This window comes from Streptomyces spiramyceticus, from assembly GCF_028807635.1.
Classification (GTDB): domain Bacteria; phylum Actinomycetota; class Actinomycetes; order Streptomycetales; family Streptomycetaceae; genus Streptomyces; species Streptomyces spiramyceticus.
In genome coordinates, this window is record NZ_JARBAX010000001.1 from 499,628 (window position 1) to 726,314 (window position 226,687).

General features: G+C 70.1%; 208 protein-coding genes, 7 tRNA genes and 4 pseudogenes (1 of these 219 only partly in view). 70 read left to right on the plus strand and 149 right to left on the minus strand.

The genetic code is table 11. The features are described 5' to 3' along the window. The 12 genes from coaBC to pyrR form a co-directional block, all read right to left on the minus strand. Positions 1 to 156 carry the start of a bifunctional phosphopantothenoylcysteine decarboxylase/phosphopantothenate--cysteine ligase CoaBC gene (coaBC, locus tag PXH83_RS02120; RefSeq protein WP_274556017.1) on the minus strand. It extends 1,065 nt beyond the left edge of the window, so 156 of the gene's 1,221 nt are visible here — the first part of the coding sequence; the start codon lies at positions 154 to 156; the stop codon falls past the left edge of the window. A 103-nt stretch (positions 157 to 259) separates the two neighbouring features. After that, entirely contained in the window at positions 260 to 532 is a 273-nt protein-coding gene (rpoZ, locus tag PXH83_RS02125) for a DNA-directed RNA polymerase subunit omega (protein WP_028814064.1), read from the minus strand. Positions 533 to 582: 50 nt separating this feature from the next. After that, positions 583 to 1,176, minus strand: coding sequence for a guanylate kinase (gene gmk, locus PXH83_RS02130; protein ID WP_214925828.1), 594 nt, complete (start codon positions 1,174 to 1,176; stop codon positions 583 to 585). A 39-nt stretch (positions 1,177 to 1,215) separates the two neighbouring features. Then, positions 1,216 to 1,539: an integration host factor gene (locus PXH83_RS02135; RefSeq protein WP_108147606.1), complete on the minus strand. Its 324-nt coding sequence runs from the start codon at positions 1,537 to 1,539 to the stop codon at positions 1,216 to 1,218. A gap of 268 nt (positions 1,540 to 1,807) precedes the next feature. Further along, positions 1,808 to 2,650, minus strand: a complete 843-nt coding sequence (pyrF, locus tag PXH83_RS02140) for an orotidine-5'-phosphate decarboxylase (protein WP_274556027.1) — start codon at positions 2,648 to 2,650, stop codon at positions 1,808 to 1,810. Continuing rightward, positions 2,647 to 3,756, minus strand: coding sequence for a quinone-dependent dihydroorotate dehydrogenase (locus PXH83_RS02145; protein ID WP_274556029.1), 1,110 nt, complete (start codon positions 3,754 to 3,756; stop codon positions 2,647 to 2,649). Before PXH83_RS02145 ends, pyrF begins: the two co-directional genes overlap by 4 nt. A 79-nt stretch (positions 3,757 to 3,835) precedes the next feature. Beyond that, positions 3,836 to 7,147: a carbamoyl-phosphate synthase large subunit gene (carB, locus tag PXH83_RS02150; RefSeq protein WP_274556032.1), complete on the minus strand. Its 3,312-nt coding sequence runs from the start codon at positions 7,145 to 7,147 to the stop codon at positions 3,836 to 3,838. Continuing rightward, positions 7,140 to 8,291: a glutamine-hydrolyzing carbamoyl-phosphate synthase small subunit gene (gene carA, locus PXH83_RS02155; RefSeq protein WP_274556034.1), complete on the minus strand. Its 1,152-nt coding sequence runs from the start codon at positions 8,289 to 8,291 to the stop codon at positions 7,140 to 7,142. Before carA ends, carB begins: the two co-directional genes overlap by 8 nt. Then, complete coding sequence (locus PXH83_RS02160) at positions 8,288 to 8,872, minus strand: PH-like domain-containing protein (protein ID WP_274556037.1); 585 nt, start codon at positions 8,870 to 8,872, stop codon at positions 8,288 to 8,290. The genes carA and PXH83_RS02160 overlap by 4 nt, the downstream gene beginning before the upstream one ends. Next, positions 8,869 to 10,155, minus strand: coding sequence for a dihydroorotase (locus tag PXH83_RS02165; protein WP_274556039.1), 1,287 nt, complete (start codon positions 10,153 to 10,155; stop codon positions 8,869 to 8,871). The genes PXH83_RS02160 and PXH83_RS02165 overlap by 4 nt, the downstream gene beginning before the upstream one ends. Before the next feature lie 2 nt (positions 10,156 to 10,157). After that, the gene (locus PXH83_RS02170; protein WP_274556041.1) at positions 10,158 to 11,162 is read right to left on the minus strand and encodes an aspartate carbamoyltransferase catalytic subunit; all 1,005 of its coding nucleotides are present in this window, start codon (positions 11,160 to 11,162) and stop codon (positions 10,158 to 10,160) included. 100 nt (positions 11,163 to 11,262) lie between these two features. Next, the gene (pyrR, locus tag PXH83_RS02175; RefSeq protein ID WP_274556043.1) at positions 11,263 to 11,838 is read right to left on the minus strand and encodes a bifunctional pyr operon transcriptional regulator/uracil phosphoribosyltransferase PyrR; all 576 of its coding nucleotides are present in this window, start codon (positions 11,836 to 11,838) and stop codon (positions 11,263 to 11,265) included. Between the two features lie 222 nt (positions 11,839 to 12,060). Here pyrR and bldD point away from each other — a divergent pair, with 222 nt between their 5' ends. Continuing rightward, positions 12,061 to 12,561, plus strand: a complete 501-nt coding sequence (bldD, locus tag PXH83_RS02180; RefSeq protein ID WP_069929708.1) for a transcriptional regulator BldD — start codon at positions 12,061 to 12,063, stop codon at positions 12,559 to 12,561. 196 nt (positions 12,562 to 12,757) lie between these two features. Here the strand turns inward: bldD and nusB are convergent, their stop codons facing one another. The 15 genes from nusB to PXH83_RS02255 all read right to left on the minus strand — a co-directional run bounded on the left by nusB (position 12,758) and on the right by PXH83_RS02255 (position 26,482). Further along, positions 12,758 to 13,186, minus strand: a complete 429-nt coding sequence (gene nusB / locus PXH83_RS02185; protein ID WP_274556045.1) for a transcription antitermination factor NusB — start codon at positions 13,184 to 13,186, stop codon at positions 12,758 to 12,760. A 2-nt stretch (positions 13,187 to 13,188) separates the two neighbouring features. Further along, positions 13,189 to 13,755, minus strand: coding sequence for an elongation factor P (efp, locus tag PXH83_RS02190; protein ID WP_214925877.1), 567 nt, complete (start codon positions 13,753 to 13,755; stop codon positions 13,189 to 13,191). Between the two features lie 70 nt (positions 13,756 to 13,825). After that, on the minus strand, positions 13,826 to 14,932 hold the full coding sequence (locus tag PXH83_RS02195; RefSeq protein WP_274556051.1) for an aminopeptidase P family protein: 1,107 nt from the start codon (positions 14,930 to 14,932) through the stop codon (positions 13,826 to 13,828). Positions 14,933 to 15,017: 85 nt separating this feature from the next. Next, positions 15,018 to 15,956, minus strand: coding sequence for an AAA family ATPase (locus tag PXH83_RS02200; RefSeq protein ID WP_274562632.1), 939 nt, complete (start codon positions 15,954 to 15,956; stop codon positions 15,018 to 15,020). A gap of 369 nt (positions 15,957 to 16,325) precedes the next feature. After that, positions 16,326 to 16,766: a type II 3-dehydroquinate dehydratase gene (locus PXH83_RS02205; protein WP_274556053.1), complete on the minus strand. Its 441-nt coding sequence runs from the start codon at positions 16,764 to 16,766 to the stop codon at positions 16,326 to 16,328. Beyond that, positions 16,763 to 17,857, minus strand: a complete 1,095-nt coding sequence (gene aroB, locus PXH83_RS02210) for a 3-dehydroquinate synthase (protein ID WP_274556057.1) — start codon at positions 17,855 to 17,857, stop codon at positions 16,763 to 16,765. The genes PXH83_RS02205 and aroB overlap by 4 nt, the downstream gene beginning before the upstream one ends. Next, entirely contained in the window at positions 17,854 to 18,336 is a 483-nt protein-coding gene (locus PXH83_RS02215; protein WP_274562634.1) for a shikimate kinase, read from the minus strand. Before PXH83_RS02215 ends, aroB begins: the two co-directional genes overlap by 4 nt. Positions 18,337 to 18,365: 29 nt before the next feature. Beyond that, positions 18,366 to 19,550: a chorismate synthase gene (gene aroC, locus PXH83_RS02220; RefSeq protein WP_214925926.1), complete on the minus strand. Its 1,185-nt coding sequence runs from the start codon at positions 19,548 to 19,550 to the stop codon at positions 18,366 to 18,368. Between the two features lie 148 nt (positions 19,551 to 19,698). Next, positions 19,699 to 19,965 (minus strand): hypothetical protein, encoded by a 267-nt coding sequence (locus PXH83_RS02225; protein ID WP_274556062.1) that lies wholly within the window; start codon positions 19,963 to 19,965, stop codon positions 19,699 to 19,701. 37 nt (positions 19,966 to 20,002) lie between these two features. Further along, entirely contained in the window at positions 20,003 to 20,845 is an 843-nt protein-coding gene (locus PXH83_RS02230; RefSeq protein ID WP_274556065.1) for a shikimate dehydrogenase, read from the minus strand. Beyond that, positions 20,823 to 22,460: an endolytic transglycosylase MltG gene (mltG, locus tag PXH83_RS02235; protein ID WP_274556067.1), complete on the minus strand. Its 1,638-nt coding sequence runs from the start codon at positions 22,458 to 22,460 to the stop codon at positions 20,823 to 20,825. The genes PXH83_RS02230 and mltG overlap by 23 nt, the downstream gene beginning before the upstream one ends. 126 nt (positions 22,461 to 22,586) lie before the next feature. Further along, positions 22,587 to 23,051, minus strand: coding sequence for a Holliday junction resolvase RuvX (gene ruvX, locus PXH83_RS02240; protein ID WP_214925952.1), 465 nt, complete (start codon positions 23,049 to 23,051; stop codon positions 22,587 to 22,589). After that, the gene (gene alaS, locus PXH83_RS02245) at positions 23,051 to 25,735 is read right to left on the minus strand and encodes an alanine--tRNA ligase (RefSeq protein ID WP_274556072.1); all 2,685 of its coding nucleotides are present in this window, start codon (positions 25,733 to 25,735) and stop codon (positions 23,051 to 23,053) included. The genes ruvX and alaS overlap by 1 nt, the downstream gene beginning before the upstream one ends. Next, on the minus strand, positions 25,735 to 26,046 hold the full coding sequence (locus PXH83_RS02250) for a DUF6167 family protein (protein ID WP_274556074.1): 312 nt from the start codon (positions 26,044 to 26,046) through the stop codon (positions 25,735 to 25,737). The genes alaS and PXH83_RS02250 overlap by 1 nt, the downstream gene beginning before the upstream one ends. A gap of 7 nt (positions 26,047 to 26,053) precedes the next feature. Continuing rightward, a complete protein-coding gene (locus PXH83_RS02255) occupies positions 26,054 to 26,482 on the minus strand; it encodes a DUF948 domain-containing protein (RefSeq protein ID WP_214925961.1) in 429 nt (142 codons plus the stop codon). 148 nt (positions 26,483 to 26,630) lie between these two features. On the opposite strand from PXH83_RS02255, the pseudogene PXH83_RS02260 reads away from it, so the two are divergent. Beyond that, positions 26,631 to 28,441 (plus strand): annotated as a pseudogene (locus PXH83_RS02260) (ATP-binding protein). Between the two features lie 223 nt (positions 28,442 to 28,664). Continuing rightward, on the plus strand, positions 28,665 to 29,867 hold the full coding sequence (locus tag PXH83_RS02265; RefSeq protein ID WP_274556079.1) for an IS110 family RNA-guided transposase: 1,203 nt from the start codon (positions 28,665 to 28,667) through the stop codon (positions 29,865 to 29,867). 462 nt (positions 29,868 to 30,329) lie between these two features. On the opposite strand, the gene rpsD is transcribed toward PXH83_RS02265, so the two are convergent. Next, on the minus strand, positions 30,330 to 30,944 hold the full coding sequence (rpsD, locus tag PXH83_RS02270; protein ID WP_138894445.1) for a 30S ribosomal protein S4: 615 nt from the start codon (positions 30,942 to 30,944) through the stop codon (positions 30,330 to 30,332). Between the two features lie 185 nt (positions 30,945 to 31,129). Here rpsD and PXH83_RS02275 point away from each other — a divergent pair, with 185 nt between their 5' ends. Continuing rightward, positions 31,130 to 31,852: a DUF2470 domain-containing protein gene (locus PXH83_RS02275; protein ID WP_274562635.1), complete on the plus strand. Its 723-nt coding sequence runs from the start codon at positions 31,130 to 31,132 to the stop codon at positions 31,850 to 31,852. A 22-nt stretch (positions 31,853 to 31,874) separates the two neighbouring features. Here the strand turns inward: PXH83_RS02275 and PXH83_RS02280 are convergent, their stop codons facing one another. The 4 genes from PXH83_RS02280 to PXH83_RS02295 all read right to left on the minus strand — a co-directional run bounded on the left by PXH83_RS02280 (position 31,875) and on the right by PXH83_RS02295 (position 36,067). Further along, positions 31,875 to 33,245, minus strand: a complete 1,371-nt coding sequence (locus PXH83_RS02280) for a replication-associated recombination protein A (protein WP_274556088.1) — start codon at positions 33,243 to 33,245, stop codon at positions 31,875 to 31,877. Positions 33,246 to 33,284: 39 nt separating this feature from the next. After that, entirely contained in the window at positions 33,285 to 33,926 is a 642-nt protein-coding gene (locus tag PXH83_RS02285) for a vitamin K epoxide reductase family protein (protein WP_274556090.1), read from the minus strand. Between the two features lie 176 nt (positions 33,927 to 34,102). Further along, positions 34,103 to 35,365 carry a histidine--tRNA ligase gene (gene hisS / locus PXH83_RS02290; protein WP_274556092.1) on the minus strand — a complete coding sequence of 421 codons (1,263 nt, stop codon included), beginning with the start codon at positions 35,363 to 35,365 and terminating at the stop codon, positions 34,103 to 34,105. Between the two features lie 12 nt (positions 35,366 to 35,377). Then, positions 35,378 to 36,067 carry an MBL fold metallo-hydrolase gene (locus PXH83_RS02295; protein WP_274556094.1) on the minus strand — a complete coding sequence of 230 codons (690 nt, stop codon included), beginning with the start codon at positions 36,065 to 36,067 and terminating at the stop codon, positions 35,378 to 35,380. Positions 36,068 to 36,226: 159 nt separating this feature from the next. On the opposite strand from PXH83_RS02295, the gene PXH83_RS02300 reads away from it, so the two are divergent. Then, positions 36,227 to 37,036 carry a peptidylprolyl isomerase gene (locus tag PXH83_RS02300; protein ID WP_274556097.1) on the plus strand — a complete coding sequence of 270 codons (810 nt, stop codon included), beginning with the start codon at positions 36,227 to 36,229 and terminating at the stop codon, positions 37,034 to 37,036. 142 nt (positions 37,037 to 37,178) lie between these two features. After that, positions 37,179 to 38,408, plus strand: a complete 1,230-nt coding sequence (locus PXH83_RS02305; protein WP_274556098.1) for a DUF349 domain-containing protein — start codon at positions 37,179 to 37,181, stop codon at positions 38,406 to 38,408. Positions 38,409 to 38,483: 75 nt separating this feature from the next. Here PXH83_RS02305 and PXH83_RS02310 read toward each other — a convergent pair whose 3' ends face one another. The 15 genes from PXH83_RS02310 to pgsA form a co-directional block, all read right to left on the minus strand. After that, positions 38,484 to 41,162, minus strand: a complete 2,679-nt coding sequence (locus PXH83_RS02310; protein ID WP_274556100.1) for a RelA/SpoT family protein — start codon at positions 41,160 to 41,162, stop codon at positions 38,484 to 38,486. Between the two features lie 160 nt (positions 41,163 to 41,322). Further along, positions 41,323 to 41,868, minus strand: coding sequence for an adenine phosphoribosyltransferase (locus PXH83_RS02315; protein ID WP_274556102.1), 546 nt, complete (start codon positions 41,866 to 41,868; stop codon positions 41,323 to 41,325). Further along, entirely contained in the window at positions 41,865 to 42,980 is a 1,116-nt protein-coding gene (gene secF / locus PXH83_RS02320; RefSeq protein WP_274556104.1) for a protein translocase subunit SecF, read from the minus strand. The genes PXH83_RS02315 and secF overlap by 4 nt, the downstream gene beginning before the upstream one ends. 1 nt (position 42,981) lies before the next feature. Beyond that, positions 42,982 to 44,727: a protein translocase subunit SecD gene (gene secD, locus PXH83_RS02325; protein WP_274556106.1), complete on the minus strand. Its 1,746-nt coding sequence runs from the start codon at positions 44,725 to 44,727 to the stop codon at positions 42,982 to 42,984. Between the two features lie 152 nt (positions 44,728 to 44,879). After that, positions 44,880 to 45,368: a preprotein translocase subunit YajC gene (yajC, locus tag PXH83_RS02330; protein WP_274556109.1), complete on the minus strand. Its 489-nt coding sequence runs from the start codon at positions 45,366 to 45,368 to the stop codon at positions 44,880 to 44,882. Between the two features lie 165 nt (positions 45,369 to 45,533). Beyond that, a complete protein-coding gene (ruvB, locus tag PXH83_RS02335; protein WP_274556112.1) occupies positions 45,534 to 46,601 on the minus strand; it encodes a Holliday junction branch migration DNA helicase RuvB in 1,068 nt (355 codons plus the stop codon). A gap of 52 nt (positions 46,602 to 46,653) precedes the next feature. Beyond that, positions 46,654 to 47,283: a Holliday junction branch migration protein RuvA gene (gene ruvA / locus PXH83_RS02340; RefSeq protein WP_274556115.1), complete on the minus strand. Its 630-nt coding sequence runs from the start codon at positions 47,281 to 47,283 to the stop codon at positions 46,654 to 46,656. Beyond that, positions 47,280 to 47,825: a crossover junction endodeoxyribonuclease RuvC gene (gene ruvC / locus PXH83_RS02345; RefSeq protein WP_274556116.1), complete on the minus strand. Its 546-nt coding sequence runs from the start codon at positions 47,823 to 47,825 to the stop codon at positions 47,280 to 47,282. The genes ruvA and ruvC overlap by 4 nt, the downstream gene beginning before the upstream one ends. A 154-nt stretch (positions 47,826 to 47,979) precedes the next feature. Next, the gene (locus PXH83_RS02350) at positions 47,980 to 48,735 is read right to left on the minus strand and encodes a YebC/PmpR family DNA-binding transcriptional regulator (protein WP_214976646.1); all 756 of its coding nucleotides are present in this window, start codon (positions 48,733 to 48,735) and stop codon (positions 47,980 to 47,982) included. A 63-nt stretch (positions 48,736 to 48,798) separates the two neighbouring features. Then, entirely contained in the window at positions 48,799 to 49,389 is a 591-nt protein-coding gene (gene pdxT / locus PXH83_RS02355) for a pyridoxal 5'-phosphate synthase glutaminase subunit PdxT (protein WP_214926020.1), read from the minus strand. Between the two features lie 8 nt (positions 49,390 to 49,397). Next, positions 49,398 to 50,306, minus strand: coding sequence for a pyridoxal 5'-phosphate synthase lyase subunit PdxS (pdxS, locus tag PXH83_RS02360; RefSeq protein WP_214926027.1), 909 nt, complete (start codon positions 50,304 to 50,306; stop codon positions 49,398 to 49,400). 102 nt (positions 50,307 to 50,408) lie between these two features. Continuing rightward, the gene (locus tag PXH83_RS02365) at positions 50,409 to 50,957 is read right to left on the minus strand and encodes a hypothetical protein (RefSeq protein ID WP_274556125.1); all 549 of its coding nucleotides are present in this window, start codon (positions 50,955 to 50,957) and stop codon (positions 50,409 to 50,411) included. Positions 50,958 to 51,489: 532 nt separating this feature from the next. Then, positions 51,490 to 52,653 (minus strand): glycosyltransferase family 4 protein, encoded by a 1,164-nt coding sequence (locus PXH83_RS02370; protein ID WP_274556127.1) that lies wholly within the window; start codon positions 52,651 to 52,653, stop codon positions 51,490 to 51,492. Further along, entirely contained in the window at positions 52,650 to 53,558 is a 909-nt protein-coding gene (locus tag PXH83_RS02375; protein ID WP_274556129.1) for a phosphatidylinositol mannoside acyltransferase, read from the minus strand. Before PXH83_RS02375 ends, PXH83_RS02370 begins: the two co-directional genes overlap by 4 nt. Continuing rightward, the gene (gene pgsA, locus PXH83_RS02380; protein ID WP_274556131.1) at positions 53,555 to 54,211 is read right to left on the minus strand and encodes a phosphatidylinositol phosphate synthase; all 657 of its coding nucleotides are present in this window, start codon (positions 54,209 to 54,211) and stop codon (positions 53,555 to 53,557) included. Before pgsA ends, PXH83_RS02375 begins: the two co-directional genes overlap by 4 nt. Before the next feature lie 247 nt (positions 54,212 to 54,458). On the opposite strand from pgsA, the gene PXH83_RS02385 reads away from it, so the two are divergent. Together PXH83_RS02385 and PXH83_RS02390 are read left to right on the plus strand one after the other, a co-directional pair. Further along, positions 54,459 to 56,657 (plus strand): elongation factor G-like protein EF-G2, encoded by a 2,199-nt coding sequence (locus tag PXH83_RS02385; protein ID WP_274562636.1) that lies wholly within the window; start codon positions 54,459 to 54,461, stop codon positions 56,655 to 56,657. Between the two features lie 152 nt (positions 56,658 to 56,809). After that, entirely contained in the window at positions 56,810 to 58,477 is a 1,668-nt protein-coding gene (locus tag PXH83_RS02390; protein ID WP_274556134.1) for a hypothetical protein, read from the plus strand. 24 nt (positions 58,478 to 58,501) lie between these two features. Here the strand turns inward: PXH83_RS02390 and PXH83_RS02395 are convergent, their stop codons facing one another. The 4 genes from PXH83_RS02395 to PXH83_RS02410 form a co-directional block, all read right to left on the minus strand. Further along, a complete protein-coding gene (locus PXH83_RS02395) occupies positions 58,502 to 59,071 on the minus strand; it encodes an HIT family protein (protein WP_274556136.1) in 570 nt (189 codons plus the stop codon). 84 nt (positions 59,072 to 59,155) lie between these two features. Next, positions 59,156 to 61,132 (minus strand): threonine--tRNA ligase, encoded by a 1,977-nt coding sequence (gene thrS, locus PXH83_RS02400; RefSeq protein WP_274556138.1) that lies wholly within the window; start codon positions 61,130 to 61,132, stop codon positions 59,156 to 59,158. 89 nt (positions 61,133 to 61,221) lie between these two features. Then, positions 61,222 to 62,439: a hypothetical protein gene (locus tag PXH83_RS02405; RefSeq protein WP_420803106.1), complete on the minus strand. Its 1,218-nt coding sequence runs from the start codon at positions 62,437 to 62,439 to the stop codon at positions 61,222 to 61,224. Next, positions 62,439 to 63,035, minus strand: coding sequence for a DUF4365 domain-containing protein (locus PXH83_RS02410; protein WP_274556140.1), 597 nt, complete (start codon positions 63,033 to 63,035; stop codon positions 62,439 to 62,441). The genes PXH83_RS02405 and PXH83_RS02410 overlap by 1 nt, the downstream gene beginning before the upstream one ends. Positions 63,036 to 63,222: 187 nt before the next feature. Between PXH83_RS02410 and PXH83_RS02415 the strand changes: the two genes are divergently transcribed. Then, positions 63,223 to 63,948 (plus strand): 3'-5' exonuclease, encoded by a 726-nt coding sequence (locus PXH83_RS02415; protein WP_274556141.1) that lies wholly within the window; start codon positions 63,223 to 63,225, stop codon positions 63,946 to 63,948. A gap of 12 nt (positions 63,949 to 63,960) precedes the next feature. On the opposite strand, the gene PXH83_RS02420 is transcribed toward PXH83_RS02415, so the two are convergent. The 3 genes from PXH83_RS02420 to PXH83_RS02430 all read right to left on the minus strand — a co-directional run bounded on the left by PXH83_RS02420 (position 63,961) and on the right by PXH83_RS02430 (position 64,952). After that, positions 63,961 to 64,140, minus strand: coding sequence for a hypothetical protein (locus PXH83_RS02420; protein WP_274556142.1), 180 nt, complete (start codon positions 64,138 to 64,140; stop codon positions 63,961 to 63,963). Positions 64,141 to 64,397: 257 nt separating this feature from the next. Then, positions 64,398 to 64,469, minus strand: a tRNA-Val gene (locus PXH83_RS02425). Between the two features lie 39 nt (positions 64,470 to 64,508). Further along, positions 64,509 to 64,952 (minus strand): SRPBCC family protein, encoded by a 444-nt coding sequence (locus PXH83_RS02430; RefSeq protein WP_274556143.1) that lies wholly within the window; start codon positions 64,950 to 64,952, stop codon positions 64,509 to 64,511. A gap of 90 nt (positions 64,953 to 65,042) precedes the next feature. Between PXH83_RS02430 and PXH83_RS02435 the strand changes: the two genes are divergently transcribed. Continuing rightward, positions 65,043 to 67,529 carry an SCO7613 C-terminal domain-containing membrane protein gene (locus PXH83_RS02435; protein ID WP_274556144.1) on the plus strand — a complete coding sequence of 829 codons (2,487 nt, stop codon included), beginning with the start codon at positions 65,043 to 65,045 and terminating at the stop codon, positions 67,527 to 67,529. Between the two features lie 61 nt (positions 67,530 to 67,590). On the opposite strand, the gene PXH83_RS02440 is transcribed toward PXH83_RS02435, so the two are convergent. Together PXH83_RS02440 and PXH83_RS02445 are read right to left on the minus strand one after the other, a co-directional pair. After that, positions 67,591 to 67,662, minus strand: a tRNA-Val gene (locus tag PXH83_RS02440). 81 nt (positions 67,663 to 67,743) lie between these two features. Next, positions 67,744 to 68,199: a TIGR02611 family protein gene (locus PXH83_RS02445; protein ID WP_274556145.1), complete on the minus strand. Its 456-nt coding sequence runs from the start codon at positions 68,197 to 68,199 to the stop codon at positions 67,744 to 67,746. A 190-nt stretch (positions 68,200 to 68,389) separates the two neighbouring features. Between PXH83_RS02445 and PXH83_RS02450 the strand changes: the two genes are divergently transcribed. Together PXH83_RS02450 and PXH83_RS02455 are read left to right on the plus strand one after the other, a co-directional pair. Next, positions 68,390 to 68,803, plus strand: coding sequence for an SsgA family sporulation/cell division regulator (locus PXH83_RS02450; protein ID WP_003987206.1), 414 nt, complete (start codon positions 68,390 to 68,392; stop codon positions 68,801 to 68,803). Between the two features lie 191 nt (positions 68,804 to 68,994). Next, positions 68,995 to 69,564: a CGNR zinc finger domain-containing protein gene (locus PXH83_RS02455; RefSeq protein ID WP_274556146.1), complete on the plus strand. Its 570-nt coding sequence runs from the start codon at positions 68,995 to 68,997 to the stop codon at positions 69,562 to 69,564. A 28-nt stretch (positions 69,565 to 69,592) separates the two neighbouring features. On the opposite strand, the gene PXH83_RS02460 is transcribed toward PXH83_RS02455, so the two are convergent. Then, a complete protein-coding gene (locus PXH83_RS02460; protein WP_274556147.1) occupies positions 69,593 to 69,763 on the minus strand; it encodes a hypothetical protein in 171 nt (56 codons plus the stop codon). A 154-nt stretch (positions 69,764 to 69,917) separates the two neighbouring features. Then, positions 69,918 to 70,376 carry a hypothetical protein gene (locus PXH83_RS02465; RefSeq protein ID WP_274556148.1) on the minus strand — a complete coding sequence of 153 codons (459 nt, stop codon included), beginning with the start codon at positions 70,374 to 70,376 and terminating at the stop codon, positions 69,918 to 69,920. Between the two features lie 167 nt (positions 70,377 to 70,543). Between PXH83_RS02465 and PXH83_RS02470 the strand changes: the two genes are divergently transcribed. Beyond that, entirely contained in the window at positions 70,544 to 71,056 is a 513-nt protein-coding gene (locus PXH83_RS02470; protein ID WP_214926072.1) for a DsbA family protein, read from the plus strand. 4 nt (positions 71,057 to 71,060) lie between these two features. Here PXH83_RS02470 and PXH83_RS02475 read toward each other — a convergent pair whose 3' ends face one another. From PXH83_RS02475 to PXH83_RS02485, 3 genes are all read right to left on the minus strand, one after another. Continuing rightward, entirely contained in the window at positions 71,061 to 71,894 is an 834-nt protein-coding gene (locus PXH83_RS02475; protein WP_274556149.1) for a GNAT family N-acetyltransferase, read from the minus strand. A gap of 71 nt (positions 71,895 to 71,965) precedes the next feature. Continuing rightward, positions 71,966 to 72,787 carry an aminotransferase class IV gene (locus PXH83_RS02480; protein ID WP_274556150.1) on the minus strand — a complete coding sequence of 274 codons (822 nt, stop codon included), beginning with the start codon at positions 72,785 to 72,787 and terminating at the stop codon, positions 71,966 to 71,968. Then, positions 72,784 to 73,842 carry a chorismate-binding protein gene (locus tag PXH83_RS02485; protein WP_274556151.1) on the minus strand — a complete coding sequence of 353 codons (1,059 nt, stop codon included), beginning with the start codon at positions 73,840 to 73,842 and terminating at the stop codon, positions 72,784 to 72,786. Before PXH83_RS02485 ends, PXH83_RS02480 begins: the two co-directional genes overlap by 4 nt. A gap of 143 nt (positions 73,843 to 73,985) precedes the next feature. On the opposite strand from PXH83_RS02485, the gene PXH83_RS02490 reads away from it, so the two are divergent. The 5 genes from PXH83_RS02490 (at position 73,986) to PXH83_RS02510 (ending at position 74,476) form a co-directional block, all read left to right on the plus strand. Then, positions 73,986 to 74,058: transfer RNA gene (locus tag PXH83_RS02490), tRNA-Gly, on the plus strand. A 39-nt stretch (positions 74,059 to 74,097) separates the two neighbouring features. Continuing rightward, a tRNA-Cys gene (locus PXH83_RS02495) sits at positions 74,098 to 74,171 on the plus strand. Between the two features lies 1 nt (position 74,172). Next, positions 74,173 to 74,244: transfer RNA gene (locus PXH83_RS02500), tRNA-Val, on the plus strand. A 31-nt stretch (positions 74,245 to 74,275) separates the two neighbouring features. Next, positions 74,276 to 74,347 (plus strand) — tRNA-Val (locus tag PXH83_RS02505). A gap of 54 nt (positions 74,348 to 74,401) precedes the next feature. Beyond that, positions 74,402 to 74,476, plus strand: a tRNA-Val gene (locus PXH83_RS02510). Between the two features lie 69 nt (positions 74,477 to 74,545). On the opposite strand, the gene PXH83_RS02515 is transcribed toward PXH83_RS02510, so the two are convergent. From PXH83_RS02515 to PXH83_RS02530, 4 genes are all read right to left on the minus strand, one after another. Continuing rightward, positions 74,546 to 74,833, minus strand: a complete 288-nt coding sequence (locus tag PXH83_RS02515; protein WP_274556152.1) for a TFIIB-type zinc ribbon-containing protein — start codon at positions 74,831 to 74,833, stop codon at positions 74,546 to 74,548. Between the two features lie 68 nt (positions 74,834 to 74,901). Beyond that, positions 74,902 to 75,909: an aminoglycoside phosphotransferase family protein gene (locus tag PXH83_RS02520; RefSeq protein WP_274556153.1), complete on the minus strand. Its 1,008-nt coding sequence runs from the start codon at positions 75,907 to 75,909 to the stop codon at positions 74,902 to 74,904. A 242-nt stretch (positions 75,910 to 76,151) separates the two neighbouring features. Beyond that, positions 76,152 to 76,358: a hypothetical protein gene (locus tag PXH83_RS02525; RefSeq protein ID WP_274556154.1), complete on the minus strand. Its 207-nt coding sequence runs from the start codon at positions 76,356 to 76,358 to the stop codon at positions 76,152 to 76,154. 188 nt (positions 76,359 to 76,546) lie between these two features. Continuing rightward, positions 76,547 to 76,855 (minus strand): hypothetical protein, encoded by a 309-nt coding sequence (locus PXH83_RS02530; protein WP_274556155.1) that lies wholly within the window; start codon positions 76,853 to 76,855, stop codon positions 76,547 to 76,549. Between the two features lie 233 nt (positions 76,856 to 77,088). Between PXH83_RS02530 and PXH83_RS02535 the strand changes: the two genes are divergently transcribed. Then, positions 77,089 to 78,378, plus strand: coding sequence for a serine/threonine-protein kinase (locus PXH83_RS02535; protein ID WP_274556156.1), 1,290 nt, complete (start codon positions 77,089 to 77,091; stop codon positions 78,376 to 78,378). 13 nt (positions 78,379 to 78,391) lie between these two features. On the opposite strand, the gene PXH83_RS02540 is transcribed toward PXH83_RS02535, so the two are convergent. The 9 genes and pseudogenes from PXH83_RS02540 to PXH83_RS02580 form a co-directional block, all read right to left on the minus strand. Beyond that, a complete protein-coding gene (locus tag PXH83_RS02540; RefSeq protein ID WP_274556157.1) occupies positions 78,392 to 79,210 on the minus strand; it encodes a TrmH family RNA methyltransferase in 819 nt (272 codons plus the stop codon). Positions 79,211 to 79,324: 114 nt separating this feature from the next. Continuing rightward, a complete protein-coding gene (cobA, locus tag PXH83_RS02545) occupies positions 79,325 to 80,563 on the minus strand; it encodes a uroporphyrinogen-III C-methyltransferase (RefSeq protein ID WP_274556158.1) in 1,239 nt (412 codons plus the stop codon). A gap of 867 nt (positions 80,564 to 81,430) precedes the next feature. After that, entirely contained in the window at positions 81,431 to 85,063 is a 3,633-nt protein-coding gene (cobT, locus tag PXH83_RS02550) for a nicotinate-nucleotide--dimethylbenzimidazole phosphoribosyltransferase (RefSeq protein ID WP_274556159.1), read from the minus strand. A gap of 335 nt (positions 85,064 to 85,398) precedes the next feature. Next, positions 85,399 to 86,658 (minus strand): precorrin-6y C5,15-methyltransferase (decarboxylating) subunit CbiE, encoded by a 1,260-nt coding sequence (cbiE, locus tag PXH83_RS02555; protein ID WP_274556160.1) that lies wholly within the window; start codon positions 86,656 to 86,658, stop codon positions 85,399 to 85,401. Between the two features lie 150 nt (positions 86,659 to 86,808). After that, positions 86,809 to 87,456 carry a GNAT family N-acetyltransferase gene (locus tag PXH83_RS02560; RefSeq protein WP_274556161.1) on the minus strand — a complete coding sequence of 216 codons (648 nt, stop codon included), beginning with the start codon at positions 87,454 to 87,456 and terminating at the stop codon, positions 86,809 to 86,811. Between the two features lie 169 nt (positions 87,457 to 87,625). Then, positions 87,626 to 88,486: a MetQ/NlpA family ABC transporter substrate-binding protein gene (locus PXH83_RS02565; protein ID WP_274556162.1), complete on the minus strand. Its 861-nt coding sequence runs from the start codon at positions 88,484 to 88,486 to the stop codon at positions 87,626 to 87,628. A gap of 73 nt (positions 88,487 to 88,559) precedes the next feature. Further along, positions 88,560 to 89,231 (minus strand): methionine ABC transporter permease, encoded by a 672-nt coding sequence (locus PXH83_RS02570; protein WP_274556163.1) that lies wholly within the window; start codon positions 89,229 to 89,231, stop codon positions 88,560 to 88,562. After that, the gene (locus PXH83_RS02575; RefSeq protein WP_274556164.1) at positions 89,228 to 90,313 is read right to left on the minus strand and encodes a methionine ABC transporter ATP-binding protein; all 1,086 of its coding nucleotides are present in this window, start codon (positions 90,311 to 90,313) and stop codon (positions 89,228 to 89,230) included. Before PXH83_RS02575 ends, PXH83_RS02570 begins: the two co-directional genes overlap by 4 nt. Positions 90,314 to 90,687: 374 nt before the next feature. Then, positions 90,688 to 90,991 (minus strand): annotated as a pseudogene (locus tag PXH83_RS02580) (HAD-IA family hydrolase); the annotation flags it as partial. A 58-nt stretch (positions 90,992 to 91,049) separates the two neighbouring features. Here PXH83_RS02580 and PXH83_RS02585 point away from each other — a divergent pair. Together PXH83_RS02585 and PXH83_RS02590 are read left to right on the plus strand one after the other, a co-directional pair. Beyond that, complete coding sequence (locus PXH83_RS02585) at positions 91,050 to 91,409, plus strand: hypothetical protein (RefSeq protein ID WP_274556165.1); 360 nt, start codon at positions 91,050 to 91,052, stop codon at positions 91,407 to 91,409. A 2-nt stretch (positions 91,410 to 91,411) separates the two neighbouring features. After that, positions 91,412 to 91,831: a hypothetical protein gene (locus PXH83_RS02590; protein WP_214920124.1), complete on the plus strand. Its 420-nt coding sequence runs from the start codon at positions 91,412 to 91,414 to the stop codon at positions 91,829 to 91,831. Between the two features lie 30 nt (positions 91,832 to 91,861). On the opposite strand, the gene PXH83_RS02595 is transcribed toward PXH83_RS02590, so the two are convergent. The 3 genes from PXH83_RS02595 to PXH83_RS02605 form a co-directional block, all read right to left on the minus strand. Beyond that, positions 91,862 to 92,365, minus strand: coding sequence for a GNAT family N-acetyltransferase (locus tag PXH83_RS02595; RefSeq protein ID WP_274556169.1), 504 nt, complete (start codon positions 92,363 to 92,365; stop codon positions 91,862 to 91,864). A gap of 37 nt (positions 92,366 to 92,402) precedes the next feature. Beyond that, positions 92,403 to 92,954 carry a sigma-70 family RNA polymerase sigma factor gene (locus tag PXH83_RS02600; protein WP_274556172.1) on the minus strand — a complete coding sequence of 184 codons (552 nt, stop codon included), beginning with the start codon at positions 92,952 to 92,954 and terminating at the stop codon, positions 92,403 to 92,405. Between the two features lie 133 nt (positions 92,955 to 93,087). Then, the gene (locus PXH83_RS02605) at positions 93,088 to 94,242 is read right to left on the minus strand and encodes a glycerophosphodiester phosphodiesterase (protein ID WP_274556174.1); all 1,155 of its coding nucleotides are present in this window, start codon (positions 94,240 to 94,242) and stop codon (positions 93,088 to 93,090) included. Between the two features lie 228 nt (positions 94,243 to 94,470). Here PXH83_RS02605 and PXH83_RS02610 point away from each other — a divergent pair, with 228 nt between their 5' ends. Beyond that, positions 94,471 to 95,142, plus strand: a complete 672-nt coding sequence (locus PXH83_RS02610; protein ID WP_214920120.1) for a lysophospholipid acyltransferase family protein — start codon at positions 94,471 to 94,473, stop codon at positions 95,140 to 95,142. Between the two features lie 213 nt (positions 95,143 to 95,355). Here the strand turns inward: PXH83_RS02610 and PXH83_RS02615 are convergent, their stop codons facing one another. The 6 genes from PXH83_RS02615 to PXH83_RS02640 form a co-directional block, all read right to left on the minus strand. Beyond that, positions 95,356 to 96,897 carry an MFS transporter gene (locus tag PXH83_RS02615; RefSeq protein ID WP_274556180.1) on the minus strand — a complete coding sequence of 514 codons (1,542 nt, stop codon included), beginning with the start codon at positions 96,895 to 96,897 and terminating at the stop codon, positions 95,356 to 95,358. After that, on the minus strand, positions 96,894 to 97,445 hold the full coding sequence (locus PXH83_RS02620; protein ID WP_214920118.1) for a TetR/AcrR family transcriptional regulator: 552 nt from the start codon (positions 97,443 to 97,445) through the stop codon (positions 96,894 to 96,896). The genes PXH83_RS02615 and PXH83_RS02620 overlap by 4 nt, the downstream gene beginning before the upstream one ends. A 142-nt stretch (positions 97,446 to 97,587) precedes the next feature. Then, entirely contained in the window at positions 97,588 to 98,136 is a 549-nt protein-coding gene (locus PXH83_RS02625) for a hypothetical protein (RefSeq protein WP_274556183.1), read from the minus strand. 112 nt (positions 98,137 to 98,248) lie between these two features. Beyond that, positions 98,249 to 99,220: an aldo/keto reductase gene (locus tag PXH83_RS02630; RefSeq protein ID WP_274556185.1), complete on the minus strand. Its 972-nt coding sequence runs from the start codon at positions 99,218 to 99,220 to the stop codon at positions 98,249 to 98,251. 74 nt (positions 99,221 to 99,294) lie between these two features. Then, a complete protein-coding gene (argH, locus tag PXH83_RS02635) occupies positions 99,295 to 100,722 on the minus strand; it encodes an argininosuccinate lyase (protein WP_274556188.1) in 1,428 nt (475 codons plus the stop codon). A 103-nt stretch (positions 100,723 to 100,825) separates the two neighbouring features. Next, positions 100,826 to 102,022, minus strand: coding sequence for an argininosuccinate synthase (locus PXH83_RS02640; RefSeq protein ID WP_274556190.1), 1,197 nt, complete (start codon positions 102,020 to 102,022; stop codon positions 100,826 to 100,828). 354 nt (positions 102,023 to 102,376) lie between these two features. Here PXH83_RS02640 and PXH83_RS02645 point away from each other — a divergent pair, with 354 nt between their 5' ends. The 7 genes from PXH83_RS02645 to PXH83_RS02675 all read left to right on the plus strand — a co-directional run bounded on the left by PXH83_RS02645 (position 102,377) and on the right by PXH83_RS02675 (position 108,342). Then, positions 102,377 to 102,493: a keywimysin-related RiPP gene (locus PXH83_RS02645; RefSeq protein ID WP_274556193.1), complete on the plus strand. Its 117-nt coding sequence runs from the start codon at positions 102,377 to 102,379 to the stop codon at positions 102,491 to 102,493. Between the two features lie 264 nt (positions 102,494 to 102,757). Continuing rightward, positions 102,758 to 104,470, plus strand: coding sequence for an asparagine synthase-related protein (locus PXH83_RS02650; protein ID WP_274556194.1), 1,713 nt, complete (start codon positions 102,758 to 102,760; stop codon positions 104,468 to 104,470). Beyond that, entirely contained in the window at positions 104,467 to 104,724 is a 258-nt protein-coding gene (locus PXH83_RS02655) for a lasso peptide biosynthesis PqqD family chaperone (RefSeq protein ID WP_274556195.1), read from the plus strand. Before PXH83_RS02650 ends, PXH83_RS02655 begins: the two co-directional genes overlap by 4 nt. 32 nt (positions 104,725 to 104,756) lie before the next feature. Further along, entirely contained in the window at positions 104,757 to 105,173 is a 417-nt protein-coding gene (locus PXH83_RS02660) for a lasso peptide biosynthesis B2 protein (protein ID WP_274556198.1), read from the plus strand. Further along, the gene (locus PXH83_RS02665) at positions 105,170 to 106,966 is read left to right on the plus strand and encodes an ABC transporter ATP-binding protein (RefSeq protein WP_274556200.1); all 1,797 of its coding nucleotides are present in this window, start codon (positions 105,170 to 105,172) and stop codon (positions 106,964 to 106,966) included. Before PXH83_RS02660 ends, PXH83_RS02665 begins: the two co-directional genes overlap by 4 nt. Before the next feature lie 17 nt (positions 106,967 to 106,983). Beyond that, complete coding sequence (locus PXH83_RS02670; protein ID WP_274556202.1) at positions 106,984 to 107,571, plus strand: pyridoxamine 5'-phosphate oxidase family protein; 588 nt, start codon at positions 106,984 to 106,986, stop codon at positions 107,569 to 107,571. Between the two features lie 48 nt (positions 107,572 to 107,619). Beyond that, positions 107,620 to 108,342, plus strand: a complete 723-nt coding sequence (locus PXH83_RS02675; RefSeq protein WP_274556205.1) for a L,D-transpeptidase family protein — start codon at positions 107,620 to 107,622, stop codon at positions 108,340 to 108,342. 53 nt (positions 108,343 to 108,395) lie between these two features. On the opposite strand, the gene PXH83_RS02680 is transcribed toward PXH83_RS02675, so the two are convergent. The 5 genes from PXH83_RS02680 to argC all read right to left on the minus strand — a co-directional run bounded on the left by PXH83_RS02680 (position 108,396) and on the right by argC (position 113,370). Further along, entirely contained in the window at positions 108,396 to 108,938 is a 543-nt protein-coding gene (locus PXH83_RS02680) for an arginine repressor (protein ID WP_214920143.1), read from the minus strand. A gap of 5 nt (positions 108,939 to 108,943) precedes the next feature. Beyond that, positions 108,944 to 110,155, minus strand: a complete 1,212-nt coding sequence (locus tag PXH83_RS02685) for an acetylornithine transaminase (protein ID WP_274556208.1) — start codon at positions 110,153 to 110,155, stop codon at positions 108,944 to 108,946. Then, the gene (argB, locus tag PXH83_RS02690; RefSeq protein ID WP_274556210.1) at positions 110,152 to 111,057 is read right to left on the minus strand and encodes an acetylglutamate kinase; all 906 of its coding nucleotides are present in this window, start codon (positions 111,055 to 111,057) and stop codon (positions 110,152 to 110,154) included. The genes PXH83_RS02685 and argB overlap by 4 nt, the downstream gene beginning before the upstream one ends. Beyond that, on the minus strand, positions 111,054 to 112,253 hold the full coding sequence (argJ, locus tag PXH83_RS02695; protein WP_274556212.1) for a bifunctional glutamate N-acetyltransferase/amino-acid acetyltransferase ArgJ: 1,200 nt from the start codon (positions 112,251 to 112,253) through the stop codon (positions 111,054 to 111,056). Before argJ ends, argB begins: the two co-directional genes overlap by 4 nt. An 88-nt stretch (positions 112,254 to 112,341) precedes the next feature. Next, on the minus strand, positions 112,342 to 113,370 hold the full coding sequence (gene argC, locus PXH83_RS02700; RefSeq protein ID WP_274556214.1) for an N-acetyl-gamma-glutamyl-phosphate reductase: 1,029 nt from the start codon (positions 113,368 to 113,370) through the stop codon (positions 112,342 to 112,344). A 151-nt stretch (positions 113,371 to 113,521) separates the two neighbouring features. Between argC and PXH83_RS02705 the strand changes: the two genes are divergently transcribed. Both PXH83_RS02705 and PXH83_RS02710 read left to right on the plus strand, forming a co-directional pair. Then, a complete protein-coding gene (locus tag PXH83_RS02705) occupies positions 113,522 to 114,976 on the plus strand; it encodes a glyceraldehyde-3-phosphate dehydrogenase (RefSeq protein ID WP_274556216.1) in 1,455 nt (484 codons plus the stop codon). A 136-nt stretch (positions 114,977 to 115,112) separates the two neighbouring features. Continuing rightward, positions 115,113 to 115,628, plus strand: a complete 516-nt coding sequence (locus PXH83_RS02710) for a GNAT family N-acetyltransferase (RefSeq protein ID WP_274556218.1) — start codon at positions 115,113 to 115,115, stop codon at positions 115,626 to 115,628. Positions 115,629 to 115,671: 43 nt separating this feature from the next. On the opposite strand, the gene PXH83_RS02715 is transcribed toward PXH83_RS02710, so the two are convergent. Both PXH83_RS02715 and PXH83_RS02720 read right to left on the minus strand, forming a co-directional pair. Then, positions 115,672 to 116,499, minus strand: a complete 828-nt coding sequence (locus tag PXH83_RS02715; RefSeq protein WP_274556221.1) for an ABC transporter permease subunit — start codon at positions 116,497 to 116,499, stop codon at positions 115,672 to 115,674. Then, complete coding sequence (locus tag PXH83_RS02720; protein WP_274556223.1) at positions 116,496 to 117,419, minus strand: ABC transporter ATP-binding protein; 924 nt, start codon at positions 117,417 to 117,419, stop codon at positions 116,496 to 116,498. The genes PXH83_RS02715 and PXH83_RS02720 overlap by 4 nt, the downstream gene beginning before the upstream one ends. 133 nt (positions 117,420 to 117,552) lie before the next feature. On the opposite strand from PXH83_RS02720, the gene PXH83_RS02725 reads away from it, so the two are divergent. Beyond that, entirely contained in the window at positions 117,553 to 118,782 is a 1,230-nt protein-coding gene (locus tag PXH83_RS02725) for a sensor histidine kinase (protein WP_274556225.1), read from the plus strand. Further along, positions 118,779 to 119,435: a response regulator gene (locus PXH83_RS02730; protein WP_274556228.1), complete on the plus strand. Its 657-nt coding sequence runs from the start codon at positions 118,779 to 118,781 to the stop codon at positions 119,433 to 119,435. Before PXH83_RS02725 ends, PXH83_RS02730 begins: the two co-directional genes overlap by 4 nt. Before the next feature lie 103 nt (positions 119,436 to 119,538). Here PXH83_RS02730 and PXH83_RS02735 read toward each other — a convergent pair whose 3' ends face one another. After that, positions 119,539 to 120,384: a M55 family metallopeptidase gene (locus PXH83_RS02735; RefSeq protein WP_274556230.1), complete on the minus strand. Its 846-nt coding sequence runs from the start codon at positions 120,382 to 120,384 to the stop codon at positions 119,539 to 119,541. A 159-nt stretch (positions 120,385 to 120,543) separates the two neighbouring features. Here PXH83_RS02735 and PXH83_RS02740 point away from each other — a divergent pair, with 159 nt between their 5' ends. From PXH83_RS02740 to PXH83_RS02795, 12 genes are all read left to right on the plus strand, one after another. Continuing rightward, positions 120,544 to 121,908, plus strand: coding sequence for a serine hydrolase domain-containing protein (locus PXH83_RS02740; RefSeq protein ID WP_274556232.1), 1,365 nt, complete (start codon positions 120,544 to 120,546; stop codon positions 121,906 to 121,908). 109 nt (positions 121,909 to 122,017) lie between these two features. Next, positions 122,018 to 123,586, plus strand: a complete 1,569-nt coding sequence (locus tag PXH83_RS02745) for an ABC transporter substrate-binding protein (RefSeq protein ID WP_274556234.1) — start codon at positions 122,018 to 122,020, stop codon at positions 123,584 to 123,586. Then, entirely contained in the window at positions 123,586 to 124,569 is a 984-nt protein-coding gene (locus PXH83_RS02750; protein WP_274556236.1) for an ABC transporter permease, read from the plus strand. The genes PXH83_RS02745 and PXH83_RS02750 overlap by 1 nt, the downstream gene beginning before the upstream one ends. Position 124,570: 1 nt before the next feature. Beyond that, entirely contained in the window at positions 124,571 to 126,415 is a 1,845-nt protein-coding gene (locus PXH83_RS02755) for a dipeptide/oligopeptide/nickel ABC transporter permease/ATP-binding protein (protein WP_274556238.1), read from the plus strand. Then, on the plus strand, positions 126,412 to 127,146 hold the full coding sequence (locus PXH83_RS02760; protein ID WP_274556239.1) for an ABC transporter ATP-binding protein: 735 nt from the start codon (positions 126,412 to 126,414) through the stop codon (positions 127,144 to 127,146). Before PXH83_RS02755 ends, PXH83_RS02760 begins: the two co-directional genes overlap by 4 nt. Beyond that, positions 127,143 to 129,068, plus strand: coding sequence for a S9 family peptidase (locus PXH83_RS02765; RefSeq protein WP_274556240.1), 1,926 nt, complete (start codon positions 127,143 to 127,145; stop codon positions 129,066 to 129,068). Before PXH83_RS02760 ends, PXH83_RS02765 begins: the two co-directional genes overlap by 4 nt. Then, on the plus strand, positions 129,061 to 130,428 hold the full coding sequence (locus PXH83_RS02770) for a serine hydrolase domain-containing protein (RefSeq protein ID WP_274556242.1): 1,368 nt from the start codon (positions 129,061 to 129,063) through the stop codon (positions 130,426 to 130,428). Before PXH83_RS02765 ends, PXH83_RS02770 begins: the two co-directional genes overlap by 8 nt. A gap of 1 nt (position 130,429) precedes the next feature. Next, complete coding sequence (locus PXH83_RS02775) at positions 130,430 to 131,551, plus strand: M20/M25/M40 family metallo-hydrolase (protein ID WP_274556244.1); 1,122 nt, start codon at positions 130,430 to 130,432, stop codon at positions 131,549 to 131,551. Further along, entirely contained in the window at positions 131,548 to 132,417 is an 870-nt protein-coding gene (locus PXH83_RS02780) for a GNAT family N-acetyltransferase (protein ID WP_274556247.1), read from the plus strand. Before PXH83_RS02775 ends, PXH83_RS02780 begins: the two co-directional genes overlap by 4 nt. Beyond that, on the plus strand, positions 132,414 to 133,520 hold the full coding sequence (menC, locus tag PXH83_RS02785) for an o-succinylbenzoate synthase (protein ID WP_274556248.1): 1,107 nt from the start codon (positions 132,414 to 132,416) through the stop codon (positions 133,518 to 133,520). The genes PXH83_RS02780 and menC overlap by 4 nt, the downstream gene beginning before the upstream one ends. Before the next feature lie 94 nt (positions 133,521 to 133,614). After that, positions 133,615 to 135,198, plus strand: a complete 1,584-nt coding sequence (locus PXH83_RS02790) for a PucR family transcriptional regulator (protein ID WP_274556250.1) — start codon at positions 133,615 to 133,617, stop codon at positions 135,196 to 135,198. A 164-nt stretch (positions 135,199 to 135,362) separates the two neighbouring features. Then, positions 135,363 to 136,520, plus strand: coding sequence for a methyltransferase (locus PXH83_RS02795; RefSeq protein ID WP_274556253.1), 1,158 nt, complete (start codon positions 135,363 to 135,365; stop codon positions 136,518 to 136,520). Positions 136,521 to 136,536: 16 nt separating this feature from the next. Here PXH83_RS02795 and PXH83_RS02800 read toward each other — a convergent pair whose 3' ends face one another. Both PXH83_RS02800 and PXH83_RS02805 read right to left on the minus strand, forming a co-directional pair. Next, a complete protein-coding gene (locus tag PXH83_RS02800; protein WP_214920087.1) occupies positions 136,537 to 137,112 on the minus strand; it encodes a histidine phosphatase family protein in 576 nt (191 codons plus the stop codon). A 322-nt stretch (positions 137,113 to 137,434) separates the two neighbouring features. Continuing rightward, complete coding sequence (locus PXH83_RS02805) at positions 137,435 to 138,880, minus strand: aminotransferase-like domain-containing protein (protein ID WP_274556257.1); 1,446 nt, start codon at positions 138,878 to 138,880, stop codon at positions 137,435 to 137,437. Between PXH83_RS02805 and PXH83_RS02810 the strand changes: the two genes are divergently transcribed. After that, on the plus strand, positions 138,879 to 139,838 hold the full coding sequence (locus PXH83_RS02810; RefSeq protein WP_274556259.1) for a DMT family transporter: 960 nt from the start codon (positions 138,879 to 138,881) through the stop codon (positions 139,836 to 139,838). The two genes, PXH83_RS02805 and PXH83_RS02810, sit on opposite strands and share 2 nt — an antisense overlap. Positions 139,839 to 139,937: 99 nt before the next feature. Further along, positions 139,938 to 140,132, plus strand: a complete 195-nt coding sequence (locus PXH83_RS02815) for a DUF1918 domain-containing protein (RefSeq protein WP_274556260.1) — start codon at positions 139,938 to 139,940, stop codon at positions 140,130 to 140,132. A gap of 39 nt (positions 140,133 to 140,171) precedes the next feature. Here PXH83_RS02815 and PXH83_RS02820 read toward each other — a convergent pair whose 3' ends face one another. Next, positions 140,172 to 141,407, minus strand: a complete 1,236-nt coding sequence (locus PXH83_RS02820) for a glycoside hydrolase family 10-like protein (protein ID WP_420803107.1) — start codon at positions 141,405 to 141,407, stop codon at positions 140,172 to 140,174. 172 nt (positions 141,408 to 141,579) lie between these two features. Here PXH83_RS02820 and PXH83_RS02825 point away from each other — a divergent pair, with 172 nt between their 5' ends. Both PXH83_RS02825 and PXH83_RS02830 read left to right on the plus strand, forming a co-directional pair. Next, entirely contained in the window at positions 141,580 to 142,440 is an 861-nt protein-coding gene (locus tag PXH83_RS02825; protein ID WP_274562638.1) for a 3-hydroxybutyryl-CoA dehydrogenase, read from the plus strand. Positions 142,441 to 142,569: 129 nt separating this feature from the next. Further along, on the plus strand, positions 142,570 to 142,827 hold the full coding sequence (locus tag PXH83_RS02830) for a hypothetical protein (protein ID WP_274556262.1): 258 nt from the start codon (positions 142,570 to 142,572) through the stop codon (positions 142,825 to 142,827). Positions 142,828 to 142,852: 25 nt separating this feature from the next. On the opposite strand, the gene PXH83_RS02835 is transcribed toward PXH83_RS02830, so the two are convergent. The 10 genes from PXH83_RS02835 to infC form a co-directional block, all read right to left on the minus strand. Next, positions 142,853 to 143,383 (minus strand): NUDIX hydrolase, encoded by a 531-nt coding sequence (locus PXH83_RS02835; RefSeq protein WP_274556263.1) that lies wholly within the window; start codon positions 143,381 to 143,383, stop codon positions 142,853 to 142,855. A gap of 65 nt (positions 143,384 to 143,448) precedes the next feature. Next, positions 143,449 to 144,789 carry a tetratricopeptide repeat protein gene (locus PXH83_RS02840; protein WP_274556265.1) on the minus strand — a complete coding sequence of 447 codons (1,341 nt, stop codon included), beginning with the start codon at positions 144,787 to 144,789 and terminating at the stop codon, positions 143,449 to 143,451. A 272-nt stretch (positions 144,790 to 145,061) separates the two neighbouring features. Then, positions 145,062 to 146,150 (minus strand): PP2C family protein-serine/threonine phosphatase, encoded by a 1,089-nt coding sequence (locus PXH83_RS02845; protein ID WP_274556267.1) that lies wholly within the window; start codon positions 146,148 to 146,150, stop codon positions 145,062 to 145,064. Positions 146,151 to 146,318: 168 nt separating this feature from the next. Further along, positions 146,319 to 148,886, minus strand: a complete 2,568-nt coding sequence (gene pheT, locus PXH83_RS02850) for a phenylalanine--tRNA ligase subunit beta (RefSeq protein WP_274556268.1) — start codon at positions 148,884 to 148,886, stop codon at positions 146,319 to 146,321. Continuing rightward, complete coding sequence (gene pheS, locus PXH83_RS02855) at positions 148,886 to 150,025, minus strand: phenylalanine--tRNA ligase subunit alpha (protein ID WP_274556269.1); 1,140 nt, start codon at positions 150,023 to 150,025, stop codon at positions 148,886 to 148,888. The genes pheT and pheS overlap by 1 nt, the downstream gene beginning before the upstream one ends. A gap of 114 nt (positions 150,026 to 150,139) precedes the next feature. Next, the gene (locus PXH83_RS02860) at positions 150,140 to 151,270 is read right to left on the minus strand and encodes a sensor histidine kinase (protein ID WP_274556270.1); all 1,131 of its coding nucleotides are present in this window, start codon (positions 151,268 to 151,270) and stop codon (positions 150,140 to 150,142) included. Positions 151,271 to 151,410: 140 nt separating this feature from the next. Further along, complete coding sequence (locus tag PXH83_RS02865) at positions 151,411 to 152,265, minus strand: TrmH family RNA methyltransferase (RefSeq protein ID WP_274556272.1); 855 nt, start codon at positions 152,263 to 152,265, stop codon at positions 151,411 to 151,413. A gap of 151 nt (positions 152,266 to 152,416) precedes the next feature. Further along, positions 152,417 to 152,803, minus strand: coding sequence for a 50S ribosomal protein L20 (gene rplT, locus PXH83_RS02870; protein WP_214920074.1), 387 nt, complete (start codon positions 152,801 to 152,803; stop codon positions 152,417 to 152,419). A gap of 102 nt (positions 152,804 to 152,905) precedes the next feature. Then, positions 152,906 to 153,100, minus strand: coding sequence for a 50S ribosomal protein L35 (rpmI, locus tag PXH83_RS02875; RefSeq protein WP_214920073.1), 195 nt, complete (start codon positions 153,098 to 153,100; stop codon positions 152,906 to 152,908). Between the two features lie 122 nt (positions 153,101 to 153,222). After that, positions 153,223 to 153,888: a translation initiation factor IF-3 gene (infC, locus tag PXH83_RS02880; RefSeq protein WP_214920139.1), complete on the minus strand. Its 666-nt coding sequence runs from the start codon at positions 153,886 to 153,888 to the stop codon at positions 153,223 to 153,225. Positions 153,889 to 154,290: 402 nt separating this feature from the next. Between infC and PXH83_RS02885 the strand changes: the two genes are divergently transcribed. Next, entirely contained in the window at positions 154,291 to 154,653 is a 363-nt protein-coding gene (locus PXH83_RS02885) for a DUF1844 domain-containing protein (protein WP_214920072.1), read from the plus strand. Between the two features lie 9 nt (positions 154,654 to 154,662). Here the strand turns inward: PXH83_RS02885 and PXH83_RS02890 are convergent, their stop codons facing one another. Beyond that, positions 154,663 to 155,412 carry an SseB family protein gene (locus tag PXH83_RS02890; RefSeq protein ID WP_274556277.1) on the minus strand — a complete coding sequence of 250 codons (750 nt, stop codon included), beginning with the start codon at positions 155,410 to 155,412 and terminating at the stop codon, positions 154,663 to 154,665. A 95-nt stretch (positions 155,413 to 155,507) separates the two neighbouring features. Here PXH83_RS02890 and PXH83_RS02895 point away from each other — a divergent pair, with 95 nt between their 5' ends. Then, positions 155,508 to 156,479 (plus strand): serine hydrolase, encoded by a 972-nt coding sequence (locus PXH83_RS02895; protein WP_274556279.1) that lies wholly within the window; start codon positions 155,508 to 155,510, stop codon positions 156,477 to 156,479. On the opposite strand, the gene mycP is transcribed toward PXH83_RS02895, so the two are convergent. Both mycP and PXH83_RS02905 read right to left on the minus strand, forming a co-directional pair. Beyond that, positions 156,454 to 157,659: a type VII secretion-associated serine protease mycosin gene (gene mycP, locus PXH83_RS02900; RefSeq protein WP_274556281.1), complete on the minus strand. Its 1,206-nt coding sequence runs from the start codon at positions 157,657 to 157,659 to the stop codon at positions 156,454 to 156,456. The genes PXH83_RS02895 and mycP overlap by 26 nt on opposite strands. Further along, a complete protein-coding gene (locus PXH83_RS02905; RefSeq protein WP_274562639.1) occupies positions 157,656 to 158,537 on the minus strand; it encodes a hypothetical protein in 882 nt (293 codons plus the stop codon). The genes mycP and PXH83_RS02905 overlap by 4 nt, the downstream gene beginning before the upstream one ends. A gap of 991 nt (positions 158,538 to 159,528) precedes the next feature. Between PXH83_RS02905 and PXH83_RS02910 the strand changes: the two genes are divergently transcribed. After that, a complete protein-coding gene (locus PXH83_RS02910; RefSeq protein ID WP_274556282.1) occupies positions 159,529 to 160,731 on the plus strand; it encodes an amino acid deaminase/aldolase in 1,203 nt (400 codons plus the stop codon). Positions 160,732 to 160,815: 84 nt separating this feature from the next. Here the strand turns inward: PXH83_RS02910 and PXH83_RS02915 are convergent, their stop codons facing one another. From PXH83_RS02915 to PXH83_RS02925, 3 genes are read right to left on the minus strand one after another with little or no spacing between them, the layout of a single operon-like run. After that, positions 160,816 to 161,628 (minus strand): 3-oxoacyl-ACP reductase, encoded by an 813-nt coding sequence (locus PXH83_RS02915; protein ID WP_274556283.1) that lies wholly within the window; start codon positions 161,626 to 161,628, stop codon positions 160,816 to 160,818. A 4-nt stretch (positions 161,629 to 161,632) separates the two neighbouring features. Next, positions 161,633 to 163,009, minus strand: coding sequence for an aldehyde dehydrogenase family protein (locus tag PXH83_RS02920; RefSeq protein ID WP_274556284.1), 1,377 nt, complete (start codon positions 163,007 to 163,009; stop codon positions 161,633 to 161,635). Positions 163,010 to 163,017: 8 nt separating this feature from the next. Next, positions 163,018 to 164,382 carry a glutamine synthetase family protein gene (locus tag PXH83_RS02925; RefSeq protein WP_274556286.1) on the minus strand — a complete coding sequence of 455 codons (1,365 nt, stop codon included), beginning with the start codon at positions 164,380 to 164,382 and terminating at the stop codon, positions 163,018 to 163,020. Positions 164,383 to 164,524: 142 nt separating this feature from the next. On the opposite strand from PXH83_RS02925, the gene PXH83_RS02930 reads away from it, so the two are divergent. From PXH83_RS02930 to PXH83_RS02940, 3 genes are all read left to right on the plus strand, one after another. Further along, on the plus strand, positions 164,525 to 165,250 hold the full coding sequence (locus PXH83_RS02930) for a FadR/GntR family transcriptional regulator (protein ID WP_274562640.1): 726 nt from the start codon (positions 164,525 to 164,527) through the stop codon (positions 165,248 to 165,250). A gap of 125 nt (positions 165,251 to 165,375) precedes the next feature. Continuing rightward, a complete protein-coding gene (eat, locus tag PXH83_RS02935; protein ID WP_214920065.1) occupies positions 165,376 to 166,857 on the plus strand; it encodes an ethanolamine permease in 1,482 nt (493 codons plus the stop codon). A gap of 53 nt (positions 166,858 to 166,910) precedes the next feature. Beyond that, entirely contained in the window at positions 166,911 to 167,627 is a 717-nt protein-coding gene (locus tag PXH83_RS02940) for a gamma-glutamyl-gamma-aminobutyrate hydrolase family protein (RefSeq protein WP_274556291.1), read from the plus strand. 14 nt (positions 167,628 to 167,641) lie between these two features. On the opposite strand, the gene PXH83_RS02945 is transcribed toward PXH83_RS02940, so the two are convergent. Further along, positions 167,642 to 167,980: a hypothetical protein gene (locus PXH83_RS02945; RefSeq protein WP_274556293.1), complete on the minus strand. Its 339-nt coding sequence runs from the start codon at positions 167,978 to 167,980 to the stop codon at positions 167,642 to 167,644. Positions 167,981 to 168,120: 140 nt separating this feature from the next. Next, positions 168,121 to 169,089 (minus strand): LysR family transcriptional regulator, encoded by a 969-nt coding sequence (locus PXH83_RS02950; RefSeq protein WP_274556295.1) that lies wholly within the window; start codon positions 169,087 to 169,089, stop codon positions 168,121 to 168,123. 70 nt (positions 169,090 to 169,159) lie between these two features. On the opposite strand from PXH83_RS02950, the gene PXH83_RS02955 reads away from it, so the two are divergent. Continuing rightward, the gene (locus PXH83_RS02955) at positions 169,160 to 170,299 is read left to right on the plus strand and encodes a TDT family transporter (protein ID WP_274556297.1); all 1,140 of its coding nucleotides are present in this window, start codon (positions 169,160 to 169,162) and stop codon (positions 170,297 to 170,299) included. Here PXH83_RS02955 and PXH83_RS02960 read toward each other — a convergent pair. Both PXH83_RS02960 and PXH83_RS02965 read right to left on the minus strand, forming a co-directional pair. Further along, positions 170,238 to 170,945: a helical backbone metal receptor gene (locus PXH83_RS02960; protein ID WP_274556299.1), complete on the minus strand. Its 708-nt coding sequence runs from the start codon at positions 170,943 to 170,945 to the stop codon at positions 170,238 to 170,240. The genes PXH83_RS02955 and PXH83_RS02960 overlap by 62 nt on opposite strands. Before the next feature lie 13 nt (positions 170,946 to 170,958). Next, on the minus strand, positions 170,959 to 171,540 hold the full coding sequence (locus PXH83_RS02965) for a helix-turn-helix domain-containing protein (protein WP_274556300.1): 582 nt from the start codon (positions 171,538 to 171,540) through the stop codon (positions 170,959 to 170,961). Between the two features lie 378 nt (positions 171,541 to 171,918). Between PXH83_RS02965 and PXH83_RS02970 the strand changes: the two genes are divergently transcribed. The 3 genes and pseudogenes from PXH83_RS02970 to PXH83_RS32415 all read left to right on the plus strand — a co-directional run. Further along, positions 171,919 to 172,824 carry a 5'-3' exonuclease gene (locus tag PXH83_RS02970; protein ID WP_274562641.1) on the plus strand — a complete coding sequence of 302 codons (906 nt, stop codon included), beginning with the start codon at positions 171,919 to 171,921 and terminating at the stop codon, positions 172,822 to 172,824. A 65-nt stretch (positions 172,825 to 172,889) separates the two neighbouring features. Next, positions 172,890 to 173,732, plus strand: coding sequence for a siderophore-interacting protein (locus PXH83_RS02975; RefSeq protein ID WP_274556301.1), 843 nt, complete (start codon positions 172,890 to 172,892; stop codon positions 173,730 to 173,732). Continuing rightward, a pseudogene (locus PXH83_RS32415) lies at positions 173,690 to 173,923 on the plus strand (ADP-ribosylglycohydrolase family protein); the annotation flags it as partial. The gene PXH83_RS02975 and the pseudogene PXH83_RS32415, both read left to right, overlap by 43 nt. Before the next feature lie 173 nt (positions 173,924 to 174,096). Here the strand turns inward: PXH83_RS32415 and PXH83_RS02985 are convergent. The 17 genes from PXH83_RS02985 to PXH83_RS03065 all read right to left on the minus strand — a co-directional run bounded on the left by PXH83_RS02985 (position 174,097) and on the right by PXH83_RS03065 (position 189,986). Beyond that, the gene (locus PXH83_RS02985; RefSeq protein WP_274556302.1) at positions 174,097 to 174,747 is read right to left on the minus strand and encodes a TetR/AcrR family transcriptional regulator; all 651 of its coding nucleotides are present in this window, start codon (positions 174,745 to 174,747) and stop codon (positions 174,097 to 174,099) included. Positions 174,748 to 174,779: 32 nt separating this feature from the next. After that, positions 174,780 to 176,150, minus strand: a complete 1,371-nt coding sequence (locus PXH83_RS02990) for a cytochrome P450 (protein WP_274556303.1) — start codon at positions 176,148 to 176,150, stop codon at positions 174,780 to 174,782. 225 nt (positions 176,151 to 176,375) lie between these two features. After that, complete coding sequence (locus PXH83_RS02995; protein ID WP_274556305.1) at positions 176,376 to 179,201, minus strand: DEAD/DEAH box helicase; 2,826 nt, start codon at positions 179,199 to 179,201, stop codon at positions 176,376 to 176,378. 85 nt (positions 179,202 to 179,286) lie between these two features. Continuing rightward, the gene (tatC, locus tag PXH83_RS03000; RefSeq protein ID WP_274562643.1) at positions 179,287 to 180,198 is read right to left on the minus strand and encodes a twin-arginine translocase subunit TatC; all 912 of its coding nucleotides are present in this window, start codon (positions 180,196 to 180,198) and stop codon (positions 179,287 to 179,289) included. A 110-nt stretch (positions 180,199 to 180,308) separates the two neighbouring features. Beyond that, on the minus strand, positions 180,309 to 180,608 hold the full coding sequence (gene tatA / locus PXH83_RS03005) for a Sec-independent protein translocase subunit TatA (RefSeq protein ID WP_274556308.1): 300 nt from the start codon (positions 180,606 to 180,608) through the stop codon (positions 180,309 to 180,311). Positions 180,609 to 180,819: 211 nt separating this feature from the next. After that, on the minus strand, positions 180,820 to 181,017 hold the full coding sequence (locus PXH83_RS03010; RefSeq protein ID WP_274556310.1) for a hypothetical protein: 198 nt from the start codon (positions 181,015 to 181,017) through the stop codon (positions 180,820 to 180,822). Between the two features lie 17 nt (positions 181,018 to 181,034). Then, positions 181,035 to 181,289 (minus strand): hypothetical protein, encoded by a 255-nt coding sequence (locus PXH83_RS03015; RefSeq protein ID WP_274556311.1) that lies wholly within the window; start codon positions 181,287 to 181,289, stop codon positions 181,035 to 181,037. A 14-nt stretch (positions 181,290 to 181,303) separates the two neighbouring features. Continuing rightward, positions 181,304 to 182,272, minus strand: coding sequence for a helix-turn-helix transcriptional regulator (locus PXH83_RS03020; RefSeq protein WP_274556313.1), 969 nt, complete (start codon positions 182,270 to 182,272; stop codon positions 181,304 to 181,306). Positions 182,273 to 182,296: 24 nt separating this feature from the next. Next, positions 182,297 to 183,253, minus strand: coding sequence for a helix-turn-helix transcriptional regulator (locus PXH83_RS03025; RefSeq protein WP_274556315.1), 957 nt, complete (start codon positions 183,251 to 183,253; stop codon positions 182,297 to 182,299). A gap of 116 nt (positions 183,254 to 183,369) precedes the next feature. Further along, positions 183,370 to 183,744 (minus strand): FKBP-type peptidyl-prolyl cis-trans isomerase, encoded by a 375-nt coding sequence (locus PXH83_RS03030; protein WP_274556317.1) that lies wholly within the window; start codon positions 183,742 to 183,744, stop codon positions 183,370 to 183,372. 51 nt (positions 183,745 to 183,795) lie between these two features. Further along, the gene (locus tag PXH83_RS03035) at positions 183,796 to 184,740 is read right to left on the minus strand and encodes an FKBP-type peptidyl-prolyl cis-trans isomerase (protein WP_274556319.1); all 945 of its coding nucleotides are present in this window, start codon (positions 184,738 to 184,740) and stop codon (positions 183,796 to 183,798) included. Positions 184,741 to 184,881: 141 nt separating this feature from the next. Further along, positions 184,882 to 185,175, minus strand: coding sequence for a proteasome accessory factor PafA2 family protein (locus tag PXH83_RS03040; RefSeq protein ID WP_476691300.1), 294 nt, complete (start codon positions 185,173 to 185,175; stop codon positions 184,882 to 184,884). Next, positions 185,162 to 185,425: a hypothetical protein gene (locus tag PXH83_RS03045; protein WP_274556321.1), complete on the minus strand. Its 264-nt coding sequence runs from the start codon at positions 185,423 to 185,425 to the stop codon at positions 185,162 to 185,164. The genes PXH83_RS03040 and PXH83_RS03045 overlap by 14 nt, the downstream gene beginning before the upstream one ends. A gap of 192 nt (positions 185,426 to 185,617) precedes the next feature. Further along, on the minus strand, positions 185,618 to 186,106 hold the full coding sequence (locus tag PXH83_RS03050; RefSeq protein ID WP_274556323.1) for a hypothetical protein: 489 nt from the start codon (positions 186,104 to 186,106) through the stop codon (positions 185,618 to 185,620). A gap of 189 nt (positions 186,107 to 186,295) precedes the next feature. Beyond that, the gene (locus tag PXH83_RS03055) at positions 186,296 to 186,805 is read right to left on the minus strand and encodes a matrixin family metalloprotease (RefSeq protein WP_274556325.1); all 510 of its coding nucleotides are present in this window, start codon (positions 186,803 to 186,805) and stop codon (positions 186,296 to 186,298) included. A gap of 538 nt (positions 186,806 to 187,343) precedes the next feature. Beyond that, positions 187,344 to 188,705, minus strand: coding sequence for a Pup--protein ligase (pafA, locus tag PXH83_RS03060; protein WP_274556327.1), 1,362 nt, complete (start codon positions 188,703 to 188,705; stop codon positions 187,344 to 187,346). A 9-nt stretch (positions 188,706 to 188,714) separates the two neighbouring features. Continuing rightward, on the minus strand, positions 188,715 to 189,986 hold the full coding sequence (locus tag PXH83_RS03065; RefSeq protein ID WP_274556329.1) for an MFS transporter: 1,272 nt from the start codon (positions 189,984 to 189,986) through the stop codon (positions 188,715 to 188,717). A gap of 64 nt (positions 189,987 to 190,050) precedes the next feature. Here PXH83_RS03065 and PXH83_RS03070 point away from each other — a divergent pair, with 64 nt between their 5' ends. Next, a complete protein-coding gene (locus PXH83_RS03070) occupies positions 190,051 to 191,151 on the plus strand; it encodes a LacI family DNA-binding transcriptional regulator (protein ID WP_420803108.1) in 1,101 nt (366 codons plus the stop codon). A gap of 56 nt (positions 191,152 to 191,207) precedes the next feature. Here PXH83_RS03070 and prcA read toward each other — a convergent pair whose 3' ends face one another. From prcA to arc, 5 genes are all read right to left on the minus strand, one after another. Further along, positions 191,208 to 191,954 (minus strand): proteasome subunit alpha, encoded by a 747-nt coding sequence (gene prcA, locus PXH83_RS03075; protein WP_214920043.1) that lies wholly within the window; start codon positions 191,952 to 191,954, stop codon positions 191,208 to 191,210. A 35-nt stretch (positions 191,955 to 191,989) separates the two neighbouring features. Then, entirely contained in the window at positions 191,990 to 192,835 is an 846-nt protein-coding gene (gene prcB, locus PXH83_RS03080; RefSeq protein WP_274556335.1) for a proteasome subunit beta, read from the minus strand. A gap of 168 nt (positions 192,836 to 193,003) precedes the next feature. Then, positions 193,004 to 193,222, minus strand: a complete 219-nt coding sequence (locus PXH83_RS03085) for a ubiquitin-like protein Pup (protein ID WP_214920041.1) — start codon at positions 193,220 to 193,222, stop codon at positions 193,004 to 193,006. Positions 193,223 to 193,342: 120 nt separating this feature from the next. Next, positions 193,343 to 194,854 carry a depupylase/deamidase Dop gene (gene dop, locus PXH83_RS03090; protein ID WP_338054697.1) on the minus strand — a complete coding sequence of 504 codons (1,512 nt, stop codon included), beginning with the start codon at positions 194,852 to 194,854 and terminating at the stop codon, positions 193,343 to 193,345. A 247-nt stretch (positions 194,855 to 195,101) separates the two neighbouring features. Then, positions 195,102 to 196,868 (minus strand): proteasome ATPase, encoded by a 1,767-nt coding sequence (gene arc / locus PXH83_RS03095; RefSeq protein ID WP_274556338.1) that lies wholly within the window; start codon positions 196,866 to 196,868, stop codon positions 195,102 to 195,104. Between the two features lie 242 nt (positions 196,869 to 197,110). Between arc and PXH83_RS03100 the strand changes: the two genes are divergently transcribed. Then, the gene (locus PXH83_RS03100; protein WP_274556340.1) at positions 197,111 to 197,431 is read left to right on the plus strand and encodes a ferredoxin; all 321 of its coding nucleotides are present in this window, start codon (positions 197,111 to 197,113) and stop codon (positions 197,429 to 197,431) included. Positions 197,432 to 197,435: 4 nt separating this feature from the next. On the opposite strand, the gene PXH83_RS03105 is transcribed toward PXH83_RS03100, so the two are convergent. The 3 genes from PXH83_RS03105 to PXH83_RS03115 form a co-directional block, all read right to left on the minus strand. Then, complete coding sequence (locus PXH83_RS03105) at positions 197,436 to 197,999, minus strand: hypothetical protein (RefSeq protein ID WP_274556342.1); 564 nt, start codon at positions 197,997 to 197,999, stop codon at positions 197,436 to 197,438. A gap of 161 nt (positions 198,000 to 198,160) precedes the next feature. After that, positions 198,161 to 199,069: a tRNA (adenine-N1)-methyltransferase gene (locus PXH83_RS03110; protein WP_214920037.1), complete on the minus strand. Its 909-nt coding sequence runs from the start codon at positions 199,067 to 199,069 to the stop codon at positions 198,161 to 198,163. Positions 199,070 to 199,140: 71 nt separating this feature from the next. Beyond that, positions 199,141 to 200,388, minus strand: a complete 1,248-nt coding sequence (locus PXH83_RS03115; protein WP_274556344.1) for a site-2 protease family protein — start codon at positions 200,386 to 200,388, stop codon at positions 199,141 to 199,143. Positions 200,389 to 200,517: 129 nt separating this feature from the next. Between PXH83_RS03115 and PXH83_RS03120 the strand changes: the two genes are divergently transcribed. Then, entirely contained in the window at positions 200,518 to 201,438 is a 921-nt protein-coding gene (locus PXH83_RS03120) for a RecB family exonuclease (protein ID WP_274556346.1), read from the plus strand. A 13-nt stretch (positions 201,439 to 201,451) separates the two neighbouring features. Beyond that, positions 201,452 to 202,123, plus strand: coding sequence for a response regulator (locus PXH83_RS03125; protein WP_214920034.1), 672 nt, complete (start codon positions 201,452 to 201,454; stop codon positions 202,121 to 202,123). 38 nt (positions 202,124 to 202,161) lie between these two features. On the opposite strand, the gene PXH83_RS03130 is transcribed toward PXH83_RS03125, so the two are convergent. The 4 genes from PXH83_RS03130 to metH form a co-directional block, all read right to left on the minus strand. Beyond that, a complete protein-coding gene (locus tag PXH83_RS03130; protein ID WP_274556349.1) occupies positions 202,162 to 203,751 on the minus strand; it encodes an ABC transporter substrate-binding protein in 1,590 nt (529 codons plus the stop codon). 81 nt (positions 203,752 to 203,832) lie between these two features. Continuing rightward, complete coding sequence (locus PXH83_RS03135; RefSeq protein WP_274556351.1) at positions 203,833 to 205,434, minus strand: ABC transporter substrate-binding protein; 1,602 nt, start codon at positions 205,432 to 205,434, stop codon at positions 203,833 to 203,835. A 497-nt stretch (positions 205,435 to 205,931) separates the two neighbouring features. Further along, a complete protein-coding gene (locus PXH83_RS03140) occupies positions 205,932 to 206,633 on the minus strand; it encodes an HAD family hydrolase (protein WP_274556353.1) in 702 nt (233 codons plus the stop codon). A gap of 173 nt (positions 206,634 to 206,806) precedes the next feature. Further along, entirely contained in the window at positions 206,807 to 210,328 is a 3,522-nt protein-coding gene (gene metH / locus PXH83_RS03145) for a methionine synthase (protein ID WP_274556355.1), read from the minus strand. Between the two features lie 204 nt (positions 210,329 to 210,532). Here metH and PXH83_RS03150 point away from each other — a divergent pair, with 204 nt between their 5' ends. From PXH83_RS03150 to PXH83_RS03175, 6 genes are all read left to right on the plus strand, one after another. Further along, positions 210,533 to 211,297 (plus strand): IclR family transcriptional regulator, encoded by a 765-nt coding sequence (locus PXH83_RS03150; protein ID WP_274556357.1) that lies wholly within the window; start codon positions 210,533 to 210,535, stop codon positions 211,295 to 211,297. A 246-nt stretch (positions 211,298 to 211,543) separates the two neighbouring features. Continuing rightward, positions 211,544 to 212,335 (plus strand): MIP/aquaporin family protein, encoded by a 792-nt coding sequence (locus tag PXH83_RS03155; RefSeq protein WP_274556359.1) that lies wholly within the window; start codon positions 211,544 to 211,546, stop codon positions 212,333 to 212,335. A gap of 39 nt (positions 212,336 to 212,374) precedes the next feature. Continuing rightward, positions 212,375 to 213,910, plus strand: coding sequence for a glycerol kinase GlpK (gene glpK, locus PXH83_RS03160; RefSeq protein ID WP_274556361.1), 1,536 nt, complete (start codon positions 212,375 to 212,377; stop codon positions 213,908 to 213,910). Between the two features lie 6 nt (positions 213,911 to 213,916). Continuing rightward, entirely contained in the window at positions 213,917 to 215,527 is a 1,611-nt protein-coding gene (locus PXH83_RS03165) for a glycerol-3-phosphate dehydrogenase/oxidase (protein WP_274556364.1), read from the plus strand. Between the two features lie 140 nt (positions 215,528 to 215,667). After that, entirely contained in the window at positions 215,668 to 216,339 is a 672-nt protein-coding gene (locus PXH83_RS03170) for a FadR/GntR family transcriptional regulator (RefSeq protein ID WP_274556366.1), read from the plus strand. Positions 216,340 to 216,520: 181 nt separating this feature from the next. Next, a complete protein-coding gene (locus PXH83_RS03175) occupies positions 216,521 to 217,534 on the plus strand; it encodes a PAC2 family protein (protein WP_274556369.1) in 1,014 nt (337 codons plus the stop codon). 380 nt (positions 217,535 to 217,914) lie between these two features. On the opposite strand, the gene PXH83_RS03180 is transcribed toward PXH83_RS03175, so the two are convergent. From PXH83_RS03180 to PXH83_RS03200, 5 genes are all read right to left on the minus strand, one after another. Continuing rightward, a complete protein-coding gene (locus PXH83_RS03180) occupies positions 217,915 to 220,956 on the minus strand; it encodes an NPCBM/NEW2 domain-containing protein (RefSeq protein ID WP_274556371.1) in 3,042 nt (1,013 codons plus the stop codon). A 102-nt stretch (positions 220,957 to 221,058) separates the two neighbouring features. Continuing rightward, positions 221,059 to 222,288: a cysteine--1-D-myo-inosityl 2-amino-2-deoxy-alpha-D-glucopyranoside ligase gene (mshC, locus tag PXH83_RS03185; RefSeq protein ID WP_274556374.1), complete on the minus strand. Its 1,230-nt coding sequence runs from the start codon at positions 222,286 to 222,288 to the stop codon at positions 221,059 to 221,061. An 83-nt stretch (positions 222,289 to 222,371) separates the two neighbouring features. Further along, positions 222,372 to 223,214 (minus strand): SCO1664 family protein, encoded by an 843-nt coding sequence (locus PXH83_RS03190; protein WP_274556376.1) that lies wholly within the window; start codon positions 223,212 to 223,214, stop codon positions 222,372 to 222,374. Next, a complete protein-coding gene (locus PXH83_RS03195) occupies positions 223,178 to 223,768 on the minus strand; it encodes a DUF3090 domain-containing protein (RefSeq protein WP_214928585.1) in 591 nt (196 codons plus the stop codon). The genes PXH83_RS03190 and PXH83_RS03195 overlap by 37 nt, the downstream gene beginning before the upstream one ends. A 68-nt stretch (positions 223,769 to 223,836) precedes the next feature. Continuing rightward, positions 223,837 to 224,523, minus strand: coding sequence for a histidine phosphatase family protein (locus PXH83_RS03200; protein ID WP_274556383.1), 687 nt, complete (start codon positions 224,521 to 224,523; stop codon positions 223,837 to 223,839). 59 nt (positions 224,524 to 224,582) lie between these two features. Here PXH83_RS03200 and PXH83_RS03205 point away from each other — a divergent pair. Beyond that, a pseudogene (locus PXH83_RS03205) lies at positions 224,583 to 225,609 on the plus strand (magnesium and cobalt transport protein CorA). Positions 225,610 to 225,664: 55 nt separating this feature from the next. Here PXH83_RS03205 and PXH83_RS03210 read toward each other — a convergent pair. Next, on the minus strand, positions 225,665 to 226,456 hold the full coding sequence (locus tag PXH83_RS03210) for a ferritin-like domain-containing protein (protein ID WP_274556385.1): 792 nt from the start codon (positions 226,454 to 226,456) through the stop codon (positions 225,665 to 225,667). Between the last annotated feature and the right edge of the window lie 231 nt (positions 226,457 to 226,687).

The window sequence follows — 226,687 nt, forward strand, 5'->3', positions numbered from 1 at the left end:
GGTGGCCTCGCCCACGAAGTGCAGCGCCGAGTCGGTCGGCACGACCCGTACGTCGTGACCGGACTCGGTCAGCCGCCGCAGCAGCTCGCACGCCTTGTATGCGGCGATGCCCCCGCTGACCCCCAGCACGACCTTCGGCTTGCGTGCCTTGTCCACTGCGTCTCCCCGCTAGCTCTCCGGTTTACGTCCCTATGACACACCACAGGCCCGGCAGTCGTACTGCCGGGCCTGGGATGAAAAAGATTCCTGCGCCTGCTGACTACTGCGCCGGACCCTCAATGGCCTCGGAGGTCAGCAGGCCCGCATTGATCTCGCGCAGGGCGATCGAGAGCGGCTTCTCGTGGACGTGGGTGTCCACCAGAGGGCCGACGTACTCGAGCAGACCCTCACCGAGCTGCGAGTAGTACGCGTTGATCTGACGAGCGCGCTTGGCCGCGTAGATCACGAGGCTGTACTTCGAGTCAGTAGCCTCGAGCAGCTCGTCGATCGGCGGGTTGATGATGCCCTCGGGCGTGGAAATGGAAGAGGACACGCTCTACCTTCCGAAAACTTCTGGGAAAACCCAGAAAAAGGGAACAAAGATCAAACAACTTCCATCAAGGCTAGCAGCTCACGCGCCACGTCCTCGACGGAGGTGTTGACCAGGGTGACGTCGAACTCCGCCTCCGCGGCGAGTTCGACCTTTGCGGCCTTGAGACGGCGCTCGATGACATCGGGCGCCTCAGTACCGCGACCGGTCAGCCTGCGGACCAGCTCGTCCCAGCTGGGCGGGGCCAGGAATACCAGCAGAGCCTCCGGCATCGACTCACGGACCAGCCGTGCGCCCTGGAGATCGATCTCCAGGAGCACGGGCACGCCCGCTTCGAGGTGCTCGTTCACGGCATGCCGGGGCGTGCCGTAACGATTGCCGGCGAACTCGGCCCACTCCAGCAGCTCACCATTGGCGACCAGCTTGTCGAACTCCTCGTCACTGACGAAGAAGTACTGGACGCCGTGGCGCTCGCCGGGGCGTGGTTTGCGCGTGGTGGCCGACACCGAGAGCCAGACCTCGGGGTGGACCTTGCGCATATGGGCGACGACCGTGCTCTTGCCGACCCCGGAGGGGCCGGAGAGCACGGTCAGCCGCGGACGTACGTCCGGGGGCACGGGGGTCGTCCCCCGGGATGTTGCAGCCATGGATGCGATTATCCAGGTTCTCGGGAGTGCCCGAGAACGTCAGGCGGGGCCGCCGCCGAACTCGCGCTCCAAAGAGGCGATCTGGTTGGAGCCCAGACCGCGCACACGGCGGCTCTCGGAGATCCCGAGTCGCTCCATGAGCTGCTTGGCGCGGACCTTGCCCACGCCGGGCAGAGACTCAAGAAGGGCGGAGACCTTCATCTTGCCGATGACGTCGTTCTCCTGTCCCTGCTTGATGACCTCGTGGAGAGAGGCGCCGGAGTGCTTGAGTCGATTCTTGACCTCGGCCCGCTCCCGGCGAGCCGCGGCGGCCTTTTCGAGCGCGGCTGCGCGCTGTTCAGGGGTAAGGGGCGGAAGAGCCACGCCTACGTCACCTCGGATGTCGAACTGTCGGATACGGACCGGTGAGGAAGCTAGTCGCCCCACACCAGGGCGAGCAACGAACAGCGAGCTGCACGTTTGCTCTCGACGGAGACTAGCGGCCATGACCGCTCCAGTCAGCGAGAACAGACGAAAAGTCCTGGTCAGCCTCTGTCGAGCTGGACATTTAAGACATAACACCCTGGTTTTGGGTAAGGATTCCGTCAACATGACTCGCGGAGCCGTCGGCGGGTGCCGGATCGGCCCCCTCTCACGCTCCTGAGACCGCCGTACGGACCTCGTCCGCGAAGCGAGAAGCGGAATCTCGCAGTCCGGCGACATCGGGGCCGTGCCTGAGCACGCCGCGGCTCACGCTGGGCACGACATTGCGGACCGCCGAGCCGAAGACGCCCGGCAGATCGGCCGGAGTCGCACCCTGCGCGCCGATGCCGGGAGCCAGCAGCGGGCCGTTGATGGCGAGGTCGACACCCGCGTCGCCGAGGGTCGCGCCGACCACCGCGCCGACCGACCCGAGCGGCTCGGCGCCCTCGTTCTCGGCCGCCATGTGGTCGAGCATCAGCTGGGCGAGGGAACGGCCGTCGGCGGCGGTCGCGCGCTGCACCTCGGCGCCCTCCGGGTTCGAGGTCAGCGCGAGGACGAAGACGCCGCAGCCGTTGATCACAGCAGCGTCCAGGGCCGGGCGCAGCGAGCCGAAGCCGAGGTACGGCGAGACCGTGACCGCGTCCGAGAACAGCGGCGAGTCCTTCTCCAGGTACGTAGCGGCGTACGCGCCCATGGTCGAGCCGATGTCGCCGCGCTTGGCGTCCATCAGGACCAGCGCACCGGCAGCCCGGGACTCCTCGACCGCCTTCTCCAGCACGGCGATGCCGCGCGAGCCGAAGCGCTCGAAGAACGCCGACTGCGGCTTGAGTACGGCGACCCGGTCGGCCAGGGCCTCCACGACGGTGCGGGTGAAGGTCTCCAGGCCCTTGATGTCGTCGTTCAGGCCCCAGGCGCCGAGCAGCGAGGCGTGCGGGTCGATGCCGACGCAGAGCGGTCCGCGGGTGTCCATGGCGCGGCGCAGGCGGGCGCCGAAGGGCTCGGGAGTCTTCACTTGGCGGCCTTCCGGGTCTCGGCGCCGACGGCGTCGGCGAGGGTGGCGTACGGGCTGTTGGCGAGGCGTGCGGCCAGGCCCTTGTGGATGGCGCGGCCCCAGAACGGGCCCTCGTAGATGAAGGCGCTGTAGCCCTGGACGAGCGTGGCGCCCGCGAGGATGCGCTGCCAGGCGTCCTCGGCGTTCTCGATGCCCCCGACGCCGACCAGGGTGATCCGGTCGCCCACGCGGGCGTACAGGCGGCGCAGGACCTCCAGGGAGCGCGCCTTGACGGGCGCCCCGGACAGTCCGCCGGTCTCCTTGACGAGGGCCGGGTCCGACTTCAGGCCGAGGCCCTCGCGGGCGATGGTGGTGTTGGTGGCGATGATGCCGTCGAGGCCGAGCTCAAGCGCCAGGTCGGCGACGGCGTCGACGTCCTCGTCGGCCAGGTCGGGCGCGATCTTGACGAGGAGCGGGACGCGGCGGTCGGTGACCGTACGGTCGGCCGCCTCGCGCACGGCGGTCAGCAGCGGGCGCAGCGACTCGGTGGCCTGGAGGTTGCGCAGTCCGGGAGTGTTCGGGGACGAGACGTTGACGACCAGGTAGTCGGCGTGGGCGGCGAGGCGCTCGGTGGAGGTGACGTAGTCGGCGACGGCCTCCTCCTCCGGGACGACCTTGGTCTTGCCGATGTTGACGCCGACGACGGTCCGGAAGACGGGGTTACGGGCCGCCAGGCGGGCCGCCACGGCTTCGGAGCCCTCGTTGTTGAACCCCATGCGGTTGATCAGCGCGCGGTCCTTCACGAGGCGGAAGAGTCGCTTCTTGGGGTTGCCGGGCTGCGGCTGGGCGGTGACCGTACCGATCTCGATGTGGTCGAAGCCGAGCATCGACATCCCGTCGATCGCGACGGCGTTCTTGTCGAAGCCGGCTGCGAGGCCGAACGGGCCGTGCATGCGCAGGCCGAATGCCTCCGTGCGGAGCGAGGAGTAACGCGGGGCGAGGACTGCGGCGACGAAGGTGCGGAGCACAGGGACGCGGGCGGCGAGGCGGATCCAGCGGAAGGCCAGGTAGTGGGCCTGCTCGGGGTCCATGCGCTTGAAGACGAGGTTGAAGAAGAGTCTGTACATGGTGTGCCTTCTGGGCGAGGTGCGAGGGGTGCCGGGCTCATGAAGAGGGGGACACCGGTCGGTGTCCCCCTCGTTCGCCCTACTCTGCGCGGGCCGCGGTCAGCTGTTCCGCGTGTTCCTGGAGTGAACGGACGCCGACGTCGCCGCGGTTGAGCGCGTCGATGCCCTGGACGGCGGCGGCGAGCGCCTGGACCGTCGTGAGGCACGGGACGCTGCGCGCCACGGCGGCCGTACGGATGTCGTAGCCGTCGAGGCGGCCGCCGGTGCCGTACGGGGTGTTGACGATGAGGTCGACCTGGCCGTCGTGGATGAGCTGGACGATGGTCTTCTCACCTGCCGGGCCTTCGCCCTCGCTCTGCTTGCGCACGACGGTGGCGTTGATGCCGTTGCGCTTCAGCACCTCGGCCGTGCCGGAGGTGGCGAGCAACTCGAATCCGTGGGCGACCAGTTCGCGCGCCGGGAAGATCATCGAGCGCTTGTCGCGGTTGGCGACCGAGATGAACGCGCGGCCCTTCGTCGGCAGCGGACCGTACGCCCCGGCCTGCGACTTGGCGTACGCCGTGCCGAAGACGGAGTCGATGCCCATGACTTCGCCGGTGGAGCGCATCTCCGGGCCGAGGACCGTGTCCACGCCGCGCCCGTGCATGTCGCGGAAGCGGCTCCACGGCATGACGGCCTCCTTGACGGAGATCGGCGCGTCAGGCGGCAGCGTGCCGCCGTCGCCGGTCCTCGGCAGCAGGCCCTCGGCGCGCAGCTCGGCGATGGTGGCGCCCAGCGAGATGCGGGCGGCGGCCTTCGCGAGCGGCACCGCGGTCGCCTTCGAGGTGAAGGGGACGGTGCGCGAGGCGCGCGGGTTGGCTTCCAGGACGTACAGGATGTCGCCGGCCATGGCGAACTGGATGTTGATCAGTCCGCGTACGCCGACGCCCTTGGCGATGGCCTCGGTCGAGATGCGCAGCCGCTTGATGTCGAAGCCGCCGAGGGTGATCGGGGGCAGCGCGCAGGCGGAGTCGCCGGAGTGGATGCCGGCTTCCTCGATGTGCTCCATGACGCCGCCGAGGTAGAGCTCGGTGCCGTCGTAGAGCGCGTCGACGTCGATCTCGATCGCGTCGTCGAGGAAGCGGTCGACCAGCACCGGGCGGGTGGGGCTGATCTCGGTGGATTCGGCGATGTACGAGGAGAGGCGCGTCTCGTCGTACACGATCTCCATGCCGCGGCCGCCGAGCACGTACGACGGGCGCACCAGGACCGGGTAGCCGATCTCGTCGGCGATGGCCTTGGCCTCGTCGAAGGTCGTCGCCGTGCCGTGCTTGGGGGCCGGCAGGCCGGCCTCGGCGAGGACGCGGCCGAAGGCGCCGCGGTCCTCCGCCGCGTGGATGGCCTCCGGCGGGGTGCCGACGACGGGTACGCCGTTGTCCTTGAGCGCCTGGGCGAGGCCCAGCGGGGTCTGGCCGCCGAGCTGGACGATGACGCCCGCGATCGGGCCCGCGAGGGACTCGGCGTGGACGATCTCCAGCACGTCTTCGAGCGTCAGAGGCTCGAAGTACAGGCGGTCGGAGGTGTCGTAGTCGGTGGAGACGGTCTCCGGGTTGCAGTTGACCATCACGGTCTCGTAGCCCGCGTCGCTGAGTGCGAAGGAGGCGTGGACGCAGGAGTAGTCGAACTCGATGCCCTGGCCGATGCGGTTCGGACCCGAGCCGAGGATGATCACGGCGGCCTTCTCGCGCGGCGCGACCTCGCTCTCCTCGTCGTACGAGGAGTAGAAGTACGGCGTCCTGGCGGCGAACTCGGCGGCGCAGGTGTCGACCGTCTTGTAGACCGGGCGGACGCCGAGTGCGTGCCTGACCTCACGTACGACGTCCTCGCGCAGGCCCCGGATCTCGGCGATCTGAACGTCGGAGAAGCCGTGCCGCTTTGCGTCCGCAAGCAAGTCGGGGTCGAGCTTCGGGGCGGCGGCCAGGCCGTCCGCGTGCTCCTTGATCAGGTACATCTGGTCGACGAACCACGGATCGATCTTCGTGGCGTCGAAGATCTCCTCGGGCGTCGCACCGGCGCGGATGGCCTGCATGACGGTGTTGATGCGGCCGTCCGTGGGGACCTTGGCGGTCTCCAGGAGCGCGGCCTTGTCACCGGGCTCACCGACGAAGGTGAACTGGCTGCCCTTCTTCTCCAGCGAGCGCAGGGCCTTCTGCAGCGCCTCGGTGAAGTTGCGGCCGATGGCCATGGCCTCGCCGACCGACTTCATGGTGGTGGTGAGGGTGGCGTCGGCGGCCGGGAACTTCTCGAAGGCGAAGCGCGGCACCTTGACGACGACGTAGTCGAGCGTGGGCTCGAAGGACGCCGGCGTCTTCTCGGTGATGTCGTTGGGGATCTCGTCCAGCGTGTAGCCGACGGCGAGACGGGCGGCGATCTTCGCGATCGGGAAGCCGGTCGCCTTCGACGCGAGCGCGGAGGAGCGGGAGACGCGCGGGTTCATCTCGATGACGATGATGCGGCCGTCGTCGGGGTTGATCGCGAACTGGATGTTGCAGCCGCCGGTGTCCACGCCGACCTCGCGGATGATCGCGATGCCGACGTCGCGCAGCCGCTGGTACTCGCGGTCGGTCAGCGTCATCGCCGGGGCGACGGTGATCGAGTCACCGGTGTGCACGCCCATCGGGTCGAAGTTCTCGATGGAGCAGACGACCACGACGTTGTCGTTCTTGTCGCGCATCAGCTCCAGCTCGTACTCCTTCCAGCCGAGGATGGACTCCTCCAGGAGCACCTCGGTGGTCGGCGAGAGCGTGAGGCCCTGTCCGGCGATGCGGCGCAGCTCCTCCTCGTCGTGCGCGAAGCCGGAGCCGGCGCCGCCCATGGTGAAGGAGGGGCGTACGACGACGGGGTAGCCGCCGAGCGTGTCGACGCCCGCGATGACGTCGTCCATGGAGTGGCAGATGACCGAGCGGGCGGACTCGCCGTAACCGATCTTGGCCTTGACGGCCTCGACGACGCCCTTGAAGAGGTCGCGGTCCTCGCCCTTGTTGATCGCCTCGACGTTGGCGCCGATGAGCTCTACGCCGTACTTCTCCAGCACACCCTGCTCGTGCATGGAGATCGCGGTGTTGAGCGCGGTCTGGCCGCCGAGGGTCGGCAGCAGCGCGTCGGGGCGCTCCTTGGCGATGATCTTCTCGACGAACTCCGGGGTGATCGGCTCGACGTACGTGGCGTCGGCGATCTCCGGGTCGGTCATGATCGTGGCCGGGTTGGAGTTGACCAGGATGACGCGCAGGCCCTCGGACTTGAGGACGCGGCAGGCCTGGGTGCCGGAGTAGTCGAACTCGGCGGCCTGGCCGATGACGATCGGACCTGAGCCGATGACCAGGACGGACTGGATATCGGTGCGCTTAGGCACGCTGGCCCTCCATGAGCTGTACGAAGCGGTCGAACAGGTACGCGGCGTCGTGCGGGCCTGCGGCTGCCTCGGGGTGGTACTGGACGCTGAATGCGGGCTGGTCGAGCAGCTGGAGGCCTTCGACCACATCGTCGTTCAGGCAGATATGTGAAACCTCTACTCGCCCGAACGGGGTCTCGGAAACCCTGTCGAGCGGGGCGTCGACGGCGAACCCGTGGTTGTGCGCGGTGACCTCGACCTTGCCGGTCGTACGGTCCTGCACGGGCTGGTTGATGCCGCGGTGGCCGTACTTGAGCTTGTACGTGCCGAAGCCGAGCGCCCGGCCCAGGATCTGGTTGCCGAAGCAGATGCCGAAGAGCGGAGTCTTGCGCTCCAGGACAGCCTTGATGACGGTGAGGTCGACGGTCGACGGGTCGCCCGGGCCATTGGAAAGGAACACGCCGTCCGGATTGAGGGCGTACACATCCTCAACACTGGCGGTGGCCGGCAAGACGTGCACCTCGATGCCGCGCTCGGCCATGAGGCGCGGGGTCATGCCCTTGATGCCCAGGTCGATGGCGGCGACGGTGAACTTCTTTGCACCGACCGCGGGGACGACGTACGGCTCCTCGGTGGCGACCTCGGCGGCGAGCGAGGCGCCCACCATCTGGGGCGCTTCCTTCACACGGGCGAGCAGCGCTTCCTCGTCGCCCAGTGCCTGGCCGGAGAAGATGCCGACGCGCATCGCGCCGCGCTCGCGCAGGTGGCGGGTGAGGGCGCGGGTGTCGATGCCGCTGATGCCGACGACGCCCTGCTGGACGAGCTCGTCGTCGAGGGAGCGCCGGGAGCGCCAGTTGGAGGGGACGCGTGCGGGGTCGCGTACGACGTAGCCGGCGACCCAGATCTTCCTGGACTCGTCGTCCTCGTCGTTGACGCCGGTGTTGCCGACGTGCGGGGCGGTCATCACGACGACCTGGCGGTGGTACGACGGGTCGGTGAGGGTCTCCTGGTAACCGGTCATGCCGGTGTTGAACACCGCCTCGCCGAAGGTCTCCCCCACGGCCCCGTAGGCGCGGCCGCGGAAGATGCGGCCGTCCTCCAGGACGAGTACGGCGGGAGACGCCCCCTTCCTCTGCGAGGCGTTCCCCGGCTTGGAGATCGTCATCGTGCGGTGCCTTCCGTCGAAATGCTGTGGTTCATGGAGTTGATGGCTTCGACCCATGCGGCGTGCTCCGCCGCGCGGTCGGAGCGGAAGCCGGAGTCGATCAGCTTGTCGCCGTGCTGCCAGGTGACGACCAGCAGGCCGCCCTCGGCGAGGACCTTGCCCGCGATGCCCTTGTCGAGGCGGGCCTCGCGCAGCGCCGCCGCTGGGACGAAGAAGTCGGCCGCCCCGGGTCGTACGACATCGAGACCCGCGTCGGTGAGCGTCAGCTCGGCCCGGCTGCGCGTGCCGAGACCGTGGGCAACGATCCGGTCGAGCCACTGCCCGGCGGTCGTCGAACCGTGGTAGCGCCCGCTCATGCTCAGCTTCGCCTCACCGGGCGCCTCGGGCGCGGTGGGGAGCTCCGGGAGGTCCGACTGGAGCGTGCCGCGCCACTTCCAGCCCTGGCGCATCAGCCAGTAGAGGAGCGCGACGAAGAGCAGCAGGCCGACGACCCAGCCGATCCGGGCGGCAACGTCGGTGACTTCCGCCGACTTCTGCTCCGCGGCGACGGCCTCGGCCGCCAGATGGATGAAAGGTGTCACGCCAGATTCCCGTCGACGACCGTTGCGCGGCCCCGGAGCCAGGTGTGGGTGACGCGTCCCGGCAGCTCGCGGCCCTCGTAGGGGGTGTTGCGGCTGCGGGAGGCGAAGCCCGAGGGGTCCACAGGTCCACGGTAAGCCGGATCGACCAGCGTGAGGTTTGCGGGCTCGCCTGCCGAGACGGGGCGGCCGTGGCCCTCCAGGCGGCCGATGGCGGCCGGACGGAACGACATGCGGTCGGCGACGCCGGCCCAGTCGATCAGGCCACTGTCGACCATCGTCTGCTGGACGACGGACAGGGCGGTCTCCAGGCCGACCATGCCCATGGCCGCGGCCGCCCACTCGCAGTCCTTGTCCTCGTGCGGGTGCGGGGCGTGGTCGGTGGCGACGCAGTCGATGGTGCCGTCGGCGAGCGCCTCGCGCAGGGCCATGACGTCGGCCTCGGTGCGCAGCGGCGGGTTCACCTTGTAGACCGGGTTGTACGTACGGACCAGCTCGTCCGTCAGCAGAAGGTGGTGCGGGGTGACCTCGGCGGTGACGTTCCAGCCCTTGGACTTGGCCCAGCGGACGATCTCGACCGAGCCTGCGGTCGACAGGTGGCAGATGTGCACGCGCGAGCCGACGTGGGCGGCGAGGAGGACATCGCGGGCGATGATCGACTCCTCGGCGACGGCCGGCCAGCCGCCCAGACCCAGCTCCGAGGAGACGATGCCCTCGTTCATCTGGGCGCCCTCGGTCAGGCGGGGCTCCTGGGCGTGCTGCGCGACGACGCCGTCGAAGGCCTTCACGTACTCCAGGGCGCGGCGCATGATCACGGCGTCGTCGACGCACTTGCCGTCGTCGGAGAAGACCTTCACACCGGCGGCGGAGTCGTGCATGGCGCCGAGCTCGGCGAGCTTCTTGCCCTCCAGGCCGACGGTGACGGCGCCGACGGGCTGGACGTCGCAGTAGCCGGACTGCTTGCCGAGGCGCCAGACCTGCTCGACGACGCCGGCGGTGTCGGCGACGGGGAAGGTGTTGGCCATGGCGTGTACGGCGGTGAAGCCCCCGACGGCCGCCGCCTTGGTGCCGGTCAGGACGGTCTCGGAATCCTCGCGGCCGGGCTCGCGCAGGTGGGTGTGCAGGTCGACGAGGCCGGGCAGCAGGACCTTGCCCTCGCCCTCGACGACGGTCGCGCCTTCGGCGCTCAGACCGGCTCCGACCGTGGCGATCGTCTCGCCGTCGATCAGTACGTCCTGGGGCTCGCCGCCCAGCACCTTCGCGCCGCGAATAAGGATCTTGCTCATGGTTACTTGGTCTCCTCGGTGCGGGCGTGGTTGGAGCCGGGGGTGGCGCTGGGGCTGATGGCGGGCTCGTTGCCGCCCAGAAGCAGATACAGGACGGCCATCCGGGTCGAGACACCGTTGGCGACCTGCTCGACGGCCGTGCAGCGGTCGGAGTCCGCGACCTGCGCGGTGATCTCCATGCCTCGGTTCATCGGGCCGGGGTGCATGACGATGGCGTGCCCGGGCATCCGGGCCATGCGGTCGCCGTCCAGGCCGTAGCGGCGCGAGTACTCGCGCTCGGTCGGGAAGAAGGCGGCGTTCATTCGCTCGCGCTGCACACGCAGCATCATCACCGCGTCTGACTTCGGCAGCACCTCGTCGAGGTCGTACGAGACCTCGCAGGGCCAGTGCTCGACGCCGATCGGGACCAGGGTGGGCGGCGCGACGAGCGTCACCTCGGCGCCGAGGGTGTGCAGCAGGTGGACGTTGGAGCGGGCGACGCGGCTGTGCAGTACGTCGCCGACGATCGTGATGCGGCGCCCGTCGAGGTCGCGCCCTATGCCGGCGTCCGCGCCGACCAGACGGCGGCGCATCGTGAAGGCATCGAGCAGCGCCTGGGTGGGGTGCTCGTGCGTGCCGTCGCCCGCGTTGACGACCGCGCCGTCGATCCAGCCGGACGTGGCGAGGCGGTACGGGGCGCCGGAGGCGTGGTGACGGATGACGACGGCGTCGGCGCCCATCGCCTCCAGGGTCAGCGCGGTGTCCTTGAGCGACTCGCCCTTGGAGACGGACGAGCCCTTGGCGGAGAAGTTGATGACGTCGGCGGAGAGGCGCTTGGCGGCGGCCTCGAAAGAGATGCGGGTCCGGGTCGAGTCCTCGAAGAAGAGGTTGACGACGGTTCGTCCGCGCAGGGTCGGCAGCTTCTTGATCGGCCGGTCGGCCACGCGGGCCATCTCCTCGGCGGTGTCGAGGATCAGCACGGCATCGTCGCGGGTGAGGTCGGCGGCCGAGATGAGGTGGCGCTTCATCTGGTGCTCCGTGGTTCGTGAAGGGGCGCTGGTGTGAAGGCGGGCAGGGCAGGCTCGGGTACGGGCCCGGTCTCGCTCTTCGGGTCCGTACGGGAAAGCGCTACTGCTCGCCGGCCGGAGCGGTCTGCTGGAGGCCGAGCAGTACGGCGTCACGGCCGTCCTCCTCGGACAGCTGGACCTTGACCGTCTCCCGCAACGAGGTGGGGAGGTTCTTGCCGACGTAATCGGCGCGGATCGGCAGTTCGCGGTGGCCCCGGTCGACCAGGACCGCGAGCTGTACGGCGCGGGGGCGGCCGATGTCGCCCAGTGCGTCGAGCGCGGCCCGGATCGTGCGCCCGGAGAAGAGCACGTCGTCGACGAGGACGACGAGCCGGTCCTCGATGCCGTCACCGGGGATTTCCGTACGCGCGAGGGTACGCGCGGGGCGCATGCGCAGGTCGTCGCGGTACATGGTGATGTCGAGGGAGCCCACCGGCATTTTGCGGCTGGTGATCTCTTCGAGCTTGGCGGCCAGCCGGCGGGCCAGGAAGACACCGCGGGTGGGAATGCCGAGGAGCACCACGTCGTCGGCACCCTTGGCGCGCTCGACGATCTCGTGGGCGATGCGGGTCAGTACCCGCTCGATGTCCGGACCCTCGAGGACGGGGCGCGGCGCATCGGAATTCATTGCGTCCATTGGAAACGGACCTCCTTCTCCGCCTCACGGGACGGACCTTAAAGGACGTCGGAATTGCGTCGTCAACGGTACCAGTACGTTTCCCGGGTCTTGCAGCCACCCCTCGGAAGGGGTGGCCCGGACTCATTCGGCTTGACGCACCCAAGTAACGCTGCGTAACCTCACAGTGAGTTACCAGCCGCGCGGCGGAGCCGCACGTATTCACAGCGTCCGGGGAGCCATATGTCCAGCGAATACGCAAAACAGCTCGGGGCCAAGCTCCGCGCCATCCGCACCCAGCAGGGCCTTTCCCTTCACGGTGTCGAGGAGAAGTCCCAGGGCCGCTGGAAAGCCGTCGTGGTCGGCTCCTACGAGCGCGGCGACCGCGCTGTGACCGTACAGCGCCTCGCCGAGCTGGCGGACTTCTACGGTGTCCCCGTGCAGGAGCTCCTGCCCGGTACGACGCCCGGTGGCGCCGCCGAGCCGCCGCCGAAGCTCCGTCTGGACCTGGAGCGCCTCGCCCATGTCCCGGCCGAGAAGGCGGGCCCGCTCCAGCGCTACGCCGCGACGATCCAGTCGCAGCGCGGCGACTACAACGGCAAGGTGCTGTCGATCCGCCAGGACGACCTGCGCACTCTGGCCGTCATTTACGACCAGTCGCCCTCGGTCCTGACCGAGCAGCTCATCAGCTGGGGCGTGCTGGACGCGGACGCGCGCCGCGCAGTTGCCCACGAGGACATCTGAGCAACGCAGCAGAAACGTAACGCCGGGGTCGGCGGAAGCTTTCGGGCTTCCGTCGGCCCCGGCGTTTTTCTGTCCTGAGGCTTTCCGCGGCGGCTCCGCATGCGGCGGGCACGGCAAAGGGCCCGGGGCACGCTCTGAAGCATGCCCCGGGCCCTTGAGCCGTAAGCCCTTGAGCTGTGATACGCAGAGCCGGTGGCTAGTCGCGACGCAGACTCGGCTTGAGGTCCTTGAAGCGGCCCAGCAGGCCGTTCACGAAGGACGGGGAGTCGTCGGTGGAGAACTCCTTGGCGAGTTGCACCGCCTCGTCGATCACCACCGCGTCGGGAGTCTCGTCCACCCACACCAGCTCGTACGCGCCGAGCCGCAGGATGTTGCGGTCGACGACCGGCATCCGGTCGATGGTCCAGTCGACCGCGTAGGTCGCGATGAGGTCCTCGATGCGGTCCGCGTGGTCCGCGTACCCCTCGACGAGCTGCATCGTGTACTCGCTCACCGGCGGCTGCCGGGTGTCGGTCCGGGAATGCCGCATCCAGTCCGCGAGGACCGTCTGCACGGACTCACCGCGCTGGTCGGCCTCGAAGAGGATCTGGAAGGCGCGCTTACGCGCCGTGTTCCGGGCAGCCACGGTTAGCTGTTCACCCGGCCGAGGTACTCGCCGGAGCGGGTGTCGACCTTGATCTTCTCACCGGTGGTGATGAAGAGCGGGACGCCGATCTCGTAGCCCGTTTCGAGCTTGGCGGGCTTGGAGCCACCGGTGGAGCGGTCGCCCTGGACGCCGGGCTCGGTGTACTCGATGACCAGCTCGACGGCAGCGGGGAGCTCGATGTAGAGGGGGCTGCCCTCGTACATCGCGACGCTGGCCTCGAAGCCCTCGAGCAGGAAGCGGGCGGCGTCGCCGACGACCTCGGGGGTGACGTAGATCTGGTCGTACGTGTCCATGTCCATGAACACGAAGCTGTCGCCGTCCTTGAACGAGAACTGCATGTCGCGCTTGTCGATGTTCGCCGTCTCGACCTTCACGCCGGCGTTGAAGGTCTTGTCGACGACCTTGCCGGAGAGAACGTTCTTGAGCTTGGTGCGCACAAAGGCAGGGCCCTTGCCGGGCTTGACGTGCTGGAACTCGACGACGGACCAGAGCTGGCCCCCGTCGAGCTTGAGCACCAGGCCGTTCTTGAGGTCGTTCGTGGAAGCCACGGTTGCGGAATCTCCTGGACTGAAGGCTGGTGGGGCTGGTGGAACCTCGGGGTCGCGATGCGGCACTTGGCTACAACGCGAGCAGCTCCTTGGTCGTAATGGTGAGTAGCTCGGGTCCGCCGTCCGCCTCGGGGCGCACGACGAGCGTGTCATCGATCCTGACACCGCCCCGGCCCGGGAGGTGGACCCCCGGTTCGACGGTGACCGGCACGCAGGCGTCCAGTTTACCCATGGCCGCAGGTGCCAGCTGCGGGTCCTCCTCCATTTCGAGTCCGACACCGTGTCCGGTCCGGGGTGCGAGGCCCTCGCCGTGGCCCGCGGCGTCCAGTACGTGGCGTGCGGCGCGGTCGACTTCGCGGTACTCGACGCCGGGGGCGAGAGCCTCCCTGCCCGCCCTCTGAGCGGCGAAAACGAGGTCGTACAGCTCGATCTGCCAGTCTGCGGGCGTAGTGCCGATCACGAACGTACGGCCGATCTCGCACCGGTAGCCGCGGTAATTGGCGCCGAGGCAGACCGAGAGAAAGTCACCCTCCTCGACTCGTCGGTCGGAGGGCCTGTGCCGGCTCAGACCCGAGTTCGGCCCCGTGGCCACCGAGGTGGGGAATGCGGTGCCGTCGGCGCCGTGGTCGACCAGGCGGCGTTCCAGCTCCAGCGCGAGGTGCCGTTCGGTCCTTCCGACCAGGATCGATTCGAGCAGCTCACCCAGCGCCTGGTCGGTGATCTCGGCGGAGATCCGCAAGCACGCGATCTCGTCCTCGTCCTTGACGATCCGCAGCTGTTCGACGGCGCCCGCGAGGTCGTTCAGGCGCAGTCCCGGTGCGACCGAGCTCAGCGCGCGGTGTCTGGCGACGGTCAGGTGGTGTTCCTCGACGGCGAGCGATGCGGCGCCGGACGCCGCGACGAGATCGGCCGCGGCGACGACGGTGTCGCCGCCGGGAACCGGCAGGACCTTGACCCGCAGCTGTTCGTCCGGGCGGCCGTCCAGGGGGTCGGTGGCTGCCGTACGCGGGCAGAGCAGTGCGTCCTCGCCGGGGCCGACCAGCAGCACCGAGCCGGGCGGCGCCCCGCCCGCGAGATAGCGGACGTTGGCCGGACGGGAAACCAGTGCGGCGGCGCTGCCGGAAGCGGCGCACCGGTCGCGCAGCCGTCCGCGGCGGACCGCATACAGCTCTGACATGTTTCGAGCGTACGAGCGGCGCCGCGGCCCGGCAGTACGAGCGCGTCCGACCGAGCCGCAGCATGGAGGGGCCGGGGCGGGGGGCCTACCAGGCCGGCGGGCTCGCGATGGAGCGTGCCAGCACCTCGTCCAGGACGCGGGCCGTGGTCGGCACGTCGTACTGCGAGTTGTCGATGATCGGCAGCCCCGAGCCGTACCAGCCGGCCATCCGGCCGTGGATACGGGCGACCTCCTCGTCCGACAGGCGGCGGTTCCCGCTGCGCTGGGCATTGCGCTCCAGCACGATCTCCAGGCCGGGGAGGATGACGACGGGCAGCAGCCCGGGACCGACGTGACGCTTCCAGCCGCCGAGCCCGACGACGGGACGGTCCGGGAAGACGGCGTCGTCGACGATGCACGATATGCCGTTGGCGAGGAAGTTACGGGCGGAGAAGCCGCAGGTGCGGCGGGCGAGCCGGTACTGGGCCTCGGACTGGTCGTTCCAGCCGGACTGGGGGTCGGCGAACCCGGAGCAGATCCATTCGCGTACGTCGTCGAGGCTGATGTGCGCGGTCGGCACCCGGCGGTGCTGTGCCCAGTACTTGGCGACGGTCGTTTTGCCCGCGCCCGCCGGCCCGATGAGCAGCACGGCCAGCGTCGTACTGCCGGTGTCGGTCGGCGCGGCGGCCGGCGGTGGCGCCGGAAGCGCAACGGGCCCGCCGGGAGGCAGCTGGATGTGCCCGGTGGTGTCCCGGGGCGGCGCCCCCTGAACATGCTGCGAAGCGGCCCCGCCCCAGCCGGAACCTTGGGCATGCCCTTGCGCGCCGCCACCAAGGCCCGTCCCAGAGCCGTGGGTGGCCTGTGGGGCGTGCGGTACGTGGGGTGCCTGGGGTGCTTGTGGTGCCTGCGGAGGCGCGGGGTGGCCACCGGGGTGCGGGGCGCCGTGGGCGGCTCCTGGGGCCTGCGGGGGGCCCTGGGGCGCAGGTGGCCCGTCAGAGTGTGGGGCACCGTAAGCGGGATGCGAGGCGGCGCCGGAGGCCTGCAGAGGCCTGTGGGGAGCCGGTGGTCCGGCGGGCTGCGGGGCTGCTCCGTGCTGGGCGTCGGGAGCGGTGCCCTCGACCTGCGAGTGCCTTTGAGGCGCCGGCGCCGTTGACCCTGTGCCGTACTGGCCGCCGGAAGTGGCTCCTGGGGCCTGCGGGGCCGGTGGCCCAGCGGGGTTCTGGGTGGGCTGCGCCCAAGCGGTGCCGGGCTGGTGGGGTGGTGGCAGCGGAGCCCCCACTGCGTGCTGCATCCGGTGCCACTCCGTCTCGTACAGGCGACTCGTGCTGGGCGGCCAGGGCGGACCGGGCCTACCGAACGGTACCTTCCCCGCCCGCCCTACTGTGAACGGCCGGGGACGGTCCAGAGTGCCCCGTCAGCCGTCGAGTTCGTCGGCGAGGGCGCGCAGAGCGAGCCGGTACGAGCCGATGCCGAAGCCCGCGATCGTCCCGCTGGCGACGGCAGCGACCACCGAGGTGTGCCGGAATTCCTCGCGTGTGTACGGGTTCGAGATGTGCACCTCGATCAGCGGAGCGGTGCGCTGGGCCGCCGCGTCCCTCATCCCGTACGAATAGTGCGTGAACGCACCGGGGTTGAGAACGACCGGAATTGACCCGTCCGCGGCCTCGTGGAGCCACCGGATCATCTCGCCCTCGTCGTTCGTCTCGCGTACGTCGACGTCGAAGCCGAGCCCTTTGCCGAGCCGCCCGCACTCCTCGACGAGCCCGGCGTACGAAGTCGCCCCGTACACATCGGGTTCGCGCGAGCCGAGCCTGCCGAGGTTGGGCCCGTTGAGGACCAGGACCCGTCGCGTCACTTGGACACCTCGCCGTACGCGGCCAACAGCACCGCCGGGTCGGGTCCTTCCAGCACGGTCGGCTTGGCGAGGCCGTCGAGGACGATGAAGCGCAGCAGGTTGCCGCGGGACTTCTTGTCGACCTTCATGGTCTCCAGCAGCTTGGGCCACTGGTCGCCGCGGTAGGTGAGCGGCAGCCCGACGGACTCAAGCACGGCTCGGTGCCGGTCGGCTGTCGCGTCGTCAAGCCGGCCCGCCAGACGGCCGAGCTCGGCGGCGAACACCATGCCGATGGAAACGGCCGCGCCGTGGCGCCAGTTGTAGCGCTCGTTCTTCTCGATGGCGTGCGCGAGCGTATGACCGTAATTGAGGATCTCGCGCAGACCCGATTCCTTCAGGTCGCTCGACACGACGTCGGCCTTGACCCGGATGGCGCGCTCGATCAGCTCGGCGGTGCGCGGCCCCTCGGGCGTACGGGCCGCCACCGGGTCCTCCTCGATCAGGTCGAGGATCACCGGGTCGGCGATGAAGCCCGCCTTGATGATCTCGGCGAGGCCGCTGATGTAGTCGTTGACCGGCAGCGAGTCCAGCGCCGCCAGGTCGCAGAGGACACCGGCGGGCGGGTGGAAGGCGCCGACGAGGTTCTTGCCCTCGGCGGTGTTGATGCCGGTCTTGCCGCCGACCGCCGCGTCGACCATGCCGAGCACGGTCGTGGGTACGGCGATCCAGCGCACCCCGCGCAGCCAGGTGGCCGCGACGAACCCGGCCACATCGGTGGTGGCTCCGCCGCCGACGCCCACGATCACGTCGGTGCGCGTGAAGTTGGTCTGGCCGAGCGCCTTCCAGCAGTACGCCGCGACCTCGACGGTCTTGGACTCCTCGGCGTTGGGCAGCTGGATGGCGATGGCTTCGTAACCCTGGCTCGCGAGGTCCTCGCGGATCGCCTCACCCGTGCCGGCGAGTGCCTCGGGGTGCAGGACGGCCACGCGCTGGGCCCGCTCGCCGATCAGCCCGGGGAGCTCGCCGAGGAGCTGCCGGCCGACCAGCACCTCGTACGGCTCAGCGCCCTCGCTGCCGCCGACCTGGATACGGGTGGGTGCCTGCTCGGTCATACGTCCTTCAGCTCCAGTGCGTCGAGGACCGCCTCTGCGACCTCTTCGGGGGTGCGGTCGTCGGTGTCGACGACCGCGGTGGCCACCTCGGTGTAGAGGTGACGGCGTGCTTCCATCAGCTGCTTCCACTGCTGGCGCGGGTTGACGGCCAGCAGGGGGCGTGCGGTGTTCAGCCCGACGCGCTTGATCGCTTCGCCCACGCTGATGGAGAGGTAGACGACGCGCACCCCGGCCAGCGCAGCACGCGTGCCCTCGTCCAGGACCGCGCCGCCGCCGAGCGCGAGCACGCCCGTGTGCTCGGCGAGCGCCGCCTTCACGGCCTCCCGCTCCAGCTCACGGAAGCGCGCCTCGCCCTCCTCGACGAAGATGTCGGAGATCTCCCGGCCCTCGGCCGCGACGATGTCCGCGTCGGTGTCGCGGTACGCCGTACCGAGCCGCTCGGCGAGCAGCTCGCCCACAGTGGACTTGCCGACCCCCATGGGCCCAACGAGGACGACCAGCGGGCCGGTCACCGTACGACCAGGTTGTCGAGGTAGGACTGCACGTTGCGCCGGGTCTCACCCACGCTGTCGCCGCCGAACTTCTCTGCGACCGCGTCCGCGAGGACCAGCGCGACCATCGCCTCGGCCACGATCCCGGCGGCGGGCACGGCGCACACGTCGGAGCGCTGGTGGTGCGCGGCGGCGACCTCGCCGGTGACGACGTCGATGGTGGCGAGCGCTCGCGGCACGGTCGCGATGGGCTTCATCGCCGCCCGTACGCGCAGCAGTTCACCGGTGGACATGCCGCCCTCGGTGCCGCCGGCCCGCCCAGTGGTGCGGCGTACGCCGTCCTCGGTCGGGACGATCTCGTCGTGCGCCTTGGAACCCGGCACCCTGGCCAGGTCGAAGCCGTCGCCGACCTCGACGCCCTTGATGGCCTGGATGCCCATGAGGGCGGCGGCCAGCCGGGCATCGAGCCTGCGGTCCCAGTGCACGAACGACCCCAGCCCGACGGGCACGTTGTACGCCAGCACCTCGACGACGCCACCGAGAGTGTCGCCGTCCTTGTGGGCCTGGTCGATCTCCGCGACCATCGCCTTCGACGCGTCCGCGTCCAGGCAGCGCACCGGGTCCTCGTCCAGCCGCGCCTCGTCGGCGGGCACGGGCAGCACGCCGTACGGCGCCTTGGCGGCGGCCAGCTCCACGACGTGCGACACGATCTCGACACCGGTGGTCTGCTTCAGGTACGAACGGGCCACCGTGCCCAGCGCGACCCTCGCTGCGGTCTCCCGCGCGCTCGCCCGCTCCAACACCGGCCGCGCCTCGTCCAGCGCGTACTTCTGCATGCCCGCGAGGTCGGCGTGGCCGGGGCGCGGACGGGTCAGCGGGGCGTTACGGGCCAGCTTGGCGAGCTCGTCGGGGTCGACCGGGTCGGCCGACATGACCTGCTCCCACTTGGGCCACTCCGTGTTGCCCACCATGATCGCGACGGGGCCGCCCATGGTCAGACCGTGGCGTACGCCGCCGAGGAAGGTGACCTCGTCCTTCTCGAACTTCATGCGCGCACCGCGCCCGTAGCCGAGCCGCCGCCGGGCGAGCGCGTCCGCCACCATCTCCGTGGTGATGGGGACGCCGGAGGGAAGACCCTCCAGCGTCGCGACGAGTGCGGGTCCGTGGGACTCCCCCGCCGTCAGCCAACGCAACCTGCTCAACGGTGCTCCTCGATGCTCGCGCCTGGGTCTGGATCGGCGCGGCCGGGTGCGCGGCCCTGGCCCGCCACCACTGATCCTCCCACGACCGGGCACCGATCCGGCCGCCGGTCCAGCAATCGGACGACGTCAGCCCCGACGTCTGTCGACGTCAGCGCCGGTCGCCGTCGCCGGGCGCGTACGAGCCGAGGTAGTCGGCGCCGCGTCCCTGGCCATACTGCGCGGCGGCGTGGACGGGCCGCCCGGAGCGCACCGCACGCCGGTACTCGATCTTCCGCTTGATCTTCACGGCCCAGCTCGCCAGGACCACGACCACGACCAGCACGATGAACGTGACCTGGACCCAGTCGGGCATGAAGGTCAGCAGACCGTCCAGAATCTTGCCGGCGCCGGCGGCTTGTGGCAGGCCGGATTCCATGGATGTTCTCCCCCCTCAGGTGTTCGACCGGCAGACCCTATCGGGCGGCCAGCGCCTGCTCCCCGGCCCCCCTCATAACGGCGAGCGGCGCGGCGGCGCAGCCCGTCATCTGCTCCACCTGGAGCACCGCCTGGTGCACGAGCAGGTCGAGCCCGCCGACGACCGAGCCGCCGTGCGCCGACCAGGCGGCGGCGAGTGCGGTGGGCCACGGCTCGTACAGCACGTCGAAGAGCGTGCCGGGCCGCTCGGGCACCGCCTCGGCGAGGGAATCGGTGGTGCCGGCGGGGGTGGTGGCGATGACGAGCGGTGCGTCGAACGCCCGCTCCGCCTCCGCCCAGTCGGCGATGCGCACGTCGACCCCGAGCCGCTCGCCCCACTGCCGCATCTCGTTGCCGCGGGCCGCAGTGCGTACGTACGCGGTGACCGGGCCCGTACAGAGGCGGGAGAGCGCGGCGAGCGCCGACGAGGCGGTGGCACCGGCGCCGAGGACGGCGGCGGAGGCGACCTTCTCGACGCCGCGCTCGCGCAGGGCGGCGATCATGCCGGGGATGTCGGTGTTGTCGCCGATGCGCCGGCCGTCCTCGGTGAAGACGACCGTGTTCACCGCCTCGACGGAAGCCGCCGTATCGCTGATCTCGTCGAGCAGCGGGATGACGGCGCGCTTGAGCGGCATGGTCAGCGAGAGGCCGGCCCAGGACGCGTCGATCTTCTCGAAGAAGCGGGGCAGGGCGGCCTCGTCCACCTCGAAGCGGTCGTACGACCAGTTGGTCAGGCCCAGTTCCTCGTACGCGGCGCGGTGCAGGACAGGTGAGAGCGAGTGGGCGATGGGCGACCCGAGTACGGCTGCCCGGCGTGCCTCAGTCACTTCCCTGGCTTTCATTGAACTTGTTCTTCAGCTCCTGGAACTCGGAGTAGGTCTTGGCGAACTCCGTCTTGTGCTGACCGTCGGTCGCCACGAAGTACAGCCAGCCGTCCGCGGTCGGCTTCAAGGCCGCGGCCAGCGCCTCGTTGCCGGGGTTGCCGATGGGCCCAGGGGTCAGGCCCTTCCGCGTGTAGGTGTTGTACGGGTCCTTGTTGCTGTTGATCTCGGACTCGCTGATCTCGATTTCACTCTGACCCATGAGGTAATTGAAGGCAGAGTCGAACTGGAGCAGCTGATTCGTTTGAGTATTGGTGGGCTTCAGGCGGTTGTAAACGACCTCGGCCATTCTACGGAAGTCCTTGTCCGTCTTACCCTCGGCCTGCACCAGACTGGCGACCGTGACCAATTCCCAGGGCCCGTCGAGCCCCAGCTTCTTGGCCTCCGCCTCCATGTCCTGCTTGCCGTATTCCTGGTTTGCGCGAGCGACCATCCTCTTGAGGACGTCCTCGGGCTTCGCGTTCTTCGCGACCGGATAGCTCGCGGGGAAGAGGAAACCTTCCAGCGGGTCCTTGACATTCGGGTGCCCAGCCGCCCACTCGGGCAGCCCGAGGTCCTTGGACTTCGCCTTGGCGACGTCCTCGGTGGTACCGGCCTTGAGGTCCAGGCGTTTGTCGATCATGGCGTAGACGCGCACATTCCGCCAGCCCTCGGGAATGATCAGAGCATTTCGGCTGCTGGGCTTGAGCATTTCCGTGACCGCATTGTCTGCGGACATCTTCTTATTGAGGGTGTACACCCCTGCCTGAATGTTCTTACCCTTGGGATTCTTGTTCTGGGCGGCGACGAAGGCACCCTGGCTCTTTACGACGCCCGCCTTCTCAAGAAGGCTGCCGATTTCGTAGCCGCCGGCGCCCTGCGGGATCTCCACCTGCGTGGAACCGGATCCAGCGCCCGTATAGTCCGGCGCCGCACCGAACTGCTCCTGCCAGAACTGATAACCGAAGTAGGCGACGCCGCCGCCTCCGCCCACCAGGACCAGCGCGACGAACAGGCACGCCGTGCCGTTGCGGCTCTTCTTCTTTTTGGTCTTTCCGCGGCGGTCACCGCCCCGGCCCCGACGCGGCTCTCGCGAGTCGTCGTACCCGTCGTCATCGTCGTCGTCGTTGCCGCCCGCGAAGAAAGGGTGCTCCTCCGGACCTTCGAGGTCGGCGTCCCACTCCGGCTCCGGCGCCTGCTCCGGCACCGTGCGGCGCTGGTTCGGGGGCTGCGGCGGGGGGTACGCGTCCGGGGCGGCGTAGTAGTCGGGGTGCTCCGCGCCGCCGTAGGCGGGCTGCTGGCCGCTGTAGGGGTCGGCGGGGTTCATGCCGTACGGCACGGCTCCCTGCTGCTGGCCCGTGTCCCAGCCGCCGTTGGCGTACTGCTGCTGGTCGTTGTACTGGGGCTGCTGGCCGCCGTAGTACGGCTGCTGCGGATGCTGCGGCTGTTGTTGCGGTTCCTGCTGGTAGTGCTGCGGCTGGCCGCCGTACGGACCCTGGCCCTGTACGGCCTGCTGTCCTGCCCATCCCTGGTCCCCGTACAACGGGTCCTCGGGATGCCACGGTTCGTGGCCTGCGCCCCGGCCGTACTCAGTCATGAAACCCCATAGTGTGCCGCGAGGCGGCGGCTACGCGCGCGTGGGGCACGGCATCCGGTCCGCCTCTTCTTTGTGCGGCAGTTGTTCGAACACCGCCGCATCGCGCGGAACGTTACCGTATCGCGATCAGACAACCACTTCGACGCCCTCGCCCGGGGGAATGCCTGAGACCCGTTCGGCCTCCAAAGCGTTCTGAAGAATGACAATTGCGGCCGCTTGGTCGATCACAGACCGGCCCTTCTTGGACTTCACGCCCGAAGCGCGCAGCCCCTGACTGGCCGTCACTGTGGTCATCCTCTCGTCGACAAGTCGCACCGGAGTGGGTGCGATGCCGCGAGCGAGCTCCTGGGCGAAGACCCGGACCTTGGCCGCCGCCGGCCCCTCGCCCCCACTGAGGGAGCGAGGGAGGCCGACCACGACCTCGATCGGTTCGTACTCCTCGACGAGCTGCTTCAGCCGCCGGTGGGCGGCCGGGACGTCACGTCCCGGCACGGTCTCCACCGGCGTGGCGAGGACCCCGTCGGGGTCGCACGAGGCGACCCCTATCCGGGCGTCCCCGACGTCGATCGCGAGGCGACGGCCGCGTCGCATCAGGCGATCTCGCCGACTGCGCGTTCGACGGCGGCCACGGCGTCGCCGATGGCGTCAGGGTTCTGGCCGCCGCCCTGGGCGACGTCCGGCTTGCCGCCACCGCCGCCGCCGAGGGTCTTGGCGGCCGTACGGACCAGCTCGCCGGCCTTGAGGCCGCGCTCGCGGGCGGCTTCGTTGGTGGCGATGACCGTCAGCGGGCGTCCGTTGGCGGTGGTGAACAGGGCCACGACGGCCGGGCGGTCGCCCGCCCCCGCCAATTGATTCAGTCGGCCGCGGACGTCCAGGACCAGCCTGCGCAGATCGTCGGCCGACGTGCCGTCCGGCACCTGGCCGGTGACGAGAGCGACACCGCGTACGTCCTGGGCACCGGAGGCGAGTCCGGCGGCGGCCTGGAGGACCTTCTCCGCGCGGAACTTCTCGATCTCCTTCTCGGCGTCCTTGAGCTTGGCGAGCATCCCGGAGATCTTCTCCGGCAGCTCCTCCGAGCGGCCCTTGACCAGCTCCTGGAGCTGCGCGACGACCGTGTGCTCCCTGGCGAGGAAGTTGTACGCGTCCACGCCGACCAGGGCCTCGATACGCCGTACGCCCGAGCCGATCGACGACTCGCCGAGCAGCTTCACCAGACCCAGCTGGGCGGTGTTGTGGACGTGCGTACCGCCGCACAGCTCCTTGGAGAAGTCACCGATGGTCACGACACGGACCCGCTCGCCGTACTTCTCGCCGAACTCGGCGATGGCGCCCTGCTTCTTGGCCTCGTCGATGCTCATGACCTCGGCCTGGACGTCGAGTTCCCGGGCGAGCACATCGTTGATCTTGTGCTCGACGTCGGTGAGGACCGTGCCGGGTACGGCGTTCGGCGAGCCGAAGTCGAAGCGGAAGCGGCCGGGCGAGTTCTCCGAACCCGCCTGGGCGGCCGTCGGGCCCAGCGCGTCGCGCAGCGCCTGGTGCGTGAGGTGCGTGGCGCTGTGGGCGCGGGCGATGGCGCGGCGGCGCTTCTGGTCGATGACGGCGTAGGCGGAGGCGCCGAGCGTCACCTCGCCGACCTGGACCGTTCCCTTGTGGACGGAGACGCCGGGGACCGGCTGCTGGACGTCGCGGACCTCGACGACGGCGCCCGAGTGCAGCTTGATGCGGCCGGTGTCGGCGAGCTGGCCGCCGCCCTCGGCGTAGAACGGGGTGCGGTCGAGGACGATCTCGACGTCGTCGCCCTCGGTGGCGGCCGGGGAGGGCACACCGTCGACGAGCAGGCCGACGACGGTCGACTCGCCCTCGGTGGAGGTGTAGCCGGTGAACTCCGTGGTGCCGGACTGGTCGGCGACCAGGCGGTAGGCGGAGACGTCGGCGTGCCCGGTCTTCTTGGCCTTGGCGTCGGCCTTGGCCCGGTCCCGCTGCTCCTTCATGAGGCGGCGGAAGCCGTCCTCGTCCACGGACAGGCCCTGCTCGGCGGCCATCTCCAGGGTGAGGTCGATCGGGAAGCCCCAGGTGTCGTGGAGCAGGAACGCCTTGTCACCGGCGAGGACCTTGCCGCCGGCGGCCTTGGTCTCCGTAACGGCGGTGTCGAGGATGTTCGTGCCGCCCTTGAGGGCCTTGAGGAAGGCGGCTTCCTCGGAGACGGCGACGGTCTCGATGCGCTTGCGGTCGGTCAGCAGTTCCGGGTACTGCTCGCCCATGGTCGTGATGACCACATCGGCCAGCTCGGCGACGACGGGCTGGGTGGCGCCCATCAGCCGCATGTTGCGGATGGCGCGGCGCATGATGCGGCGCAGGACGTAGCCGCGGCCCTCGTTGCCGGGGGTGACACCGTCGCCGATGAGCATCACGGACGTACGGATGTGGTCGGCGACGACGCGCAGGGAGACGTCGGAGGCGTGGTCGGCGCCGTAGCGGACGCCGGTGAGCTCGGTGGCCTTGTCCATGACGACGCGCAGGGTGTCGGTCTCGTACATGTTCTGTACGCCCTGCAGGATCATGGCGAGACGTTCGAGGCCCAGACCCGTGTCGATGTTCTTCGACGGGAGGTCGCCGAGGATCGGGAAGTCTTCCTTGCCCTCGCCGGCGCCGCGCTCGTACTGCATGAAGACCAGGTTCCAGATCTCCACGTAACGCTCGTCGTTGACGGCCGGGCCGCCCTCTTCGCCGAACTCGGGGCCACGGTCGTAGTTGATCTCCGAGCAGGGGCCGCAGGGTCCGGGGACACCCATCGACCAGAAGTTCGGTCCCATGCCCAGCCGCTGGATGCGCTCGGCGGGCACACCGATGACGTCGCGCCAGATCTGCTCGGCCTCGTCGTCCTCCTTGTAGACCGTGATCCACAGGCGCTCGGGGTCGAGGCCGAAGCCACCGTCCGCGACGGAGCTGGTCAGCAGCTCCCACGCGTACTTGATGGCGCCTTCCTTGAAGTAGTCGCCGAACGAGAAGTTGCCGCACATCTGGAAGAAGGTGCCGTGGCGCGTGGTCTTGCCGACCTCTTCGATGTCCGGCGTACGCACGCACTTCTGCACGCTGGTGACGCGCGGGGCGGGCGGCTTGACCTCGCCGAGGAAGTACGGCTTGAAGGGCACCATGCCCGCGGGGACCAGCAGCAGGGTCGGGTCGTCCGCGATGAGCGACGCCGAAGGCACGACGTTGTGTCCGCGCTCCTCGAAGAAGCGCAGCCAGCGGCGGCGGATTTCAGCCGACTCCATCAGTGGTCCTCATTCCGGTTGTACGAATGCTGTGTGTAATCGAGTGCGGCGATGCGTCGCTGCACGGGAAGCTCGGGGTCGTTGTGCGCTTCGAGGCCGAGGGCCTCGCTGAGTTCGGCCTCGCGCTGCACCATCCCCGCCCTGACGTCGAGCGCGAAGTCCTTGAGCCGGTGGCCTGCTTCGACCGCCTTGTCGGCAGCCTGCGCGGCGAGGCTCTCGGGCGTCAGCTGCTTGAGCTTGCGGTTGACCTTGGTGGTGGCCCACACACCGGCTGCGGCGCCTGCGGTGAACCAGAACGTACGGCGGAACATTGCGGCTTCAGCCCTTCCGCTTCCTGCGCCGGGGGGACGGTACGGTCCGGCCGACGATCACAGTGCGACGGGACGGTTCCGCCGGGGTGTCCTTGCTGCGGCCGATCGCCCGGCGGACGCCGTATCCGAAGGCCGCGACCTTGACGAGCGGGCCGCCGAAGGTCGACGCGACGGTCGTGGAGAGCGCGGACGCGTTGGAGGTGACTTCCTGGACGTCGGAAGCGATGGCGTCGACCCGGTCGAGCTGGGTCTGCGCGGAGCGCACGGTCGCGGAGGCGTCGGCCAGCAGCGGGACGGCCTGTTCGGTCACGTCCGCCACGAGCTTGGTCGTTGCCTTGAGCGTCTGAGCCAGCCTCACCAGCACCACGGCGAGAAAGGAGACCAGGATCGCCCAGAAGACGGCCACCAGGATGCCGGCCACCTCTCCACCGGACACTTTGCACCGCTCCCTGTACGTGAGAAAAGTCGTCCTGCGAGCCTATCGCGCCGGGGCTCGGGGTCCGTACCGCATTACGTGTGCGTGGAGCGGGAGTTGCGCAGCGTGATTGTACGGAGTGCTTACGGATGGGTACGCTCCGTGTCCCATGCGACGCACTCTTCATTCTGTGTCCCCCTCGTCCCCCTCTCCCGATCACGGCAATCTGCCCGCTGAGCTGAATCCGTTCGTGGGGCGGCGCGAGGAACTGGCGGAGCTCGGCCGCCTGCTGGAGGAAACCCGGCTGGTCACCGTGACCGGGGTCGGTGGGGTCGGAAAAACGCGATTTGCCCTGCGGGCAGGTGCAGGGCTGCAGGAACGGTACTGCGACGGAGTGTGGCTGGTGGAGCTGTCCGCCCTCGACGACGCCGACCTGCTGGAACAGGCGGTCGCTGAGGCGCTGGGGCTGACCGATCACACCAGCAAGCCGCCGCGCGATGCGCTGGTCGGGCATCTCGCCGAGCGTCAACTCCTGCTCGTACTGGACGGATTCGAGCATCTCGTCGATGCCGTCGCCGGTCTGGTGCGGGAACTGCTCCGGCGCGCGCCGGACCTGTGTGTGCTGGCCACGGGGCGGCTGCCGCTGTGCGTCGACGGCGAACAGACCTTCCCGCTTCCGCCTATGCCGGACTCCGACGCGGTCCAGCTCTTCGCCGACCGGGCCGCCGCGGGGCAGCCCGGTTTCCGGCTCACGGAGACCAACAACTCCGCCGTCCGGGAGCTGTGCCGTCGCCTGGACGGGATTCCGCTCGCCCTGGAGCTGGCCGCCGGGCGGCTGCGCGCCCTGTCCGTGGAGCAGGTGCTCGACCGGCTCGACGACCGGTTCCGGCTGCTGACCGGCTCCACCCGGGGTGCACTCCCCCGGCACCAGACGCTTCGTACCGCGATCGGCTGGAGCCATGAGCTGTGCACGCCGGCGCAGCGTGCGAACTGCCCAATCTGCGCAGGGCGATGGAGTACTCGCTGGAGAATCCGGAGGACGTGCATCTGGGCCAGTACCTGGCCGGCACGCTCTGGTTCTACTGGGTCGGCTGCGGACGCCTGTCGGAGGGGCGCCACTGGCTGGACCACGCGCTGGAGGCGGAGAGCGCGCACGAGGCGCACCGGCTGAAGGCGCTGTGGGTGCTCGGTTATGTGGCCGTGCTGCAGGGCGACGCGATCGGGGCGCTCGCCGCGCTCCAGGAGTGCCGCGAGGGCGCCGACCTCGCCGGTAACGCCGTGGCGGCGGCGTACGCCGTACACAGGTCGGGCTGTCTGGCGCTGGTGTCCGACGACATGCCGCGCGCGGAGGAGCTACTGCGTGAGGCGCTCGCGCGGTACGAGGAGATCGGCGAGCTCAACAGCAATGTGCTGATGGGGCAGGTCGAGCTGGCGATGGCGATGGCGTTCAGCGGCGACCTGGAGCAGGCCGTCGCGATCTGCGAGGAGGTCAAAGAGGTCTGCGAGGACCACGGTGAGCGCTGGGCACTCGCGTACGCGCTGTACGTCCTGGCCTATGCGGCATGGACGCACGAGCGGACCGACCGGGCCCGGGAGCTGCTCGAAGAGTGCCTCGCCATCGACCACGCCTTCCACGATCTGCTGGGCGCGGTGCTCGCACTGGAGCTGCTGGCTCTGGTCACGCTGGACCAGGGCGATCCGGCGGAGGCGGCCGTGCTGCAGGGGGCGGCCGAGCGGATTTGGCCGTCGGTGGGGCTGCCGCTGCTCGGTTCGGCGTACTACAACGCTCCGCACGCGCTGTGCGAGAAGCGGGCGCGCGAGCGCCTCGGCGACGGCCCGTACGAAAAGCTCCGGCGCGAGGGGGCTCGGCTGGGCCTGGACGCGGCGGTGCGGAGGGCCCTCGAAGGGCCGCCGACTCCGGCGGATCCTGCCCCGCCCCGGTCGCACACCGTGCGTTCCCCCCCCCCATTACCTTCTTGATCAGCCCCGCAATGGGGTTCCCGGCCTCCGGGACGGCATGACTGCTCCCCCCTGTAGTTCGCATGATCTGGGGGGTGGTGTCACCGCTCCCGGAGGCACTGGTAGACCGCTGATGAGGGGCATGACCACCGACTCCTCCGGGAGGTAGGGAGGTTCTTCGTAATGTGGATGCCGGCAGCTGGTGCCGCAGGTGAGGCCGGGACCGTACGACCGGAGAGAGCCTGTGATCGACACCAGTGACATCGGCGCCTTCCTCGGCTTGGACGTCGGCAAAGGCGAACACCACGCCACCGCCCTGACTCCGGCCGGGAAGAAAGCCTTCGACAAGCGGCTGCCCAACAGCGAGCCCAAGCTCCGCGAGGTCTTCGCCAAACTGATCGCGAAGCACGGCACCGTGCTCGTGGTCGTCGACCAGCCCGCCTCTATCGGCGCCCTGCCACTGGCAGTCGCCCGGGACGCGGGCTGCCAGGTCGCCTATCTTCCCGGGCTCACGATGCGGCGGATCGCCGACCTCTACCCGGGCGAGGCCAAAACCGACGCCCGCGACGCGTTCATCATCGCGGATGCGGCCCGGGCGATGCCCCACACGCTGCGGTCCATCGAGCTCGCAGACGAGACGGTCGCCGAGCTGGAGATGATCGTGGGATTCGACGACGACCTCGCAGGTGAGGTCACCCGGGTCGCGAACCGGCTCCGCGGGCTGCTGACTCAGATCCACCCGCACCTGGAGCGAGTTGTCGGCCCGCGGATCCAGCACCCGGCCGTCCTGATGCTGCTGGAACGCTTCGGGTCCCCGGCCCAGATCCGCAAGGCCGGACGCCGACGGCTCGTGAACCTGATACGTCCCAAGGCCCCACGGATGGCCGAACGCCTGGTCGAGGACGTCTTCACCGCCCTGGACGAGCAGACCGTGGTCGTCCCCGGCACCGACGCCGCCGCACTGATCGTCCCGAGCCTGGCCGGCTCGCTCACCGCCGTGCTCGACCAGCGCAAACTCCTCGCCACCAGGATCGAGGAACTGCTGGCCAACCACCCTCTTTCAAAGGTCCTGACGTCCATGCCGGGGATCGGCGTCAGGACCGGAGCAAGGATCCTCATCGACGTCGGTGACGGCAGCAGCTTCCCGTCCGCCGCCCACCTCGCCTCCTACGCCGGCCTCGCCCCGGCCACCCGCAGCTCCGGCTCCTCCATCCGCGGCGAACAACCCTCCCGGCGAGGCAACAAACAGCTCAAGAGAGCTTTCTTCCTCTCCGCGTTCGCCGCCCTGGCCGATCCGGCCTCCCGCACCTACTACGACAAGAAGATCAAGCAAGGCAAGCACCACACCCAGGCCATCCTCTGCCTCGCCCGCCGCCGAGCCGACGTCCTCTTCGCCATGCTCCGAGACGGCACCTTCTATGAAACACGATCAGCCAAGGCGACTTGAGCCAACAGCCATTGCTCGTCAGCCGCTCAGGACTGGGCCAGACCAACCGCGAAGCTCACTATCGAAACAGCGGCGAGAACACCACAGGTGACCCTGACGGTCGCAGGCGTCAGGAGCCGACTGCCCCCCACCGTGTTCGCCGCGAAGCCGTGAATCCGCCACGCAACATCGCGGTAGTTAAACGCCACCATCAAAGTGGCGGCCCCAAAGACCAGATCCCGCCCAAGCTCAGCCCACGCACTCATCAGTTCTCCCCCAGAGACAGCCGATGCCCAGTATGCAGAGCCCGGGCTCCCACCAGACCGCGATCACCAGCCTGAGGCTGCCCGGGCCGCTTGACGAAACCCATAGGGGCACCCCCCCCGCAACGGGGACACGCAAACGCGCGAGCCCGCCGCCTCCCGTTCCGTACGGAACGCGGAGACGACGGGCTGAGGCACTTGCCCGACTACGGCCGCTGGATCAGCGGGCGTAGTACTCGACGACGAGCTGCTCGTCGCAGATGACCGGGATTTCCTTGCGGTTCGGGTCGCGGTCCAGGCGGAAGGCCAGGGCCTTCAGGTTCACCTGGAGGTAGCGCGGCGTCTCACCCTCGGTGTCGTAGCCACCCTCGCGAGCGACCTGGAAGGGGTGCTTCTCGCGGCTGCGCTCGCGGACCATCACGACGTCGTCGGGACGGACACGGAACGACGGCTTGTCGACCTTGCCACCGTTGACCTCGATGTGGCCGTGAACGACCATCTGACGGGCCTGGTAGATCGTGCGGGCGATGCCCGAACGCAGGATGAGCGCGTCGAGGCGGCGCTCAAGCTCGATGACCAGGGCCTCGCCGGTCTTGCCTTCGGCCTTCTTGGCGCGGTCGTAGGCGCGGGCCATCTGCTTCTCGCTGATGTCGTACTGCGCGCGCAGACGCTGCTTCTCGAGCAGACGGACCTTGTAGTCCGAGTTCTGCTTGCGCCCACGGCCGTGCTCGCCCGGCGGGTACGGACGGGCCTCGAAGTACTTGACAGCCTTCGGCGTCAGCGCAATACCGAGCGCACGGGACTTCTTGACCTTGGGACGCGACTGGTTAGGCACGTTCTCCAGACCTCCGTTGTAGGTTAGGTTAGGCTCACCTTACTCAAGGAGATCGCATGTCTCGCCCGGGGAACACCACGCACCTCACGGACAACACGAAGAAGGCCGACAGCGAAAGTGTCGACGCGACGGAGGTCCGATCAGATCGTGGTCAGCCGCGTCCCAGCGGACTTGAAATCGCGCGGATGCCGTCAGCAGCCGAGCGCACACGAACTCTCGTACAGAGTACCTGCTCCGCGGTGGTGCTTCTGCCGGGTCCTGCCGTGGCCCGTCCCGAGCAGCTGGTTCCCGAGGAGCGGAGCGTCGGCCCCGACGGCGAAGTGTTCCTGCTCTTCCCCGCGGATTCACCGGTCGTACGCGCCGCCACGCACGCCCAGGACGACGAGCTGGCCGTGACGCTGGAGATCACGGATGTCGCGCCGGTCTCGGTCCCCAACCGTATCCGGGGCCGCGCCTGGGTCTCCGGCTGGCTCACCTGCGTACGCGGGGTGGCCGAGCCCGGGCGCATGCTGGTGCGGCTGGAGGTCGGCGAGGCCAGTGTGGACGATCTGTGGGGCACCGGATCGGTCGAGCCGGAGGAATTCGCGACGGCGGCCGCGGACCCGATCGCGGAGCACGAGGCCGAGCTGCTCCAGCATCTGCACTCGGCGCACGGCGACCAGGTGCGGCAGTTGTGCGGGCTTGTGGGAGAACGGGCCGAGTCCGGCAACGGCGATGGGGCCACCGAGTACAGCACGGTGCCCGTGGCGCTGGACCGGTTCGGGCTTCGGGTGCGCTTCAGCAGCTCCGACAGGCACGGTTTCGACGGGCACAGTTTCGACGCACGGTTCGACTTCCGCGAACCGGTGCGCGACATCATCGGGCTGCGCCGTGCCATGCACCAGCTCTTCGAGGCCGCCGCCCACTGACGCCGGCGGCTGACACGGTGGGTCAGGGGCGTGCGTCCGACGGGCCGTCTCCGCGCAGCCTGCCGCGCACCTTGTCCACGACGTCGGCGTAGCGGGCTTCCGCTCCGTAGCGCGTGGGCTCGTAGTAGGTCTTGCCGTGCACGGCGTCCGGGGCGTACTGCTGCGCGGCGATCGCGCCCGGCACGTCGTGCGGATACACATAGCCCTGCGCATGGCCGAGCTTGGCCGCGCCCTTGTAGTGCCCGTCGCGAAGATGCGGCGGGACGGGGCCCGCCAGTCCCTTCCTTACGTCCTCCTGGGCGGCGAAGATCGCATTCGTCGCGGCGTTGGACTTGGGCGCGAGGGCCAGCGCGATGGTGGCGTGGCTGAGGGTGAGCGCGGCCTCCGGGAAGCCGATCATGGCCACGGCCTGGGCCGCCGCCACAGCCGTCGGCAGCACGGTCGGGTCGGCCAGGCCGATGTCCTCGCTGGCCGAGATCATCAGCCGCCGGGCGATGAACCGGGGGTCCTCGCCCGCTTCGATCATTCGGGCCAGGTAGTGCAGTGCGGCGTCCACGTCGGAGCCGCGGATGGACTTGATGAGGGCGCTCGCCACGTCGTAGTGCTGGTCGCCGTCGCGGTCGTACTTCACCGCCGCGCGGTCGACGGTCTCCTCGACCGTTTCGAGCGTGACTTCCTTGTCGCCCTTGGCCATGGCCGCCCCCGCGGCCGCCTCCAGAGCGGTGAGCGCGCGCCGGGCGTCGCCGCCCGAGATCCGCAGCAGATGCGCCTCGGCGTCGTCGGCCAGCGTGACCGCGCCGCCGAGACCGCGCTCTTCGGTGAGCGCCCGGTGCACCAGGGAGCGCAGATCGTCGTCGGTCAGCGATTCCAGCGTGAGCAGCAGGGAGCGGGAGAGCAGTGGGGAGATGATCGAGAAGTACGGATTCTCGGTCGTCGCGGCGATGAGAGTGACCCAGCGGTTCTCGACAGCGGGCAACAGGGAGTCCTGCTGGGCCTTGCTGAAGCGGTGGATCTCGTCGAGGAAGAGGACGGTCTCCTTGCCGAAGCCGCCCGATGCGCGGCGGGCGCCGTCGATGACGGCCCGCACTTCCTTGACGCCGGCGGTGATCGCGGAAAGCTCCACGAAGCGCTTCTGCGTGGCCTGGCTGACGACATACGCCAGAGTCGTCTTGCCGATCCCGGGCGGGCCCCAGAGCAGCACCGACGACGGGCCCGCGGGACCGCCGCTGCCCTCACCGACCAGTCGGCGCAGCGGCGCTCCCGGCTTCAGCAGGTGCTGCTGGCCGACGACTTCGTCGAGGGTGCGCGGACGCATCCGGACGGCCAGGGGGCTGCTGGACGGATCCTTCAGCTGGCGGTCTTCTGCGGCTGCGGTGAACAGGTCTGGCTCCACGCATGAAGCCTATGTCAGCCCACTGACAACGCCGACGGCTCAGCTCTGGCCGGTCCAGAAGTCCCACCAGCGGGTCAGGATCAGCATGCCGATGATCCCGATCCACAGCACCGGCGGCACCCAGTGGAATTCCACCAGTGCGCTGCGCAGGCCCTCGGGGGCCCGGATGATGCGGTGCTTGATGTTGTGCGTGGTGACGTAGCAGAACATCACGATGGTGGCGACCCAGGCCAGGCAGCACCACAGGCACAGCGAGCCGATGTTGTACAGCGACTGGTACTGGAGCCAGGTGCAGAAGCCGACGCCGAAGAGCGTGCCCGCGTTCAGGCCGAGCCAGAACCAGCGGCGGAAGCCTGCCCCGGCCAGCAGGGCCACGCCGATGCAGACGACCATCGCGTACGTGACAAGGCCGAGCATCGGGTTGGGGAACCCGAAGGCCTCGGCCTGCTCGCTCTTCATGATGTTTCCGCAGGCGACAATGGGGTTGAGGCTGCAGCCCGGTTCGAAGTTCGGATCTTCGAGCAGTTTGATCTTGTCGATCGTGATGATCCACGAGGCCAGCAGTCCGGCCAGACCGCTGATCACCAGCAGCAGGGCGAACCCACGGCCGCTGCCTGTCGTGCCCTTCGGATCCTCTCCCGCACGGTCGGAGGAGACGTCGTCTACCGCTGCAGTCGTCATATCGCCGTTCCATCGCTCAGTGGCCTGCCGGGCAGGGCCATTCTGCCGCACTACCACCCGTGTCCACCGTTCGATGGACATAAGGAAGTACGTATGTCCGCGCAGGTTGACGGCCGGCCGGCAAGGGCCCGGTAGTCCAGTGGACGGCCGGGCCCTTGCACGCAGGTCGGGCCGGGTCAGCCGAGGCGGCGCCGGATCTCGTCCGTCACCTTGTCCAGGGCGACGGCCTCCTGCTCGCCGGACTCCATGTCCTTGAGCTGGACCACGCCCTCCGCCAGGTCCCGTTCACCCGCGACGATCGTGAACCGGGCGCCGCTGCGGTTGGCCGCCTTCATGGCCGCCTTGACGCCCTTCCCGCCGTACGCGAAGTCGGCGGCGACACCGGACTTGCGCAGCTCGGTGACCGTACCGAACAGCAGCCGGCGGGCCTCCTCGCCGAGCGGCACCGCGAAGACACTGGTCGTCGCGGGCAGTTCGAGCTCGATGCCCTCCGCCTCCAGCGCCAGGACCGTGCGGTCCACGCCGAGCGCCCAGCCGACCGACGGCAGCGAGGGGCCGCCGATCATCTCGGACAGGCCGTCGTAGCGGCCGCCGCCGCCCACCGCGGACTGCGAGCCGAGACCGTCGTGGACGAACTCGAAGGTGGTCCGCGTGTAGTAGTCGAGGCCGCGCACGAGCTTCTCGTCGTCCTCGTAGGAGACGCCCGCCGCGTTCAGAAGCTCGCGTACCTGCTCGTGGTACGTCTTGCACGCGTCGCACAGGTAGTCGCGCAGCATCGGAGCGCCCACGAGCTGCTTCTGGACCTCGGGACGCTTGTCGTCGAGTACGCGCAGCGGGTTGATCTCGCTCCGGCGGCGGGTGTCCTCGTCGAGGTCGAGCCCGCCGAGGAAGTCCTGCAGCGCGGCCCGGTAGACGGGACGGCACTCCTTGTCGCCGAGCGAGTTCAGCAGGATGCGGAACTGGGACAGGCCGAGCGAGCGGTACGCCTGGTCGGCGAGGATGATCAGCTCGGCGTCGAGCGCCGGGTCCTCGGTGCCGATCGCTTCGGCACCGACCTGCGAGAAGTGCCTGTAGCGGCCCTTCTGCGGGCGCTCGTAGCGGTAGTACGAGCCGGAGTACCAGAGCTTGACGGGCAGGTTGCCGGCCTTGTGCAGGTTGGCTTCCAGGGCCGCGCGGAGCACGGACGCGGTGCCCTCGGGGCGCAGGGCGAGCTGGTCGCCGCCCTTGGTGGTGAGGGTGTACATCTCCTTGGTCACGATGTCGGTGGACTCACCGACTCCGCGCGCGAAGAGCTCGACGTTCTCGAAACCCGGCGTCTCGATGTAGCCGTAGCCGGAGTTCTTCAGCGGTGCGGCGATGGCCTCGCGTACCGCCAGGAACGTCGCGGACACCGGCGGGATCAGGTCGTACGTGCCCTTGGGGGCCTTGAAGGTACTCACAGGAAAGTCTCGTCACATTCCTCGTCGGGGAGCGGCGGCCAGACCGTTCAGATACGGGTTGGTGGCGCGCTCGCGGCCGATGGTCGTCTGGGAGCCGTGGCCGGACAGCACCACGGTCGAGTCGTCGAGCGGCAGGCACACGCGGGCCAGCGACTCGAGCAGCTCGGCGTGGTCGCCGCCGGGCAGGTCGGTGCGTCCGACGGAGCCGGCGAACAGCAGGTCGCCCGAGAAGAAGACCGACGGGATGTCGGTCTGCTCGGGCAGCCTGAAGGTCACCGACCCCTTTGTATGGCCGGGCGCGTGCGAGACGGTGAAGTCGAGACCGGCCAGCTTCAGCTCCGCGCCGTCGGTCAGCTCCAGGACGTCGTCGGGCTCGCCCACGGTCAGCTCGCCCATCAGGGGCATGCCTATCGAACGGCCCAGGGCCTTTTCCGGGTCGCTCATCATGTACCGGTCGGCGGGGTGGATCCACGCCGGTACGTCGTGTGCTCCGCACACCGGGACGACCGAGGCGACGTGGTCGATGTGGCCGTGTGTGAGCACGACGGCGACGGGCTTGAGCCGATGCTTGGCGAGCGTTTCCTCGACTCCCGCGGCGGCCTGGTGGCCCGGGTCGATGATCACGCACTCCTCGCCTGCGGCGGGGGCGACCAGGTAACAGTTGGTCCCCCAGGCCCCGGCGGGGAACCCGGCAATAAGCACGATCGTCCTCAATATGTCGTCCGGCGGGAGGCTGCTGTGGTGATTTGCAACAGGTCAGAGCCTACCGGCGCCGCTCAGCCCACAGCGAACCCATATACGGTACGGGCAAGCTCGGCTCGGCCGGACCAGTGACAGACGAGACGTACGAGGAGAACACCGGTGGTCAGCAACGATCAGCGGCGGCGCCAGCTCGCCCGGGAAAAGTTCGAACGGCAGCAGCAGCGCCGCGCCGCGGCCCGGCGCAAGTCGCGCCGCCGCAACGCCGTGATCGCCTCGGCGCTCGCCGTTGTGCTCGCGGCGGGAGCGGCGGCGTTCGCCACCGGCGCTCTGAGCGGCAGCGACGACGGCAAGCAGAGCGTCGCCGACTCGACGCCCAGCAGCTCGCCGTCGAAGGCGCCCGACCCGTGCGAGAAGCCCGGCGCCGGTTCGGTCAAGAAGATGTCGTTCAAGAAGGAGCCGGCGCTCACCGTCGACAAGTCGGCGTCGTACGCAATGAAGTTGCAGACGACCTGTGGCGACATCACGCTCGCCCTGGATGCGGCGAAGGCTCCGCGCACGGTGAACTCCTTCAACTTCCTCGCCGGGAAGGGGTACTTCGACCACACCAAGTGCCACCGCCTGACGACGGCCGGCATCTACGTCCTGCAGTGCGGCGACCCGACCGCCCAGGGTTCCGGCACCCCCGGCTACAAGCTGCCGGACGAGAACCTGAAGGACCCGAAGCTCAAGGGCGCCGTCTACCCGGCGGGCACGGTCGCGATGGCGAACGCGGGCCCGGGCACCGGCGGCAGCCAGTTCTTCCTCGTCTATCAGGACAGCAAGTTGCCTCCCAACTACACACCGTTCGGAACCGTCAAGAGCGGTCAGGACGTGCTGAAGAAGATCGCTGACGCCGGTGAGGCGACCGGGCAGGGCGACGGGACGCCGAATGCCACGGTCGTCATCGACAAGGCGACGGTCACCAAGTAAATCCGGCAGGGCGGGATGCGGACAGCCGCCCTGCCGTTCGCCTATGTTGGCGGTGTGCGGGGCGCCTGTGGCTCCGCGAAGAAACTGTGGACGATGCCCGGGGGTCTCAGGCCCTTCGCAGGCATCATGTGGAGGAGGCGCTGTGAGCAGCGACCCGTGGGGCCGTGTCGACGAGACCGGCACCGTGTACGTGCGTACGGCCGATGGCGAGAAGGTCGTCGGATCCTGGCAGGCAGGCTCTCCCGAGGAGGCTCTGGCCTACTTCGAGCGCAAGTACGAGGGCCTGGTTGTCGAGATCGGCCTCCTCGAGCGGCGGGTGAAGACCACCGACCTGTCGGCCAAGGACGCCCAGACCGCGATCGACCACCTGCGCAAGCAGGTCGACGAGCACCATGCTGTCGGTGACCTCGACGCGCTGAGCAAGCGCCTCGACGCGCTGGTCGCGACGGTCGAGTCGCGCCGCGAGGAGCGCAAGGCCGAGAAGGCGAAGCAGACCGACGAGGCGAAGCACGCCAAGGAGAAGCTGGTCGCCGAGGCGGAGGAGCTGGCGCAGAGCGAGCAGTGGCGGGCCGCCGGTGAGCGGCTGCGGGCGCTCGTGGACATCTGGAAGGGCCTGCCGAGGCTCGACCGGAAGTCCGACGACGAGCTGTGGCACCGCTTCTCGCACGCCCGCTCGGCGTTCTCCAAGCGGCGCAAGGCGCACTTCGCGTCGCTGGACGCCCAGCGCGAGGAGGCCCGTAAGGCCAAGGAAAAGCTGGTGGCGGAGGCCGAAAGCCTTTCGGGCTCCACCGACTGGGCTACGACGGCCGCGCGCTACCGCGACCTGATGACCGAGTGGAAGGCCGCCGGCCGCGCCCAGCGCGACGCCGAGGACGACCTGTGGAACCGCTTCCGCGGCGCCCAGGACGTCTTCTTCGCCGCCCGCAGCGAGGTCTTCGCCGAGCGGGACGCGGAGCAGTCCGAGAACCTCAAGCTCAAGGAGGAGCTCGCCACCGAGGCCGAGAAGCTGGTGCCGGTGAAGGACCTGAAGGCGGCCAGGGCCGCGTTCCGTTCCCTCAACGAGCGCTGGGAAGCCATCGGCCACGTGCCGCGCGACGCCCGCCCGAAGGTCGAGGGCCGGATGCACGCGGTGGAGCGGGCGCTCCAGGAGACCGAGGAGAACGAGTGGCGCCGTACGAACCCTGAGGCGCGTGCCCGCGCCGCGGGTCTGACGGGCCAGCTCCAGGACGCCGTCGACAAGCTGCGTACGCAGATCGACGCGGCGCGCGCCGCGGGCAACAACGCCAAGGCCGACAAGCTCGCCCGCGAGCTCGAAGGCCGGCAGGCGCTGCTCGACCAGGCGCTGAAGGGCCTGGAGGAGTTCGGCGGCTGATGAGCCGACGCGAAGGCCCCGGTACGGATCTCCGTACCGGGGCCTTCGTTCGTACCGCTCGTACCGCTCGTACGGCTACGGCCTGCGGGCCGAGGTCACCCGGTAGACGTCGTACACGCCCTCCACGCCCCGTACGGCCTTCAGGACGTGTCCGAGGTGCTTGGGGTCGCCCATCTCGAAGGTGAAGCGCGAGGTGGCCACCCGGTCACGGGACGTCTGGACGGCCGCGGACAGGATGTTGACGTGCTGGTCGGACAGCACGCGGGTGACGTCCGAGAGCAGCCGTGACCGGTCGAGCGCCTCGACCTGGATGGCGACCAGGAAGACCGAGGACTGGGTCGGTGCCCACTCGACGTCGAGGATGCGCTCGGGCTCCTTCGACAGCGACTCGACGTTCACACAGTCCGCGCGGTGAACCGAGACGCCGCTGCCCCGGGTGACAAACCCGATGATGGGGTCGCCGGGTACGGGCGTACAGCAGCGGGCCAGCTTGACCCACACGTCGTCGACGCCCTTGACGACGACGCCCGGGTCGGCGTTGGCGCGGCGCTTGCCGCGGCCGTGCGTGGGCGGTGTGCTCTCGGCGATGTCCTCGCTGGCGGCCTCCTCGCCGCCGACGGCCTGCACCAGCTTCTGTACGACGCCCTGCGCGGCCACATGGCCTTCGCCGATCGCCGCGTACAGGGACGAGATGTCGGGGTAGCGCATCTCGTGCGCGAGGGTGACGAGCGAGTCGCCGGTGAGGATGCGCTGGATCGGCAGGTTCTGCTTGCGCATGGCGCGCGCGATGGAGTCCTTGCCCTGCTCGATCGCCTCGTCGCGGCGCTCCTTGGAGAACCAGGCGCGGATCTTGTTGCGGGCGCGGGGCGACTTGACGAAGCCGAGCCAGTCGCGGGAGGGTCCGGCGCCGGCCGCCTTGGAGGTGAAGACCTCCACCAAGTCGCCGTTGTCGAGGGTCGATTCGAGGGGTACGAGCCGCCCGTTGACCCGCGCCCCTATGGTCCGGTGGCCGACCTCCGTGTGGACGGCGTACGCGAAGTCGACGGGTGTGGCACCGGCCGGGAGCGCTATGACGTCGCCCTTGGGCGTGAAGACGAAGACCTCGTTGCGGGACAGGTCGAAGCGCAGGGACTCCAGGAACTCGCTGGGGTCCTCGGTCTCTTTCTGCCAGTCGAGGAGCTGGCGCAGCCACGCCATGTCGTTGACGGTGTCCTGGCCGCGCCCGGTGTTCTTCGGTACGTCGGTACGCACCTTGGAGGCGCCTGCTACGGCCTCCTGCTTGTACTTCCAGTGGGCGGCGATGCCGTACTCGGCGCGGCGGTGCATGTCGAACGTACGGATCTGGAGCTCGACGGGCTTGCCGCTGGGGCCGATGACCGTCGTGTGCAGCGACTGGTACATGTTGAACTTGGGCATCGCGATGTAGTCCTTGAACCGGCCGGGGACCGGGTTCCATCGCGCGTGGACGGTGCCGAGGGCCGCGTAGCAGTCGCGGACGGTGTCGACAAGTACACGAATGCCCACCAGGTCGTAGATCTCGGCGAAGTCGCGGCCTCGCACGATCATCTTCTGGTAGACGCTGTAGTAGTGCTTCGGTCGGCCGGTGACGGTGGCCTTGATGCGGGCGGCGCGCAGGTCGGACTGGACCTCGTCGGTCACTATGGCGAGGTATTCGTCGCGCTTGGGGGCGCGCTCGGCGACGAGGCGCACGATCTCGTCGTACATCTTGGGGTAGAGGATCGCGAAGGCGAGGTCCTCCAGTTCCCACTTGATGGTGTTCATGCCCAGGCGGTGGGCCAGGGGCGCGTAGATCTCAAGCGTCTCGCGGGCCTTCTTCTCCTGCTTCTCCCGCTTGAGGTAGCGCATGGTGCGCATGTTGTGCAGGCGGTCGGCGAGCTTGATGACCAGGACGCGCGGGTCCTTGGCCATGGCGACGACCATCTTGCGTACGGTCTCCGCCTGTGCGGCCTCGCCGAACTTGACCTTGTCGAGCTTGGTGACGCCGTCGACGAGGAGCGCGACCTGGTCGCCGAAGTCACGGCGCAGGGTGTCCAGGCCGTACTCGGTGTCCTCGACGGTGTCGTGCAGCAGACCGGCCATCAGCGTCGCCGGGTCCATGCCGAGCTCGGCGAGGATCGTCGTCACGGCGAGCGGGTGCGTGATGTACGGGTCGCCGCTCTTGCGCTTCTGACCGCGGTGCCAGCGCTCGGCGACCTGGTAGGCGCGCTCGATCTGGCGCAGTGTCGCGGTCTCGATCTTGGGGTCGTTGCCGCGCACGGCCCGCAGGAGCGGTTCGAGGACCGGGTTGTACGGGCTGGAGCGCTGCACTCCGAGACGGGCGAGCCTGGCCCGTACACGGTTGGAGGAGCCGCCGCCGGTGCGCGGGGTGGAGCCCTGGACGGGCTTGGGCGCGGAGACGGGCGTGATGCCGTTGGCCCTCCCCCAGCCTTCGGCCGGGGGGACCCCCATCTCGCTCCGCTCGGGGGCGGCCTTGGGCTTGCCGGCCGGTTCGTCGTTCTTCGCGGGAGCCTTCGCGGGAGCGGCGCTCTTCGCGGGCCCGGCTGACGCGGCGGGAGGGGCGCTCTTCGCGGGCGGGTTGCTCTTCGCGGGAGCGGGGCCCTTCCCCGGAGCGGGGCTCTTCGCGGGCGCAGCCGAGCCTGCCGCGGCCTTGTCGGCCTGCTTCGGGTCGGGCTGCGCGGCTGCGGGTCCCCCCGGACGGGCGCTGGGGGAGAGTGGCTGGGCCTCGTCTGGCAAGAGCGCTCCTCGTGCGGGTCCGGGTCCCCCGGTCAGGCCCGGAAAGTCCATGGTATCGATCCCCGGGCTCCGGTTCGCCCCGGGCCTGTTACTTGGGGGAACGCGAGAGGCGGGCCCGGGAATTCCTCCCGGACCCGCCTTTCCCGTATGTCGATCCTGGTCAGACCGTGATCAGGGCCTCCAGCGGAGCGCCCTTGAGGGCCGGTTCCAGACGGGCACGCCCGTCGAGGAAACCGAGCTCCATGAGCACCGCGACCCCTGCGACCTGCGCACCTGCCCGCCGGATGAGCTCCAGCGAGGCTTCGGCGGTGCCGCCGGTGGCGAGGACGTCGTCGATGACCATGACGCGGTCGTCCGCGTTCAGGTCCTCGGCGTGGATCTCGATCTCGGCGGTGCCGTACTCCAGCTCGTACGCCTGCTTCAGCGTCGCACCCGGCAGCTTCCCCGCCTTGCGTACGGGGATGAAGCCGAGGCCGGCGCGGATCGCGACCGGCGCGGCCAGGATGAAGCCGCGCGCTTCCAGGCCGACGACCCGCGTGGCGCCGTACCGTACGCACAGCTCGGCGAGGGCGTCGGTCAGTGCGGTGAACGCCACGGGGTCCGCGAGCAGGGGGGTGATGTCCTTGAACATCACGCCCGGCTTCGGATAGTCCGGGACGTCCCGGATGCGGCTGAGCAGGAGCTCCTGCGTGCTCGTGCCCGTCATCGCCGCTTCCCCGAAGGCTTGCCGCGGCCACCACTGCGCCCACGGGGCCGGCCGACGACCGCACCGGCGGTCTCGGCGTCGTCCTCGAACCGGTCCTGCGGCCCGTCCGGGCCGTCGGAGTCCTCCGCCGACTCGCCCTTGGCGGCAGCGGCCGCCCGCTTGGCGAGCACCCGCTTCTTCAGGGCCTTCATCTGCGGCTCGCGCTCCTTCAGGTCGGCGACCAGCGGAGTGGCGATGAAGATCGAGGAGTACGCACCGGCGGCGAGGCCGACGAACAGCGACAGCGAGATGTCGTTGAGCATGCCCGCGCCCAGCACACCGCCACCGATGAACAGCAGGCCCGCCACCGGGAGCAGCGCGACGACGGTGGTGTTGATGGAACGCACCAGGGTGCCATTGAGGCTGCGGTTGGCGATCTCGCTGTACGTCCAGCGGGTCTGCTTGGTGATGTCCTTCGCGCCCTCCTTGAGACCGTCGAAGACGACGACGGTGTCGTAGAGGGAGTAACCAAGGATGGTGAGCAGACCGATCACGGTGCCTGGGGTGACCTCGAAGCCGACCAGTGCGTACACACCGACGGTGATGGTGAGGTCGTGGATCAGGGCGATGAGGGCGGCCACGGCCATGCGCCACTCGAAGGCGATGGCCAGGTAGATCACCACCAGGATCATGAAGATCGCGAGACCGGTCCAGGCCTTGTTGGCGATCTGCTCACCCCAGCTGGGGCCGACCAGTTCGGCGTTGATGGACTCTGCCGTGACGCCCAGTTCCTCGGCGAGCTTGTCCTCGACCGGACTGGAGCTCTTGGTGTCCAGACCACTGATCTGGATGCGCATGCCGCCGTTGCCGAGCTCCTGGACGATCGCGTCGTGCCCGGAGGCCTTTTCGGCCTCCTCCTGGACCTGCGCGACCGACACATCGGTCTTGGGCGTGGTGAAGACGGCACCGCCCTCGAACTCGATGCCCATGACCAGACCCCGTACCGCCAGGCCGACGATGGCCGTGATGGTGATCAGGATCGAGATGCCGTACCAGATCATCCGCTTGCCGACGAAGTCGTAACCGACCTCACCGCGGTACAGGCGGGCGCCGATGCTGCCGAGTCGAGACATCTCAGGCCTCCTTCGTGTCGATGGGGGCGGAGACGCGACGCGTGCGGCGCAGCGGGGGCTGGACGCCGAGTCGCTTCGGGTCCAGGCCGGACCACGGGTGGCCACGGCCGAAGAACTCCGTACGGGCCAGCAGGGTCATCAGCGGCTTCGTGAAGAGGAACACCACGACCACGTCGAGCAGGGTGGTCAGGCCGAGCGTGAACGCGAAGCCCTGGACCTTGCCGACGGTCACGAGGAACAGCACTGCGGCGGCGAGGAACGACACGAAGTCGGAGACCATGATGGTGCGCCGGGCACGCGGCCAGGCACGCTCGACGGCCGGCCGGAGCGTACGGCCCTCGCGGATCTCGTCACGGATGCGTTCGAAGTACACGATGAACGAGTCCGCGGTGATACCGATCGCGACGATGGCACCGCACACCGCGGGCAGGTTCAGCGCGAAGCCGATGCCCGGGCCGAGCAGCGTCATGATCGTGTACGTGAGGACCGCCGAGACCAGGAGGCTGACGATCGCAACGAACGCCAGGCCGCGGTAGTAGGCGACCAGGTAGATGACGACCAGGGCGAGACCGATCGCACCGGCGATCAGACCGGCCTTGAGCTGCTCGCTGCCGAGCGCCGGGCTGACGGTGGTGACGCTGTCCTCGTCGAAGGAGAGCGGGAGCGCACCATAGGAAAGGATGTTGGCCAGTTCCTGGGCGGATTCCTGGGTGAAGCTGCCGGTGATCTCGGCGTTGGCGCTCAGGGTCTGGTTGACCGTGGGGGCCGAGACGACCTCGCCGTCGAGGACGATGGCGAACTGGTTCTGCGGCTGCTGCTGCTGAGACAGCTTGCTGGTGATCTTCTGGAACTTCTTGGAGCCACCGTCGGTGAACTCCATGTTGACCTTCCAGAGGCCTCGCTGGGTGTCCAGCTGGGCACTGGCGTCGTCGACGTCCTTGCCGTTGACCTCGGCCGGGCCCAGGATGTACTTCTCCCATTGGCCTGCGGTGTCCTTGCCACAGGCGACCGCCGGGTCCTCGGGCCTGACGCCCTCACCGGCCTTGACGCGCTGGGCCTCCTTGGTGCAGTCGAGGGCCAGGAACTTCTCCTGAAGCTTGGTGACCTCGGGGTCCGCCGAAGGTGTGGGCGAAGGCTTGGTGCTCGCGTCCGGGCTCTTGGACGGGCTGCCCGTCGGAGTCGGCGTCGGGGCCTTGAGCGCGTCCGTGACGGCGCGGCCCTGAGTGGTGGGGCTGGTCGACGGGGTGGCGGTCGGCGTGGACTTGTCCTTGTCGCCGTCCTTGCCGCTCGTCGAGGCACTCGGGGAGGGAGTGGCCTTGGGGTCCGGCGTCGGGGTGCCGGCGGCGAGCGTCAGCACCGGCCGGAAGTAGAGCTGAGCGGTGGTACCGACCTGCTCCCGGGCCTGCTTCTCGTTCGTCCCCTTGGGGATGTTGACGATGATGTGCTCTTCGCCCTGGGTCTGAACCTCGGCTTCGGAGACACCCAGACCGTTGACGCGGCGGTCGATGATCCCGACCGCGGTGTCCATGTTGGTCTTGTTGACCGCGTTGGGCCTGCCGGGCTCGCTCTTCGCCTTGAGCGTGATGCTCGTACCGCCGGCGAGGTCGATGCCGAGGCGCGGTGTGAGCTCACCGGCCGCGAACATCCCGCCGGTGAGGGCGACCATGGCGATCAGGATCAGAGCCAGGGCACGCCCTGGCCTCCCCGGAGCGCCCGCGGGCCTGCGGCCCTTCTTCGGTGCTGCCACCTTCTCGTTTCTCCCTGTCCAACCGCCCCCGCGCCGGGTGAGCGCCGGGGGCGGCCACGAAGTATGTGGGGCCCAGCCCCGCAGAAGCAGAAGTCGGCACGGTCCGGGGACCGCGGTACGCCGGTGGGCGTCGCCGCGGTCCCCGTGCGTGACTACTTGGCGTCGCCCTCGCCGTCGGCCTTCTTGTCCTTCGGCTCGTCGCCGGCCGCGGCGACAACGTCGTCCGCCTCGTCGGCCTTGTCCGCCTCGGGCTTCTTGCCGAGGTCGATGCGCGCGTCGCCGTCCGCGTCCGCATCTGCGGCTTCGGTCAGCGAGGAGGCGTCGTCCGGGACGAGGGGAGCGTCGGTCTTGAGGTCGTCCGCGCCGTGGACGATGCGGTTGTACTCCTCGTCGCCGAGGACGGCGCCGACGGAGTTCTTCGCGTAGACGGCGTGCACGCCGGGCGCGACCTCGAGCAGGATCGTGTCGTCGTGGACTTCCTTGACGGTCGCGTACATGCCCCCGATCGTCCGGATGCCGGTGCCGGGCTGCATCTCGTTGCGCATCTGCGCAGCCGCCTGCTGCTTCTTCTTGGCGGACCGGGTCATCAGGAACATGGCCCCGATGAGCACGATGAAGGGGAGGAGGGTCACGATATCCACGGGACGAAATTCCTTCGCACGACCGCGCTGGGAGGCGGCCTGATCTACGGGGGTGGGCACGCCGACCTGGAAGGGCGGCATCGGCGGAGTCTAAGCGAGTCCGCATCAATGGAACAACGCCCAGCATCGCATCGTGGTTCCTTGCCGGGCGAGCCTCCCGCGCCGTCAGGCCCCGAAGAGGCCCTGTTGTCCGCTTCCGCCGGGTCCGTGCTGGGGCGGCACCAGCCCCAGATGCGCCCATGCTGCGGGCGTGGCCACCCGCCCGCGCGGGGTACGGGCCAGCAAGCCCTCCCGTACGAGAAAGGGCTCGGCCACCTCTTCGACGGTTTCCCGCTCCTCCCCCACGGCCACCGCGAGCGTCGACAGCCCCACCGGTCCGCCGCTGAACAGCTTCAGCAGGGCACCGAGGACGGCGCGGTCGAGGCGGTCCAGGCCCCGGGCGTCGACCTCGTACACCTTGAGGGCGGCGGCGGCGATGTCGCGGTTTATGACGCCGTCGGCCTTGACCTGGGCATAGTCCCGGACGCGGCGCAGCAGGCGGTTCGCGATGCGGGGCGTGCCCCGGGAGCGTCCGGCGATCTCGGCGGCGCCCTCCACGTCGATCTCGACGTCGAGGAGACGGGCGGAGCGGTGGATGACCCGCTCCAGCTCGGCCGGTTCGTAGAACTCCATGTGCCCGGTGAAGCCGAAACGGTCGCGCAGCGGGGGCGGCAGCAGGCCGGCCCTGGTGGTGGCGCCGACGAGGGTGAACGGCGGCAGTTCGAGCGGGATGGCGGTGGCGCCGGGGCCCTTGCCGACGATGACGTCGACACGGAAGTCCTCCATGGCCATGTAGAGCATCTCTTCCGCCGGGCGGGACATCCGGTGGATCTCGTCGAGGAAGAGGACCTCGCCCTCCTGGAGGGAGGAGAGGATCGCGGCGAGGTCGCCGGCGTGCTGGATGGCGGGGCCCGAGGTGATGCGGATCGGGGCGTTCATCTCGGCCGCGATGATCATGGAGAGGGTGGTCTTGCCGAGTCCGGGGGCGCCGGAGAGCAGCACGTGATCGGCGGTGGCGCCGCGTGCGCGGGCCGCGCGCAGGACCAGGTCGAGCTGCTCGCGGACCTTCTCCTGGCCGACGAACTCGTCGAGGTCCTTCGGGCGCAGCGCGGCCTCGACGGCCTGGTCCTCGCCGTCGGCGCCGGAGTCGACCAGGCGCTGGTCGATGTCGGGTCCGGTCTCGTCCCAGTTCATGTACGGATCTCAGTTCTCGCGGTCAGCATTCGTGCGGGCGGCGTTCATGCGGTCAGCGGGCGCGGTTGAGGGTCTGGAGCGCGGCACGCAGCAGTTGCGGTACGGGCGGCTGGTTGCCCCCGGCGAGGGCGGCCTCGGCCTGCGGTGTGACAGCGGCGACCGCTTCCTCCGCCTCGCGGGACGCGTACCCGAGGCCGATGAGCGCGGCCTGCAGCTGCTCCCCCCACGGCGCGGGCCCCGATGCGACACGCTGGGCGCCCAGGTGTGCGCCGGTGCCGAGCGGTGCGCCGAGGCGGTCCTTGAGTTCGAGGAGAAGCTTCTGGGCGCCCTTCTTGCCGATGCCGGGCACCGCGGTGAGCGCCTTCTCGTCGCCGGTGGACACGGCGACGCGCAGCGCGTCCGGGGAGTGCACGGCGAGCATGGCCTGGGCGAGCCGGGGGCCGACGCCGCTGGCGGTCTGCAGGAGCTCGAAGACCTGCCGCTCGTCGTCGTCCGCGAAGCCGTACAGGGTGAGCGAGTCTTCCCGTACGACCAGGGAGGTCGCGAGCTTCGCGTCCTGGCCGATGCGCAGCGTGGACAGCGTGTTCGGCGTGCACTGCACGGACATGCCGATGCCGCCGACCTCGATGACGGCCGTGGTCGGGGCGAGTGCGGCGACCGGGCCGCTGACGAACGCGATCATCGCGTGACCTTCCGTACGGGGATGCGGGGGGCGCGGGCCGCGGCGTGCGCCTGCTGGAGGCGGTTGAGCGCGGGAGCGCGCCAGATGTGGCAGATGGCGAGCGCGAGCGCGTCGGCGGCGTCGGCGGGTTTGGGCGGGGCGTCGAGTCGTAGCAGCCGGGTCACCATGGCGCCGACCTGGTCCTTGTCGGCCCGGCCGCTGCCGGTGACCGCCGCCTTCACCTCGCTCGGTGTGTGCAGGGCGACGGGCAGTCCGCGGCGGGCCGCGCAGAGCATCGCGACGGCGCTGGCCTGTGCGGTGCCCATGACCGTACGGACGTTGTGCTGGCTGAACACCCGCTCCACGGCGACGAATTCGGGCTCGTACTCGTCGAGCCACTGCTCGATGCCCCGCTCGATGGCGACCAGCCGCTCGCCGAGCTCGGCGTCCGCCGCCGTACGGACGACTCCGACGCCGGCCATCTTCAGGGGGCGGCCGGCGACGCCTTCCACCACACCGACACCGCACCGGGTCAGCCCCGGGTCCACGCCGAGTACACGCATCGCGCCCCTCCCCCCACTCGACCAACTGTTCCTGCGTCCATGCCTGATCAGCACAGTAGCGGCTGGCTCTGACAACGCACGGACGGGCCGCCGGGAGCGTGTCCCGTCGGCCCGTCCATGCTTCTTAAGGCACTGTCGACGTGCTGATCAACCCTCAGGCCGCGTCGACCTTCTCCATGACCTCGTCCGAGACGTCGAAGTTGGCGAAGACGTTCTGCACGTCGTCACTGTCCTCCAGCGCGTCGATGAGCTTGAAGATCTTCCGCGCGCCTTCCTCGTCGAGCTCGACCTGCATGGTCGGGACGAAGTTGGCGTCGGCCGAGTCGTAGTCGATGCCGGCGTCCTGGAGCGCGGTGCGGACCGCGACCAGGTCGGTGGCCTCGCTCAGGACCTCGAAGGACTCACCGAGGTCGTTGACCTCCTCGGCGCCCGCCTCCAGGACGGCGTCCAGGACCTCGTCCTCGGACAGCTCGCCCTTGGGGACGATGACAACGCCCTTGCGGTTGAAGAGGTACGAGACGGAACCCGGGTCGGCCATCGAACCGCCGTTGCGGGTCATGGCGACACGTACGTCGGAGGCGGCACGGTTGCGGTTGTCGGTGAGGCACTCGATGAGCACCGCGACACCGTTCGGGCCGTAGCCTTCGTACATGATCGTCTGGTAGTCGACGCCGCCCGCCTCAAGACCGCCACCGCGCTTGACCGCGGAGTCGATGTTCTTGTTGGGGACGGAGCTCTTCTTCGCCTTCTGGATGGCGTCGACGAGCGTCGGGTTGCCCTCGGGGTCGATGCCGCCGGTACGCGCGGCGACCTCGATGTTCTTGATCAGCTTCGCGAAGAGCTTGCCGCGCTTGGCATCGATCACGGCCTTCTTGTGCTTCGTCGTAGCCCATTTAGAGTGGCCGGACATCCGCCTGTCTCCTTCGCGTAACCAACTTCTGCTGCGTTCGCCAGAGATCCTACCGGGATACGGTCAGCGCCCGGCGCGCACCATGTCCGTAAAGAGCTGATGCACCCGGTGGTCACCCGTCAGTTCCGGGTGAAAGGACGTGGCAAGGGCGTTTCCCTGCCGTACGGCGACAATGTGGCCCTCGTGCTCGGCGAGCACCTCGACCTGGGCGCCGACCGACTCCACCCACGGGGCGCGGATGAAGACGCCCTCGACGGGGTCGCCCTCGATGCCGGCGACGTCGACGGTTGCCTCGAACGACTCGTTCTGACGGCCGAAGGCGTTGCGGCGCACGATCATGTCGATGCCGCCGAGCGTCTCCTGGCCCGAGCGCGGGTCGAGGATCTTGTCGGCGAGCATGATCAGGCCGGCGCAGGTGCCGTAGACGGGCATGCCGTCCTTGATGCGCTCGCGCAGCGGCTCCAGCATGCCGAACAGCACGGCCAGCTTGGACATCGTGGTGGACTCGCCGCCGGGGATGACCAGGCCGTCGATCTCCGCGAGCTCCTCGGGGCGCCGGACCGGCCTGGCCGTGGCGTCGGCCACGGCCAGGGCGATCAGGTGCTCCCGTACGTCGCCCTGGAGAGCCAGGACTCCGATCACAGGGTTGCTCATCACAGGTACTACCAGCCGCGGTTGGCGTAGCGCTCGGACTCGGGGAGGGTGTCGCAGTTGATGCCGACCATGGCCTCACCCAGGTTGCGCGAAGCGTCCGCGATGATCTTCGGGTCGTCGTAGAAGGTGGTGGCCTTCACGATGGCGGCGGCGCGAGCGGCCGGGTCGCCGGACTTGAAGATGCCGGAGCCGACGAAGACGCCCTCGGCACCGAGCTGACGCATCAGCGCGGCGTCGGCGGGGGTGGCGACGCCGCCTGCGGAGAAGAGGACCACGGGCAGCTTGCCCAGCTCGGAGACCTCCTTGACCAGCTCGTACGGGGCGCGGAGCTCCTTGGCGGCGGCGTACAGCTCGTTGTTGTCGTAGCCGCGCAGGCGGGCGATCTCGTTCTTGATCTGGCGCAGGTGACGGACGGCCTCGACGACGTTGCCGGTGCCGGCCTCGCCCTTGGAGCGGATCATGGCCGCGCCCTCCGCAATACGGCGAAGGGCCTCACCCAGGTTGGTGGCGCCACAGACGAAGGGGGTGGTGAACGCCCACTTGTCGGAGTGGTTGACCTCGTCGGCCGGGGTCAGGACCTCGGACTCGTCGATGTAGTCGACGCCGAGGGACTGGAGGACCTGGGCCTCGACGAAGTGGCCGATCCGGGACTTCGCCATCACCGGGATCGACACGGCCTCGATGATCTCTTCGATCATGTTCGGGTCGGACATCCGGGCCACGCCGCCGTCCTTGCGGATGTCGGCCGGCACGCGCTCCAGCGCCATCACGGCCACGGCGCCGGCGTCTTCGGCGATCTTCGCCTGCTCGGCGTTGACGACATCCATGATGACGCCGCCCTTGAGCTGCTCAGCCATGCCGCGCTTGACGCGTGCGGTGCCGGTCTCGGGGGCCTGGGTGGTGCTGGTGCTGGACACGGGTGGACCTCGCTGGGGAAGGGGAAGGCTCTTGCCTCCCCGAGGAAACAGTTGCCGACCAGTCCACTGCAAGGGCCAATGGATAGGCGGTGGCTCGTTTTGCTAGCTTCCGGGGCGGTCGGCCAGTGCCACAGGAGGCTCGTCGTCCATCTCGAACGCCAGGGGGAACGGGGCGTGGCCTGCCAGCCGGAACCAGCGGACCTTGCGGTGGCGGCGCAGTGCGCGGGCCGCGCGCACGGAATCGTTGTGGAAACGCCGTGCCATCGGGACGCGCCGTACGGCCGCTGCGAGCTCCCCTGCGGCCTCCTCGCCGCCGGGCGCCTCCTTTACCGCTTCGACCTGCGCGGTCTCCCCGAAGACCGCCCGTAGCGCCTGGCTGAGCTCGCTCTCCGCGACCTCGCGGTGGTCCTCTTCGGCCTGACGCGCGGCGTGCGCGGCCTCGTACAGGACGATCGAAGCGGCGGGGTCGAGCACGCCGGACGTTGCCAGCTCCTGGGTGACCGAGGCGCGGCGCAGCAACTGGGCGTCCAGGGCGGCGCGGGAGGCGTCGATACGAGCGTGCAGACGGTCGAGGCGGCCTGCGGTCCAGCTGAGGTACAGCCCGATCGCGACGAGGGCTACGACGATCCAGATGATCAGGGTTACGGTCACGGGCGGCAAGGTTACCGGGGTGCGGTGCCGGCTCTTGGCTTACGCAGCTTTGCCCGTGCGGGGTTTGGCTTGCGCCGGGTGGGCCCGTGCGGGGTCGGGCCGCTCCGGGGGCGCCATTCGGGACTGCATGATTTAGCTGCGGTGCGGGGGCTGCGTTCGCGAGACCAGTAATTCGCGCACAAATCACGCTTTACGTCCCGAACAGCGCCCCCTGCACGTCCCGCCCCCTCGCCGCCGTCCTAACCCCGTTCACCCGGTCCGCTACCGGCGCCGGTCGATGATTTGCGACGTACGGAGGGGGACGGGGCCGTAGGGAGTGGTGTTCGGGACGTAAAACGTGATTTGTGCGCGGGACGCCGGGAGGCTTTCGGTGACCCGGGATCGCAGCTAAATCATGCAGTCCCGAATGCCGCTCCCGTAGGCCCCGGCCCCCGGCACCACCACAGGCCCCGCACCCCGTAGGCCCCCCGCCCCCGGCACCACCACCGGCCCCGCAGCGCCCCCGGCCCCGTACCAAGGCCCCCCGCCCGCGTCAGCCGCGTGCCGCCAGGCCGAAGCGGGCGCGGAGGCCCGACCGGTCGTCCGCGGCCACCGAAGCCGCGCCGTCGGTCACCGTCTCGTACACCGCCAGGATGTCCGCAGCGACCGTCGACCAGTCGAACCGGCGTACGTGCGCACTCCCCCGCTCCCGCAGCTCCGCCAGCCGCTCCGGATCCGCCAGCAGCCGTACCGCCGCCGAGGCCAGCGCGTCGGCGTCCTCGTTGGCGAAGAGCTCGCCCGCCGCACCCTGGTCCAGGACCTGGGCGAAGGCGTCGAGGTCGCTGGCCAGCACCGCCGCGCCCGCCGACATCGCCTCGACCAGGATGATGCCGAAGCTCTCGCCGCCGGTGTTGGGCGCGACGTACAGGTCGACGCTGCGAAGCAGCCGCGCCTTGTCCTCGTCGCTGACCATGCCGAGGAATTCGACCCGGCGGCGCATCTCCTTGGGCAGCGAGGCGACGGCCTCCTGCTCGTCGCCGCGCCCCGCGACCAGGAGCCGCGTGTCCGGGCGCTCGGCCAGGATCTTAGGGAGGGCCCGCATGAGGACGGGCAGGCCCTTGCGGGGCTCGTCGATGCGCCCGACGAAGCCGATGGTCTGCCCCTGCCACTCGGGCTTGGCCTCGGCCTTCGCGAAGAAGTCGACGTCGACCCCGTTGGGGATGACGACGGCGTCGCCGCCCAGATGTTCCACCAGGGTCCGGCGCGCGTACTCGCTCACCGCGATGCGGGCGCTTATTTTCTCCAGCGCCGGCTGCAGGATCGGGTACGCAGCGATCATCGCCCGGGACTTCGGGTTCGAGGTGTGGAACGTCGCGACGATCGGCCCCTGCGCGGCCCAGCAGGTCAGCAGGCCCAGCGAGGGCGCGGTCGGCTCGTGGATGTGGATCACGTCGAAGGTGCCGTCGTGCAGCCAGCGCCGGACGCGGGCGGCCGAGAGGAAGCCGAAGTTGAGGCGCGCGACCGAGCCGTTGTACGGGACGGGAACGGCCCGCCCGGCGGAGACGACGTACGGCGGCAGCGGGGTCTCGTCGTCGGAGGGGGCCAGGACGGAGACCTTGTGGCCGAGCCCGATCAGATGCTCGGCCAGGTCGCGGATGTGGAACTGGACGCCGCCGGGCACGTCCCACGAGTAGGGGCAGACAATGCCGATCTTCACGAGGACTCCTGACGCGGCTCGAGGTCGGCGAGCCACAGCCGTTGCAGCATGTGCCAGTCCTCCGGGTGCTCGGCGATGCCGGTGGCGAAGGCGTCGGCCAGCGCTTGCGTCATGACGGACGTCTTCTCGTTGCGGGTACCCGTCTCGGGTACTTCGACGGGCGGATGGATCCGGCCCCGCAGCAAGGATCCGTCGTACGACAGGGTCGCAGGCAGCAGCAGCGCCCCTGTCTGCTGCGCCAGCAGCGCAGGCCCGGCGGGCATCCGCGCCGTCTCGTGGAAGAACTCGACCTCGACGCCCGAAGCCGACAGGTCGCGGTCGGCGACCAGGCAGACGAGACCGCCGTCGCGCAGCCGCCGCGCCAGCGTCCCGAAGGCGCTGCCGCCGTTGTGCGGCAGGACCTCCATACCGAGGCTCTCGCGGTACGCGACGAACCGGTCGTACAGCGTCTCGGGCTTGAGCCGCTCGGCGACGGTCGTGAAGGGGACGCCGAGCTTGGTGGTGACCCACGCGCCGGCGAGGTCCCAGTTGGCCAGGTGCGGCAGCGCGAGCACGACGCCCCGTCCCTCGGCGAGGCCCTCCGTCAGCCGGTCTATGTCTTTGACCTCGACGCCGCTCTTCACCCGCTCAGCGCTCCAGGCGGGAAGCCGGAAGGATTCCATCCAGTAGCGCATGTACGAGCGCATACCGGCCTTGGAGAGCTCTGAGAGGCGCTCGGGGCCCGCGTCCGGCACCACCCGGGCGAGGTTTGACTCCAGCCGCAGCACGCTCTTGCCGCGCCGCTTCCACACCGCGTCGGCGATGGTGCGCCCGAGGGCGACGGACACCGGCTCGGGCAGCTTCTTGACCGTGCCCCAGCCGAGGCCGTACAGGGCGTCGGTCAGCCGTTCCCTGCCACCGCTCACGACGTCGCCCCGCTTCCCGCCTCGGTGTCGGCCTCGGCCGACTCGCGGCGTACGGTCACGACCCGCTGCCCCAGCGTCACCAGGCTGCCCACGGCGACGACCCAAAGCGCGATCGGCAGCAGCACGTCGACCCCGGGAACGCCGAAGTTGTGCAGCCCGGCCAGCCCCGCGGCGACGAGCGTGATGACGAGCCGCTCGGCCCGCTCCACCAGACCGTTGACGGCCACCGGCAGGCCGATCGATTCGCCGCGCGCCTTCGTGTACGAGACGACCTGGCCGCTGGCCAGGCAGAAGATGGCGACGGCGCACAGGATGTTGTCGTTGCCCGTGCCCGCGTACCAGAGTGCGATCCCGCCGAAAATCGCGGAGTCGGCGACCCGGTCGAGCGTCGAGTCCAGGAAGGCGCCCCAGCGGCTCGAAACCCCTGCCTGCCGCGCCATATTGCCGTCGACGAGGTCGGAGAAGACGAACAGCGTGATGACGATCGTGCCCCAGAAGAACTCTCCCCGGGGGAAGAAGACCAGCGCGCCCGCCATCACTCCGGCCGTGCCGATGAGAGTGACCGCATCCGGGCTCACCCCGCGTCGGAGGAGAAATGCGGCGAGCGGTGTGAGGACACGCGTAAAGAATGCACGCGCGTACTTGTTCAGCATGGCCTTCCCGAGGGTCGGTGGCCGTGCGACCCCTTGCGGCCACCGGCTGGCCCATCGTAGCCACGACGGTGTACGTCCAGTGCCGGGGCCCGGCCACCCGTCGATCGGGTACGACGTATGGACGCAATGTGAGCCGAGTGCAAAGCTCGAATGACCGCGGGCGTCATCGGCGTCGCCTCGCTACTGCGGCTCCCAGATGTCCGCGCCCCCTCTCCTCAGCGTGCTCTCAGACTGGGAGGCACAGATCATGGGCGACAAGGCGAACGCACACCCCGGGGCCGCCGGCAGGGCAACAGCGGCCGACCGGCCCTCGTCCGTACGGAACGTAGTGCTGGTCGGCCCCAGCGGATCGGGAAAGACGACCCTGGCCGAGGCTCTCGCACTGGCGGCGGGAGCGGTCAACAGGGCGGGCCGGGTCGAGGACGGCGCGACCGTATCCGACTACGACGAGATCGAGCACCGGCAAGGACGGTCGGTCCAGCTCTCGCTGGTCCCCGTCGAATGGGGCGGCATCAAGATCAATCTCCTGGACACACCCGGATACGCCGATTTCGTCGGCGAGCTGCGGGCCGGTCTGCGTGCTGCGGACGCGGCCCTCTTCGTCGTCTCGGCGTCGGACGGTGTGGACGGCGCGACCAGGGCGGTGTGGGAGGAGTGTGCAGCGGTCGGTATGCCGCGGGCCATCGTCTTCACCCACCTCGAAGCGGCCAGGTCCGACTTCGACGAGATGACCCGGCTCTGCGCGGAGACGTTCGGGGGCGACGACCCCGACGCCGTACTGCCGCTCTATCTGCCGCTGTACGGGCCCCAGGGACCCGACGGGCACGCCCCCGTCAAGGGCCTCGTCGGCCTGCTCTCGCAGCGCATCTTCGACTACTCCTCCGGCGAGCGGAAGGAGGTGCCGGCCGAGCAGGACCAGCTGCCGCGCATCGAGACCGCCCGTAGCCGGCTCATCGAGGGGATCATCGCCGAGAGCGAGGACGAGACCCTCATGGACCGCTATCTCGACGGCGAGGAGATCGACTACAAGACCCTCGTCGAAGATCTGGAGAGGGCCGTCGCGCGCGGCACTTTCCACCCGGTCCTGGCGGCCGCCCCGGCGGCCGAGGGCTCCCGCGAGGGCATCGGCACGATCGAGCTCCTGGAGCTCGTCACGGGCGGCTTCCCGACCCCGTCCGAGCACGAGGCACCCGCGGTCACCACGCCGGAGGGCAGTCCGCGCCCGCAGATCACCTGCGATCCGGACGGGCCGCTGGTCGCCGAGGTCGTCAAGACCGCGTCCGACCCCTACGTCGGCCGGGTCAGCCTGGTGCGGGTGTTCTCCGGCACCCTCCGGCCGGACGAGACCGTACATGTGTCGGGGCACGGACTCACCGACCGCGGCCACGAGGACCACGACGTGGACGAGCGCATCGGCGCGCTCTCCTCGCCCTTCGGCAAACAGCAGCGCACCCTCAGCCAGGCAATCGCGGGCGACATCGCGTCCGTCGCGAAACTGATGCGCGCCGAGACCGGGGACACTCTGTCCGCCAAGGACGATCCGCTCCTGATGGAGCCCTGGGCCATGCCCGACCCGCTCCTGCCGCTCGCCATCCAGGCGCACAGCAAGGCGGACGAGGACAAGCTCTCCCAGGGCCTGTCGCGGCTGGTCGCGGAGGACCCGACGATGCGCCTGGAACAGAACCAGGACACCCGTCAGCTGGTCCTCTGGTGCCTGGGCGAGGCCCACCGGGACGTGGCGCTGGAGCGCCTGCGCAGCCGTTACGGGGTCCAGGTGGACGTCGTGCCGTACAAGGTGTCGCTGCGCGAGACCTTCGGCGAGAGGGCGGGCGGGCGCGGCCGCCATGTGAAGCAGTCCGGCGGCCACGGCCAGTACGCGATCTGCGAGATCGAGGTCGAACCACTGCCTCCGGGCTCCGGAATCGAGTTCGTCGACAAGGTCGTCGGCGGCGCGGTACCGCGCCAGTTCATCCCCTCCGTGGAGAAGGGCGTACGCGCCCAGGCGGCACGCGGCGTCGCGGCGGGCTACCCGCTCGTGGACGTACGCGTCACCCTCCTCGACGGAAAGGCGCATTCGGTCGACTCTTCCGACGCCGCGTTCCAGACGGCGGGCGCGCTGGCGATGCGGGAGGCTGCGGCCGAGGCGAAGATCCATCTGCTGGAGCCGGTCACGGAGATCGTGGTGATGGTGCCCGATCACTACGTCGGCCCGGTGATGAGCGATCTGTCGGGGCGGCGCGGCCGGGTGGTCGGCACGGAGCAGGCAGGACCGGGTCGTACGCTCGTACGGGCCGAGGTCCCCGAGATCGAAATCGGACGGTACGCCGTCGACCTCCGGTCGATCTCGCACGGCACCGGGCAATTCAACCGCTCGTACGCCCGCCACGAACCCATGCCGCCGCAGCTTGCGGGCAAGATCCGTGAACAGGCCGAAAAGGGGTCTTAGTTGACTGTGCCGTCCGCCCAATTGCCTTGCGGCGGGCGGCATTCCACTGTCCCATTACGGGCAGGGAACACCCGGATACGCTGTGTCCCAGCTCAGAAGGTGTGCCGGGAGCAGTAGTTGGGAACAGGCCGCAGGAGCGGTTGCGTGCGGCGATGGGGGCAGCAGTGGCGGACGACGGATACGACTTCTCACCCGGGGCGCAGATCCCGCTCCAGGGCTCGGCGGGGCAGACCGCGGCGACGCACGCGCTCGCATCGGCGGCGTACCGCGACAGCCCGGTCGACGAGATCCTCGGCGCCAACAGCGACTGGCACAAGTCCGAGGTCAAGAAGGGCAAGCTCTCCCTCTTCGAACCGAACCTGGGCGAGGCGTTCTCGCGGGCCGTCCAGGTACGCATGCTGGGCGGCGCCCGCAAGCCCCTCATCCAGTCCTTCGGCACTGAACCCCAGACGGTCGTCGAGCACTGCCTCGCGGCGACCCGCATCCGTAAGGAGCGCGACGCCAAACTCACCGGCGTCATGGTGGTCTTCGGCCTGGCCTTCCTGCCGGGAATGCTGATCTGGCTGGCCATGTTCCAGCTCCGACGTACGATCGCGGGCTCCAAGGACAAGCGCGCCGGGGCCCTCGCGACCGCCGCCCTGGTCGCCGCCGGCGGCCTCGCCGTGATCTTCCTGATCAGGCTGCCCTTCGGCGGCTTCTGGGCCATCTACCTGCGGGCGATGGTCGTCACCCCCGTCATCGGCTGGCTCTGGGCCAAGCAGATCAGCGAGACCACGGCCAAGGACATGCGGGCCCGCTGGGAGAGCCTGCTGGCCGGCGGCGGCGTCGGCGCCAAGATCCCCGAGGCCGTACCCCGCGACCCCAACGAGTCCGCCGCCGAGCAGCTGCGCCAGTCGCTCGCCAGGCTCACCGCCGAGCAGCACAGCAACGCGGTCTTCTACGCCGGCCCCAAGGGAATACTGGGCATGGGCACCCGCTGGGGCAGCTGGCAGCTCGCCGAAGAGCTCGTTCCGCGCGACTCCGGCAAGGAGATCCACGGCTTCCGCAGCTGGGACGTCGTACGCGCCATCCACGACCAGCTCCGCATGCTGGAGCGCGGACCGCTGCACACGGGCGGCTTCCCTACCCCCTCCGTGCGGCACTGGGTCGTCGCACCGGTCGGCGAGAACGCGGCCGAGGTGGCCAGGCCCGGCGGGCAGAACGTCGACGCGTTCCAGATCAAGGGCCACGAAATCCAGCGGATCTGCAACGAGCAGCAGTTCGGCGCCGGCAACCGCCACTATCTGGGCGTTCAGTTCACACTCTGGGACGGCCAGCTGGTCATCACCATGCTGATCACCGTCACCGTGCTGCACGAGACCCTGCGCATCGAGGTCACCGGCCACGCCCTGGGCCCGGTCCACTCGCTCTTCACCACCAAGCCCGCGCCCAAGACCGTCACGGTCAGCAAGACGGTCAAGTTCTGGGAAACCGTCGACAAGAATCAGCCACTCGTCGACGCCGACGAGGTGGTACGCCTCGCCGTCCGCGCCCCGCTCACCTGGTTCCCGCCGATCCTGGACTTCTTCGGCGGCAAGCTCGTTCTTCCCGAGCCGTTCGGTCTGCGGCACGCCTGGGCCGACAAGCCCTGGCGCCACCGCTTCATGGCCGACGACGCGCTGCGCGCGGCCACCCCCGTACTGCGCGTGGTCCACGCGGCGGCCATCCGCGTCCTCGACGACCACGGCGTGGACACGGACCGCTTCAGTAACCGCTCGCTCATCCTCAGCGGCCTGGTCCAGGACCCGGCGCCGAGGAACGCGGACCTCTACGACGCGTAGAGCGTCACGTAAGGCTTCAGGAGGTCAGACCGAGGCGGTGGGCGGCCAGGCGTCCGCCAGCATCTTGCGGGTGTCCCCCAGCAACTGCGGCAGCACCTTGGTGTGCCCCACGACCGGCATGAAGTTCGTGTCCCCGCCCCAGCGCGGCACGAGATGCTGGTGCAGATGCGCCGCGATACCGGCCCCCGCCACCGCGCCCTGATTCATCCCGATGTTGAAGCCCTGCGCCCCGGAGGCCGTACGCAGCGCGATCATCGCGCGCTTGGTGAACTCGGCGAGCTCGGCGGTCTCCGCCGCGTCCAGGTCCGTGTAGTCGGCGACATGGCGGTACGGGACGACCATCAGATGCCCGCCGTTGTACGGGTACAGGTTCAGCACCGCGTACACCTGCTCACCACGCGCGACGACGAGACCGTCCTCGTCGGACTTGGCCGGAATCGAGCAGAACGGGCAGCCGTCCTCGGCCCCTGGACCCGTCGGCTTGTTCTCGCCCTGGATGTACGCCATCCGGTGGGGCGTCCACAGGCGCTGGAACGCGTCCGGCGTCCCGACTCCGATCTGCTGTTCCGGCTCAATCGTCATGCGAGCCAGCATATTCGCTCAGGGTGAGGGAGCAGCAGCGAGGGGCGGCCCCTGACGGGACCGCCCCTGGGAACCCTGCTTTGCGCGGGGCCGGTGTCAGACCTGTACCCGGCGCTCCACCACGTCGACGAGCTCGGCAATGGCTTCGTCGCGAGGGATGCCGTTCTTCTGCGACCCGTCGCGGTAGCGGAAGGAGACCGTGCCCGCATTCATGTCGTCGTCGCCCACGATGACCATGAACGGGACCTTGCTGCGCTGCGCGTTGCGGATCTTCTTCTGCATACGGTCCGAGGAGGCGTCCACCTCGACCCGCAGGCCCTTCTTCTTCGCCTCGGCGGCGAACTCCTGCAGGTACGGGACGTGTGCGTCGCCGATCGGGATGCCGGTGGCCTGGACCGGGGCCAGCCACGCCGGGAACGCGCCCGCGTAGTGCTCGAGGAGCACTGCGAAGAAGCGCTCGATGGAGCCGAACAGCGCGCGGTGGATCATGACCGGCTGCTGCTTGGTGCCGTCCGCCGAGGTGTACTCCAGGTTGAAGCGCTCCGGCAGGTTGAAGTCGAGCTGGACGGTCGACATCTGCCAGGTACGGCCGATGGCGTCCTTGCACTGGACCGAGATCTTCGGGCCGTAGAAGGCGGCACCGCCCGGGTCCGGGACCAGCGGAAGGCCCTGCTTCTCGGCAACCTGGCGCAGGGTCTCGGTGGCCTCTTCCCAGATCTCGTCCGAGCCGACGAACTTCTCCGGGTCCTTCGTGGACAGCTCCAGGTAGAAGTCGGTCAGACCGTAGTCGCGCAGGAGACCGAGGACGAAGGTGAGCGTCTTGTCGAGCTCCTCCGCCATCTGCTCCTTGGTGCAGTAGATGTGCGCGTCGTCCTGGGTGAAGCCGCGGGCCCGGGTCAGGCCGTGCACCACGCCGGACTTCTCGTACCGGTACACGGTCCCGAACTCGAAGAGGCGCAGCGGCAGTTCACGGTACGAACGCCCGCGCGCATCGAAGATCAGGTTGTGCATCGGGCAGTTCATGGGCTTGAGGTAGTAGTCCGTGCCCTCGTCGAGCTGCATGGGCGGGTACATGCCGTCGGCGTACCAGTCCAGGTGGCCCGACTTCTCGAAGAGCTTCCCCTTGGTGGCGTGCGGGGTGTAGACGAACTCGTACCCCTCCTCCTCGTGGCGCTTGCGCGAGTAGTCCTCCATGACCCGGCGGATGATGCCGCCCTTGGGGTGGAAGACCGCCAGGCCCGAGCCGATCTCGTCCGGGATGGAGAAGAGGTCCAGCTCGCCGCCGAGCTTGCGGTGGTCGCGCTTCTCGGCCTCGGCGAGGAACTCCAGGTGCGCCTTCAGCTCGTCCTTCGACGGCCACGCGGTGCCGTAGATGCGCTGGAGCATCGGGTTCTTCTCGCTGCCGCGCCAGTACGCAGCGGCGTTGCGCATGAGCTTGAAGGCGGGGATGTTGCGGGTGGTGGGCAGGTGCGGACCGCGGCACAGGTCCTTCCAGCACAGGTCACCGGTCTTGGCGTCCAGGTTGTCGTAGATGGTCAGCTCGCCGCCGCCCACCTCGACGTCCGCGCCGTCGTCCGTCGAAGCGGAGCCCTTGATGCCGATGAGCTCCAGCTTGTACGGCTCGTCGGCCAGCTCCTCGCGGGCGGCCTCGTCGGTGACGACACGGCGCGAGAAACGCTGTCCGCGCTTCTGGATCTCCTGCATCTTCTTCTCGACGGCCTTGAGGTCCTCGGGGGTGAAGGGACGCTCGACGTCGAAGTCGTAGTAGAAGCCGTCCTTGACCGGCGGGCCGATGCCCAGCTTGGCCTCGGGGAAGAGCTCCTGCACGGCCTGCGCCATGACATGCGCGGTCGAGTGGCGCAGGATGTTCAGGCCGTCCTCGGACGAGATCTCGACCGGCTCGACCTCCTCGCCGTCGGCGAGGACGTACGCCAGGTCCTTCAGCTCGCCCGCCACGCGCGCGGCGACGACAGTGCGCTCGCCGGGGAAGAGCTCGGCCGCCGTAGTGCCCGTTGTCACCACGCGCTCTTCCCGCTCGGAATCGCGTTGGATGAACACACGGACGTCTGACACCGGTCTCTCCTGACTGAGGGGGACGCGCGCGATTTGCTACGCGCGCAATCACTTACTGTACCGAGCCCGGCGCCCCCATCGCGAAACGGTTATTCCCCGCCGCACGCCTCCTCGAAAAAGTCCAGGTTCTCGTGGAGCGACTTCATCAGCCGGTCCCGCTCCGCATCGTCCACCTGCACGGGCACCACACTGTTCGCCCCGGTCAGCCGCCGGAAGCCGCCCCGGCTCTCCAGCTGCCCGTGGACCCTGATGGGCAGCCCGACCAGGTGTGCGTGGCCCGCTATCCGGTACGCCTCCTCGTCGAGCACCATGCGTACGTGCGGCACCTCCACGCCCGCCAGGACGCGCATCCGTACCGTGCCCGCCCCGCGCGGACCCGAGCGCCGCATTCGTACCACCGCGCCCGTGATCCGTACGGGTACGGACGGCTCGTCCAGCATGTAGCGGGCGCCTGCCTCGCGCAGGGCCGGCAGGTCGCCGGGCGAGAACTCGACCGGCTCGGGGTGCACCGCGCAGCCTGCCGGTACGCCCGCGGCGGGCGACCAGTCCAGGGCGATGCGGGCGCCTTCGGAGCCGTGCACCAGCGCGATGACCGCGTCGGTCAGCTCGCGGCTCACGCCGGCCTCGACGGCGGAGTCGAAGGCCTCCATGCCGCCGGTCGCCCTCCGGTAGTCGGTGGCCTCGCGGGCGGCGTGCAGCGCGTGGTGCAGCCGTACGACGGCGTCGCGTCCGCCCTCGACCGGTACGAAGGCGGTGAGGGTGCGTCCGCCGGGCGAGGTCCCCACCAGTACGTCCTCCAGGGAGGTCTGGGCCTGCCGCCGGTGCCGCGCGCCGTAGTACCCGGCGCGGCCGCGGGCGGCGAGCGCGGCGGCGAGGAGCATCTGGCGTGCCGCGGACCGCAGTCGCTCCTGCGCGGTCCAGGAGGCTGCGCCCGAGGGACCGTCGGGGACGTCGCGCCACCAGCGGATCTCGTCGCTGGGCACGGCGAGGGAGACGAGCACTTCGCGGGCCGACGGGGCGGCGCAGCGGGCGAGTGCGGTCAGTGCCTCGCCGAGCAGGTCGTCGCTGTCGGGGAACGCCCTGCTCTCCGGTACGAGCAGGCTCGTACCGCCGCCGGAGGATCCCGGCAGGGTCCAGCGCGCGTAGCGCCCGGCCGCTCCTCCGCGCCGCTGCCAGCCGTGCCGGTCGAGCAGCGCGCCGAGTACGGCGGGGTCGACCTGGCCGGGGTCGGGGCCTTCCCCGACGTCCCAGATTCCGGATGTGTCGCTCGGGTGTGGTCGTACGGGCTCGTCGATCGGCCGGTGCATCAGGGTCTCCCTCCAACCCCGACCCGGGTCATGATCTCGCAGAGTGCTCGGTCGTCGAATATCCGCGAGGTCGGGATCCGCACGGTCGTCCTGCGCCTGCCTGTCACCGGGTGTCCGGCCAGGTTGGTCCAGTAGCAGCAGTGCCGCAGGTCGAGGCGGTCGTGGCTGGCGCGCAGCCAGTCGTCCTGGGTCCGCGGTACGAGCATCACGACCAGGATCTTGTGCACGGAGACCGGGCTGCGGGCGAGCTTCTCCAGGTGGGGGTTGTCGAGCGTGAAGGAGAAGGCGGGTCCTGCCGGGTGCGGCGGGATCTGGTACGTGCACTTGAGCTGCACTTTGATGGTGACTTCGTCGTCGACCGTGTGCCCGGGGGCGCTGTGGCTCACGTGCCAGTCGATGCCGTTGTCCGGAAAGGGCTGTGAGAGGGAGCATCCGGCGGCTGCCGCGACCGCGTGCAGGTAGCCCACCTGGAGTGTCTCCATGCAGGCGGTGGTGGCGAGAGCGCCGCGCAGTGACGTGGTCCGTCCGGGCAGCAGCCCTCCCCCGTGGCTCTGGGCACGGGACGTTCCCCCAGGTTCGGGCTGCGCGAGCGCCATGGCTGACGAGTGCCTTCCGGGCCGTGCCGGTCAGTTCCCCGCGACGCGCCGTCAACTGCGCGTCCCGTCAACTGTGTTGTCTCCGTACCACCTCGGCCGTAAACGGCGTACCGCACAAACGACCCGGGTATCACCGATTCGGGCAGGGGACGCACGCCATCTGCCAAGGTAGCAAGAGGAGTTCGCCATGACGTGCTGGTACGAAGGACCCTTGGCCGCGTTCGACACCGAGACGACGGGGGTGGATGTCGAGGAGGACCGCATCGTGTCGGCTGCCCTGGTCGTGCAGGACATGCCGGGCGCGCGGGTGCGGGTGACCCGCTGGCTGGTGAATCCGGGGATTCCCGTGCCCGCGGAGGCCACCGAGATCCATGGCCTGACGGACGAGCACCTTCAGCGCAACGGCCGCTGGCCGGCGCCGGTGGTGGAGGAGATAGCCCGGTCGCTGGCCGAGCAGAGCATTGCCCGTCGGCCGCTGGTCGTGATGAACGCCCCGTTCGATCTGACGCTGCTCGACCGGGAGTTGAGGCGGCATCGGGCGTCGTCGCTGGCGCGGTATCTGGACAACCGGCCGCTGTGCGTGCTGGATCCGCGCGTACTGGACAAGCATCTGGACCGTTACCGCAAGGGCCGTCGTACGCTCACCGATCTGTGCGCGCAGTACGAGGTCGAGCTGGACGGCGCCCATGACGCGGCCGCCGACGCGGCGGCGTCCCTGGAGGTCGTACGGGCGGTGGGGCGCCGTTTCGCGTCGCGTCTGGAGCGGCTTTCGCCCGCCGAGCTGCACACGCTGCAGGCGGTGTGGCACGCGGCGCAGGCGCGTGGTCTGCAGGCGTGGTTCGCGCGCAACGGGTCGGAGGAGGAGGTCGATCCGGCCTGGCCACTGCGCCCCGAACTCCCGGCCGCCGCCTGATCGTACGGTCGCTCAGCGGGCTGTCTTCTTCATCAGCACCAGGCCGGTGATCGCGCCGAGGCCGAAGACGCCGGAGACGACACTGAGCGCGATCTGCAGCCCGCTCTCGTCGACCATGAGGTTGAAGAAGAGATTGGCGGCCACGCAGGCGATCAGCAGCAGCCACAGAAGCGTCTTGGTCGCGGAGTTCATCGGGTGCCCCTTCGTCGAGCGTCTGGCGTTCTTCGCGTTCGTGGATCACGGTATAGAGAGCGGCACGGCCCCTACCATCCAGCAGGCACCCGAGTCATGGTGCAGTCGGCTGCACCCCGGCAGCGGCAGTGGGCTACCCGTGACGACATGAATCTCACCTATTGACAGCGGCTGGTTTCTTCATGGCGCCCTGTGGCGGCGGCGTACGGCGGCATGAAAAAAGGCCGGTCCGTCTGTGACGGACCGGCCTTTCCCGGTGGGCGATACTGGTTTCGAACCAGTGACCTCTTCGGTGTGAACGAAGCGCTCTCCCACTGAGCTAATCGCCCGGGAACGGACTGAACCATACAACCCCCTGCGGGTTTCGTTCAAACCGCGAGGGCCGCCGCAAGCCCGCGCCGCCCCGCCCGCATCATCAGCGCGTGGTTGGCGATGAAGACGGGACGTCCGGGGACGGCGAACCGCCGCACCAGGGCCTTGCGCACCTCCACTTCCTGCTCGTATACGGCGCGTGTGCCGGTGCCGTGCGGCCGCACGGTCCAGCGTGCCCAGCCGTCCATGTCGCCGGTCATGGCCGCTTCCAGTACGCCGGCGGCCGCGTCGCGGCGCGCCTGGCCGACCGTGACGACGAGTTCGTACGGCAGGAGGGAGCGGAACCGGAGTGTGCCGGTGCGATCGTCGATCCGGGTGGCCTCGCGCACCTGCGGCCACCACCTCGGGTACTCCTCGGCGCGTTCCAGCACGGCGAACACCGCGTCGGGGGAGGCGGTCAGATCCCATACGGTGCGGAAGCGGTAGTGGCACCAGTCCATGCCTGAAGTCTGCGCGGATCCGGGGGTACTCACACGGATCTGAGTATCCGAGCCCATGCCCCGGCGTGTGGCCTGAGCCACACTCCCGGCATGGAGAATGCGCCACCACCCGCCGAGGAACTGATCCTCCTCGACCGCGAGCTGGGTCAACTCGAGATCCGCCGCACGCAGTTGCTCACCCGAAGGGCGTGGCTGCTCAGCGCCATGCAGGCCGCGCAACCGGCCCCGCAGAACCCCTTCGCGGGCCCCGCCCCCGGCTTCGGCGGCGGGCACGTGCCGCGTGCGCCCATGACCGCCGCGTCGGCGCCGGACGCATCGCCGCCGAGTGCGCAGAACGTGCTGCTGGCGCTCGGCGGGATTCTGCTGACGATCGCCGCCATCGCGTTCACGCTGGTCAGCTGGGGTCACATGGGCATCGGCGGCCGCTCTGCGGTGCTGGGCGCCGTGACGGCGCTGGCGCTGTCCGCGCCGGTTGTACTGCTGCGCCGTGGGCTCGTCTCGACCGCCGAGTCGGTGGCCGCGCTCGGGCTCGTACTGACGGTGCTCGATGCGTACGCCCTGCACCGGGCCGCGCTGCCCGCCGCCGACGGCCTCGCTTACGCGGCGATCAGTTCGGCGGCGCTGGCGGCGCTCTGGGCGGCGTACGGTCTGGGGCTCGGCCGGCTGCGGATACCGCTGCCCGCCGCTCTGGTCGCCGTTCAACTCCCCTTCCCGCTCTGGGCGCTGGCTTCCGGTGCGGGCCCGCTGACACTGACCTGGTCGCTGCTGGCGACGGCCGCGCTCGACGTCGCCGTCGCTCTGTGGGGCAAGGGCCGTGGCGTGCGGCCGATGGCTTGTGGCGCCGCCTGGCTTGCGGGTGCCTGGGCGCTGCTCAGTGTCGGCGCCATGTCCGTGACCGCCGGTGACGCCGCCGACGCGGTGCGTCCCGGTGTGCTGCTTCTGGCGATCGCGGCCCTGGCCCTGTTCGCCGCCTGGCGCGCGCCGTCGCCGCACACGGTGGCGCCTTCGGTCGCGGCGGGGGTTGCGGCGATCGCGGCTGTCGGCGGCGTGGTCCGGCCTGCCGTGCCGGACGCGTGGGCGGTGCCCGCGTATGTGCTGTGCGCTGTGGCCCTGTTGGCCGTTGTACGGGTGAGCCTGCCGCGCCCCATGGTCCTCGGCCTGGCCAGTGCTTCGGGTGCGGTGCTCGCCGGAGGCACGCTGTGGGCGCTGCCGCCGCTGGCGGTCACGCTGCTGGGCCCTGTGGCGTGGGCGGAACGGGCGTGGTCCGGCGCCCCGGCCGGCGTCCGCGACGCGCTCTCCGCCGACCTCCCGTGGTCCTGGACGACGGCGACTCCGCTGGTCCTGCTGACGACCGCCGCGGTCCTGCTGGCGGCCCGCCGCCTGACCATCGCCGACCGCCCCTGGCACACCCCGGCGGCGTGCGCGGCTCTGGCCCTGACGTGGGCAGCGACGTTCGCGACCCCGGCGGCGCTTGACCTCCGCTACGCGGTGGCAGTTCCGCTGTACGCACTGCTGACGGCGGCCCCTCTGGCGCTGGCGGCACGCCCCACAGCGCTGACGCGCCTCTCCGGCAACGCCACCCGTCCCCCGGCCACCGCCCAACCCGGCCCTGGCTCCGCCCTCGCCCTCACCGGGCTCGGCTGCGCCCTTGCGTCGGCGGTTTCCGTTTCGCTCGTGGCCCTGGCCTCGCAGGCGGCCACCTTCGCCGTCCTCGGCTTCCTGCTGGTGCTGTTCGGCGCGGCCGCCGCGCTTGCCACCGGCAGCGTCGCGCCGCCTGTCTCCGCCTGTGCGGCCGTCGTGTTCGCGACCGGGCTGGCCGGAGCCGTAGCCGCAGCGTTCGAGCTCCCGGCCCATCAGGTCGCGTTGGCAGTACTGGCCGTCCCAGTGGCGGTGGCTGTCCTGGCCGTCCGCATCCGTGGTCACCTCACCGCTCTGCCCATGGAAATCACGGGTGCCGCCGCGGCCCTCCTCGCGGTCGGGCTCGCCTCCGGCGATGCGCCGGCCCTCGCGCTGGTGCTGGCCCTGTGCGGTGTCATCGCAGCGGGCACGGCCGTACGGCCCGACCGCCGGTTCGTCGGGTACGCCGCCGTGGCGCTCTTCGTGCTGGCCACCTGGGTCCGCCTCGGCGCCTCGGACGTCGCCACCCCAGAGGCGTACACCCTGCCCGTGACCGTCCCGGCGCTCGCCGTCGGCGTACTGCGGCGGCGGCGCGACCGCGAGGCGTCGTCCTGGACGGCGTACGGTCCCGGCCTGGCTGCGACCCTGCTGCCGAGCCTGATCGCGGCCTGGGGCGACGAGCACTGGCTGCGCCCGCTGCTGCTCGGGGCAGCGGCCCTGGCCGTCACGCTCACCGGCGCCCGGCAGCGGCTGCAGGCCCTCCTGGTGCTCGGCGGCTCGGCCCTGGCCCTGGTCGCGCTGCACGAGCTGGCGCCGTACGTCGTTCAGGTCGTCGGCGTACTCCCCCGCTGGCTGCCGCCAGCCCTCGCGGGTCTCCTGCTGCTGGCGGTCGGCGCGACGTACGAGCAGCGGCTGCGCGACGCCCGCAGGCTGCGGGACACCCTCGGCCGGATGCACTGAAACGGCACACGACAACGACGAAGGCCCGGAAGACTTTCGTCTTCCGGGCCTTCGGTCCGGGTGGGCGATACTGGGTTCGAACCAGTGACCTCTTCGGTGTGAACGAAGCGCTCTCCCACTGAGCTAATCGCCCCGGCGCTCCGCAAACATTACCCCATGGCCGGGGGTCCCCCCGGCCGGAGGCTGGGGGAAGGTCCCCCGAACCGATCACGGGTCATTCGTCGATGTTCCACGGCATGGCCATGCCGAACTTCCAGACGTAGATCCCGACCAGCACAGCGATGATCACCAGGCCGACCGTGGTGAGGATGATGTTCCTCCGGCGGACCTTCGGATCGAGTGCCTTCACGGCCGCTTCGGTGACTTTCCGCTTCGTCCAGCGGAGCACCAGCTGCGCCCATACGAACTCGGTCGCCCAGATCGCCATGCCGCCGAAGATCACCAGCCACCCGGGGCCCGGCAGCGGCAGCATGACCACGCCCGCGGCCACGACGGCGAGGCCGATGACGAAGACGCCGACCTGCCAGCTCAGGTGCAGCGTTCTGTACCGCTTGATGATCTGCGGCGCCCGCGAACCCAGCTCGCGCTCGCCCTCGGTCGCGCCCCCCGTGGCGGGCTCTGCGGCCGCCGGTGCGACGACTTCTTCCCGCTCGTTACTCTCCGCATTCATGTGGCCCAACCTACCGGATTCGGCCGCATCACCGGAATGGCCGTATCGCATCAAGTGACGCTCCGCCGTACGAGCTATCTGAAGAGCCACAAAAAGGTCAGAGGGGTTTACAACGGCACCGTAGGTGGCATGTCGATTTCGCCGACGTGCGAATCCCCGAGCGCACACTGAGCGAAAGGCCCTGGCGCTTATGAACACCACGGTCAGCTGCGAGCTGCACCTGCGCCTCGTTGTGTCGAGCGAGTCATCACTGCCTGTACCCGCGGGCCTGCGGTATGACACGGCCGATCCTTACGCCGTGCATGCCACCTTCCACACCGGAGCCGAGGAAACCGTCGAGTGGGTGTTCGCCCGTGACCTCCTCGCCGAGGGCCTGCACCGGCCCACCGGCACCGGAGACGTCAGAGTCTGGCCGTCGCGCAGTCACGGCCAGGGTGTCGTCTGCATCGCCCTGAGCTCCCCGGAAGGAGAAGCACTGCTCGAAGCCCCGGCGCGGGCGCTGGAGTCGTTCCTGAAGCGGACGGACGCCGCGGTGCCACCCGGCACCGAGCATCGTCACTTCGATCTCGACACCGAACTCTCACACATCCTGGCGGAGAACTGAGCCAGCCCGAGAGCCCTCCATCGCCGTCCGACTCGGGGCGACGGCGAAGGACGGACAACCACATACGGCAGACACCGGCGCCGTCTCCGCGGAATCCACCGTGAAGACGGCGCCGGTGCGCTTTGCGCGCGAGCCGCTAAAGTCGGCCAGCATCGGCGGGCACCGGCCCGCAGCAGGCCAGGGAGCGAATCGTGCTGATCCCCCACGACACCCGGCGAGCACTCGACGTCGTCGTCGATCTGGTGAACACGGCGCCCGAGAGCGAGCCGGAGAGCGAGCAGACCGACCGGCTCGCGGACATCGAGGCGCTGTACGGCTTCGTACGGCTCCACAACGTCAGCGACGTGGGTGAACTCACCGAGAAGGATCTGAGGGCCGTACAGGACGTACGAGCCCGCTTCGCGGACGTGTTCTCGGCGCCCGACCCCCGTACCGGCGCGGAGCTGATCAACCAGCTGGTGGCGGCCGCCGGGACCACGCCCCGGCTGACCGACCACGACGGCTTCGACTGGCACGTGCACTACTTCGCGCCCGGCGCCTCCATCGCGGACCATCTCGCGGCGGACTGCGGGATGGCCCTCGCCTTCATAGTCGTCTCCGGCGAGCAGGAGCGGCTGCGGCGGTGCGAGGCGCCGGACTGCCGGCGGGCGTTCGTCGATCTGTCGCGCAACCGCTCCCGCCGCTACTGCGACAGCCGCACCTGCGGAAACCGGCTGCATGTGGCGGCGTACCGGGCACGCCGCAAGGAAGCCGCGGGCTGACGCCTCACAGCACCCCTCACAGCACGCTTCACAGCAGGAAAAGATCGTGCATCGCAGCCAGCAGCAGCAGGAAGCCGATCAGCCCGAGGAAGATCATCAGGGGTGGCTGGGAAAGCGCGAAGAGGCAGCCGCGCGATTCTTCGGAAGGCGCAGGGCCTTCGGTGGGTGCGGGGGCGTCGCCCCGGGATGTGTCCAGCATCTCGGGGTGATCATGGCGCAGTACGACCGCCCCCGATGACCAACACGCTCACCTGCGGGGGGAGTTCGTCGGATCCCGCCCATCCGTTACACGGCGGCAATCGCTTTCGTGTCCGAGATGCCAGGCTTTCGGGTCTCCCGCCCGGTGCCGGCTGTCAGATGCCGTGCTTCTTCAGGATGGCTTCGATGTCGCTGAAGTCCTCAGCCGGCGCGGCGGGCTTCTGCTTGGCCTTGCCCTGAGGGGCAGGGGGCTGCGCCTCCGCCTGACGGCCCGCCGCGAGTGACGGCGCGGACGCCTGCGGGGCGACGGCCTCGCGCTGGGCCGCCCTGGCGGCCTTGCGCTCCTTGCGGGTGCCGCCCTTGCGGCGCTCCACCGCCCTGGTCGTCATGAAGAGCAGCCAGGCGAGCCCGAGCAGAACGAACCCGCCCCACACACTTGGCTTGAAGGCGATTCCAGAAACCCACTCGACGACGCCGGTCATGACCAGGCCGACAGGGACGAGCGAATAGGCGGCGATACGCGTGGCAGCCAGGAATCGCTTGCGGTACGCGGTGATCGCGGCGATGCCCAGACCGGCCGCGGACACCGCGGAACAGACGGTCTCAGCCAGCATCCGGTCCTCCAGCCTCGTGGGTTACGTACCCCTCCATCCTGCACCGGCCGGGGGTGCCGGGGCCACGCCCCCGTACGACCTCGGAGAGATCTCCGGGAGATCTAGGGGGCGGGATCCTACCCAGGTCCTGGTTGGGAACCGGCCGGTGTGGCTGGGACACTGGCCCCATGAGCGACTCCATCCCCGCCCGTCCCGTCGTCCTCGACATCTGGTGCGACCTCCAGTGCCCCGACTGCCACTCCGCGCTCGACGACGTGCGCGCCCTGCGCGAGCGGTACGGCGACCGTCTGGAACTGCGGCTGCGGCACTTCCCCCTCGAAAAGAACAAGCACGCCTACGCCGCCGCCCAGGCCGCCGAGGAAGCGGTCGACCAGGGCAAGGACTGGCCGTACGTGGAGGCGCTTCTCGCCCGTACCAAGGACCTGGCGGCGAAGGGTGAGCCGGTGCTCCTCGATGTGGCACGCGAACTGGGTCTGGACACCGAGGAGTTCGACACCGCCCTGATCGACGGCCGGCACCTCCTGATCGTCGACGCCGACCAGGCCGAGGGCAAGGCCATCGGCGTCACCGGCACCCCGACGTACGTCATCGACGGGGAGCGGCTGGACGGCGGCAAGAGCCAGGAGGGGCTGCGCGAGCGCATCGAGGAGATCGTCGACCGTCTGCTCGCCCGCTCCTGACCGTCTAGAGCAGCTGCTTGTAGAGGTGGTACATCACCGGCTCGTAGCCGAGTGATTCGTACAGCCGCAGGGCCGGGGTGTTGTCCGCGAAGACATCGAGCCCGATGCGCTCGGCCCCGGCCGCCAGCGCCTCGCCCTCGGCGAGCCGCATCAGGGAACGTCCGTGCCCCTGACCTCGGTGCCCCTCGGCCACTTCGACGTCGAAGACGAAGGCGCCGCTCCGGCCGGGGAGCGGGTGCCGCAGCGACAGCCAGAGCGTGCCCACGACCGTGTCGTCGCGGGTCAGGACGCCGAGGTACGTGCCGGGGGTGGCGGGTCCGACGAGAGCGGCGTGATCGGCATCGGCCTTGGCCTGCGCCGCCTCCTCGGGGAGTCCGCGCTCGGCCAGGGTCCGTGCGTAACGGGCCTTGGCGTGGGCGAGCCAGGCGTCGTACTCGCTCCCGGTCATCGGTCTGCCCGCGACGCCTTCGGGCAGCGCGGGGGCCTGCGCGGGCAGCGTTTTGAACATGTTGCGGCTGCGTTCGGTGTAGCCGAGGGCGGCGGCCAGGTTCAGCGCCGCCGTCGCCTCCGGCGGCACGGAGACGTCCACGCGGTCGCATCCCCAGCCGCGCAGTACTTCCTCGGCGGCGAGCGCGGCAACCGTCGCCCGCCCGCGGTGCCGGTCGGCCTCGTTGATGTGCAGTGCGGTGATGCGGCCGGCCCCTGACCCGTAGCGGGGATCCGTCGCGAGCTCGATCGTGCCGACCGGGCGGCCGTTCACGCACACTTCGTACGTACGTGACTTGGCGCCGTCCGGGCCCTGCTGGAGCGGCGCGGTCGGCCGCAGAGTTGTGGTCATCACGGGAGTTGTACCCGCAGGGCCGCCGCACGTCATCCAATTTCACGGCGTCTTACGGCCCCGGGTCCGTTTTACGGATCCAGGTCCGACGCGGCGCGCTCGTCGAAGACGCGCATGGCCTTGGCCGTCACGGGTCCGGGGGCGTCCGGCAGCCGGCGCCCGTCGATCCGGTGCACCGCCTGGACATCGCGCAGGGTGGACGTCAGGAAGACCTCCTCGGCCCGCTCCAGCACGTCCAGCGGCAGGTCGGTCTCCTCGGCGCCGGTCCATTCGACGGCCAGGGCCCGCGTGATCCCGGCGAGGCAGCCGGACGAGACGGGCGGGGTGAGCAGCCGGCCTTCGAGTACGACGAAGACATTGGAGCCGGTGCCCTCGCAGAGCTGTCCGACGGTGTTCGCGAACAGCGCCTCGGAGGCGCCCTGTTCGCGTGCGCGGGCGAGTGCGACCACGTTCTCGGCGTACGACGTGGTCTTGAGTCCGGTGAGGGCGCCGCGCTCGTTGCGCGTCCACGGGACGGTGATGACAGCGGTGCTGTCGGGGCGGCGGGCGCACTCCCCCAGCGCCACGACCAGCGTGGGACCGGCGTCCCCGCGCTCGGAGCCGAGCGGCGAGGTGCCGCCGGTGTAGGTGATGCGCAGGCGGCCGAGCTCCATGGGGTTGGCGTCCAGGACGGCGGCGCAGGCGCGGCGTACCTCGTCGAGGTCGGGCTCGGGCAGGCCGAGGCCGCGGGCGGACCGGGCCAGCCGCTCCAGGTGCCGGGTCAGGGCGAAGGTCCGTCCCCGGGTCGCCTTCACGGTCTCGAATATGCCGTCCCCCACGGTCAGACCGTGGTCCAGTACGGACACCCTGGCGGTGGCCGCGTCCTGCAGCCCGCCGTCGACCCAAAGCTTCATGAAACGGTCCTTTCCGTCGCCCGGTACGTGCCCGACGCTACCGCGAGCAGCCTGGAGGCCTTGAGTTCGGTCTCGTCCCATTCCCGCTCGGGGTCGGAGCCCCAGGTGATGCCCGCGCCCGTACCGAAACGCAGGACCGGGCCGCCGGGGACGGTGCGGTCGATCCAGAACGTACGTATGCCGACGGCCAGCTCACCGGTGCCACGGTCCGCGTCGACCCAGCCGATGCCCCCGCAGTACGGACCGCGCGGCGCGGTCTCCAGCGCCTTGATGATCGTGAGGGCGCTGGCCTTCGGTGCGCCGGTCACCGAGCCCGGCGGGAACGTCGCCGCGAGCAGCCCGGCCCATCCGGCGCCGGGCGCGAGCTCGGCGCGCACGGTGGAGACGAGGTGGACGAGGCCGGGATGCGGTTCGACCACGCACAGCTCGGGGACGGTCACCGATCCGGTGGCGGCGACTCGGCCCAGGTCGTTGCGGACGAGGTCCACGATCATGACATTCTCGGCGTGGTCCTTCTCCAGGAGATCGTCCGCCGTACGCCCGGTTCCCTTGATCGGCCCGGACTCGACGGTCCGCCCGTCCCTGCGCAGGTAGAGCTCGGGCGAGGCGGTGGCGATCTCCACGCCGTGCGCCGGCAGCCGGATCGTTCCTGCGTACGGCGCCGGGTTGCCGCGGGCGAGCAGCGCGGTGAGCGCGTCGACGTCGGCGCCCGCCGGGTCGGGCAGCGGCGCGGTCAGGACGCGGCAGAGGTTGGCCTGGTAGACATCGCCTGCGGCTATGTGCTCGCGGATGCGGCGTACGCCCTCGGTGTACGCGGCGCGGTCCATGGAGGACGTCCAGGCACCGGCGGCGGGCCCGTGCCACTTGCCCGGCACAGGGGCGGGAACCGGCTCCTTGCGTACGTCGCCGAAGCGGGCGCAGACGAGACGGCCCTCGAAGTCCGCTGCGACGGCCCAGAAGCCGGCGGAGTCGAGAGCGGCGGGGTCACTGGTGACATCGCGCAGGTCAGAGGCGACAAGGCCGCCGAAGCGGGCCAAAGGGGGAAGGTCGTGCACGGCCCTGAGTCTAGAGCGGGGCGTCATGACCTGCGCCGGGGCGAACGCAGCGCAGCACGCTGCACAAACGCGTTTTTGTACTGGCCCGGGAATCCGCTAGAGTTCAACACGTCGCCGGGACGTGGAAGCGCCCCGGAAGACAAGCGGACGTGGCTCAGTTGGTAGAGCATCACCTTGCCAAGGTGAGGGTCGCGAGTTCGAATCTCGTCGTCCGCTCGGTGTGGGGGATCTTCCCGAACCCCCGATTTCACTCCTGGTGGAGTGGCCGAGAGGCGAGGCAACGGCCTGCAAAGCCGTCTACACGGGTTCAAATCCCGTCTCCACCTCCAAGGACGATTAGCTCAGCGGGAGAGCGCTTCCCTGACACGGAAGAGGTCACTGGTTCAATCCCAGTATCGTCCACTGGAACCCCCGGCAACGGGGTGTCCGTCCCGCGCGATTAGCTCAGCGGGAGAGCGCTTCCCTGACACGGAAGAGGTCACTGGTTCAATCCCAGTATCGCGCACGCAGTTCGCAGCATCAGCGGTACGTAGTGCCGGCAGTACGCAGGATCATCCCCGCGCGATTAGCTCAGCGGGAGAGCGCTTCCCTGACACGGAAGAGGTCACTGGTTCAATCCCAGTATCGCGCACCAGCAAGAAGCCCCCGGCCGTCTCGACGGCCGGGGGCTTCTTCGTGCCCTGGTCCTGTTCCCGTCCTGGGGTCAGGAGGAGAAGAGCATCCGGCCGAAGCCCTTCTGCCTGTGGTGGCCGCCGTGGTGACCGTGGTGGCCGTGCTGCGGGGCGCCCCAGGCGGGTGCTTGGGCGGCGGGGTAGGCCTGCGGGGCCGGTGGCGCGGGCGGCGCCTGCTGGGCCCACTGGGATTCGAGACGGGTCAGCGACTCGAGCTCCCCGTAGTCGAGAAATATCCCGCGGCAACCGCTGCACTGCTCGATCTGGACACCATTGCGGTTGTACGTGTGCATGGGCGCATGGCACTTGGGACACTGCATGGTCGGCTCAACTCCTCGCCGTTGGTTCGGCATCGCCGGAATGTATGCCCGGCGGCGGTCCGCTCACCCTACGGCGTCGCTTCGCACTCCAACTCGGGCCGTAGGGCCGAGATTCGGACGCACGCCTCGATCAGCATCTCCTCCACCTCGTCCAACGGCCGGTTCTCGGCCGCCGACTTGGCGAGGGCGAGGGCCGCGGTCTGGACCGTCAGGGCTCGGGCGGGCACGTCGAGCTGCGGCCAGGGGTCACCCTCGGGGCGGACGGCCGTACCGCCTGCGGCGCGGTACGAGCCGAGGAAGCGGTCCCAGACGTCGGGCGCGAGCAGGCCGGCTGCGTACCAGGCGGCGGGGCGGGCCAGGTCCCAGGCAGGGTCGCCGATGCCCATGTCGTCCACGTCGATGAGCAGCCAGGGGCCGTCGGGGGCGGGGTGGCGGACGAGTTGGCCGAGGTGCAGGTCGCCGTGGCAGAGGGCGGTGCGGTTCTTGGGGGCGGGGGCCTCGTCCCGGGCCCAGGCCGGGAGGCCGGCCCAGGCGCGGAGGATGGACGCCGTGGCGGGATGGGTGCCCGCCACTGCCCGCATGCGGGCGATGGCCCGGGCTGCCTTGGCGGGGCCGCGCATGGGTGGCAACGGCTCCGGGGGCCGGAGCTCGCCCGGGGCGACCGCGTGCAGCCGGGCGAGGAGAGTTGCCGCGTCCTCCCAGGGGGCCGCGTCGGGGTCCTCCGGGTCGACCGGGGATCCGTACGGCCAGAGGCTCAACGGCCGTCCGTGCAGCAGCGTGGTGAACCCGGTCTCAGCGGCCGGTACGGGCAGCGGTGGCAGGAGGATGCCGGCGAGGGGCGGGGCGGCGGCCGTGGCGATGCGTGCGGTGAGGGCGGCGAGGCCGGTGTCCGGGGCGTGGGATTTCGCGACGACGTCTCCGTGGCGTACGACCGTGCCGTCCGGGCGGTCGGCGAGGACATCGGGGTGCGGGCAGGCGCAGGGGTCCGCGGGGCGCTTGCGCGGGCGGCGCGGTGGGGGGAGCTGCGCCACGTCATGCGCTACGGCGCGCAGCGCTTGCGCGACGGTTACGGTCACGGGCTCCCCGGAGTGCGGTGCGGTCGATGCCGCTGGGGAGCCTACGCGGTGCCACCAGCGGTGCCCTGTGGGCCTGTCCTCAAACGACGGACGGGCTGACCCGGGTCGGGAAAAGGCGTTGCCCGGACAGCTCCCCAGCTGTCCGGGCAAACGCAGCCGTCCGCCGCACCCCCGTCCCCACGGGGTTTTGAAATGGCCGGATGTCCTGGCCCGGTCCGCTCTACCGGGGCCGTGGGCGCCGCTCAGCGCCCGAGCATCACACCCACGGACGACGCCTGTGTGACCACTGCTTCCCAGCCTCCGAAGAGGACGACGAGCAGGGCCGCGAGGGGAAGAACCATGGCCGTCGCCACCAAGGGGTGGCGCGTGCCGGACGGGCGGCCGCCGAACGAGGCGAATGCCCTGCGTCCCTGCGTGCGGATTATCGTCCGCGATGCCGTGTCCGCCATGGTCCCTCTCCTGTCATGTATGGGCAGCGGCGGGTGTCTGACCTCGGGGGACGAGTGCTCCACCCGCCGCTTGACCTCAACATTAGGGGCGCGTCAGGACCGGGTCGTCATGCCCGCGTACCGATTGGCGGGCCTCCCGGAGGATGAGCCGCCACCCCCGGCGTACTCCCCAGGGTGGAGAGGCGGTCCTAGGTCTTGGGGTCTTCCCGGAGGGGGCGCTCCTGGCGTTCGGACCGTTCGGATGCTTCCTCCCTCGGGACCGGCTGTTCGACCAGAGCCAGCACCCTGGTCGCCATGAAGCGTGCGGTGCGTACCACGGAGCCGGTGGGGGCACCTCCCATGCCCTTGAGGCTATGGGGGAGCGTGACTTCACTCACTTCCACCACTCCCCTGCGGACCGCTGTCTCCACCCGTCGGCCTGCCCTGCCGGCCACCACCTCGTACGCACGGGTCGTGTCTCCCGCGTCCACGACTATCTCCACGCGATCGCCCTTCATTGATCCAATCCCCCTTCTGCGACGGACCTTTGAGATCTCGCACGGGCCGGGGACGGCGGATCGGCCGCCCCCTGACCACTCTTCAAGTTTCCCACCCGGCACTGACAATCGATCGATTCGCGAGGGCGCGGCCTATGAGCACACCGGGCCGCAGGTACGTAAGCTGTGCCACGTCGAACGGACCGGTCAGCAGCAGGGGTGGGGGAGGCCCCCACCGGAGGTAGGGGACGGACATGGCGATGATGCGGCTCCGGCGCGAGGACCCGCGTGTCGTCGGCTCGTTCAGGCTTCACCGGCGGCTGGGGGCGGGCGGCATGGGCGTCGTCTATCTGGGCTCCGACCGGCGTGGCCAGCGCGTCGCGCTGAAGGTGATCCGGCCGGACCTGGCGGAGGATCAGGAGTTCAGGTCACGCTTCGCGCGCGAGGTGTCGGCGGCGCGGAGGATCCGGGGCGGCTGTACGGCGCGGCTGGTGGCGGCCGATCTGGAGGCGGACCGGCCGTGGTTCGCGACCCAGTACGTGCCCGGCCCCTCGCTGCACGACAAGGTCGCCGACGAGGGTCCGCTGGCCGCCTCCGAGGTGGCCTCGATCGGTGCGGCGCTGTCGGAAGGACTCGTCGCCGTGCACGAGGCCGGGGTCGTCCACCGAGACCTCAAGCCGTCGAACATCCTGCTGTCGCCCAAGGGGCCCCGGATCATCGACTTCGGCATCGCCTGGGCGACCGGCGCGAGCACCCTCACGCATGTCGGTACGGCCGTCGGGTCCCCCGGCTTCCTCGCGCCCGAGCAGGTGCGCGGCGCGGCGGTCACTCCGGCCACGGACGTCTTCGCGCTGGGCGCCACCCTCGCGTACGCCGCAACCGCGGACTCCCCCTTCGGGCAGGGCAGTTCGGAGGTCATGCTGTACCGGGTGGTGCACGAGGAGCCGCAGCTGCTCGGGGTGCCCGACGCGCTCGCGCCGTTGGTACGGGCCTGCCTCGCCAAGGATCCGGAGGAACGGCCCAGCACGCTCCAACTCTCCATGCGGCTCATGGAGATCGCGGCACGGGAGGCGCAGGGCGTCGCGGAGGTCCGGCCGCCCGCGCAGCGCGGGGAACACGACTGGCCGACTGGGCGGCACGCCGATCAGGACGCCGAGCGTGGGCGCGCGACGGGTACGCCCGCGCCCCGCGCGCAGGTCCCGCGCGCCTCGTCATCGCGTACGGGTGCACGCCCTACTGCGGCGCCGCGCAGTACGACGCGTTCCGGCGCGCGCACGAACGGACGGCCCGGGACCAGGCCGGGGACCAGGCCCGGGGCGCGGACCACATCGACCGGGCGGCGCCCCGCGAACACGAGGCTTCTGCGGCAGCGCATCGTCGTCTTCGTCGTGGTGACGCTGCTGGTGGCGCTGGGGATCGCGGCGGCGCAGGGCTGTCAGGGGCCGGCCAGAAGTCTCGGCGCAACTCTCGACGGCCGGGACGCGGCTGCCATCGGTGCCGCTGGTACCGCTCTCGACCTCGACGTGACGCGACAGAGCCGCTGAGCCACCGGGGCCGTCAGGACTCCGGGCGGCCCGTCGCCACCGCGTAGAACGCGACCGCCGCCGCGGCGCCCACGTTCAGCGAGTCGACGCCGTGCGCCATGGGGATGCGCACCCACTCGTCGGCCGCGACCAGCGCCTGCCTCGACAGCCCGTCGCCCTCGGCGCCGAGCATCAGCGCCACCCGGCCGAGGCGGTGCGGGGCGGCGTCCTCGATCGCCGAGGCCTTCTCGTCGGGCGTGAGGGCGAGGAGCTTGAAGCCCGCCTCGCGCACGTTTTCGAGATCCTTGGGCCAGGATTCCAGGCGTGCGTACGGCACGGAGAAGACCGCGCCCATGGACACCTTGACCGACCGGCGGTAGAGCGGGTCGGCGCTGTCCGGGGAGAGCAGTACCGCGTCCATGCCGAGCGCCGCGGCGCTGCGGAAGATCGCGCCGATGTTGGTGTGGTCGTTGACCGCCTCCATGACGACGACCCGGCGGGCCGTCGCGAGCAGGTCGTCGGCGGTCGGGAGCGGCTTGCGCTGCATCGACGCGAGCGCGCCGCGGTGCACGTGGTAGCCGGTGACGCGCTCGGCGAGGTCCGGGCTCACGGCGTACACCGGAGCCGGGACCTCGTCGATGACGTCGCGCATGACGTCGACCCACTTGGCGGAGAGCAGCATCGACCGCATCTCGTAACCGGCGTGTTTGGCGCGTCTGATGACCTTCTCGCCCTCGGCGATGAAGAGGCCCTCGACGGGCTCGCGCTTGCGTCGGAGTTCTACGTCCGTCAGGCCCGTGTAGTCGCGCAGGCGCGGGTCGTCGGGGTCGTCGATGGTGATGAGATCGGCCACAGGGTGATACTGCCTTGTCGTGGGTGCGGTGCCAACGGCTAGGCCGCCGTGGGTTACCGGGGGTTACTGATTATTTCGACTTGGTCCGGCCGGCCTCGACGTACTCGGCTCGACCTACTTCGACCCTACGGTGACGACCTCGCCGATGACGATGACGGCCGGCGGGCGTACGTCCTCGGCCCTGGCCCTCTCGGCGACCGTCGCGAGCGTCGCGTCGACGCGGCGCTGCGCGGCCGTCGTGCCCTCCTGGATGATCGCCACAGGCGTCTCCGGCGAGCGGCCGTACGCCGTCAGGGCCTCCGCGATCGCGCCGATCCGCTCGACCGCCATGAGGAGCACCAGCGTGCCGCGGAGTCCCGCGACCGCCTTCCAGTCAACGAGCGAGCGCGGGTCCTCGGGGGCGACGTGGCCGCTGATCACCGTGAACTCGTGCGCAACTCCCCGGTGGGTCACAGGGATTCCGGCCGCGCCGGGGACGCTGATGGAGCTGGAGATGCCCGGGACGACGGTGCACGGGATGCCCGCCTCGGCAAGTGCCTGGGCCTCCTCCATGCCCCGGCCGAACACGAACGGGTCGCCGCCCTTGAGGCGTACGACGGCCTTGCCCGCCTTGGCGTGCTCGATGAGCGCGTGGTTGATGGCCTCCTGGGCCATGAAGCGGCCGTACGGGATCTTCGCGGCGTCGATCACCTCGACGTGCGGCGGGAGTTCGTCGAGGAGGTCGCGCGGGCCGAGGCGGTCGGCGATGACGACGTCCGCCTCGGCGAGGAGGCGGCGGCCGCGGACCGTGATGAGGTCCGGGTCGCCGGGTCCGCCGCCGACCAGGGCGACGCCCGGGGTGCGGGTGCGGTGGTGGGGGGCGACGAGGGTGCCGTCGCGCAGGCCCTCGACGATGGCGTCGCGGACGGCGGCGGTGCGGCGGGGGTCGGGGCCTCCGCTGGTGAGGACGGCTACGGTCACGCCTTCGGAGCGGCCGGTGGCCGGGGTCCAGGCGGTGGCCGCGTCGGCGTCGTCGCTGCGGACGCACCAGGTGCGGGTGCGGTCGGCTTCGGCGGATGCGGCGTTGTTGGCGGCCGTGTCGCTGGACGCGATCAGGGCGTACCAGGCGTCGGCCAGGTCCCCCTCGGCGTACGGACGGCGCTCCCAGCGGATCTCGCCCGCCTCTGCCATCGCCTCCACGGAGGGGGTGGCGGTCGGCGATACGAGAACGATGTCGGCGCCGGCCGCGATGAGCGCGGGGAGGCGGCGCTGGGCGACTTGGCCACCGCCGACGACGACGACGCGCCTCCCGGCGAGGCGGAGGCCGACGGGGTAGGCGGGATGCGGGTCGCCTGCGGCGGCGTGCGCGGTCATGGCGTGCGGCTCCTCTGGCGGGGAGTGGTTACGGCTCTGTACCGCTGCGACGGCGAAGCGGCTGGTGGGGCGAGGTTTCGACACCTCGCCAATACCTTACGGGCCGGGGGCGGGAGGTCGGTGGGCGGCTGGGGGCGGGGGGCGGGCGGGTGTGTCGGGTGCAGGTTGTGCTGCGAGTGTGGCTGCCGTGCCGGTGCGGGTTGTGCTGCGGGTGCTGTACAGGTGCGGCGGTCAACGGGTGCGGTGCGGTTGTCGTGCGGGCGGAGGGGGCTGCTGCGCGGAGCTGTCCCCTCCCCTTCCCCAAGCTCTCAACTTCGTTCGAGCAGGGGAGACCCCATTCTTCCCGAAACTGGGGCGGGCCCCCAGACCCCCGGAGGGATGGGCGGTGGTGGGTGCGGGGCACCCCGGCTCATGGATGCGGCAGCTTCGCAGCGCGGGTGTCCCGTGTGCGGAGCACAGCACCCTCGTACAGGGAGGCATAGCACCCTGCGTGCGGAGGCACAGCCCCGTCGCCTGAGGTGCAGCCCGCCTGCATTGATTTGCGGAACAATCCCCTGCGGGATGCAGCACTGTGTGACGGGTTTGCGCAGCAACAGCCTGCGGGGATGCGGCGCCGCGTGCCGGGCTGCATCAACCGGGTGCCCGAAGGGCCCCAGCGCCTGTGTCCGGCCAAACAGCAACGCGCGAGCGCACGCAGGACCCTTGTGTGCCCCGCAGGAACCCACCTCTGTCGAGGGCGCAGGCCCCGGCCCAGCGGCTCGGGCGGCACGGCGCGTACGGGCCCGCCCCTCCCCGAAGCCGGGCCGCGCCCCCAGTTTCGGGGTGGGGTGGGGTGGGGGAAGCCGGGTGTGGCGCCCGCCGCCCCCGTTACTTCTCCGTGACGCCCGCCGAGTCGAACGTTGCCACCTCGTGCATCGCCCTCGCCGCGCTCTGCACCACCGGGAGCGCGAGCAGTGCGCCCGTGCCCTCGCCGAGGCGGAGGTCGAGGTCGACCAGTGGGCGCAGGCCCAGCTTGTTGAGGGCGGCCACGTGGCCCGGTTCCGCGCTGCGGTGGCCTGCGATGCACGCAGCCAGCGCCTCAGGGGCGATGGCGCGGGCCACCAGGGCCGCTGCCCCCGCGCTGACGCCGTCCAGGATCACCGGCGTACGCAGAGACGCTCCGCCGAGGATGAAGCCGACCAGGGCCGCGTGTTCCAGGCCACCGACCGCCGCCAGGACGCCGACGGGGTCCGCCGGGTCCGGCTGGTGGAGGTCCAGGGCGCGGCGTACGACATCGACCTTGCGGGCGTGCATCTCGTCGTTGATGCCCGTGCCGCGCCCGGTGATCTCGGCCGGGTCCTGGCCTGTGTAGACCGCGATGAGCGCGGCGGACACCGTGGTGTTGGCGATGCCCATCTCACCTGTGAGCAGCGCCTTGTTGCCCGCGGCGACCAGGTCGCGCGCCGTTTCGATGCCCACCTCGATCGCGGCGAGCACCTCCTCGTGGGCCAGGGCCGGGCCCGTGGTGAAGTCGGCCGTACCCGCACGCACCTTGCGGGGCAGCAGGCCCGGCGTGGCGGGGAGTTCGCCCGCTACGCCCACGTCCACGACGCAGACCTCCGCACCGACCTGGTTCGCGAAGGCGTTGCAGACCGCGCCGCCGCCGAGGAAGTTGGCGACCATCTGGGAGGTCACCTCCTGCGGCCAGGCCGTGACGCCCTGGGCGTGCACCCCGTGGTCGCCGGCGAAGATGGCGACGGCCGCGGGCTCCGGGATCGGCGGCGGGCACATCCGGGAGAGGCCGCTGAGCTGGGCCGAGATGATTTCGAGCATCCCGAGCGCGCCGGCGGGCTTCGTCATGCGCTTCTGGCGTTCCCAGGCCTCGCCGAGCGCCTTGGCGTCCAGCGGGCGGATGTTGGAAACGGTCTCCTGGAGCAGGTCGTGCGGCTCTTCGCCGGGCAGCGCGCGGCGGCCGTACGTCTCCTCGTGGACGACCCACGACAGCGGGCGGCGCTTGGACCAGCCCGCCTGCATCAGCTCGGGCTCCTCGGGGAATTCGTCGACGTAACCCACGCAGAGGTACGCGACGACTTCGAGGTGCTCGGGCAGGCCGAGGGCACGGACCATCTCGCGCTCGTCGAAGAAGCTGACCCAGCCGACGCCGAGGCCCTCGGCGCGGGCCGCGAGCCAGAGGTTCTCGACCGCGAGCGCGGAGGAGTACGGCGCCATCTGCGGCTGGGTGTGCCGGCCGAGGGTGTGACGGCCGCCGCGGGTGGGGTCGGCGGTGACGACGATGTTCACCGGGGTGTCGAGGATGGCCTCGATCTTCAGTTCCTTGAACTGCTTGGCCCGGCCCTTGGGCAGCGACTTCGCGTACGCGTCGCGCTGGCGGGCGGCCAGTTCGTGCATCGACCTGCGCGTCTCGGCGGAGCGGATGACGACGAAGTCCCAGGGCTGGGAGTGGCCGACGCTCGGCGCGGTGTGCGCCGCTTCGAGAACGCGGAGGAGGACCTCGTGCGGGATGGGGTCGCTGCGGAAGCCGTTGCGGATGTCACGGCGTTCGCGCATCACGCGCAGGACTGCCTCGCGCTCGGCGTCGTCGTAGCCGGGGGCGGGGGCGGTGGCGTGGGCGCCGGTGTCCGCGCTGGTGTCGGCCTCGGGGGCCGCTGCCTCTGCGGCCTCGGGCTCTGTGGCCTCGGGCTGCGACTGCGCCGGGAGCTCTGCGGCGCCGCCGCCGTCGCGCTGGGCGGGCACGGTGACTACGGCCTCAGCCTCGGCTTCGGCGGGCTCGGTCGGCTCGGCCACGGCCTCCACCTCTGCCAACGGTTCGGCCACCGGCTGCTCGACCGGGGGCTCCGCGGGCGCCTCGGCGGCGACGGGCTCGGCCTCGGGCGCCGGGGTCTCGACGGGTGCCGGTACGGCTTCCGCTTCCGCTTCGGGGGCGGACTGTTCCGCCACGACCTCCACCTCTACGGATTCGGCCGCCGGGGCCGGGTGCGGGGTGCTCGGGAGCGAGCCGTCGACCGGCACGAACTCGCCGACGGGCTGCGGCTCCTGCGCCGGCTGCGGCTGCTCCGGCTCGGGGGCTACGGCCTCGGCGGGCTCGGTCGGCTCCGGCGCCACGGGTTCTATAGCGATCGGCTTCGGCTCGGCCGGGACGCTCACAACTTCCTCCGCAACGGGTTCGGCCACCGGCTCGGCCACCGGCTCCGACACCGGCTCCACCTCGGGCGCGGCCTGCGTCTGCGGCTCCGGAGCCACTGCCTCCGGAACGACCGTTTCTGCTGCGGCTTCCTGCGCAGCAGCCTCAGGACCCTGCAGCTGCACGTGCGGCGTCCAGGGCGTGGCCACCTGCGACGGGATCGCGCCGAGCTGCGGCCCGGGCAGCGCGGCCGCCTCGTCCCCCGGAATGTCGAGGTACTCGGGGCCTGTCGTCACGGGCACGACGTTCCGTACGGGCACGGGATTCGGCGGCGTAGCACTCGCGCCGACACTCGCCCCCGCACCGGCAGGACCCCGGTCGGCCAGCGAGCGTACGACTCCGCCGGTCGCTTCGGGCATCGGCGGGCCGAGGTGCAGCGGGCGACGCGCAGGCTGCGGCGTCTGAGCAGCGGCGGCAGCGGCGGGAGGCATGCGTACGCCGCTGAGGTCGACGGACCCTGAATCGCGGCCACCGGCCTCGTGCGCGCCGGGCTCCGCGCCCTGCGGCGGCTGACCGCCCCGAGAATCGTGGGGACCCTGCGGCACTTGGGACATCTGGGCACCGTGCTGCGGCTGGGACGCGTCGGCCTGCTGCGCCACGGGCTGCATCTGCGGCATCTCGGACCCCTGCGGCTCCTGCTGCGCCTCGGACATCTCAGCCACCGGCTGCATCTGCGGCGCCTCGGACAGCTGCGGGCCGGCCTGCTCCGCCTGCGGCATCTCGGACGACTGCGGGAACTGCTGCGCGTCCGGCAACTGCTGTGCCTGCGGCACCTCGGACAGCTGCGGCATCGGCTGCATCTGCGGTACTTCCGACGCCTGGGGCACGGGCTGGGCCTGGGGCACGGGCTGAGCCTGGGGCATCTCCGAGACCTGCGCCACCGGCTGCGCCTGCGGAGCGTGCTGCTCCTGCACCGCCGCCTGCATCTGGGGGGCCTGCTGCACCGGCTTCATCTGCTGCACCGCCTCGGGCTGCGGAGCCCCGATTACCTGCCCAGGCTGCTGCACCTGCTGCGCCACCTCGGGCTGCGGAGCCTCCATTACCTGCCCAGGCTGCTGCATCTGCCGCACCGCCTCGGCCTGTGCAGCCTCCCGCACCGGCTCCGCCTGCTGCTGCATCTGCGGCGCCGCCGACGGAACGACCTGCGGGTCGCTCCACGCGCCCTGCGCGCCCGGCATCAACAGCAGGTCGTCGTCCTCGGCTGCGTTCTCGGAGGGTTCGAGGAAGGTGTACGCGCCCGGAGCGGGGATGCCCGGCTGCGCCACCATGCCTGCGTCCTCCGGCAGTCCCTCGCCCGGGACCTGGCCGGTGTCAGTCATGCGTACCCCTCGCCCATCGCTTGTGCTCCTTCGGCCTTCGCCGGGACGCCCGCTCGCGGCACAAATCGGTGCCCACTCATCAACAACGAGCGTCCCTGCCACGCGGCACGAAAGGCCCGCGGACACCATGCATTCTCGCGGCCGTTCGCCGCCAGGGCGAGTACTCCCGCCACGGCTCGCTGTGGGCTGCGCCACGTTGCGGAGCCCCCCGGCTGCGCCGTACCACATAGAGCTCCAAAACGGGCCCCTTTTCCGGACATTGGCGAACGAAGCGCCGAACACCCGGCTGCGGTACAACGATCGGCCAGCCTACCCCGCGACGCGCAGCGGCATCGTCACGGGGCGCGATCCAGTGGTTTCGCCGAGAGCAGGAAGACCACCGAACGGTCGCGCTCCGACCAGGCGCCGGTGTCGAGTTCGGTGTCGAGTTCGACGGACTGCAGCAGCGCGCATTCGACGGCGTAGCCGCTCTCCGCGAGCGCGCGGCCGATCGCCTCCGCCTCGTCGCGGGTGAACGCGTGCGTCACGATGCGCTCGGGCCTGCGGTCGGCGCACGCCGAGACGACGGGGACTCCCCCGCCCCCGATCCGTACGACATCGGGCTCGGGCAGGTCCTCAAGGACATGCGGCGCGTTCCCGTGGACGACTTGCAGCTGTACGCCGAATCGCCTGGCAGCCGCTGCCGTACGGTCGCACGCGCCCGCATCGCTGTCGACGGCGATCACGGCGGCGCCGAACCTGGCGGCCTCCACGGCGAGCGCGCCGCTGCCGGAGCCGATGTCCCAGACCAGGTCGCCGGTACGCGGCCCGAGGCGGGCCAGCTGGGCGGCGCGCAGTCCGGCGGACTCGCCCTCCCCCAGCACCGCCGCTCCCTCGCCGTACTCCTGCGCGGGTAGCGCCCAGCCCCGTACGGGCGGCGGGTATGCGGGGTCGCGGGCGGCGATCCAGCCGCCGCCGGGGGCGGCGGGGGCTGCGTGGCCCGGGGGGCCTGCGCTGCCGCCGATGACGATGACGACGTTGGGGTCGCGCCAGACGTGGTCGGCGGCCTTGTCCGAGGTGAGGACGGTGACCTGCTCGCGCTCGGTGCCCAGTTCCTCGCAGATGACGAAGGTGCGGTGGACGCCCTGGAGGAGGAGCGCGAGTTCGGCGGGGCCGGCGCCCGGGGAGGTGAGGACGGCGACCTTGGTGTGCGCCCGGCACACATTGACCGCGCGGCGCAGCGTACGGCGGTGGGCGACGACGATCTGGGCGTCGTCCCAGGGCATCCCGGCGCGGGCGAAGGCGGTGGCCACCGATGAGACAGCGGGCACGACTTCGACCTCCAGGCCGTGCTGTGGCGCGCGGAGGGTGCGTACGACGCCGAAGAAGCCGGGGTCTCCGTCGGCCATGACGACGGCGGTGCCCCGGTGGCCCGCGATGCGGCGGGCGGCCAGGTCGACGCTGCCGAGACGGACACGTTCGGCCCCGGGCGGTACTTCGGGGAGCGCCAGGTGGTGGGCGGCTCCGGCGACGAGCGTCGCGGCCGCGAGAGCGGACCTGGCCGCAGCGGTGAGGGGCGAGCCGTCCCAGCCGATCACCGTGACCCGGTCGGCCATCGTTGTCAGTCTCCTGGAGTTGTCGCAGGTCGCGGCAGCCTTGGGGCGGCGGCGCGGGCAGGGTGAGAGTACCTGGTACGGACCGCGGCCGTGCGGGCGCGGGGGGGGCGGATCCAGGGGGCGGATCCGGGGGAGTCAGTTCCGGGGGGGTCAGTTCCAGTCGCCGTACGAGCCGTAGCCGCCGGCGTCGGCCATCCGGTCGGCGACGCCTTCGAGGTCCTCGGGGAGGAGGCTCCAGACGATCAGGTCGGTGCGGATGTCGGTCCAGCCTCCGTCCGTGCCGTTCTCGGTCCGGGTGCGCGCTATCCAGGCGTTGCGCAGGACACCCTCGCTGATGCAGCCGATCTTCTGGGCGACCTGCTGGGCGGCGGTGTTGTCGGCGGCCGTGCGCAGTTCCAGGCGCTCGAACCGCAGGTCGCGGAAGATCCATTGGGCGACGGCGAGCACGGCCTCTGTGGCGTAGCCCTCGCCGCGCGCCCAGGGGGCTGTCACATAGGCGACTTCAGTGGCCTTGGTGCGCCAGTTGGTGTGCTGGAGATGGACGGTGCCGACGAGGCGCTGGGTGAGGAACTCGGTGACGGCCAGGGCGATTCCGCGGCCCTGGGTGCGCTCGGAAGGAGCGATCCTGCGTACCCAGCGTTCGGCGTCGAGGGTGGTGTAGGGGTGGGGCGCCGACGTCCACGCGGTGACCATCTCGTCGTTCATCATCTCGGTGAGCGCCGGGATGTCGGACTCCTCGAAGGGGCGCAGCACCAGCCGGTCCGTGCTGATGGAGATGTCCGGGAGGGTGGTAGTCATGCTCAGCTCCATGCCGTGGACCGTCGTAAGGACGTAGAGGCTAAAGGCACAGCATGCAGCATCGAGCACGTGGCGTGCATGGCCGGGTGGCGGCGCCCGGGAGAGGGCGAAGGCCCCGCGCACCTGGTGGGGGTGGGCGGGGCCTTCGTTCACAAGGGCCGTACGGGCGTCAGGACTTGACGTCGCCGAAGGCCGGGATGACCGAGCCGGCGTACTTGTCCTCGATGAACTTCTTGACCTCGGCGGAGTTGAGGAGCTTGGCAAGCTTCTCGACGCGCGCGTCCTTCTCGTTGCCCTTCTTGACCGCGAGGAAGTTGGCGTACGGGTTGCCTTCCGCCTTCTCGATCGCGAGGGAGTCCTTGGCGGGCTCCAGGTCGGCTTCGATGGCGTAGTTCCCGTTGATGACCGCGGCGTCGACGTCGTTCAGGGCGCGGGGCAGCGTGGCCGCCTCCAGCTCCTTGAACTCAAGGCCCTTCTTGTCCTTGATGTCGGTCAGCTTGGCGTCCTGGCCCGCGCCGTCCTTCAGCGTGATGAGCCCGTTGTCGGCAAGCAGCTTGAGCGCGCGGCCCTCGTTGGTGGTGTCGTTGGGCACCGCGACCGTCTGGCCGGGCTCGATGTCCTTGAGGTCCTTGGCCTTGTTGGAGTAGAGGGCCAGGGGCTCCAGGTGGACATCGGCGACGGGCACGATGGTGGTGCCCTTCTTCTTGTTGAAGTCGTCCAGGTACGGCTTGTGCTGGAAGAAGTTGACGTCGACCTCGCCGCTCTGGGTGGCGGTGTTCGGCAGGACGTAGTCCGTGAACTCCTTGACTTCGAGCTTCAGGCCGTTCTTCGCCGCCAGGTTGTCCTTGACGTAGTTGAGGATGTCGGCGTGCGGCGTCGGGGACGCCGCGACGACGAGCGCCTTGGACTCGTCCGCCTTGCCGCCCGACTCGGTCTTGGCGCCCGGGTCGGAGGCGGTGCCGCAGGCGGTGAGGCCGAGGGCGAGGGCGGCGGCGGCAGCAGCCGCGGTGATCTTGATGTTCTTACGCACGAAAAGTGCCTCTTTCTGGTGTTGCGGTGGTGTCGCCCGGACAAGGAGTGCGGGCTTCTTGGGGCAGAAAGTTCTAGGAGGCGCTGCGGCCGCGACGTGCCAGGAGCCGGATCGCGCCGTCGCCGACGAGCTGCACCACGGTCACGAGGGCGATCAGGATGACCACGGTGACCAGCATGAACTCGGTCTCGAAGCGCTGGTATCCGTAGGTGACGGCCTTGCTGCCGAGGCCTTCGCCACCGACCGCGCCCGCCATCGCCGAGTAGCCGACGAGCACGATGACGGTGGTGGTGACGCCGGAGATCAGGGACGGCAGGGACTGCGGCAGCAGCACCTTGAAGACGACGGTCGGTACGCCGCCGCCCATCGACTGGACCGCCTCGACGAGTCCGTGGTCGACCTCGCGGATCGCGGTCTCGACGAGCCGGGCGAAGAAGGGGATGGCGCCGATGGCGAGCGGCACGATCATCGCGCTGGGGCCGATGAAGGTGCCGACGACCAGCGTGGTGAAGGGGATCAGGGCGATCAGCAGGATGATGAACGGCAGCGAGCGGCCGATGTTCACGATCACGCCGATGACCTTGTTGACCGCCACGTTCTGGAGCAGTCCGCCCTTGTCCGTGAGGACGAGGAGGATGCCGAGCGGCAGGCCGCCGATGATCGATACGACAGTGGACCAGAGCACCATGTAAAGGGTGTCGATGGTTCCCTGCGACAGCAGCGGCTGCATCTCCGACCAGGTCACTTGGTACCTTCCTTGGCCAGTGCGGGAGTCTGCGCGGGTACGGCCGCGGCTCGGTCTGCCGGTACGTCTGCGGGCACGTCCTCGTCGACGACTTCGACCTGGAGCCCCTGCTCGCGCAGGAAGCCGACGGGGACGACGTTCTCCTCGTACGGACCGGGCAGCTCGATGCGCATCCGTCCGATCTGCTTGCCGCCGACGGTGTCCATCGCGGCGCCGAGTATCGAGATGTCGATGTTGTACGTACGGGAAAGCTGGGAGATCACCGGCTGCGTCGCGGCCTCACCGTGGAAGGTGACGTCGATGACGGTCCGTCCGGGACCCGACGCCTGGCCGCCCACCGGGAACAGTTCCTGCGCCAGCTCGGAGCCGGGCGTCGCGAGCAGTTCGCTCACCGTGCCGGACTCGACGATCCGACCCTTCTTCATCAGCGCGGCCGAGTCGCAGATCGTCTTCACGACGTCCATCTCGTGCGTGATGAGCAGGACGGTCAGGCCGAGCTGCCGGTTGAGGTCACGCAGCAGCTGGAGGATCGAGCGGGTGGTCTCGGGGTCGAGGGCCGAGGTGGCCTCGTCGGAGAGCAGCACCTTGGGGTCGCCGGCCAGTGCGCGGGCGATGCCGACGCGCTGCTTCTGGCCGCCGGAGAGCTGGGCGGGGTAGGCCTTGGCCTTGTCGGCGAGGCCTACGAGGTCGAGGAGTTCCAGTGCCTTGCGGCTGCGAGCCTGACCGGAGACGCCGAGGATCTCCAGCGGCAGCTCGATGTTGTCCTTCACGGTGCGTGAGGACAGCAGGTTGAAGTGCTGGAAGACCATCCCGATCCGGCTGCGCGCCTCGCGCAGCTCCTTGCCGGCGCGGCGGCCGCGTCCGGCGAGTGCGGTGAGGTCCTGGCCGTCGACGGTCACGGTGCCGGCGGTGGGGCGCTCAAGCAGGTTGACGCAGCGGATAAGGGAGGACTTGCCGGCGCCGCTCTGGCCGATGACTCCGTACACCTCGCCCTCGCGGACGTGCAGGTCGACGCCGTCCAGGGCGGTGATCTCGCGGCCTCGCGATGGGTAGACCTTGGTCAGGCCCGTAGTGGTGATCACAGGATTTCCGTCACTGTCGAGTGCGCGGCGAAGTGTCCGCCGGGCACGGGGCATTCGTCTTGTGGACGTGGCACGGCTGGGTCGGTGGGTACCGGAAGGCAACGCGTGCGCGGGGCAGGCCCGGTCCGTCGAGTGCGTACGTACTCGGGTGGACACGGGGCGGCTGTCGGGTCTCGCTTCGGGGCGCGAGGCTCAGGCAGGGGCCCTCAGAAGGCGCACATTCGACACATACAACGAGCACCGGGCGTCATCGTCGCCTCGGTCGCAAGGGTGCGGCTGCTCGTCGTGGTCATGCGATGAGTAAACCAGACATGAGTACGTGCCGATCATTCGTGTCCGAATAGCGGACGTCGGCGTCTCACTATGAGTACGCGTCAGTCCGCCGCGGTGATCTCCACGCCGTCGTGCGTGGCCAGGGCGGACACTGCCGAGAGGTCCCTCACGACAATGTCCGCCACCAGCTCGGAGCGGTCGTGCGTTGTGGCCAACGCCACGGTCTTCATGCCCGCCGCGCGCCCCGCCTGAAGTCCGGCGGGAGCGTCCTCGAAGACGACGCAGCGCGCCGGGTCCACGCCGAGCGTGCGGGCCGGCAGCGATACGGGCCACCGCGCCCGGCACCACATCGGCGGGCAGCAGATCGGCGGCGATTTCCGCGGTGGGGCGGCCGTGCAGCTCGATTTCGTGGTGCCCGACCCTGCGCCCCGTCGCTCACCTCTCTCGTAATACGCTCGTCGTCATGCTTGACGCCCTGACGGTCGCGGTCTCCGCGGCCGCGCTCGTACTCGCCGCGTGGTGCGGTTACGCCGCCTTCCGCGATCAGCCCACCAAGGACTGGCACTTCATCGGCATGGCCGTGGTGTCGCTGCTCGTGCTCGCCCAGTTGGTGGTCGGCATCGTGCAGCTGTCGCGCGGCGAGAAGCCGGACCAGGGTGCGGTGATCTTCGTCTCGTACCTGGTCGGGGCACTGACGGCGGTGCCCGCGGCCGGTTTTCTGTCGCTGGCCGAGCGGAGCCGCTGGGGCTCGGTGACGGTCTCGGCCGGTGCGGTCGTGCTGGCTGTGCTCGAAGTGCGGCTGCACGACATCTGGGGAGGCTGACGATGGCCGGTTCCGTCGCCGGGAAGCAGGGCCGTACCCGGCTGGTCAAGGGGCCCGGTCTGCTGCTGGTCTGGCTGTACGGCGTGATGTCGGTCGGCGCGGTCTCCCGCTCGATCTACCAGATCGCCACGGAGTTCGACCGCGCGCCGCTGGCGTACGCACTGTCCGCTGTCGCGGCCGTGGTCTACGCGTTCATCACGTACACGCTCGTGCGGGGAGGGGAGACGGCGCGCAGAGCGGCGCTGGTGTGCTGTGCGGTGGAGCTTGCCGGCGTGGTCGTTGTCGGGACGTGGACGGTGATCGAGCCGTCCGCTTTTCCGGATGCGACGGTCTGGTCGGCGTTCGGGAAGGGCTACCTGTTCATCCCGGTGCTGCTGCCGGTCACGGGCATTCTGTGGCTCCGCCGACGCCGGACGAGCTGACTTCCAGCCCGTCCGGCGAAGGGGATCCCCCTACGCGCTTGCTACGTACGCCTGCACCGCGGTCTCCTTCTGGAGGGTGACCAGGTTGAAGCCCGGGCCGATCTCCTCCGTGGCGACCGGCGCGTAACCGTGGCTGCGGTACAGCCGCAGATTGCCCTCGCTGCGGTGGCCGGTGAAGAGCTGGAAGCGCTTCGCGGCCGGCTCCCCCGCGAAGTGCTCCTCGATCGCGGCGAGCAGCCGGCCGCCGAGGCCGTGCCGCTGCATCCGGGGATGGACGATGAGCTTCGCGATCCGCGCGGTCCCCGCCTCGTCGACCGCGGCCCGCACCGAGGCGACCACCTCGTCACCGAGCCGCGCCACGAGCGCGTGGCCGCGGCCGAGTTCGGCCCGCAGGTCGTCGAGCGACTGTGTGAGGGGCTCGATGGTGTAGTCGCCGTAGAGCTCGGCCTCACTCTGATAGCACAGGTACTGCAGTTTGAGGATGTGCTCGGCATCCTGCGCCGTTGCCGCTGAGATGGTCACGCTCATGCCCATGTGTGCATGCCTCCCGCTCGCCTGTTACGCCGGTTGCTTACCGCTCCTTTCCCCTTTGCCCAGGAGCTGCAACCTCCGCCGCCAGCATTCTGCGCAGGCATCCCAGGCAACGGGAACGCATGGGCCCCAAACTCCCTTGTGACATTCCCAACGCCCCTGCGATTTCGCGGTAGGTGGGGTCGGTCGGCGACAACATCGCAGCCAGGAGTCCCGGGCACCGGCCGGGCAGCCTGCGGACCGCGTCGCGCAGAGTGCGTCGCCACTCTTCGGTGAGCGCCGCACGTTCCGGGCAGGCGGCGTCCCCCGTGGCGGCCTGCGGGGCGGGGTGCGGCAGTTCGCGCCACGTCCTTCGCCGGGCCAGGCGCGCTTCTGCCTGTACGGCGCGGCGCAGCCAGCCCGCGGGGTCGGCCGGCGGTCCCTCCCCGTCCAGGAGTTCCAACAGCCTCAGCCATACGGCCTGTTCGAGGTCGCCCGGATCGACTCCCTCACCGGCTGCCTCGGCCCTCGCCTCGGCGGCGAGGAGTGGGCGCAGCGCTCTGAAGAGGTCGGAGGCGGTCCTGGACGGGGCGGTGGGTACGGAGATGGTCATGCCACGCGGGACGTGGCGCCGGCGGCCGGCGGTTGCCGCGCGACGCCACAGTCACCCGTCCGTGGTCATCTCTTCGCGAAGGTCACGGCCTCGCGAAGGTCACGGCCTCGCGAAGGTCACCGGCTCGCCAAGGTCACCGCTTCGCGAAGTCGGCGGCCGCCAGCAGCGCGGTGTCCGGGTTGTCGGAGAAGATCCCGTCGATGCCCTGCTCGAAGTACGCCTTGAAGGCGCCGAAGGCGTCCCCGTACGCCGCCGGGTCCGTGCCGCGCCTGAAGTCGGCGGGCAGGAAGGTGTTCTCGTTGCGCAGGGTGTACGGGTGGAGGATCAGCCCCTTCGCGTGCGCGTCCCGTACGAGCGTGGTCGGCTTGCCCAGCTTGCCCGCCGCGTCCTTGGGAATGATCAGGTCCGCCAGCGGGCCGATGCCCTGGGCGAACGACGCGATCCACTTCAGGCCCTCGGGCGTGATCAGATCGGCGACCGTGCGCGGGTCGCCCGACTCCTTGAAGTCCCAGGGGCGGTCGTCGGCGGTCCACAGCAGCACCACGCGCGGGCAGGAGACGAGCTTCGCCATCCGCTGCATGCTGGTCGGCTCGAACGACTGCAGGAACATGGGGGAGTTCGCGCGGTGGCGCCCGTAACGGCGCAGGAGCTTGGCGAGCGGCTCCTCCAGGCCGAGGCCGAGCTTCCGGAAGTACGAGGGGTGCTTGGTCTCGGCGTGGAGCCAGACGGGGCGCCCGCGACGGCGGCCCTCCTTGTCGGCCCAGCGCAGCACCTCCTCGAAGGTGGGTATCTCCCAGCGGCCGTCGTACAGCGTGTTCTCCTGCCGGGTGCCGGGGATCCGCTCCTTGGCGCGCAGTGTCTTGAGCTCGGCGAGCGTGAAGTCCTCGGTGAACCAGCCGGTGATCGAGACGCCGTCCACCGACTTGGTCGTCTTGCGGGCGGCGAATTCGGGGTGCGCCGCGACGTCCGTCGTGCCGGTGATGTCGTTCTCGTGGCGGCAGACGAGGTGGCCGTCCTTGGTGGGGACCAGGTCCTGCTCGATAACGTGCGCGCCCATGTCCAGGGCCAGTTGGTACGCGCCCATGGTGTGCTCGGGCCGGTAGCCGCTGGCGCCGCGGTGCGCCACGACGGTCGGCACGGGCAGACTGCGGTACCCCTCGCGCCCATCACCCCTGCCGCCGTCGGCTCGCGCCGTACCCGGCAGTCCGAGAGTGACGCCGCCCGCACCGAGCACCGCCGCCCCGAGTACGGTCCGCCGCCCGGGGTTCGCCTGTCCGCCCTGTGTCATGAACGCTCCTTGTGTCATGTCCAGCACCTGCCCGAATCAAGGCCCGATCGTAGGCGTCTACGCATGACGCAGACGAGTCCGTGGACGGAACGCGGTGGAAACACAGGTCAACACTGCGTATCGAAGTGATGAACCCGATGTGCGATCAGGAGGAGCCCGCGAGTATCGTCCTCACCTGCACAGACTTCATCCGATCAGCCCCCGCCCAGCACGACACCGGAGGAACCGTTGTCCCGTCTAGCGCTCATCAAGGCAGTGCTCGGACCGATCATGCGCCTGATGTTCCGCCCGCAGGTGGAAGGCGCCCAGAACATTCCCGGGACCGGTCCGGTCATTCTGGCGGGGAACCACCTGACGTTCATCGACTCGATGATCATGCCGATCTGCTGCGACCGGCAGGTCTTCTACATCGGCAAGGACGAGTACGTCACGGGCAAGGGGCTCAAGGGCCGTCTGATGGCCTGGTTCTTCACGAGCTGCGGCATGATCCCGGTGGACCGGGACGGCGGCCGCGGCGGTGTCGCGGCGCTGATGACCGGCCGCCGGGTGCTCGAAGAGGGCAAGATCTTCTCGATCTACCCGGAGGGCACCCGCTCCCCCGACGGCCGGCTCTACCGCGGACGTACGGGCATCGCGCGCCTCACACTGATGACGGGCGCTCCGGTGGTGCCGTTCGCGATGATCGGTACGGACAAGCTGCAGCCGGGCGGCGCGGGACTGCCGCGGCCGGGCAAGGTCACGGTCCGTTTCGGCGAGCCGATGGAGTTCTCGCGCTACGAGGGCATGGACCGCGACCGCTATGTGCTGCGCGCGGTGACGGACTCGGTGATGGCCGAGGTCATGCGGCTGTCCGGCCAGGAGTACGTGGACATGTACGCCACGAAGGCGAAGGCCGCCTGAGCGCTGCCCGACGGCCGGAGGCCGGCGCAGCCGTCCGAAGCTGTAAGGCGCCCCCGGCGCCGCGCCCGCGAGGACGGCAGACAGAGCCGCGCCACGAAGGCGAAGGCCGCCTAAGCACTGCCCGACCGGCGAAGGCCGCCTGAGCAACCGCAGACGCAACGTGGGAGGGGCTTGTGCCACCGGCCGGTGGCACAAGCCCCTCCCACGTTGCGCTCAGTGCTCGACGCCGTCTTCCAGCTTCTGGCCCCGCAGCATGAACCACGCCGCGGCCGCCGTCGCGAACAGCACCGCCGAGCCTGCCATGGCCGCCGTCTGGAAGCCGTCCGTGAACGCGTCCCGCGCCGCCGCGAGCAGTGCCGCGGCCTGCTCCTGCGGCAGCGCCGACGCCGATTCCACGGCGCCGCCAAGCGAGTCGTGCGCCGCGGCGGACACGTCGGCGGGGATGCCGGCGGGGGCAGCGAAGTCGCGGTAGATGCCGGTCACGATGGACCCGAGCAGTGCGATGCCGAGCGCCGCGCCCAGTTCGTACGCCGTCTCCGACACGGCCGACGCGGCGCCCGCCTGCTCCTTGGGGACACTGGACAGGATGACGTCCGCCGTCACGGTGAACGCCAGGCCCGCGCCCATTCCGCCCACGAACAGGGCCGCGCCCAGCACCACCACGCCCGTGTCGGCCGCAATCAGTGTGCAGGCCGCGAGGGAGAGGCCGAGCGCCACAAGGCCGCCGGACACCGTACTGCGGACCGACGCCCTGCGCGCCGCAAAACCGGCCATAAGGCCTGCTCCGACCGCGCCGATCGCGGCGGGCAGTTCGATGAGCCCCGCTTCAAGGGGTGAGCGGTCCTGGACGAGTTGCAAGAACTGCGAGAGGAAGAAGACCAGGCCGGACAGTCCGAGGATGGTCAGCAGATCCGCGAGCACCGCGCCGGAGAACCCCCGGTGGTGGAACAGCCGCATGTCCAGCAGCGGCGCGGGAAGCGTGAGTTGGCGTCGTACGAACCAGAAGAGTGCACCCAGCCCGAGGACCGCCGCCGCCGCGATGTCCCAGCGGAAGCCGTGCACCGCCGCTTCCTTGACGGCGTATACGACGGCGACCATGCCGACCAGCGAGAGGGCGACGCTGGTCAGGTCCCACGGGCCCGGCGCCGGGTCCTTCGACTCGGGCAGCAGCTTGATGCCGACGAGGACCAGGATGGCCATGACGGGCAGGTTGATCAGGAAGACGGAACCCCACCAGAAGTGTTCGAGCAGGAAGCCGCCGACGACCGGGCCGACTGCCGCTCCGGCGGAGGCCGCCGCGCCCCAGATGCCGATGGCGACGCTGCGTTCCTTGGGGTCGTGGAAGATGTTGCGGATGAGCGCGAGGGTCGACGGCATCAGCGTCGCACCGGCCACACCGAGCAGCGCCCGGGCCAGAATCATCATCTCGGGGCTGGTGGCGTAGGCGTTGAGCACGGAGACCGCACCGAATGCGACCGCGCCGGTGAGCAGCAGTTTCTTGCGGCCGATCCGGTCTCCGAGGCTGCCCATGGAGACGAGCAGGCCGGCGATGATGAACGAGTAGACGTCGCCGATCCACAGCAGTTGGGTGCCGGACGGCTTGAGGTCCTCGCTGAGGAAGGGTGTCGCGAGGCCGAGCACGGTCGCGTCGACGGCGACCAGCAGCACGGCGAGGACGAGGACGGACAGCGCGAGCCAGCGGCCCGCGCGGTGCCCGGCCCTCGGTTCGGTCTCGGGCCGGGCGGTACTGGTCATTGCTCCACGCTCCGTCGGGCGCCGCCGAGCAGCAACTCGACGATCATGTACTGGAAGTCCTTCGCGGCGACCCGCCCGTCCTGGACGGCCCACGCGGCGGTTCCGATCAGCCCGTACAGGGCCTCGGTCAGCCAGGCCGGGGTGAGGTCGATCCGGAACTCGCCCTGTTCCTGTCCGCGCCGGAAGTGCGCGGAGACGCGGGCGTCCAGCCGGCCCCACCCCTCGTGCACCTGGGTGCCCTCGAAGAGCTGGTTCTCGGTGACGAGGAAGGCGAGCAGGCCGGCGGCGGGCTCGATCTCCGCGACGAGGCGGCGCAGCCCCGCGGCGGCGGTTCCCTCGTCGAGCCCGGCGGCGTCGAGCGCCGCCTCGAACTCCCGGATGCCCAGGTCTTCGAGGGCCTTGACGAGAGCTTCGCGGCCTGCGAAGTGCCGGTGCAGGGTGGCCCGGCCGATGCCGGCCGCCTTGGCGACCTCGTCCATGGTCGCGGTCGCCTTGCGGGAGAGGAGGGCGGCGGCGGTGCGGAGCACCTGCTCGCGGTCGACAGTCATGAGACGACCATAACCCGAATGAGACATTTACGTCTCGAAGTGCCTCTTAATGCAGGTCTCGAAATGCGCGACGCGCACGGCGTACGCCCCGTCCCTCCGGAGCCCGTGCGCGTCGCCAGGGTCATACGCCTCGCGCTCCGCGTCAGGAGATGATCCGGCGCTCACAGGTCGGGTCGAGGTAGTCGCCGGGGTTACCGGCGGCCCAGTCGGTGCCCCCGCCGCAGCTGGTCACTGTGTCGTTGTTGTTCACGCCGTCCCGGACATCGATCACGTCGTTGCCGCCCGAGGTCTCCACCACGTCGGAACCGGGTCCGGCGACGACCGAGCTGGGTTTGTCCACTCCCACGAACAGGTTGTCCGTGCCGTCACGCAGCTGCGCGACGATCCGCGTGACCGACTGGACGGCCCCACACACGGCAACCAAGTCGGTCGCCTGCTCACATCCCTGTCCGGCGCGGATACCCTCCTTGTCCTCGACAACCAGAGTGTTGCCGGGGCCGACGCCGACGGTGACCTTGTTGTTCTCGCCGCTGTACGCGGAGTACGCGACGGTCCCGAAAATACGGAACACCGTGGAGGCGGGGCCCGGCTGCTGCGCGCCGGCGGACGTGGCGAGGGCCAGGGGCAGTGCCATGCCCATGACGACGGCCGGGACGGCCACACGCTTCAGGATGCCGCTCGTGATCTTCATACTGCTTCTCTCTCCTTCACGCCAAGAGGGCGCCGCGACCGGCAGCCCAGCGACAGTGAAACAGAGAGTGACCACTTATGTCCGTATTGTCATTTAGTGTCCTGTGGCCGTGTCAGCTCCAGGGCAGCCCCGCGCGGTGCTTCCAGTACGCCGCGGGCTCCTCCCGCATCTCGGCGAGGCGGGCCAGTTGGTTGTCGTCGAGGTCAACCACCGCCGCGTGCAGGTTCGACGCCAGCTGGAGCACCGTCGCCGCGCCCGACAGGAGAACCCCGGCCCACGGCAGCCGCAGGATCACGGCGAGGGCGACGGCGTCGCAGGTGGCGCCGGTTTCCCCGGCGACGGCTCGCAGGGCCGGCGGGGCCGCGTCCGGGCTCAGGCGGCCGTTGGCCAGGGCCTCCTTCACGATCACGGTCAGGCCCGCGTCGTGAGCCTCCGCCAGAGCCTCCGCCGCCGACGTATCCAGCAGGTTGTACGTGGCCTGCACCGTACGGAACAGGGGCTCCCCGCCGACCACGACGCCCAGGGCCGCCCTGATCGCGTCGGCCTGGGCGGGGCCGCTCGTGGAGATGCCGACGGTCACCCCGGAGGCGGCGAGGTCGGCCAGGCGGGCGTGCAGCGCGGTGTCGGTGAGGGCCGGACTGTCGGGCGTGACGGAGTGGATCTGGTACAGATCGAGCCGCTCGCCGAGCAGCTCACCGGTTTCGGCGCGCTGCCTCTCGAACGCTTCCACGCTGTGGTCCTTGACCTCGTGCACCTCGGCGTCGGTGCGCCAGTCGGCGGTGTACGCGTAGCCCCACTTGCTGCCGATCACGACGTCCTGGACGTCGGGGTGGTCCCGCAGCCAGCCGGCGAGGAACTCCTCGGCGCGGCCGTAGGACCGGGCGACGTCGAAATACCGGACGCCCTGCGCGTAGGCGGCGTCCAGCAGTTCGTGGGCGCGCTCGCGCAGGGCGTCGGGGGTGCGGTCTTCCGGCAGGTCACGGTCCCGGCCGAGGGTGATGTACCCGGGGCGGCCGACGGCTGCGAGGCCGAGCCCGACATGGGCGGTCGCAGTGGTCGCCTTGGCCAGACGGGCAAAGGGCATCGGGGCCTCCGCGCGTATTCGATCGAGTACGGTCCAGTACGTCCTTCCCCACCGTACTCAATCGGACACGCGGCTTACTTTTTGGCGGTGGCCCAGGCGTGTTGGGCGGCCAAATCGTCCTTCACCTCGGCCAATTGGACCGCGACCGCGGAGGGCGCGGTGCCGCCACGGCCGTTGCGGGAGGCGAGGGCGCCCGCGACGTTCAGGACCGAACGGACCTCGGGTGTCAGGTGCGGGGAGATCTTGGCGAACTGCTCGTCGGTGAGCTGGTCGAGCTCGATGCCGTGCAGCTCGCACTCCTTGACGCACTCGCCCGCGACCTCGTGCGCCACCCGGAACGGCACACCCTGCTTGACCAGCCACTCCGCGATGTCCGTGGCGAGCGAGAAACCGGCCGGGGCCAGCTCCTCCATGCGCTCGCGGTTGACGGTGAGCGTGGCCATCATTCCGGTGAAGGCGGGCAGCAGGACTTCGAGGGTGTCGCAGGAGTCGAAGACCGGCTCCTTGTCCTCCTGGAGATCGCGGTTGTACGCGAGCGGGAGGGCCTTGAGGGTGGCCATCAGGCCGGTCAGGTTGCCGATGAGGCGGCCGGACTTGCCTCGCGCGAGCTCGGCGATGTCCGGGTTCTTCTTCTGCGGCATGATCGACGAGCCGGTGGAGAAGGCGTCATGGAGGGTGACGAAGGAGAACTCCTTCGTGTTCCAGATGATGATCTCTTCCGCGATCCGGGAGAGATTGACGCCGATCATCGCGGTGATGAAAGCGAACTCGGCGACGAAGTCGCGCGACGCCGTGCCGTCGATGGAGTTCGCGGACGAGCCGTGCTCGAAGCCCAGGTCGGCGGCGACCGCCTCCGGGTCCAGGCCGAGGGACGAACCGGCCAGGGCCCCCGAACCGTACGGCGATACGGCCGTCCGCTCGTCCCACTGACGCAGCCGCTCCGCGTCCCGCGACAGCGACTGGACGTGGGCCAGGACGTGGTGGGCGAAGAGGACCGGCTGGGCGTGCTGGAGGTGCGTACGGCCGGGCATGGCGACGTCCGGGTGCGCCTCGGCGAGGCCGACGAGCGCGTCCTGGAGTTCGGCGATGAGGCCGCCGATGATGCGGGCGTGGTCGCGCAGGTACATCCGGAAGAGCGTGGCGACCTGGTCGTTGCGGGACCGGCCCGCGCGCAGCTTGCCGCCGAGGTCGGCGCCGAGGCGCTCCAGGAGGCCACGCTCCAGGGCGGTGTGCACGTCCTCGTCGGCGATGGTGCCGACGAAGGTGCCCGCCGCAACGTCGGACTCCAGCTGGTCGAGACCGGCCTGCATGCGCTGCAGCTCGTCCTCGGTGAGCAGCCCCGCCTTGTGGAGCACGCGGGCGTGGGCGCGGGAGCCCGCAATGTCGTACGGCGCGAGACGCCAGTCGAAGTGGACGGACGCGGACAGCTTGGCGAGGGCCTCGGCCGGTCCGTCGGCGAAGCGGCCGCCCCAGAGCCGGACGTCACCGTTGTTGCTGCTCACAGCTACTGCTCCTCATGGGTGGGGATGTGCGACCGCCTCCCCGAGGCGAAGAACGGGGAGGCGGGCTGTCGAACGAGTCGTGATCAGGCGAGGTCACGTCAGGCTATGCCTGCAGATCACGCCGTGCGGCGATCTTCGACGACAGGCCGAAGATCTCGATGAAGCCCTGCGCCTTGGACTGGTCGAACGTGTCGCCCGAGTCGTACGTTGCCAGGTTGAAGTCGTACAGCGACTCGTCGGACTTCCGTCCCGTGACGACGGCGCGGCCGCCGTGCAGCGTCATCCGGATGTCACCGGTGACGTACTGGTTCGCCTCATTGATCAGCCCGTCCAGGGCCCGCTTGAGCGGCGAGAACCACAGACCGTCGTATACCAACTCGCCCCAGCGCTGCTCGACCTGCCGCTTGTAGCGGGCCAGCTCGCGCTCGACGGTGACGTTCTCCAGCTCCTGGTGGGCGGTGATCAGTGCGATCGCGCCCGGTGCCTCGTACACCTCACGGGACTTGATGCCCACGAGCCGGTCCTCGACCATGTCGATCCGGCCGATGCCCTGAGCCCCGGCACGTACATTGAGTTCCTTGATCGCCTGGAGGACGGTCACGGGCTTGCCGTCAATGGCGACCGGGACGCCCTCCTTGAAGGAGATGACGACCTCGTCGGCCTCGCGGGGGACGGCCGGGTTCGAGGTGTACTCGTAAATGTCCTCGATCGGGGCGTTCCAGATGTCCTCCAGGAAGCCCGTCTCGACAGCGCGCCCGAAGACGTTCTGGTCGATGGAGTACGGGGACTTCTTGGTGGTCGCGATCGGGAGGTTCTTCTCCTCGCAGAACGCGATGGCCTTGTCCCGGGTCATCGCGTAGTCACGGACCGGCGCGATGCACTTCAGGTCGGGGCCCAGAGCGGAGATACCGGCCTCGAAGCGGACCTGGTCGTTCCCCTTGCCGGTGCAGCCGTGGGCGACGATGCCGGCGTTGTGCTTCCTGGCGGCGGCGACGAGGTGCTTGACGATCGTCGGCCGGGAGAGGGCGGAGACCAGCGGGTAGCGGTCCATGTAGAGGGCGTTGGCCTTGATCGCCGGGAGGCAGTACTCGTCGGCGAATTCGTCCTTGGCGTCCGCGACCTCGGCCTCGACGGCACCGCAGGCGAGAGCGCGCTTGCGGATGACGTCCAGGTCCTCGCCACCCTGGCCGACGTCCACGGCAACGGCGATGACCTCGGCGCCCGTCTCCTCGGCGATCCAGCCGATGGCGACGGAGGTGTCCAGGCCGCCCGAGTAGGCGAGTACGACGCGCTCGGTCACGGGTTTCTCCTTACGATGCATGCGGTGATGGGTATAAGTATGCAGTGGTCCGTATGTTTCGTCAACCTCGCTCTGCGTGGTACCGCCGGGCGTCGCGGACAACCGGACGCAATGGCACAAACTTGGACAGAGGTCTAGCCTTGAAGTGCGGCAAGGCGATCGGGCCCATCGAGGCACGGTGCCCGCGCCGCAAGGCTGACGACGCCCCGCAGTTGAGTGCATAAGTGACTGCGTCAGTACGTACGGGTGTCAGGCCAAGACCTCTCAGGTTCAAGGTTCCTTTGCCCTCATGCGATTTAGCCTGCGCGAGAGGCGCACGCCGTGAGGAACGAGAGCGAGAGGAGGTGTACCGAGATGCGCAGCTACGAGCGCCCGACCCTGTCTCCGGTGGGTTCCTTCCGGAAGATGACCGGCTTCGTCAAGCGGACAGGGCCTCCGGACATTCTGGGCCGTCACCGTCTCATCGGCTGACTGGAAGCTGACTGGAAATCAATCCCGAGCAAATCGGAAATTCTGGTGGCGGCTGTGATTGCCGCCGCCAGGCTCGTTCAGTACTCGTCCAGTACGTCCAGTACGTCCAGCAAAGGCGGCGCACCTATGGCGGGATTCACCGGACTCACTTCCGTTCCCTCATGGTTCGTCGTTCTTCCCGATTGCGCAGCAGCCGGATCTCTTGAATCGGCATTGCGCGATGTCGCAGAGAACAGAATTCATCATCCGTCAGGCCGACCCTGGATGCTGGGGCGGTGGGCCCCGGAAGAGGTGGCGGTCGGGGAGGCGGGGCGTAACAAAATCGTGGTGCTGGGCGAGCACGCGGTCGTCGGCCGCCGGCTGGCGGATACGGCTGCGCGCGTGCGGACGCCCCGCGATATCGACGGGCCTGCCGGTGAGTTGGCCGGAAATTCGCATCTGGTCGCTTCTACAGACGGGAAAGTACGCGTTCAGGGAACGGTCACCGGGTTCCGGCGGGTGTTCTCCGCCGAAATCAACGGAGTCGCGGCCGCATCGGACCGGGCCGATGTGCTGGCGTTCCTCCTCGGTTCCGTCATGGACGAACGGCGACTTGCGGTTCATCTGCTGGTGCCGTCCCTTCTTCACCCTCTGACGAACGAACCGGTGTGGCGCGGTGTGAGCTTCCTGCCCACCGATCGCTTTCTGCTGCTCGACGAGAACGGGCAGGCACAGCAGGTCCGTTGGTGGACGCCACCCGAGCCCGAGCTGCCGTTGGCCGAAGGCGGGCGAAAGCTTCGGGCGGCGCTGACGGCCGCCGTGGACGTCCGGACCGGGGGCCACGAGCTGGTCAGCTGCGATCTGAGCGGGCTGGACTCGACCTCGGTGTGCAGCTTGGCGGCCCGGCGTTCCAAGGTGGTCGCCTGCACCGCTGCGAGCCCCGATCCGCTCGACGACGACGTCCTCTGGGCAACCCGCACGGCCGCCGCACTGGACAGCGTGGAGCACCACGTCATCGCGCAGGACGAGATGCCGCTGATCTATCACGGGCTGCTGGACATGGACGAGTTGCTGGACGAGCCGTGCGGGAGCATCGCGGACTACGCACGCTGGCTCACGATCGCCCGCCGCGGCGCGGCCCGCGGATCCCGGTTGCATCTGACGGGCTTCGGCGGAGACGAGCTGCTGGCCTCCTCGACGTCTCACCTGCGTACGGTGGTGCGCACGCGTCCGGCCGTTGCCCTGCGGCAGCTCAATGCCCTCGCGGCGAAGCACCGATGGTCCCGCAGGCAGATGCTCCGACAGCTCGCGGACAGTCGTCCGTACCACAGCTGGCTGATGGGAACGGCGGACCGGCTCACCACACCGGCGCCGGAGGGAGGGCCCGTACTCGGCTGGGGCCCCGCACCCAGCCTGCCGCCGTGGGTGACCGCGGAAGCGGTGGATTCCGTACGGGAGTTGATCCGCGCCGCAGCGCCCACCAGCGAGCCGCTGGCCGAACGCCAGGGGCAGCACCTGGAGATCGAGGGAATCCAGTACGCGGCCCGTCCCGTCCGTCAGATCGGCCGGCTCGCCGCCCGGATCGGGATCACCCTCGCCGCGCCCTATTACGACGACCGGGTGCTCGAAGCCGGCCTCGCCGTCCGTCCGGAGGAGAAGGACACCCCCTGGCGGTACAAGCCGCTGATCCTGGAGGCGATGCGCGGCATCGTCCCGGCGGAGAGCCTGACGCGGCAGACCAAATCGGGGGGCATCTGCGACCTGAATGTCGCGCTGCGGTCGAACCGGGCGGATCTGCTCGCCCTGTGGGACGACTCCCGGCTGGGCCGGCTCGGACTGATCGACGCGGCTGAACTGCGCAGGCTGTGCACGCGCCCGCTCGACCCGCACGATCCCCACGACCTGCACGGCGGGCTCTACCAGACCGTGGCCTGCGAAGTGTGGCTGCGCGCCTGGGAACGGGCCACCACCCACCCGAAGGCGGGAGCGAAGCCATGACACTCAAGCTGCGTACCGGCGTGTCCTGTGCCGATACCGAGTACGGGATCGCCCTGCTCGACGAGGACAACGGCGAGTACTGGGAACTGAACCCCACCGGTGCCCAGGTTCTGCGGAGCCTGCTGGCCGGCAACACGTCGGAGGAGGCAGCGCAGGAGCTGAGCGGTGCCTGTGACGTCGATGCGGCGACCGCGCGCGAGGACGTACAGGATCTGGTCGAGGCGCTCGACTCGTCCGGGCTGGTGGAGCGGTAGCGACTGGTCAGGCCGGTGAGAGGAGAGTTCCGGTGCCCCTTCCCGAAGCTGTCACCCACGAACCGCGCACGGTGCCGCTGGGTCGCCGGATCGAGGTGCGTCTTGTCGTCGTACTGGCCCGGCTGCTGGCCGGCCGCCCTCCGCGACGTATCCGCGCAGTGCTGCGCAGGGTGAGCCACGGTGCCCGTCCGGCTCGTTACGACGAAGCCCGGGCGGCCCGCGATGCGGTGGTCGCGGTCAGCCTCACGTGCGCGGCGCCGGAGGGCTGCCTGGCCCGGTCACTGGCCACCGCCATGCTGTGCCGCCTGCACGGGCGGTGGCCGACCTGGTGCGTGGGCGCGCGGAGGCTGCCGCCGTTCGCCGCGCACGCCTGGGTGGAGGCCGAAGGCGTGCCGGTCGGCGAGGGCGTCCCAGCCGACTACTTCCGGGCCTTCTTCACCGTGCCATGAGCAGCGCGAGCGGCGTGAGCGGCGGACGTCTCACCGGACCCCGGGAAGTCCTGCGTGTACTGCGCGGGCACCGGCGGTGGGTCGCCGGCGCGGTGACGCTGACGCTGGTCGCCTCGGCGCTGGGCCTGGCCCAGCCGCTGGTGGTCAAACGTGTCATCGAGTCGTCCGCAGCGGGGACGGGCATCGCCGGCCCTGTCGGCCTGCTGATCGCACTGTTCGCCGCCCAGGCGCTGGTCCAGGCCGTGGCGGGCTACGTCCTTGCGCGTACCGGCGAAGGGGTCGTACTCGGCGTGCGCCTCGACCTCATCGACCACCTGCTGCGGCTGCCCATGAGGACGTACGACCGGCATCGGATCGGCGACCTGATCTCGCGTGCGGGCACCGACAGCACAGCCCTGCGCCTGCTCATCGCCCAGGGCTTCACCGACGCGGTCACCGGCAGCATCGGCCTCGTGGGTGTGATCGCCCTGATGGTCTGGCTCGACTGGGCTCTCTTCCTCGTCGTCATCGCCCTGGTCACCTTCGGCGCGCTGATGATCGCCTCGGTGCTGCACGGAATCGCCCGCGCCTCGCTCCGCGCCCAGCAGGCCACAGGCGCCATGACCGCGGAACTGGAGCGGGCGCTGGGCGCCATCCGCACCGTACGGGCGAGCCGCGCCGAACGACGGGAGGCTGACCGCATCGGCGCAGAGGCCAGGTCCGCCTTCTCAGCGGGCGTACGGGTGGGAAAGCTGGACGCCGTGGTCGCACCGGCGATCGAACTGACGATCCACGGTTCCTTCCTGGTGGTCCTGCTCATCGGTGGCGTACGGGTCGCGGGCGAGGGGGGCTCCGTCGCAGACCTGGCGGCTTTCCTGCTCTACATGCTCTATCTGGTGGGCCCGGTCGGTGCGGTCTTCCAGGCGGTGAGCACCATGCAGCAGGGCGCGGGCGCGCTACGACGGATCACCGAGATCCTCGACCTGCCGAAGGAACCGAACGCCGAGCCCGCCCAGCACCACAACCACCTCACCTCCCCGCCGGACGTCGACGCCCGCAGCCGCCCACCGGTGCTGGAGTTCCGGGACGTGTGGTTCGGCTACGACCCGGACCGGCCGGTACTGCGTGGGGTCTCCTTCCAGGTGCCCCCACGCGGCCACGTCGCCCTGATCGGCAGCTCCGGCGTCGGCAAATCGACCGTCTTCGCGCTCACGGAACGCTTCTACGACCCCGACGACGGCCTCGTCCTGTTCGAGGGCGGCGACGTACGAACCCTCACCCGCGCACAGCACCGCGCACGGATCGGCCTCGTGGAGCAGCACGCCCCGGTGCTGTACGGCACACTGCGCGAAAACCTGCTCTACGCCGCCCCGGACGCAGGGGAGGCGGAGCTCGAACGCGTGGTGGAGCTGGCCCAGCTGACCGACCTGGCATCCCGGCTGCCCCGCGGGCTCGACACCGACGCCGGCGAACACGGCATGGCGCTCTCGGGCGGCGAACGCCAGCGCATAGCCATAGCCCGCTCCCTGCTCACCCGCCCCAGCCTCCTGCTGCTCGACGAGCCCACCGCCCACCTGGACGCGGTCAACGAGGCAGCACTCCGCCGTTCGATCAGCCAGACCTCCGCCGAATGCGCGCTGCTGGTCATCGCCCACCGGTTCTCGACCATCCGCGCCGCAGACCTGATCGTGGTCCTCGACGGGGGCGAGGTCGTGGCGACGGGCAGCCATGAGGAACTGCTGGACACCAGTGACCACTACCGGTCCCTGTGCCGTGCCCAGCAGGTGAAATATCCTGCCGACGCCGGGAGTTGACACGCATAATCCGTGGCATGGGAAAGCTTTACGAACGCATAGACGGCAGGATTCGCACGTTCATCGAGAATCAGCCCGTCTTCTTCACAGCCACTGCTCCGCTGGCCGCCGGCGGGCATGTCAACCTTTCGCCCAAGGGCCGGGCCGGGACGCTCGTTGTGCTGGACGAGATGACGCTCGCGTATCTGGACTTCGGTGGCAGCAGCGCCGAGACCGTCGCGCATGTGCGGGAGAACGGGCGGATCACTCTGATGTGGTGCGCGTTCAGCGGGCCGCCGAAGGTGTTGCGGGTGCACGGTGAGGGGGAGGCCGTGTTCCGGGACGATCCTCGGTGGGCGGGGCTCATCATGCGGTTCAAGGATGCGGGCGTCGACGGGCCGAGTGCGCGTGCCATTGTCGTGGTTCACGCCCGGCGCATCAGCGACAGCTGCGGGTTCGCCGTCCCCTTCATGGAGTATCAGGAGGAGCGGACGCAGCACGCCGAGCACTTCGCCCGTAAGACGGACGAGGAGTTCGCGGCGTACTGCGAGAAGAAGGGCACCGTCGGCGTGAGCCTGGACGGGCTGCCTGCGCTGCCGCTTCCGCTGCCGATGCGTACGGATTGAGCCGAACGGCGGTTTAGGAGGTCGTCGTCGGCCATTTACGGTCGCCGCATGCGAATCGTGCGTACAGCGGCTCTCGCACTGGGTGCCGCGTTCCTGTCCGTCTGCTCCGTCGCCGCCGCGCCCGGCTGCGACGAGCTGTTGCCCGAGCGGATGGCCGACACGGGCGGCGGCACCCAGCTGATCACGGCCGAGGCGCCGCGCACCGGCTCCACCACGGGGCGGGTGACGTGGTGGGAGCGGCGGGGCGGTCGGCGGTACGGGCGGTGGGTCGCCGTCGGGTCCTCCGAGGCGAGGTTCGGCGAGAAGGGGCTCGTGGCGGGCAGCGCGCGCGAGCAGGGCACGAACACGACGCCCACCGGGCTCTACGACCTGCCGTACGCCTTCGGGATCAAGCCGGCGCCGGCCGGGACCGAGATGGAGTACCGCCGGGTGACCGACAAGTCGTGGTGGTGCCAGGACAATCAGTCGCGCCACTACAACCGGTGGTCGGAGCCACTGTCCCCCGACTGCCGGGCGAGCGAGTCCGAGCACCTGATCACGTACGGCAAGCAGTACTCCCGTGCCATGGTCATCGGGTTCAACTACGACCGGCCAGTGCGGGGGCGGGGCGCGGGCATCTTCCTGCACGTCAATGGGCCTGGGTCCACGGCGGGCTGCGTGTCCGTGCCGGCGTGGGCGATGGCCCGGGTCCTGGCGTGGGCCGATCCGGACCGTGATCCGCACATCGCGATCGGGACGCGGGCGGGGTCGATCGCGATCACCCGCTACTGACCCGCTACTGACCTGCGGCGACGGACTGAATTCAGCCCGTCGCCGCAGGCGCGCTAGCGGTCGTTCTGGGCCAGGCGCAGGAGGTGGTCCGCCAGCGCCTGGCCGCCCGCCGGGTCCCGGCTGATCAGGAGCAGCGTGTCGTCGCCCGCGATCGTGCCGAGGACCGCGTTCAGCTCCGCCTGGTCGATGGCCGAGGCCAGGAACTGCGCGGCGCCCGGCGGCGTACGCAGGACAACGAGGTTCGCCGAGGCCTCCGCGGAGATCAGCAGCTCCCCGGAGAGGCGCCGCATCCGCTCCTCCTTGGCGGACTCGCCGAGCGGCGCGTGCGGGGTGCGGTAGCCGCCCTCGCTCGGGACGGCGTAGATCAGCTCGCCGCCGGTGTTGCGGATCTTCACCGCGCCCAGCTCGTCGAGGTCGCGGGAGAGCGTCGCCTGGGTAACGCTCAGCCCGTCGTCGGCGAGAAGCTTGGCCAGCTGGCTCTGCGAGCGCACCGGCTGCCGGTTCAGGATGTCCACGATCCGGCGGTGCCTGGCGGTGCGGGTCTGCGGTACGGCAGGGCCGCCGTGCTCGTGGTCCTGCGCCTGCGCCTCGGTCATCGGTGTCATTCTCCGGATCGTTGGTCCCCGTGTGCGGTGTCGAGAACGCCGGGGATGGCCTGGAGGAACGCTTCCACCTCTTCGTCGCCGATGACGAACGCCGGCATGAGGCGTACGACATCGGGGGCGGGCGCGTTCACCAGGAGACCGGCGTCCTGAGCCGCTTGCTGCACCTGGGGAGCAAGGGACTCGGTGAGCACGATACCCAGGAGCAGTCCCGCACCACGGACGTGGGAGACGAGAGGGTGTCCCAGTGACTCGATTCCGTCGCGCAGTTTCTCCCCGATCCGCTTGACGTGGTCGAGGAGTCCGTCGGCCGCGATGGTGTCCAGTACGGCGAGTCCGGCGGCGCACGCGACGGGGTTGCCGCCGAAGGTCGTGCCGTGCTGGCCGGGCTTGAGTAGGTCGGCGGCCGTGCCGAAGGCGAGGGTCGCACCGATCGGCAGTCCGCCGCCGAGGCCCTTGGCGAGGGTGACGATGTCGGGGTCGACGCCGTCGTGCGCCTGGTACTCGAACCAGTGTCCCGTGCGCCCGATGCCGGTCTGGACCTCGTCGAGTACGAGGAGGGTGCCGGTGGCGCGGGTGATCTCGCGAGCGGCCTTCAGGTAGTCCTTGGGCGGGACAACGACGCCGATCTCGCCCTGGATCGGCTCGATGACCAGCAGCGCGGTGTCGGTGGTGACTGCGGCGCGCAGAGCTTCGACGTCGCCGAACGGGACGTGCGTGACATCGCCGGGGAGCGGCAGGAACGGGGTCCGCTTGGCAGGCTGGCCGGTGAGCGCGAGGGCGCCCATGGTGCGGCCGTGGAAGCCGCCGTCGGTGGCCACCATGTGCGTACGGCCGGTGAGCCGCCCGATCTTGAAGGCTGCCTCGTTGGCCTCGGCGCCGGAGTTGCAGAAGTAGACGCGGCCGGGGCGCCCGGAGATCTGGATCAGCCGCTCGGCGAGCGCGACGGGCGGCTCGGCGACGAACAGGTTCGAGACGTGGCCGAGGGAGGCGATCTGGCGGGACACGGCTTCGACGACGGCCGGGTGGGCGTGGCCGAGCGCGTTCACGGCGATGCCTCCGACGAAGTCGGCGTATTCCTTGCCGTCGGCGTCCCAGACCTTGGCGCCCTCACCGCGTACGAGCGGCAGTCTGGGCGTGCCGTAGTTGTCGGTCATGACGCCCTGCCAGCGCTGCGTCAGCTCCTGGTTGGCGGCCTGGTTCTCGGTCACTTCGATCCCCCTTCGTGCTCGTCGGGCACGACCATCGTGCCGATGCCCTCGTCGGTGAAGATCTCCAGCAGGATCGAGTGCTGGACACGGCCGTCGATGACGCGGGCGGTGTTGACCCCGTTGCGTACGGCGTGCAGGCAGCCCTTCATCTTGGGGACCATTCCGCTGGAGAGGTCGGGCAGCAGCTTCTCCAGCTCCTTCGCGGTGAGCCTGCTGATCACTTCGTCGCTGTTGGGCCAGTCCTCGTAGAGGCCCTCGACGTCGGTGAGCACCATCAGCGTCTCGGCGCCGAGCGCGGCGGCGAGCGCGGCCGCTGCGGTGTCGGCGTTGACGTTGTAGACGTGGTGGTCGTCGGCGCTGCGGGCGATGGACGAGACGACCGGGATACGGCCGTCGTCGAGCAGCGCCTGAATCGCACCGGTGTCGATCTCGGTGATCTCGCCGACCCTCCCGATGTCGACGGACTCGCCGTCGATCTGCGGGAAGTGCTGGGTGGCGGTGATGGTGTGCGCGTCCTCGCCGGTCATGCCGACGGCGAGCGGCCCGTGCTGGTTGAGCAGCCCGACGAGCTCGCGCTGCACCTGCCCGGCCAGGACCATGCGTACGACGTCCATGGCCTCGGGCGTGGTGACCCGCAGGCCCGCCTTGAACTCGCTGACCAGGCCGTGCCGGTCGAGCTGCGCGCTGATCTGCGGGCCGCCGCCGTGCACGACGACCGGCTTGAGACCGGCGTGGCGCAGGAAGACGACGTCCTGGGCGAAGGCGGCCTTGAGGTCCTCGTCGATCATGGCGTTTCCGCCGAACTTGATGACGACGGTGCGGCCGTGGTGGCGGGTGAGCCAGGGCAACGCCTCGACGAGGATCTGCGCCTTGGGCAGTGCGGTGTGCTTACGAGTGCTCATGAGCTGTACGCGCTGTTCTCGTGGACGTAATCGGCGGTGAGGTCGTTGGCCCAGATGACGGCCGACTCGGTGCCTTCGGCGAGGTCTGCGGTGATCTTGACCTCGCGGTAGCGCATGTCGACCAGGTCGCGGTCCTCGCCGACGCAGCCGTTCTTGCAGACCCAGATGCCGTTGATGGCGACATTGAGCCTGTCGGGGTCGAACGCGGCCTGCGTGGTGCCGATCGCTGAGAGGACACGCCCCCAGTTGGGGTCCTCGCCGTGGATGGCGCACTTGAGGAGGTTGTTACGGGCGATGGAGCGGCCCACCTCGACGGCGTCGTCCTCGGTCGCGGCGTTGATGACCTCGATCCGGATGTCCTTGCTGGCCCCCTCGGCGTCGCCGATGAGCTGGCGGGCGAGATCGTCGCAGACGGTGCGTACAGCCGCGGCGAACTCGTCGTAGCCGGGGGTCACTTGGGACGCGCCGGAGGCGAGCAGCAGCACGGTGTCGTTCGTCGACATGCAGCCGTCGGAGTCGACGCGGTCGAAGGTCTGGCGGGTTGCGTCGCGCAGCGCCCTGTCGAGTACGTCCGCTTCGGCGTCGGCGTCGGTGGTCAGCACGACGAGCATCGTGGCAAGGCCGGGTGCGAGCATGCCCGCGCCCTTGGCCATGCCGCCGACGGTCCATCCTTCGCCGCCCGCGACCGCCGTCTTGTGCACCGTGTCGGTGGTCTTGATGGCGATGGCGGCCTTCTCGCCGCCGTGGGCGGAGAGCTCGGTGGCGGCCTTCTCGATGCCGGGGAGGAGCTTGTCCATGGGGAGGTTGATGCCGATGAGGCCGGTGGAGGCGATGGCGATCTCGCCGGCGCTGTGGCCCTCCAGGCCCCCCTTGTTCAGGCCCCCCTTGTTGAGGCCCCCCTTGTTGAGAACCTGGGCGGCCTTCTCAGCCGTCGCGTGGGTGTCCTGGAAGCCCTTCGGGCCCGTACAGGCGTTGGCACCACCGGAATTGAGGACGACGGCGGAGATCCGGCCGCCCTTGACGACCTGCTCGGACCAGAGGACCGGGGCGGCCTTCACACGGTTGGAGGTGAAGACGCCCGCGGCGGCCAGACGGGGCCCGTTGTTGACCACGAGGGCCAGGTCGGGGTTGCCGCTGTCCTTGATCCCCGCAGCGATGCCCGCCGCGGTGAATCCTTTTGCTGCCGTGACGCTCACTGCATCTCCTCGTTCGCTTCTCCGCCCGCGCAGCGCAGCGGCGCGGCTTTCGTCATTGCCTGCAGCCCGGCGGCTGCGCGTGCGTCGCTCACGGAGCCACTCCCGTCGTGGAAAGTCCGGTGTCCTCGGGAAGTCCGAGGGCGATGTTCATGCTCTGCACCGCGCCGCCGGCCGTGCCCTTGGCAAGGTTGTCGATGGCGCTGATCGCGATGATGCGGCCTGCCGCCGCGTCGTACGCGACCTGCACCTGAACGGCGTTGGAACCGTAGACGGACGCCGTCGCGGGCCACTGCCCCTCTGGGAGGAGGTGCACGAACGGCTCGTCGGCGTACGCCTTCTCGTATGCGGCCCGTACGCCCTCGGGCGTCGTCCCCGGCTTCGCCTTGGCGCTGCACGTGGCGAGGATGCCGCGGGACATGGGGGCGAGGGTCGGCGTGAAGGAGACGGTGACCCGCTCTCCTGCCGCCGCGCTCAGGTTCTGGATCATTTCGGGGGTGTGCCGGTGGCCGCCGCCGACACCGTACGGCGTCATCGAGCCCATCACCTCGCTGCCGAGCAGGTGCGGCTTGAGCGCCTTGCCCGCACCGGAGGTGCCGGTGGCGGCGACGATCACGGCGTCCGGCTCCGCGAGCTGGGCGACGTACGCCGGGAAGAGGGCGAGCGAGACGGCGGTCGGGTAGCAGCCGGGCACGGCGATGCGCTTGGAGCCGGCCAGGGCGGCGCGGGCGCCGGGGAGCTCGGGGAGGCCGTACGGCCAGGTGCCGGCGTGCGGCGAACCGTAGAACGTCTCCCAGTCGGCGGCGTCCGCCAGCCGGAAGTCGGCGCCCATGTCGACCACGAGCACATCGTCGCCGAGCTGCTCGGCTACGGCGGCGGACTGGCCGTGCGGGAGCGCCAGGAAGACGACATCGTGCCCGGCGAGCACCTCCGCGGTGGTCGGCTCGAGGATCCGCCCGGCGAGCGGCAGCAGGTGCGGCTGAAGTCCGCCGAGGCGCTGACCTGCGTTGGAATGGCCGGTCAGGGCGCCGATCTCGACCCCGGGGTGAGCGATGAGCAGGCGGAGCAGCTCCCCGCCCGCATACCCACTCGCTCCAGCCACTGCTGCACGTACCGTCATCGAGTTCCTCCTCGTCGATGGCATGACTATACGCAGCACCGCACTTTTATGCAATGAGATCGAGGAAGGGTTCACTCAAGTGGCACCGTTTGAATGATCAAAATGGCGGGGGGTTAGCATATGAGCGCCGCCTAGCTCGAAAGATAAACCTGTGACTGTCAATGACGACTCGTTCACCAATTGGAAGACCCGCGAGGAGATCGCGGAGTCGATGATCCCGATCATCGGGAAGCTGCACCGGGAGCGGGACGTCACCGTCCTGCTTCACAGCCGCTCCTTGGTGAACAAGTCGGTGGTCAGCATCCTCAAGACCCACCGATTCGCCCGGCAGATCGCCGGTGAGGAGCTCTCGGTCACCGAGACGCTGCCGTTCCTGCAGGCCCTCACCACGCTCGATCTCGGTCCTTCCCAGATCGACATCGGCATGCTCGCCGCGACGTACAAGACCGACGACCGCGGTCTGTCGGTGGAGGAGTTCACCGCCGGGGCCGTCGTCGGCGCCACGGGTGCCGACAAGATAGAGCGCCGCGAGCCGCGCGACGTCGTCCTCTACGGGTTCGGCCGCATCGGCCGCCTCGTCGCCCGCCTGCTCATCGAGAAGGCCGGCTCCGGCAACGGACTGCGGCTGCGCGCCATTGTCGTCCGCCCGGGCGGCGGCCGGGCCGCCGAGGATCTCGTCAAGCGCGCCTCGCTGCTGCGCCGCGACTCCATCCACGGCCAGTTCCAGGGCACGATCACCGTCGACGAGGCGAACGGCACCATCATCGCCAACGGCAACGAGATCAAGGTGATCCACGCCGGCGACCCGTCGGAGGTCGACTACACGGCGTACGGCATCAAGGACGCCATCCTCATCGACAACACCGGCAAGTGGCGCGACCGCGCGGGCCTGTCGAAGCACCTGCGCCCCGGCATCGACAAGGTCGTCCTGACCGCTCCGGGCAAGGGCGACGTCCCCAACATCGTGCACGGCGTCAACCACGACACGATCAAGCCGGACGAGCAGATCCTGTCCTGCGCCTCCTGCACCACCAACGCGATCGCCCCGCCGCTGAAGGCGATGGCGGACGAGTACGGCGTCCTGCGCGGCCACGTGGAGACCGTCCACTCGTTCACCAACGACCAGAACCTGCTGGACAACTACCACGGTGCCGACCGCCGCGGCCGCTCGGCGGCGCTCAACATGGTCATCACCGAGACCGGTGCCGCCTCCGCCGTCGCCAAGGCGCTGCCCGACCTCAAGGCAAAGATCACCGGCAGCTCGATCCGCGTTCCGGTGCCGGACGTCTCGATCGCGATCCTCAACCTGCAGCTCGCGCGCGAGACCAACCGCGAGGAGGTCCTCGACTACCTCCGCGATGTGTCGCTGACCTCGCCGCTCAAGCGCCAGATCGACTTCACCACGGCACCCGACGCGGTGTCGAGCGACTTCATCGGCTCGCGCCACGCCTCGATCGTCGACGCCGGCGCCACCAAGGTCGAGGGCGACAACGCGATCCTCTACCTCTGGTACGACAACGAGTTCGGCTACTCCTGCCAGGTGATCCGCGTCGTCCAGCACGTATCCGGGGTGGAATACCCGACCTACCCGGCCCCGGCGGTCTGATCTCGGCGGACGCCCTGACTTCGCGACGAGCGCTGTAGTCGGCCGGCCCGGCCGACTACAGCGCTCAGTCACAACCGGTAGTCGTCGGAGCATTCAGCCCCGGTCCATACCCCCCACGGCTAACCTGCATCCCATCATGAGCACTCGCATCCACTGGAACACGCGCGCCGAGACCAGCGCCGACATCCCCGCCGTCCGCGAGATCGTCCTGGCGGCCTTCGAGACGGCGCTGGAAGCCGATCTCGTCGACGCTCTGCGTACCGACAGCTCCTGGATCGACGGTCTGTCCATCGTCGCCACCGACCAGGACGGCAAGCTCGTCGGCCACGCGCTGCTGACCCGCTGTCACATCGACGACACCCCGGCGCTGTGCCTGGCCCCCGTGTCCGTACTCCCCGAGTACCAGAAGACCGGCGCCGGATCCGCCGCCATCCGCACCGCACTCCAGGCCGCCAAGGACATGGGCGAATACTTCGTCACCGTCCTCGGACACCCGGCCTACTACCCGCGGTTCGGCTTCACCCGCGCCTCCGCCCACGGCATCGGCCTCAGCATCGACGTCCCGGACGAGGCCATGATGGCCCTCACCCTCGACGCCGACCACCCGCTGCCCAGCGGCACCGTCCGCTACGCCGCACCGTTCGGTATCTAGGCCCCGGGAGCCCGGCGGACCAGGGGCCGCGGGGCCGGTGTGTTCACAGGTCGCGGCGGCGTACGACGACCATGGCGACGACAGCCGATACGAGTGACCAGGCCGCGAAGACCATCCACGACCCGGTGATCGTCGCCGGGTGGCGGTCCGGCATGAAGGAGTGGTCGCCGACCTCGGTCAGCTGCTCCCACGCCCCTTGGGGCAGGGCGTGCAGGACGGTGGCCGAGAAGTGATTGCGGGCGTTGAGGAGGGACGGCAGCACCAGGAGCACGAAGGTGAGCGTGACGACGGTGGCCGCGGTGTGCCGGACGACCGCGCCGAGAGCCATGCCGGTCAGCGCGCACACAGGGGCGAGCAGGGCGGACGCCGCCATGACGCGCAGTGCGCCGGGGTAGTCGAAGGGCAGACCCACGTGCCGCCCGGACAGGACGGCCTGGGTCACGCCGAACGACGTCACCGCGAGGACAGTGCCGTACACCAGCATGATCACCGTCACGACGGACATCTTGGCGGCCACGACCGAGCCACGGGCGGGGACGGCCGCGAAGGTCGTACGGAACTGTCCGGTGCTGTACTCGCTGGCGATCGTGAGCGCGCCGATACTGCCCGCAGCGAGCATGAGGACCATGGAGGCTCCGGCCGTATATGCGTCCCGCATGGCCCAGATGGGCACGAAGAGGGCCTTGATGCCGTCGGGGTAGCCCGGCCAGTTGTTGTGGTCGGCTACGGCGGCGTTCACATTGATGCCGATGACGATCAGCGCGCCGACCGTGAAGGCCCAGGGGGTCGAGCGCAGCGACCAGAGCTTGATCCACTCGGCTGCGAGGAGGTCGGTGAAGCGGGCGCGGGGCTCGGTCGAGAGTATGGTCATCGGGGTTCTCCGGCGAGGTATTCGACGCTGTCGGCGGTGAGTTCCATGAATGCCTCTTCCAGCGAGGAGGCGCGGGTGGCCAGTTCGTGAAGCAGGATCCGGTGGTGGAGGGCGAGTTCGCCGATACGGGCCGCGGTCAGGCCGGTCACCGTGAGGGCATCGCCGCGGTCCGGATGCCCGTCCGGTTGTACGGATGCTCCTTCCGCCGTCAGTACGGCCGTCAGCGCAGCGCTCTCCGGCGTACGCACGGTGACGCTCGTACGCGTACCGCGGGCCGCGAACTCCGTGACGCTCTCCGCCGCGATCAGCTCGCCCCGGCCGATGACGACCAGATGGTCGGCGGTGTGCTCCATCTCGGTCATCAGGTGGCTGGAGACGAAGACCGTGCGTCCCTCGGCGGCCAGTCGGCGGAACAGGCCCCGCACCCACAACACGCCTTCCGGGTCAAGGCCGTTGATCGGCTCGTCGAACAGCAGCACCGGTGGGTCGCCGAGCAGCGCGGCGGCGATTCCGAGGCGCTGCCTCATGCCGAGAGAGAACCCACCAATGCGGCGCCGCCCCGCCTCGGCAAGACCGACCTCCCGCAGGACCTCGTCCACCCGGCCGCGCGGGATGCGGTTGCTGCGGGCCAGGGCGTGCAGGTGAGCCCGAGCGGTGTGCCCGCCGTGGACGTCGCCCGCGTCGAGCAGCGCGCCGACGTGACGCAGGCCGCGCGGGCGGTCGCGGAACGGGCGGCCGTCGATGGTGGCGGTTCCGCCGGTGGGGTCGTTCAGGCCGAGGAGCAGCCGCAAAGTGGTGCTCTTTCCGGCGCCGTTGGGTCCGAGGAACCCGGTGACGTGCCCGGGGTGCACGGTGAAGGTGAGGCCGTTGACGGCGGTGGTTGCGCCGTATCGCTTGGTCAGTTCGTTGACTTCGATCACCCGGCCAACGGTGCCGGGAGCTGTGCCCGTACGGCATCGGGCCGTCGGCCACACTCGCGGCGGCCGTTGTAGCCCGTGGGCGTAGGTCCACGGACCAATGCTCTGCCGCAGGTCAGGCGGTTACGATCCCCTCATGCCCACTACGACGACGAGTTCTCGACGCCCTGCGCGGGTGAGGAGCGTGGGGCCGCCCGTCGCGTGGACGGTCCTGGCCTGGGCCGGGGCTGTGGCGTACCCGTTCGTCCTGTTCTTCTCGGTACAGGCCGGGCCTTATCGCTCCGTTGCCCTGCGGGTTGTTCTGTCGGGCGTCGCTACCGTCCTGTTGATCGGTCTGCTGCGGCGCAGTCCGCTGCCTGCGGTGGCGCTGATGCTCGTCGGTACGTTCGCCGCGGCGACCACGTGGCCGTACTGGGAGATCGTCTATGTGCTGGTCCTGGTGAACGATCTCGCCGTCGGCTTCCTCGTGGCCAACCGCACGCGCCGCACCGCGATCGCGGCCGCCGTTCTGACGCTCGGCGCGCAGATCGGCTCCGTCCGCTACTACACGAACGGGTCGGGCGAACACACCAACGCGGTTGTGTTTCTCGTACTGGCGGTCCTCGCCGCCTGGCTGGCGGGTTACTCGGTCCGCGAGCGCCGCGAGCACGCCGCGGCGCTGCGCTCGCAGACCGCGGCTCAGGCCGTCACCGCGGAACGGCTGCGCATCGCCCGCGAGTTGCACGACATGATCGCGCACAGCATCGGCGTCATCGCCATCCAGGCAGGGGTCGGCAGCCGGGTCATCGACACGCAGCCGGACGAGGCGCGCAACGCGCTCAGCACCATCGAAGCCACCAGCCGGGAAACCCTCGCGGGGCTGCGGCGGACGCTGGGTGCGCTGCGCCGCACGGAGCCGGGCTCCGAACCCGGCTCCGAACCGGGCTCCGAATCCGGGCCCGGTCGCCGAGCCACGCCGCTCGACCCGATGCCCGGGCTGGCCGACGTGGGCCGGCTGGCCGCGTCGACGTCGGACGCAGGCGTACGGGTCGATGTGCGGTGGCGGGGAGAGCGGCGGCCGCTGCCCGCCGACATCGACCTGGCGGCGTTCCGGATCCTTCAGGAAGCGCTCACCAACGTGGTACGCCACGCGGGCACCCCCGACTGCCGGGTGACCGTCGACTACCGGGACGCCGAGCTGTCCATAGAGGTCGAGGACGACGGCCGCGGCGGCCCGGTCCCCGGCACCGGCGGCGACACCGGCTGGGGCATCGTCGGCATGCGGGAGCGGGTCGGCCTGCTGCGCGGACACTTCACCGCCGGGCCCCGGCCCGAAGGCGGCTTTCACGTGGCGGCCAGGCTGCCCCTCTCCGAAGGAGCCGGATGACGGTCCGTATCGTGCTCGCCGACGACCAGCCGCTGGTACGCGCCGGCCTGCGTGTACTGATGGCCGACACCCCGGACATCGACGTCGTGGGAGAGGCCGGAACGGGAGCGGAGGCGGTCCGGCTGGCCGGGGACGTACATCCCGATGTGGTGGTGATGGACATCCGCATGCCGGGTATGGACGGCATCGAGGCCACCCGGCTGATCACGGCGGGCTCGGATGCGGCGCGCGTCCTCGTCCTCACCACGTTCGACGACGACGATTACGTCTACGGCGCGCTCCGCGCCGGGGCGAGCGGGTTCCTCGTCAAGGACATGGCCCTGGAGGACATCCTCGCGGCGATACGCGTGGTCGCCGCCGGGGACGGCCTGATCGCGCCGAGCGTCACGCGCCGCCTCATCGAGGAGTTCGCCGCCCGCCCCGAACCGGCCCGGCCGCCACGGTCGGTCGAGGGCATCACCGGGCGGGAACGCGAGGTGATGACCCTTGTCGGACGCGGCCTGTCGAACAGCGAGATCGCAAGCCACCTGTGCATCAGCGTGGCCACCGTAAAGGCGCACGTGGCGCGGCTGTTCACGAAACTCGGCGCGCGCGACCGGGTTCACCTTGTGATCATCGCGTACGAGACGGGGATGGTGGCGCCGCCGAGGTGAGCGGTGCAAGGGCGTACCCAGGGCTGCCCTTCTGGGGCCCCCACGCCCGCAGGGCGTAGGGGAGCACCCTCAAACGCAGGACGGGCTCAAGTACGGCCGGTGCCTACCGCACGTCGATCATCGGCAGGCGCGATCTCGCGGCCAGTGCGGCCGTTGAGTACCAGACCCTGATCAGGCCGATCAGGCTGCTGGGGTCCGAGACTTCGCACGTCACCGTCGTCTCGTCGAGCCGCACCGCACCCGGCACGTCCGCCGCGGACTCGGCCGCCGTCGGGATCTGGAACCCGGCGGTCAGCACGAGCCGGTCGGGGATCGCCACCGGCCGGAGCGCGCCGGCGTTCTTCACCGCCTCGGCCGCCGCGGCGCGGACCAGGGCCTGTGCCCGGCGGGGGTGGAGGCTGTCGGCGGCGGTGTAGCCCTCGGCGCGCTTGACCGTGGCGGTGACCACGCCGGGGAACCGGCGTTGCGCCAGCGCGCAGATCTGGTCGTCGCCGGTCACCAGGCCGACGGGAACGCCGTGTTCGGCGGCGAGGAGCGCGTTGATCTCGGCCTCCGACACGATACGGTCGCCCAGTTTCAGCCAGGCGAAGAACGACGAGAAACTGTGGGCGAGTACGCCGGGGCAGCCGCCCGCCGCGTGGTAGCCGACGAACAGCGCAACCCCGTGGTCGCCGCCGATGCCGTGCGCCATGCACTGCGCCTTCGGGCTGCCGGTGATCAGGCGGGCCCGCTCGTCGAGCCTGTCCTGCAGGAAGTTGTCCATGGTGCCGTGGCTGTCGTTCACCGCGACCGAGTCCGCTCCGGCGTCGAACGCCCCCTCGATCGCCGCGTTCGCCTCGGCGGTCATCAACTGCTGGGCCCGCGGGTATCCGTGGCCGCCGCGCGCGATCTGGTCAACGGTCGCGATCCCCGAAATGCCTTCCATGTCGACCGAGATGTAGACGTCCATGGGTCTCCTCTCCTGTGGCCTCCGGCATCATCCGACCCCGGCGATCGGGCGTCATCGGACGTACGCACAGGTCCCGGGCGCCTTTTTCGTCTCCCACGACGATCCGGCGCTGCCAGGCCGGCGCCTACTGTGCCCTCACTGCTCTCCACGGAGGTGGTCATGGTCAACACCGAAGATCTGCGGGCACGCCTTGCCGAACTGGCCGAGAGGCATCGCATCCCCGGCGCGACCGTCGCCGTCCAGCGCGGCGACGAGATCGTCGAGGCGGCGTACGGCGTGCTCGACAAGGAGACCGGCTACCCGGCGACCACCGACTCGATCTTCCAGACCGGGTCCGTCACCAAGGTCTGGACGGCGACGCTGATCATGCAGCTCGTCGACGAGGGCCTGGCCGACCTGGACGCGCCCGTGGCGCGCTACCTGCCGGACTTCCGGGTCACGGACGAGGCGGTGAGCGCGGCTGTCACCCTGCGCCAACTCCTGTGCCACACCGGTGGTTTCGAGGGCGACATCTTCGACGACCACGGGCCCGGCGACGACGCGGTCGAGCGGTTCGTGGCCGGCCTTTCGGGTCCTTCGCGGCAGCTGTTCACGTGCGGTGAGCTGTGGTCGTACTGCAACAGCGGCTATGTGGTCCTCGGCCGGATCGTCGAGGTGCTCACCGGTCTGACCTGGGAGGCGGCGCTCCGCGAGCGCATCGCCGTCCCGCTCGGCATGACGGAGCTCGCGACCTCGCCGGGCGAGGCGATCCGGCACCGGGTGGCGATGGGTCATGTGCCCGGCCCGGACGGCGAGCCGGTCAAGGCGCCGCTGTGGAACATGCCGCGTTCCAACGCGCCCGCCGGTTCGACGCTGACGCTCAGCGTCCGGGACCAGCTCCGCTTCGCGAAGATGCACATCAGCGGCGGTGTGGCCCCCGACGGCACGCGGGTGCTCTCCGAGGAGAGCGTCCGGGCGATGCGGGAGCCGCAGGCGGCCGTGCCGGGCGTCGGGCCGCTCGCGGATCACTGGGGGCTCGGCTGGGAGCTGTTCGACTGGAAGGGCGGCCCGGTCATCGGGCACGACGGCGGCACCATCGGCCAGTCCGCGCTCCTGCGCATCGTGCCGGAGCAGGACGTGGCCGTCGCGATCCTCACCAACGGGGGCGGGTTCTTCGGCCTGCACGTCCTGGTCACCGAGCTGCTGGCAGACCTGGCCGGAGTGAGCGTGCCGCCGCTGCCGGTCCCGCCCGACGAACCGCCGACGGTCGACCTACGCTTCTTCACCGGCCGGTACGAGTCGGTGACCTGCGAGGCCGAGGTCGTGCAGGTCGGCGAGGCCCTGTCCGTGGTGGTACGGCCCCTCGGCCCGGCCGCCGCCCTGCCCGGCGAAGACGCCCCGAACAGCACGGTCATGGTGCCGCTGGACGCCCGCACACTGGTCGCTCTAAGAGAGACGGACGGCCGGTACCAGACGTACACCTTCCTCGGCGACGGCGACAAGGCTCGCTTCCTGCACCTGGGCCGCGCCGTCCCACGCGCCTGAGCCGCGCACCTGAACCACGCGCCTGACCAACGCGCCGCTCCAACACCCCCACGCCTGAAGTGCCTGAATCCCCCGTCCCCTCGCGCAGGCCGGCAGAGGAGCAGATGAGATGAGAAGCACCACGACCACCGGTGCGGCAGCCGCGGCGATCGCGGCGATCGGACTGGCCACGACCGGGTGCAGCGGCGGCGTGACCGGAGGCGGCGGCAGCGGAACCGTCACCATCGCGATCGCCTCGGACCCCGGGACCCTCAACCCGCTGGGAACAGTGGCCTCTTCCGCGCTGTCCATGAACAGATTCGCCTACGACACCCTCGTGCACCAGGGCCCCAAAGGCTCCACGGTCTCGGGCATCGCACAGCGCTGGTCGGCCACCCCCACGTCGGCCACTTTCACCTTACGCAAGGGCGTGACCTGCCAGGACGGTTCGGCGCTGACCGCGTCGGACGTGGCGGCCGTGTACAACTACGTCGCCGACCCGAAGAACCAGTCGCCGCTCCTCGGGGTCGCCGTACCGCCGACGGCCGCCGCCGAGGCCGACGACGCGAGGCGCACGGTCACGGTACGCACCAAGCAGCCCGCACCCTTCTTCGTGGAGATGGCCCAACTCCTCCCCCTCACCTGCAAGAAGGGGCTGTCCGACCCGAAGGCGCTGGCCCGCGCCTCCGACGCGACCGGCGCGTACCGGCTGAAGGAGGCGGTGGCGGGCGACCACTTCACGTACGTCAAACGCAAGGGCTACACCTGGGGCCCGGACGGCGCCACTGGCGACGAGATGCCCGACACGGTGGTCTTCAAGGTGGTGGCCAACGAGTCCACGGCCACGAACCTGCTGCTCGCGGGCGAGGTCAACGCGGCCCAGATCAACGGGACCGACCGGGACCGTCTCAAGGCGGCCAAGGTCATGTCGCGGAGCACCCGGCTCCTCTTCGGTGAGCTGATCTTCAACGAGGGTTCCGGTCACGCGACCGCCGACCCTGCGGTGCGCAAAGCCCTGGTGGGCGCGCTGGACCTGAAGCAGATCGGTTCCGTCGCGACCGGCGGAACGGGCAGGCCCGCCACCAACCTCGGCGAGATCGCCCCCACTCCCTGTACCGGCGACACCGTCACCGGGAACCTGCCCGCGCACGACACCGCCCGGGCTGCCGAGGCCCTCACATCCGCGGGGTGGACGAAGACCGGCAAGACCTGGACCAAGGATGGAAAGCCGCTCAGCATCACCGCTCCGTACCCGTCGACCCAGGGGCCGCGGGTGAGCTCCGCGATGGAACTGGCCACCCAGCAGTGGACCGAGTTCGGGGTGAAGGCGACCACCAGGACGATGGACCAGGCGACCGTCGTCTCCACGCTGAGCGCGGACACGTGGGACGTGGCCTGGTCGCCGATCGGTGTGTCCCTGCCCGATCAGCTCACCAGGTTCTTCAGCGGTCCCGTGCCGCCGCGCGGCACCAACTTCGGCCGCGTCGACAACCCCGAGTACGAGCGCCTCACCGCCGAGGCATCGACCAAGCCGGGCAAGGCGGGATGCGACCTGTGGGACGCGGCGGACGCCGCGCTGATCAAGCGCGTCGATGTCGTCCCGATCGTGACCAACCCGCAGACCGTGTACGGCAAGGGCGTCACCTTCAGGTCCGACGGCGGGATCGTGCCGTCGAGTCTGCGAAGGACGCTGGGCTGATGGCGGCCCTGGCACTGCCGGCCCGGCTCGGCGTACGGGGGCCGTGGGCGGGGTTCGTCGTACGGCGGGTCGTGCGGCTGTTCGTGTCGCTGGGCGTGCTGGTCACCGCGTCGTTCGCGATGATCCACCTGGTTCCCGGGGACCCGGTGCGGGCGGCGCTCGGCCCGACCGCCGATCCGGCGCTGGTCGACGCCCGGCGCCACGCGCTCGGGCTCGACCAGTCCCTGCCGGAGCAGTACGGGGCCTTCGTCAGCGGCCTGTTGCAGGGCCGTCTCGGCCAGTCGATCACCGCCGACCTGCCGGTGTCGCAGATCATCTCCGGCCGTCTCCCCGCGACCCTGGAGATCGCCGTACCGGCATTCGTCCTGATCATGCTCATCGCGATCCCGGTCGGGATGACGGCGGCCGTGCTGACCAGGGACGGGAAACGACGGCGCGGTGAGCTCGCGTTCACGGCGGTCACCGGAACGCTCGGTGCGGTGCCCGAATTCCTGCTGGCCGTGGGGCTGGTCGCGCTGTTCGGTGTGGCGTTCCCGGTTCTGCCGGTGGCGTCGCGCGGCGGGCCTTCGTCGTACGTCCTGCCGGTCCTCGCCCTCGCGATCATCCCGGCGGTGGTGCTGGCCCGGATCGTACGGGTGGAGACGCTCCGGGTGCTCGGCGAGGACTACATGCGTACGGCCAGGGCCAAGCGGCTTCCCGCGCGGCTGCGTTATCTGCGGCACGCGCTGCCGAATCTGCTGACGTCCTCGCTGACGCTGGGCGGGCTGCTGTTCACCTCGCTGATCGCGGGGACCGTCCTGATCGAGAACGTATTCGCCTGGCCGGGTCTCGGCACCACCATCGTCCAGGCGATCACGCAGAAGGACTACCCGCTGGTGCAGGGCGTGGTGCTGGTCTACGGGGCGGCGGCGCTCGTCATCACCTTCGCCGTCGACGTGGCCGTCGCCGTCGCCGATCCCCGTTCCACGATCCGCGGGAGCTGATATGTCGTTCGCGGGCCGGCTCCGCCGTACCCTCAGGACCCCACTCGGCATCGCGGCGCTGGCCGCCCTCACTGTGCTCGTCCTGGTGGCCCTCCTCGGCCCGCCGCTGTTCGGCTCCGCCGCGAGCCGCGTGAACACCGACGCGATCAACCAGGGCAGCAGCGCCGAACACCTCTTCGGCACCGACAACCTCGGCAGGGACATCGCCGCCCGTGTGGTGGTCGCGACCCGGCTGACGCTCCAACTCACCTTGCTGGCGACGGCGATCGGCGTCGTGGGCGGACTGCTCCTCGGCCTGGCCCCGGCGGTGCTCGGCAGGCGGGCGGGCCGTCTCGTCACGGCGGCCGTGGGCGTTCTTGTGGCGTTCCCGGGGCTGCTCTTCGTCCTCTTCCTCGCGACGATCTTCGGGGTGGGGACCACCGGCGCGGTGGTGTCGGTCGGCCTCGCGATGGTCCCGCCGTCGGCCCGGCTGGTGCAGAACCTGACGGCTGCGGTGGCGGGTTCGGACTACGTCGCGGCCGCGAGGATCCTGGGCGTCGGCCGGTTCCGTCTGGTGCTGCGCCATGTGCTGCCGAACATCGCCGAACCGGCGGTCCTGTTCACCGCGCAGGCGGCGGCCGGGATCGTGGTGGCCTTCTCGGGCCTGTCGTTCCTCGGACTCGGCGTGCAGTCGCCCAGTTACGACTGGGGACGCCTCCTCAACGAGGAGCTCGACCGCATCTACGTCAACCCGGTCGCCGCGCTGGCCCCCGGCGTGGCCGTCGTACTGACCGGGATGGCGTTCAGCCTGGCCGGCGAGGTCGTCGCGAAGGCCAGCGGGCACAGTGCACCACGCGCATCCGCCCATGAAGTCCCGGTCCCCGAGCCGGTGGCGCCGCGCGACGTCCTGCTCCAGGCCGACGACCTGCGGGTGTCGTTCCCGGACGGTCAGGCGGCGGTACGCGGGATCTCCCTGGCCATCGCCGAGGGCGAGGCCGTCGGCCTGGTGGGCGAGTCCGGATCGGGCAAGAGCCTCACGGCCCTGGCGCTGGCGGGCCTGGTCCCCCACCCCGGCCGTGTCTCGACCGGAACGCTCCGCTTCGACGGCCACGACCTTCGCGCGAACCCGAGACTCGGTACGTCCCTGGCCATGGTGTTCCAGGACCCCATGGCTTCCCTCAACCCGGCGCTGCGCGTGGGCCGCCAGCTCGCCGAGGTCGCGGAGGTCCACCTCGGCGCCTCCCGCTCGCAGGCGGCGGCCCGCGCGATCGACCGGCTGACGGCCGTACGGATCCCCTCACCGGCCCGCCGGGCCGGACAGCGGCCGCACGAGTACTCCGGCGGTATGCGGCAGCGCGCCATGATCGGCATGGGGCTGATGGGCGAACCCAAGCTGATCATCGCCGACGAGCCGACCACGGCACTGGACATGCTGGTCCAGAAGCAGGTCCTCGACCTGCTCGCGGAGGTACGCGTCCGGTCCGGGGCCGCGCTGCTGCTGATCTCCCACGACATCGCGGTCGTCGCGCAGGTCTGCGAGCGGGTCCTGGTCATGTACGCGGGACACGTCGTCGAGGAACTGCCCGTCGACGACCTGCTCACCCGGGCCGCGCACCCCTACACCCGTGCACTGGTCGGCGCGGTCCCGACCATGGCCACCGACCGCGAACGCCGGCTGGCGACCATCCCCGGCCGGCCGCCCGAACCGACCGAACGGCCCGAGGGGTGCCCCTTCGCGCCGCGTTGCGACCGGGCCAGAGACAGGTGCAGGAGCGCGGCTCCCGGCCTCGCCGAGCACGGGCCGCACAAGCGGGTCGCCTGCTGGTACCCCGTGACGGCTCCGGCCGGACTGGAGGTGGCGAGGTGAGCTCGCTCCAGATGCGCCGGATCACCGTGCGCTACGGCCGCTTCACGGCCGTGCGGGACGTGGACCTCGACGTTCTCGACGGTACGGTGACCGGCCTGGTCGGCGGGTCGGGGTCCGGCAAGTCGACGCTCGGCAAGGCCGCCGTGGGGCTCGCACCGGTCGCGTCCGGCCGGATCCTCGTGGACGGCAGGCCCATCGGCAGGCGTCCCGGTCGCGGCCCCGTCCAGCTGGTCTTCCAGGATCCGTACGCGTCACTCGATCCCCGTATGAGCATCGGCGCCGCTGTCGGGGAAGCCCTCCCGCGCACCGGCCGGGCGGCCAGGACCCGGGAGGTGGCACGGTTCCTTGAGCTGGTCGGCATCGACCCCGGCCGCGCCCCCCTCGCTCCGGCGGCGCTCTCGGGCGGTCAGCGGCAGCGGGTGGCGCTGGCCCGTGCGCTGGCCGCGCGGCCCGACGTACTCGTCGCCGACGAGATCACCTCGGCGCTCGACGTGTCCGTACAGGGCGCCATCCTCAATCTGCTGCGCGGGCTCCAGCGCGAGCTGGGCTTCGCACTGCTCTTCATCTCCCACAACCTGGCGGTCGTCCGCTATCTCGCCGACCGGGTGGCCGTGATGGACTCCGGCCGCGTCGTGGAGAGCGGACCCACCTGCGACGTGCTGGAGCGGCCCCACCACGAACTCACCAAGACCCTGCTGTCCTGCGTGCCGACCCTGGAGGAGGCCCCGTGACCAGGCCACTGACCATCGACGATCTGTACCGGTTCGCGATACCCGCGGACCCGGTCCTGTCGCCCGACGGCGACCGGGTCGTCTACACCCTGACCACCCAGGACGCCGAACACGACCGCGCCGCCTGCTCGCTGTGGGAGGTCCGCACGGACGGCGGCCCCGCACGCCGCCTCACCCGCGGGCCCGCCGATGCCGCGCCGCGCTGGTCGCCGGACGGCACGACGGTGGCGTTCCTGCGCGAGGGCCGGATCCATCTGCTGCCCGCCACGGGCGGCGAGGCCGCGCCGCTTGCCGACGGGGAGCCGGAGCACGGTGGCGGGGTGCCGGTCTGGAGCCCGGACGGGACCCGGATCGCCTTCGCCGCACCGGCGTGCCGGCCCGACCCGGCGGCGCCCGTCGTCATCGACCGGCTCGGCTACAAGGCAGACGGCGACGGGGCGTTCGGCCCGGTCCGTACGCACCTGTTCGTGGCGGACGTGGCGACGGGCGAGAGTCGGCAGCTGACCCACGGGGACTTCCACGCGGGCCCGCCCGCCTGGTCGCCCGACGGCTCCCGGCTCGCCTTCCCGGCGTCGATCGGCGGCGACACCGACGTGACCGGGGCTTCGGCCGCCTATGTGATCGACGTGGACGCGGACGGCGCGATGCCTCGCCTCACCGGGCCCGCCACCGGCCTCATAGGTCCCGTCGACTGGTTCGCCGACGGGACCGCGCTCCTGGTCGTCGGGCGGACGACCGTTTCGGCCGGTCATCTGGCCCTGCTGCGACAGCCGCTGGACGGTGGGGCGCCCGTCCCGCTGACCGGGGCTCTGGACCGTAACGTGATGCCCGGCGGGCCCGGCTACCCGGGCGCACTGCCGCAATTCCGGGGCGCCGACATCGTCTTCTGCGCCCGGGACCGCGGCGTAACCCGCCTCTACCAGCTGGCCGCGGACAAAATCACCGAGTTCCCGCTGGCCGAAGGGACCGGGGTCGGCGGCTGTTCGGTCGCCGCGAAGGCCGGACGGGCCGCGCTGCTGGTGTCCGACCGGTCGAGTTTCGGCGAGATCGCGCTCCTCGACCTCGACACCGGCAGCACCACCCGCCTCACCGAGCACACGGCGGAGGCCCTCGCCGGCGTGACGCTCCACCCCTCCACCGAGCGGGAGTTCACCATCTCCGACGGCACCAGGGTGCACGGTTTCGTCGTACGGGACCCCAAGGCGCCGTCGCACGGCCCACTGCTGGTCGACGTGCACGGCGGACCGCACAACGCCTGGTCGCCGCACGCCGACCCCGTGCACCTCTACCACCAGGAACTCGCGTCACGCGGCTGGACGATCCTCGCCCTGAACATCCGGGGCAGCGACGGCTACGGCGAGGCGTTCTACACCGCCGCGATCGGGGCCTGGGGCGACGCCGACGAGAAGGACGTACTCGAACCGGTCGCCGAGCTGGTCGCCGAGGGCCTCGCCGACCCCGGGCGGATCGCACTGACCGGCTACAGCTACGGCGGCTACCTGGCCTGCTGGCTGTCGGCCCGCAGCGATGTCTTCGCCGCCGTCGTACCGGGCGGAGTCGTCACGGACCTGATCAGCATGGCCGGCACCTCCGACACCGGCCACGACCTGTTCACCACCGAGATCGGCGACCGCGACCGGCAGGTCGCGCTGTCCCCGCTCAGCCACGTGGACGCGGTGCGCGCGCCGACGCTGATCCTGCACGGGGAAGCCGACGACACTTGTCCCGTCGGCCAGGCCGAGCAGTGGTTCCACGCGCTGCGGGTCCGGGACGTACCCGTCCGCCTGGTGCGCTATCCGGGGGCGTCGCATCTGTTCGTCCTCAGCGGCAGGCCCTCCCACCGCGCCGACTACTCCCGCCGCCTCGTCGGCTGGGTCACCGGTCACACCGCCCTCCGTACGGCAGGAGCTGATCATGACTGAACAGACCGCGGGCCACTGGCAGGCCCGTCTCGCCGAGCTGGCAGCCCGTCACGGAGTGCCCGGCGCGAGCCTCGGCATCCTCTCCCACGGGCAGCTGACCGAGGCTGCCACCGGGCTGGCCAACGCGAGCGCCGGGATCGAGGCGACCACCGAGACTCTGTGGCAGATCGGCTCGATCTCCAAGGTGTGGACCACCACGGTCGCCATGATCCTGGTGGACGAGGGCGTACTGGACCTGGACGAGCCCATCGTCTCGGTGCTCCCCGAACTGCGCCTGGCCGACGAGGCGCTCACCAAAGGCGTGACACTGCGTCACATCCTCACCCACACCAGCGGTATCGACGGAGACTTCTTCGCCGACACGGGCCGGGGCGACGACTGCCTGGAGAAGTACGCCGCCCTGCTCCCCGGCGTCGCCGCCAACCACCCGCTCGGCGCGACCATGTCGTACTGCAACGCCGGGTTCTCGCTGCTCGGCCGGGTCCAGGAGCGGGTCACCGGCGTCCAGTGGGACGAGCTGATGCGTGAGCGCCTGTACCGCCCGCTCGGTCTCACCCACACCGTGACCCTCCCGGAGGACGCCCTGCGCTTCCGGGCCGCCGCCGGGCACGTCGGTGAGCCGCTCGAAGTGGCGCCGCGCTGGATGCTGATGCGCTCGGCCGGACCCGCCGGGCTGATCTGCTCGACGCCCAGGGACGTGCTGGCCTTCGCCGCCCTGCACCTCAGCGGCGGGCTCGCCGCCGACGGCAGGCGGCTGCTGTCGCCCGGGAGCACCGAGGCGATGCGCAGCCCCCAGGTGAAGCTGCCCGACCCGTACCTGTTCGGCGACGCGTGGGGACTCGGCTGGATTCTGTGCGAGTGGGACGGGCGGCGGCTGTACGGGCACGACGGCGACACCATCGGGCAGTCCGCGTTCCTGCGCGTGCTCCCCGACGCGGAGCTCGCGGTCTGCCTGCTCACCAACGGCGGCGACACGATGGGCCTTTACGAGGACCTCTTCCGGGAGATCTTCGCCGAGCTGGCGGGCGTCACGATGCCCACGCCGATCGCGCCCGCGAAGGAACCTGTGCCGGTGGACCCCGCGGACTACATCGGCGTGTACGAACGGACCTCGGCCCGCATGGAGGTCCTGGAACGGGACGGCAGGCTCGTCCTGAACAACCGGATCACGGCCGAGCTGGCCGACCTCGTCGACCATGTCGAGCCGGAGGAGGAGCACGAGCTGCACCCGGTGGAACCCGGCCTGTTCGTCGTACGGCGGGACGGCCTGAAGGAGTGGTTCCCGGTGGTCTTCTACGCCCTCGCCGACGGCTCCCGCTATCTGCACCACGGCGGCCGAGCGACCCCGAAGGTGAGCTGACGTGCGCGGCATCGGCGCGGCGTTGGAGGCCCGGTTGCCGGACATCCTCGCCGACATCGAGGAACTGGTCACCACCGAGTCCCCCACGGCCGACCCGGCGGCCGTCGCCAAGTGCGCCGAGGTGGTCGCGAGCCTGGGCGCCCGGCTGACCGGCTCGGCGCCCGAACGCCTCACCGCCGGAGGACGACCGCATCTGCGGTGGCGGTTCGGCTCCGGCGACCGGGTGCTGCTGCTCGGCCACTTCGACACGGTGTGGCCGGTGGGGACGCTCGCCACCCATCCGTACGGCGTCACCGGCGGGCGGCTCACCGGGCCCGGCTGCTTCGACATGAAATCCGGTCTCGTTCAGCTCTTCCATGCCCTGTCGGTGCTCGACGACCTCGACGGGGTGACCGTGCTGGCGACCAGCGACGAGGAGACGGGCTCGGCGACGTCGCGCGAGCTCATCGAGGCCGAGGCACGCCGTACCGGCGCCGTCCTTGTCCTTGAGGCCAGTGCGCAAGGCGCCCTGAAGACCGCGCGCAAGGGCGTTTCGACGTACGACCTGCGGATCACAGGCCGGGCGGCGCACGCCGGTCTCGAACCGCACCGCGGGGTGAACGCGAGTGTCGAACTCGCCCACCAGGTCCTCGCGATCGCCGCGCTCGCCGATCCGGGCGCCGGTACGTCGGTGACCCCGACCGTGCTGACGTCGGGCACCACGCGCAACACGGTCCCCGCCTCGGCGGAGGTGCTCGTGGACGTCCGGGCATGGACCACCGACGAACAGGCCCGCGTGGACGCGGCGTTCCGCGGCCTGCCGCCGGTGCTCGCGGGCGCCACGCTCAGCCTCTCCGGTGGGCCGGCGCGGGCGCCCCTGCAGCACGAGTCGTCGGCGGCGCTGTTCGGACGAGCCCGCAGGCTGTACGACGCGCTCGGGTACGGGGACCTCCAGGGCGTATCGGTGGGCGGCGGCTCCGACGGGAACCTCACGGCCGGGGCCGGGGCACCGACCCTGGACGGGCTCGGCGCGGTCGGCGGAGGAGCACACGCCGACGACGAGCATGTGGTCGTGGCCGAACTCCCGTGCCGCGCCGCGCTGGTGGCCGCTCTGGTCGACGAACTGGCCGGGGAGCGAAGGTGACTGACCCGAATCCACAGAGCGTGGTGCGAGACGCGGTGTCGGCGGCGGGCCGGGCCGCCGCGGTCGCCGGCGTGCGTATCCGCGAGCTGCACGAGCTGACGGAGATGCGCGAGGCGTGCCTGCTCCTCGACCGGGTGTGGCGGCCCGAGCCGGACAACCCGCTGATGACGCCGGAACTGCTGCGCGTAGTGGCGCACTCGGGCAGCTACGCCGTCGGCGCCTACGAGGACGGCCGGATGGTCGGGGCGTGCCTCGGCTTCCTCGCGACGGCCGGGCTGCATTCGCACATCGCCGCCGTGGAGGGCGTGACGCGGGGCCGGAATGTGGGCTTCGCGGTCAAGCTGCACCAGCGGGCGTGGTCGTTGGAGCGGGGCATTACGACGGTGACATGGACGTACGACCCGCTGGTCGCCCGCAATGCCTACTTCAATCTGGCGAAGCTGGGCGCCACTCCCTCCGAGTACCTGTCGAACTTCTACGGCGCGATGCGCGACGAGGTGAACGCGGGCACCGAGACCGACCGGCTGCTCGTCCACTGGGAGCTGGCCGGTGAGCGCTCCGCACGCGCCTGCGCGGGGCTGCCGGCCGCGTTGGACCTCGCCGGGCTGGGCGCGGAGCCGGTGGTCGGCCTCGACGCCAAGCCCGACGGGCGGCCGGTGGCGGGCCGGGGGGACGGCGAAGTCGTCCTGGTCCGGGTGCCGTCGGACATCGAGGCGTTGCGCCGCGCCGACCCGGAGGCCGCACGGGACTGGAGATCCGCGGTTCGGGAGGTGCTCGGCGGGCTAATGTCCGAAGGGCGGGCCGTTACCGGCTTCGTCCGGGACGGCTGGTACGTGATCGAACGACCCAGGGAAGGCCGGTCATGAAGCCTGTCGGTGTGGAACTGCGCCGAATCGCAATGCCGTTGGTGTCGCCGTTCCGTACGTCCTTCGGGACGCAGACGACCAGGGACATTCTGCTGGTCAGGATCGAGACCGCCGACGGCGAAGGCTACGGCGAGTGCGTGACGATGACCGACCCGGTGTACTCGCCGGAGTACACCGACGGGGCCATCGACGTACTGCGCCGCTTCCTGGTCCCCGCGCTGCTGGGGCCGCCCGAGCTCGACCCGCGGGCGGTGGCGCCGGCGCTCGTCGCGTTCAAGGGCCACCGGATGGCCAAGGCGGCCCTGGAGACGGCGGTGCTCGACGCCTGGTTACGGGCGCGCGCGCTGTCGTTCGGGGAGTGGCTCGGGGCCACGGCCGACCGGGTGCCCGCCGGCGTCTCGGTAGGGATCATGGACTCGGTGCCGGAACTGCTCGACGCGGTCGAGGGCTATCTCGCCGACGGTTACCTGCGGATCAAGCTCAAGATCGAGCCGGGCTGGGACGTGGAACCGGTCCGTGCCGTCCGCGAACGCTTCGGCGACGACGTACTCCTCCAGGTGGACGCCAACACCGCCTACACCGTGGCCGACGCACAACACCTTGCTCGCCTCGACGAGTTCGGGCTGCTCCTCATCGAACAGCCGCTGGACGAGGAGGACATCAGGGGCCACGCACAGCTCGCGCGACTCGTGCGCACCCCGATATGCCTCGACGAGTCGATCGTCTCGGCGCGGGCGGCTGCGGACGCCATCGCACTCGGGGCCTGCTCCATCGTCAACATCAAGCCGGGCCGGGTAGGAGGCTACCTGGAGGCCCGGCGCATCCACGACGTGTGTGCGGCGCACGGGGTCCCCGTCTGGTGCGGCGGGATGCTGGAGTCCGGGCTCGGCCGGGCCGCCAATGTCGCGCTGGCCGCACTGCCCGGATTCACTCTGCCCGGCGACACCTCGGCCTCTGGGAGGTACTACATGACCGACATCACCGAGCCCTTCGTCCTCCAGGACGGGCATCTGCTGGTCCCGCAGGGCCCGGGGATCGGGGTTTCGCCCGTCCCCGAACGGCTCGCCGAAGTCACCGTGTCCACGGAGTGGATAGGCCGGTGAGCGAAGTCGACGAGGCGGGCGGTGCGACGCCCGCCGACGACCGCTTGACCGGCACTGCCGCCGCCGCCCGGATCCCGGTCGACATTCCCGGTTCATGACGGCGCCGCCGAGGTCCGTACTTGGCCGCATCCTCACCGACCTCGGGTCGACTTTGGTCGAGGTCGTGGCGGGCGAGCCGGACCCGACGCGGCCCGTCGGCGGCGTACTCATCCACGACCCCCAGGACGAACCGACCCGGCTGCCCGACGCGGTGGTCCTGGGCGTCGGGGTCTACGGCGCCGACCAGGTGGCCGCGCTGGTCGAGCGGGCGGCGGGTCTCGGGGCGGCGGCCGTGATCGTACGGTCCCCCGTCGCGGTGGACGGCGCGGTGAAGGACGCCGTCACCCGTACCGGCATCCCGGTCCTCGGCCTGACGCCGGGCGCGTCGTGGGCCCCAGTCGCCACGCTGCTGCGGTCGCTGCTCGCCGTGGACGGGACGGGCGAGGCGGACGACCCGGGCGAGCCGCTCGCCGGGGATCTGTTCGCCCTGGCCAACGCGGTCGCCGCGCTGCTCGACGGCCCGGTGACCGTGGAGGACCGCAACGGCCGGGTGCTGGCCTTCTCCAGCCGGCAGGAGGAGGGCGACGAGGCCAGGATCGCCACGATCCTGGAGCGGCAGGTGCCGGGCGAGAAGCTCCGCATCCTGGAAGAACGCGGCGCCTTCCACGCCCTCTACCGGAGCGACCGGCCGGTCTATGTGGAGGGCGTCGCGGAGAAGCCCCGGGTGGCGATCGCCGTGCGGGCCGGCGGGGAAATCCTGGGCTCCATCTGGGTCGTGGTCCGCGAGCCGCTCACCGAGGACCGGGAGCGGTCCCTCGCCGAGGCGGCGAAGGTGGCCGCCTTGCATCTGCTGCGCCGAAGGGCGGGGGAAGACGTCGAGCACCGGCTCCAGGCCGACCTGCTCGCGACGGTTCTGGAGGGCGGTGCGGGGGCGCCGGACGCGGCGGTACGGCTGGGGCTCTCGGATCAGCCCGCGTGCGTTCTGGCGCTGGCGGTGACCGGCGGTTCGTCCGCCCCCGACCGCGTGGCGGTCGGCCACCGCGTCTCCAAAGCCCTGGCGCTGCACCTCGCCGCCATCCACCCGCGAACGGCCACGGCCTCGCTCGGCGGCGTCGCGTACGCGATCCTGCCGACCGCCTCCGACGAGCCCGCGCTACGGGTGGCGGAAGCGTTTCTCGGCCGGATCGGCACGCGCGTCCCCGCGGTCATCGGCATCGGCAGGCTGGCGATGCGGCCGGCCGAACTGCGCAGGTCGCGCTCGGACGCGGACCGGGCGCTGCGGGTGCTGCGCGACGGACGCTCCCCGCTCAGGGCCGCGCGGCTGTCGGACGTGTACGTCGCTTCCCTGCTGGTCGAGCTGGGCGACCGGATGGCGGCGGAGGACGACCTTCCCGACGGTCCCGTCGTACGCCTGCGCGCCTACGACGCCGAACACAACACGGCGCTCACGGAGACGCTGGCGGCCTGGCTGAGCACGTTCGGGGACGTGATCGCGGCGTCTGCCGCGGTGCACGTCCACCCGAACACGTTCCGGTACCGCCTGAAGCGGCTGGCAGAGGTGGCGAGCCTCGACCTCACGGACCCGGAGGCACGATTCGAAGCGATGCTGCAATTGCGGCTGGGGCCGGGGCCGCGGTAGCCGGGGGAGGAGTCGCGGCCGGAGGCACGACCGGTGCCGCATCCGAATCGCCGTACGGCCGCACGGCGGAGATCACCTACCCCTCCGGCACTCACTTCAGCGTGATCGCGAGGCCCGTGACCACGGGGTGAGCGGGTCGGGGGCTCGGTTAGCCTGAGGGCACAATGAACCATTTGACGACGTCACTGGGCGAGTTCGCCCTCGCCCGTTTCCCCGAGGACCCCCGCGACAGGCTTCGCGCCTGGGACGCAGCCGACGAGTATCTGCTGCGGCATCTGGAGGGAACGGGCGACGGTCCGGCGACCGACCTGTCCGGCACCGTCGTCGTGGTGGGCGACCGTTGGGGCGCGCTGGCCACCGCGCTCGCCGGGTCCCGCCCCGTGCAGATCACCGACTCGTACCTCACCCAGCGGGCGACCGGGGCGAACCTGGAGCGCAACGGCATCGACGCCTCGGCGGTGCGGCTCCTGTCGACGCGGGAGACGCCGCCGGACCGGATCGACGTACTGCTGATCCGCGTACCGAAGAGCCTCGCGCTGCTGGAGGACCAGCTGCACCGCCTCGCGCCGCGCATCCACGCGGACACCGTCGTCGTCGGTACGGGCATGGTCAAGGAGATCCACACCTCCACGCTGAGGCTGTTCGAGCGGATCCTCGGCCCGACGAGGACCTCACTGGCGGCGAAGAAGGCGCGTCTCATCTTCTGTACGCCGGACCCCGGGCTCCCCCGGGGCGGCAACCCGTGGCCGCACAGCTATGCGCTGCCCGCCGACGTCGGGGTGGTGTCCGGGCGGATCGTCACGAACCACGCGGGCGTCTTCTGCGCCGAGCGTCTCGACATCGGTACGAGGTTCTTCCTGCGCCACCTCCCGCAGCGCCGGGGCGCCGAGCGGGTCGTGGATCTGGGCTGCGGCAACGGCGTGGTCGGTACGGCGGCGGCGCTGGCCAACCCGGAGGCGGAGACGCTGTTCGTCGACGAGTCGTTCCAGGCGGTGGCGTCGGCGGAGGCCACGTTCCGGGCGAATGCCGGGGCGGACGCCAAGGCGGAATTCCTGGTCGGGGACGGCCTGTCGGGCGTACCGGCGGGGTCGGTGGATCTCGTACTGAACAATCCGCCGTTCCACAGCCACCAGGCGACGACCGACGCGACGTCCCGGCGGATGTTCACCGGCGCGCGGGCGGCGCTGCGTCCCGGTGGCGAGCTGTGGGTCGTGGGCAACCGGCACCTGGGCTATCACGTGACGCTGCGCCGGATCTTCGGCAACAGCGAGCTGGTGGCGAGCGACCCGAAGTTCGTAGTGCTGCGAGCGGTCAAGCGCTGACGTCGGATCCCACCGCTCAGATCCCCGCTTCGAGGCAGAGACTCCACCGCCCCGGCTGCCCGCTGAGCCGCACGGTCGAAAGGGGCCGGACGTCCACGTTCCAGTACGCGGACGGCGGCGCCTTGAGGGAGTACACCAGCGCGGCCCGTACGACGGCGGGCTCGGCGACCGCGACGACGGCGCTCCCGTCGTCGGCGGGCCGGGTGTCCAGCCAGCGGCCTATGCGCGAGATGAAGGCCAGCAGGGACTCGCCGCCGTGCGGGGTGGAGCGGGGGTCGGAGAGCCAGAGGTCGACGGCGTCCGGCTCGTACGCCGCGACCTCGCCGAGCGTACGGCCGCGCCAGCGACCCATGTCGCAGTCGCGCAGCGCAGGCTGGACGAGGGGCCAGAGGCCGAGGGCCTCGCCGGTGGCACGGCTGCGGGCGCTGGGCGAGCAATAGCGCAGGTCGGCCGCGGCGAGCGGCACGAGGGTGTGCGCGACGAGCTGCACCTCCTCCCAGCCGGTCCGGTCGAGCGGCCGGTCGTCCTCGAAGCGCTCCGCAAGCCGCGCGGAACTGCGGGCGGCGGCGACGAGGGTGACCCGAATGTTCATGGCGGCGATCGTGGATCGGAAAGCGCGGCAGGTCAAGGCTTTGCCGACCTGCGGCGCTTTTCCCCTACCCGCCCCGTCCGGACACCGGGTGTCCGCCCCAGACCCCGCTCCTCAAACTCCCCCAAGGACTTCGTCCAGGGGGACCCTCAGGGGCCGAGATTTTTCGGCCGGGCCGGAAATCCAGCCCGTCCGGCGTTTGAGGACCACGCCCGAAGGGCGTCCGGCGAACTGGGGCTCCGCCCCAGACCCAGGCGGGTAGGGGAACGCGCCGCAGGCACCCGCGCACCGCACCACCCGCACCGCACCACACACCGCAACCGCCCTACCTCCCCAGCAACCCCTCCCCCGCGCCGCGCAGCCTCCGCACCCCCTCCGCGATCTCCGCCACCCCCGCAACCCCCGCAAAGCTCAGCCGGACATACCCCGCCGTCGGCTCCGCGCTGAAGTACGCGCGGCCCGGGGCGATTGCCACCCCCGCCCGGAGCGCGGCCGAGACCACCGCGCCCTCGTCCGCCCCGTCCGGCAGCCGCAGCCACAGGTGGTAGCCGCCCGCCGGCACATGCGGCAGAGCAAGCTCCGGCAGGTTCAGCCGCAGCGCGGCAGTCATCGCGTCGCGCCGCGCCCTCAACTCCGCCGCCACGCTCCGCAGATGGCGCGGCCACGCCGGCGAACCGACCAGTTCGACGGCAGCCTCCTGCAGAGGCCTCGGCACGAAGAAGCTCTCGACCACCTGAATCGCACGCAGCCGCTCCAGCACAGGCCCCCGCGCGGCGAGCGCAGACACCCGGAAGCTGGGCGAAGTGGCCTTGGTCAGCGAGCAGACGTGCACCACCACACCGTCGTGATCATCAGTGGCGAGCGGCCTCGGCAGCGGCCCCGCATCGTCGTGCACCAGGCGCCGTACGAAGTCGTCCTCGACGACGAACGCCCCGGCCTCCCGGGCGATCCGCAGCACCTCCGGCCGGCGCTCGGCGGAGAGCACCGCGCCGGTCGGGTTCTGGAAGAGCGGCTGGCAGACGAAGACCCGGGCGCCGGTGGCCTTGAAGGCCGCCGCGAGGAGGTCCGTACGTACGCCGTCCGAGTCCACCGGTACCGGTACCGGCCGCAGCCCCGCCGCCCGCGCGATCGCCAGCATGCCGGGGTACGTCGGCGACTCGACCAGCACCGGTGCGCCGGGCGGAGCGAGCGCGCGCAGCGTGGTGGTCAGCGCACTCTGACCGCCCGCTGCGATCAGCACTTCGGCGGCCGTCACGGCGCCGCCGATCCCACGGGCGAACCATTCCCGCAGCTCGGGGACCCCGTCGACGGGCGGCCGCCCCCAGGCGCCGGGCCGCCGCCCCGCGCGGGCGAGAGCTGCGGCCATGGCCCGCTCGGGCTGGAGGGAGGCGTGGAGGTAGCCGCTGTTGAACTCGATGACGCCGGGCGGCTGTGCGGCCAGCGTGACGAGGACCCCCGACGCGTCGACCGAGCGCGGTACGAGCTCGATGGCTCCGTCGGCGCTGAGCGACACCTCCTGCCAGGACGTGTCACCGGGCGCGGCATCGGCGGCGTCCGTACGCGGCTGCGCCCGGAAGGCACCGGCGCCGGGCCGGGTGACGACCAGGCCCTCGGCGGCGAGCTGGGCGAGTGCGCGGGAGACCGTCACCGGGCTCACCCGGTAGCGCTCGACAAGTACCCGGCTCGACGGCAGCTTTCCACCCGGTGAGTAGCGGTTGAGTTCTTGCCGGAGGGATTTCGCCAGTTCGGCCACACTGCTACGCTCGTACATGACAGCACAGAATAGCGCTACCGACGGAATCACAGTAGCGGTCAACGGCAGCCCGGCCACCGGGGCCCGCAGCGACAGCCCGGCTACCGGCACCCGCAGCGGCAGCCGCGCCGGCACCCTCCTCGCCGCACTGGGCGTCACCGCCTTCTCCCTCACGTTTCCCGCCACGGCCTGGGGCCTCGAAGGCTTCGGCCCCTGGTCGCTCGTCGCCGTACGCAGCGTCCTCGCCGCCGTCATAGCCGGCGCAGCCCTGATCGCCCTGCGCGTCCCGCTGCCCGCCCGCCGTCACTGGGCCGGTCTCGCGGTGGTCGGCGGCGGGGTGGTGCTCGGCTTCCCGATGCTGACGACGCTCGCCCTCCAGACCTCGACGACCTCGCACGCCGCCGTGGTGGTCGGCCTGTTGCCCCTGACGACCGCCGCCCTCTCGGCGCTGCGCACCGGGGCCAGGCCGTCCCGCGCCTTCTGGCTGGCGGCCCTGGCCGGCGCCGCCGTCGTCATCGCCTTCACCGTGCAGCAGAGCGGCGGTGCGCTGTCGACAGGCGACCTGTATCTCTTCGGTGCGCTGCTGGTGTGCGCGGCGGGCTACACCGAGGGCGGCAGGCTGGCCCGTGAGATGCCCGGCTGGCAGGTCATCGGCTGGGCACTGATCTTCTGCCTGCCGCTCGCCGTACCCGCGGCGGCCGTTGCGCTCACCTTCGAGCCGGTGCACCTCACGGCGCACAGCGTCGCGGGACTCCTGTGGGTCGCCGCGGGCTCGCAGTTCCTCGGCCTGGTGGTCTGGTACCGCGGCATGGCCGAGATCGGCGTGTCCAAGGCGAGCCAGCTCCAGCTCGCCCAACCGCTGCTGACCCTGTTCTGGTCGGTCGCCCTGCTCGGCGAGCACCTCTCCCCCGCCGCCCCGCTCGCCGCCGTCGGCGTGCTGGTCTGCATCGCGGTCACCCAGCGGGCACGGGCCTGAACGCGCGCGGACCTGAACGGCTGAACAGGACAGGCCCAACTCCCATCCCCGGTCTTAGACTGGCCTTATCCAGAGACGGCCTCGAGAAGGGCACTCCCGATGCAAGCAAGCGTGGGCGACCAGCTGCTGGTGCACGGCAGGACCGTGGGTCACGAGGACAAGGTCGCAAAGATCGTCGAGGTGATGGGCGCCGAGGGCAACCCGCCGTTCCGTGTCCGCTTCGACGACGGACACGAGGCGGTGGTGTCGCCGGGTCCGGACGCTGTCGTACAGCACAAGGGCCCGACAAAGTAAGCACCGAGCACGAGCACCGAGCACCTTCTGCAATAAGAGTCAGCGGGGCGGTTTAGCCCTGTCCGGGTAGTGGTCCGCCACTACCCGGCCCATTGCCCCGATGCGGTCCGCCGCGACCTCCTTCGCCGAGAAGAAGACATGGCCGCGCACCTCGGCGTAGTTCTTGGCGAGCGTGAGATGGCGTGAGAGTTCCGCCGGATCCTGCCAGGCGGCGGGCTGGGCCGGGTCGCCGGCCTTGTAGAGGGCCTCGCCGATGTACAGGTCGACGCCTGTGTCGCGTGCGACGTCCGACCACCAGGGCAGCAGCTTGGCGTAGTCGGCGGCTGCGAGGCCGATGTTCCAGTACAGCTGGGGCACGACGTAGTCGAGCCAGCCCTCCTTGACCCATTTCCTGGTGTCGGCGTACAGATCGTCGTACGTCTGCGCACCGGCCCGGGTCGGCGAGCCCAGCGGGTCGGTCGAAGCATTGCGCCACACCCCGAAGGGGCTGATCCCGAAGCGCACATCTTTCTTGACCTGCTTGATCCGGGTGGCCATCTCGCTGACCAGACGGTCGGTGTTGTCGCGCCGCCAGGCTGCCCGGTCCGGGAATCCCGCTCCGTAGCGGGCGTACGCCTCGTTGTCGGCGAAGGTCTGGCCCGCCACCGGATACGGGTAGAAGTAGTCGTCCCAGTGCACGGCGTCGATGTCGTAGCGGCTCACCGCGTCAAGCATCGCGTCCTGGACGAAGCGCCTGACCTCGGGCAGCCCCGGGTTGTAGTAGAGCTTCCCGCCATACGGCAGCACCCAGTCGGGATGCACGCGCGCGGGGTGGTCGGCCACCAGCTTCGAGGGATCCGTGTGAGTCGCCACCCGGTACGGGTTGAACCAGGCGTGCAGTTCAAGACCGCGCTCGTGCGCCTCCCGCACCGCCGTCCCGAGCGGATCCCAGCCGGGGTCCTTGCCCTGGACGCCGGTGAGGTACTGGGACCACGGCTCGTACGGCGAGGGCCACAGGGCGTCTGCCGTCGGCCGCACCTGGAGGACCACCACGTTCAGCCTGCGCCGTACCGCGGTGTCCAAATGAGCCAGGAGCTCGGTCCGCTGCTGGTCGGCGGTGAGGCCCGGCCTGGACGGCCAGTCACGGTTGACGACGCTCGCCAGCCACATGCCGCGGAACTCGCGCTTCGGGTCGCGGCGACGCCCGGCGGCCGCCGCTGCGTCTCCCGAAACCGCGAGCACGGACAGTGCCCCGGCCGCGCCCATCAATAGCCCTCTTCGCCCGATATACCCCATGCTTTGTCCCTCGGTCGGTGTGTACGTCCCGTCGTGCCCGCAGAGCATTCCCGCCCCGGCCCCTCACGCACACGTAGGTCCGGAGTAACGTCGGGGGCCGAGGCGGGCACCGTAACCACACGGTATGCCTGCCGAACTGTTGATCAGCGAAAGGCACGATGTGACGGACTCCATGGCGGATGTGCAACGCGTCGGAGTGGTGGGCTGCGGCCAGATGGGCGCAGGCATTGCCGAGGTGTGTGCCCGCAGCGGCCTCGAAGTGAAGGTTGCGGAGACCACGGGCGAGGCCCTGGAGATCGGCCGCACCCGGCTCTACAACTCCCTCTCGAAGGCCGCCGAACGCGGCAAGATCACCGACGAGGAGCGCGACGCCACGCTCGCCCGCCTCAGCTTCACGACCGACCTCGGGGAGTTCGCCGACCGCGACCTCGTCATCGAGGCCGTCGTCGAGAACGAGGCGATCAAGACCGAGATCTTCCAGGTCCTCGACCAGGTGGTGACCCGGCCTGACGCGATCCTCGCCTCCAACACCTCCTCGATCCCCCTGGTGAAGCTGGCCGTCGCCACCTCCCGCCCGGACCAGGTCATCGGCATCCACTTCTTCAACCCGGCCCCGGTGCAGAAGCTCGTCGAGCTGATCCCGGCGCTGACCACCTCCGAGGAGACGGTCAAGCGCGCCGAGGCCGTCGTGCAGAACGTGCTCGACAAGCACGCGATCCGCGCGCAGGACCGCTCGGGCTTCGTGGTCAACGCGCTCCTCATCCCGTATCTGCTCTCGGCGATCCGGATGTTCGAGTCGGGCATCGCGAGCCGCGAGGACATCGACAACGGCATGGAGCTGGGCTGCGCCCACCCCATGGGCCCGCTCAAGCTCGCGGACCTCATCGGCCTCGACACGGTCGCCTCGGTCGCCGACTCGATGTACGCGGAGTTCAAGGAGCCGCTGTACGCCGCGCCCCCGCTGCTGCAGCGCATGGTGGACGCGGGCAGGCTCGGACGTAAGACGGGCTCCGGGTTCTACCCGTACTCCTGATTCGCACGGAGTGTGCGGGGCGTACACGCATATGCCCCGCACACACGCTCCCACCATGGGCACAGGGCGAGTTGACTCTGCGTCACATGCACGAGGACGCCGGACGGCCTTGTTGAAAAGGAGCGGATCGTGAGTATCGACCCCGATCAGACCGTGGTCGTAGAAGAAGTCGCCGAGTTACGGCGCCACCTGGACGTCGGTCTCGTGAAGATCGACGGCCGGCTGGCGCTGCTGGCCCAGCGGAGCGGTCAGGCCGACAACGACCTGACCGGCCTGGCCGCACGCGTGACGGCGCTGGAGCACACCCGCTGGCCGCTGCCCACCGTGGCGGCGCTGAGCGCGGTCGGAGCTCTGACGGTGACTGTCTGGCAGGCACTCGGCCACTAGGGGGACACCCCTGGGGGCTGCCCCTCTAGCCGAGGCGCAGATGGTGCAGCATCAGCAGTCCGGCCGCCATATTGGCGGCAGGGACTTCCCCGCGGGCCACCATGTCGGGGACCAGCTTGAGCGGGACCCACTCGCGCCGCGAGGACTCGAAGTCGTCCTCGGGATGGCCGGTGTACGTCGCGTCCTCGGCCCAGTAGAGGTGGTGCCGGGCGTCGGTGAGGCCGTTCGACGGCTCGACGGTGAGCAGATGGCGGAGCGGACCGGGCCGCCAGCCGGTCTCCTCCTCCATCTCCCGCGCCGCCGCGTCCCGTACGTCCTCACCGTCCTCGACGACACCCGCCGCGAGTTCCCAGCCCCAGCTGTCGGTGATGAAGCGGTGCCGCCACAGCAGCAGCACCTCGTTCGCTTCGTTGACCACCGTCGCCACGGCCACGGGGCGCAGCCGGATGACGAAGTGGTCGAGGTGCCGGCCGTCGGGGAGTTCGACATCCGCGAGGTTGACCCGGAACCAGCGGTTTTTGTACACACTTTGTTCGCTTAAGTTCGTCCACTGCACTGTTCTGCCACCTTCCGACAAGTCGATGGCAACATCGCAGCAGGAGCACGGTCGCAGGGGAACGGTCACAGGGGAACGCGCAGCGCCCCGTCGATCAGTTCGGCCGCCTCTTCGGCACCGGCGCACCCGCTCCCCACCAGGTGCTCGCGCACCGCCCGCAGGCGGTCGCGCAGCCGCTGCGACTCCATCCCCCGGGCCCGCTCGGCCATCTCCGTGGCGATCTCCACGGCCCGGTCGGCCTTGCCCTGGCGCAGCTCGATGTGGGTGAGCATGGCGAGCCGGTGGACGCGCCCCCGGTCGTGCGCCGGACTGCCCACCGCCGCGTCCGCGTGCTCCCGCGCGGCCGGCAGGTCACCGAGGCTGAGCAGTGCCTCGGCCACCTGTACGTTCACCAGGCCCGGCTGTACGTACCCGGTCTCGTCCGGCTCGCTCCCCGGCCTGATGCACTCGGCTTCCGCCTCCGCACGCCGGATGCACGACAACGCCCCCTTGCCGTCGCCGAGATGGGCGTACGCCTTGGCCTGCATCGCATGCAGGTCGGCGGCCAGCGCCGGGGTGGTCTGGCTGCCCGCGGTGCGCAGGGCCGCCTCCGCGAAGGCCACCGCCTGCCGGTATTCGGCCATGAACAGCGACTGGTTGACGAGCAGCGCGATGATGTACGCGCCAAGTCCCCTGTCTCCGCTGGCCTTCGCGAGCCGCAGGGCCTGGTGGAAGTAGCGCTGGGCGAGCCCCTGGGCGTCCGAGTCGTACGCACAGATGCCGGCCACCGCCACGAGACCGCCCGTGGCGCGGTGCAGATGGCGTCCCATGGCGTTGGAGTAACTGCCGCGCAGCAGCGGGGCGGTCTCGGTGTTGAGGAAGCACACGATCCGCGACCTGGTCGCGACGCCGCCCGCCTTGCGGTACATCAGCTCGTAGTGCGCCCTGGCGGCGCGCAGCATCTGTATGTCGGCGACGCTGACCCGCGTCTGGCCCTTGCGCGAGACGTCCGAGTCCTCCGGCGGGTTCTCCCACTCCCATACGGGCATCACGGCAGGCGTGCCGGTGACGGCGGGTGCGCCGAGGACGTGCGGGCGCTGCTGTTCGTCGGAACGCCACAGCGCGGTGGCCCGCTCCACGAATCCGGTCAGCGGCGATCCGTGCTGCATGACCGTTTTGCCTGGCACCCCGAAGCCGATGTCGTCCAGCGTTATGGGGCGGTGCAGGCGGGCGGCGAGGACCTCACAGATCAGGTCGGGCACCTGGCCGCGCGGACGCTGGCCCTTCAACCACCGGGCCACGGCGGTGTGTTCGTACCGCAGCGCGAGTCCTCTCGCGCTGCCCGCCTGGTTCACATGGGCGGCGAGACCGGCGTTGGAGATCCCCGCCTCGTCGAGCAGGGCATCGAGCAGAGTGTTCGGCTGCATGGCCTCTCCGGTGGCTCGGTGGGCGCCGTACGTCAGGGTAGTGGAGCTGCTTTCACACGGGGTGTGAACCAAGTGCCCGCACTCGTACCCCGCGTGCTCTCCCGCGCCACACGATGCGCGCGCTTAACTGAAGCGCCTCTCACAGGAGGCGGCCGGGCCGCCGGCTCCCCCTCGTACAGTGCGGCGGCCCGATCCCGCACCGTCCGTCCTGTTGGTCTGCCCGACACTCCGCAGCAGGACGGACGGAGTCGCGGCCGGAACGACGACACCGGTCACCGATTGGAGGGTTCCGCGCGGGAGCGGCGCAGCGCCGGGTCACCGGGCTGCGCCGGAACCCGCCTGCGGTCGTTGCGCAGCACGAGCAGGGCGACGTCGTCGGCGAGCCGCCCGCCCGTGTGGCGCAGCAGCGCCGTGTGAACGCGCTGCACCACGACGGCCGGTGAGACCGGCGAGCCGAGCGCGGCGGCCTCGGTGAGCGCCCGCTGCAGGCTGAAGAAGTGCCCGTCTGCGTTCCTGGCGTCCTCGGCGCCGTCGGTGTGCAGCACCAGCGCCTCGCCGGGAAGCAGGCGCGTACACCGGTGTGCGGACAGGTCGGCGGGGAGCGGAAAGGGGCCCAGCGGCGGCAGCGGGTCGCCGCCCGCGAGCGGCTCGGCTGTCCTGCGCAGCCGGTAGGGCCACGGGTGCCCGCAGTTGAGCGCGAGCACCTCTCCGTCCTCGTGGATCTCCAGCAGGAGTACGGTGACGAATTCCTCGGCCAGCGGATTGTCCGGGTCCGCGCCGTTCACCGCCGGGTGCTCGGACCTCGACCTGTCCCGCAGATGCCGTTGCAGCGCCCGTTCCAGCCGCCGCATGACGTTCTCCAGGGTGTCCTCGTCGTGCGCCGCGTCCCGGAAGCTGCCGAGGATCGCGGCCACCGCCCCGATGGCGGCCAGCCCGTGGCCCCGTACGTCGCCGATGACGACGCGTACCCCGTGCAGGGTGGCCACGGCCTCGTACAGATCACCGCCGACCGTCGCACCACGGCTGGCGGACAGCTGCCCCGCGGCCAGGGCGAGCCCGTCGAGCCGGGGTGGCAGCGGGCGCAGCAGCACCTGCTCGGCGGCGCGCGCGACCTCGCGGATCCGGCGCAGCTCCCGCACCGGGCCGAGCCGGACGCCGGTGAGCAGATACGCGACCAGCGCGAGGAAGGCCGCGCAGGTCACGAAGCGGGGTGCCATCCCGTCGTGGGAGGAGAACGGGCAGGCCAGCTCCCAGGCGGTGGCGGCGACGAGCCAGACGGTGGGGAGGCCGAAAACGAAGGCACGCCGGGTGTACGGAACACCCGCGCATCCACCCCGTCGGGTCGTCTTGGTACGGATCATCGCGACGGCCCCCTAGGCCCTGGCCCCTGTACAACACTGGCCCTCACGGCCGGAATGATTGTGTCGACCGTCCGTACCTGTTTGCGTACATCGCCCGCAATCTCACCCGAATGAGTGAGGGGCGCGTCCGTAACTCCGGACGCGCCCCTCACTCTGCTTGACCAGGCGTTACGCCCCGCGCAGCACCGCTCCCGTGCGCTCGGCGGCGAGCGCGACGGCGGCGTCGCGGGCGGCGGATGCCTCGTCGACGGTCAGCGTGCGGTCGGGTGCGCGGAAGCGCAGCGCGTACGCGAGGGACTTCTTGCCCTCGCCGAGCTGCTCGCCGGTGAATACGTCGAACAACCGCAGCGATTCGAGGAGTTCACCGGCGCCTTCGCGCAGCGCGGACTCGACGTCCGCCGAAGGAACATCGGCGGGTACGACGAGCGCGACGTCCTGGGTCGCCACCGGGAAGGTGGAGATCCGCGGCGCCCGCACCACGCCGTCGCCGGCCTGCTCCAGTACGTCGATCTCGACCTCCATGGCGCAGGTGCGCTCGGGCAGGTGGAGCTCCTTGACGACGCGCGGGTGCAGCTCACCGGCGTGCCCGACGAGGGTCTCCTCGCCGTTGACCGTGACGAACAGCGCGGCGCAGCGGCCCGGGTGCCACGGGGCGTGCTGGTCGTTGCGCACGGTCAGCTCGACGCCGGCCTCGCGGGCGAGCGTACGAGCAGCCTCGACGGCGTCCGCCCAGTCGGCCGGGCGGCCCTTCCCCCACCAGCCGGCCTGCTCGCGGGCGCCCGCGAGGACGACGGCGGCGCGGCGCGGCTGACGCGGCAGCGTGGAGTTGAGACCGGCGATCTCCTCGTCGGTCGGGCGGCGGTCGACGGGGAGGCGCGCGGCCTTGTGCTCCTCGCCGGTCAGTGGGGTCTCCCCTGCTCGAACGGAGTTGAGAGCTTGGGGAAGGAAGACGAGGCCGGTCTCGAAGAGCGCCAGGTCGTGCGAGCCGCGGCCGTCGTTGCGGCGCAGCGCGCCGAGGAGGCCGGGCAGCAGCGTGGTGCGCAGCGCCGGCTCCTCGTCGGAGATCGGGTTGACCAGCTTGACCGTACGACGGCGGGCGTCGTCGGCGTCCAGACCGAACTGGTCGAGCACGGCCTCGCCGATGAACGGGTAGTTCAGTGCCTCGACGTAACCGGCACCGGCCAGCGCACGGCCGATGCGGCGGTACAGCCGCTGCCGGTCGGTGAGCCCGCGGCCCGAGGGCGGCGTCGGCAGGGTCGACGGCAGGTTCTCGTAGCCTTCGAGCCGGATGACCTCTTCGGCCAGGTCGTTCGGGAAGGCCAGGTCGGGGCGCCAGGACGGCACGGTGACGATGAGATCGTCCTGCCCGTACACGTCGCAGCCGACCTCCTGCAGGCGGCGTACGACGGTCTCGCGGCCGTAGTCGACGCCTGCCACGCGGTCCGGGTGGTCCGCGGGCATGGCGATCGTGCGCGGCGCGGAGGGCGCGACGACCTCGGTGACGCCCGCCTCTGCCGTGCCGCCGGCGAGCAGCACCAGCAGGTCGACGGTCCGCTGGGCGGCCGCGGACGCGGCCTGCGGGTCGGTGCCGCGTTCGAAGCGCTTGGACGCCTCGGAGGACAGCTTGTGGCGACGTGCGGTACGGGCGATGGACAGCGCGTCGAAGTGCGCCGCCTCGATGACGATCTCCGTGGTGCCCTTGACGGCGCCGGTCTCGGGGTCCGTCTCCGAGTCGGCGATCTCGGTGTTGGCGCCGCCCATGACGCCTGCGAGGCCGATGGGCCCGCGGTCGTCGGTGATGACGAGGTCCTCGGAGTCGAGGGCGCGGTGGGCGCCGTCGAGGGTGACGAAGTGCTCGCCCGGCTCGGCCCGGCGGACACCGATCGCACCTTCGATGCGGGAGCGGTCGTACGCGTGCAGGGGCTGGCCGAGCTCCAGCATCACGTAGTTCGTGATGTCGACCGCGAGGGAGATCGGACGCATCCCGGCCTTCTGCAGCCGACGCCGCAGCCAGATCGGGGAGTGGGCCTCGGGGTCGAGCCCGACGACCGTACGGGCGGTGAAGCGGTCGCAGCCCTGCGGGTCGGCGATGTTCACCGGGTAGCCGTACGAGTTCGGCGCGGGCACGTCGAGCAGCGCCGGGTCTCGCAGCGGCAGCCCGTACGCGGTGGCGGTCTCGCGGGCGACGCCGCGGATCGACAGGGCGTAGCCGCGGTCGGGCGTGACGGCGATGTCGAGCACCTCGTCGACCAGCTCCAGGAGCTCGATGGCGTCGGTGCCGACCTCGTACTCGGGCGGCAGCACGATGATGCCGTGCGTGCCGTCGTCGCCCATGCCCAGCTCGTCGCCGGAGCAGATCATGCCGTGGGAGGTCTTGCCGTACGTCTCGCGCGCGGCGATCGCGAAGTCGCCGGGCAGGACGGCGCCCGGGAGGACCACGACGACCTTGTCGCCGACGGCGAAGTTGCTGGCGCCGCAGACGATCTCCTGCGGCTCACCGGTGCCGTTGGCGGTGCCGACGTCGACGGTGCAGAAGCGGATGGGCTTCTTGAACTCCGTCAGTTCCTCGATGGTGAGGACCTTGCCGACGACCAGCGGGCCCTTGAGGCCGGCGCCGAGCTGCTCGACCGTCTCGACCTCCAGGCCCGCGGAAACGAGCTTGGCCTGTACGTCACGGCCGGTCTCGGTGGCGGGGAGATCGACGTACTCCCGCAGCCAGGAAAGCGGGACCCGCATCAGATCTCCATCCCGAAGGGCCGAGTGAACCGGACGTCACCCTCGACCATGTCTCGCATGTCTTCAACGTTGTGGCGGAACATCAGCATCCGCTCGATGCCGAACCCGAAGGCGAATCCGCTGTACTTCTCGGGGTCGACGCCGCAGGCGGTGAGCACCTTCGGGTTGACCATGCCGCAGCCGCCCAGCTCGATCCAGCCCTCGCTGCCGCAGGTGCGGCAGGGACGGTCCGGGTTGCCGACGGACTCGCCGCGGCAGACGTAGCAGACCATGTCCATCTCGGCGGACGGCTCGGTGAACGGGAAGTAGTTCGGGCGCAGCCGGGTCTTCATGCCCTCGCCGAAGAGTGCCTCGACCATGTGGTCGAGGGTGCCCTTCAGGTCGGCCATGGTGAGGCCCTCGTCGACGGCGAGCAGCTCGATCTGGTGGAAGACCGGGGTGTGCGTGGCGTCCAGCTCGTCGGTGCGGTAGACGCGCCCGGGGCAGACGACGTACACGGGCGGTTCCCGGTCGAGCAGGGCGCGGGCCTGGACCGGCGAGGTGTGCGTGCGCAGTACGACGCCGGACTCGTCGCCCGTGGTGGGCTTGCCGTCGGGGGTGGCGCCCTGGACGAAGAAGGTGTCCTGCATCTGGCGCGCGGGGTGGTCGGGCACGAAGTTCAGGGCGTCGAAGTTGAACCACTCCGCCTCGACCTCGGGGCCCTCCGCGACCTCGTAGCCCATGGCGACGAAGACGTCCGAGACGCGCTCCATGAAGCTGGTCAGCGGGTGGCGGGCGCCGGCCGGGGTGCGGTCGTAGGGCAGCGTGACATCCACCGCTTCCTCGACCAGGACCCGCTCGTCGCGCTCGGCCTCCAGCACCGTCTGGCGGGCGGCGAGGGCCTTGTTCACGGCGCCGCGCGCCATGCCCACAAGCTTGCCGGCCGAGGCCTTGGCCTGCGGGGGCAGCGCGCCGATCTCCCGGTTCGCGAGGGCCAGCGGCGAGGTGCCTCCGGTGTGCGCGGTCTTCGCGTGGGCGAGCGCGTCGAGGTCGCCTGCGGCGGCGAAGGCGGCGAGCGCCTCGTCCCGCATGCGCTCGATCTCTTCCGGTTTCAGCGCCTCGACCTCAACAGGGTCGTACGACTTATTGGGTGCGGACATCTCTTCCCGTACTTCCGATTGGCTGGTGGCGCGGCCCCGCTCGACCACTGAGGACGCAAAGGTGCCAAAGGTCGAGTCTAAAGGCCGTGAGGGGTGAAGAAGCCCGTGGGCTGCTCAGGCCAGGTAGGCCGGGGCGCCGACGGGCAGAATAAACCGGAACTCGGCGCCGCCGCCGGGTCCGCGGCCGACGGTGATCGATCCCCCGTGCGCCTCGACGATGCCCTTGACGATGTACAGCCCCAGGCCGGTTCCGCCGCGCTTGCTGCCCCGCCAGAAGCGGGTGAAGACGCGGCCCATCGAGTCCTCGGGGATACCGGGGCCTTCGTCGGTCACGGTGACGGCCGTTCCCTTCGCTGGATTCTCGGCGTTCTTGGTCTGGGCGGATGCCACCTCGATGGTGACGGTTCCCTCGCCGTGCCGCACCGCATTTTCCAGCAGGTTGCCCAGCACCTGGTCGATCTTGTCCGGGTCTGCCCAGAGATCGGGCAGCGGCTGCTGGATACGGACCAGGAAGCGGTCCGGGGCCTGCCCGTTGGAGGTGTGTGCGTGGATGTGCCGTCCGACGGCCGCCGGTATGTCCACGGGCTGGCGGCGCACTTCGAGGCGCCCCGAGTCGATGCGGGAGATGTCGAGGAGCTCGGCGATGAGCCGGGTGACGCGGTTGGCGTCGGCGTCGACGGTCTCCAGCATCAGCCGCTTCTGATCGTCGGTGAACCGCTCCCATTTGGCGAGCAGCGTCGCCGTGAACCCCTTGACGGAGGTCAGCGGGGAGCGCAGCTCGTGAGCGACGGTGGCGATCAGCTCGGCGTGGCTGCGCTCGGTGCGGCGCCTGGCCTCGGTGCCGCGGATGGTGACGACGACCCGGCGTACGGGCCCGGTCGGCTCGCGGCGTACGTACCGTGCGGAGACGAGCACCTCGCGGCCGCCGGGCAGCAGCAGATTGCGTTCGGGCTGGCCGACGCGGATGGCGAGTCCGCCGTACGGATCGGTCAGCGTCCACCAGCGGCGGCCTTCGAGGTCTTCGAGCGGCAGCGCGAGCTCCAGGGGCCTGCCGAGTGCGGCGTCCTTGGCGATGGCGGTGATCCGGGCGGCTGCGGCGTTGAAGCAGATGACGCGGCCGTTCTCGTCGGCGACGGCGAGGCCGTCGGGGAGATCGTCGGGATCGATCCCGCAGCAGTCCGATCCGCCGGACCGACTCTCCGTGGAACCGCCCACCTGTGACGGACCGCTCGTGCCGACAGACATCCCCGTATCCCACCTCTCGGACTAGCGGTGGGGGTACCTCCCTGCTCAGGGGCCGCTCCCTGCTCGACCGAAGCCGAGACCGTGGTACGCGAAGGGGAAGCCGAGAGCTTTGGGGGAGGGCCCCCGAGCCCGCCACACTACTAGCTGGAGGTGACGCTGCGGCACCCTCCGGAAGCACGCTGCGCACGCGCGGACGCGTAGAGGCACACTGCGGCGGCGGTGGCGAGGTTGAGGCTTTCCGCCTTGCCGTGGATCGGAACGCGCACCACGGCGTCCGCGAGCGCGCGGGTCTCCTCCGGCAGGCCCCAGGCCTCGTTGCCGAATACCCAGGCGGAGGGGCCGCCCATGGTGCCCGCGTCGAGCTCGTCGTCGAGGTCGTCGTCGCCCGCGCCGTCGGCTGCGAGGATGCGTACGCCTACGCCCTTCAGCCCGCTGACGGCCTGCTCGACGGGGACGCCGACGGCGACCGGCAGGTGGAAGAGCGAGCCGACGGACGCCCGGACGGACTTGGGGTTGTACAGGTCGACGGAGGCGTCGGTGAGGACGACCGCGTCGGCTCCGGCGGCGTCGGCGCAGCGCAGCACCGTGCCGGCGTTCCCGGGGTCGCGGACGTGCGCGAGGACGGCGACGAGCCTGGGCTTCGCGGCGAGGATCTCTTCGAACGGCGAGTCCAGGAAGCGGCAGACGCCGACGATGCCCTGCGGGGTGACGGTCTGCGAGACCTCGGCGAGCACCTCGTCGGGCGCGAGGTGGACGCGGGCGCCGGCTGCGCGGGCGGCGTCGACGATGTCCGCGTACCGCTCGGCGGCGTCGACGGTGGCGAACAGCTCGATCAGGGTCGGTTCGCCGTCGCTGCGGTGCTCGACCGCCTCACGGACGGCCTGCGGCCCCTCGGCGATGAACCGGCGCTCCTTGCCGCGGAAACTGCGCTTGGCCAGCCGCTTGGCGGCGGTGACGCGCGGGGATCGCGGGGAGATCAGCTCGGGGGTGCCCATGGTGTCGGCGGCTCACTTCTCTGCGTACGGCGAAAGGGGTCGAGCACATGGTCGTGCAGCACGTGATGGAACACATGGTGGTGCACAACGCACCGGACCCGCAGGCGGCGAAGGCCTGCGGGTCCGGTCGGGAAGACGGTGTTGCCTGAGATCAGGCAGCGGTCTTCGGAGCGTTGACGTCGCTCGGGAGCGCCTTCTGAGCGACCTCGACGAGCGCGGCGAACGCGTTGCGGTCGTTGACGGCCAGCTCGGCGAGGATCTTGCGGTCCACCTCGATGTTGGCGGCCTTCAGACCCTGGATGAGGCGGTTGTACGTCATGCCGTTCTCGCGGGCAGCGGCGTTGATGCGCTGGATCCACAGCTGACGGAAGTCGCCCTTGCGCTTCTTGCGGTCGTTGTAGTTGTAGACCAGGGAGTGGGTGACCTGCTCCTTGGCCTTGCGGTACAGACGCGAGCGCTGACCGCGGTAGCCCTTGGCCGCCTCGAGAATTGCCCGGCGCTTCTTGTGGGCGTTGACTGCCCGCTTGACGCGTGCCACTTGTTAACTCCTTGTAGCGGGGCCGTGGTGGTACTCACACGACCCGGAAGTGAATTGGTCTCGGTCTTCGACGTCGCGCCCCGGTCACCCGGAGCCGCGACATCACTTGCCGAGAAGCTTCTTGATCTTCGGGGCGTCGGCCGGGGACACGACGACCGCACCCGTCAGGGAGCGGGTCTTCTTCGACGACTTGTGCTCGAGCAGGTGGCGCTTACCGGCGCGCTCGCGCATGACCTTGCCGGAGCCCGTGAGCTTGAAACGCTTGCTGGCACCGCTGTGCGACTTGTTCTTCGGCATCGCGCCGTTCTCTCCTCGTCAGTGACGCTCCCCCGGTGCGAGCACCGGACTGCGGGAGCGTCAGATCTTTGGTGTGGGTTTCCGGGCGGGACCCGGGGCCGCCTGGGTGGCAGCCCCGTGCATCACGCCTCGGAAGGGGTCTCGGACTGTGCCTCGGCCGGAGCCTCGGCAACCTCGGTGACCTCGTCCGTCGACACGGTGTCGTCGGTCGCGTAGCCCTGGCGCTCGGCCTTGCGGGCCGCCTGGGCCTCGCGAGCCTCGGCCATGGCCTCGGTCTTCTTCTTGTGCGGGCCGAGAACCATGATCATGTTCCGGCCGTCCTGCTTGGGATTCGACTCGATAAAGCCAAGGTCCTCGACGTCCGACGCCAGACGCTGCAGCAGTCGGAAGCCAAGCTCGGGGCGGGACTGCTCACGACCACGGAACATGATCGTGATCTTGACCTTGTCGCCCTGCTTGAGGAACCGAACGACGTGACCCTTCTTGGTGTCATAGTCGTGCGGGTCGATCTTCGGCCGGAGCTTCATCTCCTTGATGACCGTGTGCGCCTGGTTCTTGCGCGCTTCACGGGCCTTCATGGCCGACTCGTACTTGAACTTCCCGTAGTCCATGAGCTTGCACACGGGCGGACGGGCTGTCGCCGCGACCTCGACCAGGTCGAGGTCGTACTCCTGTGCAAGCTCCAGGGCTTTGGCAAGCGGCACAATGCCGACCTGCTCGCCGCTGGGTCCGACAAGTCGCACCTCGGGAACGCGAATCCGGTCGTTGATGCGGGGCTCGGCGCTGATGGATCCTCCTCAGTAGCACCACACGACTGTCTGGCAGGCAGCCGCGTAACGTCTGTTTCCTGGGACCAACCGTGGGGAGCCATGAAAAATGCCCCGGACGGGACACAGGCGGGGCTCCTGGAAATACCGGAGCACACCACGTATCAACCGCGGGGCGCATCGGACGGTTCCATCGTCCGTACGGAACGATGGGGACCGTCTGACCGGTGACCCGCCGTCCGCGAGGACAGCCAGGTGGGAGATCGGAGCCTCCACTTGTGGGCCGGGCACACACGTGTCCGGCCGGTCGTTACACAAGGCTATCAGCTCTGCCGGGGAGCGGCGAACGCACGGGCGGGGCGGTGGGCGGGCCCCGCAGGCCGGGGGACCGGGTGCCGCGGGCCGGGGCATATCGTGTGCGTCATGAGTGACGCGACCTCCCCCAATGAATCCCCCGACTTCGACGCCATGACGCGTGACATCGCGGAAGTCCCCGCAGTCGAGGTGATCGTCACGGTCGCGGTCAACCTGATGAGTGCGGCCGCCGTGAAGCTCGGGTTGACTGAGGACGGCGACGAGCACAAGGACCTCGACGAGGCACGGAAGCTGGTGCACGCACTGGCCGGTCTGCTGGACGCCAGCGCGACGGAGGTCAGCTCCTTCCACGCGGCGCCGCTGCGCGACGGCCTGAAGTCACTGCAGTTGGCCTTCCGTGAGGCGTCGACCGTGCCGGACGAGGTGGGCCAGGGTCCCGGCGAGAAGTACACCGGTCCGGTTTACGGCTGATTCAGCGACTTACGGCTGATCCAGCGACTTTCCCCGTACGAACAAGGGCTCGCCCGGAGGCGTGGCATCGGCCGGCAGCAGTGCCAGGTCGAGACCGCGCACAAGGCGGGCCCTCAGTGTTTCGTCGGCGGCGAGAGCCCCTGCGACGCGGCGGGCCGCATCGGCAGGCTCCGCGCCGGGAGCAAGAACCAGCGCGAGAGTGCCGTCGGCCTGACCGGGGCCAAGGTGGGCGCGGAGCACCGTGGGCTCTGCGGCGACGGCGGCTCGTACCGCCTCGGTGACGGCCGGGTCGTCGAGCGGCGCCGCACTGGTGCGGCCCTCGGCGGCGGCGAGCAGCGCGGACCCCGTGAGCTGGAACGGGACGGGACCGGCCAGGTCGAGGACGAGCGTGTCCGCCTTCTCGTGCGCCACGGCCTGGAGCGCCTGGTGCAGGGGTACGGCGACGGGGCGGGCCTCGGGATTCCAGAGCGCCAGCGAGGCGATCGAGGTGAAGGCGGGCAGGGCGCGGCGGTCGCCCGCCTGGAGGGTCGGCACGGCCATGTCGCTGGTCTTCTCGCGGCGCAGGCCGTTCTCGTCAGTCTCGACCTCGCCGAGTACGGCGACGACGGGGACCAACAGCCGGGCGCCCTTGAGTGCCCGGAGGACCTGCGGTTCGGCCGACCGGTCCGTTGACCAGGCGGCGAGGGCCGCGGTCAGCTGCGGGTCGGCGGTGCCGTCGTCGTCGGAGAAACCGGGGTCCGGGATGTTCTTTAGCGCCACGCGCCGAGCCTAGCCGCCGGGCGGTGAGGGTTTTCTCACCGGGGTTTAACCTCCGGCACAGCCGACGCCAAGTTTGCGTTCCTAGCGTCCGGCGCATGCCTCGACAGAGAGCATCCTTGCTGACGGCCACGATTCTGGTGGCTTGTACGGTCGCCGCGAACACGAACCTCGTGGACCGGAAGCCGCCGGATCCGGTGTCGGCGGCGGCGTCTGCATCAGAGTCGGAGCCGGAGTCGGACTACTTGCCCCAGACAGAGCGGATGACTGTGGAGCCCGAAGAAGAGCCCCGGGTGGCGCCCGTGGACGAGCCAGTGGACGAGCCGGTGGAGGAGCCGGTCGAGGAGCCCGCGGTGGATCTCGATGCGGTGCTGGCCAGGGCTGTCGGTCCGGTCGCGGCGGCCACAGACGCGTCGGTGGCGGTCGGCGTACTCGACCTGGAGAGCGGCAACGCGGCGGCCTACGGCAAAGACGCCTACGACACCGCGAGCATCGTCAAGGTCGACATCCTGGCGGCGCTGCTGCTGCGGGCGCAAGACGCGGGGCGGGGACTTACCGCGCAGGAGCAGGCGCACGCCAGGAACATGATCGTGAACAGCGACAACACGTCGGCGACCGCCCTGTGGAACGCGATCGGCGGGAGCGGGGGCCTCGATGCCGCGAATGCACGGCTGGGGCTCACCTCCACCCAAGGCGGCCACGGCGAGCGGTGGGGGCTGACGCAGACCACGGCGAAGGATCAACTCGCCCTGCTGAAGGCCGTGTTCGGCGATGAGTCGGAACTGAGCGAGGACTCGCGTACGTACGTCCAAGGCCTGATGAAGCGGATAGCCGCTGGTCAGGACTGGGGTGTTTCTGCGGCCGGGGACGGCTGGGCACTCAAGAACGGGTGGCTGCCGCGCAGCGCCACCGGTCTGTGGGACATCAACAGCATCGGGCGGGTGACGGTGGACGGACGGGTCTGGCTGATCGCCGTCCTGTCGGACGGCCACACCACCAAGGAGGCGGGCATCGCGCTCGTCGAAGACGTGGCGCGTACGGCCGTCAAGGCTGTCGGCGGGGCGCGCTGACCCGGGCGCCCCTCCAGAGGGCCACGGCGCCGGCCAGCAGGATGACGCCGAGGCCTCCGGCGACCGGGGCGAGCCAGCCGGCCGGTTCGCCGTCCGCGCGCTTCGGGTCCGGTCCGGTGCCGAAGTATTTCTTGCCGTACGCCGCCGAGCTCGGGCGCAGGCCCGCCGGGCGCAGCTTGCCGCCCGCCTTGACCGCGGCCGCCGGGTCCACGAAGCCGTAGCCGCGCGAGTCGTCGCGGCCGCCGTCGGGGGCGTTGCGGGCGGTGTCCATGAGGAGCTTCTTGACCTGGGCGGGGGTCAGGCCGGGGTGCGCGGAGCGTACGAGGGCGGCCGCGCCGGAGACGAAGGCGGAGGCTGCGCTGGTGCCCCAGCCCTCGTAGTACCGGCGGTCCGGGTCCGCGATGATCACGTCCACGCCGGGGGCGGAGACGGTGGCGTACCAGCGGCGGGTGGAGAAGGCGGCGTGCGTGCCGAACTCGTCGACGGCCGTCACCGCGATCACGCCGGGGTAGGCGGCGGGGTACGAGATGTGGTCGCCCTTTTCTCCGCCGTTGCCGGCCGATGCGACGACGACGGCGCCTTTGGAGAGGGCGTACTGGACGGCGGCGTCCTCGGCGGGCTCGGGGTGGGCGGACTTGCTGTCGTCGCCGAGGGAGAGGTTGATGACGTCCGCGCCGTTGTCGGCGGCCCAGCGGATGCCGTCGGCGAGGGCGTTGCCGCGGGTGGTGCGGGCCTTCTTGCGGGCCGCGTCGCCGCCTTCGAGGATGACGCGTACGGGGAGGATCTTCGCCTCGGGCGCGATGCCGAGTACGCCGTCGCCGCGGCCGGGGCCGTGCCCGTGACCGGCGATGATGCCGGCCATCGCGGTGCCGTGGCGGGCCCAGGCGCGGTCGCCCTTCTTGGCGCCGAAGCCGATGAGGTCCTTGCCGGGGAGCACCTGTCCTTCGAGGTCGGGGTGTGACCCGTCCACGCCGGTGTCGAGTACGGCGACGGTGATGCCCTCGCCCTTGGTCGTACGCCACACCTGCTCGGTATGCATCGCGTCGAGCCCCCACTGCTGTGGCCGGATGGCGTCGGCGCGGGCGGTGGCGGCGGGCAACAGGAGGAGAGCCGTGGCCGCGAGGGTGGCGACGGCTCGGGTGGGGGTACGGCCGGGGGTGCCGGTGGGGCGGCGGGTCATTGGGGCTTCTCCGTGGCCGCGGGGCCTGCGGCCGTCTTGCGCAGGGTGCGCTCGACGCGGTCGGCGACACCCTTCGCCTCGTGGCCGAGGCCGGACTGGGCGGGGGCGGTCGTCGCACCCTCGGCGGTGGCCTCGCCTGCGGGCTGCGGGTCGGGGACAGTGCGGCCGTCGGCGAAGCCGGAGACGGCGTACACGACGACGGGGACGTCGGTGAGCACGCTCACCGTCCAGCTCGCGCGCTGCCGGTCGCCGAAGCCCGCTGCCACAGTGCCCTTGGCGGGGTAGGTGCGGGGCATCAGGTCCGCGCGCTCGGCGAGGCCCTCGCGGGTGAAACGGGTGCGCAGGGCCTCCATGGCCGGGGCGTCGGCCTCGGTGAACACCATCCCGACGGTGATGACGCTGCTGCTGGTCGCGTCGGTGTAGGTGGCGCGGAGGAGGCGCACGCAGCCGACCGGTTCGAGTGCCTTGTGCAGCAGCGGATCGAGGGCTTTGGTGCAGCCGCTGTCGGGGGCGACGGCGACACGCGTCCATACCCGGTCGGCGCCGCCCGGTCCCGCTCCGTCGCCGGTCAGCGTGCGCGGGAAGAGCGTGTCGACGGCGGCGCTGTGCCAGAGGCCGCGTGCCTCGGCGTATCCGCTGGGGGTGGTGGCCTCCGCGTCGGGGGCCCCGGTCAGCCAGCTCCCGGTGACGGCGCCGCCGATGAGCCCGATCCCGAGTACGAGACAGGCGGCGGCGCCCACGACGCGGGCGGGGCGGCGGGTGCGGACTGGGCGCAGCCGCGTGGTGGTCTCGACGGGCGTCTCCGGCGGGGGCCAGTGCTGCTGCCGCTGCGCGGCGAAGGCGGCGGGGGGCCGGGGTGCGCCGGGCCGGGGCGTCATGTCGACGGCGCCGACGGGCCGACGGCGCCCGGAGCTCGCCGGGGGGCCTGCGGGAGGGCCTGCCGGAGGCGGCGGAACCTCGGCGGGGAGGGGGCCGGGACCGGGGGCGACCAAGCGGCGTACGGGGATGGGGCGCAGCCGCGCGGTGGTCTCAACGGCCGGCACGCCGGCCGCTCCCGGAGCGGAGGACCTCTGCGCCGCGGAACCGGTGCCCGAAGGCCCGGCCGCGGTACCGGTGCCCGAAGGCCCGGCCGCAGAACCGCCGTCGCGCGGATCGGACGCCGCCGCGAACGGCTGCGCGGCGGAACCCGGCACCGGGGCCACGGGGCCGCTGGGCTGCTGCTGCGATGCGGACGGCGAAGCCGCCGGGGCGGAACCGGTGGCCGAAGGCCGCGCCGGGGTACCGGCGGCGTCTCGCGGGTTGGACACCGGTGCCCTGAACGGCTGCGCGGCGGAACCCGGCACCGGGGCCACGGGGCCGCTGGGCTGCTGCTGCTGCTGCGATGCGGACACGGGAGCCACCGGACCGGCCAGTTGCTGCGGTGGGGAAACGGGGGTCGCTGGGCCGTTGGGGCGCTGCTGCGACGCCAATGCCGGAGTCGTTTGCTCGGCCGGCGTCTGCTGCGGGGCAGTGGGCGGGGCGGGCGGTGGCCCCGGGGGCGTTGCCTGGGCAGGGGGTGGGACCGGGGGTGCGGCTGGGGGTGGTGTTTTCGGGCGTGGGGGCGTGGGGGCTGCTCTCCATGCCTGAGGGAGCGGGGGTGTCTGCGGGTGGGGCAGGGCACCGTGCGCTTCGGTGCTCATCCGCCCCCCACTACTCGTGATTCTGCTCGTCCCGGACCTGTTCTCCGGGGTGCCCGACAGCCCTCCGGGGCAGGTCCGTTCGTACTCTACGGGCTGTCGCGAGCCCCGCGGGAACCAGCCCGCAGGCTCGTGGGGATCTGACCGGATGATCCCCCTACCCAGCGGTAAACCACTCTGGCAAGCTCTGGCCATGACACCGCGCGCTGCCGACCGGGCCAGGTACGACCGGGCCACTGCCCATCTCGACGCTCCCGTCGCCGTCGTCGATCTGGAGGCCTTCGACGACAACGCCGCCGATCTGGTCCGCCGGGCGGCGGGCAAGCCGATCCGGGTGGCGAGCAAGTCCGTACGCTGCCGGGCGCTGCTGGAGCGGGTGCTGGCGCGGGACGGATTCGCAGGCGTCATGTCGTTCACGCTGGCGGAGTCGCTGTGGCTCGCGCGGTCGGGGTTCGAGGATGTGCTGCTCGCGTATCCGTCGGCGGACCGTGGCGGGTTCGCAGAGCTCGCCGGGGACCCGAAGCTCGCCGCCGCCGTGACCGTGATGGTCGACGACCCGGCGCAGCTGGAGCTGATCGACCGCGCCCGCGACGGCGGCCGGGAGGAGATACGGGTCTGCCTGGAGCTGGACACGTCGCTGCAGCTGCTCGGCGGCCGCATACGGATCGGCGCGCGCCGGTCCCCCCTGCGCGAGCCCGCCCAACTTGCCGAGCTCGCCCGCTCGGTGGCCCGCCGGCCCGGGTTCCGGCTGGTCGGCATCATGGCGTACGAAGGCCACGTCGCCGGGGTCGGCGACGCCGTCGCGGGGCGGCCCGTGCGCTCCCGCGCCATCCGGCTGATGCAGAACGCCGCCCGCAAGGAGCTGGCCGCCCGGCGTGCGGCTGTCGTGCGGGCGGTGCGGAGCGTGGCGCCGGACCTCGAATTCGTCAACGGCGGCGGTACCGGCAGCGTCCAGCACACGGCCGCCGAGCACGCGGTGACCGAGATCGCTGCCGGGTCCGGGCTCTACCTTCCCCGGCTCTTCGACAACTACTCGTCGTTCACGGGCCGCCCCGCCGCCCTCTTCGCACAGCCCGTCGTCCGCAGGCCGGGCGTGGGAGTGGTGACGGTGCTCGGTGGTGGATACCCCGCTTCCGGTGCCGCCGGTCCCGACCGGGTGCCCGTCCCCTACCTCCCGGAGGGGCTGCGGTACGACCCCCAGGAGGGGGCCGGTGAGGTGCAGACGCCGCTGCTCGGGTCCCCCGCCGACGATCTCCTGATCGGAGACAAGGTGTGGTTCCGGCACGCGAAGGCGGGCGAGATGTGCGAGCGGTTCGACGAGCTGCAGCTGGTGGAGGGCGACCGGGTGACGGCCACCGTCCCGACGTACCGCGGTGAGGGCCGTACGTTCCTCTAGACGCCGTACGTTCCTCCAGTCAGCGTGCGCCCCCGGGTCCCGTCCCCCGGCGTTCCGGGGGACGGGACCTCGGGTCGGACACCTCTAGAGAGGGGTGACGTACGCCCCGGCGATCCCTCCGTCGACCAGGAAATCGGTCGCGTTGATGAACGACGAGTCGTCGCTGGCCAGGAACGCCACCGCGGCGGCGATCTCCTCCGCCTCCGCGAAACGGCCGCCCGGGATGTGCACGAGGCGCCGCGCGGCCCGCTCCGGGTCGCTCGCGAACAGCTCCCGCAGCAGCGGGGTGTTGACCGGCCCCGGGCAGAGCGCGTTGACGCGGATGCCCTCGCGGGCGAACTGCACACCCAGCTCGCGGGACATCGCGAGGACGCCGCCCTTGGACGCGGTGTACGAGATCTGGGAGGTGGCCGCGCCCATGATCGCCACGAAGGACGCGGTGTTGATGATGGAGCCGCGGCCCTGGCGCTGCATGTAGGGGATGGCGGCCTTGCAGCAGAGATAGACGGAGGTGAGGTTCACGTCCTGGACGCGCTTCCACGCATCGAGGCCCGTGGTCAGGATCGAGTCGTCGTCGGGCGGCGAGATGCCCGCGTTGTTGAAGGCGATGTCGACCGAGCCATACGTGTCGTACGCCGTCTTGAAGAGCGCGTCGACCTGCTCGGCGTCGGTGACGTCGACCCGTACGAACCTGCCTCCGACCTCTTCGGCCGCGGCCTTGCCCGCGGTCTCGTCGATGTCGCCGCAGACGACGTTCGCGCCCTCGGAGGCGAGACGGCGGGCGGTGGCAAGGCCGATGCCGCTGCCGGCGCCGGTGATGACGGCGGTACGGCCGACCAGGCGGTGGCAGACTACGGCGTCGGTCCGGGCGGTCTCGGTCCGGTCAGTCTCGGTCATGGTCTCAGGCCTCCGTGCTGATGAAGATGTTCTTGGTTTCGGTGAAAGCGGTGAGGGCGTCGGGGCCCAGTTCGCGTCCCAGGCCGGACTGCTTGTAGCCACCGAACGGGGTCGAATAGCGCACGCTGCTGTGGGAGTTGACGGACAGATTGCCTGCCCGTACCGCCTGGGAAACGCGCAGGGCGCGGCCCACGTCACGGGTCCAGATGGAGCCCGCGAGCCCGTACTCGGTGGCGTTGGCGAGACGGATCGCGTCCGCCTCGTCGTCGAAGGGGATGACGACGGCGACGGGGCCGAAGACCTCCTCCGTCGCGACGGCCGAGCCAGGATCGACGCCGACGAGTACGGTCGGCGGGAACCAGAAGCCGGGGCCCTCGGGGGCGCTGCCCCGGAGGGCCGTCACGCCCTCGGGGACGTACGAACGTACGCGCTCCAGCTGGGACTTGGAGATCAGCGGTCCCATCTGCGTCTTGCCGTCCAGCGGGTCGCCGACCACCACGGCCTCGATCGCGGGGGCGAGGAGCTCCACGAAGCGGTCGTACACGGTGCGCTGGACGAGGATGCGCGTACGGGCGCAGCAGTCCTGGCCCGAGTTGTCCAGGAAGGACATGGGGGTGGCGGTGACGGCGGCCTCGATGTCGGCGTCGGCGAAGACGATGTTGGGGCTCTTGCCGCCGAGTTCGAGGGTCACGCGCTTCACGCGGTCGGCGCACTTGGCCATGATCTGCTTGCCGACGCGCGTGGAGCCGGTGAAGACGATCTTCGCCACGCCGGGGTGCTCGACGAGTGCGTTGCCCGCGACGTCGCCCGCTCCCGGAAGTACCTGGAAGAGGCCTTCGGGAAGCCCGGCTTCGAGGGCGAGTTCCGCGAGGCGCAGGGCGGTCAGCGGTGTGGTCTCGGCGGGTTTGAGGACGACGGCGTTGCCCGCGGCGAGCGCGGGAGCCGTGCCCCAGGCTGCGATCGGCATCGGGAAGTTCCACGGCGCGATCACGCCGATGACGCCGAGGGGTTCGAGGACGGTGACGTCGAGGCCGCCCGCGACGGGGATCTGGCGGCCGCTGAGCCGTTCCACTCCCCCGGCGGCGAAGTCGAGGAGATCGCTGACGTTGCCCGCCTCCCAGCGGGCGTTTCCGAGGGTGTGGCCGGCCTCGCGGACCTCCAGCCGGGCCAGTTCTTCGGCGTGCTCGTCGACGACGGCGGCGAAGCGGCGCAGCAGGCGGGCGCGGTCGGCGGGGGCTGCTGCCGCCCACTCACGCTGCGCTCCGGCCGCTCGTACGACCGCCGCGTCGACATCGGCGACGGTCGAGGCCGCGACGGTGGCGACGACCTCTTCCGTAGCCGGGTTGAGGACCAGGTGCTCAAAGGGCTGCTCAAGGGACAAGGTCGGCCTCACATGCGTTCGAAGGAGCGGCGGAGCTCCCAGTCGGTCACCGCGGAGTCGAAGGCGTCCAGCTCGACCCTCGCCATGTTGCGGTAGTGCGCGACGACTTCGTCGCCGAAGGCCGCCTTGGCGATGGGGCTGTTCTCCCAGAGCTCGGCGGCCTCGCGGAGAGTGGTGGGTACGTGCTCGTAGTCGCCGGTGTAGGCGTTGCCCGTACAGACCTCGGGCAGTTCCAGCTTGTGCTCGATGCCGTACAGGCCGGCGGCGACCAGGCCCGCGACGGCGAGGTGCGGATTGACGTCGCCGCCCGGCAGCCGGTTCTCGAAGCGCATGGAGCGGCCGTGGCCGACGACGCGCAGGGAGCAGGTGCGGTTGTCGATGCCCCAGGCGACGGCGGTCGGGGCGAAGGAGCCAGGCCGGAAGCGCTTGTACGAGTTGATGTTCGGGGCGTAGAGCAGGGAGAAGTCACGCAGCGCGGCCAGCTGACCCGCGAGGAAGTGCCGCATCACAGGGGACATGCCGTCGGGGGCGTCGCCCGCCATGGCGTTGTTCCCGTCCGCATCCTGGAGGGACAGGTGGATGTGGCAGGAGTTGCCTTCGCGCTCGTTGTACTTCGCCATGAAGGTGAGCGAGACGCCCTCCTGGGAGGCGATCTCCTTGGCCCCGGTCTTGTAGATGGCGTGCTGGTCGCAGGTGACCAGGGCCTCGTCGTACTTGAAGACGATCTCGTGCTGGCCGGGATTGCACTCGCCCTTGGCCGACTCGACGGTCAGGCCGGCCGCCGTCATGTCGTTGCGGATGCGGCGCAGGAGGGGCTCGATGCGGCCGGTGCCGAGGACCGAGTAGTCGATGTTGTACTGGTTCGCGGGTACGAGGTCCTTGTAGCCGCGGTCCCAGGCCTGCTCGTAGGTGTCCTTGAAGACGATGAATTCGAGCTCTGTGCCGACATGCGCGGTGTAGCCGTGCTCGGCGAGGCGCTCCAGCTGGCGGCGCAGGATCTGCCGGGGCGCGGCGACGACGGGTGAGCCGTCGTTCCAGGCGAGGTCGGCGATGAGCATGGCCGTGCCGTCGTTCCAGGGGACGCGGCGCAGCGTGGAGAGGTCGGCGTGCATGGCGAAGTCGCCGTAGCCGCGGTCCCAGGAGGACATCTCGTATCCGTCGACGGTGTTCATCTCGGTGTCGACGGCGAGCAGGTAGTTGCAGCCTTCGGTGCCGTGGTCCAGGACGTCGTCGAGGAAGAACTGGGCGGCGAACCGCTTGCCCTGGAGGCGACCCTGCATGTCGGGGAAGGCCAGGACGACTGTGTCTATGTCGCCACTCGCAACCAGGGCACGGAGCTCCTGGATCGCGAGAGGGGGTGTGCGGTCTGCCACGGAAATTTCCTCCTTGGGTCAGCCGGAAGCCATAAGGTATTGCTGAAGACCATTGCTTGGGAAGGGGAAACCGCAAGTGGCGAGTGAAATCGATGCTGCGGACTCGGCGGACCGGGCGGACCCGGCGCCTCTGACGAACCCGATGAACCCGACGAACCCTGCGGACAGCCTGGCGCCCGTACTGCGGCCGGTGCGGGCGGGGAACGGATTCGAGGAGGCACTGGAACAGATCCTCCAGATCCTGCGCCTCGGCCTGGTGCCGGTCGGCGAACGGCTGCCCGCCGAGCGGGAGCTGGCCGACCGGCTGCGGATCAGCCGGGTCACGCTGCGCGAAGTCCTGAAGGTCCTCCAGGACCAGGGGCTCGTCGACAGCCGGCGCGGCAGGTACGGCGGTACGTTCGTGCTGCCGCGCCCCGACGCCTCCGGGGAGGGCGAGCTGCGCCGGCGCGTCGAGTCCGTCGACGTCGAGGACACGCTGCGCTTCCGTGAAGTGCTGGAAGTCGGCGCGGCCGGGCTGTGCGCGGCGCACGGGCTGACCGACGACGGCGCACAGCGGCTGCGGGCAGCCCTCGCGGCGACGCACGACGCGCCGCTGGCCGACTACCGCAGGCTCGACACGCTGCTGCATCTCACGCTCGCCGAGCTGTCCGGATCGCCGACACTGACCGCGCAGTACGCCGCCGTACGGGCGACGGTGAACGGCCTCCTGGACTGCATCCCGCTGCTCGTACGCAACCTGGAGCACTCCCAGCAGCAGCACATCGCGCTGGTCGAGGCGGTGCTCGACGGCGACGCGGACGGTGCGCGCGAGGTGATGCGGGAGCACTGCTCGGGCACGGCCGCCCTGCTGCGGGGCTTCCTCACGTGACGGAGCGGATGAGGAGAACCGTTACAACGGCTTAACGCACGGGTCTTGCGCTGGGACCGACCCGACCACAAAGGTATGGCCACCCACCATTAACCCGAGGCATTAACCCGAGGCAGGAGCGGCTCATGGCCGACAGCACCGACGCGATCACCCCACCACCCGCACCGGGGTCCACCGACACCGCAGCCTCCCCCGACGCCGACGCCGCCTATCTCCAGCGGCGCACCCTGCGCCGCGGCAGCGCCGGCTGGCTGCTGCTCACCGGACTCGGCGTCGCGTACGTCGTCTCCGGAGACTTCTCGGGCTGGAACATCGGCCTCGCCGAGGGCGGCTTCGGCGGCCTCGCCATCGCCACCCTGCTCATGGGCGTGATGTACGCCTGCCTGGTCTTCGCACTCGCCGAGCTGTCCGCCATCCTGCCCACGGCGGGCGGCGGCTACGGCTTCGCCCGGCGCGCGCTCGGCACCTGGGGCGGCTTCCTCACCGGCACCGCCATCCTCATCGAGTACATCCTGGCGCCCGCCGCCATCTCCATCTTCATCGGCGAGTACGTCGAATCGCTCGGCCTGTTCGGGCTCACCGCGGGCTGGCCGGTCATCCTCGCCTGCTTCGCCGTCTTCATCGGCATCCACCTGTGGGGCGTCGGCGAGGCGCTGCGCTTCAGCCTCGTCGTGACCGCCATCGCGGTGGCCGCGCTGCTGATCTTCGCGGTCGGCGCATTCACCGAGTTCAGCGCGGACGGCCTCAACGACATCCCCGTCGACAAGGACGCCTTCGGCGCCAACTCCTGGCTGCCGTTCGGCCTGCTGGGCATCTGGGCCGCGTTCCCGTTCGGCATGTGGTTCTTCCTCGGCGTCGAAGGGGTGCCGCTGGCCGCCGAGGAGGCCAAGGACCCGGTGCGTTCGATGCCGCGCGCCCTGTCCATCTCGATGGCCGTCCTCGCACTGCTCGCCCTGATCACCTTCTTCGCCGCCACCGGCGCACGCGGCTCGGCCGCCGTCCAGGACGTGGGCAATCCGCTGGTCGTGGCGCTCCAGGGGGACGGCGATCCGACGCCGCTCAGCCGGTTCGTCAACTACGCGGGCCTGGCGGGCCTCGTCGCCTCCTTCTTCTCGCTCATCTACGCCGGCTCCCGGCAGCTGTTCGCGCTCTCCCGGGCCGGCTATCTGCCCCGCTTCCTGTCGCTGACCAGCCGCCGCAAGGCCCCGTATCTCGGGCTGCTGATCCCCGGTGCGATCGGCTTCGCGCTGGCGGCGGGGACCGGCAACGGCGCTCGGATGCTGAACATCGCGGTCTTCGGAGCCACCATCTCGTACGCCCTGATGGCGCTCTCCCACATCGTGCTGCGGCGCCGCGAGCCCGGGCTGCACCGCCCCTACCGGACGCCCGGCGGCGTCCTCACCTCGTCCGTGGCCTTCGTGCTGGCGCTGTCCGCGCTGGTGGCGACGTTCCTGGTGGACAAGGACGCGGCATTCACGGCGCTCGGCGTCTACGTCGTCGCTCTCGCCTACTTCGCCCTCTACAGTCGGCACCGGCTCGTCGCCTCGGCTCCCGAAGAGGAGTTCGCCGCGCTGGCCGAGGCCGAGGCCGAACTCGAACGCAGCTGACTCGAACCCGACCCTGATCTGACCTGACCTGACCTGACCTGACCGGAGGATCTGTGTCCAAGCCGCTCATCGGCATCAGTACCTACCTGGAGCGCGCCAAGTGGGGGGTCTGGGAGATGCCCGCCGCGCTGCTACCGGCCGGTTATCCGCGTCTCGTACGGGCGGCGGGCGGGCTGGCGGCGATGCTGCCGCCGGACGCGCCGTCGTCCGCCGCCGATGTGGTCGCCCGCGTCGACGGGCTGGTCGTCGCGGGCGGGGCCGATGTCGAGCCCGTACGGTACGGAGCCGAGCCCCACCCGCGCACCGGGCCGCCCGCGCGGGAACGGGACGCCTGGGAACTGGCCCTGATCGAGGCGGCGTTGGCTTCCGGTACGCCGCTGCTCGGCATCTGCCGCGGCATGCAGCTGCTGAACGTCGCTCTCGGCGGCACACTCGTCCAGCACCTGGACGGCCACACCGGCGGTGTCGGCGTACTCGGCGAGCACGCGGTGAAGCCGGTGCCGGGCACGCGCTACGCGTCGATCGTGCCGGAGGAGGACGGCGTACCGACGTACCACCACCAGGCGGCCGACCGGCTGGGCGAGGGCCTGGTGGTATCGGCGTACGCGGCGGACGGGACGCCCGAGGCCGTCGAACTGCCCGGCGAACACTGGGTGCTGGGCGTCCAGTGGCACCCCGAGATGGGCGAGGACCTGCGGGTGATGGAGGCCCTGGTGGCGGCGGCCGCCGCCGGGCTGCCTGCGCACCGTGAGCCGCAGCTCCAGACCTGAGCTGCGCCGCGGACTCAGATACGGCCGGCCAGCAGGCGGGTGAGCGGCCCCCTGCTGCGCTGTTCGACCCTGCGGCCGGCCACGAAGGAGGCGGCGCCGAGGGCTACGGCGCCCGCACCGGCGCCCGCTATGGCGGCTTTGCGCGCGTTGAGCAGCACCCAGGCGGTGGACGCGGTCGCAGCGACCTTCCCGGAAGCGGCCTCCAACGCCTGGCGGCCCGCCTCGACTCCCTTGATTCCGGCGCCCTTTGCCGAGTCGGCCGCGTCAGCGGCGCGGCCGGTGGCTTCGGTGGCGGAGGTGCGGGCGGCTGTGGCGTTGGTCTTGGGCTTGGTGTTCTTGCTCTGTTCAGTCATGGCCCCCGGGTATCCGCTCGCGGCCATGACAAACGGCCGTGAGGACGGGCCGTGAGGAATGGGCGTGAGGGACGGGCGTGAGGGACGGGCGTGAGGGACGGCCATGAGGGACGGCCGCGACAAGGGGCCATTCCAAGTGGTCAGGCTCTCTCCGGCGCCGGGCGCGTGAGCGACAGCAGGTCGCGGGCCGGTCCCGTGGGGCGCGGCCCCGTCGGCCACACGGCGCGCAGGTCGCGGCGCAGCCGGACGCCTTCGACGGGGATCTCGACGAGGCGGCGCGAGCCCAGTTCCTCCCCCACCGCGAGCTCGCTGAGCACGCTGGGGCCTGCGCCGCTGACCGCAGCCGCCTTCACCGCGGTCGTGGAGGCGAGTTCGAGCAGCGGGTCGGCGAGGCCGCCGTACCCGGCGAGCGCGGCGTCCAGGACCTGGCGGGTGCCGGAGCCCTGTTCGCGCAGGATGAGCGGGGCTCCGGCCAGTTCCCCGGCGCCGACCGGCTTGCGGCGGCGTGCCCAGGGGTGGGTCGGGGCCGCGACCACGACGAGGCGGTCGTGGCCGATGACGACGCCGTCGAGCCCCTCCGGTACGGCGAGACCCTCGACGAAGCCCAGGTCGGCCTCGCCCGCCAGCAGCCGCTGCGCGACCACGGCGGAGTTGCCGGCGAGCAGCGACACCGCTGTGCCGGGGCGTTGACCGCGCAGGGCGATGAGCCACCCGGGCAGGAGGTACTCGGCGATCGTCATGCTGGCGGCGACCCGCAGCCGGGAGTCCCGCCGACCGCGCAGCGCCTGCGCACCCGCGTCGAACGCCTCGGCCGCTTCCACCACGCGCCGCGCCCAGTCGGTGACGAGCGCACCCGCTTCGGTGAGCTGGGAGCCGCGGTGCGAGCGGTCGACGAGGGCGACCCCGAGCTGCCGCTCCATGCTGCGGATCCGGCTGCTGGCGGCGGGTTGCGTGATCCCGAGCTCGCGCGCGGCCCGGCCGAGACTGCCGAGCCGGGCAACGGCGAGCAGCAACTCCATGGCCCCGAGATCCGGCACGCGCTGCGCGAGCGGCGCCCTGTCGCCATGGACGGGGTGGCCGGAACCGGAAGCAGAAGCGGACTGCGTCATAAGGTCAGTTTATGGCCCCATACATAAATCATCCCTGGTGGGGGCTCCGGCTTACGCGGAAGGTGGGCGTATGGCCACCTGTGCGCAGCCCCGCCCCCTCCTTGTCGGCCCCCGGCTCCCCGCGCTGCGCCATCTCGGGCCCAACTGGTACGCCACGGTCATGGGCACCGCCATCGTCGCCAATGCCGGCGTCACCGTACCCCTCGCCCTCCCCGGGCTGCGCCCCGCTTGCACCGTAGTGTGGGCGCTGTCCGCCGTGCTGCTCTGCGCGCTGCTGCTCGCCCGCGCGGGCCACTGGGCGTACCACCGAGATCAGGCGGGCGCGCATCTCCTCGACCCGGCGGTCGCCCCCTTCTACGGCTGTGTCGCGATGGCGCTGCTCTCGGTCGGCAGTGGCACGGTGGCGGTCGGCCGGGACGTCATCGGGCCGGAAGCCGCCCTGGCGGGCGGTGCGGTGCTGTGGTGCGTCGGGACGGTCATCGGGCTGGCGTGCGCGGTCGCGATCCCGTATCTCATGGTCGTACGGCATCGGGTCGAGCCGGGCAGTGCTTCTCCCGTGTGGCTGCTGGCCGTCGTCGCGCCGATGGTGTCGGCCGCGATCGGGCCGCAGCTGATACCGCATCTGCCCGGCGGCCAGTGGCAGGAGTCGATGCTGCTCGCCTGCTACGCGATGTTCGGCGTCAGCCTGCTCGCCACCCTGGTGATGCTGCCGCTCATATTCGCCCGGCTCGTCCACCGGGGCCCGCTGCCGCTCGCGCTGACGCCGACCCTCTTTCTCGTCCTCGGACCGCTCGGCCAGTCGGCGACCGCGGTCAACACGCTGGCTGATGTGGCGCCCGACGCGATCGGAGCGCCGTACGCGAGCGGACTCGGCGCGTTCGCCGTCCTCTACGGCGTGCCCGTGATGGGCTTCGCGCTGCTGTGGCTGGCGCTCGCCGCGGCGATGGTGGTCCGCGCGGCCAGGGACGGGATGCCGTTCGCCATGACGTGGTGGGCGTTCACCTTCCCCGTCGGTACGTGCGTCACGGGCGCCGCCGGCCTCGCGCGCCACACCGGGCTCGACGCCTTCAGCGCCCTCGCCGGCGCCCTGTACGCCGTGCTGGTGGTCGCCTGGGCGGTCGCCGGATTCCGTACGCTGCGAGGCCTGGTCAGCGGAGCGCTGCTCGCAGCACCCCGGGTGCCTCGGCCAGTGACGGCCCGTACCAGGTGAGGTGGCGGCCGCTGACGAGTGCGACGGGCAGCCCGGGGAAGGCCTCGGGGCCGTCGTCGGCCGTGAAGAGGTACGGCTCGTCGGGGAGGACCACCAGATCGGCCCCGGCCTCGCGCAGCTCGTCGACCGGGATGCGCGGATAACGCTCGGCGTGCCCTGCGTAGAGGTTGTCGACGCCGAGCCGGGCCAGCAGGTCCCCGGCGAAGGTGTCGCGGCCCAGCACCATCCAGGGCCTGCGCCAGATGGGCACGACCGCCTTCAGCCGGGGGCCCGGCCGCTCGCCGCCCCACGCTTCCTCCGCCGCGTCGAGCCAGGCCGGGCGGGCGCTCAGCCCACAGCCCTCGACCAGAACCCGTTCCAGCTCGGCGAAGGCCTCGGGCAGGTCCCGGATCACCGTGACCATGACTGTGAGTCCAGCCTGCCGCAGGGCGGCGAGGTCGGGTTCGCGGTTCTCCTCCTCGTTGGCGACGACCAGGTCGGGCCGCAGCCGGACGATGGCCTCCACGTCGGGGTTCTTGGTGCCCCGGATCCGTACGACGTCGAGATCAGCCGGGTGGCTGCACCAGTCGGTCGCCCCGACGAGCAGCCCCGGCGCGCTGACGGCGATCGCCTCGGTCAGGGACGGCACGAGCGAGACGACGCGCAAGGCGGGCCCGTTCTCAGGCTTCGTGGCCGACGCTGCCGGAGGCTTCGTGGCCGACGGTGCCGGCCGCCGCGACGACGAGAATCCGGGTGCCGGGCACGGTGGCCCGCCACCGGTGGCGTACACCGCCGGACAGGAACAGCGTGTCGCCGCGCTCCAGCCGGTACGCACGCCCTTCGGCCTCGACCTCGGCCGCGCCGTCCGCGATGTACATCAGTTCGTCACCGTGGTGCTGGAACTCGCGTCCGGTGTCCTGTTCCCCGGTGTACTCGGTGGCGCGCAGCTGATGCCGCCCGCGCACCACGCACCGCACGCCCGTCGCGTCGCCGTCACGGGCGCCGTCTTCCTCCGTGGCCCGTACGACGTCCACCGTGCGGCCGGAGTCGGCGGCCGCGATCAGCTCGGCCGCGGTCGTCTCCAGGGCCTCGGCGACGCGCTCCAGGGAGCGCGTGCTGGGCCGGGCCCGCTCGTTCTCGATCTGGCTGAGGAAGGGCACCGAGAGTCCGCTGCGGGCCGCGACCGTGGCGAGGGTGAGCGCCATGGACTTGCGACGCCTGCGGACGGCCGTACCGACCCGGAGTGCTTCCTTGTCGTCCATCGCTCCGCCTCCCTCCGTGTCTCGTGGTCCTCAGACGGCTGTGTGCAGCCTACGCAGCTTCACACGACGGTTTCGTACATACGTCAGGGAAGGTCCCCTCGTCTGTTCAGCCGGACAACATGAGGAGCGTACGGGCCGCAGTGTGTCCCAGTACAGCAGCTGCGCCGCCCCGCGGGCGCGGCGTCCGCGCGTATGCGCAGGTCATTGGCGTGCGGACGGCGCAGCTGGGGCGGACAGTGGTGGGGCAGCTGCAGCGACAGCCGTAGCCCTTCAGGACCTCGCCCTGACTCGGTCCGGAGGTCGATCCGGCCTCGGCCTGGCCGGAGCCCCGGCGGCTTTCACGGCGTACGGCATGATCGGGGTGTGACGCGACGCCTGATGCTCCTCGACACCGCTTCCCTCTACTTCCGCGCGTATTTCGGAGTCCCGGATTCCGTGCGGGCGCCGGACGGTACGCCCGTCAATGCCGTCCGCGGGCTGCTGGACTTCATCGCCCGGCTCGTCCAGGACCACCACCCCGACGACCTCGTCGCCTGCATGGACGCCGACTGGCGCCCGCACTGGCGGGTCGAGCTGATCCCCTCGTACAAGGCGCACCGCGTCGCGGAGTTCACCGCGACGGGCCCGGACGAGGAGGAAATCCCGGACACGCTCTCGCCGCAGGTGCCGATCATCGAGGACGTGCTCGATGCGCTCGGGATCGCCCGGGTCGGCGTCGAGCCGTACGAGGCCGACGATGTGATCGGCACGCTCGTGAGCCGCGCCACCGGCCCCGTCGACATCGTCACGGGCGACCGCGACCTTTACCAGCTGGTCGACGACGCCCGCGCAATTCGCGTGCTGTACCCGCTCAAGGGTGTCGGCACGCTCCAGGTCACCGACGAGGCGTGGCTCCGCGAGAGATACGCCGTGGACGGCCCGGGGTACGTCGACCTGGCGCTGCTGCGCGGCGACCCGAGCGACGGGCTGCCCGGCGTCCCCGGCATCGGCGAGAAGACGGCGGCGAAGCTGCTCGCCACGTACGGCGACCTGGCCGGGATCATGGCCGCTGTCGGCGACCCGGCGTCGAAGCTGACGCCTTCGCAGCGCAAGCGGCTCGACGAGGCGCGGGACTACATCGCGGTCGCACCGAAGGTCGTGCGCGTCGCCTCCGACGTACCCCTGCCGGACTTCGACCCCGCACTGCCCACCGAGCCGCGCGACCCGGCGTCGCTGGACGAACTGGCGGCACAGTGGGGCCTCGGCGGAGCACTGCAGCGATTGCTCACCACTCTGCAGGACTAGACTGTTAACTTAGGTAAGCCTAAGCAGCACATGCCTATGCAACACGACAGTCAGGGGAGAGCGCCGTGGCAGAACGACCGGCCCGCAAGGCACCGAAGGCCCGCGAGGCTCAGGTGATGCGCACCGAACGGATCACTCCGCACATGGTGCGCATCGTCCTGGGCGGTGACGGCCTGGACGGCTTCGTGGCGGACGAGTTCACCGACCACTACATCAAGGTGCTTTTCCCGGCCGCGGGCGTGACCTACCCGGAGCCGTTCGACATGGCCCGCATCCGGGAGGAGTTCCCGGCGGAGCAGTGGCCGGTTACCCGGACGTACACCGTGCGCAACTGGGACGCCGTGCAGCGCGAGCTGACCGTCGACTTCGTGGTGCACGGCGACGAGGGCCTGGCGGGACCGTGGGCGGCCGGCGTCCAGCCGGGCGAGACGATGCGCTTCCTCGGCCCGGGCGGCGGCTATGCGCCGGACCCGGCGGCCGACTGGCACCTGCTGGTCGGCGACGAGAGTGCGCTGCCCGCGATCGCCGCGTCGGTGGAGCGCATGCCGGCGGGGGCCCTCGTACACGCCTTCGTCGAGGTGGCGGGCCCCGAGGAGGAGCAGAAGACCGTCACACCGGACGGTGTCGCGATCACCTGGCTGCACCGGGGCGACCGCCCGGTGGGCGAGGCGTTGATCGCCGCCGTGCGCGGCCTGGAGTTCCCGGCCGGGGACGTACACGCCTTCGTCCACGGCGAGGCCGGCTTCGTGAAGGACCTCCGCCGCCATCTGCGGATGGACCGGGGAATCGCGCGCGAGCGCCTCTCGATCTCCGGCTACTGGCGCCTCGGCCAGGACGACGACGCGTGGCGCGCGGTGAAGCGCGAGTGGAACGAGCAGGTGGAGCGCGAACAGGAGCCGGCCGCCTGACAGTCCGGTCCAAGCACCGGACCCGGTGGTCCACGGTGCTCGCGCCGGACTGGCACCCGGACCACGCGACCAAGTTCAACGGCGCGGTGTGGCCGTGCCTGGGCTCTGCCCTGTGGGCACTGCGCACAACCGGCCGCTTCGAGGAAGCGCTGTGCGCCGTGATCGACCTCGGCGGGGACACGGACACCGTGGCCGCGGTCACCGGCGGCCTCGCTGGGGCGGTGTACGGGGTGTCGGCCGTCCCTGAGCGGTGGACCGGGCCACTCCACTCCCCGGATTCGGGGGCCGGGTCCTCCGTACGCCCGAACTCGCCGGCCTCGCGGAGCGACTGGAGCAAGCCGGGCCGCACGACCGGCACGCGTGATCAGGCGGCCGGGGACACCGGGCGCTCCGTGATGCCGGCGATGCGCAGGGCCGCGTCCGCCGTGGCCGTCGCGAAGGCGTCGGACGGGCGGTCCGGGTCGCAGCGGTGGATCAGGATCGCGCCCTCGATGAGGCCGAAGACCAGGTCGGTACGGAGCGCGAGTTCGCCCTCGTCCAGTGCTCCGCAGGCTTCCGTCGAGGCCAGCAGCTGCCCGTAGGCGTCCTTCAGACCGGCCCGTGCCCGGTGGAAGCCGGCGAACGTCCGCGTGCGTACCTCGGGCAGCAGATAGAGCGCACCCAGGTTGTACGGCCCGGCGCACAGCAGCTCGACGTCGGACCGGCAGAGCTGCCAGAGCCGGGCCTCGGCCGATGCCGTGTCGTCGGCGAGCAGCCGCAGTGCGAGTGCCAGGGAGGGCGTGACGGTGGACTCCAGGAGGTCGGCGAGGAGCTCCTCCTTGCCCGCGACGTAGTGGTACATCGTCGCCTGTCGCATTCCCGCCCGCTCGGCGACGGCGCGGGTGGTCGTCGCCGCGTATCCGTGGGTGGTGAACAACTCCGCTGCCGCCGTGAGGAGTTCCTCACGGGGTGAAATCCCGCTGTCCGGCCGCTGATCGGCGCGCGGCCTTCCGACCCGCCTCACTGTGGTGCTCATGGCGCTGATCGTCGCATATCCGTCCACCGCCATTACCGCGCCCGGACGGTCGCCAGCACCTCCCTGTCCGGCTGAAGCGTGAGCGCAGGCACGGGCCGTATCTCACCGGGGTCGACGTCCAGCTCGAACCGCCGTGCCAGGACGGCCAGTACGAGCACCGACTCGACCATGGCGAACCGCGCCCCGAGGCACACGCGAGGCCCGCCACCGAACGGGAACCACGCGTACTCCGGCATCTCGTCGCCGCCTTCGGCGTCCCACCGCCCGGGCCGGAACTCCTCCGGCTGCGGGAACCACCGGGCGTCGCGCTGAGTGACCCACTGGCTGCTCCACACCCGGGTCCCGGGTGTCAGCGGCAGCCCACCGATCTGCGCTCCCTCCTTGGCCACCCCTGTGATCAGCCAGATCGTCGGATACAGCCGCAGTGTCTCCTTCACCACTGCCTGCGTATAGGTGAGTCGCGCATAGTCCTCGAAGCCCGGTTCGCGGTCGCCGAGCACCCGGTCCAGTTCCCCGGCGAGAGCTTCCCGCACCCATGGGTTGCGGGCGAGCAGGTACCAGGCCCACACCAGGGTGCTGCTGGTCGTCTCGTGTCCTCCGATGTAGAGGGTGACGGTCTCGTCGCGTATCTCCTCGTCCGAGAGCCGTGCTCCGGTCTCGTCCTGCGCGGTGAGCAGCCGGCTCAGCAAGTCGGGGCGCTCCCTGTCGCCCTGCCTGTGCCGGGCGACGACCCGGGCGACCTCGGCGTCGATGACCGCTGCGGCCCGTCTGATCCTGGACCGGCCCCGCGTCGGCACCCAGTCCGGCAGCAGCGCCCCGATACCGCTGAACTCCGCGCCTATCTCCCGCTGCGCGACATCCATCGCCCTGCCGATCGCTTCGGCGTCGGCGTCGGTGTCCGCACCGAAAATGGTGCGGACGGCGATCCGCTGCGTAAGGGCAGCCATCTCCCGCTTGATGTCGACCCGTTCACCGTCCGACCACCGGTCGGCGAGCTCCACCGCGCACTCCGCCATCGTCGAGGCGTAGGACCGCACCTGCTTCGGCCGCACGGACGGCTGCACCAGCGACCTCTTGCGCCGCCAGTCCGGTCCACGGGCCACGACCACCCCATTGCCCATCACCGTGCGGAACGCGATCCCCAGCTCCGGCTGGTCGAAGGTCCGCTCCGTCTCGGTCAGCAGCTCACCGATGTGCCGCGGGTCGGCGAGGAACAGCGACGGCTTGGGTCCGAACCGCCAGCGCACCAGGTCCCCGTGCTCCCGCAGCCGCTCGAAGAAGGCGAGCGGATCCTTCCCGAACTGAGGCAGATTCCCGAGGAACGGCACCCCGCGCGGACCTGCCACAGTGGTCCCCCGCCCCTGTCGCTGTGCCTCGACGGCCGCACCGGTGTCCGTGGTCATGACGGGTCCCCCCTGCTCAGGTGGCGCGCTCCGAGTCGTGCGCTGCGCCTGACCCCATGGAAGCGCACAGGTCCGACACTGCACCACCCCTGTGGATAACCCCCAAAGGCCTGTCACACGAGCGCCATTGACCCCACATGCACCACCCCCACACACAGTGCGCCGCCCCCGCGAGGGGAGCGACGCACTGGTAAAGCCCGGTTACTACGTACGGGCGTACGCCGGTCAGCCCACCGACGAGTACGCCACAACGCCCCGCAGTACCGCATCCATCGCCTTGCGCGCGTTCTTCGCGACCGTACTGCCGCCGGGCGTGGACGGCGCGGCCGCCGCGATCTGCCCCAGTACGTCGATGACCTGCTTGCACCAGCGGACGAAGTCGCCGGCCGGCATCTCGGCCTCGCGCAGCACCTCGTCGAGCCCCTTGCCCGAGGCCCACATGAACACCGCCCAGGCGAAGCCGAGATCGGGCTCGCGCTGCCCGACACCCTCCGCCTGGTTGATCTTGAAATCCTCCTCCAGGGCATCGAGCCTGCCCCAGATGTGGACCATCTCGCCCAGCGCGGCCTTGGCCGGCCCCGTGGGCAGCTTCGGCGCGACCGCGTCGTCGGACTGCCGCGCCTCGAACACCAACGCCGAGACGCAGGCGGCCAGTTCGGCCGGGCTGAGCCCTTCCCACACACCCGCGCGCAGGCACTCGGACGCCAGCAGGTCGAGCTCGCCGTACAGCCGGGCGAGCCGCTTGCCGTGTTCGGTGGCCTCGTCCCCGCGCAGATAGTCGAGCTCGGTCAGCAGCGCGTAAATCCGGTCGAAGGTACGGGCGATGGTGTTCGTCCGCCCCTCGATGCGCCGTTCCAGCTGCTTCGTGTCGCGCTGCAGCCGGTGGTAGCGCTCGGCCCAGCGGGCGTGGTCCTCGCGCTCGTCACAGCCGTGGCACGGGTGCGCCCGCAACTCGGCGCGCAGCCGGGAGATTTCACGATCGTCGGCCGCGGCCGCCCGCTGCTTGCGGTGCCGCTCGGGCGCGATGTGCCCCGCCTTGGTCCGCAGCGCGGAGGCCAGGTCGCGACGCGACTGCGGGCTGCGCGCATTGAACGACTTGGGGACGCGCATCCGCTCCAGTGCCTCGACCGGCACCGGGAAGTCGATCGACGCGAGCCGCTTGACCTGCCGCTCGGCGGTGAGCACCAGGGGCCGCGGGCCGTCGTGCTGATCGAAGCCCCGGTGCCCGTTGGCACGCCCGGCCGGCAGCCCCGGGTCGAGCACCAGCGCAAGCCCGGCGAACTTGCCGGTGGGTACGTGGATGACATCGCCGGGCTTGAGCTTCTCCAGCGACGCTGCCGCCGCGGCCCGGCGCTGGACCGCGCCCTGCTTGGCCAGTTCGGTCTCGCGGTCCTTGAGCTCGCGGCGCAGCCGCGCGTACTCCTCGAAATCCCCGAGGTGGCAGGTCATGCCCTCCCGGTATCCCGCGATCCCCTCTTCGTTCTTCTGGACCTGCCTGGAGATTCCGACGACCGACTTGTCGGCCTGGAACTGCGCGAAGGAGGTTTCGAGCAGCTCACGCGACCTGTGCCGCCCGAACTGCTGCACCAGGTTCACCGCCATGTTGTACGACGGTTTGAAGCTGGACCGCAGCGGATACGTACGCGTCCCGGCCAGTCCCGCGAGCGCGCCCGGGTCCATGCCGCGCTGCCACAGCACGACCGCGTGGCCCTCGATGTCGATGCCACGCCGCCCGGCCCGGCCGGTCAGCTGGGTGTACTCGCCGGGTGTGATGTCGGCATGCTGCTCGCCGTTCCACTTGACGAGCTTCTCCAGGACCACGGAGCGGGCAGGCATGTTGATGCCGAGCGCCAGCGTCTCGGTCGCGAAGACGGCCTTGACCAGTCCCCGGACGAAAAGCTCTTCGACGACCTCCTTGAAGGTCGGGAGCATGCCCGCGTGGTGCGCGGCAATGCCCCGCTCCAGGCCTTCGAGCCATTCGTAGTACCCGAGGACATGCAGGTCCTCGCCGGGAATCGACGCCGTCCGCTCCTCGACGATCTCGCGCACCAGCCGGCGCGCGTCCTCGTCGTTGAGCCGCAGTCCCGCGTACAGACACTGCTGTACGGCGGCCTCGCAGCCGGCCCGGCTGAAGATGAAGGTGATCGCGGGCAGCAGTCCCGCGTTGTCGAGCCGCTCGATGACCTCGGGCCGCGAAGGCGTCCAGATACGCGTGCGCTCTCTGCGCTCCCGCTCCCGGTCGGCCTCCCGCATGTTCCTGCCGCGGCGGCGATCGCGCGACTGGTGCGGGCTGCCGCTCTCCATCCGCGCCATGCGCACCAGGTCGGGGTTGACCTCGCGCCTGCCGCCCCTGCCGTCGTCGGACTCCTCGAAGAGGTCGTGCATCTTGCGTCCGGCGAACACGTGCTGCCACAGCGGCACGGGCCGGTGCTCGGAGACGATCACCTCGGTGTCGCCGCGGACGGTGTCCAGCCAGTCGCCGAACTCCTCCGCGTTGGACACGGTCGCCGACAGTGATACCAGCGTCACCGATTCGGGGAGGTGGATGATCACCTCTTCCCAGACAGCGCCCCGGAAACGGTCGGAGAGGTAGTGCACCTCGTCCATCACGACGTAGCCGAGCCCGATCAGGGCCTGCGATCCCGCGTACAGCATGTTCCGCAGGACTTCGGTGGTCATGACAATGACCGGGGCATCGCCGTTGACACTGTTGTCACCGGTGAGCAGGCCGACCTTGCCGGCGCCGTAGCGTTTGACGAGGTCCTGGTACTTCTGGTTGGACAGCGCCTTGATCGGCGTGGTGTAGAAGCACTTGCGGCCCTCGGCGAGGGCGAGGTGCACGGCGAACTCGCCGACGATCGTCTTGCCCGACCCGGTCGGGGCAGCGACGAGCACGCCCTTTCCGGCCTCAAGGGCCTGGCATGCCTCGACCTGGTAGGGGTCCAGCTCGAAGTCGTACAGCTCGCGGAAGGGCGCGAGCGCGGTGGCCTGCTCGGCGGCACGGGTCCGGGCGGCGGCGTATCGCTCAGCTGGGGAAAGGTCCTCTGTCATCTTGTCTTCGAGCCTACCCGTCACGTCTGACACTCAGCCCGATCTTTATTTCACCGGACAAGAACCCCGGCCGGACCCCAGAAGGTCAGGTGATGTCGTCGTAACCGTTCAGCTGCTTCGGCGCCGGCCTGGACCCGCTGCTCTCGCTGCCGGCCTGCTCGGGCAGCGCGGCACGCGATGCGGAGACGGTCTCGATCTCGCCGATCGCCTCGGGCGTGAGGTCGAGCGCGGACGCCTCGTCGTCGTCCAGCTCCGCGTCGGGGTTGTTCCGCTCCCGGCGCTTGTCGTTCAGCAGCGAGAACCCGACCGCCAGGAAGTAAAGGACGGTGATGGGCCCGGCCAGGGCCAGCATGCCGATCGGGTCGGTCGTGGGCGTGATGATCGCGCCGAAGACGAAGACGCCCATGATCACACCCCGCCACCAGCGGAGCATGCGGCGGCCGCTGAGGACGCCCGTGAGGTTGAGCATCACCAGCACCAGCGGCAGTTCGAAGGCGAGGCCGAAGACGAGCACCATCCGCAGGGTGAAGTCGAGCACGTCACCCAGGGACAGGATGTTCGCGGAGCCCGCCGGCGTCAGGCTGATGAGCACCTTCACGCTGATGGGAAGGATGAGGTACGCGAGATAGGCGCCGGCCGAGAACAGCGGCACCGCGGCCCCGACGAAGGCGTACGTGTACTTCTTCTCGGTCTTGTGCAGCCCGGGCGCCACGAAGGCCCAGAGCTGGTACAGCCACACAGGGCTCGCGAGGACGAGACCGGCGGTGAGGCTGACCTGGATCGTCACGCTGAAGGGAGCCATCAGCGTGTTGAAGGAGACAATCGCGCAGTTACCGCCGTCGCTCGTTTCGCCCTGACCGCACTTGGGCACCGACTGCGTCAGGAAGGTCATGAGCTCCTCGCTGTACACGAGGGCCACAATCGTGACCGCCATGATCGCGAGCAGACCCTTAGCAAGCCGGTTGCGCAGCTCACGCAGGTGCTCCACGAGAGGCATACGCCCCTCGGGGTCCTTCTCCAGTTTGGGGGCAGACTTGAGCAACCCACGTCCTCATCTCGTGCGGCAGGCGGTCACCGTTCTTCGCGGTGCCTGCGGCGGCCCAGGTGTCAGCGCTTGGTCGTGTCGGTCGGCTCGGCAACGGGGCGCGAGCTCGTCACGTCACCCGGAGCTGCCTTGATCGTGCGCGGCGCGGGTGTGGCCTGGTCCTGGGCGACGCCCGTCACGTGCGGCGGCGGGTCGGCGGGAGCGCTCTGGTCGTCGTCCTTCTTCATCGCCTTGGCCTCGCTCTTGAGGATGCGGGCCGACTTGCCCAGCGAACGAGCCATGTCCGGAAGCTTCTTGGCACCGAACAGCAGGATGATGATGACGAGGATGAGAATGATCTCGGTGGGGCCGAGCCTACCCATAGCTTTTTACCTTCTTCACCGAGGCGACAGGGAGTCTGATGGCCCGACCGGCCGGACATTTGTCCGGTCGCCGCGCTCGCAGCGATCGTAACCCGTAGGAGTAAACGCAGGGCAATGCCCGTGCGTACACCGGATTGCGGCCCGCGCCTCGCTCCAGAGACCGCTTTCAGCAGCGTACCGTCCGGACGGCTCGCGGCGGAGGCCGCGCTTCCTACCGCAACGCTTCGCCAGTGCGCGCCAGGTCTTCCGCCGCGCGCTCCAGGTTCTCCGCGGCCTGGTTGATCTCCCGTGAGGTGTGCGCGACTTGGCGTCCGAGGCGCTGGACTTCAGTGAAAACCCTGACCGCCAGGACGCCGAGTACGGCGAGACCACAGAAACCCAGAGCAATTGCGAGCATCGGCCAGAGCATGCGCAGAGCCTAGACGGTCAGACGGTGGAGTGGAGGCGCAGCGTCCGCACGCCGCCGCCTGTGAGCAGTTCAACGATCCGCTCGCCTGCCGGCTTGCGCACCGCCGCCTCGCACTCGGGGCAGGTGAAGGAGTAGAAGGTCGTACGGCGGCTGGCGCCGATCGCCAACCGCAGCGCCCCCGCGGACAGTTCGAAGCGGGCGCCGCAGTCCGGGCAGGCCGCTTTGAAGAGGACCGGGCCCACTTGAGTGGGAATACCGGGCAATAGCGACATATCCATCAATCTCCTTACGCCTGGCTCTCGTACGCCTCAAGGGCCTCGCGGGCCGCCTCACGCGCGCTGACCGCAAGATCCCGTGGCGACACGATGTGCCCGTCCCCGCCGAGCCGCAGGGCGAGCCGCCGCAGCGAGGCCGGATCGGGCGTGCGCAGCGTGATCCGCAGGCCGCCGTCGGGCAGCTCCTCGGCACTGTCGTGCGGGTAGTACTCGGCGACCCAGCGGCCACCGGGGCCGACCTCCACCACGACCTCGGGATCGTCCGCCGAGGGCTGGACCAGTCCCTCCGACAGATCCCGCAGCTCGATCTCCGGCGGTGAGGACGGCTCGTCGAGCAGCTTGATCTCGGCGACCCGGTCCAGGCGGAACGTACGCCGCGCCTCGGAGAGCCTGCACCAGGCCTCCATGTACGTATGGCCGACCGCGAACAGCCGGATCGGGTCGACCTCGCGCTCGGTCAGCTCGTCACGCGCCGGGGAGTAGTACCGCAGCCACAGCCTGCGCCGCTCCGAGATCGCCCGGTCGACGTCGGCGAAGACACCGCCCTCGGACTCGAAGGTCACCGAGAGCCGGGAGCTGGCACCCGCCACCTCGCCCGCCGCGGCCTCCAGCTTGGCCGTGGCCCGCAGGAGCGCCTGCCGGTCGCCCTCGCGCAGGCCGGGGAGGGTGGAAACGGCCCGGGCGGCTACGAGCAGCGCGGTGGCCTCGTCGGCGGCGAGCCGCAGCGGCGCCGCTGTGCTCGTGCCGGAGGCATCCGCATTGCGCCACCAGATCCTGTCCCCGTCGGTGTCGATGTCGAGGAGGTCGCCGCCGCGGAAGCTCGTACCGCACATGGGCAGGACGTCGAGGTCGGAGATCAGCTCGTCCTCGGTGATCCCGAAGGCCCGGGCGACATCACTGACGTGCGCGCCGGGGCGCTCGCGCAGATACGTCACCAGGGAGAGCATCCGCCGGGTCTGGTCGATCGCGTTCGTGGCCATGAAGGCTGCTTCCTCGAGTCCTTCTCAGTCCTTGGCCACGGCGCGCAGCCGGTCCACGACGTCCGCCCGCAGATCAGCGGGCTCCAGTACGACGATCTCGGGGCCGAGCTCGACGAGCCAGGCGTCGAGCCCGTGCCCGTACGGAATCGCCAGCTCGTCCCAGCCATCGCCCAGGTCCCGTACGGCCGTGGCCCTGGCCCGAAGCGGATAGCCGGAGCCCTGGCGCAGCTTGATCAGGGCGCTGCGGGTCGCGGTCTCGCCGGCCCAGCTCTCCACGGTCTCGCGTACGGTCACGACGTCCGGCACCTCGGCCGTGAAGGAACCGGTGCGGGAGCGGACCTTGCCGGTGATCCGGGAGAGCCGGAAGACGCGCTCGGCGCCCCGGTCCCGGTCCCAGCCCGCGAGATACCAGTGGCCGCGCCAGCACTCCAGCGTCCATGGCTCGACCTGCCGGGTCTCGGGACGGGCGGCGTTTCCCTTGCGATAGTCGAAGACGACGGGGCGGCGGTCGCGGCAGGCCAGCATCAGCGGCTCGAACGCCGTCTCGTGCACGGGGATCCGGGGTTCGAGGGCGCTCTGGTGACCTTCGAACGGGTCCTCCGCCTCCGGCATCCCGGCGGCGCGCAGTTTCTGCAGGGCGCCGCTGGCGGCTCCGGCGAGGCGGGCCTGCTGCCAGACCTTGGCGGCGAGGCCGAGGGCGGCGGCCTCCTCGGCGTCCAGAGTGATGGCGGGGAGCCGGTTGCTGTCACGGCGGGCCAGATAGCCGGCGTCGCCGTCGAGGTTTTCGACGGTTTCGATGACCAGACCGAGTTCGCGCAGATCATCCTTGTCGCGCTCGAACATCCGGTTGAAGGAATCGTCGCTGCCGGCTTCCAGGTAGGCCTCAATGGACCCCCGGAGTTCCCGCTTGCTGAGCGGGCGCCGGGTCCCGAGCAGGCAAAGCGCCAGATTCATCAACCGTTCGGCCTTGGCAATCGCCATCGGCACCCTCTCTCTTGCTCTACGACCCTTGACCGTACCGCCCGGGGGTGTCGCGGCAAAAGCCGAGGGCCCATGCCGTTCGGCACGGGCCCTCGTACTGTGCTGCTGGAGCCGGATCAGACCGCGACGAGGTCGCAGACGAAGATCAGCGTCTCGCCCGGGGCGATGACGCCGCCACCGGCGCCACGGTCGCCGTACGCGAGGTGCGCGGGGATGGTCAGCCGGCGACGGCCGCCGACCTTCATGCCCTGCACGCCCTCGTCCCAGCCGGAGATGACCTGGCCGGCGCCGAGCTTGAACTCCAGCGGGTTGCCGCGGTTCCAGGACGCGTCGAACTCCTCGCCCGTGGAGAAGGCCACACCCACGTAGTGGACCTTGACGAAGTCGCCGGCCTTGGCCACCGCGCCGTCGCCCTCCCAGATGTCCTCGATCTCCAGATCCTTCGGCGGCTCGCCACCCGGGAAGTCGACCTCGGGCTTCTCGATGCTCACTGAAATGCTCCTCTTAACTACGAACTGGGCAACCTGGACAGTCTCGCATCCTTACATCACGGCGAGGATGTCCACCTGGAAGACCAGCGTCGAGTTGGCGGGGATGGCGTCCTGCTTCTTGTCACCGAAAGCCTGGTCCGGCGGGATGACGAGGAGGACGCGGCTGCCGACCTTCTTGCCGATCAGACCGTCCTTGAGACCCTTGACCGTGACCTGCGGCAGCGCGAACTGCTGGGTCGTGCCCTGGGCGTACGTACTATCGAACAGCTTGGCGCCCTTCCAGATCAGGCCCTGGTAGGCGACGGTCACGGTGTCGGTGTCTTTCACCTTCGCGCCGTCGCTCTCCAGCACGTAGGAGGAGACGAGCTTCTTCGGCGGGTCGGACTTCTCCGGCACCGTGACCTTCGGCGCCTTGCCGTCGGCATTCGTGCCGACCTTGGGCAGATCGATGTTGTCCTGCGCGACCTCGGTGCCCTTGGCGGAGACGGGGATGCTCTTGGCCTTCACGATGTCCATCACGAAGACGAGCGTGGCGTTGGGCTTGATCGACGGTTGCTGGCCCTGCGCGCCGTAGCCGAGTTCCGGCGGGATCGACACCTGCAGGCGGCTGCCGACCTTCTGGCCGTCCAGTGCCTTCTGCCAGCCCGGGATGACACCGCCGCCACCGATGGTCACCGGATACGGCTCACCTCGGTCGAAACTGTTGTCGAACGGCTTGTCGGAGTCCCAGGCCTGTCCGAGGTAGTCGACCTGGGCCTGGTCGCCCTTCTTGAGCTTCTGGCCCTTGCCCTCGCTGACGACATTGACCTTGAGTTCCTTGGGCGGATCGCCCTCGCCCTTGGCCAGGGTGGGCTTCTCGCCGAACTTGGCGCCCGCGGTGATCGCCGGCAGTCCATTCTTTGACGAGGTGGAGTCGGAGCCCTTGTCATCATTGCCGCACGCCGCTGTCGAGAGCAGCAGCAGGGGGACGACAAGTAGGCCGGCAAGTCGGCGCACGTGTTCCTCAGATCTCAGACGGCACAGTAGTCGCCCGCCACTCTAAGGCGTGGCTCGGGCCCCGCACGAGGAACGTGCGAGGCCCGAGCCGCGTTCCCGCAGAGACCGGAGAGATCCGGAACCGACAGCTCACATACCGGATCACATACCGGCGATGAGTTTCTCCACCCGGTCATCCACCGACCGGAAGGGGTCTTTGCACAAGACGGTGCGCTGCGCCTGGTCGTTGAGCTTCAGGTGCACCCAGTCGACGGTGAAGTCCCGCCGCTGCTCCTGAGCTCTACGGATGAAGTCGCCGCGCAGCCGCGCCCTGGTGGTCTGCGGCGGCACCGACTTGCCCTCGAAGATGTTCGAGGACCTGTTCGACCGTGCCCGTACGAATGCCGCGGCGGTCCACGAAGTCGACAGCCTTTTCGTAGTACTAACAAACGGAATAGTCCATCCGGACGAAGTCGCCCTTCTTGATCTCCGGCCCGCTGCCCTGGGAGACGGTCTTGACTACGGTCTTGTCAGCAGGCTTTGAGTTCTTGGACACGGAGACCTCGGCCTTGTCCCCGAACCTCCCCTTGACCTCGGCCACACCCGCTGCCGAGTCGTTGGGCGAATCGGACCCACACGCGCCGGTGAACAGCAGGGCGGGCACGGCCAGCAGGGAGGCGATACGTCGCTTGGTGTTGCAGTTCATCAGTCCGACTGGGAGTCGAGGCCATGGGAAATGGCGGGCACTCTACGGTGTGCCGTCGGCTCAGCCATCGATCATTCACGTCAAAGAATGGTCCGGCCCCGCACTGGCGGGGCCGGGGGCGGACCACGGTTCACGAGCCGCCCGCAGTCGGTCGTATGAGACCGGTACGAGCGGGAAATGCGGGATGGATCGTCAGGAAGAGGCCTTCAGCGAGCGGAGCTTGACCTTGAATTCCGCCTTGCTCAGCCGACTGGCCGGACTGTCGTCCGCCGTGCCGGAGGCGTAGGTCGCGTCCACGAGATACGTGCCCGACTCCAGGTACACGAAGTGCGGCGTGACGGCCGCGGTGGACTCCGAGTCCACCGCTTCCTGACTGCCGGCGAAGACGAGAAGCTTGTGGCCCTTGGCGAAGGTGCCCTTGGCCGGAGCCTCCTCGGTCACGTACTTCACACCGTCCGCGACGCCGCCCATGGAGCGCAACACGATTTCTGAACCGGCCTTCAGACCGCCCTTGTGGACCCTGTCCACGCGCACGACGATCGGGGTGTAGACGGCCTCGAACGTGGACCCATCGTCGAGCTTGTCGATCACATGCACATCGGGGCGTCGCGAGACGACGGCCCCCTCGAACACGTTGTCGTTCAGCGGGAACGCAACCGCGGCAGTGGGGTTGCTGTCCACCTTGTAGGAGTGTCCTTCGATGACCCGGGCCGCGGAGGCTTTCCCAGAATCGACCTTCGGGGCGGCGGCCCCGGTCGAATTACCCGCTCCGGAGCACGCAGAGATACTCAGGGCCACGACCGCGAGAACCGTCGCTGCACCCACGTGGGCCCGCAAGCGCCTCACATCATTCATATTCGTCTCCCCCGCTCAGTAAAGGGCCTTGACGCCAGCAACATCGTCACTGTTGAGCTTGCGTCGGGTACCAGTGATGATGGTGGTCATGACCGATTTCTTCTCGGCCGCGGTGTAGGGCGTGTGATCGGAGCAGTGGTCCGGCCACGGGTGTGCGAGGCCAGTGAAGTGGCCTACCTCGTGCACGACGACGGTCTGAACGTCGGCTCTTTTGGCATTGATGTTCTGGCTGCCATTCACCCATGTGAACCTGTTGGAAAGGATGAGCGCTCCACCCGTGTGTCGACCGCGGCTGACGTTCGTCAAGGCCACGCCGGGCGAAACTCCCATGAGCTGGCTGTAGCTGTGGGACGCGCGGAAGGCGTAGACCTGCCATCCGCTCGTGTATGTGGGAGCGGCATAGCGCAGCCCGGAGCCACTGCGGTTCCACTGAGTCAGGCCGCCCTTGAGGCCGTTCCTGAGGTTGCGCGGGAAGTTAGCCTTCGCGGCCAGCTGCTTGGTTCCGGAAGTCTTCCACTTCACCATCCCGGTTCTGCAGTAGGCCGACGCAGGTGATGCCGCGATTCCTACGAGGCCTGTGGCGAGTACGGTCCCGGCCACGCCGAGAACGAGCGCTTTCCGTCCCCCCTTAACTACAGGTCGAACGGGTATTCGAGTGGTTCGCATTGTTCCCCCTGCTCGGTCGGATCGATTCCCGTCCGTTCGACTACCTGAGACGTGAGGGCGAGTACCCCGAACCCCCCTACGAGGCAAGCGAACTGGCGGTGCGGCGACACTAACAACGACCCCCTTGGACCCAACTCGTCCGGCGCACCCCGACGGGAAAGTGCCGCGCGCCGATCCGCACGCCGAGCCGTGCGCCGTGCTAGAGATCCATAGTCCGGTTTGAGTCATTAGTGCCTTTGAATCACAGCGCCTCCGTCGACCCCCTCGAGGAATGCGACATTCCGCCCATCCGCAGCACACTCACAGTGCGTGACATGTCTCTCACGCAAAAGGCCGCCCGGTGTGCGGGGACGGAAAGAGCCCCCGGACACCGGGCGGCCGCTGCCACCCCGTCGGCTCACATACCGGCGATGAGTTTCTCCACCCGGTCGTCCACCGAACGGAAGGGGTCTTTGCACAACACCGTGCGCTGCGCCTGGTCGTTGAGCTTGAGGTGCACCCAGTCGACGGTGAAGTCCCGCCGCTGCTCCTGAGCTCTTCGGATGAAGTCGCCGCGCAGCCGCGCCCTGGTGGTCTGCGGCGGCACCGACTTGCCCTCGAAGATTTTCAAGTCGTTGCAGATACGGGCGGCTTGCCCCTTCTTCTCCAGCAGGTAGTAGAGCCCGCGCCGGCGGTGAATGTCGTGATACGCGAGGTCTATCTGCGCGACCCGGGGATGCGACATGGTCATGTTGTGCTTGGCCCGGTACCGCTCGATGAGCTTGTACTTCATGACCCAGTCGATCTCGGTGCCGATCCGGTCGAGGTCCTCGGCCTCGATCGCGTCGAGCGAACGGCCCCACAGTTCGAGGACCTGTTCGACGATGCCCGTACGGATACCGCGGCGGTCCACGAAGTCGACAGCCTTTTCGTAGTACTCGCGCTGTACCTCTATGGCGGACGCCTCGCGCCCGCTGGCCAGGCGCACCTTGCGCTGCCCGGTGGTGTCGTGGCTGACCTCACGGATGGCCCTGATCGGGTTCTCCAGGGTGAGGTCGCGCATGACCGTGCCCGCCTCGATCATGCGCAGTACGAGGTCGGTGGCGCCGACCTTGAGCAGCATGGTCGTCTCGGACATGTTCGAGTCGCCGACGATGACGTGGAGCCTGCGGTAGCGCTCGGCGTCCGCGTGCGGTTCGTCGCGGGTGTTGATGATCGGCCGGGAGCGAGTGGTCGCGGAGCTGACGCCCTCCCAGATGTGCTCGGCGCGCTGGCTGACGCAGAAGACCGCGCCACGCGGGGTCTGCAGCACCTTGCCGGCGCCGCAGATCAGCTGGCGCGTGACGAGGAACGGGATGAGGATGTCCGCCAGCCGGGAGAACTCTCCGTGACGGGCCACCAGGTAATTCTCGTGGCAGCCGTATGAGTTTCCCGCAGAGTCGGTGTTGTTCTTGAAGAGATAGACGTCGCCCGCGATTCCCTCCTCGTGCAGGCGGCGTTCGGCGTCGACGAGCAGGCCTTCGAGAATGCGCTCGCCCGCTTTGTCGTGGGTGACGAGCTCGGTCACATTGTCGCATTCGGGGGTTGCGTATTCCGGATGCGATCCCACGTCGAGGTAGAGGCGGGCGCCGTTCCGCAGGAAGACATTGCTGCTGCGGCCCCATGACACAACACGGCGGAAGAGGTAGCGCGCCACTTCGTCAGGTGACAGTCGGCGCTGTCCCCTGAACGTGCACGTGACGCCGTACTCGTTCTCCAGCCCGAAAATGCGGCGATCCATGACTGAACATTACGCCTGATGGCCTGTCCTGAAACCGGGTTCGGCCGCACCGATTCGATCATTTTCGCAAGGGATTACGCCGGACCCGGGGGGAAGGGGAGCGGCATCGGGAATGGTGAGAACACGCTGGGTGGCCAACAGGACGAGCAGCGCGGCCACTCCCGCCCCCGCGGCGACGGCGAAGCTCGCGACGGTGCCGCCGTGCTCGACTGCCGGTCCCGCGGCGCCCGTTCCGACCGCCGCGCCCACGCCGAAGGTGGTGACCAGCCAGGAGAAGGCCTCCGTGACGGTGCCGCGCGGGGCATGCCTGTCGACCACGATGAAGGCGCAGGCGAGCGCAGGCGCCAGGAAGACTCCGGAGAGGGCGGCGAGCGCCGTCATGGCGGGTATCCCCGGGGTGAGCATCAGCGGCAGATAGCCGAGCGCGAGCAGGGCGACGATGACGCGGAGCCGCCGTTCGGGGACCCCTGCCCACTCGCGCGCGCCGTACACCATGCCGCCGGCCAGGGCGCCGAGCCCGAGCGCCGCCATCAGCCAGCCGTACACCGCTTCCCGGCCGTGGTCGTCGGCGTACGCGACTCCCGCGACGGTGATCGAGCCGAGCGCGAGGCCGACGAAGAAGAACGAGCCCAGGAGGGCCAGCAGGCCCTGCGAGCGCAGGGCGCCCAGCCAGTGGGCCTCACGGGGCGCCGAGCGCCAGGCCCGCGACGGCTCGGAGAGTACGACGGAGAGCGCACCCAGCACGCCTATCGCGTTGATGACGAGCAGTGCGGCGGCGGGCGACCAGAGCGACACGAGCAGGGTGACCAGCAACGGACCGACGGTGAACATCACCTCCTGCGCCACCGCGTCCAGAGCGTACGCCCGGTGCACCCGGTCCTCGCGGCCGAGCACGCTGGGCCACAGGGCCCGCAGGCCGCCTTCGAGCGGCGGGGTGAAGACACCGGCGACGGCCACGGCGGCGTACGCGAGCAGGAGAGGGTCGATGCCGGCGAGCGTGAGCAGGACCATGCCGAGGGCGGAGAGGACGGCGGAGGGAAGCTGAACGCGTGGCTGCCCGAACAGGTCCACCGCACGGCCCAGCAGCGGCTGCCCGACGGCGTTGCCGAGGCCGTACACCGCGGCGAGTCCGCCCGCCAGGGAGTAGCTGCCGCCCTCGGCGCGGGTGAAGAGCACGATGGCGATCGGCGCGGTGGCGTTGGGCAGCCGGCCGACCAGGGTGCCTGCGAGCAGGCGCGCGGCGTGCCGCGTCCTGAGGAGTTCCGCGTATCCCGCGGCCATGTCGTGCCCCTCTCCCCCGGCGCGCACCGAGGTTTTACGTATAACGTCCTGCGTCATACGTACCATGAGCGCAGTTCGCGGGTCTACCTCGCGGAGAGTGAGCACCAATACGGAGGCACGAGTGAGCAGCCCGGACGACACACACGGGGGCGCCACTTCGGAGGTGGCCTCCGGGACGCCGACCAGCAGGGACGTGGCCCGGGCCGCCGGGGTCTCGCAGGCGACCGTGTCGCTCGTACTCGGCGACAAGTGGCGCGGGCGTGTCTCGGAGCGCACCGCAGGTCTGGTGCGAGAGGCCGCGCGGGAGCTGGGGTACCGGCCGAATCTCGCCGCCCGGAGCCTGCGGCTCGGCAGGACCAGGACGGCGCTGCTCGTCGTGCCGGCGCTCACCAACGAGTTCTTCGCCCGGGTCTACGCGGGCGCCGCCCGCACGGCCGCCGAGCACGATTTCGGCGTCGTGCTCTACCCCTCCCCCGACGGTACGGGCCCCGCCAGGGACCCCTTCGCGTCGGCGCGGGCCGCGCTGGACGGTGTCATCGCATCCTCCATGGCCGCCGGCGCCCTCGCCGCGATCCGGGGCGCGGGGCTGCCGCTCGTGATGCTCGACAGCGACCCGGCGGACCCGGGCGCCGCCGCGCACGTGAACCTCGACATCGCGGACGGGATGCGGCAGGTGACGGAGCATCTGCTCGGGCTCGGCCACCGCCGGTTCGTCCATCTCGCCTCGGCCGTGGACTCCTGGACCTTCGACGTACGGGCCGGGGCGCTCCGCGAGGCGCTGCGCGCGGCCCCGGACGCGGAGGTACGCACCGTGCCCGCGCCCCTCGACGTACACAGCGCGAGGGAGGCCGCCGAACTGGCACTCACCGGTCCCGGGCCCCGGCCGACCGCGCTCGTCTGCGACGACGACATCCTCGCCGCGGGCGCCTGCAAGGCGGTACGGCGGCTCGGCCTGCGGGTGCCCGAGGACGTCTCGGTCACCGGCTTCGACGACCTCGCGCTCGCGACGGCCGTGGAGCCCGAGCTCACCACCGTGCGGCTGCCCGCCGAGCAGGTCGGCGAGCGGGGCATGGCGGCGCTGCTGGCCGTCCTGGACGGCCGCGAGCCCGAGGGCGGAGACCTCCCGGTGGAGCTGGTCGTCCGCGGTTCCACCGCCCGCGCCTGACATGGCTGTGCCCCGGCCGGCTGAGCGGTCCGGGGCACAGGACGAGCGGTGCGGCGTTACTCCTCGGTGTCCGAAGGCGCTTCGGTCGGCGCGGCCGCGTCGCCGTCCGCCTCAAGCAGGCGGGACAGCTGACGGCCGACGATGCGCTTGAACTTCCGCTGCTGCGGCCTCGTACGGTCCAGGACCGCGACCTCGAGCCGCTCGGCGGGGATCTCCCGCTCGCTGCCGTTGGTGTCCCGCGAGAGGGCCTGCACGGCGAGCTTGAGCGCCTCTGCCAGCGTCATACCGTCGCGGTGGCGCTGGTCGAGGAAGCTGCTGATCTGTTCCGCGTTGCCGCCGACCGCGACCGAGCCGTGCTCGTCGACGATCGACCCGTCGTGCGGCAGCCGGTAGATCTGGTCGCCCTCGGGCTCGGCCCCGACCTCGGCGACGACCAGCTCCACCTCGTACGGCTTCTCGGCCGCACTGGAGAAGATGGTGCCCAGCGTCTGCGCGTAGACGTTGGCGAGCCCACGGGCCGTCACGTCTTCGCGGTCATAGGTGTATCCACGGAGATCGGCATACCGGACGCCGCCGATACGCAGGTTCTCGTACTCGTTGTACTTGCCGGCGGCCGCGAAACCGATCCGGTCGTAGATCTCGCTGAACTTGTGCAGCGCACGGGACGGGTTCTCGCCGACGAATACGATGCCGTCGGCGTACTGCAGCACGACAAGGCTGCGACCGCGGGCGATGCCCTTCCGGGCGTATTCCGCCCGGTCGGCCATGGCCTGCTGGGGTGAGACATAGAACGGCGTCGACACCGGCTATCCGTCCCTTTCTGTCAGTGGAGAATTCATCAGAGAAGCGCGGCCCGGGGGCCGTCGGGCTGTTCCAGCCGGCGCTCGAGGATCGCTCGGGCGAGCTCGGAGGACTCCGCCTCGGTCAGCTTCCGGAAGCCGTCTTCGGTGATGACGGTGACAATCGGGTAGATACGGCGGGCCACGTCGGGGCCGCCGGTCGCCGAGTCGTCGTCGGCCGCGTCGTACAGCGCCTGGACCACCAGAGTGGTCGCCTGCTGCTCCGTCAGATCGTCACGGAAGAGCTTCTTCATCGACCCGCGGGCGAAAATCGAACCGGAACCGGTGGCCGCGAAGCCGTGCTCCTCGGACCGGCCGCCCGTCACGTCGTACGAGAAGATGCGCCCCTTCTCGCGGTCGACGTCCCAGCCCGCGAAGAGCGGGACGACGGCCAGGCCCTGCATGGCCATGCCCAGGTTGCTGCGGATCATCGTGGAGAGCCGGTTGGCCTTGCCCTCCAGGGAGAGCTGGGCGCCCTCGACCTTCTCGAAGTGTTCGAGCTCCAGCTGGAAGAGCTTGACCATTTCCACGGCCAGGCCCGCGGTGCCCGCGATGCCCACGGCCGAGTACTCGTCGGCCGGGAAGACCTTCTCGATGTCGCGCTGAGCGATCATGTTGCCCATGGTGGCCCGCCGGTCACCGGCGAGCACCACGCCGCCGGGAAACGAGGCGGCGACGATGGTGGTGCCGTGCGGCGCCTCGATGACGCCCTTCACGGGCGGCAGGACGCGCTTTCCCGGCAGCATCTCGGGCAAATGGTCGCCCAGGAAGTCCATAAATGACGACGAGCCGGGCGTCAGGAAGGCAGCCGGCAGACGCCCGGTGCTACGAGGGTTGGCTTCCACGCGTTTCCTTCCGGATAGGCGGCGGCCCGCCACTCGGGCCGGGCCGATCTTTCAAACTTGCACGGACCATACCCGTACACCCGCCGGTCATCCGTCCCGGTGCGGCCGGCCTCGGCCCACGGCCCCGGGACGGACAACCGGGGGTGTCCCCAACGAAGTTGGGGGGAGTTACTCTCCGCCCTTTTGGACAAAGGAACGCACGAAGTCCTCGGCGTTCTCTTCGAGGACGTCGTCGATCTCGTCCAGTACGGAGTCGACATCGTCCGACAGCTTTTCCTGGCGCTCCTTGAGGTCCTCCGAAGCCTGCGCGTCCTGCGCCTGCTCCTCGGTCGCCTCGGTGGAACGTGTGGCCTTCTGCTGTCCGCCGTCAGTGTCCTTGGTCGCCATATCCCTCACCCCGCTCGGTGTGACGTACAAGATCAGACCCTACAAGCAGGGTCCGACAAAGGCCCCGCAGTTTCCACAACGTCCGGGGCCCACCTCCATGATTCCCCGGCGCTGCCCCTTTCAGCCGCCCGAGAGCACGCGGACCAGGTCCTCCGCGGTCCGGCAGCGGTCAAGGAGCTCCTTGACGTGGTTACGTGTACCGCGCAACGGTTCCAGTGTGGGCACCCGCTGGAGCGAGTCGCGTCCCGGCAGGTCGAAGATGACCGAATCCCAGGAGGCCGCCGCGACGTCGTCGGCGTACTGCTCCAGGCAGCGGCCGCGGAAATACGCCCGGGTGTCCTCAGGAGGCTTCGTCTGGGCCTGTTCGACCCTGTTCTCGTCCAGCAGCCGCTTCATCTTGCCGCGGGCCACCAGACGGTTGTACAGGCCCTTCTCGGGGCGTACGTCGGCGTACTGCAGGTCGACCAGGTGGAGCCGCGCGGCGTCCCAGTCCAGGGTGTCGCGCCTGCGGTAGCCCTCCAGGAGCTCCCGCTTGGCGATCCAGTCCAGCTCCCCGGACAGGCTCATCGGATCGTTCTCCAGCCGGTTCAGGACGTCCTCCCAGCGGGTCAGGACGTCCTTCGTCTGGTCGTCGGCGTCGGCGCCGAACCGCTCCTCGACGTACTTGCGGGCCAGCTCGAAGTACTCCATCTGAAGCTGGACTGCGGTGAGTGTCCGGCCGCTGCGCAGCGTGATCAGCCGCTGCAGCGTCGGGTCGTGCGAGACCTGGTGCAGCGTGCGTACGGGCTGGTCGACCGCGAGGTCGACATTGATGAAGCCGTCCTCGATCATCGAGAGAACCAGGGCCGTCGTGCCCAGCTTCAGGTACGTCGAGATCTCGGAGAGGTTCGCGTCGCCGATGATGACGTGCAGCCTGCGGTATTTCTCGGCGTCGGAGTGGGGCTCGTCGCGGGTGTTGATGATGGGGCGCTTGAGCGTGGTTTCGAGGCCAACCTCGACCTCGAAATAGTCGGCCCGCTGGCTGAGCTGGAAGCCGTGCTCGTGGCCGTCCTGGCCGATTCCCACGCGCCCCGCGCCGGTCACGACCTGCCGGGACACGAAGAACGGCGTCAGGTGGCGGACGATGTCCGAGAACGGGGTCTCCCGCTTCATCAGGTAGTTCTCGTGCGTGCCGTACGAGGCGCCCTTGTTGTCGGTGTTGTTCTTGTAGAGGTGGATCGGCTGCGCCCCGGGCAGCTGGGCGGCGCGCATCGCGGCCTCCGCCATGATCCGCTCGCCGGCCTTGTCCCACAGGACCGCGTCCCGCGGATTGGTGACCTCCGGGGAGCTGTACTCGGGGTGCGCGTGGTCGACGTACAACCGCGCGCCGTTCGTGAGGATGACATTGGCGAGGCCGATGTCCTCGTCGGTGAGCTGGCTGTTGTCGGCGGCTTCCCGGGCGAGGTCGAAGCCTCGCGCGTCCCGCAGCGGGTTCTCCTCCTCGAAGTCCCACCGGGCACGCCGCGCCCGGTGCATCGCCGCCGCGTAAGCGTTGACGATCTGAGATGAGGTGAGCATGGCATTGGCGTTCGGGTGGCCGGGGACGGAGATCCCGTACTCCGTCTCGATGCCCATTACTCGCCGTACGGTCATGCGGCCCTCCTTGCCCGGCGACGCCCCCGGACGGGGGCGGCACTCAAGTACCGCTGGTTCTCCGGTGCGTGTGCGGTGCCCGTCTCCGCACTGCGCGACCCGGCGGTACCGAAGAGCCTAGAACGCCTTTGCGCTGGTGGGGAGATCAATTCCGTCATTGCTCTGTGTGGTCGATGTGGTGGCCACCGTGCCGGAGAAAGCAACCGGCTGCGGATGCCCGTGCGGGCACCCGCAGCCGGTCTGCGTTCTACAGGTACTGCCCGGTGTTTGCCACGGTGTCGATGGAGCGTCCGGTGTCCGCGCCCTGCTTTCCGGTGACAAGGGTGCGGATGAATACAATCCGCTCGCCCTTCTTTCCGGAGATCCTGGCCCAGTCGTCCGGGTTCGTGGTGTTCGGCAGGTCCTCGTTCTCCTTGAACTCGTCCACGCAAGCCTGGAGGAGGTGGGAGACCCTGAGGCCCTTCTGATTCTGGTCGAGGAAGGCCTTGATGGCCATTTTCTTGGCCCGGTCGACGATGTTCTGGATCATCGCGCCGGAATTGAAGTCCTTGAAGTACAGGACTTCCTTGTCGCCGTTGGCGTACGTGACCTCGAGGAAGCGGTTCTCCTCGGACTCCGCGTACATCTGCTCGACGACCGACTGGATCATGCCGTGCACCGCGGCGTCCTTGGAGCCGCTGTGCTCGGACAGGTCGTCCGCGTGGAGCGGCAGCGTGGACGTGAGGTACTTCGCGAAGATGTCCTTCGCCGCCTCGGCGTCCGGACGCTCGATCTTGATCTTCACGTCGAGCCGGCCCGGCCGCAGGATCGCCGGGTCGATCATGTCTTCGCGGTTGGAGGCGCCGATGACGATGACGTTTTCCAGGCCCTCCACGCCGTCGATCTCGGCGAGCAGCTGCGGAACGATGGTGTTCTCCACGTCCGAGCTGACACCGGAGCCACGGGTGCGGAAGAGGGACTCCATCTCGTCGAAGAAGACGATGACGGGGGTACCCTCGCTCGCCTTCTCCCGGGCACGCTGGAAGACGAGGCGGATGTGCCGCTCGGTCTCACCGACGTACTTGTTGAGGAGCTCGGGGCCCTTGATGTTGAGGAAGTAGCTCTTCCCCGCGGGCTGGCCGGTCACCTCGGCGACCTTCTTGGCAAGGGAGTTGGCGACGGCCTTCGCGATCAGCGTCTTGCCGCAACCGGGCGGACCGTAGAGCAGGATGCCCTTCGGGGGCCGCAGTTCGTGCTCCTTGAAGAGGTCGGGGTAGAGGTACGGAAGCTCGACCGCATCGCGGATCAGCTCGATCTGGTTGCCCAGGCCGCCGATCTTGGTGTAGTCGACGTCCGGGACCTCTTCGAGGACGAGCTCCTCGACCTCGCTCTTGGGGATGATCTCGTAGACGTAGCCGGAGCGGGGTTCGAGCAGCAGGGAGTCGCCGGGGCGGATGGTCGCGTCCAGCAGCGGCTCGGCGAGCCGCACCACCCGTTCCTCGTCGGTGTGCCCGAGCACCAGGGCTCGCTCGCCGTCCTCAAGGATCTCCTTGAGGGTGACGATTTCCCCGGCACGCTCGAACTCCATGGCCTCGACCACATTGAGGGCCTCGTTGAGCATGACTTCCTGGCCACGCCTGAGCTCTTCGAGCTCCACGCTGGGGCTGACGTTCACCCGTAGCTTGCGGCCACCGGTGAAGATGTCGGCCGTGCCGTCCTCATTCGCCAAGAGGAAGACACCGAAGCCGGCAGGCGGCTGCGCGAGCCGGTCGACTTCTTCCTTGAGGGCCACGATCTGGTCGCGGGCCTCGCGGAGCGTGTTGGCGAGCCGCTCGTTCTGAGCGGACACGCCTGCCAAGTTGGTCTGCAGCTCGACGATCCGCTCTTCGAGAATCCTCGTGTGACGCGGAGAGTCGGCGAGCTTGCGGCGCAGGACGGCGATTTCCTGCTCGAGATAGGCAACCTGGCCGGCGGGGTCCTCAGACCCTCGCCCCGGCCGGATGCCGCGGTTGATGTCGTCGTCGTGGGCTGCCACGGTCCTCACCTCCTCCAAGGGGAGCTGGACGCTTCCTGACCCTACCTGGGCGGGTGCTGGTTGAAACCCCTAGATCACAAAGACGGTCGGGGTGTGTCCGATCTTCACCCTTGCGTACTCCCTCACCTCTGGGGAATACCCACCCATCAACATCGGAAAGCGGGCGGTTGTATCGTCGAAGCGTTCAACACCCGTCAGGGCTGGCTCCAATTGCTACACCCGCGCAGGAAACGGCAGGAGAAATGACCGTGCAGCAGAAGGCTCACACCGTCGAAGGCGCGCAGACCGGCGACCCGCTCGAGGTGTGGATCGACCAGGACCTCTGCACCGGCGACGGAATCTGCGTGCAGTACGCCCCCGACGTCTTCGAGCTCGACATCGACGGCCTGGCGTACGTGAAGAGCGCCGACGACGAGCTGTTGCAGAGCCCCGGCGCCACAACGCCCGTACCGCTGCCCCTTCTCCGCGACGTTGTGGACTCGGCGAAGGAGTGCCCGGGCGACTGCATCCACGTACGCCGCGTTTCGGACAGGGTAGAGGTCTACGGCCCCGACGCAGAGTGACGGATCACATACTGCGCGCATCCGACTGCACGGCCCGGGCGAACTTGCCGCCCTGCCACTGCCACTTGACCTTCTCCTGCTTGTCCGGGCAGCAGCGCGGGACGTCAGGCGACGAATAGCCGAGCAGCGTCGCCGAGACGGCGCCTTCGCGCACGGCGAAATCACTGACGCTCAGCCCGTCCGCCGGGTCCACCAGCGTCGCCACGACGCGCCCCGGGCCGGTGAGTACGTAGACGCCGCTCGGCGGGGTGCCGATTCCCGATGCGCAGCGCACGACCGCCACGGTCTCGGGCCGACCGTCGCCGTCGAGATCGCCCGAGCCATTCTTGACCACGACAGGCTTCACGCCGCGGCCGCGGCACTCCAGCGGATACGTCGCATTCGACGCGTCGGGCGCGGCTGCGACCCTGGCCGGGCCCGCGCCGGGGGCGGACTGGGATGCGGTGGCGGCCTCGGGCTGGAGCAGGCCGGCTGCCGCGACGACCGCAGCCATCGCGGTGGCTGTGGCAAGCCAGTGCACCGGGCGGGGCCGGGTGTGCGCGAGGTCCGGGACGGCGGAGGTCTGCACGCGAGCTGTCTCCTGTGGGGCAGTACCGGTGGGGTGGCGAGCATCGTGCCATACGTCACAGCAGAGCGGAACGCCGGGGTCCGTACCGCAACAGAAAAGCGCCGCCGCTGAGTTCCCCGGTCGGTCGGGGAACTCAGCGGCGGCGCTTGCTCGTTGCAGAATCAGCCTCGGGAGGCGGACCCGCTCTCGCTGCCGGGGCCTGTGTAGTCCTCGCCGTACGCGCCCTTGGCGGGACGGCGGCGGCGCAGCGGCGCCTCCACTCCGTCCGCGAGGCGGCGGGCGGTGAGCAGGAACCCGGTGTGGCCGATCATCCGGTGGTCGGGGCGCACGGCGAGACCCTCGACGTGCCAGTTGCGGATCATCGACTCCCAGGAGGTCGGCTCGGCGAAGCAGCCGATCTCCCGGATGGACTCGACCGTGCGGGCCAGCTGCGTGGTGGTGGCCACGTAGCAGCAGAGGATGCCGCCGGGGACGAGCGCCTTGGAGACGACGTCCAGGCACTCCCACGGGGCCAGCATGTCGAGGATCACGCGGTCGACGTCCGTGTCGGACAGGTTGTCCTGGAGGTCGCCCACGGTGAGCTGCCAGGCGGGGTGCGGGCCGCCGAAGTAGCGCTCCACGTTCTGCGTGGCGATCTCGGCGAAGTCCTCGCGGCGCTCGTAGGAGTGCAGCATGCCCTGGTCGCCGATGGCGCGCAGCAGGAAGCTGCTCAGCGAGCCGGAGCCCACACCCGCTTCGACGACGCGGGCGCCGGCGAAGATGTCGGCGAAGGCCAGGATCTGCCCCGCGTCCTTGGGGTAGACCACGGCGGCACCGCGGGGCATGGACAGGACATAGTCGGGGAGCAGGGGGCGCAGCGCGAGGTAGGCGACGTTTCCCGTGGTACGGACAACACTGCCCTCGGGAGCACCGATCAACTCGTCGTGGGGGAAGGAACCCTTGTGGGTGTGGAAATTCTTCCCGGCCTCGAGAGTGAACGTGTAGTGGCGTCCCTTGGGGTCGGTGAGCTGGACCTGATCCCCGACCTTGAAGGGGCCGCGACGTCGGGCGGCACCGGTCGGTTCGGACATGTGACCAGCCTACCGGTCTTTTCGGGAGCCGATTCGCCCCCTCCCGCCGTCGGGCGGGTCCCAGGGCCCGGCTACTGCGGGCGGGCCATGGCCGCCACGAAGGCGCGTTCCACGTCGGCGGTGGACAGGACGCCGTAGATCTCGCCCGTCTCCTCCACGACCAGGTACTCGGTGGCGGGGGCGGCCCGCAGGCGCTCCAGGAGCGCTTCGCCTGCCAGCTCGGCCGCGACCTTCAGGTCGTCGTTGAGGTCCTGTGCGAGGCCGCTCACCGCGACCCAGGGCCTGCGGTGTTCCGGGACGCCGACGATGGCCGCTTCGCGGACGAGGCCGGTGGGCTCGCCCTGGCTGTCGACGACGACCAGGGCGCGGGCGCCGGCCTCGTTGGCGCGGCGCAGGGCTTCGGAGAGCGGGGTGGCCGACTCGACGGGGACCGCGCGCCTGGTGAGCGTACGGGCGCGCAGGTCGGGGAGGTGTTCGCGGAGCCTGGCCATGCGCAGGCTGTTGCCGGCGCCGGTCCAGATGATGGCGGCGAGGATGGCGGCGAGCAGCGCGTCGGTGACGGTCTCCATGCCGCCGATGTCCTCGGTGGAGTTGCCGAGGGCGCCGGTGTGGGTAAGGAGCGGGAGGCCGATGAGGACGGCGACGGCGAGCGCCCTGCCGACCCAGGCGGCGGCGACGGTGCCGCTCATCGGCTTGCCGGTGATCTTCCAGACGACGGCGCGGAGCATCCGGCCGCCGTCCAGGGGCAGGCCGGGGAGCAGGTTGAAGGCGGCCACGATGAGGTTGGAGATCATCAGGCCGGCCAGCAGGACGCCGGGGACGGTGCCGGGCTCGACCGCGCTCATGCCGGCGTAGAAGACCCCCGCGAGGACGAGCGAGAGCAGCGGGCCGACGAAGGCGAGGATGAACTCGCGCCCCGGGGTCTCCGACTCCTTCTCGATCTCCGACACCCCGCCGAAGAACTGGAGCTGGATGCGGCGCACCGGCAGTTTGAAGCGCAGCGCGGCGACGGTGTGGGCCAGCTCGTGGACGAGTACGGAGGCGTAGAACGCGACGGCGAAGAAGAGGGAGACCAGATAGCGGGCGTTGCCCAACTCGGGGAGTACGCGGTCGAGCTGACCGCCGAAGACCCAGGTGATGAGCGCCGCGACGAGGAACCAGCTGGGCGCGACGTAGACCGGCACTCCGAACGGGCGGCCCATCAGAAGGCCGCCGCCCGGTTCGCGCGGGCGCTGCGGCTTCTTGCCGTCGGGCGAGGCGCCGGGTCCCGTTCCCCCTGCGCCGGCCTGCGGCCGTCCGCTCTCGCCGCTGTCGTTCACGGGTTCCCTTCGTCGGTACGCATTCACTCGCCGCTGCGCCGGGCGGTCACCCGGCCGTGCAGCGAGAGAGGGGTCTGCGCTCGATGGTATGCGGAGGACTGTCAGTGGCGGGCCGTAGGGTCTTGAGTCATGACTACGAGTCCCGGTCGGGCCGACGCCGCCCAGCGCCCCATGTCGCTGTCCCCTTCGCGGGCGAGCGATTTCATGCAGTGTCCGCTGCTGTACCGGTTCCGGGTGATCGACAAGCTGCCCGAGAAGCCGAGCGCGGCGGCGACGCGGGGCACGCTGGTGCACGCGGTGCTGGAGCGGCTCTTCGACGACCCGGCGGCGGAGCGTACGGCGGGGCGCGCGAGAGCGATGGTGCCCGGGCAGTGGGACCGGCTGCTGGAGTCGAAGCCGCAGCTGACGGAGCTGTTCGCCGAGGATCCGGAGGGCCAGCGGCTGTCGCGCTGGCTGGTGGAGGCCGAGGAGCTGGTCGAGCGGTGGTTCACCCTGGAGGACCCCACTCGTCTGGAGCCCGCCGAGCGTGAGCTCTTCGTCGAGACGGAGCTGGAGTCGGGGCTGCGGCTGCGCGGCATCATCGACCGCGTCGATGTGGCGCCCTCCGGTGAGGTGCGGATCGTCGACTACAAGACGGGCAAGGCGCCCCGGCCGGAGTACGCCGAGGGCGCGCTGTTCCAGATGAAGTTCTACGCGCTGGTGATCTGGCGGTGGAAGGGCGTCGTGCCGCGCCGGCTGCAGCTGGTGTACCTCGGCAGCGGCGACGTCCTGACGTACGACCCGGTCGAGGCGGACCTGGAGCGGGTGGAGCGCAAGCTGCTGGCGCTGTGGGACGCGATCAAGGAAGCGACCGAGACGGGTGACTGGCGGCCGCGTCCGACGAAACTGTGCGGCTGGTGCGATCACCAGGCGGTGTGCCCGGAGTTCGGCGGCACGCCGCCGGTCTATCCGCTGAGCATCGCCCCGGCGTCCGACCGCCCGGCCGAACCCGCGAGGGACCGCCCGGCCGAACCGGCAGAGGACGTCCAGGGCAGAATGGGACCGGTCTAGAGAAGGAGACTTCGTGGCTATCCGCGTCCTACTGGTCGACGACCAGCCGCTGCTGCGCACCGGATTCCGGATGATCCTGGAGGCCGAGCAGGATCTCGCGGTCGTCGGCGAGGCCGGAGACGGTCTGCAGGCACTCGACCAGGTCCGGGCGCTGCAGCCCGATGTGGTCCTGATGGACATCCGGATGCCTCGGATGGACGGGGTCGAGGCGACCCGTCAGATCACCGGTCCCGGCCGCGACGGTCCGGCGAAGGTGCTCGTGCTGACCACCTTCGACCTCGACGAGTACGTGGTGGAGGCGCTGCGCGCCGGTGCGAGCGGGTTCCTGCTGAAGGACGCGCCCGCCAATGAGCTCGTGCAGGCGATCCGGGTGGTCGCGGCGGGCGAGGCGATGCTGGCGCCGAGCATCACGCGACGGCTGCTCGACAAGTACGCGGATCATCTGCCGTCCGGCGACGAGCAGGTTCCGGACACGCTGCACACGCTGACCGACCGCGAGGTCGAGGTGCTCAAGCTGGTGGCCCGCGGTCTGTCCAATGCGGAGATCGCCGCTGATCTCTTCGTGAGCGAGACGACCGTCAAGACGCATGTGGGTCACGTGCTGACGAAGCTGGGGCTGCGCGACCGGGTGCAGGCCGCGGTGTATGCGTACGAAAGTGGCCTGGTCAGGCCCGGCGCCCAGTAGCGGACGCCGGACCCGGCCCGGCCGGCCGTTGCGGGCCGTCAGTTCTTGCTGATCTCCCAGAAACGGAAGACCGTCGAGGTGTCCAGGGTCCACTCGAGGCCCGAGACGTTGTCTTGGGCCACGGCGTACTGCTTGCCCTGCCACAGCGGGATGATCGGCAGCTCCGCGGCGACGGTGTCCTGGAGCTTGCCGAAGTCCGCGTCGAGCTTGGTGCGGTCGGCCGAGGCGGCGGCCTTCGGGATGATCCGGCCCGTGATGTCGCCGTTCTCGTAGTTGTTGGCGAGGACGTTGTCCATGCCGAAGAACGGCTGGGTGAAGTTGTCCGGGTCCGGGTAGTCGGGGACCCAGCCCTTCACGTACACGCCGTACTTGCCGGCCGCGATGTCCTTCTCGTACTGCTCGAACCCGACGGACTCGACCTTCGCGTCGAACAGCCCACTCTTGTTGAGCTGCTTGGCTATCGCCTCGAACTCCTGGACCGTGGCGGGGCCGTAGCGGCTGGGCGTGGCCCACAGCGTGAGCTTCACCTTGCCGGTGATGTTCGCCGCGCGCAGGGCCTTCTCGGCCTTGTCGGGCTGCGGGCTGCCGCCGTAGGTGTCGAAGAACGCCGTGTTGTGGCCGGCGATGCCGGCCGGGACGATGGAATACAGCGGCTCGGCCGTGGACTGGTAGACGTCCCTGACCAGGGCGTCACGGTCGACGAGGTACGCCATGGCCTTGCGCACGGCGAGCTTGCCGACGACCGGGTCGTTCATGTTGAAGACCAGGTGCTGGACCTCGGCGCTGGTGCCTTCGATGACCTCAACGCCCTTGTCGCTGCCGGCCGACGTGTTCTGGAGCTCCGCGATGTCCCCGGCGGTGAGGCCTCGGTAGGCGATGTCGACGTCGCCCTGCTTGAGGGAGGCTGCCAGCGCCTTCTGGTCATCGTGGAAGAGCTTCAAGGTGATGCCGGAGTTCTTGACCTTGGCGCTGCCCTTGTAGCTCCCGTTGACCGAGAAGGCAGCCTCCTTCTCGCCGAAGGAGTCGAGCTTGTACGGGCCCGAGCCGACGGCCTTGTTGTCCGTACGGAGCTTGTCGGCGGGGTACTCGCGGTGGTCGACGATGGAGCCGGCGCCCGATGCGATCTTGCTCGGGAAGGTGGCGTCGGGGACCTTGAGGTTGAAGACGACAGTGCGCTCGTCCGGCGCCTCGACCGTGTCGATGGAGGCGAGCATGACCGCGGCGGGGCCGGCCTTGTCGTTGATCTTCAGCGAGCGCTCGAAGGAGAACTTGACGTCCTCCGAGGTCAGGCTGTTGCCGTTGCTGAACTTCAGACCACTGCGCAGGGTGCACTGAAAGACAGTGCTGCCGCCCCTCTCGAAGCCGCACTGCTCGGCCGCCTCGGGCTGCGGCACGGAGCTGCCCTTGGGGAAGCTGAGCAGGGACTGGAAGACATTGTTGAACAGCAGCCAGGAGCCCGGGTCGTAACCCGAGGCCGGATCGGTGGCCAGCACTTCGTCCGACATCCCGATGACCACCGCGTCACCCGTGCCCCCCGAGCCGCCCCCCTCGGTGCCACAACCGCTGAGCAGACCCGCCGCCAGACCCGCCGCAAGCGGTGCCGTCAGCCACTGGTTACGCCTTTTCACAGAACCTTGCCTCACAGATTCACAGAACTGAATTGCCCACCGGCGGCGCGGTCTTCGCCGCCGGGTACTGCACTGCCGGCGTCAGGAGACGCCGCGGCCCAACTCCCACAGCTGCAGGTCCGACGAGGAGTTGATCGCCCACTCGACGCCCGTGATGTCGTCGCGCGCGGCGACGTACTGCTTGCCCTGCCACAGCGGCAGCACCGGTACGTCGTTGGCGACGATTTCCTGGATCCGCTCGAACGGCTTCGCAGCCGCGCCCCGGTCGGTGGCGCGCCGCGACTCCGGGATGAGCTTGTTCCGGGTCTCGACGCTCACGTACGGGGAGTTGAGGAAGTTGTCCTTGTCCAGGAACGGCGCGACATAGTTGTCGGCGTCCGGGAAGTCGGGGAACCATCCCATTCCGTAGACGGCGTACTCGCCGCGCTTCTGGTTCTCACGGAACTTCGACCACTCGGTGCCCTCGACGGTGACGTCGAAGAGGTCCGAGGCGTTGAGCTGCTCCTGCAGCACCTCGAACTCCGCCTTCGTGGCGGTCCCGTAGTGGTCGGTCGTGTAGTTCAGCGTCAGCTTCACCGGGGTGTTGATGCCGGCCGCGCGCAGGAGGCCCGCGGCCTTCTGCCGGTTCGGCTCGCCGTACTTGTTGAAGAACGCGTTCTGGTGCCCGACGATCGTGTTCGGGATGATCGAGTACAGCGGCTCGGCCGTGGCCGGGTAGACCTTGCTCGCCAGCTGTCCACGGTCGATCAGGGAGGCCAGCGCCTGGCGCACCGCCTTGCTCTTCACGACGGAGTCCTCGGTGTCGAAACCGAGGTAGCGGATCTCCAGGCCGGGCATCTCTATGAGATCGATGCCCTTCACCGGGTTCTCCGAGAGCTCCTTGATCTGGTCCTGGTCGAGGGTGCGGGTCATCAGGCTGATCTCGCCGTCCCGCAGGGCCTTCTCCATGGACGCGGCGTCAGGGAACGACCGGAGCTCGACCTTGTCGTTCTGGAACTTCAAGTCGCCCTTGTACTCGGAGTTCTTGGTGAAGACAGCCTTGACGACCTTGCCGCCCTCGGTCTCGGTCTCCAGTGTGTACGGACCCGAGCCGTCGACCTCGACGCCGTCGCGGAGCTGCTTGGCCTTGTACGTGTCGGAGTCGACGATGCCGGCGGCCGGCGTCGCGATCTTGTACGGGAAGGTGGCGTCCGGCGTCTTGAGGTGGAAGACGATTCCGCTGTCGCCGTTGGTCTCGATCATGTCGATGTTGGAGAGCAGGGCGACGGGGCCGTTGTCATTCTGGATCTTCAGGACGCGCTCGATGGAGAACTTCACGTCCTCGGCCGTCACCGCGTCGCCGTCCGCGAACGTCAGCCCACTGCGCAGGGTGCAGCGGTAGCTCTCGTTCTGGGTGTCCGTGAAGCCGCACTTGGAGGCCGCGTCCGGCACCGGCTCGCCGCCGCCGCGCGGCGCGCGCATCAGCGTCTGCAGGGTCTGCCTCAGGACGTTCCAGGCACCGGCGTCGTAGGCGAAGGCCGGGTCGAAGGGCGCGGGGGCTTCCTTCGTGGCGGAGAACTGGTCCGTGGTGCCCACAACAATGGCGTCGCCGCCCTTACCCCCGATGTCCGGCCCGCCGCACGCGGCCAGCACGGGGGCGAGCAGGCCGATCACGGCCGGCAGCACCAGAGTCTTGCGGTTCATCCTGGACGTTCTCCCTCATCCGGCACTGAGTTCAGCGGTGTACGGGACACTCCGCCGCGGCCGCCCGGTCGGGGCGGAGCGATCGGGCCGGGATCAGAGCGATCGGGGTCGGTGGTCTCAGCAGCTGATCGAGCGCTGAGGCACGTGGTGGTGCGGCGAAGTTCTCGCGTTGAGATTAGTGCGAATCGCCGCTGCGGCTGGACCGGGCACCGGACGGCCCGCCGCCGACCGTTGATCATGAACGGCGGGACGGCGCCGCCCCGGGCGGGAACGATTCGTACAGAACCTCACCAATAGGGACACAAGGGAGCCGAAAACAGGCCCACGGGGCGGCTGGGACGCCCCGCGCGGCCTCGACGACGGCATGGGGAGTGACAAAGGTCACTCAATCAATGCCATTGATCCACTGTGAATTTCTCACCCCATGTGTCACGCACAACGCACGGCCCGATGCCCAGAGTTTCCGGCCCGTTCAGGAATGCACGCTCAGTGCGGGGTCAGTTCATTCGGGTGATCAAGGTCCTGAGGAAGGCGAGATTGACCTCTTCGAGCGATCCCACGACGGCCCGGCCGCGCGCGGGCGCGATCGGTGCGACGGACGGCACGGCCACCACCCGGCAGCCCGCCGCCTCCGCGGCCGCCACGCCCGTCGCCGTGTCCTCGACGACCGCGCATCTCATCGGGTCGGCGCCGAGCCGCGTCGCGGCGTGCAGATACGGCTCGGGATGCGGCTTCGTACGGACCACCTCGTCGCCCGCGACCGAGAACGTGAACATCTCCCGGCCGAGGGACTCCAGGACGCGGTCGATGATGCGGCGGTGCGAGGCGGACACCAGGGCGGTCGGCACTTCGTGCGCGGCCAGCTCGGCGAGCAGCCGGGCAGCGCCCGCCATCAGGGGTACGCCGCGTTCGATGCGCCGCTCGAAGCGGTCGTTGAGCAGGACCGTGAGTTCGGGGAGGGTGATGTCGGCGCCGGTGACCTCGATGAGGTAGCCGGCGCTGCGCGTCATGGGCCCGCCGACCACCACGTCGCGCCATGCCTCGTCCAGCGGATGGCCGAGTGCCGCGAAGACCTCCACCTCGGCGTCCCACCAGAAGCCCTCGGTGTCGACGAGGGTGCCGTCCATGTCGAGGAAGACGGCCTGGAGGGCGGAGCCTTCCGCCGTACTGGTACTGGGCGCTGGGACCGTGCTGGTCATCCGGGCACACCTCCTGGAGGGACGAGAAGGCCGGTCGTCTTCCCAGTGGGGAAGGCGACCGGCCTGCGCTGGACCGACCAGTGTACGACTGCTCCGTCCCTATCGCGCGTTGCTGCATCTCCCGGGGGAGCATCTCCCGGGGGACACCCCCCGGACCCCCGGCCGTCACCGCGCTATCGCGCGTTGAAGTACTTCGCCTCCGGGTGGTGAATGACGATCGCGTCGGTGGACTGCTCCGGGTGGAGCTGGAACTCCTCCGAGAGGTGGACCCCGATCCGCTCGGGCTGGAGCAGCTCGGCGATCTTCGCGCGGTCCTCCAGGTCCGGGCAGGCCCCGTACCCGAGCGAGAAGCGCGCGCCGCGGTACTTGAGCGCGAACATGTCCTCGACATCGGCGGGGTCTTCGCCCCCGAAGCCCAGCTCGGCTCGTACGCGGGCGTGCCAGTACTCGGCGAGAGCCTCCGCCAGCTGCACGGACAGGCCGTGCAGTTCGAGGTAGTCACGGTAGGAGTTGGATGCGAACAGCTCGGCCGTGGCCTCGCCGATCTTCGAGCCGACGGTGACGACCTGAAGGCCCACGACGTCCGGCTCGCCCGACTCCTCCGGGCGGAAGAAGTCCGCCAGGCACAGGCGGCGGCCGCGGCGCTGGCGCGGGAAGGTGAAGCGGGTGCGCTCGGAGCCGTCCTCGTTGAGGAGGATCAGGTCGTCGCCCTTGGAGTGGCAGGGAAAGTAGCCGTAGACGACGGCGGCTTCCAGCAGGTTCCTGGTGTGGAGCTGCTCCAGCCAGCCGCGCAGGCGGGGGCGGCCCTCGGTCTCGACGAGCTCTTCGTACGTCGGCCCGTCCCCGGCCCTGGCCTGCTTGAGGCCCCACTGGCCCTTGAACAGCGCGCCCTCGTCCAGCCAGGAGGCGTACTCCTTGAGGCCGATGCCCTTGACGACCCGGGTGCCCCAGAACGGCGGCTCCGGGATCCGGTTGTCAGTGGAGACGTCGGAGCGCGCCGCGCCCTCGGGCTCCTGGACATCGAGGACCGGCGTGTCCCGCTTGGGCACGCGGCGCTGCTTGAGCTCGGGGAGCACGGCCCCGGGGACGCCGCGCTTCACGCCGATCAGGGCGTCCATCAGGCGAAGGCCCTCGAAGGCGTCACGGGCGTAGCGGACTTCGCCGTCGTAGATCTCGTGCAGGTCCTGCTCGACGTACGCCCTGGTCAGCGCCGCACCGCCGAGGATGACGGGGAAGTCGGCGGCCATCTTGCGCTGGTTGAGCTCCTCCAGGTTCTCCTTCATGATCACGGTGGACTTCACCAGGAGGCCCGACATGCCGATGACGTCGGCGCGGTGCTCCTCGGCGGCTTCCAGGATCGCGGAGACGGGCTGCTTGATGCCCAGGTTGACGACGTTGTAGCCGTTGTTGGACAGGATGATGTCCACGAGGTTCTTGCCGATGTCGTGGACATCGCCGCGGACGGTGGCCAGCACGATCGTGCCCTTGCCCTCGTCGTCCGTCTTCTCCATGTGCGGCTCCAGGTAGGCCACCGCGCTCTTCATGACCTCGGCGGACTGGAGCACGAACGGCAGCTGCATCTGGCCGGAGCCGAAGAGCTCACCGACGACCTTCATGCCTTCGAGCAGCGTGTCATTGACGATGTCGAGCGCGGGGCGCTCGGCCAGGGCCTCGTCCAGGTCGGCTTCGAGGCCCTTCTTCTCGCCGTCGATGATGCGGCGCTGGAGGCGCTCGTCCAGCGGCAGTGCGAGCAGCTCCTCGGCCTTGCCGGCCTTCATCGACTTGGTGTCGACGCCCTCGAACAGCTCCAGGAAGCGCTGCAGCGGGTCGTAGCCCTCCTCGCGGCGGTCGTGGATCAGGTCGAGTGCGACCTTGATCTGCTCCTCCTCCAACCGGGCGATCGGCAGGATCTTCGAGGCGTGCACGATCGCCGAGTCGAGACCGGCCTTGACGCACTCGTCGAGGAAGACGGAGTTGAGGACGATGCGGGCGGCCGGGTTGAGGCCGAAGGAGATGTTGGACAGACCCAGCGTCGTCTGCACGTCGGGGTGACGCCGCTTCAGCTCGCGGATGGCGCCGATGGTGTTGACGCCGTCCTTGCGGGACTCCTCCTGGCCGGTGCAGATGGTGAAGGTGAGGCAGTCGATGAGGATGTCCGACTCGTGGATGCCCCAATTGGTGGTCAGGTCCTCGATGATGCGCTCGGCGATGGCCACCTTGTGCTCGACCGTACGGGCCTGGCCCTCTTCGTCGATGGTCAGCGCCATCAGTGCGGCGCCGTGTTCCTGCGCCAGCTTGGTGACCTTCTGGAAGCGCGACTCGGGGCCGTCACCGTCCTCGTAGTTCACCGAGTTGATGACGGCGCGGCCGCCCAGCTTCTCCAGGCCTGCCCGCAGGACGTTCAGCTCGGTGGAGTCCAGCACGATGGGAAGCGTGGAGGCGGTGGCGAAGCGGCCGGCCAGCTCGGCCATGTCGGCGGCACCGTCGCGGCCGACGTAGTCGACGCACAGGTCGAGCATGTGCGCGCCCTCGCGGATCTGGTCCCGGGCCATCTCCACGCAGTCGTCCCAGCGGCCTTCCAGCATGGCCTCGCGGAACTTCTTCGAGCCGTTGGCGTTCGTACGCTCACCAATGGCGAGGTACGACGTGTCCTGCCGGAAGGGCACGGTCTGGTAGAGGGAGGCGGCGCCGGGCTCGGGGCGCGGCTCGCGCTCGGGCGGGGTCAGGTCGCGGACGCGCTCGACGACCTGGCGCAGGTGCTCGGGCGTCGTACCGCAGCAGCCTCCGACCAGGGAGAGGCCGTACTCACGTACGAAGGTCTCCTGGGCGTCGGCCAGCTCGGAGGCCGACAGGGGGTAGTGCGCGCCGTTCTTTCCGAGGACGGGGAGGCCGGCGTTGGGCATGGCGGAGATCGGGACGCGCGAGTGGCGGGCGAGGTAGCGCAGGTGCTCGCTCATCTCGGCGGGGCCGGTGGCGCAGTTCAGGCCGATCATGTCGATGCCGAGCGGCTCCAGAGCGGTGAGCGCGGCGCCGATCTCGGAGCCCAGCAGCATGGTGCCGGTGGTCTCGACCGTCACGGAGCAGATCAGGGGGACGCTGATGCCGGCGACGTCCATGGCGCGGCGGGCGCCGATGATCGCGGACTTGGTCTGGAGCAGGTCCTGGGTGGTCTCCACCAGGAGTGCGTCCGCGCCCCCGGCGAGCATGCCTTCGGCGTTCTGCTGGTAGGCGTCGCGCAGCGTGACGTACGGGGCGTGGCCCAGTGTCGGCAGCTTGGTGCCGGGGCCCATCGAGCCGAGGACCCAGCGCTGGCGGCCGTCCTTGGCCGCGAACTCGTCGGCGACCTCGCGGGCGATGCGGGCGCCGGACTCGGAGAGCTCGAAGACGCGCTCGGGGATGTCGTACTCGGCGAGGGCGGCGAAGTTGGCGCCGAAGGTGTTCGTCTCGACGCAGTCCACGCCGACCGCGAAGTACTCCTCGTGGACGGTGCGCACGATGTCGGGGCGGGTGATGTTGAGGATCTCGTTGCAGCCTTCGAGGTTTTCGAAGTCCTCAAGGCTGGGGTCCTGCGCCTGAAGCATCGTGCCCATGGCACCGTCCGCCACCACGACTCGGCTGGCGAGGGCTTCGCGGAGGGCGTCTGCGCGGCTGCTGTGAGCAGTCTTGGAGGTCGGCGGGGTCGGCAACGAGGCCATGGATGTGCTCCCTGGAGTGCGACGGCTGTCGGCTTTGCGGCTTCCCGGCGGAAGGCGCACATCGCCAGCGTAGCCGTGCAGTGGCGGACGGCGTGAAGGCGTCCCACGAGGCGGACGGGGGCGCACGGACCCGCATCGGGTGACGCCAGGTCGACATGAACCGATAGTGTTCAGCATTGTCGAACCAAGTGGAGGTAGCCGAGCGTGGCGAAGAATATCCAGTCGCTCGAGCGGGCGGCGGCGATGCTGCGCCTGCTCGCCGGCGGCGAGCGCAGGCTCGGCCTGTCCGAGGTCGCCTCGTCGCTCGGCCTCGCCAAGGGTACTGCGCACGGCATTCTGCGCACCCTGCAGGCGGAAGGCTTTGTCGAGCAGGACCCCGCGTCCGGCCGTTATCAGCTGGGCGCCGAGCTGCTGCGTCTCGGCAGCACCTATCTGGACGTGCACGAGCTTCGCGCCCGCGCGCTCGTGTGGACCGACGACCTGGCCCGTTCCAGCGGCGAGAGCGTCTATCTGGGCGTACTGCACCATAGGGGCGTACTGATCGTCCACCACGTCTTCCGCCCGGACGACAGCCGCCAGGTCCTCGAAGTGGGCGCGATGCAGCCGCTGCACTCCTCCGCCCTCGGCAAGGTGCTCTCCGCGTACGACCCGGTGGCGCACAACGAGGCCCTGGAGAACGAACGCAACTCCTTCACCCCGCGCACCGTCACGGGCACGGAGGGCTTCGAGGCGGTGCTCGACCTGGCCCGGGCGCGCGGCTGGGCCGCCGACGTGGAGGAGACCTGGGACGGCGTGGCCTCCGTCGCCGCGCCCATCCACGACCGGCGGCGGATGCCCGTCGGCGCCGTCGGCATCACCGGCGCGGTAGAGCGGGTCTGCAACGGCGGAGAGCTCCGCCCGGAGCTGATCGCGGCCGTACGGGACTGTGCCCGCGCGGTTTCCCGGGATCTGGGCGCCGGGCGCTTCTGAGGCGCCCTCCGGCACCTCCTGTCACGCTGGTAACGATGCGGATACCGGCCCTCGGAACTCTTGACGTGTGTGTTTACCGGGGGCAAAACTGCCGTTCATCGGTCGGCATTGTCGAACACCTAACGGCAATACACGCTAGAGTGTGGCAACGCCAAGGGACCGGCTAGGCCCTCATCGAGGGCGCGGACCACCCGGAGGGACCCGGGGTTCGCCTTTCCCCTGGAACGAAGGACAAAGGAGTCGCGGGTGTCCAGCTCCGACATCTTCATCGGCGAGATCATCGGTACCGCCGTGCTCATCCTGCTCGGCGCCGGCGTTGTCGCCGCCGTCGTACTCAAGCGCTCGAAGGCGCAGAACGCCGGCTGGCTTGCCATCACCTTCGGGTGGGGCTTCGCTGTCTTGACCGCCGTCTACATCGCCGGCAGCCTGTCCGGCGCCCATCTCAACCCTGCCGTCACGATCGGCATCGCGATCAAGGACGGGGACTGGAAGAACGTCCCGGTCTACTTCGCGGGCCAGCTCCTCGGCGCCATGATCGGCGCGAGCCTGGTCTGGATCGCCTACTACGGCCAGTTCCATGCACACCTCACCGATCGTGACATCGTGGGCGACCCGGCCGAGAAGGCCATCGAGGGCCCGCACGACGAGGCGAAGAGCCACGCCGGCCCCGTCCTCGGCATCTTCTCGACCGGCCCGGAGATCCGGAACGTCTGGCAGAACCTCGCCACCGAGATCATCGGCACCCTCGTGCTGGTCCTGGCGGTGCTCACCCAGGGCCTCAACGACAGTGGCAAGGGTCTCGGCGTCGTCGGCGGCCTGATGGTCGCTCTCGTCGTCGTCGGCATCGGCCTCTCGCTCGGTGGCCCGACCGGTTACGCGATCAACCCGGCCCGCGACCTGGGCCCGCGCATCGTGCACGCCCTGCTCCCGCTGCCGAACAAGGGCGGCTCCGACTGGAGCTATGCCTGGATCCCCGTCGTCGGCCCGCTGGCAGGCGGAGCGCTCGCCGCGGGTATCTACAACATCGCGTTTGCCTGAGCCGACCGGCCGACCCTCTAGACCTTCCGGGAGCACACCGTGACCGACGCACACACCACCGGCCCGTTCATCGCGGCCATTGACCAGGGCACCACTTCCAGCCGCTGCATCGTCTTCGACACCGACGGCCGCATCGTCGCCGTCGACCAGAAGGAGCACGAGCAGATCTTCCCGAAGCCGGGCTGGGTGGAGCACAACGCCGCCGAGATCTGGACCAACGTCCAGGAAGTCGTGGACAGCGCCATCGCGAAGGCGGGCATCACCGCCGCCGACGTGAAGGCCATCGGCATCACCAACCAGCGCGAGACCACTCTGCTCTGGGACAAGAACACCGGTGAGCCCGTCCACAACGCCATCGTCTGGCAGGACACCCGCACCGACGCGCTCTGCAAGGAGCTCGGCCGCAACGTCGGCCAGGACCGCTTCCGCCGCGAGACCGGTCTGCCGCTCGCGTCGTACTTCGCAGGACCCAAGGCCCGCTGGCTGCTCGACAACGTCGAGGGCCTGCGGGAGCGCGCCGAGGCGGGCGACATCCTCTTCGGCACCATGGACTCCTGGGTCATCTGGAACCTGACGGGCGGCGTCGACGGCGGCGTCCACGTCACCGACGTCACCAACGCGTCGCGCACCATGCTGATGAATCTGCACACCCTGGAGTGGGACGACAAGATCCTCCAGTCGATGGACGTTCCGGCGGCCATGCTGCCGGAGATCCGTTCCTCAGCCGAGGTGTACGGCGTGGCCAAGTCCGGCGCGCTGGCGGGCGTTCCGGTCGCATCCGCGCTGGGTGACCAGCAGGCGGCGCTGTTCGGCCAGACCTGCTTCGCCGAGGGCGAGGCCAAGTCGACGTACGGCACCGGCACTTTCATGCTGATGAACACCGGTCACGAGCCCGTCAACTCGTACAACGGCCTGCTGACGACCGTCGGCTACCGGATCGGTGACCAGGCCCCCGTCTACGCCCTCGAGGGCTCGATCGCCGTCACCGGCTCGCTCGTCCAGTGGATGCGCGACCAGATGGGCCTGATCAAGAGCGCCGCCGAGATCGAGACGCTGGCCTCCTCCGTCGAGGACAACGGCGGCGCGTACTTCGTGCCCGCCTTCTCCGGCCTGTTCGCCCCGTACTGGCGCTCCGACGCCCGCGGTGTGATCGCCGGCCTCACCCGGTACGTCACCAAGGCGCACATCGCCCGTGCCGTCCTGGAGGCCACCGCCTGGCAGACCCGTGAGATCACCGACGCCATGACCAAGGACTCCGGCGTCGAGCTGGCCGCCCTCAAGGTCGACGGCGGCATGACCTCCAACAACCTGCTGATGCAGACGCTCTCGGACTTCCTGGACGCACCGGTCGTGCGCCCCATGGTCGCCGAGACCACCTGCCTCGGCGCCGCCTACGCCGCCGGCCTGGCCGTCGGCTACTGGCCGGACACCGACGCGCTGCGCGCCAACTGGCGCCGGGCCGCCGAGTGGACACCCCACATGGACGCGGACACCCGCGACCGCGAGTACAAGAGCTGGCTCAAGGCCGTCGAGCGGACCATGGGCTGGCTCGAAGACGACTCTGACGAGGAGTAATCAACAATGAGCACCCTGCAGAGCGTCCCGGCACTCGGGACGCACCCGGCTGACGGTTCGACTGCGAGCCGGGCCGAGACCCGGGAGCAGCTTTCCAAGGCGACGTACGACCTCCTGGTGATCGGCGGCGGCATCCTGGGCATCTCCACTGCCTGGCACGCCGCGCAGTCGGGACTGCGGGTGGCCCTGGTGGACGCCGGCGACTTCGCCGGCGCCACCTCCTCCGCCTCCTCCAAGCTGCTCCACGGCGGACTGCGCTACCTGCAGACCGGCGCGGTCAGGCTGGTCGCGGAGAACCACTTCGAGCGCCGGGCCGTGTCGCGTGACGTCGCGCCGCACCTGGCCAACCCGCTCACCTTCTACCTGCCCGTGTACAAGGGCGGTCCGCACGGCGCGGCCAAGCTCGGTGCGGGCGTCTTCGCCTACTCGGCGCTGTCCGCCTTCGGTGACGGCGTCGGCCATGTCATCAGCGCGGCGAAGGCAGCGCGTGAGGTGCCGGAGCTCCGTACGGACAACCTCAAGGCCGTTGCGGTGTACGGCGACGACCAGATGAACGACTCGCGCATGGCGCTGATGACGGTCCGTGCGGCCGTCGCGTCCGGCGCGACCGTTCTCAACCACGCCGAGGTCACGGGCCTGCGCTTCACCAACGGCCGGGTCACCGGCGCCGAGCTCAAGGACCGCCTGGACGGTTCCGAGTTCGGTGTGACGGCACGGCTGGTCCTCAATGCCACCGGGCCGTGGGTCGACCACCTGCGCAAGCTGGAGGACCCGAACTCGGCCCCCTCCATCCGCCTCTCCAAGGGTGCGCACCTGGTCCTCAAGCGCACCGCCCCCTGGCGGGCCGCGCTGGCCACGCCGATCGACAAGTACCGCATCACCTTCGCACTGCCGTGGGAGGACCAGCTCCTGCTGGGTACGACCGACGAGGAGTACGAGGGCGACCCGGCGGACGTCGCCGTCAACGAGAAGGACATCGCCCAGATCCTGGACGAGGCCGCCTTCTCGATCCGCGACCAGCAGCTGTCCCGTGACCTGATCACGTACTCCTTCGCGGGTCTGCGGGTGCTGCCCGGTGGGCCCGGCAAAACAGCGCAGGCCAAGCGCGAGACGGTCGTCACCGAGGGCCGCGGCGGCATGCTTTCGGTCGCGGGCGGCAAGTGGACGACGTTCCGTCACATCGGCCGCACGGTCATGAACAAGCTCGCCGCCCTGCCCGGCCATCCGCTGGGCGAGGACATGGAGCCGATCTCGCAGCTGCCGAAGAAGCTTCCGCTGCCGGGCATAGCCAACCCGAACGCGGTCGCCCACCGGCTGCTCGTCGACGGCGGTACGCCGGGCCCGCGGATGGCCGCGGATACCGCGCGGCACCTGGCCACGCACTACGGCTCGCTGTCGTTCGACATCGCGCGCCTGGCCAACGACGACCCGGCACTGGCCGAGCGCATCCACCCGGACGCGCCGGAGATCTGGGCGCAGGTCGTGTACGCCCGTGACCACGAGTGGGCGGAGACGGCGGACGACGTACTGCGCCGGCGTACGACGCTGACGATCCGGGGCCTGGCCACGGACGACGTCCGTACCAAGGTCGAGGACATCCTGGGCAAGAAGGCCTGACGGCAGTACCGGACAGCAGCATCAGCACCGGACACCAGCACCGCAACCCCCGGCAGACTGCCGGGGGTTGCGCTGTTCCCCTGCGGTGGTCTCTCATAATCTGGCGCGATTGATCGGATGTCTGGATCTGGAGGACCGCCATGGCCGTCACCGACGAGGCGATCGAGAAGATCAAGGAAATGATCGTCTCGGGAATCCTGCGCCCCGGCGACCGCCTCCCCAAGGAGAGCGAGCTCGCCGCCGAGCTCGGCCTCTCCCGCAATTCGCTGCGCGAGGCGGTGCGTGCCCTGTCGCTGATCCGCATTCTCGACGTACGCCAGGGCGACGGTACGTACGTCACCAGCCTCGACCCGCAGCTTCTGCTCGAGGCAATGGGCTTCGTGGTGGACTTCCACCGGGACGACACCGTGCTGGAGTTCCTCGCCGTACGCCGCATCCTGGAGCCCGCCGCCACCGCAATGGCCTGCGCCAGGATCAGTGAGGTGGAACTGGACGCGCTGAGCGCCCGGTTGGACGCCCTCGGATCACATCCGTCCGTCGAGGAGCTGGTCGCGGGCGACCTCGAATTCCACCGCACCATCGTGCGGAGCTCCGGAAACTCGGTGCTGTGCTCCCTCCTTGACGGGCTCTCCGGGCCGGCCACCCGAGCCCGTATCTGGGGCGGTCTGGCCCAGGAGGACGCGGTCGGCCGCACCCTGCACGAGCACCGGGGGATCCTCGCCGCACTGCGCGACAGGGACGCGGAGGCGGCCAGGTCGTGGGCGGCGGTGCACATCGCGAGCGTCGAACAGTGGCTGCGGTCGACGCTGTAGGGCGTCGGGCGGCAGGTGGTCGGGTCTCTGCCCGTGTCGCTCCGGCTCGCTCCGCCGGGCGCATCTCGAATGAATCGGCGGTCGCAGGGCACGCTTCCCGCGTGCGCATCCGGCGTCACCGCATGTGGTGGAAGCCTTAAGGTTGGTGCGTGTACAAGGGAACTTCGAAAGGGGGCACTGGGTGATCGAGCTCGAGGGGGTTCCCGAGCTGATCGACCCGGTCATGGTGGCCGCGTTCGAGGGCTGGAACGACGCCGGTGACGCCGCCTCCACCGCGGTCGCGCATCTCGACCGGGAGTGGAAGGGCGAGGTCTTCGCCGCGCTCGACGCCGAGGACTACTACGACTTCCAGGTCAACCGGCCCACGGTGTTCCTGGACGGCGGAGTCCGCAAGATCACCTGGCCCACCACGCGGCTTTCCGTGGTGCGGATCGGCGGCGACAAGCCCCGTGACCTCGTACTGGTCCGCGGAATCGAGCCGTCCATGCGCTGGCGCTCGTACTGCAACGAGATCCTCGGCTTCGCCCATGAGCTGGGCGTCGAGATGATCGTCATCCTGGGCGCACTGCTCGGCGACACCCCGCACACCCGGCCCGTGCCGGTCAGCGGTGTGACGTCGGACCCGGACCTGGCGCGGACCATGGATCTGGAGGAGACCAGGTACGAAGGCCCGACGGGCATCGTCGGGATCCTTCAGGAGGCCTGCACGCACGCGGGCGTACCGGCGGTGAGCCTGTGGGCCGCCGTGCCGCACTACGTCTCGCAGCCGCCGAACCCCAAGGCGACGCTCGCGCTCCTCAACCGCCTCGAAGACCTCATCGGTCTGCGGATCCCGCTGGGGGAGCTGCCGGAGGACGCCCGGGCCTGGCAGGTCGGCGTGGACCAACTGGCCGCGGAGGACAGCGAGGTGGCGGAGTACGTGCAGTCGCTGGAGGAGGCACGGGACACCGCGGAGCTTCCGGAGGCGTCGGGCGAGGCCATCGCGCGCGAGTTCGAGCGGTATCTGCGCAGGCGCGACGGCGGCCCTGGCACGGGACCCGGTACCGGTCCCGGGCATGCCACGGACGGCGGCGAGGGCAGCGGTTCGTACCTTCGCGACACGTCGGGCGGCCGTACGCGGCCCCCGAAGCCGCCCAGGTCGGAGCCCGAGCCCCCGGAGGGCGCGGACGGGACGGAAGACTCCCCGGACGAGTAGCGCGGGAACAGCAGCAGGGAGCGGGGCGGTGCCATCGGGCGCCGCCCCGCAGTTGTGGGATGCCCCGGATTTCCCCGCTTGACCTCGCGTCCACCTGGGCGTTATATGGACATATACGTCGTAAACATAGGGCGTAAGGATACCTTCGCCGGCAACGGATCGAAGGCCGCGTGAGATAACGGCAGGCACCACGTCCCCGCCCTGGCAGCGCGTACCCTTCTCCTCCGCCGTCATCAGCCGCGAGGCGCGCCGGGCGGCGCGGCGCGTCCTCGCTTCAGGCTGGCGGTGCTTCAGGCTGGCGGTGAGGCGTTGAGTACCTTCACGGCGCAGTGGGCGCCGGGCCGAAGGAGCCCGCCCGGCGCCCGCCTTGCCTGGTCCTGTCAGGCGCAGGTGAAGCGCGCCGCCGCCCAGTCCCCGTGGTCCCCGCTCTTGGACCCGTTGGTGTCGGTGACCTTCAGGCGCACATGCCTCGCACCCTCCAGTTTCACGTCCACCGGTACGGTCGCCGACGCTCCCGTCACCTTGGGCGAGGTCCACAGCACCTTGCCGTCCGCCTCGACCGAGAACGCCACCTCCCCGTAGCCGTTGATCTCATCGTCGATTCCGACGTCGGCAGTGAAGGCGGTACAGCGCCCGCCGGTGTAGACCTCGATGTCGGAGTCGGCGTGCGCGCCGATGCCCTTCTCGTAGGTCTTGCCCGCCAGGGTGAGGGTGTGCCCGTCGGCCGCCCCCGACTCGCCGTTGCTGCGGTCCCGTTCGGCCGGACCGTATCCGTTGGTGGCCTTCAGCCAGACCATGTCGCTCGCCCAGGTGTCGGCCAACGGCGGCTCCGGCATGACGCCGACGCCGAAGCGCTGTACGGCCGTACGGTCCTGGCCCGCCGCCCGGTGCCTGACGGTCGCAGTCAGCGTCGTCTCGCCCGCCTTCGCGCTCTTCGCCGGGGTCACACCGACCTCGACCCGCCGCGTCGTACCCGCCGCGACCCGCCCGACCGGCTCTGCGGGAGTGACCTGCCAGCCCTCCGGCGCGTCCAGCGAGACCTCGACGCCCGTGGCGTCCTTGCTGCCCGCCGTGACGTCGACCGCCACCTTGCCCGCCGTGCCCGCGCCGAGCTCCTGCCCGGCGGGTACGGAGAGGGTGGCCGAAGCGCCGGGTACAGCGCCTCCGACCGCACTGGTGTCCTGAAGTTCGAGCTCGAAGGCACTGTCCGTGGCGCGCGGCGCGGTCTTGACCTTCACCACACCGCCGCGGTCGTCCCGGTCGTACCACCAGCCCTGTACGGCAGCCTCGTACGCCGCCTTCGAGGAAAGGCGGGGCAGTACGCGGCCTTCCAGCTCCACCCCGCTCGGCGCGTCACCGGTGTGCACGGCGAAGTGGTACGGGCGCTTGCTCTGCTTGCCCGCGAAGTCGCCCATGCTCGCGCCGATCCGTACCGTCACATCGCCCGCGCCCCTGCCCGGCGCCTCGACGTCGGCGCGCTGAGTGGCGTACTTCCCCGCACGGTGCTGCCGGGTGACGCCGTCGTCCTCGTACAGCGTGAAGGACGACTTCCCCTGCGGGTAGATGTCCCAGGCGAGCGGCGAGGAGGCGGTGCGGTCGGCGTACGACCTGATGCCCGGCCACATGGGGATGTTCGCCCCGGCCTTGACGAAGAGGGGCAGGGTGTCGAGGGGCGCGCTGTAGCCGTCGACGGTGGTCGGGCCCTCGTACGTACGGCCGCTCCAGTAGTCGATCCACGTGCCCTTCGGCAGGTAGATGCCGTCGCGCACAGTCGTGTCCTTGTACACGGGCGCGACGAGGAAGTGCTCGCCGCTCAGAAACTCGTACTTGGCCGCGTCCGTGCCGGCTCGCGGGTCGTCCGGGTATTCCAGTACGAGGGGGCGGACGGGGCCGACGCCGGTCTTCGTCGCCTCGTGCGCGTACGAGTAGAGGTAGGGCAGCAGCGACTCCTTGAGCTTGAGGTAGTCGCGGTTGATGGAGGTGTACGGCTCGCCGTAGCGGAAGGGCTGCTTGTCGTTCGCCGCCCAGCCGTCCATCGTCATCGTCGTCCCGAGGAACATCTTCCACTGGAGGTCTCGGGCGTACGTCTTGGCGCTGCCGCCGAAGATGCCGTCCACGTCGCCCGTCGTATAGGCGAGCCCCGACATCGTCGCGCCCGCGTACGTCGGAATCTGCCAGCGGATGTACTCCCACGATCCCGACTGGTCGCCGGACCACTGCACTCCGCAGCGCTGTGCGCCCGACCAGCTCTCCGGAGCCCAGGTGAAGCCGCGGGCGTCGCTGTTCGCCTCGATGCCGCTGTACGCGTCCTTGCAGCCGTCGAGCGCGAACTTGTAGCCCTCGCCGACCCAGGCGACATCGAGCTTGGCGACGCGCTGGCCCGCCTTGACCTGGTCGGCGAGTTTGGCGATGCCGTCCTCGGTCCACAGGCCCAGCTGCATCTTGCGGTCCTGGAGGCCCTTGGCGGTCTCGGCGAGGTCCTCGTAGCCGCAGCCGTAGCCGTCGTTGACGAGCATCCAGCCGTTCGGCATGTCGTTCTCGACGTAGCCGTCGGCGACCTTGAGAGCGTCCAGGGTGTGCCGCTCGCCGCGGTTGGCGTTGTGGAGATAGCAGTCCGCGTCGCCGATTTCGAGCCCGTAAATGGGCGGCAGGAACGGCTTTCCGGTCAGCTTGGTGTACTGGCCGATGACGTCTTTGGCGCCCTGGCCCGCGAAGTAGTAGGCGTCGAAGCGCTGTTCCTTCGCGGAGGCGGTCACGGGCTCGTTGAAGGCGTACGTGTTGGGGGCGTACGTATTGCGGTAGACGCCGTATCCCGCCGAAGAGAGGTAGAAGGGAACGGAGTTGGGGTGGCCGCCGTCGTTCCAGTTGTAGTCGACGCCGACTTCTACGGTCTTGCCGCGGTGCGAGGTGTTGCCGCGGCCGTTCTGCATCCCGGCCCCGTAGAACTGCTCGTTCGCGCCGCGCGCCAGGGTCTGGGTGGTCTTGTCGCCGTTCCAGGTCAGCCCCTTGGACTCGGCCCAGATCTGCCGGCCGTCCGCCCCGAACAGCGCGAAGCGCAGCGGCGCCTTGTACGCGCGCAGGGTGACCTCGGACGTGCTGAGTTCGTAGCGGTCGCCCCGGTCGCGCCAGCGGGTCTCGGGCGGGGCGCCCTGCGGCAGGACGATGTCCTTGCCGGTGGGGTCGGTGAACTTGCCGTCGGGGGCGAGTTCGATGCGGAAGGTCTCGGTGGACACGAAGCTGACGCGGGCCTCGGCCCGGCCCGCCGTCAGGTGGTAGACGGGCCCTTCGGCGGAGAACCCGGTGAGGTCGCCGACGGTGACGTCGGGCGGTTCGGCCTGTGCGCTTCCCGGTCCCGCGAACGCTGCCGCCAGACCGAGCAGGGCGCCGACCACCGCCACTCTGATGCGTATTAGTGATTGCATAGAGCGTATTTAGCGCAGAATCGAGCACGTAGCCAAGGACAAAACGGAACCGCCCCTGAACCTCTCCGCGAGAGGTTCAGGGGCGGCTGGGGCCGGAAGCGGTTACAGAGCCACGCCGAGCAGTGCGTCGACGGCGCGCGACACCACGCCGGGCGCCCCCTCGTCCGCACCGCCCTCGGACTCCTGACGTGCGGCCCAGCGGTCCACGGCGAGGAGCGCCGCAGGGGCGTCGAGGTCGCGGGAGAGCGCCTCGCGGATCTCGTCGACGAGGGCGTCGGCGGAAGGTCCGTCGGGGCGGGAGACGGCCGCGCGCCAGCGGCCGAGCCGCTCCAGGGCGTCTTCGAGCACCTGGTCGGTCCACTCCCAGTCGGCCCGGTAGTGGTGCGCGAGGAGCGACAGCCGGATCGCGGCCGGGTCCACGCCGTCGCGGCGCAGCTTCGAGACGAAGACCAGGTTGCCCTTGGACTTCGACATCTTCTGGCCGTTCAGGGCGACCATTCCGGCGTGTACGTACGCCTTGGCGAACGGGTACTCGCCGGTCAGCGCCTGGGCGTGCGAGGCGCCCATCTCGTGGTGCGGGAAGGCGAGATCGGACCCGCCGCCCTGTACGTCGAAGCCCATCCCCAGGTGGTCCAGGGCGATGGCCACGCACTCAATGTGCCAGCCGGGCCGGCCGTGCCCCAGCGAGGCACCGTCCCAGCTCGGCTCGCCCTCACGGGCGGACATCCAGAGCATCGGGTCCAGCGGGTTCTTCTTGCCGGGCCGCTCGGGGTCGCCGCCGCGTTCGGCGGACAGCAGCCGCATGGCCTCGGCGTCGAGGTTCGACACCTCGCCGAAGTGCGGGTCGGACTCGACGGAGAAGTACGTGTCCCCTTCAAGCTCGTACGCGGCACCGGCGTCCCGCAGCCGCTCGATGAGCGGCACAATGCCCGGTATTGCCTCGACGGCGCCGATGTAGTGCTGCGGCGGGAGGATCCGCAGGGCGGTCATGTCCTCGCGGAACAGCGCGGTTTCGCGCTCCGCGAGCTCGGTCCAGTCGTGTCCGTCGCGGATCGCCCGCTCCAGGAGCGGATCATCGACGTCCGTCACGTTCTGGACGTAATGAACCTGCCGCTTGGTGTCGAGCCACACGCGCTGCACGAGGTCGAACGCGTTGTAGGTGGCCGCGTGACCGATGTGCGTCGCGTCGTACGGCGTAATGCCGCACACGTAGATACGGGCGACAGGACCGGGGTCGAGGGTAATCAACCCACTGGTCGCGGTGTCGTGGATCTGGAGGTCGCGGCCCTTGCCAGGCAGGGCGGGGACCTCAGAAGCGGGCCAGGCATGCATGCCTTGAGCGTAACCGGACGCACGTTCCGGATACGAACCGGATACGGAATCGTGGCCGGTTAGGCCCTCTTGCGCGTGGCCGCCTAAACCGGTGGCCACGGGATGGCGGGCCAGTCGCCGCTCGGCTCCGGGTGCAGGCCCGTGGTCCGCAGCGCCGCCACCCGCGCGCGCAGCGCGTCGATCTCGGCCGCCGTGATCAGCTCGGCCAGACGGGTAGCGAGCGGCCGGGCCGCCGCCAGGTCGCCGGACAGCCGGGCCAGCACCTCTACCGCCTCGGCCGTCAGCGGCTCCCCCGCCCATCCCCACAGCAGTGTGCGGAGCTTGTCCTCCTCGTTGAAGGTGACCCCGTGGTCGATGCCGTACAGCTTCCCGTCCGCGGTCGGCAGCAGATGCCCGCCCTTGCGGTCGGCGTTGTTGATGACCGCGTCCAGCACGGCCAAGCGCCGCAGGCGCTCGTCGTCGGCGTGCACCAGCAGCGCGGTGCGGCCTTGGCCGACCTCGGCGAAGGCGATCGCCTTCCACCCCTCGGCCGGCTCCTCCTCCTCGACGAGAGCCAGCAGCCCCGCCCCCGCACCCGCGCCCTCCGCATCGGTCTCGATCCACAGCTGGCACATGCCCTCGCCGTACGGCCCGTCCCGCAGCACGGTCGGCGGCACAAGGCCCCAGCCCGTCGCCTCGGAGATCTCGTACGCCGCCACCTCGCGCTGAGCGAGCGTGCCGTCGGGGAAATCCCACAGCGGCCGTTCCCCGGCGACCGGCTTGTACACGCAGGACACCGACACGCCGTCGTACTCGATCTCGCAGTACAGCACGGCGTTGGACGCCTCACGGACGCGTCCGCGCACCGTGAGCTGCCCCTTCAGCAGGACGGTGTGGAGGTCCGCCGGGGTCACGCTCCCCGGCGGTATCCGTTCTGGCGCGGGCATACGTGTCCCTCCGGGTCGAGCGGCAGGCTGCACAGCGGGCACGGCGGCCGCCCCGCGTTGACGACGTCCAGGGCACGCTTGGCGAAGGCTCTGGCCTGCGCGCCGCTGAGCCGGACCCGCAGCATCGGCGGGCCGTTCTCCTCGTCCTGGAGCAGCCGTTCCTCGGCCTCCGCGAGATCTTCGTCGGTCTCCGCGTCCAGCTCGACGAGTGCCTGTGCCTCGACGATCATGCGCTGTTCCTCGCCGTCCCAGGCCAGCGCCATCGTGCCGACGCGGAACTCCTCCTCGACGGGGGCGTCCAACGGCGCGCTGTCGGTGACGTCGGCGGGGGCCACGGCCGGAACGGGGGCGTTCCCGCCGGTGCGGCGTACCACTTCGTCGAGCAGTTCGTCGATGCGCTCGGCGAGTGCGGCGACCTGGGTCTTCTCCAGGGCGACGCTGGTGACGCGGCCGGCCGCGGATGCCTGGAGGAAGAACGTACGGCGTCCAGGCAGCCCGACCGTACCGGCCACAAAGCGGTCCGGCGGGTCGTAGAGGAACACCTGACGGGACACGTTCTGTCTCCCTCGAAATCGTCTGTATGCGCGGTCTTGGAGCGCGTCCACCCTACTGCGCGCAGCGATCACGGTGCGCCTGCGCCGCCTCCTACGGCCGCGTCCCCGCCATTGCCGTTCTCGCGCGGCGCCAGGGAGGCGAAGTCGCCGGTGTCCCCGAGGCGCAGGAGAAAGGGCCGCTGACCGGTGTAACGGATGGCCGTCAGGGAACACGGGTCCACGTGAATCCGCTGGAACAGGTCGAGATGGAGGCCGAGGGCGTCGGCCACGACGGACTTGATGATGTCCCCGTGCGAGCACATCAGATAGATGGCGTCCTCGCCGTACTCCGCCTCGATCCGGGCGTTCCAGTCCCGCACGGCGTCGACCGCGCGCGCCTGCATGGCCCGCATCGACTCCCCGCCGGGAAACGTGACGGACGACGGGTGCTGCTGCACAGCGGCCATCAGCGGCTCGTCGGCGAGCTCCGCGAGCTTGCGGCCCGACCAGTCGCCGTAGTGGCACTCCCCGATCCGCTCGTCGGTGTGCAGCGGGAGTCCGGGCCGTGCGTCGAGCAGCGGCCGGAGCGTCTCGTGGCAGCGCTGGAGCGGGCTGGTGACGGCGGCCGCCAGCGGCAGCCCGGCCAGCCGGTCGGGGAGCGCGGCCGCCTGGGCGGCGCCGCGCTCGTCGAGGGAGACGCCCGGCGTCCAGCCGGCGAGCAGCCCGGCGGTGTTGGCGGTGGAGCGTCCGTGGCGCAGGAGTATCAGCGTGGCCATGCGGGTCAGCCTAGGCGGAAAGCCGTACCGGGGTGCGCTGCGACCCTTACCGGGGAAGAATGCGCGCCGTGATCGTCGACTGCGCCATCTACCGGCAAGGGCGCCGCACCGAAGGCCCCTCGGACTTCTCCGACGCCCTCGACGAGGCGCGTGCGCACGGGGACGCCTTCTTGTGGATCGGGCTGCACGAGCCGACGGAGAAGGAATTCGACCTGGTCAGCAGCGAGTTCGGGCTGCACCCTCCCCCATAGCCCTGAACGGGCATGGGAGGTGCCCCCAGCCGTGGAGGACGCCCTGTCCGCCAATCAGAGGCCGAAGCTGGAGGTGTACGAGGACTCGCTCTTCGCGGTGCTGAAGCCGCTGATCTACGAGCCGGAGAGCGACACCGTGACGACGGGCGAGCTGATGGTCTTCGTCGGCGATTCCTTCGTGGTGACCGTGCGGCACGGCGAGGGCGCACCACTGGCCGCTGTACGCCACCGCCTGGAGGCCGAGCCCGAGGTCCTGCGGCACGGGCCCACCGCTGTGCTGTACGCCGTGAGCGACGCCGTCGTCGACCACTACATGGAGGTCGGGGCGGAGCTCCAGACGGACCTGGAGGAACTGGAGGCCCAGGTCTTCGCGCCCGGCACCGGTGATTCCAGGAACACCGCGTCGCGGATCTACACGTTCAAGCGGCAGGTTCTGGAATTCCGCCGGGCGACAGGGCCGCTGGCCCAGCCGATGCAGCGGCTGTCCAGCCCAGGCCTGCCGTTCGTCGACGAACACGCGCAGCCGTTCTTCCGGGACGTCAACGACCACCTCACGCGGGCCAACGAGCAGGTGGACGGCCTCGACCGGCTGCTGTCCGACATCCTGTCCGCGCACCTCGCGCAGATGGGTGTGCGCCAGAACGACGACATGCGGAAGATCTCGGCGTGGGCGGCGATGGCCGCGGTCCCCACGATGGTCGCGGGGATCTACGGCATGAATTTCGAGCACATGCCGGAACTCACGTGGGTGTGGACGTACCCGGCGGTGGTCGCCCTGCTGGCGCTGTGCGAGATCGGTCTGTACCGCACGTTCAAGCGGCGCGGCTGGCTCTGAGCCGCCGCCGCGCCGCCCGGGCGTACGGGTCAGGCGTACCGGCGAGGCGTTCCGGTCAGGCCAGCTCGGCTGCGGACGTCGCGGGGCCTGCGCCCAGCGCGTTGCGCCGTTCCGGCATCTTCAGGGACACCATGCGGCGCCAGCCGCCGAGGCGCTCGTACGCGTACATCGCGTGAATGCCCGCCGCGAGCAGTGCGGACTTGGGCTTGGGCCAGCGCAGGATGCGGCCCATGTGGGCCATGACGGCGAGGCTGACGTCGCGGTAGACGCGGCACTCCGCCACGGCGGTCTCGCGCAGGGTGCGCTGGATGGTGCGGCCGTGTCCGGCGCGGGCGAGGTTGAGGAGTTCCTCGTGGCAGTACGCGAGGTGGTTCTCCTCGTCGTGGCAGATCATCTTGATCGGCTTCCCGGCCTCGGGGTGCTCGCCGAAGTACTTCACCAGCATGTCCATCTGGTCGGCGGCGCGCTGTTCCGTGACGCGGCTGTGCGAGAGGTACACGAGGATGTCCGACTCGGTCAGCGGCTCGTCGCGGCGCAGTTTGTCGTGGGCGAGGCCGATGCCCTGCTTTTCGAGCAGCCCGGTGTAGTCGGTCTCCGGCGGGACCGGGACCGGTTCGAGGCCCCGCTTGTTCAGCAGCGCGAGGAACAACTTGCCGTGCTTGTCCTCGTCGGCGCCGTGCCGGGTGATCTTCGGGGCGAGGTCACGCATGCTCTCGGGCACGAGAGCCGCGATCCGGGCGTTCTCCCAGCCGCCCTGCGTTTCGCCGCTTGCCGCGAGGGAGCAGAAGAGCTGGAAGGAATCGTCGTTGTCGAGAATTTCCTGGAAGAGACTTCGGGCCGAGACCATCTCTGCAACCTCCGTGCGCTCCGTGCGACGTCCGCAAAGGACAAGTCAAGTGCGGTACGGGGCGGCAGGCAACAGCAGAGCCGGTCAACTAAGCCGTTCGGAGGACCACGTGGGTGGCGGGGGCGCGTAACCGACCCGCCTGTGAAGCGTTGTTCTCCGTGACGGCCGTGGCGGGGAAGACCCCCGAGCCCCCACCACGGCCGCAGGAATTCACATCGGTGGTCTCCCCCG

What these genes read in the sequence shown, in the direction of transcription:
- gmk (WP_214925828.1), bottom strand. Translation starts at nt 1,176, where the DNA reads ATGGCTGCAACATCCCGGGGGACGACCCCCGTGCCCCCGGACGTACGT.
- PXH83_RS02145 (WP_274556029.1), bottom strand. Translation starts at nt 3,756, where the DNA reads ATGTACAGACTCTTCTTCAACCTCGTCTTCAAGCGCATGGACCCCGAG.
- carA (WP_274556034.1), bottom strand. Translation starts at nt 8,291, where the DNA reads ATGACGATCTCCAAGCCGGGGAACGCCTCGCAGAGGAAGGGGGCGTCT.
- PXH83_RS02165 (WP_274556039.1), bottom strand. Translation starts at nt 10,155, where the DNA reads ATGAGCAAGATCCTTATTCGCGGCGCGAAGGTGCTGGGCGGCGAGCCC.
- PXH83_RS02170 (WP_274556041.1), bottom strand. Translation starts at nt 11,162, where the DNA reads ATGAAGCGCCACCTCATCTCGGCCGCCGACCTCACCCGCGACGATGCC.
- pyrR (WP_274556043.1), bottom strand. Translation starts at nt 11,838, where the DNA reads ATGGACGCAATGAATTCCGATGCGCCGCGCCCCGTCCTCGAGGGTCCG.
- bldD (WP_069929708.1), top strand. Translation starts at nt 12,061, where the DNA reads ATGTCCAGCGAATACGCAAAACAGCTCGGGGCCAAGCTCCGCGCCATC.
- PXH83_RS02195 (WP_274556051.1), bottom strand. Translation starts at nt 14,932, where the DNA reads ATGTCAGAGCTGTATGCGGTCCGCCGCGGACGGCTGCGCGACCGGTGC.
- aroB (WP_274556057.1), bottom strand. Translation starts at nt 17,857, where the DNA reads ATGACCGAGCAGGCACCCACCCGTATCCAGGTCGGCGGCAGCGAGGGC.
- PXH83_RS02215 (WP_274562634.1), bottom strand. Translation starts at nt 18,336, where the DNA reads ATGGGGGTCGGCAAGTCCACTGTGGGCGAGCTGCTCGCCGAGCGGCTC.
- PXH83_RS02225 (WP_274556062.1), bottom strand. Translation starts at nt 19,965, where the DNA reads ATGGAATCCGGCCTGCCACAAGCCGCCGGCGCCGGCAAGATTCTGGAC.
- PXH83_RS02230 (WP_274556065.1), bottom strand. Translation starts at nt 20,845, where the DNA reads ATGAAAGCCAGGGAAGTGACTGAGGCACGCCGGGCAGCCGTACTCGGG.
- mltG (WP_274556067.1), bottom strand. Translation starts at nt 22,460, where the DNA reads ATGACTGAGTACGGCCGGGGCGCAGGCCACGAACCGTGGCATCCCGAG.
- ruvX (WP_214925952.1), bottom strand. Translation starts at nt 23,051, where the DNA reads ATGCGACGCGGCCGTCGCCTCGCGATCGACGTCGGGGACGCCCGGATA.
- alaS (WP_274556072.1), bottom strand. Translation starts at nt 25,735, where the DNA reads ATGGAGTCGGCTGAAATCCGCCGCCGCTGGCTGCGCTTCTTCGAGGAG.
- PXH83_RS02250 (WP_274556074.1), bottom strand. Translation starts at nt 26,046, where the DNA reads ATGTTCCGCCGTACGTTCTGGTTCACCGCAGGCGCCGCAGCCGGTGTG.
- PXH83_RS02275 (WP_274562635.1), top strand. Translation starts at nt 31,130, where the DNA reads ATGCCGTCAGCAGCCGAGCGCACACGAACTCTCGTACAGAGTACCTGC.
- PXH83_RS02285 (WP_274556090.1), bottom strand. Translation starts at nt 33,926, where the DNA reads ATGACGACTGCAGCGGTAGACGACGTCTCCTCCGACCGTGCGGGAGAG.
- PXH83_RS02315 (WP_274556102.1), bottom strand. Translation starts at nt 41,868, where the DNA reads ATGACGGGCACGAGCACGCAGGAGCTCCTGCTCAGCCGCATCCGGGAC.
- secF (WP_274556104.1), bottom strand. Translation starts at nt 42,980, where the DNA reads ATGTCTCGACTCGGCAGCATCGGCGCCCGCCTGTACCGCGGTGAGGTC.
- ruvB (WP_274556112.1), bottom strand. Translation starts at nt 46,601, where the DNA reads ATGAACTGGGACGAGACCGGACCCGACATCGACCAGCGCCTGGTCGAC.
- ruvA (WP_274556115.1), bottom strand. Translation starts at nt 47,283, where the DNA reads ATGATCGCGTTCGTCAGCGGCCCGGTCGCCGCACTCGCCCCGACCACG.
- ruvC (WP_274556116.1), bottom strand. Translation starts at nt 47,825, where the DNA reads ATGCGTGTACTCGGCGTGGACCCGGGGCTGACCCGGTGCGGTGTCGGT.
- PXH83_RS02350 (WP_214976646.1), bottom strand. Translation starts at nt 48,735, where the DNA reads ATGTCCGGCCACTCTAAATGGGCTACGACGAAGCACAAGAAGGCCGTG.
- pdxT (WP_214926020.1), bottom strand. Translation starts at nt 49,389, where the DNA reads ATGAGCAACCCTGTGATCGGAGTCCTGGCTCTCCAGGGCGACGTACGG.
- pgsA (WP_274556131.1), bottom strand. Translation starts at nt 54,211, where the DNA reads ATGCTGAACAAGTACGCGCGTGCATTCTTTACGCGTGTCCTCACACCG.
- PXH83_RS02385 (WP_274562636.1), top strand. Translation starts at nt 54,459, where the DNA reads ATGGGCGACAAGGCGAACGCACACCCCGGGGCCGCCGGCAGGGCAACA.
- PXH83_RS02390 (WP_274556134.1), top strand. Translation starts at nt 56,810, where the DNA reads ATGGGGGCAGCAGTGGCGGACGACGGATACGACTTCTCACCCGGGGCG.
- PXH83_RS02395 (WP_274556136.1), bottom strand. Translation starts at nt 59,071, where the DNA reads ATGCTGGCTCGCATGACGATTGAGCCGGAACAGCAGATCGGAGTCGGG.
- PXH83_RS02405 (WP_420803106.1), bottom strand. Translation starts at nt 62,439, where the DNA reads ATGCACCGGCCGATCGACGAGCCCGTACGACCACACCCGAGCGACACA.
- PXH83_RS02410 (WP_274556140.1), bottom strand. Translation starts at nt 63,035, where the DNA reads ATGGCGCTCGCGCAGCCCGAACCTGGGGGAACGTCCCGTGCCCAGAGC.
- PXH83_RS02415 (WP_274556141.1), top strand. Translation starts at nt 63,223, where the DNA reads ATGACGTGCTGGTACGAAGGACCCTTGGCCGCGTTCGACACCGAGACG.
- PXH83_RS02420 (WP_274556142.1), bottom strand. Translation starts at nt 64,140, where the DNA reads ATGAACTCCGCGACCAAGACGCTTCTGTGGCTGCTGCTGATCGCCTGC.
- PXH83_RS02430 (WP_274556143.1), bottom strand. Translation starts at nt 64,952, where the DNA reads ATGGACTGGTGCCACTACCGCTTCCGCACCGTATGGGATCTGACCGCC.
- PXH83_RS02435 (WP_274556144.1), top strand. Translation starts at nt 65,043, where the DNA reads ATGGAGAATGCGCCACCACCCGCCGAGGAACTGATCCTCCTCGACCGC.
- PXH83_RS02445 (WP_274556145.1), bottom strand. Translation starts at nt 68,199, where the DNA reads ATGAATGCGGAGAGTAACGAGCGGGAAGAAGTCGTCGCACCGGCGGCC.
- PXH83_RS02450 (WP_003987206.1), top strand. Translation starts at nt 68,390, where the DNA reads ATGAACACCACGGTCAGCTGCGAGCTGCACCTGCGCCTCGTTGTGTCG.
- PXH83_RS02460 (WP_274556147.1), bottom strand. Translation starts at nt 69,763, where the DNA reads ATGCTGGACACATCCCGGGGCGACGCCCCCGCACCCACCGAAGGCCCT.
- PXH83_RS02465 (WP_274556148.1), bottom strand. Translation starts at nt 70,376, where the DNA reads ATGCTGGCTGAGACCGTCTGTTCCGCGGTGTCCGCGGCCGGTCTGGGC.
- PXH83_RS02470 (WP_214926072.1), top strand. Translation starts at nt 70,544, where the DNA reads ATGAGCGACTCCATCCCCGCCCGTCCCGTCGTCCTCGACATCTGGTGC.
- PXH83_RS02475 (WP_274556149.1), bottom strand. Translation starts at nt 71,894, where the DNA reads ATGACCACAACTCTGCGGCCGACCGCGCCGCTCCAGCAGGGCCCGGAC.
- PXH83_RS02480 (WP_274556150.1), bottom strand. Translation starts at nt 72,787, where the DNA reads ATGAAGCTTTGGGTCGACGGCGGGCTGCAGGACGCGGCCACCGCCAGG.
- PXH83_RS02515 (WP_274556152.1), bottom strand. Translation starts at nt 74,833, where the DNA reads ATGCAGTGTCCCAAGTGCCATGCGCCCATGCACACGTACAACCGCAAT.
- PXH83_RS02525 (WP_274556154.1), bottom strand. Translation starts at nt 76,358, where the DNA reads ATGGCGGACACGGCATCGCGGACGATAATCCGCACGCAGGGACGCAGG.
- PXH83_RS02530 (WP_274556155.1), bottom strand. Translation starts at nt 76,855, where the DNA reads ATGAAGGGCGATCGCGTGGAGATAGTCGTGGACGCGGGAGACACGACC.
- PXH83_RS02535 (WP_274556156.1), top strand. Translation starts at nt 77,089, where the DNA reads ATGGCGATGATGCGGCTCCGGCGCGAGGACCCGCGTGTCGTCGGCTCG.
- cobA (WP_274556158.1), bottom strand. Translation starts at nt 80,563, where the DNA reads ATGACCGCGCACGCCGCCGCAGGCGACCCGCATCCCGCCTACCCCGTC.
- cobT (WP_274556159.1), bottom strand. Translation starts at nt 85,063, where the DNA reads ATGACTGACACCGGCCAGGTCCCGGGCGAGGGACTGCCGGAGGACGCA.
- cbiE (WP_274556160.1), bottom strand. Translation starts at nt 86,658, where the DNA reads ATGGCCGACCGGGTCACGGTGATCGGCTGGGACGGCTCGCCCCTCACC.
- PXH83_RS02560 (WP_274556161.1), bottom strand. Translation starts at nt 87,456, where the DNA reads ATGACTACCACCCTCCCGGACATCTCCATCAGCACGGACCGGCTGGTG.
- PXH83_RS02585 (WP_274556165.1), top strand. Translation starts at nt 91,050, where the DNA reads ATGCTTGACGCCCTGACGGTCGCGGTCTCCGCGGCCGCGCTCGTACTC.
- PXH83_RS02590 (WP_214920124.1), top strand. Translation starts at nt 91,412, where the DNA reads ATGGCCGGTTCCGTCGCCGGGAAGCAGGGCCGTACCCGGCTGGTCAAG.
- PXH83_RS02595 (WP_274556169.1), bottom strand. Translation starts at nt 92,365, where the DNA reads ATGGGCATGAGCGTGACCATCTCAGCGGCAACGGCGCAGGATGCCGAG.
- PXH83_RS02600 (WP_274556172.1), bottom strand. Translation starts at nt 92,954, where the DNA reads ATGACCATCTCCGTACCCACCGCCCCGTCCAGGACCGCCTCCGACCTC.
- PXH83_RS02605 (WP_274556174.1), bottom strand. Translation starts at nt 94,242, where the DNA reads ATGACACAGGGCGGACAGGCGAACCCCGGGCGGCGGACCGTACTCGGG.
- PXH83_RS02615 (WP_274556180.1), bottom strand. Translation starts at nt 96,897, where the DNA reads ATGACCAGTACCGCCCGGCCCGAGACCGAACCGAGGGCCGGGCACCGC.
- PXH83_RS02620 (WP_214920118.1), bottom strand. Translation starts at nt 97,445, where the DNA reads ATGACTGTCGACCGCGAGCAGGTGCTCCGCACCGCCGCCGCCCTCCTC.
- PXH83_RS02625 (WP_274556183.1), bottom strand. Translation starts at nt 98,136, where the DNA reads ATGAAGATCACGAGCGGCATCCTGAAGCGTGTGGCCGTCCCGGCCGTC.
- PXH83_RS02630 (WP_274556185.1), bottom strand. Translation starts at nt 99,220, where the DNA reads ATGCCCTTTGCCCGTCTGGCCAAGGCGACCACTGCGACCGCCCATGTC.
- PXH83_RS02645 (WP_274556193.1), top strand. Translation starts at nt 102,377, where the DNA reads ATGCGCAGCTACGAGCGCCCGACCCTGTCTCCGGTGGGTTCCTTCCGG.
- PXH83_RS02650 (WP_274556194.1), top strand. Translation starts at nt 102,758, where the DNA reads ATGCTGGGGCGGTGGGCCCCGGAAGAGGTGGCGGTCGGGGAGGCGGGG.
- PXH83_RS02655 (WP_274556195.1), top strand. Translation starts at nt 104,467, where the DNA reads ATGACACTCAAGCTGCGTACCGGCGTGTCCTGTGCCGATACCGAGTAC.
- PXH83_RS02665 (WP_274556200.1), top strand. Translation starts at nt 105,170, where the DNA reads ATGAGCAGCGCGAGCGGCGTGAGCGGCGGACGTCTCACCGGACCCCGG.
- PXH83_RS02670 (WP_274556202.1), top strand. Translation starts at nt 106,984, where the DNA reads ATGGGAAAGCTTTACGAACGCATAGACGGCAGGATTCGCACGTTCATC.
- PXH83_RS02675 (WP_274556205.1), top strand. Translation starts at nt 107,620, where the DNA reads ATGCGAATCGTGCGTACAGCGGCTCTCGCACTGGGTGCCGCGTTCCTG.
- PXH83_RS02680 (WP_214920143.1), bottom strand. Translation starts at nt 108,938, where the DNA reads ATGACCGAGGCGCAGGCGCAGGACCACGAGCACGGCGGCCCTGCCGTA.
- argB (WP_274556210.1), bottom strand. Translation starts at nt 111,057, where the DNA reads ATGAGCACTCGTAAGCACACCGCACTGCCCAAGGCGCAGATCCTCGTC.
- argC (WP_274556214.1), bottom strand. Translation starts at nt 113,370, where the DNA reads ATGACGGTACGTGCAGCAGTGGCTGGAGCGAGTGGGTATGCGGGCGGG.
- PXH83_RS02710 (WP_274556218.1), top strand. Translation starts at nt 115,113, where the DNA reads ATGAGCACTCGCATCCACTGGAACACGCGCGCCGAGACCAGCGCCGAC.
- PXH83_RS02715 (WP_274556221.1), bottom strand. Translation starts at nt 116,499, where the DNA reads ATGACCATACTCTCGACCGAGCCCCGCGCCCGCTTCACCGACCTCCTC.
- PXH83_RS02725 (WP_274556225.1), top strand. Translation starts at nt 117,553, where the DNA reads ATGCCCACTACGACGACGAGTTCTCGACGCCCTGCGCGGGTGAGGAGC.
- PXH83_RS02730 (WP_274556228.1), top strand. Translation starts at nt 118,779, where the DNA reads ATGACGGTCCGTATCGTGCTCGCCGACGACCAGCCGCTGGTACGCGCC.
- PXH83_RS02735 (WP_274556230.1), bottom strand. Translation starts at nt 120,384, where the DNA reads ATGGACGTCTACATCTCGGTCGACATGGAAGGCATTTCGGGGATCGCG.
- PXH83_RS02740 (WP_274556232.1), top strand. Translation starts at nt 120,544, where the DNA reads ATGGTCAACACCGAAGATCTGCGGGCACGCCTTGCCGAACTGGCCGAG.
- PXH83_RS02745 (WP_274556234.1), top strand. Translation starts at nt 122,018, where the DNA reads ATGAGAAGCACCACGACCACCGGTGCGGCAGCCGCGGCGATCGCGGCG.
- PXH83_RS02750 (WP_274556236.1), top strand. Translation starts at nt 123,586, where the DNA reads ATGGCGGCCCTGGCACTGCCGGCCCGGCTCGGCGTACGGGGGCCGTGG.
- PXH83_RS02755 (WP_274556238.1), top strand. Translation starts at nt 124,571, where the DNA reads ATGTCGTTCGCGGGCCGGCTCCGCCGTACCCTCAGGACCCCACTCGGC.
- PXH83_RS02770 (WP_274556242.1), top strand. Translation starts at nt 129,061, where the DNA reads ATGACTGAACAGACCGCGGGCCACTGGCAGGCCCGTCTCGCCGAGCTG.
- menC (WP_274556248.1), top strand. Translation starts at nt 132,414, where the DNA reads ATGAAGCCTGTCGGTGTGGAACTGCGCCGAATCGCAATGCCGTTGGTG.
- PXH83_RS02790 (WP_274556250.1), top strand. Translation starts at nt 133,615, where the DNA reads ATGACGGCGCCGCCGAGGTCCGTACTTGGCCGCATCCTCACCGACCTC.
- PXH83_RS02795 (WP_274556253.1), top strand. Translation starts at nt 135,363, where the DNA reads ATGAACCATTTGACGACGTCACTGGGCGAGTTCGCCCTCGCCCGTTTC.
- PXH83_RS02800 (WP_214920087.1), bottom strand. Translation starts at nt 137,112, where the DNA reads ATGAACATTCGGGTCACCCTCGTCGCCGCCGCCCGCAGTTCCGCGCGG.
- PXH83_RS02810 (WP_274556259.1), top strand. Translation starts at nt 138,879, where the DNA reads ATGACAGCACAGAATAGCGCTACCGACGGAATCACAGTAGCGGTCAAC.
- PXH83_RS02805 (WP_274556257.1), bottom strand. Translation starts at nt 138,880, where the DNA reads ATGTACGAGCGTAGCAGTGTGGCCGAACTGGCGAAATCCCTCCGGCAA.
- PXH83_RS02815 (WP_274556260.1), top strand. Translation starts at nt 139,938, where the DNA reads ATGCAAGCAAGCGTGGGCGACCAGCTGCTGGTGCACGGCAGGACCGTG.
- PXH83_RS02820 (WP_420803107.1), bottom strand. Translation starts at nt 141,407, where the DNA reads ATGGGGTATATCGGGCGAAGAGGGCTATTGATGGGCGCGGCCGGGGCA.
- PXH83_RS02825 (WP_274562638.1), top strand. Translation starts at nt 141,580, where the DNA reads ATGGCGGATGTGCAACGCGTCGGAGTGGTGGGCTGCGGCCAGATGGGC.
- PXH83_RS02840 (WP_274556265.1), bottom strand. Translation starts at nt 144,789, where the DNA reads ATGCAGCCGAACACTCTGCTCGATGCCCTGCTCGACGAGGCGGGGATC.
- PXH83_RS02845 (WP_274556267.1), bottom strand. Translation starts at nt 146,150, where the DNA reads ATGATCCGTACCAAGACGACCCGACGGGGTGGATGCGCGGGTGTTCCG.
- pheT (WP_274556268.1), bottom strand. Translation starts at nt 148,886, where the DNA reads ATGCGGGTCCCGCTTTCCTGGCTGCGGGAGTACGTCGATCTCCCCGCC.
- pheS (WP_274556269.1), bottom strand. Translation starts at nt 150,025, where the DNA reads ATGTCCGCACCCAATAAGTCGTACGACCCTGTTGAGGTCGAGGCGCTG.
- PXH83_RS02860 (WP_274556270.1), bottom strand. Translation starts at nt 151,270, where the DNA reads ATGTCTGTCGGCACGAGCGGTCCGTCACAGGTGGGCGGTTCCACGGAG.
- PXH83_RS02865 (WP_274556272.1), bottom strand. Translation starts at nt 152,265, where the DNA reads ATGGGCACCCCCGAGCTGATCTCCCCGCGATCCCCGCGCGTCACCGCC.
- rpmI (WP_214920073.1), bottom strand. Translation starts at nt 153,100, where the DNA reads ATGCCGAAGAACAAGTCGCACAGCGGTGCCAGCAAGCGTTTCAAGCTC.
- PXH83_RS02885 (WP_214920072.1), top strand. Translation starts at nt 154,291, where the DNA reads ATGAGTGACGCGACCTCCCCCAATGAATCCCCCGACTTCGACGCCATG.
- PXH83_RS02895 (WP_274556279.1), top strand. Translation starts at nt 155,508, where the DNA reads ATGCCTCGACAGAGAGCATCCTTGCTGACGGCCACGATTCTGGTGGCT.
- mycP (WP_274556281.1), bottom strand. Translation starts at nt 157,659, where the DNA reads ATGACCCGCCGCCCCACCGGCACCCCCGGCCGTACCCCCACCCGAGCC.
- PXH83_RS02905 (WP_274562639.1), bottom strand. Translation starts at nt 158,537, where the DNA reads ATGACGCCCCGGCCCGGCGCACCCCGGCCCCCCGCCGCCTTCGCCGCG.
- PXH83_RS02910 (WP_274556282.1), top strand. Translation starts at nt 159,529, where the DNA reads ATGACACCGCGCGCTGCCGACCGGGCCAGGTACGACCGGGCCACTGCC.
- PXH83_RS02915 (WP_274556283.1), bottom strand. Translation starts at nt 161,628, where the DNA reads ATGACCGAGACTGACCGGACCGAGACCGCCCGGACCGACGCCGTAGTC.
- PXH83_RS02930 (WP_274562640.1), top strand. Translation starts at nt 164,525, where the DNA reads ATGAACCCGACGAACCCTGCGGACAGCCTGGCGCCCGTACTGCGGCCG.
- eat (WP_214920065.1), top strand. Translation starts at nt 165,376, where the DNA reads ATGGCCGACAGCACCGACGCGATCACCCCACCACCCGCACCGGGGTCC.
- PXH83_RS02945 (WP_274556293.1), bottom strand. Translation starts at nt 167,980, where the DNA reads ATGACTGAACAGAGCAAGAACACCAAGCCCAAGACCAACGCCACAGCC.
- PXH83_RS02950 (WP_274556295.1), bottom strand. Translation starts at nt 169,089, where the DNA reads ATGACGCAGTCCGCTTCTGCTTCCGGTTCCGGCCACCCCGTCCATGGC.
- PXH83_RS02955 (WP_274556297.1), top strand. Translation starts at nt 169,160, where the DNA reads ATGGCCACCTGTGCGCAGCCCCGCCCCCTCCTTGTCGGCCCCCGGCTC.
- PXH83_RS02965 (WP_274556300.1), bottom strand. Translation starts at nt 171,540, where the DNA reads ATGGACGACAAGGAAGCACTCCGGGTCGGTACGGCCGTCCGCAGGCGT.
- PXH83_RS02970 (WP_274562641.1), top strand. Translation starts at nt 171,919, where the DNA reads ATGCTCCTCGACACCGCTTCCCTCTACTTCCGCGCGTATTTCGGAGTC.
- PXH83_RS02985 (WP_274556302.1), bottom strand. Translation starts at nt 174,747, where the DNA reads ATGAGCACCACAGTGAGGCGGGTCGGAAGGCCGCGCGCCGATCAGCGG.
- PXH83_RS02990 (WP_274556303.1), bottom strand. Translation starts at nt 176,150, where the DNA reads ATGACCACGGACACCGGTGCGGCCGTCGAGGCACAGCGACAGGGGCGG.
- PXH83_RS02995 (WP_274556305.1), bottom strand. Translation starts at nt 179,201, where the DNA reads ATGACAGAGGACCTTTCCCCAGCTGAGCGATACGCCGCCGCCCGGACC.
- tatC (WP_274562643.1), bottom strand. Translation starts at nt 180,198, where the DNA reads ATGCCTCTCGTGGAGCACCTGCGTGAGCTGCGCAACCGGCTTGCTAAG.
- tatA (WP_274556308.1), bottom strand. Translation starts at nt 180,608, where the DNA reads ATGGGTAGGCTCGGCCCCACCGAGATCATTCTCATCCTCGTCATCATC.
- PXH83_RS03010 (WP_274556310.1), bottom strand. Translation starts at nt 181,017, where the DNA reads ATGCTCTGGCCGATGCTCGCAATTGCTCTGGGTTTCTGTGGTCTCGCC.
- PXH83_RS03015 (WP_274556311.1), bottom strand. Translation starts at nt 181,289, where the DNA reads ATGTCGCTATTGCCCGGTATTCCCACTCAAGTGGGCCCGGTCCTCTTC.
- PXH83_RS03020 (WP_274556313.1), bottom strand. Translation starts at nt 182,272, where the DNA reads ATGGCCACGAACGCGATCGACCAGACCCGGCGGATGCTCTCCCTGGTG.
- PXH83_RS03025 (WP_274556315.1), bottom strand. Translation starts at nt 183,253, where the DNA reads ATGGCGATTGCCAAGGCCGAACGGTTGATGAATCTGGCGCTTTGCCTG.
- PXH83_RS03045 (WP_274556321.1), bottom strand. Translation starts at nt 185,425, where the DNA reads ATGAACTGCAACACCAAGCGACGTATCGCCTCCCTGCTGGCCGTGCCC.
- PXH83_RS03055 (WP_274556325.1), bottom strand. Translation starts at nt 186,805, where the DNA reads ATGGTGAAGTGGAAGACTTCCGGAACCAAGCAGCTGGCCGCGAAGGCT.
- pafA (WP_274556327.1), bottom strand. Translation starts at nt 188,705, where the DNA reads ATGGATCGCCGCATTTTCGGGCTGGAGAACGAGTACGGCGTCACGTGC.
- PXH83_RS03065 (WP_274556329.1), bottom strand. Translation starts at nt 189,986, where the DNA reads ATGGCCGCGGGATACGCGGAACTCCTCAGGACGCGGCACGCCGCGCGC.
- PXH83_RS03070 (WP_420803108.1), top strand. Translation starts at nt 190,051, where the DNA reads ATGAGCGCAGTTCGCGGGTCTACCTCGCGGAGAGTGAGCACCAATACG.
- PXH83_RS03085 (WP_214920041.1), bottom strand. Translation starts at nt 193,222, where the DNA reads ATGGCGACCAAGGACACTGACGGCGGACAGCAGAAGGCCACACGTTCC.
- dop (WP_338054697.1), bottom strand. Translation starts at nt 194,854, where the DNA reads ATGACCGTACGGCGAGTAATGGGCATCGAGACGGAGTACGGGATCTCC.
- PXH83_RS03100 (WP_274556340.1), top strand. Translation starts at nt 197,111, where the DNA reads ATGACCGTGCAGCAGAAGGCTCACACCGTCGAAGGCGCGCAGACCGGC.
- PXH83_RS03110 (WP_214920037.1), bottom strand. Translation starts at nt 199,069, where the DNA reads ATGTCCGAACCGACCGGTGCCGCCCGACGTCGCGGCCCCTTCAAGGTC.
- PXH83_RS03120 (WP_274556346.1), top strand. Translation starts at nt 200,518, where the DNA reads ATGACTACGAGTCCCGGTCGGGCCGACGCCGCCCAGCGCCCCATGTCG.
- PXH83_RS03135 (WP_274556351.1), bottom strand. Translation starts at nt 205,434, where the DNA reads ATGAACCGCAAGACTCTGGTGCTGCCGGCCGTGATCGGCCTGCTCGCC.
- PXH83_RS03140 (WP_274556353.1), bottom strand. Translation starts at nt 206,633, where the DNA reads ATGACCAGCACGGTCCCAGCGCCCAGTACCAGTACGGCGGAAGGCTCC.
- metH (WP_274556355.1), bottom strand. Translation starts at nt 210,328, where the DNA reads ATGGCCTCGTTGCCGACCCCGCCGACCTCCAAGACTGCTCACAGCAGC.
- PXH83_RS03165 (WP_274556364.1), top strand. Translation starts at nt 213,917, where the DNA reads ATGAGCACCCTGCAGAGCGTCCCGGCACTCGGGACGCACCCGGCTGAC.
- PXH83_RS03170 (WP_274556366.1), top strand. Translation starts at nt 215,668, where the DNA reads ATGGCCGTCACCGACGAGGCGATCGAGAAGATCAAGGAAATGATCGTC.
- PXH83_RS03180 (WP_274556371.1), bottom strand. Translation starts at nt 220,956, where the DNA reads ATGCAATCACTAATACGCATCAGAGTGGCGGTGGTCGGCGCCCTGCTC.
- mshC (WP_274556374.1), bottom strand. Translation starts at nt 222,288, where the DNA reads ATGCATGCCTGGCCCGCTTCTGAGGTCCCCGCCCTGCCTGGCAAGGGC.
- PXH83_RS03190 (WP_274556376.1), bottom strand. Translation starts at nt 223,214, where the DNA reads ATGCCCGCGCCAGAACGGATACCGCCGGGGAGCGTGACCCCGGCGGAC.
- PXH83_RS03200 (WP_274556383.1), bottom strand. Translation starts at nt 224,523, where the DNA reads ATGGCCACGCTGATACTCCTGCGCCACGGACGCTCCACCGCCAACACC.
- PXH83_RS03210 (WP_274556385.1), bottom strand. Translation starts at nt 226,456, where the DNA reads ATGGTCTCGGCCCGAAGTCTCTTCCAGGAAATTCTCGACAACGACGAT.